Genomic DNA, 227599 nt, shown 5'->3' with positions numbered 1-227599 from the left:
AAGCCGGCCAGTAGATTATTCAAGCTTGTCTCCAAAACACAAAGGGCGGAGAGGTTATCCTCTCCGCCCTTTGTCTCGTTGTCTAACCCTTTACAGGTAAGACCTTAGTAGCGGTAGCCGCTGTTGGTAGCACCGGGCTTGTGCACGATGAAGCTAGCGATCTGGCACTGCTTGACGTTGTCAAAGCCCACTACGCGGATGTAGCAGTTGGAGTACTCAGAACGGCAGGCCTGCACTTCGCTCAGCACTTCTTGAGTAGAATTGGCGTTGAACAGGGGCAGCTTCCACATGGTCCAGTAGTACTCCTCGGGGTTCGAGGCTTCGTTGAACTCAATGGCGGGGAAATAGCCCTGCTTCAGGATGTAGGCAATTTGCCGCTCGATTTGGGCATCGGTGAGCGGGGGCAGGTAAGACATCGTTTCAAAACGACGCTCTTTGGGCAGAGTTTTCATAGGTCCTCGTTAGGTTAACTAGGGTGCGATCGGCTGACGTCGTGAACTAAATGAATGAGCAACAGAGTTGAACTCAATCGCCTACTCAGGGGAGGGGTCGCTGTCAGCCGTGGATTCTTGCGGGACATCAGTGTCCTCAACAAATTCTGAATCTACGGCGTGTTCGGCAGCTCCGAGCTGGGTAATGCGCTCTAAATGCTGGCGGCGGTGTTCCATATTGGCCTGCTGAATACTGGTGACTACCATTTCGGGCAAAAACTCGCAGATACCTTCTGCAATGTGCTGCCGCACGGTCATCACCCGAATCGCCAGGTCTGCGCTTTCTTCCAGCAGGGCGCTCAGGTAGGCTTCACCATCCTGGAGCGCTTCTTTGGTTGAGAAAGCGTTGAGCCAATAGGCACGGGAGGGGTTGGTTTCCTTGAGCTGATCCAGCACCGTTTTCACGGCCTGAAAAGTCAGATAGCTAGTGAGCACCTTAGCAGTGTCTTTAGCCGCTTGCTTAAGGTCCATTGGTGTCTCTCGAACGATTGACGTAGACCCCACCAGGGGGCGGTCGGTAGCCCTGAATCTAAGCCCGAATAGTGCGAATATTCGGTAACTTGTGCAGCATTCCCAAGGATTCTCAAGAACCTGCGGATCGGTGGACTAGCCAACACGCCCTCAACCGCCTGCCAACGGGTACCACAGTACCCGCTAGCCATTTAGATGGTGTCAACGGTGTCGAACTCGAACTTGATTTCCTTCCACAGTTCGCAGGCGGCAGCCAGTTCGGGCGACCACTTGCAGGCTTCGCGGATGATGTCGCCACCTTCGCGGGCCAGGTCACGGCCTTCGTTACGGGCCTGAACGCAAGCTTCTAGAGCTACGCGGTTAGCGGTAGCACCCGGCGCGTTACCCCAGGGGTGGCCCAGAGTACCACCACCAAACTGCAGCACGGAGTCGTCGCCGAAGATTTCCACCAGCGCGGGCATGTGCCACACGTGGATACCACCGGAGGCCACAGCCATGACGCCGCCCATGGAAGCCCAGTCTTGGGTGAAGTAGATACCGCGAGACTTATCTTGCTCGATGTAGTTTTCGCGCAGCAGGTCAACGAAGCCCAGGGTGCCGGCGCGATCGCCCTCTAGCTTGCCCACAACGGTACCGGTGTGGATGTGGTCACCACCGGACATACGCAGGCACTTGGCCAGTACGCGGAAGTGGATACCGTGGTTCTTCTGGCGGTCGATCACAGCGTGCATGGCGCGGTGAATGTGCAGCAGCACACCATTATCGCGGCACCAGTGAGCCAGGCTGGTGTTGGCGGTAAAGCCACCGGTTAAGAAGTCGTGCATGATGATGGGCATGTCGAGTTCTTTGGCGTACTCGGCCCGCTTGATCATCTCTTCGCAGGTGGCGGCGGTGACGTTCAGGTAGTGACCCTTGATTTCACCGGTTTCAGCCTGGGACTTGTGAATGGCGTCGGCCACAAACAAGAAGCGATCGCGCCAGCGCTGGAAGGGCTGGGAGTTGATGTTCTCGTCATCCTTGGTGAAGTCGAGACCACCGCGCAGGCACTCATACACGGCGCGGCCGTAGTTCTTCGCCGACAGACCCAACTTGGGCTTAATGGTGCAGCCTAGCAGGGGACGACCGTACTTGTTGAGGCGATCGCGCTCTACCTGAATACCGTGGGGAGGACCTTGGAAGGTCTTCAAATAGGCCACGGGAATGCGCAGGTCTTCGAGACGCAGGGCGCGCAGGGCTTTAAAGCCAAACACGTTACCGACTAGGGAGGTCAGTAGGTTGGTAACCGAGCCTTCCTCAAACAGGTCGAGGGGGTAAGCCACGTAGCAGATGTACTGGTTGTCTTCACCGGGCACGGGCTCGATGTCGTAGCAACGACCCTTGTACCGATCCATGTCGGTCAGCAGGTCGGTCCACACCGTAGTCCAGGTACCGGTGGAAGATTCAGCAGCCACAGCAGCAGCGCACTCTTCGGGCGGTACGCCGGGCTGGGGAGTCATCCGGAACGCCGCCAGGATATCGGTATCCTTAGGCGTGTAATCCGGGGTGTAGTAGGTCAGTTTGTAGTCCTTAACCCCGGCGCTGTATCCAGCTTTTGATTGAGTCGTCGTCTGAGAGTAAGACATGTCTCCCTTCCTGTGAATCTAAGAAATCCCTCAAGCGAACCCCTGCAGCCCAGCCACACACAAACAAGCTTCCTCAGTTAAGGAAGCCTCTGCTCAGCCCAAGCCCCGGTCAGTCCACGCTAATTTGAGACGAGTAGAAATACCAAAGCACCCTCAAAGCCGGCCCTCAAAACGGCTAACCCTGCAAATGCTTTTAGTATTTTTAATTACCGTATGGTTAGCATACTATCAGCGATTGGATAAGTTTAATTTTGGAAGATCTGTATACATTCATAACTAAAAACTATGAATCCAGATGAACCAAGGTGTGGGTTTCTCAAGTTCTTTGAAGCAGGCCGTGTTCTAGTCCCCGACAGTGCTGGCAGGTAAAATCTCCCCAAAGACTCCGCTCTCTGAAATTGTCGATATACTGTAACGCTTGAGGTGCCCAAACCCTTGATAGTCATTCATTAGGGGCTATTGCACGCCACCGCAAACCGTGGGGAGAGATTATGTTAAGCCTGCTGATTCTATCGTCGCTAACGCTGTCACCGGGAAGTTTTCATCAGCCATCCCTTACCCTCGGGGAAACCGCTCCGCGTCTATCACCCCTCGCCGACGCCCACCGCTCCCTAGCCCCTGCGATCGCTCAAGCTCCCCTCACCAGCGACTATCGCGTCACCGCTCTACAGCCCGACTTTACTGGCGACCTCTGGGTTGGCTCCTGGGCAGGGTTATCTCGCATCAATCCCGAAACCGGGCAAGTACTGCAACGGGTTAGAATGCCCAGCCGCACCCTAGAGTCTCTAGCCCAAGACCGGGTCGGGCGGATCTGGGTGGGCACCTATGACGGCCTAGTACGGGTCGACCCACGCACTAACGTCATTACCGCTCAAAACTTCACCCTGCCTTCTAACCGGGTGCTGTCGATGTTGGTAGACAGCCGCGGCTTTCTCTGGGCCGGTACCGATCGCGGCCTAGTTATGATCAGTCCCGATCGCGGCCTGCTCATGACCACCGTGCAGCGCCTGCCGGGGGTCAGCGCCAACGCCCTCGCCCTCGACGGCAACAACAACCTTTGGGTTGGCACCCTCAGCGGCCTAGTACAGATCAATACCGCCAATGCCTTCCCCGTTCGCGAAGTCAGCGACCTGCCCGGCGGCGCGGTGCAGTCGCTCACCCTCGGCCCTGAAGGAAATCTCTGGGTTGGTACAGCCAGCAGTCTTTTGGTCGTAGACCCGGTGCGGTCTGAGCTGGTGCGATCGGTGGGGACAATGCGCGACAAAAACGTGCAAACGGTCGAGTTTGACCAGGCCGGAAATGTTTGGGTGGGCACCACCACAGGTCTATTTAAGATCAAGCCCGACAGCGGCGAACTGCTGGGTCAGGTGCCGTCTCTGCCCTCCGGGCGCATTCTGTCACTGTCGCCCAACACAGGCAACAAGATCTGGGTGGGCACCAGCGAAGGGCTAGGCTGGGTCAGCCTAACCACGGGCGACGGTAACCCTCACTGGGGCTTGGTGAGCCCTACCGTCGTTCAAACCCGCTAAAGATTCTAGAAGGTCCTAATATTTGCGGAGTAGCGTCAGGCGGTGCTTAACCCTTGCCAATTCCTGTGCCCCGCTGCACTGTGATGAACCACTTACCTACCCAAAGCTTTCTGACCAAGGCAATGTGCCCGAAGGATGCGCCGTGGCTAACTAAGCGTTCCATGGATTACAGCTCAAGCGCAGGTTAGGGAAATCTTGTCAGATTCGACTGAGCCTGGCGAAACTTTATATGCAACCATCAATCTTAAGTAACTGCGTAAACCCGCACGGGAAACGTGCCAAAGTTCTGGACCTTAACGGGCACGGCGTGTAGCTTAAATCCCGACTCGGGAAGACTTTCGAGGTTGCACATGTGCTCAACGATGGGAATATCTGCACCCAGCAAAATTGAATGCACAGGGCGATGGCCATCGCTAGTGTCGTCAATATTGAGCGAGTCAATGCCCACCAATCGAGCGCCAGCAGCTTGGAGCCATTCTGCCGCTGCTGCGGTTAAAAAGGGATGCCCTTTGAAGTACTGAGCCGTACGCCAGTGCTGAGACCACCCGGTATGTACAAGTACAGCTTTGCCCTGAACCGCTGCCCCTGCAAACAACTCTGGGCCGATCGCCCGTTGCGCTAGGTCAGCCCGAAACAGTAGCCCATCGACATCGGCGATGGATTCTAAAGGCAGTTCTGATAAATCTTTGCCCTCGGCGTAGCGATGAAAGGGCGAATCGATGTACGTACCGGTGTTGGCCGCCATTTCGATTTTGCCAATGTGGAAAGTGGTGCCTTTGGCGTAGTGGGCCTGCGAGGCTTCTCGGCTGAGAAAATCGCAAATGATGGGGCCAGGAATACCTTCATAGGTAATCATGCCGTGCTCTACGGTGTGGCTCAGATCGATTAGCATTCTCTTTTCTCTGGCAATGGCTATACCAGAATGCTAAACCGAGGGAGCCCTTGCCCAGCAGCTTCTAGGCCCCAAAATTAACCTCAAAGGCGAGTTTCCAGGTATTGCCCAATCATAATCTGTTCTCCAGCGCGGGAAATCACCGTTTGGCGGGTGCGGTAGCGCTGGCCGATTAGCCGCAGTTCCTCTTCAAAAGAAGAGTCGTTGTACTGGGTTTTGAGCACCAGGGTGCGGCTGTCGGTGAAGTGGTATTGGGCGGTGACAGGTTTAGAGGTGGCAAAGCCGCGATCGCGATACAAGGTCGTCCCGCGCACCCCAAAAATGGTGCTGCCCGCCACCGGCTTTTTGCCGGTGCCTACGTACTCGCTTTCCCAGGTGACGGTGGTGCCGCAGATTAATGGCTTTTGAGGATCGAGCTGGTGTAAATCGGCAAGTTCCAGAAGCTGATCTGCACCAGCCTCCAGAAATTCAATCGTGATCTGGCTGACCACTTCCTGAGTTTCGCCACTCTTAAGGGTGTAGTAGCGACGCTCCGAGCGCCAGTCTCCGGCAGTGTCTTGAAAAAAGGCCTGCACCAAAGGTTCAGCCAAAATGCGGGCAACATCAGTGGAGAGGGGCATAATCAGCCATCCAAAGAGAGGGACATGGAGCAGCAAAAGTCAATCCAGAAAAGCAGGATTGTTAAACTTCTTAACTTTAGCTTTTATCATAATGGGCAAGTAAGCGTCCGACAATGACCCAAGTGGGTGATTTAGCCAAACTTTCGCCTATCCTACGCAGTCTCACGGGAGATTCTGTAAGCATTAATACTTAAGGCTTGAATGCGTTGAAGGCAGGGTCTTAGGCGGTTGATGAGAGCCTCCGCAAACCCTGGTACCGTAGGAGGTAATGCACTCCTTTGGGCTAACACAATGGATTTAGCCGACATCACCTACTTTTTCAACTGCTGCATTGGCCAATGGTCGATTGAGCGCACCTACCACTACATTGCTCAGCAAGATGTGGAGCGATCGCACACCGACTTTCGCGTCGATGCCATCACCCCCGAGCTGCGGCGCAAAGTGCTAGCCGACAACGGCTACAACCCGATAGATAATATCGACCAGCTGCCCGGCTTTCAGCTCGCCTTCCACACCGTGTCTGACAAAGGCGAAGAGGTCTCCCAGGAGCTGCGAGCCCTATTTGTGCCCAAGCAGCAAGAGGGGACCATGCTAGCGGGAGACTATTTGCGCGATCGCGCCTACGAAGAAGACCGCCCGATCATCTCCACCTTCACCTACAACCAGAGCAATCACGAACTGCTCATGACCACCCCCTACACCCGCGTGGTCTCCGTCGACTCCATTCTGCTAGTCAATCCCAACATGCGCATTCGCCGCATTCTCAACTACCACCGCCCCGCTGAGGGAGAAGCGTTGGATAACCTAGCGCTGGTTGGGTTTGGCGTGGAGCAGAAGGTGACGGATTAGGGGAGTGACGGGGTAGATGGGTGGACGAGTGGATGGGTAGTGAGGAAGGTGAGAGGATGAATGTTGATCACAGGTTGATTGGCAGAACAAAGGTTTAAACCGATGATCGGTTAGTTCTTTCCGTGGGGTGAAGGGCGGCGGAACGCCTTTCTCGATGGGGGTCTGGGGCCAGCGAAATGGCCCCAGCAGCAGATCTAGCTTTCGACCCCAGTTATGCGCCGCAGGCCTTGCCACTAGCTATACTGCCGAGTCTAGTGGTGCATTGCTTCGCGAATGCACCCTACATAGCTACCTCCCCCCCGTTTCGCTCCCTGCCAAAGTTTCAAAAAATCAAATTTGGCAGATCTGAGCAGCCTATGAAATAATGAAAGACTGTGTATTATTTCTGCCCGCCCTATTTTCAGGTAAACAGTCATGGCTAAAGGCGTCCGCCTCGTCATAACCCTAGAGTGCACCGAATGCCGGACCAACCCCGACAAGCGCTCTAACGGTGTATCGCGCTACACCACCCAAAAGAACCGTCGTAACACGACCAACCGCATCGAACTCAAAAAGTTCTGCACCCACTGCAACAAGCACGCTATCCACAAAGAAATCAAGTAATTAGCACCCATGGCCTATTTTCGTCGTCGAGTATCTCCAATCAAGCCCGAAGACCCGATCGACTACAAAGATGTCGATCTGCTTCGCAAGTTCATCACCGAGCGCGGCAAAATTTTGCCCCGCCGCATCACTGGCTTGACCGCTAAACAACAGCGGGCACTCACCACAGCCATCAAGCGGGCGCGGATTATCGCCCTGCTGCCCTATGTGAATGGGGAAGGCTAGGCTAGGCTAGGGATGGCGATCGCTAGGGTGTTGGCTTGGTTGACAAAGGAACGTTAGTCGAATTTAAGCACCAGGGGCAGCCCCGTCTAGGGGTTGTCGATCGCCCCGAGGGCAAAAAAAACTGGGTTGTGATCGACGAGCGGGGTCAAGCCCACACCCTTCATCCCCGCGATCTCACCTATGAGGTTAGCGGCAACACCTATAAACCCACTGACATTGCTCCCTTCACGACAGAGGCTGGGTCATATATCGATCCCTCTAGCCTAGAGATTGCCTGGGAGTTTTTAATTGAATCTGGGGAATCTGCTGACCCAGCGACTTTGGCAGAGCTGCTATTTTCTGACCAGAGCCCTACCTTTTGCTACGCAGCCCACCGACTGCTGGTAGAGGACAAAATTTTCTTTAAGCAAAAGGGCGATCGCTACGAACCTCGCCCTGCTGCCCAAGTTGATGAGCTACGGCTACAGCTCGAACGCGAAGCCCAGCGCCAGCACGAGTGGGAATCGTTTATCACCAAGGCCCGTCAGGCCATGGCGGGGGAGACCGTCAGCTGGGAAAAGAGCGATCGGCCTCGCCTCGAAATCCTTGAGCGCTTAGCGCTGTTTGGCGACGAGTCGAGCCAGCGCACCCAGGCCGTAGAAATTCTTAATGCTCTGGGTACTAACCCGACAGCGGCGGGTGCATTTGATACCCTAGTGTCACTGGGATTGTGGAGCGTCCACGAAAACCTGGCTCTCAGGCGCAGCCAAATTCCCGGTCACTTTTCTGAGGAAACCCTTACCATGGCGCAGCAGCGTCTCCAGTCTCCGCCGCCTGACCCCGATGCCCACCGGGTAGACCTCACCCACCTCAAGGCCTACACCGTAGATGACGCCAGCACCCAAGAAATCGACGACGGCCTGAGCTTAGAGACTCTAGGCGATGGCACCCAGCGTATCTGGATTCATATTGCCGACCCGACCCGCTGGCTTATGCCCGGAGACGATCTAGATTTAGAAGCCCGCCGCCGCTGCACCACCGTTTATTTGCCCACCGGCATGATTCCCATGTTCCCCATGGAGCTGGCGACCGGGGCTATGAGTCTAATTCAGGGCCAAACCTGTTGTGCCCTCAGCTTTGGCATTACCCTGACAGCCGATGGCGATATTCAGGATTATCAAATTCACCCCACGCTAATTCGTCCTACCTATCGACTGACCTACGACGACGTTGACGAAATGTTGGAGCTAGGCATTACCGCTGAGCCCGAGCTGCAAGGGCTAGCCCACTGGGCCAAGGTGCGAGGCCGGTGGCGGCTCACCCAGGGGGCGATCAGTATCAACATGCCCGAGTCGAGCATCAAGGTGTCTGAGGCCGAAGATGACATTGTTATCGAGGTTCTCAACGACTCCACGGCCCGGCAAATGGTAGCCGAAATGATGATTTTAGCGGGAGAAGTAGCCGCTCGCTATGGGCAAACCCACGCTCTAGCAATTCCCTTTCGCAGCCAACCCCAGCCGGAGCTGCCCTCGGATGAAGAACTCATTCAGCTGCCTACGGGTTGGGTGCGTGACTCGGCTATTCGCCGCTGCATGACCCGCAGTGAAGTGGGTATTACCCCCAGCCGCCATGCCACCTTGGGGCTAGACAGCTATAGTCAGGTCACCTCCCCCATTCGGCGTTACCTCGACTTGGTGACCCACTTTCAACTCAAGGCTCACCTACGGGGCGAGCCGCTGCCCTTTTCCTCCACAGAAGTGACCGAGTTGGCCATCGGGGCCAGTTCTGCGGCTTACGAAGCCACCCTAGTCGAGCGCCAAACCAAGCGTTACTGGTCCTTAGAATACCTGCGCCGTCACCAAGACCGAGTGTGGGAAGTGATGCTGCTGCGCTGGCTGAGGGAAGACGAAGGACTAGGGCTAATTATGGTAGAAGATTTGGGCCTGGAGTTGGCCATGCGCTTCAACCGGGCTGTAGCTCTAGGGGAGCAGTTTCAGGTGCGGGTTAGCCATGCTAGCCCTCGCCAGGATGTAATTCGCTTTGAAGAAGTCGCCCCCGAGAGTGAAGAAGCAGCCGCTTCAGCAATGACGGCGAGCTGAGGGCTCCTTCAGAGCAGCCAGGTATGAATTGTTTGCCAACTCACTCAATTTGAAACGTACAAATCGCCTAGGGTTACTGCTGGGCATTGCCCCATGCTTGCCACTGATGCTTTGGCCATGCTCAGGGTTACCTCATTACCACTAGGAAATCGCTTATTCAGGCAATGATGGGGCGATCGCCTCATCTGCCCTATCACCGAGTAGTCGCAGTTGTGATGCTTCTCGACGGTAGACGAAGGTCATCAAAGCAGCTACCCCGCACAGCACCGCCAACAACCCTAGCGTTGGGGCCAACCCTAGGGTCTGCTGTAGAACCGGCAACCCAAAGGTCCCCAACACAGCGCCAGCTTTGGCTAAGGCAGCCGCCAACCCAGCCCCACTAGCTCGAATCGCAGCCGGAAACACCGCTCCCGAAAGTAGAAAGGTAGTGGCGTTGGGACCTGCATTCATCAACAGGTTAAACAGCAGAAAGCCGCCAAAAATTAACCCGAGAGCCGTGCGGCTCTCGGGTGGCAGCCCGGTCGAGGCCGCCAGCAGCCCCAGCCCCAGAGCCATGCCCAAAAAGCCAACGATTTGCAGCACAATTGGCCCCAGCCGCTTAACCAGCAGCACCGCCAGCAGAAAGCCGAGGATTAAAAAGATATCGACCAGCGCCGAGCCCTTAGCCGAGGCCAGGGTCTGCGTCACCAAATTAGACGATCCGCCAAAAACCAAAATACCCAAAATAACCGGGGTAAAAATGCCCACCCCGTAGGTAGCAATATCTTGCAAAAACCAGGGCACCGAAGCCAGCAGCGTCTGGCGACGGTAGGTGGGGGCAAACAGATCTCGATAGCGGAGTTGGAGCTGGCCATCTGGTGAACTGCGATCGGGCTCTAGGGTGACGGTCTCCCCCAGTAGCTCAGAGGCCATGTTGGATGCTCCTTCATAGTCCCCTTGAGCCAGTAGGTAAGCAGGGCTTTCTAAGGAGACGGCTAGGCGTGCCAGGGCCACTCCCAGCGCTAAAATTACCCCCACCCCTAGCATCCAGCGCCAAGCGTAGTGAATAGCCATCTGCTCGTCACCTGGATAGCCCACAGAAAATCCATACAGGGTGGCGATGCCCACCAGTGCCCCCAGCAGCGCCCCCACCGCCTGAAAAGAGAATGCTCCAATCACTAGCTGATCGCGGTGGCGCGTGGGCACATTTTCGACAATGTATGCCACGCTGATAGGATAGTCGGCCCCGATCGCCACCCCAACCAATATCCGAAAAACCAGTAGCGAAGTCAGGTTCCAGGCCAGGGCAGTGCCAGCAGTAGCTACTACAAACAAAATGACGTCGGCAATCAGCATGGGCTGGCGGCCCAATTTATCGGTGAGCGGCCCGAGAAACAATGAGCCCAGCAGCGAACCGGCCACTGCTGCCGCCGCCACGGCTCCAACTGCTGCTGGCCCTAGATCAAGGTCACGCTGCAAAAACGGCAGAGCAACCCCAATGATAAAAAAGTCAAACCCGTCTAGGGCGATCAGGCTGGCGGCCAGCAGCCACAGCCGCACCATCGGGCGCGTGATGGCAGATTGGTCGAGACGCTGCTGAAAGGCAACCGGCAGGGTAGTTGGGGACATGACGCGATGCGAAGGTCTGAATTCACCCTAGCAATCCTACGTGATTAACAAGCTGCTGCCACGATGAGAGGAAGCGGTCGAGGCTCAATATTCTAGAGATTTACCCCTGCTACCTCGGCAAAACCTCGCGTTAGAGCGGACCGGATTGGGATCGCAGCCATCTACAAGCAGCGATCGCCTGGCCCAGGTAACCCTCTATGTCGCATCAGCACTTAGGCAACGCCAATGCGAGGCGTTGCCTAAGTGCTGATGCGACAACTCCGCTCAACCTCTGATGAACGAGAGCTAAGCGGAGTTGTTCACGAAGTTAAACTTGGCCCTTGTCTTTACCCCAAATCTTCAAGAAGCCAAGGCGATCTCAACCATCTCTTGGAGTTTGCCGTTTTGGTACAGCTCAATGAGAATGTCGGAACCACCGACAAACTCGCCATTGATGTACACCTGGGGAATGGTAGGCCAGTTAGAATATTCCTTGATGCCCTGACGAATATCTGGGTCAGCCAGCACATCGACCGTTTCAAAAGGGGCACCCAGCACGTTGAGAATTTGCACAACGTTGTTGGAGAAGCCACACTGGGGCATGAGCTTGTTGCCCTTCATAAACACCACGATGGTGTTGTTTTGAACCAGCTGATCGAGCCTTTCTTTAGTTGCCGAATCCATAGCGTCAATACCCTTGCAGAACGGAGTAAACAATTGAGGCAAATCGATGCCCAGGCTCAGGCGCTTTGAGCGGCCCAATCTTCTGGGGTATATGTCTTTAAAGCTAGCGCATGGATAGCCTCGGAGGACATGGCCTCGCGCACCGCTCCATAAACCAGCTGATGCTGCTGCACCAAGCTGCGCCCCGCAAACTGCGACGAAACCACAACCACCTGGTAATGATCGCCGCCGCCGGTCAAATCTTGCACCTGCACATCGGCATCGGGAAGGCCAGACTTGATCATGGCGCTAACCTGATCGGGAGTAATCATGAACAGTTTCCTTGTGGGATGGGTAGCTGGGATTACTCGAATCCCCTAGGACTATATTGCCAGGAGCAACCCTCGATCGCTAACCCGGGGCATTGAATCTAGCTATAGGCAATCGAGAAAACCGCCGCTGCGATCGTCTACTCGGTCGGTTCGGCTGGCTCGGTCGGCTCGGCTGCTTCACCCGGCTCGGCTGGCTCAACTGGGGTAGTAGCTGCCCGGCCGTTGTAGGGTTCATCGACAAAGCCCAGTTCAAACAGCTGTTGATAGGCTCGCTGGCCCAGATCGCGAGTGGGCTGCTGGCTGCGCAGAATTTCCATCAGCAGGGGCACTGCCTCGCTGGCCTGATTTTGCGAGCGATAAACCAGCGCCAGCTGGTAGGTAGCCTGGTCGCGCAGCTGAGCGGTTTCAAGCGCTTTTTCTCGGTTGCTGCGGTTGATCTGCGTGTCGACACCGACAAACATTTGCGCCAGCTCTTGGTAGAAGGTCGAGATCTGGTTGAAACTATCTCTCGCCGCCTTGAGCTTCTCTTCAGCCAGAGGATAGTTTTGGTCAGCGATCGCGGCATTGGCCTCGGTCATCAGCTGCTGCCCCGAAGCAATGCTGAGAGCGCTGCTGGCCTGGTTCAGAGGCCGCGCTGGGTCAGAGCCGCCAGCCTCCTGGGCCAGGGCCACCCCAGATCCCCCTGCAACCAGAGCAATAGATAGGGCAGCGGCGGCACAACCGCCCCAAGACTGACGCAGAAAACGGGTGAAAACGACCATAGAGTAAAACGCAGTGAGGGACAACGAGCAGGACGAGACAACTAAACAGAAAAACACTGGGGTATCTTATCATCTCGGTATGGCGCAGCACCGACTTTTGGCTCAGCCAGACACCTACCCAGGGCTAGAAATTAGCGCCACAGCCAGGTCACAGACTGCTCTAGCGACCAAAAGTTCCTGTTGGAGCCCATCAAATCGATGACCGGATTTTCCTCTGATGCTCGTTTGCCCCACGGTGGTCCCCGCAGCGATTTTCGAGGAGAGATCCTGCAGCGCGGCGGCGAAGAGCTGCTGCTCGAGAAAGTGCCTACCCGTTTCACCACTCGTCTCACGGCAGCCACAGCATTAGAACCGCTGCGACAGCGCCTGCACCCTTTGGCTGTGCGTGCGGTGGCTGGAGGGCAACTGGTGGAGTGGCAGATGGCCGAAAACAGGTTGGAAGCAGCTCTAACCACGGCCCGCCAAGACCCGACGATCCGTTTTGCCAGCCATGTATATCGCTTGGTCGATAGTCCTCAAACCTGGGTCTATCTGACCGACCAGCTGACGGTGCAGTTTGCCCCTGACACGACTGTGGCCACGATTGACGCCATTTTGGGTAGCTTGGGCATCGCCATCGAAAACCCTCTGGAGGGTATGCCTAATACCTTTGTGGTGCGGGTTACCCCAGCGGCGACCGAAAATCCAATCAAAATCGCTAACCGCTTGATGGCTTTGGAGATGGTGCTGGCAGCAGAGCCAAACCTGTCTATAGAAACCGGCAGCCTCTACCGCCCCACGGACGATCGCTACCCCCAGCAGTGGCACCTGTTTCATAACGGTGGCCCGAGCTTAGCGGCGGGGTCGCACATCTCAGCGGAGGCGGCTTGGGATATTACCCGGGGGTCGCGATCGGTGGTGATCGCCGTCAGCGATGACGGGTTTGACCTCAACCATCCCGATCTTCAGGGAGTGGGCAAGCTGGTAGCACCGCTAGATCTGCAAGACAAAGACGCTTTGCCCCTGCCCGCTAAGCAGAATGAAAACCACGGCACCGCCGTCGCCGGACTGGCTATTGGCGAAGAAAATGCCACCGGCATCGTGGGGGTGGCCCCTGGCTGCGCCTTTTTGCCGATTCGCACCACCGGCTTTATCGACGATGGAGCGATCGAGCAGCTGTTTAATGAGGCGGCACGTCGGGGGGCCGCCGTGATCGTCTGTAGCTGGTCACCGGCCTCGAACTACTTTCCCCTCACCCTGCGGCAGACCCATGCGCTAACTCGAGCCGCCACCACCGGGCGCAATGGCAAGGGCTGCGTCATTGTGTTTTCGGCGGGCAATGCTAACCGCCCTGTCAGCGGCACCATTAACGAGACCCAGTGGCCCAAAAACGCTCTCAGCGGCCCCACGCGATGGCTGAGCGGGTTTGCTATTCACCCCGATGTGATTGCGGTGTCTGCCTCGACCAGCCTGGGCACCAAGGCCGCCTACAGCAACTGGGGCGAACATATCGCCGTGGCGGCCCCTAGCAACAACGCGCCGCCCAATATGACCCTGCCCCAAGTGGGTAATGTGCAAACTGGGCCACCGCTGACCCAGTACCAGCCGGGGCGGGGCATGGTAACGAGCGATCGCACCCAGGCCGCCGGCTACTCCGGTGAAGACTACACCAACACCTTTGGCGGCACCTCTAGCTCCTGCCCAGTGGTGGCGGGAGTGGCGGGGCTGATGCTCTCAGTCAACCCCAGTCTGACAGCTCGGCAGGTACGCGAAATCTTGCAGGCTACCGCCGACAAAATTGTCGATCGCACCCCCGACCCCCAGCTCGGCCTGCAACACGGCACCTACAATGCCAATGGCCACTCCCAATGGTTTGGCTACGGCAAGGTCAATGCAGCGGCAGCGGTGCGCGAGGCCCAGCGGCGGGCTTTGCCGGGGCGGCAGGTGGGTCAGGTCGTGCAGCAGCAAAACCAGACTGCGCGGAGCATACCCGACAACCAGCCGAGTGGAGTGGAGAGCAGCGTGGCCGTAGCCGTCACTGGAACGGTAACCGATGTGCAGGTTGAGGTCAGCCTTGACCACCCGTTTTTGGGAGACATCAGCCTAGCGCTGGTTTCTCCCAACGGCACTACGGTTCTTATTCAAGGCCGCACTCTGGGGCGCCAAACGGAACTGCGCACTACCTACACGCTGCAAACAACGCCGGTGCTAATGCGGCTCCTAGGCCAGCCAGCACAAGGAACCTGGCGGCTGCGGGCAGTGGACAACGCCCCCGGCGCTACCGGCCAGCTCTTGAGTTGGGGGCTGACATTGGGAGTAAGTGGATAAGGGAGGTGAGCGTCAGATCCCTAAAGGTCGCCGCTACGAGCAGAGTTCAGATCGGCTTCGCAGAGCAATTGCTGCCACTAATGCTTAGCCAACACATAATTCTGCAAAAACTGGCGCAGCCGCTGCTCAAACTCTTCACCAGCCCAGTCAGGCAGGTCGTTGTGGTCGGCGTTGGGCACCAACCAAAGGGATTTTGGCCCACCCGTAGCCTGGTAGAGCATCTCGCTCATCACAGCCGGTACTGAGGCATCTGCCAAGCCATGGAGATATAGGGTGGGAGCCTTTAGACGGTTGACTTTAGTGATTGACTCAAACCGCTGGGTGAGCAGCTGACGCACCGGAAACCAGCGGTTGTACTGCGAGAGCGTCGCCATATCGGCCATGGAGGTGAACGATGCTTCGACCACCAGACCCGCCAGATGGGGCACCTGGCTGGCCAACTCAATGCCGATCGCCCCGCCGAGGGAATGGCCATAAATCACTAGGTGTTGAGGCATGACGCCTTGCTCAACCTGCAAAAACCGCCAAGCAGCCAGAGCGTCTTCGTAGAGCCGCTGCTCAGTGGGGAAGGGACCAGAACTCTGGCCATAACCACGGTAGTCGATGGTCAGCACAGAGGCCCCTAGCGATCGCAGCTGCAGCGCCTTACCCAAATTGCTGGAGACATTGCCAGCATTGCCGTGGAGATACAAGATGGTAAGGTCATTGCCCGAGTTCGCCGGCAGCCACCAGCCGTGCAGCTGTCCAGCCCCATCCGTTGGAATCCAAACATCTTCGTAGACTACGCCAAACGCATCCGGAGTCACGCCCAGAGCCGGACAGGGCAAATACATGAGCCGCCGCTGGGCAAACCACAGCCAGCCGCACAGCGAAACATAAATGACCCCTGCAATGCCCAGAACGCCGAAGAGAAATTTGACAATGGGCATGGAATAAAGGAAGGAAGTAGGTGAGTAAGCGGGTGGGTGTTTAGAACCAGTGACGGTTAACAGAACTTTGCCCCTTGCTTGCTGCCTATTATGGGGTATTTGCCCCGCTTCCCTATACTCCCCTGTGACGATTTTTCAGCAGCTGACAGGATTAGGCCAAGCTTTCTGAAGACACGGCTGTCAAAAGCCTCGAATCAGGGAGGTCCCCACTCAACTCAACGCCGCATCCAGTTCGTTTAAACAGTGGACTACGGCACCCGCTGGTGCCACTCTGTGGCCTGCTCGTAGGCATAACCCACCTCAAACAGCAGATCTTCGCGCAGGGCATTGCCAATCAGCTGCAGCCCAATGGGTAGCCCCTGGTCGTCGAAGCCGCAGGGTAGGCTGAGCCCCGGTAGGCCCGCCAGGTTCACCGGAATCGTCATCAGGTCAGACAGATACATGCTGAGGGGATCGTCTACCTTTTCACCCGCTTTGAAGGCAGTGGTGGGGGCCGTAGGGCATACCAGCACATCGACCTGACCAAAGGCAGCCTCAAAGTCTTGTTTAATAAGCGTGCGCACCTTTTGGGCCTTAAGGTAGTAGGCGTCGTAGTAACCCGCCGACAGGGCGTAGGTGCCGATCATGATACGCCGCTTCACCTCGGGGCCAAAGCCCTCGGCTCGGGTTTTGGTATACATCGACATTAAGCTGTCGTTGTTGTTGCGAACGCCATACTTGACCCCGTCGTAGCGGGCTAGGTTCGAGGACGCTTCCGACGGAGCGATGATGTAGTAGGTGGGCAGACCGTAGGGGAAGCGAGGGCAGGAGATCTCTTGAATCTCAGCCCCAAGCTCCTTGAGCTGCTGAATAGCCTTCTCGGTAGCCGTTCTAACGGCAGGGTCAATGCCCTCGGCAGCAAAGGTTTCGGTAATGATGCCGACCTTACGACCCTTGAGGTCAGTTTTGAGATACTGGGTGTAGTCGGGCACCTTCACATCCAAACTGGTGGAGTCTCTGGGATCGTGGCCCGCAATGCCCTGGAGCAGCAGTGCGGCATCTTCCACCGTGCGGGATAGGGGGCCAATTTGATCGAGCGACGAGGCGTAGGCCACCAGGCCAAACCGCGAAACCAGCCCATAGGTGGGCTTTAGCCCAACCACGCCGCAAAATGAGGCGGGCTGGCGGATGGAGCCCCCCGTATCAGACCCCAGCGCCACAGCACATTCCCCAGCGGCCACGGCGGCGGCAGAGCCACCCGAGGAACCGCCCGGCACTCGGGTCACATCCCAGGGGTTGCCGGTGATCTGGTAGGCGGAGTTTTCGGTGGAGCTGCCCATGGCAAACTCGTCAAGGTTGGTTTTGCCTAGGGCGATCGCCCCCGCATCCCGCAATTTTCCCGTCACCGTTGACTCGTAGGGCGGCACAAAGTTTTCGAGAATCTTCGACCCGCAGGTGGTGCGTACCCCCTGGGTGCAAAGGTTGTCCTTTAGAGCAATGGGAATGCCGGTTAGCAGGCCAATGTCTTCCCCGGCGGCAATGCGGTCATCCACCTGGGCCGCCTGGGCCAGGGCTTGGTCGCCAGTCACGGTCAGGTAGCTGCGAATTGTGGGTTCCAGGGCTGCAATTTGGTCGAGGTAGCTCTGGGTAATCTCCACCGCAGAGCGTTCTTTGCTGACCAACTGTTGATGCAGAGCGCGGATGACAGACATGGGACTCCTTAAAACTGATCCGGGGCGACTAAGGGTAACGGACACCAAGGTATCAGTATAGGAAGGATGGGGCGCGAAACGCAGTTTTTAGTTGAGCAAGGTTGGTGAAGGCTCTCAAGCCAATGGTTGACCCAATTGAACGAAACAGGACTGTCTTAGCAAAGGATTTTAATTGCTACACGCCCGCCGATACTCCATCGAGTATGAGTGTGTAGATTTCCAGCGGGATAAAATTGGTTGACGGTAAGGGCGATCGCGCCTACTACCCAGACCGTGCGGGTGGGCAACCTAGCCTTTGCTAGCGCACAAAGCGGGGTGTATGTCTGAGAAAATCCCATAAATACAAAAGTCCCGGAGCCACATGGATTCCGGGACTTCGATTTAATAGGGAAGGTAAACCCTAGCAGCGTGCTAGTCGCGGTTGATGGCAATCAGCAGACGCAGAATGAAGACAAACAGGTTGATGTAGGTGAGGTACATCGACAGCGCGGCTGACAGGTACTGCTCATCTTTGTAGGTGCGGGGCAGAATGAAGAAATCGACAACCGAAGCACCGCAGAACACCAGCACACCAAAGGCAGAGATGGCGATGTCGAGAAACTGAGGAATGGGGCCGCCAAACATGGCGAAGATGAACTGACCCACCACTGCAATGAGGACGGCGACTACACCAATGCCAATGGTGCGGGTTAGGGCAAAGCCATCTTCTTCGGAGAGGTTAGACCCAATTTGGCGAGCCGCAATGAAGACAACGCCGCAGGACAGCGCCGCAAACCCGATGCCAGTGACACCAACTCCTGACGTACCCAGGGCAACGGCCAGCAGGCCGCTGAGGGTGTAGCCCGTAAGCAAACTATAGGTGGCGAGCAGGGGTAGGGCAGTGCTGTTGTTGCCCTTAGAGGCGACATTCATCGCCACAAAGAAAAGCACGAGCTGGGCAACGAACGCTACCCAAAAGGTGGGCATAAAGATGGCCGGGTTGGTGGCCATCACGCTCAGGCCACCAAAGGAACCTAGAGCGGTTAGAATCAGCCCGCCGCCTACATAGGGCAGGGCATTTTTAATCACGTTGGGGCCAATCAGGGTTTGCCCTTTGGCCTTGCTAATCGCTTCACGAAAGTTGCTGGTATTACTCAAAGCCCTATCCTCTACGACGAAATAGATTTGGCAAAATAGATTTAGGTGCCCGGTTAGGGCGATCGCACAAGCTGAATCAAACTTCAGAGCTAGCTTAGCCGCTAAGTTTGGGCAAACCGTTTTTCCTTATCTAAATTTTAGTCAACTTTACTGAACTGGGTGAGCAGCCTTGAGGTGTGGATATCTACCCGCCAAAGGCCGCCGGTTGGCTAAGAGTCACAGACTTCTCTAGATTGAGAACAGGGGCGACTACCATCGGACTGGAGGCTGCGAGTTAAGGAGTGGTGGGATGGTGGTTGAGGCGGATGAAAGTAAGTCTCTTAAAGGACCGGGGTTGAAAACCGTCCCTAAGCAACTAACTCGGCGTTGGTGGCGGCTCCTCTGGGTAGTAGCGGTGGCGATCGCCCTACCCTGCGCACCGATCGCCCAGGCCCAAGAGGGCACCACCGTTGAGTCAGACCGCATCATTCGCTCGAACCGACGGGTGATCATTCGGCAGTCGCCAAACATTTTTCGCCAGCCATCGATCATTATTTTGCCTTACCCCCACCCTGAGCCAGAGAGCGAGCAGGTCAGGATCGAGTTTGATGCCCGCGGTGAAGACTGGGGTGCAGTTTACTTAAACAACCGCCTGGTATATCGCCCCCACGATTTCGATCGCCAGGAAACCCTCTACCTGCCCCCCGGCGGCTACCGCCTCGAAATTACCGGCGTGGTGCGTTCTGAGGTTTGGGCCAGCGGCTACCTCGACCTGGGCCGCGACAGCTCGCGGGTAGTGGTGATTCGCTTTTCTAAAGCCGAAGGCGTTACGGTCTCGGGCGGCCCCTATGTGTGGATTCCAGACTAAACGCTGAGGGCTAGCGGGGGTGATCGTTCACCTCTGCTAGCCCTCAGTTCTGCAAACCCTTAGAGTTATTTCAACGCTGCGATCTTGATCGCGTCGGGATGGCCAGGATTGCCCTGGATGGCCAGACTGCGCTGGTTGGCATGGAGGTGGCGGGCGATCGCGTAGATCGTCTCCACTTGATCGGGTGCCCCAGCCGCAGCAGCTAGGTCGCGCAGGGTCAACGGCTCTGAGCTTTGGGCCAGGGCATTTACCACAGCCTGCTGTAGATCGAGCACTCCGGCGGCAGCCAGCTTGCCCGCCTCAACCCCCGGCTGGTGGTAGGCGTTGATATTCACCAGCGAGGCATAGAAGCCCACTGCCCGCTCGTACAGTGCGATCATAGCCCCTACCGTGTGGGCATTGACTTCAGGAATTGTGAGGGTGATGGACTGGCGCTGATTTTCGTAGAGGGCTTTGCGGGTGCCCTGCAAGAAGCCAAAGAGAAAATCGCCGCTGGTGGCACCGGGCTCCATCTCCACCGAATCACCCGACCGGTCTTTCAGTACTTCAATAAAGGTGACGAAGAAGCTGGCCACGCCCTCTCGCAATTGCTGCACATAAGCATGCTGGTCGGTAGAGCCCTTGTTGCCGTAGACGGCAATGCCCTGGTAGACCAAGTTACCGTCTAGGTCTTTTTCCTTACCAAGGGATTCCATCACCAGCTGTTGCAGGTAGCGGCTAAACAGCAGCAGACTGTCCTTATAGGGCAGCACCACCATGTCTTTTTCGCCTTTGCCGTTGCCCGCGTAATACCAGGCCAGAGCAATCAGGGCAGCGGGGTTGCGGCGCAGATCGGGTACACGGGTAGCCGCATCCATCTCGCGCGCACCGCCGAGAATGGAGCGAATGCTAATGTTTTGCAGAGCAGCAGGTAGCAGCCCCACCGCCGATAGTTCAGAGGTGCGGCCTCCCACCCAGTCACGCATGGGGAAAGTAGCCAGCCAGCCTTCGCTGAGGGCCTGGTTTTCGAGCTTGCTGCCCCGCCCGGTGATGGCGACGGCCTGCTTAGGAAAGCTTAGTCCCCGCTGCTCAAATCGAGTGCGCACTTCGACCATACCGTTGCGGGTTTCAGCGGTGCCCCCCGATTTAGAGGTAACGATCACTAGGGTGGTGGACAATTTGTCCTCCAGTCGGGCAAGGATGCGATCGATGCCCTCGGGATCGGTATTGTCAATAAAGTGAATCGCCAAGGGTGGAAAGTCTGGCCCTAGGGCCTGGGCTACAAACTGCGGCCCCAAAGCCGAACCACCAATGCCAATGGAGAGGACCTCGGTGAAACGTTCCTGACCAGGGGGGTAAATGCCGCCCGTGCGCACCTGGCTGGCGAACTGCTCAATGCTGGTTAACGTGTCGAGAATATCTTGTTTGAGTTCGGGGGTGGGGGCTAGGTCGGCATCGCGCAGCCAGTAATGACCCACCATGCGGTTTTCGTCGGGGTTGGCGATCGCCCCAGCTTCCAGCGCGGCCATATCGGCAAAGGCTTTAGCAAAGCGGGGTTGCATATCAGCGACAAAGGCATCGTCAAAACCCATGCGGCTGACATCTAGGTAAAAGCCCAGACCTTCGTGGTAGTAGAGCCAGTCTTTATAGCGTTGCCAAAGGGCGGCTGCATCCATCCTGTCACTCCTCGGTCTAAACCGTATTCACTAACGTCCTGAGGTGCAGTTTAGGATAGGACGGCCACCGCTACAAAAAGGGTGGCTAAACATACAGCCTGGTCTCGGCAAGGCACCATGAAGGCGATCGCCCTATCCATCACTCCTAAGCCACCGCCTTGGCCGCCCGTAGACGGCTTGAGAGGCTACGAATCACCTCTAGGGCAAACAGCGGCGTCTCTTGTACTAAAAACTTAAAGTGAGCCTCATCCACTAGAGCTAGCCGACAGTCGGTTTTAGCTACCGCCGTAGAGGCTCGCACATGGGGGATTTGCACTAGCGCCCCTTCACCAAACACGTCGCCAGCAGAAATGGTTTCAAACACGTGGCCACTAACCCACAGATCGACCTCTCCTTGAATGATGCCGTACATGCAATTTCCTAAGGCACCCGCCTCAAAGATTGTGTCCCCGGCCTCAAAGTCTTGATGGCTAGGGGTCGTCATCAACAGCTCAACAACTTGAATCGGTTTCAGCATGGGTTCGCTTCGCTCCCAGGGGTTGTCCTCAAATCAGTGCCCCTGCTCTCGCTCTGGATGGATTCTACCAGGGTGCAGCAGTTCCCCCATTGCTGCCGCCATTCTATAGCCCGGTCAGCTTGGGAGGTTAACCGCACTTTAAGTCTCTGTTTTTGCCGTCTCAGCATTCCAAACATAAATAGAGCCTTTGAAACGCTGATATTGCTTTAGTCGCATACCATATGGTCGTAATTAAAAATAAGGATTGAGGAGACATGGCCAACAGACAAACTCGAGATCGGGCGGTGAATTCCGCAGGCGGCTTCGCAAGAGACTTTAAGGAGTTTCTCATGCGCGGCAATGTCATTGACCTAGCTGTCGCTGTGATTATCGGCGCAGCTTTCAATGCTGTGGTCACCTCGTTTATCGAAGACATCATCACCCCTGTTCTGCTGAATCCGGCGCTACGGGCGGCAGGGGTAGAGGATATTGCCAACCTCTCTGCTAACGGCATCAAATACGGTTTGTTTCTCGCCGCTGTCATCAACTTTGTGGTGATATCGTTTGTGATCTTCTTGATGATCCGCGCCTTTGAGAAATTAAAGCGGAAAGATGACGCTGAGGCAGCAGCAGAACCCACCATCGAAGAAAAGCTCAACGACACCTTGACTCGGCTCGCCACTTATCTCGAAAGCCGCCCCTAACGGTAGAGCGCGCCCCCAAAAAATCGGATTTCTCAGGGCAGAGGCAGTATTCAGTCAGAGCCGCTATAGTAAGGGCTAACTACCAGCATCTGCCCTGATTGCCATGCCATCCCAACGCCAAAAGCAGCTCATCGAGTTTCTTCAAACCGAACTAGCGGTGTCCTCTGAGGCGATCGCCATGGGATTGCGCAAGGCAGGGCAAGCCACAAACTTACTGCCCATGGCACTGTGGCAATACGGCTTGGTCAGCACCGATCAGCTCAGCCAAATCTTTGACTGGCTTGAGGAAGTTGGCCCTGCTGCTCCATAGGCCTTGGGTATCTAACTAGAAATAGGAGTTAATCTCCTAAAATTCATCGTCGCTGTAGGTCATGGACGACTCGTTATCTCGGCGAGAGCCCAGCAAGTCTAAGCGATCTACTCGCACAACCGGCTTCGAACGTGCCGTGCCGCTAGAGCGATCCTGCCAATGGTCTAGCTTCAGTGCACCGCTTATACCAATCAAACTGCCCTTGCGCACGTAGTTGGCCGCCACCTCGGCGTTTTTACCCCATAGTTCGAGGTTAAACCAGTCAGGCTTATCGTCTCGGCTCGACCGTCGCCGCACCGCTAGGGTCAAGTTGCACACCACCGTACCCGACTCAAAATATTTCACCTCTGGGTCAGTGCCCACACGGCCTACCAGAGTTACCACATTAATCGTCATTGCTGATTGCCCAACACTTGTTCCAGCATTGTAGGCGAAACCTCAAGCATCCGTCAGGAACACTGCGGCGATCAATCCCGTCATGGGGGAGGCTATGCATCTTTTATATTGGCGAGGTCACCCTCAGCGTTTAGGGCCTACTGCTTCAGTCAGTTTAACGCCTTTAGAAATGCCCCTTGGCTTTTCCCCCTACCGATAAATATTTGATTACTAGACGCACTGATACGAAACGTAATAGAATCCACTTCGATGTAAACGTCAGCCCCTAGGGGTGTGCCTTAGCATTAGTTCACTGTCTTTTCTTGATGTAGGGGCGTTATTGCCTGTGGCTTTCTTCGACAGATTTTCTCGCGATATGGGTATTGACCTCGGTACGGCCAATACTCTGGTGTACGTCTCCGGCAAGGGGGTCGTACTGCAAGAGCCTTCCGTAGTGGCCATTGACCAGGTTGAAAAGAAACCCCTGGCAGTTGGGGAAGAAGCTAAGCGCATGCTGGGTCGTACCCCTGGCAACGTCGTGGCCCTGCGCCCGCTGCGAGACGGTGTCATCGCCGACTTCGACACCGCCGAGCTAATGCTTAAGCACTTTATTCGTCAGGTGCACGAGGGCCGCACCCTAGTATCGCCGCGCATCGTGATCGGCATTCCCAGCGGAGTTACGGGGGTTGAACGGCGCGCGGTTATGGATGCCGCCCAGCAGGCTGGAGCCCGCACCGTATACCTAATTGACGAGCCGGTGGCCGCTGCCATAGGGGCAGGTCTACCCGTCGCCGAACCCACCGGCAACATGATTGTGGATATTGGCGGTGGCACCACAGAGGTAGCCGTGCTGAGCTTGCAAGGCACCGTGCTGAGCGAGTCAGTGCGCGTAGCCGGAGACGAACTTAGCGAAGCCATCTCCAGCTACATGAAGAAGGTGCACAACCTCGTAGTTGGGGAACGCACTGCCGAAGAAATCAAAATCACTATTGGGTCAGCCTACCCCAACCCCGATGACCACGAGATTGCTATGGATGTGCGGGGTCTACACCTGCTGTCTGGTTTGCCCCGCACCGTAACGGTCAAGAGTGCCGAAATTCGCGAGAGCATGGCTGAGCCGCTTTCGGTTATCGTCGAAGCTGTTAAGCGCACCCTAGAGCGCACTCCACCTGAACTTGCTGCTGACATCATCGATCGCGGCATCATGCTGGCTGGCGGTGGGGCATTGCTCAAAGGGTTAGACACCTTAATTAGCCACGAAACCGGCATATTAGTGCACGTGGCGGCCGATCCTCTGAGTTGTGTGGTGCTGGGCACTGGGCGAGTACTAGAGAACTTTAGCCAAATGGGCCGAGTTTTCAGCGGGCGATCGAGCCTGTAGGGCATCTCCAGAGTCATCATCTACCCAGAACCTATGTTTGCTCTACGCCGCTGGTGGACACGTAATGCCCTCAAAGCGGGAATGGTTACCCTGGCCATTTCCTCCGCTTGGCTAATGCGGGCCAATGATGGTGCCGTTATTTACGAAACCTATCACTGGTTAACCCGGCCTCTACAGCCGGGCATGAGCCGAGAGCAGCAGTTCGAAAACAGCTATATCCTTGAGCTCCAGCAACGCATTGTGGAGCTAGAGAACCAAAATCGGTCTCTGCAAACCCTGAACGACTATGAAGCTGCCAATCCCCTGGATGGGGTGCGGGCAACGGTAATCGGACGCGGAGCTGACCACTGGTGGCAGCACGTTGTTCTCAACCGGGGCAGCCGTAACGATGTAGCAACTGGGCATATAGTGACCGGCCCAGGCGGGTTGATTGGCCGGGTAGTAGCGGTGTCTCCCAGCACTTCACGGGTGTTGTTAATCAGTGACCCCACTAGCCGGGTAGGGGCCAAGGTCAGCCGCAGCCGGGCCATGGGGGTGGTGAGAGGGCAATCTAACAACCGAGTGGTCATGGAGTTTTTTGAAAAACTCCCCGACGTTAAAGCCGGTGACGTAATTGTTACTTCCTCCTACAGCCGCCTGTTTCCCCAAGACATCCCCATCGGACGCATCGAATCCATCGATCTAACCAAGAGCCCGGCTCCAGAAGCAGTCATTCAGGTATCGTCGCCCCTATCGATCCTGGAGTGGGCGATCATCCATCCCTTTGAACCGCAAGAAACGGTGGATTTACCCGTGCTGCCGGGGGCAACGCCCGAAAATGGTCTTGTCCCTGAAAGCGGCGACGGAGCTCAGCCATGACCCTAGGGGTAAGAGCATCGTCATTGCCCCTATGGCGTCAGCCCTGGGTGATCAATAGCCTAGTCACGGCAGCGTCGGTGCTGGTCTGCCTCCTGCTGCTGCCCAGTCGCATACCGGGGATGGAACTGCTGGGGGTAGCCCCTCACTGGTTGCTAATCTGGGTAGTGGCCTGGAGCATCAAGCGTACCCAGTGGGAGGCCGCTATAGCCGGGCTGGTGCTGGGCCTGCTGCAGGATGCGATGACCTCCCCTAACCCAACCCACACCCTTAGCTTGATTGTGGTTGGCGTACTAACGGCAAGGCTGCAAAAGCAGCGCTACCTCCAGGAAGACATTGTGTCGGTGGCGCTGATTGTATTTGCGATGGCGGTCATTGCAGAAACGGTGTTGGCGCTGCAAATTAGTTTTGATCAGCTTTTATCGGCCAATTCGCTTTACCCACCCCTGGGCAGAATCTGGATATATCACCAGCGGGTAGCGCTGAGCTCAGCTATTTTGAGTAGTCTATGGGCTCCAGCGCTTTACTATCCCCTCAACCACTGGTGGGAGCGCTACGTCGCTGAGCCTTAGAGGGTAGATAGGCAGTAGGCGATCGCAATTTCTGAGCACCCCATCTTTTCAAATAGCTGCCTTAATCAATCTCGAATCGTCCAGGCTGCCTTAGCGGCCTGGACGATTCGTACTATTAGGTGTTTAGGACAGGTTCCTGGATGAAAATTGCCTAAGCACACCCGCCTAAAGTGACTCGCTGCTGAAGTTTTTGGCAGGCTGTCCACAAATCGGGCAGTAGATGGGTGGGACGAAACCCCTGAAGATAGCTACTGCTGCGAATGCCGCAGGTAACGGCAACGGTTTCTATGCCAAGGGTCTGGCCAGCCATGATGTCGGCTTCGGTATCACCAACCATCCAGCTTTGACGGAGGTCGTAGCCCTGGCGTTGTTGGGTGGCGATCGCCGCCCCTAGCCGCTCCACCTTATGATTCGCTTGGTTGCTGTAGGCGGCTTCTAGCTGGGGCATACCGTAGAGGTCGCTGACGGCCCAGCGGAGATCGTGCTGGTCTAGAAAGTCCATTACCTGATCGGGGGGACGGAGGGTGACCAGCACCACTCGCACCCCGCACTGGCGCAGTAAATCGAGTGCTTCTCTAGCTTGGGGCTGCACCCGATCGCGATCGAGCAGAGCTGCATGGTTAACGATGCGACTGACCTGCGCCAGAAAGGCATCGATAGTTGCACCCTCTAGCCCAGACCAATGGGCGATCTGCCGGTCGGGCACCCGGTTTTGCTTAAAGGTCCAAAACTGTGACTTTGACAGATGGCGAATAGTAACAGGGTTACCCTCTGCTTGGGCAGTTGCCTGCACCCAATCTAGCCCCTGGCGATATGTAGCGTAATAACGCTCAGAGACATCGGCGATGGGGCCGTCAAAATCGCAAAAAAGAGTGATCGCAGACATAGACTTTAGAGACTCCTCACCGCTGGCGGCGAACTCGCATTAAGCAAAATCCGACATTAGTTTTATTAATAATTTCTTTACAAAAATCAAAGTACGTTTACTTTAGCAACCTAAATGCAAAATGACCACTGCACGAACTCGAGATTGTAGCCTTCTCATTCATAGAGGGTCTCATGGAACCTTCACACGGCTTCAGATAGAGGATTCATGCTGAGAGTAGAGATGCCAGCTTACAAAAAGCCTCACAGTTGTAAACAGGGAATTTTTGCATTTTTGAAACGATTTAGCCATTTTTGTCGTTCTTATCGAGCCTATTGCGATAACGGGGCAAGTAAGGGGCGTATTTGTGGTTCCCAACTGATTAGCTGCGATCGCGCCGAAGTGACCAAGTCGGTGCTGATTATTGCCCAGGTATCGCTGATGTTGCTAGCGATCGCCTCGACTTCGGTCATAGGCGTTACTTGTCCGTAGGTTTGTTACCCAGAAGCGTCCCGTTCTACAACCAAGGTGACAGGCCCGTCGTTGTGAATTTCGACTTGCATCATCGCGCCAAATTGGCCGGTCTCTACCCGCAGCTCGCTGGTTCTAAGCAGCGCCACAAAGTCGTTGTACAGCGCTTCTGCCTGGGCGGGTGGGGCGGCTCCATCAAAGGAAGGTCGGCGCCCCTTGCGGCAGTCGCCGTAGAGGGTGAACTGGCTCACCACCAAAAGTTCGCCCTGAATATCTTGAACTGAGAGATCCCAGCGCTCGCTGCCCGGTGACGGAAACAGCCGCAAATCCAAGCATTTGCGCGCCATCCAGGTCAGTTCGGCAGCGGTGTCGGTAGGCGCAATGCCCACCAGCAAGTTAAGCCCTGCACCAATTTTCCCCACGATCTGCCCATCTACGGTGACGCTAGAAGCCGTCACCCGCTGCACTACGACTCGCACGACGCCTGGGGCGAAAATTTCTGCTGCCACACGGTGCGAATGCGATCAGCGGCCTCAGTCATCTCTGCCTCGCTGGGGGGCTTACCCAGGGTACGAAACACCTGCAGCTCCAAGCCCTTAAGCCCCAGTTCCTCAGGGTGGCGACCGTCTGGGTAGCGGGGTTGCAGCACAAAGTGAACGTGGTAGGGCGGCTGGTCAACCCAGAGGCTAACGTAAACTCGCTCGGCCTCCATAGCCAGGGCGATCGCCTCCGACATCTGCTGCAAAAACGGCCCCATCGAGGCTGACTCGGCCATCGACAGCTCCCACAGGTTTTCGCGGTGGGTGCGAGTTTTAACCACCACCGACCCCAACCCATAGGGGCCAACGCAGTGGTCAGCGACCCACCAGGGATTCTCTGCGATGGTGCCACCGGGTACCAGCTGTGCGCCCGCTAATATCTGGCAGGCGAGACAGTCGATATGCAGTTGCGCTCCTTTGTCGGTCATAGCCTAAGCCTCCTGCTGACGGGGAACGAGGCAACGTAGAAAAGAGGGTACAGGTCCAAAAATCTAGTTAGACCCTGAACCCTAGACCAGACGCCCTAAACTTTGACCAGCACCTGATCGCCCTCAACCTTGGCCTCAAAGGTCTCTAGCGGCTCCCGCGCAGGGCCAGAGTCGACGGTGCCATCTGTGTTGAAGTTGCTAGCGTGGCAGGGGCAGGCAAACAGCTTTTGTTCACTATTCCAAGCCACGGTACAGCCAGCATGGGTGCAGACCGCACTCACGGCGATCAGAGCATCGGGAGCGTTGGGGTCACGGATGACCGCTAGATTCTTGCCCTGAAAATTCTCATTGGCAAGGCTGCCCTGGGCATCTAGATCAGCTACGGCGCCGAGGGGGACAAACTCACCATCGGCTCCCGACCCTGCTTCAGAGGTGGAGTCAGACTGGCAGGCTGCGATCGCCACCGGCAACGAGCTAGCCAGCAGCCCAAGCGCCAGCAGATTGTTAAACTCTCGACGCTTCATAGACTCTGTTTTCCTCTATTTACCAAACCCCTGGCCTCGCTTTGGCGAAGGAATGCCCAGGCAGGCGTTGAGCTGTTCGCGCAGGGTGTCGTGGTCTAGCCCCTGGCCAATCAGCACCAGCTGGTTCTTGGGTTCGCCCTTCCACTGGTCATCGTCAAGCGAAAAGCGCTTGCCGCTGAGGTGAAAGATGTGGCGCTTAGGGCTTTCGTCAAACCAGAGAATGCCCTTGGCACGAAACACCGACTCAGGCAGCAGGTTGTCGAGAAAGTGCTGAAACTTGCGAATGGCAAAGGGGCGATCGCTGGCAAACGACAGCGACGTAAACCCATCGATGGCTAAGTGGTCAGAGTGGTGCCCGTGAGCATGGCCATGGTCATCGTGGTCGTGCTCACATTGGCCATGGTCGTGGTCACAATTGGCGTGGTCATGGGCCTCGTGATCGTGGTGATCATGCCCATGATGGTCGTGGTCGTGCTCGGCCTCAGCGCTGTCGCTGCCGAAGTATTTATCCGACTCAAATAGACCCACACTGAGAATCAGCGGCAGCGGCACCTGCGATTTAGTGGTACGGAGGATTCTAGCGCCCTCTTTGACGTCGCGAATCTTGACCTCTAGCAGATCGAGGTCGGCGTCATCGACTAAGTCGGCCTTGTTGAGCAGAATAATGTCGCCGTAAGCAATCTGGTTATGGGCGGCCTGACTGTTGAAGAGGTCCAGGCTGTAGTTTTCGGCATCGACTACGGTGACGATGGAGTCGAGTCGGGTCATGTCGCGCAGCTCGGTGCCCAAAAATGTCAGCGCAATGGGTAAGGGGTCAGCTAACCCGGTCGTTTCGACCACCAAATAGTCAATTTTGTCCTGGCGCTCCAGCACTTTGTACACCGCTTCCATCAGGTCGTTGTTGATGGTGCAACAGATGCAGCCGTTGCTGAGTTCGACCATGGTGTCGTCGCTGTTTTCGGTAGCGATCAGCAGGTCGTTGTCGATGCCAATTTCGCCAAACTCGTTCACCAGGACGGCGGTTTTGAGCCCTTCCTGGTTGGCCAAAATGTGGTTGAGCAGGGTGGTTTTGCCGCTACCCAAAAAGCCGGTAATGATCGTAACGGGCAGACCGTGTTTGATGTCATCCATGGCCTGGGGCTGGATGGGAGGCGCAGCGGTAGACATGGTGCTCTCTGAACGCAAGGACATTTTCCATACTAGCGATGAATCCGAAGTCATGGCGCTCAGGGTTGGGATTGTTTAGGTAAGAAAGTATGGCCCCAGCCAGCCTTTGACCGTCGCGCCGCCCAAACCAGTACAATTGCATTGATTCGTTCTTAGCAACGACCATGACCTTCACCCCCGACGCCCGACCCCGCTGCAGCTGGGTGCACCACAACGACCCAATTGAAATCGCCTATCACGATACTGAGTGGGGAGTACCGCTACACTGCGATCGCAAGCATTTCGAGTTCATCATTCTCGATGGCTTTCAGGCTGGGCTGAGCTGGATCACCATTCTGCGCAAGCGTGAAAACTTTCGCGCCGCATTTGATGGCTTTGACCCTCAGGTCGTCGCCGGCTACGACGAGGCCAAGCATCAAGAACTTCTAGGCAATGCCGGAATTGTGCGCAACCGGCTCAAAATTGCCGCCGCCACCCTCAACGCCCAGGCGTTTCTAAAAGTGCAAGAAACCTTCGGCAGCTTCGATCGCTACATCTGGCAGTTTGTCGATGGCGAACCCGTGCAGAATGCCTGGCCAACCCTGGCCGATGCTCCCACCCGCACCGCCGCCTCGGATGCGATGAGCAAAGACCTCAAGCAGCGCGGCTTTAAGTTTGTGGGCACCACGATTTGCTACGCCTACATGCAGGCGGCAGGCATGGTTAACGACCACACCACAGACTGTTTCCGCCATCGAGAATTGGCCTAACGACCTAAGCTCAGGACCCGGTCCGCAAGATACGTGAACTGCAACCAGAGCACAAAGACCGAGTTTGCTACAGCGAATAGTTAGGCGGCGTCAACTGTGACACAAAAGTAAAGCTCTCCTGCCTCTGGCTCACGCTTTGCCTCAGCATAGGCCTGCTCAATCGTGCAAATGCAAAGCTCCATCGCCTCTTGCGCGGGAATGTCTGAGAGATCGATCGTGCCTTGATGCCGCGCAGAATGCCCCCAGTGGCCATCGGCATACCGAAGCCAACCTTCCCAGCCAAGCAAGCGTAGGCCAAACTCCGGCAAACGATGAATAGTCGCGACGACATCTGGATATGGGAGAACGATCTCACGCTCCGAAAGAGAACAAGAGAGAAGTTCTCTTGGAATGTCGTTGGATGAATCCATAGGTGCAAAACACCGTTTAATGGTTGCGTTCAGAGGATGCAGGGATATCACACCAGTACCAAAACCATCTCCGCCGCAACGCCCTTGGTTAGGTGGCGGCTCTGCTCCCGCATGTTTTACTAAATTAGAGCTGATTCACGTTGGGTGGTAGCTTGTGGTTAGGCAACAGTTCCTGCGCTTGGACGGGTTTACCCAAGCAGAACGAGTTAGCATGACCGACCGTGTGAGTGAAGCAATTAATCAAGCAGGAGCTTGGATTACTGACTTTCACCTGTACTCAAACATTTCAATCTGCATCAACTTTCAGGTGCCGATCGCCAACTTGAGCAAACTTGCTGCAACGCTACAACAAACAGGGTTGCAGTTGAGCCAAAAGAGCTTAGAGCAACTCACGCCTGCTCATGACTCGATGTCAAAAGAGCAAGAGCTAGTTGGAACATTGCAAATCACCTTTGTACACACCGAACCTGACTTGCTCCGAGATGTACCGGCTGTTCCAGGATAAGAGCTGGGGCAATGGCACTCAAACATCTAAACCAGCATCCACGGCAATAACCCGTTGCAACAACGTTGTTAGCTAAGTGGCGCACCTGTTGGCCCTAAAGTACGTGACCTGCTCTACAGCAGCCTCGCCAGGATCGTTCACGAAGCGTCTCCGGAACGGAGAACCGCTGAACAGCTATTTTGACCAGAACCGTACTCATCGAGTAAGCCGGTTCAAAAGACCGAGTCTCTACTGCTGCCCAACCTTAGGCAACAAGCAGCGGAACCCGATTTCTCTACGTTGGGCTTCAGGCCAACAGGCGATTTACTGCTGCATTGTATTCCTGGTAAGACTTGATACCAGTTAGGGTCTCTGTCCGTTCGCCGTCTTTAAAGAACATCACCGCAGGAATTCCCTTTAGCTCAAATCGCTTCGTGATCTGACGGTTGGCATCAAAGTCGATCTTTCTCACCATGACAGAGTCGCCATAGACCTCGGCCAGCTTATCAATTGACGGCATCACCTGTTTACAAGAGCCACACCAAGATGCCATACAATCGACCACCAGCAGGGGTTCACTGGCCAGCAGCGCATCGAGTTCGGCTTCATCACGAATCAGTTTAGCTGCACCCGTGTCTTCTTGACCGAGTTGGGCCAAGGCGTTGGCGACCTCCGCAGACGATAGGCTGGCATTGATAGTGGCGAGCTGCGATCGCTGCTGATAGTGCTCAAGCAACGGCTCTAACGACTGCTGAAAACTCTCTAAACGGTCTCGAATAGCTGAGATTGGCGGCTTCTCGCTGCTTTCGTTTAAGAGTCGAATGATTAAAAACTCAGGCGGCGCCTTGAGATAGGCCACCGTCGCCGGTGGCTGGCCCACCGCAGCCCACCACTCATCAAACGCTTGAGCTTGCGCTAGCGTGCGCGGAAACCCTTCTAAAACCCAGCCTTTGAGCATAGTATCGGGCTGCTCAAACCGCTTGCGGATCAGCTTCATGGCCAGAGCATCGGGAATCAGCTCGCCCGCATCTACGTAGGGACGAGCCTCTACACCGATCGCAGTTTCAGCGGCGATCGCCCCGCGAACCAGTTCCCCCATAGCCACATGGGGAACTTGCCAGCGTTCAGCTAGCGCAGCCGCTTGCGCCTTTAGCCCTATGCCAGGAAGGCCCAGTAGGATAAATTGCTTAGTTTTCATAGAATGGCAATATCCTTCTTCCGCTGTTCATCCCTACATTCATCATCTAGGTCAAAGGGCTAAAACCTGAGTTTTTTAACCTCATTTAACGGCAGGCCAAGAATAACCATTGGGCTAATTTAGGCTTCGAGTAACAGTGATGAGTACACCCTTGATCTGATTCGCCCCGTCTCCATGCCGTCATCTCCACCTCGCATTTACTGCCTCCCCGCTACCGACGCTCCAGTGGTAGCGGTATTTCGACGTGGACCTAGTCAGTGGGCTCACGTCGGTCGCTGGGATTTGGCTCAGAACTGCTACGAGCCAGGGGGCTGGTTACGGGGCCGCATTTTTCCCCGGCGCTCAGACATTTCCCCCGATGGGCGCTGGCTGTGCTACTTTGCTCACAACCCCAAAGCTCGCTGGGAATATGGAGACGCCTATGTCGCCGTATCCAAGCTGCCCTGGCTGACGGCCCTCCATGCCTTTGCCACCTGCGGCACCTGGACTCGGGGTTACTACTTCACGACGGGTGGCAGCCGCGAAGACTCAAAAGCTACCACCCTCCCCATTCCCTATGATCTCACGTTCATTCCGGTTGAGCAGTTCGCTAACGAACGGCGGCGGGGCTGGCTAGAAGCCCGCGATTCACCACCTCGTAGTGTCGGTGGCCCCTGGGATGAAAACCGCAATGCTCGCTTGCAAAAACCACAGCCGGGAGGCCCCTACTTGCTGCGGCTAGAAAGCCTAGGCCGGGCCGGCGGCGAATTTGGGGTTGGCCAGGCGATAGACGGCCTGCGAGTAGTCTATGCCCTTGAATCGGAGCAAGACATCAAGATTCTAAATGATGTGCAATGGGCTGACTGGACTGCCCAAGGACAACTGCTGGTAGCTACTCGCAGTGGCAAACTGCAAGTTCGCGAGTTGCAGAAGCATTCCTTTAAGGTCGCTTTTGAGGCCGATCTATCTGCATTGCAGCCAGAGCCGATGGAGGCTCCTGATTGGGCTCAGCGATGGTAATAGAAAAACAAGGTGAGCCACAAACTGCCCAAACTAGGCGATAGATAGCCTACAACCAACAGTTTTCTCCTAAAAGTCTTCCCCTAACCGGCAAGCGTTGGGTTTCTAGTCGTCCCCGCCCTTCTTCTTGCCTTGCCCATTAGACGAATTCTCTTTTCTATCTTCATCAACGACTGGCAGGGTTGTAGCAGAGTTGACCTGAGGCGAATCGGGCAGTGGAGAGAGTTGGGTTGGAGAAACTGGAGCCGTTGTAGCCGAGCTAGGTGGAGATGCAGGTGGGGCTTGCAAAGAACGCTGCACCACGATTGGAATAGCAGTAGTACCAACTAAAGCGACGGTACCAACCAACCCTTTAAGCAGCAGTGACTTCAAGTTGTTCGTTTCGGGGGCAGAGTCAGAGTTACTCATAAATTTAGTAATCGTTCGTTTTAAAGACTCTTTAGGGCGATGTGTCTTGTCAGTAGAATACCCTGCATCGCTTGCTTGGTTGACTCTCTGTGGTCACTTTTGGTTCCGTCTGCTCAGTTCTATGAAGGCGCGATCGCCCAAGACTTTGCCAACGTAAATTTTTGAAGAATATACAGAAAAAACCTTAGCCCGTGGCCAAGTAGCTAGATCACACAACTCATGCGAAATGGGTCAACGGTAAGCTCTATTCAGACGCCTTACCGTCTCGTCGGCCTAGCTCGTATACGCCGCAGCCGATCGCAGAAAGCACCCCCAAACTGACGGCCCAACTGCCGCCCAGCGACAGCGTCAGACCGTAGTGCGCTAAACCACCCACTGCCAAAAAGGGCAGGACGCCCAGTAGCGATGCCGCGAGCGAGTCCGCGCCTAGCCAGCCCTCAAAAGTTGAAATTACTCGATCGGCTAAGGGCGAAAAGCCCCAGTACAGCGCGATCGCCCACAGAGCAGTGCCAGCAATAGTGGCGGTATCGAAATCAACGGGCAAGGACGACAAAGCAGTCACCGGAGCGAGGCCAGAGCATTAGCCGAAGTGAAGTTAAAGGCTTTCACCGCGTCTAGAGCGGGTCGCGATCGGGGCGGTAGTCGGGCCGAGGTGGCTGCGGGCCGGGATCAATGCGGTAGCGGTCATTGTACTCGCTGCGGTTTTTGGGCGGACGGCGACGACGCACGCGATCGTCGGTAGGGCGAGGATTATTGTCGTAATAGGGCTGACCGTCAGGACCATCCATAGGACGATCGCCCATGAAGCGGCCGTCTACGGGGCGATCGCTAGGCCGATCCATACGACCATCTACGGGGCGATCGCCAGGCCGATCCACGGGAATATCTTCGCGACGCATGGGGCGACCATCGCCGTAGACGTCGGGGGTGTAGGGAGGCCGTCCGGTCGGTTCACCGCGCCCCTCAAGCATAGGCCGAGGACGATTGTAGGGATCGGCAGGGCCGTAATCGCGGCGGTCTAGCTCAGCGCGCAGATTGGTGCGGTTGTCAGGAGCGTAAGCCGGGGGGCGAGTACCTCGGGGCGGACGGTAGCCACCGCCGCCGCCAAAATCACCGCCATCACCTTGAAAGCTCGCTTTGGCTAGCGGTGTTCTGGAATTGATGTTCTGAATCATCAGCGACACCACCATACCTACCAACAACATTTGCTGAAAGGAGGAGATGACGTCCATGCCTAGGTTGCCGAGCAGGAACACCCCTGACAGCAAAAACAGAATGGCATAGACCTTGTCCGAGTCGCGCTCATAGCCGGGTTTTAGCCGTTCTAAGAAGAACAGCGCCACGCCGCAAATCACCATAAAGATGCCCAGCAGCAGGGGGACGGGGGTACCAAAATTCACGGCAAATTCCTCTTAGGCGATCGCCTCTGCCAACCGAACACGTTAATTCTAGCCGACTTAGCGAAAAAATCGGGAACGCCGCAAGGGTTCCCGACCGCAAGACTGCTAGGTTGTGCCCCCTGACCTATGCCAGCGGGCACAGCTCTTCGAGACTACTGGCGCTGAATCTTATCGCGCTGGCTAACAAAAAATAGGAAAGCGCTAGCTGGTACAACAATAATCACGGTCCCAGCCAGAATGCTCAGCAAAAAGTTGGTTAAAGACGGTGTCATATGCCTTTGTCCTGAATAATGATTTAGACAAATTGTTACCAATCATTATTGATCAAGTTCTGCCCCCTGCCCATAGCGTGGGAGGGGCGATCGCAAGTATTTATCTCAACCGACTAAGATTAGCCCAGCCAAGGGCATCCCAGCGCCAAAAATAAGGCTGAGTAAAGCTTTAGAATTGTACATAACTGCAACGGCGATTTTTTGGAGGGTAACCGTGGCCGCTACACAAGTGCTAACTATTGGCGTAGGCCTGCTGCTAGGGCTGATGACCCTGCTGTTTATCTTTCGCATTGTGCTGACTTGGTATCCCCAGGCCGACCTATCTAAGCTGCCCTTTTCGCTAGTTGCTTGGCCAACGGAACCCTTGCTGGTGCCCATGCGCAAGCTCGTACCCCCAATTGGTGGCGTGGACATTGCTCCAGTTGTCTGGGTGGGCATCGTCACTCTGCTGCGAGAAATTCTAGTCGGCCAGCAGGGCCTATTGCGGATGCTGGGCTAGGCAAAGAGATGCTGTGTTGGCAACGTCCAGCTACCAACACAGCTTTTACGGCTGGCTACTTAATTGCCATCATCTCAGCGACAAAGTTGGTGTAGACATCGCCGCTGAGGAAGTTGGCATTCTCCAGCACTTTTTGATGAAAGCCGATGGTAGTGGGCAGGCCAGTGATGGCGCACTCTCGCAGGGCGCGGCGCATGCGGCGAATGGCGGTGGGGCGGTCTGGCCCCCAAACAATTAGCTTGCCCACCAGCGAATCGTAGTAGGGCGGAATTTCGTAGTCGGTATACACGTGGGAATCCATGCGCACGCCCATGCCGCCGGGGGCGAGGTAGCCGCTAATGCGACCGGGGTTGGGGCGAAAGTTGTGGTCGGGGTCTTCGGCATTAATGCGGCATTCGATCGCATGGCCGCGAATTTGAATCTCTGACTGGGTAAAGGGCAGCTTTTCGCCCTGGGCAATGGTGAGCTGGGCGGCAATCAAGTCGATGCCGGTGATCATCTCGGTGACGGGGTGCTCAACCTGAATGCGGGTATTCATTTCCATGAAATAGAAGTTGCCCTGGCTATCGACCAGGAACTCCACGGTGCCAGCCCCCACGTAGTTGATCGACTGGGCCGCCAGTACCGCCGCTGCCCCCATCTTTTCGCGCTGATCGGCCGTGAGGCGAGGGCTGGGAGCTTCTTCGAGCAGCTTTTGGTGCCGCCGCTGAATTGAGCAGTCGCGTTCACCTAGGTGCACTACGTTGCCATAGCTATCGGCCAGGATCTGAAACTCGATGTGCCGGGGGCGATCGATAAACTTTTCCATGTAGACGCCAGAGTTGCCAAAGGCAGCCTGAGCTTCACCTTGAGCGGCCATAAAGGCCTTGACCAGCTCGGACTCGTTGTTAACTAGGCGCATGCCACGCCCGCCGCCGCCAGCAGTGGCTTTAATCATCACCGGGTAACCAATTTCGCTGGCAACGGCGTAGGCTTCGGCTTCGTCGGTTAGCAGGCCGCCGCTGCCGGGCACCGTGGGCACACCCACCTTTTGCATGGTGTCTTTGGCGGTTGATTTGTCGCCCATTCGGCGAATGGAGTCGGGGGAGGGGCCAACAAAGACAATTTGGTGGTCGGCGCAGATTTCGGCAAAGCGGGCATTTTCGGCCAGAAACCCATAGCCAGGGTGAATGGCACTGGCGTTGCGGGTCAGGGCAGCAGCAATAATGTTGGGAATGTTGAGGTAGCTTTTTTGGCTGGGGGCCTCGCCAATGCACACTGCTTCATCGGCCAGCTGCACGTGGAGAGCGTGGCGATCGACAGTGGAGTGAACCGCAACGGTGGCTATGTCCATTTCTTCGCAGGTGCGGAGGATGCGCAGCGCGATTTCTCCCCGGTTGGCAATTAAAATCTTGGAAAAGCGCATGTACGTAGGGCAAATAGCAACAAACCATTGAGTTGTGGGGTAGCAGCCCAGCTAAGCAACCCCAGCCCACTGCCGCAACCGACCATCATCAGCATCATACGATGACGACGGTCGCTGATTCTATCACGGGGCTAGCGCAACAAATATTGCTGAAAATGTGCTCTTACAAGGGGGCCATTATGGTTTACTCTTATATATCTGAGCTGGTGCTAGGGCCAACATTCCCTCAGTTGCGCCCGACTAGCACCGTTCATACACCAGCGGATGTGGTGGAATCGGTAGACACGCACGCTTGAGGGGCGTGTGGCTTACGCTGTGCGAGTTCGAGTCTCGCCATCCGCATCAAATCCCTATGGATTGATTCAGCAATACCGGGCTGTAGCACTACAGCCCGGCATTGTTGTTGGAGCCGATTTATTGAACGACTGCTATAGACGCTGGGCTAGGGCGATCGCCACGGGACACAGCAGCAGCGCGGGCAAAAATGACGCCACTCTCACCTGGCCAATTTCGAGCAGATTTAGCCCAATGCCCAAAATCATCAGCCCGCCGGTACCAGTGAGCAACAAAACCTGAGGACTCGTAGTTGGGTCGGTGAGAATAGCCCCCAACAAGCTGGCCAGCACCGACAACGCCCCCTGCACCCCCAGCACACTGAGGGCCGAAAAGCCAACGCCAACGCCATAGGTGCCGGTCAGGGCGATCGCCGCCAGCCCATCCATCGTAGACTTCAGTGTGAGCAGAGCATTGTCGCCCGACAGGCCGTTGTTGAGGCTGCCGACAATGGCCATGGGGCCAATGCAAAATAACAGGCTAGCTGCCACAAACCCCTCGGTAAAGCGGCCGCCGCCTCGCACCCTGGCCTTGAGCCAGTCGCCCAACACCGTAAGGCGTTTCTCAATCTGCCACCATTCGCCCAGCATCCCCCCTGCCGCCATCACCAGCAGCGCCAAGATGATGCCGTCAATGGGGCCAGCGTCGATGTCAGACAGGTTACTGGCCATGGAGACCCCAATTACCAAGGTCATCAGCCCCACCGCCTGGGTGATAATCTGCTGCATCGGCTTAGGCAAGCGGCTGCGCAGCATGAGTCCCAGTGTTGTGCCCAGCAGAATGGTGGCGACGTTAATCCAGGTGCCGCTGGTTTTGGCCCACAGGCTGAGCATAGTAAATTCCTCACGGGGTGGTTGGGCAGATAGTAGGTGCGCGGCGCTTAGGTTCCGCGTTATTCTCCAATCAGACCATTTATTCCGGGAGAGTGCCATGGTGGTGCCAGTCAGTTTGATGCGCGCCCAGTCTTACCAAAGGGCCGAACTGGAGCGATCGCTCACTCAGCTACTCGCGCCTCTAGGAGGTATTGAAGCCTTTGTCAAGCCGGGCGATCGCGTGCTGCTAAAGCCCAACCTGCTAACCAGCGCCCGCCCCACTAAAGAATGCACTACCCGGCCTGAGCTGATTTACGCCGTGGCCCAGCAGGTCATCGCCGCTGGTGGTCAGCCCTTTTTGGGCGATAGCCCCGCCTTTGGCAGCGCCCGAGGGGTAGCCAAGGCCAACGGTTTGCTGCCCCTGGCTCAGGAACTCGGGCTACCGATCGTAGAACTGCACGGCGATCGCTACCCCACCGACAACCCCGAGTTTGACCACCTGCGCCTCTCCAAAGAAGTGATGGAGGCCGATGTGGTAATCAACCTGCCCAAGGTCAAGTCCCACGTGCAGCTCACCCTAACCCTAGGGGTCAAAAACTTGTTTGGCTGCGTACCCGGCAAGATGAAGGCCTGGTGGCACATGGAAGCGGGCAAAGATGTGCAGCGCTTTGGCACCATGCTGGTAGAAACGGCGCGGCTGATCAATCCTGAGCTGACCATTGTGGACGGCATCGTGGGCCATGAGGGCAACGGACCCAGCGGCGGGGAGCCGAGAGATTTAGGCGTACTGGGGGCCTCGGCCAACGTATTTGCCCTCGATCGCGCCATGGTTACCCTGCTGGGGGTTGATCCGCTGACGGTGCCCACGGTAGCTCAGTCGATGCGGCTGGGAGTTTGCCCCGATTGGGAGGAAATAGCCTTTCCGCTGCTCACCCCTGATGACCTGAAAGTAGCCGACTGGCAGTTGCCCGCCGAACTCATGCCCATCGACTTCGGCATGCCTCGAGTGGTGCAGTCCACCTTTAAACACCTCTACATTCGCTTCATCAAAGAGCCAGTGACCGCCTACGCCGGGCGTCTCTAAGCCGGACGGCTCTAAAACGAAAACGGGAGGGCGCATATCCTGCATCCTCCCGTTCTAAACAGTTAGCTTGGCCGTCACTCAGCCGGGTTAATGAGGCCCAGACGGCTGGCGCCAGTAGTCGGTCGCGTCTGGCTGGCGAGAATGGTTTGCTCTAGCACCTCGGCAGCGCGGAGGTACTGAGCATCGGCATCGGTGCCGAGCAGGGCGGGGTTGCTAAACAGCTCACGGCGCTGGCGATCGCTCAAGCCCACCTCTACATCGGGGGTGATGCCCCGGCTGCTGATGTCGGTGCCATCGGGGGTGTAGTAGTGGGCTACGGTCACGGTCAGGCCAGAGCCATCGGTGAGCCCGTGGAGCGACTGCACCAGGGCTTTGCCGTAGGTGGTGTTGCCCACCACCGTGGCCCGGTCGTTGTCGCGTAGAGCCCCGGTCAAAATTTCGCTAGAGCTGGCCGAACGGCTATCGACCAGCACGGTCAGCGGCAGGTCGGTGAGGGCAGTGCGGTTGGCCGAAATCGCTTCGTCATTGCCCAGGCGATCGAGGGTGCGGACAATTTGACCGTGCTGCAGCCACATGCGACTGATGTCAACGCTGGCCATCAGCAGTCCGCCAGGGTTACCGCGCAGGTCGAGCACAAACCCTTCGACCCCAGCCTCGGTCAGGTTGCCAATCGCGTCGGCCATCTGCGCAGGGGCGTTGGCGTTGAACTCAATTAGCCGAATGTAGCCAATGGGGCGACCGCCAACCGTTTTTTGGGAGTACTCAACGGTGGGCAGATCCATGCGGGCGCGGGTCATGATTACAGTGCGAGGAGCGCCGCCATCGCGAGAAACGGTGAGGGTTACCTGAGAGCCCTCGTTGCCCCGCAGCTGTTGCAGCACGCCCTCGGCGGTAAGCCGCTCAGTGCTTTGGCCGTCAACCAGCAGAATGCGATCGCCCGCAACAATCCCAGAGAGCTCGGCTGGCGAACCTGGGGCCACACTTGTCACCGCTACGGCTCCAGTCTGGCTGTTGCGCTCTAGCCGCACGCCAATTCCCGAGGCTTCGCCAGAGGTCTGCTCGGTGAGGTCAGCATATTCTGTCGGCGAGAGAAATCGGGTGTAGGGGTCATCGAGCTGCTGCAGGGCGGCCCGCAATGCCCCATAGGCTGCCTCTTTAGAGGTGTATTCCCGCCCGAGCAGATCTTGGCGCAGAGCTTGCCAATCAACTTGGTTAAAGCTGTCGTCTACATATTCACGATTGATAATTTGCCAGGCTTCATCAATAACAACCTTAGGGCTGTCTTCGAACTCAGTGAGCGGTGTAGCGGCCAAGGCTGCCTCAGCGGCCACACCGGCTATCAGAGGAACAAAGGCTAGGAGGGAAGGTTGCGCTAGAGACAGTAGTAGCCGGGGAAAGGAGGAAATTGACATCGTGTTAATACCAGCCTGGACACGGAGGGAAGACGAGTCGGGGCCACAAACATCCGGCCAATCTTGAGCTTATTGTGACCGATGGTTTATCTCTTTGGCCAGATGCAGAAGCTACTTTGTGGAGATTTTAGGCTTTTCTTTAGTTCTGCTGGGTAAATGGGGCCGCTTTTCAAATTGGCCCCCTGATTACCTTGAGCTGGCGCTTGCCCACTAAACATTGGTCTACCAACTCCCTAGCGAGTTGGTAGACCAGACTGGCAGACTTCAGCCATGAGAAGCGATCGCAGCTTACCTAAGCACGGCTGGTGGCGTTGATTTCATCCAAAATGGCCTGAGCCCCCTCGGTTCGCAGATGGTGGGCAAGCTGTTCACCGAGAGCTTCGGCCTCAGCCGCTGGTCCCTGCACGACGTTCTTAATCACCCGCTGGCCGTCAAGGCTAGCGACGAGCCCGGTGAGGGTCAGGGTGTCGCCTACCAGTTCGGTGTTAACGCCAATGGGTACCTGACAGCCCCCCTCCAGCTCGCGCAAAAAGGCGCGTTCAGCTAAACAGCGGGCGGTGGTGGGTTCGTGGGAGAGCACGCTCAGCAGCTTGAGAATTTCCTCGTCGCCGGTGCGGCACTCGATGCCCAGGGCACCCTGCCCCACGGCGTGGAGAGAGATCTCGGCGGGGAGAATTTCGTGGATGCGATCGCTCATATCCATGCGCTGAAGGCCCGCCGCCGCCAGAATAATGCCGTCGTAGCCGCCCTCGTCAAGCTTGCGCAGGCGAGTGTTGAGGTTGCCACGAATGTCCTTGAAGGTGAGGTGGGGATAGTGGTGGCGCAGCTGGGCCAACCGCCGCAGAGAGGAGGTGCCAATTACCGCGCCCTCGGGCAGGGTCGCCAGGGTCTTGTCCTTGTTTTTCTCGTGGACAACCAGGGCATCGGCCGGGTCTTCGCGGTGGGTGATGCAGCCCAGCATCAGCCCCTCGGGCAGACGAGTGGGCAAGTCTTTGAGGGAGTGCACGGCAAAGTCGCTGTCGCCCCGCAGCATGGTGTCTTCCAGCTCTTGGGTAAACAGGCCCTTGTCGCCAATTTTGGAGAGCGACACGTCGAGCACCTTGTCGCCCTGGGTCTCCATAGTGACGATTTCAAAGGCGAGATCGGGGAAGTGCCGCTGCAACTCATCCCGCACCCAGTGGGTTTGAATCAGCGCCAGCTGGCTCTTGCGAGACACGATGCGAACGGTGCGCCGGGAAGTCGAAACGGTGGGGGATGCGGTGGATTGCATAGTCTGAAACAAGCTTGCAGAGGGTTAGTAACGGCGCTACGACAACCGCCATTTACGTCAGGATCCTGGGAAGATCAGCCTAGGCAGTTGTGAGCCAAACAGCCATCCCGATCAACGGACGGGGCAACCGGTCTTCAGCCGTTTGGGCAGGGCTATGGGTAGGGCGGTTAAATCGCTACCGAATCTTCAGATTACAGGATGCGGCTCCCTCTAGGGTGAGCCTTCTAGAGATGTTACGGGGTTGTCACATTAGGGGGTTAGCGGCGTTTATGATGGGTGAGCAGCTTGGGAAAAACCGTTGCCTCGCCAGTTTTTTGCACCCCGTTTTTTACCGACCAATAGGCCGCTCACTCGCCTATTGGGCAGTCTTTCTGTGGCGATCGCCCTTACCCTCAGCACTACCCCCCTGGCGCTGGCCCAGGCGCTGCGCCCGGAAGTTCGATTCCCCTTTTTGGCTGACCCGCTGCAAGACACCCCCCTCGACCCGCTGCTACCGCCGAGGCCGACAGTGTCTCGCGCCCTCAGCCCGCTAGAGCTTTACGCTCTGGAGCAAGAACTTGACCAGCTGGCCCTAGAGGCGATCGCCCTAGACGAAGCGGGAGAATTAGAGGCAGCCCGCCTTGTCTGGCGGCGGGAAATTCGCCTGCGCCGCTTAGTGGGCATTGACGCCGAGCTCGCCGCCATCGGGCGGGTAGGACAGGTGCTGCGCGATCGCAACGCCACCCCCGATCTACAGCTTTACGCCCTGCGCCTCGACGAGATTCGCGCCGACCTCACGCTGCCAGACGACGCCGATCGCTTAGAGGGCATGGCCGCCACCTACGAAGTGCTAGGGGATATCGATGTTGCCGCCGAAATCCGCCGCGACCTAGCCGATGCCGCCCTGGTCGGAGGCAACGGCGCTGAGCATCGACGCCAGCTCGACGCCCTGGCAGTGCTGCGGGCTGACTGGTTTTACTTTCCGGAGGCGGCCCAGGTGTATGGCGAGTTGGTGGCGCTAGCCCAAACCGGCGGCAACCGCGACGACGAAATTCGCTATCTGGGGCTCCAGGCCGAGAATCTAGAGCAGGCCCAGGATTTTGCTGGGGCGATCGCCCTACAGCAGCGCCTGCTCACCCTTTACCAAAGCGACGAAAGCCTATGGCCGCAAATTGCCGCCCTTCAGCACCGGGTTGCCAACAACTACAGCACCCTGGGCGATCTTGACACCGCCTCCCGCCAGTACCAAATTGCCTACACCAATGCGATCGAGCAGCAGCAGCTCGAGGTGGCCGCGATCGCCATCAACGATTTGGCCGAAATCTACAAGACCCTGGGCCGCTGGGCCGATGTGGGCTACCTCTACGAACAGCTCCTGCTAGTAGAGCAGCAGGCCCACAGCGCCTACGGCATGATGGCGGCCTACAACCAGCTGGGCCAAGTGCACGAGCAGTTAGGGGCTACCCCGTCAGCCTTGGCCGCCTACCGTGAAGGGCTGGTGCTGGCGCGAGTGCTCGGTTCCCAACAAACTTACTTTGAAGAACAGATTGCCCGTCTCCTAGAGGAAGCATCTTAATGGTGATTGAATGGCTCACCTTTGCGGTCGACCCCGAAAACCGTGAAACCTTTGTTCGCCTCGACAACGATATCTGGACAGCCGCCCTGAGCCAGTATCCTGGCTTTGTCTCCAAAGAAGTGTGGATTTCACCCGATTTGCTCGACCAGGTGGTGTATGTTGTGCGCTGGCAAACTCGCGAGCAGTGGAAGGCCATTCCTCAAGCCGATTTAGATGCGATCGAACAGCAGTTTGACGCCGCCGTAAATTTCTCCTACCGCATGATCGATGCCCGCGAATACCAGGTGCGACGCTACCCTTCTCCCTAACCGGCAAACTTTTTCCACCCCATGCTGGACCCGATTCAGGCGCTAGTAAAACGCGTTCGCCAAGAGCTACTGCCAAACCTGCACCTAGAGAGTATCGACCCTTGCGATCCGGTCGTAGTGCATCGGCTGCCAGCGCCCTGGAGCTGCCTTGGAGCCGGCAACTATGCGGCCGTGTTTTTGCACCCCGACCATCCCGATCAGGTCGTCAAGGTCTATGCTCCCGGCCGACCGGGGATTGAGGCGGAGGTGGAGGTCTATCGCCGTTTGGGCGAGCATCCTGCCTTTTCGCAGTGCTACTTCAGTGAAACTCCCTTTTTAATTTTGAGGCGTCTGCCTGGGGTAAACCTATACGACTCACTGCACCGAGGCATTGACATTCCGCCCCAGGTAATTCGAGACATCGATGCTGCCTTGGCCTACGCCCGCCAGCGAGGACTGTTTCCCCACGATGTCCACGGGCGCAACGTGATGCAGCACGAGGGACGCGGGGTGGTAGTTGATGTGTCTGATTTCTTAAATTCAGCGCCCGATCGCGCCTGGCAGGACGTCAAACGGGCCTACTGGTGGATCTATCGTCCTCTTTTTCGCCCCTTGGGCCTGCGAATGCCCTACGTTATGTTGGACTGGGTGCGGATTGGCTATCGCCTGTTTCGCCGTCTGGTGGGCGTTGGCCTGCGCTAGCATACGGCCATAGTTGTTGACGGTATGCGCTGCCCCCGTTGCTATGCTTTCGTGCCCCCGCTGCCAAGCCCCCATCGAACTCACTACGATTCAGTGCCCCCGTTGCCAGCTGACCCTCAAGGCCCACGGGCACCCCGGAATGCCGCTGCATCGCACCGAGGGGGATGAGCCCCTCTGCGCCACCTGTCTCTATGACGCTGACGATACCTGCAACTTTCCCCAGCGCCCCCAGGCCACAACCTGCACCCTCTACCGCTCAGTTAAACCTGCTGAAGACCTGGCGCTGCCCACCCCTGCGCTCGGTCAGCGCCTGAATTTTTGGCTGCGCAGCCATCCGGGACTGATGGCCCTGGGGGGGCTACTGTTGCTGAGCCTGCTGCTGGTACTGGTGCGCTAGGGCAGTGAGGCTGGCTCTAGGGCAAAAAAGTCAGCAAATACTTGCCCGCCGACGGTGTTGAGCCGGGTTTGCAGATCGTCGAGAAATTCGTGTAGGCCCCGCTGGGTAATTTCGTCGATGGTGAGGTAGTCAAGCTCTGAGCGCAGGCGACCAAGGGCGCGATCGCTACCGGTTCGCCAGGTGCCCATCGAGGTGCCAGAGATCTGATGGAGCGACCGCTCCGCCTCAATCAGACAAAACTGAATTGAGCGGGGAAATTCCCGGTTGAGAATCAAAAACTCTGTCACTCCGCGCGGGGTAATGCGGTACTGGCACTTGCGATACATCTCGTAGGCGCTGGCCGACTTTAGCAGGGCAATCCACTGCAAATCGTCGAGGGGCGAGCCCACGTCAGTTACCGAGGGCAGCAAAATGAAGTACTTCACGTCGAGAATGCGGGCGGTTTTATCGGCTCGCTCCAGCAGTCGCCCCAGTTGGCCAAAGTGCCAGCCCTCGTTGTGGGCCATGGTGGCATCCATTACCCCAGCAAACAGATGGCTGGCCATCTTCACTTCCGGGAAAAAGTTGTGCAGATCCGACAGCAGCCCGACATTGGCAGCCTCATTCACCATGAGATAAAACGAGTTCACCTGCTCCCACATTTCTGAGGAAATGATCTCCCGCACCGATCGCGCATTCTCCCGCGCCGACCTGAGGCAGGAGATGATCGAATTGGGGTACTCGCGATCGAAGGTAAGAAATTTCAGAATATTCTCCGCCGAGGCCTCCCCATAGCGGGCCTTAAACAGCCCCTGATCGCCGGTAGTTCTGACCAGGGGTTCCCACTGTTGCTCCATGCCGGGAGGGGCATCCAGCAGTAGATTCAGGTTGACATCTACAAAGCGGGCCACGTTTTCGGCCCGCTCCACATAGCGGTTTAGCCAGTAGATCGAATCGGCGACGCGGCTCAGCATGGGGGTGAGGGAGTAGGGGGTAGGAGGGTTATTGGGTGGGGAGGAATGGCTAGGTGGATGGTTTTAGGAGTGACAAAACTCTTCTAAACAATCACTTGCTTACACTCCCCCTCCTTCAAGGTGAATGGGCAACTTGGCATTGGGATCAACCGATTTAACCACCCAGGTGTCTTTGCTGCCGCCGCCCTGGGATGAGTTCACTACCAAAGAGCCCCGCTTGAGGGCGACGCGGGTAAGACCACCGGGGTTCACGTAGATATCTTGGCCGTAGAGAATGTAGGGCCGAAGATCGACGTGGCAGCCCTCGAAGGTGTCTTCGATCAGGGTGGGCACCCGCGATAGGCAGAGGGTGGGCTGGGCGATGTAGCCGCGGGGGTTGGCGCGAATGCAATCGCCAAACTCAGCCCTTTGCTCCTCGGTAGAGTGGGGACCGACCAACATGCCGTAGCCGCCGGAGGCGTTGGTAGCCTTCACCACCAGCTGGTCCAAGTTATCGAGCACGTGGGCCTGCTGAGTGGCGTCTTCGCACAGGTAAGTGGGCACGTTGGGGATCAGCTGATCCTCGTCGAGATAGTAGCGAATCATCTGCGGCACGTAGGCATAGACCAGCTTGTCGTCGGCGACGCCGGTGCCGAGGGCGTTGGCCAGGGCCACCCGCCCAGACCGATACACCTCCATCAGCCCCGGCACCCCCAGCAGCGAGTCAGGCCGAAAAGCCAGGGGATCGATAAAGTCATCATCGATGCGGCGATACACCACATCGACTCGCTCTAGTCCCTTGGTGGTGCGCATTTTCAGGTAGCCGTCCGACACCACCAGGTCACGCCCTTCCACCAGTTCGACCCCCATCTGCTGGGCCAAAAACGAATGCTCAAAGTAGGCCGAGTTGTACATGCCGGGGGAAAGCACCGCCACCCGAGGGTTAATCAGCGTCTCAGGCACCAGGTTTAGCAGCGTTTCGAGCAGCTGGCTGGCGTAGTCATCCACCGCCGCGATATCCATCGCCGCAAACAGATGGGGAAAGGTGTTCTTCATCACCCGCCGGTTTTCGAGTACGTAGGAGATGCCCGAGGGGCAGCGCATGTTGTCTTCGAGCACATACCAGGTGCCCTCTTTGTCGCGCACCAAGTCGGTGCCGGTGATGTGGCACCAAATGTTGTTGGGTGGGTTGAGGCCCATGCAGGGCTCGAGAAATCCAGGGGCCGACTCCACCACATGGCGCGGAATCACGCCATCGTTCAAAATCTTCTGATCGTTGTAAACGTCGTGGATAAAGCAGTTGATCGCATAAATGCGCTGCTTGAGGCCCTTTTCGATCCATTCCCAGTCGTGCCTCGGCACAATGCGCGGAATCACATCGAAGGGAAAAATGCGCTCGGTGCCCTGATTATCGCTGTAGACATTAAAGGTGACGCCCAGCTTAAACAAGGCGTTTTGCACCGCTTTTTGCCGCTGCTGTAGCTCTACCAACGACATGGCATTGACCCGCCGCACCAACAACTCGGCTTCGGGGCGAGGCTGGCCCTGGCTTAAAAACAGTTCGTCAAAAAAGTCGCCGGGGTCATAGGCGTCAAATAGCACCAGGGGTCTCCTAAAAATCCAGGGTTAGGGGTCATCTCTATGGGGTGCCTGGGTCGCTAGCCAGCACAGCAATAGGAATGGGGCAGGGCTTTTCTCAGGGGTAGAGAAAAGCACAGTAGCTCTAACCAATACTGGGGTAAGGGCGCGACAAGCTGTAGCGCTCAATACGGTTTTGCGGAAACACCTTGGCAGAGCCACTAAACCCAGCTCAGCGATCGCGGGCTAGGTCAGGCAACTGTTTAAGATAATCGCCAGCCGAACCCGCATTTAGGCTCGGCTGGCGATCGCTAACTAGCTCAAAGTTTTCCCATGTCCATACCGAAGACGGGAAAAACTCAGGTTCTCAAAGGCCTGGATTATCTCAGCCCTAGGAAATCAGACTTGAGCAATCTCAAAAGCAGGCCCCAGCCCAGCCACAATCTCCGAGGAGGAAAGCTTGCCGTCGTGGTCGAGGTCAAGGGCATCGAAGGCAGCATCGGTGCCGAGCCATTCTTCCCGAGTAATAAAGCCGTCGCCGTCTAAGTCATAGGCCTTGAAGAGGTCAAACTGGTCATCCCGAGCGGTGGAGGTGGTGCCGTTGCTCTCGGTGAGCTGGGTCAGACGGGTAGCAAGTAAGCCCTCTAGGGCTTCGAGAGCCTTACTAAACCCTTTAATGCCTTCGTCGAGCTTTTCGGTGGCCATGCGATCGCTCTCATGCATCGACCGGAAAGTCGCTTCATCAATGGAGATTTGCTCAATATCTAGCGACGCGGCCTTATCGGGGTCAAGCTTGCGGGGCAGGTCGGCCTGGGTCTCGTCGAGCTTGGCTAGCAGCTGGGGTGAGATGGTCAGCAGATCACAGCCCGCCAGCTCGGTGATTTCGCCCACGTTGCGGAAGCTGGCCCCCATCACCTCAGTCTTGTAGCCAAACTTCTTGTAGTAGTTATAGATCTCGGTCACCGACAGCACGCCGGGGTCTTCGGCGGCCGGGTACTCTTCGCGACCGGTGTCTTTTTTGTACCAGTCAAGGATGCGACCCACAAAGGGAGAAATCAGGGTAGTGCCGGCCTCAGCACAGGCGATCGCCTGGTGAATGCCAAACAGCAGAGTGAGGTTGCAGTGAATACCCTCTTTCTCAAGGATCTCAGCAGCTTTAATGCCCTCCCAAGTAGAGGCGATCTTGATCAGCACCCGTTCCGGGGTAATGCCCAGCTTGTCGTACTGGGCGATAATATCGCGGGCAGTGGACACCGTGGCTTCAGTGTCGTAGGAGAGGCGCGCATCGACCTCGGTAGAAACCCGGCCAGGAATAATGCCCAAAATCTTGTGGCCAAAGGCGACCGCCAGACGATTAAAGGCCAAATTAGCTACGTCCTTATCCGATGCGCCCTCTCCGGCATCGGCCTTGGCTTTGAGCAGGGTGTCATCAACAATGGCCTGGTACTGGGGCATTTGCGCCGCCGCCGTAATCAATGAAGGGTTGGTGGTGGCGTCGCGGGGGGTAAATTTCTCAATGGCTTGAATGTCTCCGGTGTCGGCGACAACAACGGTCATTTGGCGAAGCTGCTCTAAGAGGCTGGCCATGGGTTTCTCCTCAAATTTGGGGGCAAAAGGGGACTTTCGGTGTTGCTCCCATTGTAAGCAGGGGATTCTGAGCCGGGCATTAACCCTTAGTAAAGCTACAGGGCAGTTACAAAACATTGCGTGCCCCTTAAACGATCCCCTATTCCTAACGGTTTCTTAAAGGTTCAGGGTTCAAGGTACAGGGTTCGAGGCGGCATTCTAAACCCTGTATCTTGAACTCTGTACCCAGTTTTCACTGCCAAGAGAAATTAATCGATTGCTTCAACTCGGTCAAAGCTTGGCATGATGGGAGGGATTTTATCGGCGATCGCCCCTCTATAAATCAATGCTGACTGACTTTTGGCAACAGCTCACCCTCTCTGGTTTTGCCCTAGAACAGTGGCGCGATGCCAGCCTCATCCATCGGCTGCTGGCTCCGCTGCGGCGGTGGCGGCAGGGCAGTTGGCTGCTGCGCTGGGGCGACTGGATTGGCCTAGCCATTGTGGTGGTGCTGTTTGCCCTGGCTCCCTACGTCTCGACCACGCTGATTGGGGTGCTGCTGCTGGCGGCGGCGGCCCTGTGGGCCTTGCTCACCCTCACCGATGAAGCCGGGGCAGGTCTGTCGCCCGTTCACCTCACGGTAGCGGTCTACTGGGGGGTGATGGTGCTGGCCACGGCTCTTTCGCCTGTGCGCGGGGCGGCTATCAGCGGGCTGATCAAGCTGACGCTGAATATCTTGCTGTTTTTGCTGATTGCGCGGGTAGCGCGACGGCCTCGGGCCAGGAGTCTGCTGATTTTGGCCTACATTCTGACCACCTTACCCGTGGCGATATACGGCCTGCGGCAATATTTCTTTGGGGCAACCGCCCTAGCCACTTGGGTAGACAGCAAGTCGGCGGTGGCTGATGTGACGCGGGTGTACAGCTTTTTGGGCAACCCTAATTTGCTGGCGGGCTACCTCATTCCGGGGGTGATGCTGAGCGCGGCGGCTGTGTTTGCCTGGCCCCGCTGGGCGCCAAAGGGTCTAGCCCTGCTGGCCACCCTGATCAACACTCTATGCCTGATTTTGACCCTGAGCCGCGGCGGCTGGATTGGCTTTTTGATCGCGGGCTTTGTGCTGATGACGCTGCTGGTGCAGTACTGGAGCGTCTGGTTTTCGCCATTTTGGAAGCGCTGGGCGCTGCCGCTGCTGCTGGGTGGAGCGGCGGCAGTAGTCATAGCAGGGGTGATTGCGGTCGATTCGCTGCGGGCGCGGGTATTGAGTATCTTTGTCGGCCGGGCCGACAGCAGCAACAATTTCCGCATGAATGTCTGGGCTGCCGTCATTGACATGATTCGCGCCCGCCCGTTTTTGGGCATTGGCCCCGGCAATGATGCCTTTAACGCGGTTTATCCCCTCTTTCAGCGGCCTCGCTACACTGCTCTGAGCGCCTACTCAGTCTTTTTAGAGGTGCTGGTAGAGGGGGGCATCATCGGGTTGACGGCGTTTCTGTGGCTGCTGCTGCTAATTTTTCACCAGGCCTGGGTACAACTCCAGCGACTGCGAGCCACGCAAGATCAGCAGGGCTACTGGCTGATGGGGGCGATCGCCTCGATCAGCGGCATCCTTGGCCAGGGCATAGCCGACACGGTAATGTATCGGCCTCAGATCAGTACGCTGTGGTGGATGGCGATCGCCTTGGTGGCCAGCTACTATCCGGCGCAGCAAGCGTGGAGCGGGCGATCGTTTAAGGTGCGCCAGGAGTAGCCAGTTGATTAGTACAGCTTACTTACCAGGACCCACGGACCTAGCGATCTATAACCAAAGATAGATTCGTCTTTTGAGTTGTCAAAGTACGTTAGTAGCTGTCTTCCATGCCTTCGGTGCCGTCCCAAGTGGGGTGGGGCAAAAGCTTGACTTTGCCTTTTTGAGGCAGCTCTTGGCCAACGGATAGAGTTCCCCCATTGAGCGCCAAGTGAGCTTTTAAGCGCCTTTTGGCCTCCGCCATGGAGCTTACTCGGAAATTGAGAATGTAGAGGTAGGGTGAGGGACTCTGATCTAAGTCAGTAGCGCTTTCCCAAATGCGCAGCCGAATGCCGTCGGCATCGGGCACGATCTTGTAGAACAGCAGATGATCGACGTCGGGGGCATAGCGGCTGAGGTTAGCGGAAAGCGGAGTTTGCATGTCCCAAAGACCAGAATCAAACGACCAGAAGAACGATTAGCCGGCAGCAGCACCTTCACCTTCTTTGAGAGTACCCATAGCCAGGGTCACAATCTAAGGGGTCTTTATGAATTCCTTACAGTCATTTCGTGGAATTCCCGGAACAATCGGCATCCGGATAAATATTACAACCTGTAAGAAATTGGCCTTGGTTTTGGCCAGGTTCTGATTAGACTACCCTAACGCTTATAGAGCAAAGCGTTGGGGATCATTGATTTAAGTATCGAACAAGTTGCGGTTGCCCGTCGACCTTTTTGCTCTGATCTGCGTAAAAATGCCTAAGATTTTATGTTTCCTAAAGATTAAGCGAAGTTGTTCTGCGCTCCATTTCGCCGCGCAGGGCCTTGATGGTGTCGACTAAGCCAGCCTCAAACAGGTTATAAAACATTGACTTGAAAGGGCCAACATCTGCTTCGGCCCGCACCTGTTGCGAAAGTAGCCGCACCGGCTCAGTGCCCGGGGCTAGGGTGGCGGTGTCGATGCGCCAGTGGCCGTACATATACTCCAAGTTACCTTTGAGCAGTCGGAAGCTAATTTGCTGACCGTCCAACTCCAGGTTTTCGGTCAGCACCGTCGATTCCATAGTGGTGAGCAGAATGCGACGGCGATCGAGCTGCTCGACGACGGTGCGATCGCCGTCTATCTCGACCACGCGGCTTTTCACCACCGTTGGCAAGAATTGGTAGAAGTTGTCATAGTCGGTCAGCACGTTCCAAGCCGTAGCGTGAGATGCCGGGGTGGCCGCCATAATTCCATACTGGCCTTTGCCACCCTTCACCAACACATCGCGTTTGGCTAATGTCGCCCAATCAGCCGGGGTTAGTTTGCCCAAATAGGCCTCAGCGGGCTGAACCTGACGAGATAAACGCGACATAATATCCAGAGTGCCAAAACTCAATTACTGTAGCGCTAAGCCGCCGCTGCGGCACAGCTCTGCTCTGTTGTTTCTATAGCTTAATGCCATTCGCTAATGCCTAGTTTTGCAGCGGTTTCAGCAGCCTACCAAGACTTGCCCAGCCGGGTGTATAGCCTGATGCTGAGCACCGTCAACAGCGACGGTCAGCCCCACGCCAGCTATGCGCCATACGTTATAGACGCAAACTACCAGATCTACATCTTTACCAGCGGGCTGTCGGCCCACACGGCGAACCTGCAAAGCAGTGGTTTAGCGAGCATTCTGCTGATTGAAGACGAGGCAGTTGCCCCTCAGGTGTTTGCTCGGCAGCGCATTGCCTACGACTGCGAAGCCAGCCTGCTGCCCCGAGGTACTGCCGATTGGGATACGGTGGCCGATCGCTTTGAGCAGCGCTTTGGCGACATTATCCCCATGCTGCGATCGCTCGACGACTTTCAAATCTTTTGTCTCAGCCCCCAGGCCGGACGATTTGTGATGGGGTTTGGCGCTGCCTACGCCGTTGACCCTCAAAACCTGAGTCAGCTGATTGGCCCACCTCAAACCGGCCCCGACAACGCCCTAGCCTAATTACTAGCCATTCACCAAAATGCCGATGCCCGCTAGGGCCACCACCGCCCCCACTACTGCCCGCAGGCTGACGCGATCGCCTAGAGCCGCCGCTAGGGGCAGCACAAACAGCGGACTGGTAGAGGTCAGCGCCTGGGCGACACCAGTAGCAGCATACTTCAGCGCCATCTGCTGAAGGTAAATGGCCAGGTAGGTACCAAATCCTGCCGCCAGGGCGACTCCGGCCAGTAATTTGGGCGAGCGCAGGGGCCTGAGTTGCCCCACCACTGGCCCCTGCCAGCGCAAAATTCCCACAATGATAATGAAGCCGCCCCCCAGCCGCAGCAGCGAGCTCCACATGGGGGCAACCTCGGTGTCGGCTAGCACGGCCCGCGACATCACGGCCCCGGTGGCCTGCCCCAGGGCTGCCAGCACCCCATACAGCACGCCCCGATAGTCGGCTCGGCCAGGGGCCGCCCCCGGCACTCGCTCAGCAATCACCCACACCACCCCGGCCAGGGTAAGCCCCATACCCAGCCAGGCCCGCCCGCTGAGGGTCTCCTGCAAAAACACCAGGGCCAGCAGGGCCGCCAGGGGCGGAGCCAGAGTTTCGAGCAGCAGCGCCCGCCGAGGACCGAGGTGGTTGATGGCAGCAAAGTACGCTGTATCACCCAAACCAATACCAATCACACCGCTGAGAGCCAAAATGCTTACCGCTTGGCGATCTAGGCCCGCCGCACTCTGGCCGATTAGCACCAGGGTTAGGGAGAGCAGCACCAGGGCGATCGCTCCCTTGGCCAGGTTCAGCACCAGCGGCGACAGTGCCTTGCCCAGCCGCCCAAAAACCACCGTGGCCACCGCCCATAAGAAGGCGGCCATCAGGGCCGCTAGTTCACCTCGCATAACTGGGAAAGCCCTGCTTTACAACGTTTGAATTTTGCGTAATGCCACCATAGCGGAATGAAACAGAATCTTTACACTTCTGCCTCAGGAATGTGCTGATCGAGGAGGCGATCGTCGTAGAGAGAACCAAGACAGACTGACCAATCCTAGGAAAATTTGAGTTATGCGTGTCTGGGCTCTAGCATCATGCAGCGGGCTACTGGCTTTGGCGGCCTGTAGCGCCGAACAATCCAGCTCTCCTAACCCGAGCGCGGCTCCCCCCGATGGGGACGCCGCCGAAATCAAGGCTCAACCAGGGCTCACAGCCACGGCTTCTAGCCCCATGGCCCGCCCCGAAGTGCGCCCTCGCCAGGTCATCCAAGGCAGCTATCGCCTCAACCCAGCGGGCACAGCCTCTAGCACAGCTAGGAGCAATGGCGAAACCATCCCCCAAGCGGCAGCCCTGCGCGATCGGCTACAGCGCCTGCGGGGCCAGCAGGGTGCTCGTCTATCGCCATCGACCTCGCTAGTGAACGCTCCCCAACCCGCAGCTTTGGCCCGGCCGAATCTCTCTCAGCCCAAGGCAGAAGTTGCGGAAAACCCAGCTTTTAATGTTACCCAGGGCAACACCTTCAGCACCCAGGGGATCGCCCCTCTGCCCACGCCCTCCCGGCCTACGCCCATTGCCCCCGAGGCAAACCCTTCCGCCGTCAATGCTCCCGGCTTTAGCAGCGCCGCCTTGAACCCAGCACAGTCGGCTAGCGTAGCCCGCAACTATCCCACTGCCCCGCTCACGCACCAGGGCTATAGCGCCCGCCCACAACAGCAGGCCCCCGTATTGACCGTAGCTCAGGCCGAAGCAGAAACCGCCTCTAGCACTACCGCTAGGCTCCATGGGGAAGCTCTGACGGCCCAACAAACGGATCCTGCTCCAAGGGCGACCACAATTCCTCAGGTTGCTGTCCGTCCAGAAACGCCCCCTGAGCCTAGTGGCCTTAGCCTTAGTACCGCTGCCAACAACAATCCAGCACCCATTGGCGCCCCAGCAGCATCCCCCGACCCAGCTACCAGGTCTGCGACCCATCAGTCTAGCGGCAACGTAGCCTTGACTCCTACTCCAGACTTGGTTAGCCAAGCAGGCACCGCAGACCACCAGAGCCAGGGGAGGACAGCGGCGGTAAACCCTGGCTCAGTCGGTCAGTCGCCCGTGCTGTGGGAGTCGGTCCGCTCAGGAGCGGCGACTGGCGAAGCGGTCCGTTCTAGCGCGCTGCCCGAGAGCCTGCCCCTCAACTCAGCATCTCCCCAAACTAACCTCGTTCGTCCTCAACTTGACCCAGCGGCAGCTGATATTGGCTCCGACCCAGTCATGCTGACGGAAGAAGCTGCGATCGCGCCCTCACCCACTGAATCGGCAGGCATTCTCCCCAACCTAAACGCTCAGCCTGAAGCCACCGCATTGCGGAACGACGCGGCGCCAGTTTTACATCACCAAAGCCAGATTACTCCCGAAACGGTTCACCTGATTCCGACAAGCGGCACTCCCTCTAAGGGGCTGCCAGTTGCCTACTGCATATCTCCCAGTGGTCAGCTCTTGCCCACTGCGCTTGAAGCTCAAAGCTCGTTAGCATCGCTGCCAAAATTCAGCCCCGCTAGTCCAAGCGATCCCAGCCTTGACCTGGACGCTCTGAGCAAAGACGATTCCACCGAACTCTGCATGGGCCTGCCCGCTGCCGCCCCGGAGCCGGCTACTACCTCCGTCACCCCAGACTAGAGTCGTTTTGCTGAACTCAGATCCGAGGTTGTCTAGCAACATCCTGCTCAGCCAAGCTATGGTGAATCGGCTGCGCTACAGCGGGGATCGCCACACATCATGAAACTTCATTGCACCATCCAGGGCAAAGGCTTTCCCATTCTTTGCCTGCATGGGCACCCAGGCTCGGCCAAAACCATGGGAGTGTTTACAGAACGGCTGAGCGATCGCTACCAAACCATAGCTCCCGATCTGCGAGGCTACGGCGCTAGCCAAACGCGATCGCCCTTCGACCTCGACGACAGCCTCACAGATCTAGTAGAGCTGCTCGATGCCCAGGGCATTGATCGCTGCCTGGTGCTGGGCTGGTCGCTGGGGGGCATTTTGGCAATGGAACTGGCCCTGCGCCACCCCCAACGGGTGGCGGGGCTGATTCTCATTGCCACCGCAGCCCGCCCCGTGGGGGCCCACCCGCCCACCACCTGGCTGGAGTTGGTCAACACTGGTCTGGGATCAATTTTGAATGTGATCGCTCCTGGTAATGGGCTGGTGCGCTACGGCCTGGGGCCGCGATCGCTCTACCGCTACCTGCTGCGGCAGCATACTCCCCAGGCCTATCACCGTTTGGCAAAAGAAGGCTTTTGGGCCTACCTCGGCACCTCGCCCCTGGCGACCCGCGCCCTCAACCGTGCTCTGGCTCGCCGCTACAACCGCCTGCCCGACCTAGGGGCGATCGCCGTGCCCTGCCTAGTACTCTGTGGAGCAGACGACTGCCACATTACTGCCCAGGCCAGCCTCGAAACTGCTGACCATCTACCTAGGGCAGAAAGCCACTGCTACCCCAACACAGCTCACCTGCTGCCCTGGGAAATTCCAGACCAGCTGCTGGCCGATATTGACATCTGGTTAAGATGGCACGGGGCAGAGCTGACGCTGAGAAACACCGACAGCCAACAAGATAAACCCGCTTAAACGCAGTAGCTGTTCAAGCTTAATCGCGGCAGGCTTAGCAGAATAATTACGAGTCCTGACCGAGGACGCTTTTTAAAGGAAAACTCTAATCCCTAAGGCTGGCCACTGAGGGCAGGAGTCGCAAATTCTCCCACTGGGGTATCCCACTCATCGGTGATGGTGAGCTGCTTGGGGGGGCTGCACAGCGAAACCACCAGCTGAATGTTTTGCGCCCCTTCCTGCTCCAAATCTTCAACGTAACCGCCCTTGGCGCTGTGGGCCTCAGACTCGCTATCAAAGGGGCCAAAGTAGTAGGTGCAGGCGGGCTGACTGGTCTTAATTTCGACCCACCAGGCTTTGCTCGAGCCTAAAATGCTACTTAAAAATCGACCTAAAAGGTTGTTCATAGCTCCTGCCTATCTGCCTAGGTTCGAACGTTTCTTAAGGGATAGCTACGGCTCTAGGCCATTTTTAGGCAGCGCCGCACCAATTTTGGTTATACTGCTTTGCTTTTGATTTTGCAAAGAGGAAATTTGCTCCTGGGCCACCCATTGATGACGATAGATCTCATAGAGAGCCATGCCTGTAGCCACCGATGCATTTAGGCTAGGAACCATTCCTCGCAGCGGAATTGATACTAGCGTGTCGCAGCTCTGCTGCACAGTGAGGCTGAGACCGCTGCCCTCAGACCCGACCACAATCACCGTTGGGCGATCGAAAGTAGTGCGGTGCGCCGGCTGACTCGCTTCTGAAGACAGCCCATAGATCCAAAATCCCTTTTCTTTGAGGGTATCGAGGGCGCGCTTTAGGTTAACCACCCGCGCTACGGGCAGGCTTTCTAAAGCGCCAGCGGCCACCTTGGCCACGGTTGATGTTACCCCTACCGCTCGACGCTGCGGGATCACGATCCCTTGAGCCCCCAGGGCTTCGGCGGTACGAATAATCGCGCCCAAGTTGTGGGGATCGGTAATGCTGTCGGCAGCAATAATCACCGGTACCTTAGCCGATCCCAGGGCGGTTTCGATCATCTCATCGAGGTCGTGGTAGTTGTGGGCAGCGGCCTGGGCCGCGATCCCCTGGTGGTTAGCACCGCCGGTGATCTGGTTGAGCCGTAGAGTGTCTACTTCATCAATCACCGCGCCGTTGGCCTTGGCCTCATCGATCAGCGGTAGAAACCGGGGATCGTAGCGAATGCGATCGTTAACCCACACGCGATTTAGGGTCCGCTGGGCTTGGAGAGCAGCTTCCACCGCGTGACGACCGTAGATCAAATCGGTTTCGTCCTGCCCATCGTCGCCATCCCCCGCCCCTTGGCTGCTGACCCCAAACGAGCGTGGAGCAGCGGCAGCGCGGTCACCGCCCTTATAGCGAGACTTACCTTCGTCATAGCGGGGTTTGCCGCCCTCATAGCGAGGCTTATCGCTGCTATAACGGGGTTTGTCGCCCTCATAACGAGGCTTATCGCCGCCGTAGCGAGGTTTATCATCTTTAAAGCGGGGTTTGCCACTGTCATAGCGGGGTTTGTCATCCCCTTGACGGGGCTTACCACCGTCGTAGCGCGGCTTGTCGTCTTTGAAGCGGGGTTTACCGCCTTCATAACGAGGCTTCTCGTCTTTGAAGCGGGGCTTGTCGCCGGCATAGCGAGGTTTTTCGTCCCCGTAGCGGGGCTTGTCACCCCCTTGACGAGGTTTGCTGCCCTCATAGCGGGGCTTGTCGTCTTTAAAGCGGGGCTTCTCGCTGTCATAGCGGGGCTTCTCGTCGCCGTAGCGAAGCTTGGTGCCTTCGTAGCGAGGTTTGCCCTCACCGTAACGAGGTTTGTCGTCCTTAGAACGGGGCTTGCCGCTGTTATAGCGAGGTTTATCGCTGTCATAACGGGGCTTACCCTCACCACCCTGGCGGGGTTTGTCGCCTCGGTAACCCTCAGCATCTCGGCGAGGCTCCGACCCAGAAGAACGGTTAGGGTTGCGGAAAGGCTTTTGGGACGACATGGCCACACCTGATAGGGGTTAAAAACCAAAAAATTAAGCAGAAAGCCTAGGCTAGCACGGCATACGACTACCCTATCACTCCTAATTTCTGCGGCCGACTGCCTAGGTACTGATCCGAGCAGGCAAGCGCAGGAGTGACAAAAGCCCCAGCTCCTTGGCGCGCTATTGATTAAGAGCTTAGCTATCCTCTCACCAGCTTAGGTGCAGCCAAACTCACTCTAGCCTAAGTCCTCAGCGGTTCGTTACAGACCTATCCCAAGAGTCTTGGGGATCGATCTAAAAAGAAGCTTAAATTCTTGGCATTCAGTGCCAGAGTAACCAACATCCCCGGAATAATCCTTCACAATGGAAAATGACACCCATACCGGAGTGATGCCTATGCCTCACGCATTTAACGGTACGAAGCTTGATTGTCCGGTTCATCTGGTGTTGTCATACATTGGCGGCAAGTGGGCCATTCTCATCTTACAAGAGCTGTTTCAGGGCAGCCGCCGCACTAATGAGTTTTTGTCGGCCCTGCCTGGCATTAGCACCAAAACCCTTACTGCTCGGCTGCGAGAGCTAGAAAGCTACGGCCTGGTCAAGCGAACGGTATTTCCTGAGGTGCCTCCACGGGTTGAGTACTCACTTACTCCTAAGGGGCGAGAAGTGCAGCCCATCATGGCGGCTCTCAACCAGGTGGGGGAGCACTGGCTAGTGCATAGCCCTAGCGATTCGCGCAGCGATTGCCCTGGAAAGCGCCCCACCACCCTCTATGGTTCCAGAAGTCGCTAGTCATTGCTCCAAGTTTCGTGGGGGATCAGATCGCCGATGCGATCGCGCAGACCGTAGTCGTTACTCTCCAGCTCAGCCTCAATGAATGGCCACTCTCGTGCTGCAATGTAGCCGCACAGGGCACAGATGGGTTGACAGCGATCTAGGGTACCGCAGTCTACAAGTTGCCTAGCCTCATCGCGAATGTCGTCTAAGGTGTAGTGCCGGGTCAGGGTTGAATTAGCTGCTGTGGTAGTCATGAATAGCCCTCCAACAATTGGATGGCAATGAGAATATCTACTTACCACCCCAACTACATAGTGCAACTCGACAAAAGGGAGCGAAGCAGTTGCTACGCATCCTTAATGTTTGTTCATATGCCGCAACAATGTAGCCTGTTATACCATTGTGAGCCTGTTCAAAAGCGGCCATGGCTGGATGAGTACTCAGAGCTATAGCGATGTTACTGCGCTTAGAACACTCACCCTTGCCGCTGGCCAAGACTGGCGTTAACCTGCTCCCCAAAATCCTCGAGGCGAGGCCTAGCGCGGTCTGGCAAACACTTGAGCCCAGTAGGGGCGATTTGCCCCCGTGGCGTAGCCTACCCCCAGCTCAGTAAAGGCAGGATTGAGAATATTCTGGCGGTGGCCAGGGCTACTCATCCATGCAGCCACGACGGCGGCGGCGGTGGGCTGCCCCATGGCGACGTTTTCGCCGATGGTTGACCAGTTGTACTGGGTGGCGTCAATGCGCGATCGCATAGTTGAACCGTCCGAACCGGTATGACTCATGCGGCGGCTGGTAGCCATGTCTTGAGCATGGCGCTGGGCGGCGGCGGTGAGCTTGTCATTGAGCACCAGGGGCGGCGCATTAACCCGCTGGCGTTCGACGTTGACCAAGCGCAGAATCTCTTGGGCAATCGTTACATTGGCCTGGGCTACAGCTACCGGCGGGCGTTGGGCGATCGCCGGTAGCACGATTGCCACTGGCAGCAAGCCTGCCCCTACTGCGGCCAGTAGGGCGATGCTCGCCGATCTGGTGCCTAAAACCTGTTTCCATGGGTGCATGGGTATCTCCTGAGGTGAGTGATTAACGGCGATAGACAACCCTGCCATTCCTCTGACGGCAGCGCAGAATTTGCGGTTCCATTCAATTCACCTAGGATGCCCAGGTCTAAGGCTATAGGCCAAGCAGTCCGATTCAGGATTCTCAGCAGCGATCGCAGGCCTAACGAGGGTTCTGGGCCATTAGTCGCTGTACGTCTTCAGCGTGGTAGGAGCTGCGCGTCAACGGCGACGATACCACCTGCAAAAATCCCTTGGTCTCGCCTACCTGTCGCCAAGCATCAAACTGGGTTGGGGTAACAAACTCCGCCACGGGCAGGTGTTTTGGCCCCGGCGAGAGATACTGCCCCAGGGTCAAAATGTCGCAGTCCACAGTCCGTAGGTCATCCATTACCTGCTGCACCTCGGCATCGGTTTCGCCTAGACCCGCCATCAGGCCAGACTTGGTATAGACCCAGGGGGTTAGTTCGCGGCTGCGGCGCAGTAGTTCGAGCGATCGCCCATAGTCCCCCTGAGGCCGCACCCGCCGGTAGAGTCGGGGCACCGTCTCGGTGTTGTGGTTGAGCACGTGGGGCCGAGACGCCAAAATCGTTTCCAGCGCCTGCCAGTTGCCGCACAGGTCGGGGATCAGCACCTCAATCGTGGTGTCTGGGGTCGTTTGCTTGATCGCCTCGATGCAGGCTACAAACTGGCTGGCGCCACCATCGGCCAGATCGTCGCGGTTGACTGAGGTGATCACCACATGGTTGAGTTTCATGCGCCGCACTGACTCAGCCAGACGCAGGGGCTCGGTCGGGTCGAGGGCCTGGGGCTTTTTCTCAAAGTCAATGTCGCAGTAGGGGCAGGCGCGGGTGCAGGCCGGTCCCATAATCAAAAATGTGGCTGTACCGGCTTTAAAACACTCGCCAATGTTGGGGCACGAAGCCTCTTCACAAACGGTGTTGAGATCGAGATCTTGCAAAATCGCCTTGACCTCGCCCACCCGTTCCCACTGAGGCGCTTTAACCCGTAGCCACTCTGGTTTTACGGCCACCGTCTTCAACCCCGACTTTGTGATTGCGCTTTAATCATATCAACCCCCAGCATCACTTGTTGGGACCTGTTCTGCCCTTAAGAGACGGCAGTATGCTGAAGAAGAGTACCGGGAGACTACACCAACTTCGATGGATACGCCCTCTCCCCTAAATCGCTGCCTCATGGTGCTGTGCTTCGCCGCAGCGGGGCTGCTAGCCGCTGGTGCCTGGCAAGACCAGGTTAGCTCTCGCTGGCAGTTTGAAGAACCCTTCGCAAGCACTCGCCTAGTGCGACTCGCCACCGTCATTACCCAGGCCCCAGACACCCTCATGACCGCCAACACTCGCGTGGTCATCAGCCTCAGTCGGCGGCGGCTCATCCTCTATCAAAACGACGAAGTGCGGAGCGAGTTTCCGGTAGCTATTGGTAAAGACGAGTGGGAAACCCCAGCGGGCGAATTTGCGATTCGCGACATGCGCACCGACCCGGTGTGGCAGCACCCGATTACAAAAGAAGCCATTGGCCCCGGCCCTAGCAATCCTCTAGGCTCGCGGTGGATTGGCTTTTTGGTGGAGGGGCAGTATCACATCGGCATCCACGGCACGAACCAGGAAACCCTGATCGGCGAGGCCGTTTCCCACGGCTGCGTCCGCATGCTCGAAGCCGACATCCACACCCTATACAGTCATGTCAAGGTGGGCACTCCCATTAAAGTAGTGCCTTAGTTGAATCACGATAGAACCTATACAGCTACCGTCAGTTCTTTGCCGAGGGCAGTGGGGTCAAAATGATGCCAGGGCTTGCCGTCTAGGGCCATCTGCTCAATCAAGCTGGCTAGGCGCAGCGCCTTGAGGGCCTGTTCGCCGCCGACCGAGGGCTTCTCGCCGCCGCGCACACAATTTACAAAGTGCTCCAGCTCGGCATGGAGAGGCTCAATATTGCTGGTATAGACCTTTTCAATCAGGCCATCCTGGCGGTAGAGCACCTGGCCGTAGTCGGTAGAGCAGTCAGCGGTGGTTTGCCGGTGAATCAAAATCTCGTTGTTGAGAAAATCGGCGTCAGTCAGGGAGTTTTTGCAGTGGGCCGTAATGCTGCGAATCTTACGGTGGGTGACCTTGCTAGAGGTCAGCGTGGCCACAATGCCGTTGCTAAAGCCTAGGGTAGCGGTGACGTAGTCGAGGTAACCGGAATTGGAGGCGCGGCTGCCGCTGGCGGTTAGGGTAGAGACCGTAGAACCAGCCAACTCTAGCAGCAGATCGATGTCGTGGATCATGAGGTCAAGCACCACCGACACGTCGTTGGCCCGCTGGGAGTAAGGGCTCATACGACGGGCCTCTAGGGCCAGCAGTTCTTCGGTTTTGAGTACCTTATGGAGCTCTTGGAAGGCGGGGTTAAATCGCTCGATGTGCCCCACTTGCAAAATGCAGTTGGCGGCCGCGGCCGCGTTGACCAGCGATTCTGCCTCGGCGATGCTGGCGGCGATTGGTTTTTCGATTAAGACATGAACTCCAGCCTGCAAGCAGGCCATGCCCACGGTGTGATGTAGTCGGGTGGGTACTGCCACGCAGACGGCATCGACGTGCTTGAGCAGCTCTTGGTAGTCTTCAAAAAACCGCACTCTATACTTGCCAGCGGTGTCAAGGCCTCGCTCTACGTTGACATCAGACACACCCACCAGTTCGACATCTTTAAAGCGGCTTAGCACGCGGGTGTGGTGCTGGCCCATATTACCTACACCGATAACGCCAACGCGGATGGGATCGGGCAAATTTCGCGATAGGTGCATGTCTAAGGCAGATGACAATATGGGATTTTGCACGCCTGTCCTTCCTCTAGGAGACAAAGATACGCCGACAGTTGATATAGTGCGAACGTCAGAGCGAGTGGAGAACTGAGACGGCCAGGTAAAATTACTCAGATATTATCACAATGCTTCACACTGTAAAGAATAGCGACATTCTTTAAGAGAGAGCCACAGATTTATAGCGCGATCGCGGTCTAGCAGACCATTTCTTGGTTTTCTCGCTGTTCCATTTCACCTTACCGAGACTGAGCTGGGGTGCTCAGCAAGCTGTGGCAGTTCTTGAGCTGTCTAGGTGAGGTTAGCTGAGGGGAAAGCCATCGGAGTCGGTGGCCGCCGCTGCTGAAGCGTTAGGCCCACGGCCAGACGGGGGGGGCAGATCGAGCGATCGCACCAGAATATCCCCAAGCCGGGGGCCATCAGTTGACAAAACCACCCACTCGCGATCGGCAAACGTGAGGCGATCGCCCGCATGGGGAATCTTTTGCATCTGATAGATCAAAAATCCTCCTAGGGTTTGGTAGTCGTCCGAGTAGGGTAGCGCAAGGTCAAGCAACGTGTTGACCTCCTCAAGATCGGTATGGGCTTTAATACGGTAGGACTGGTCTTCGAGCAGCTGCACAGACTGCTCAGTCTCACTGTCGGGCTCGTGGATTTCGCCAATGATTTCAGTGGTCAAATCACGCAGGGTGAGCAGGCCAGCAGTGCCACCAAATTCATCGACTACCACAACCAACTCCTCGCCAGTGCGCTGTATCGTGGCCAGCAGCTCATGCAGGGGCGTGTACTCGGGCACAAATCGAGCGGGCTTGACCCAGGGACGAATGGGGGTGTCACCATTAATCTGCTGGTGAGCCAGAGGCTGCAAAAACTGCTTCAGCTCAACCATGCCCTGGATGTCGTCTAGGGAGTCACCTATCACCGGGTAGCGAGAATGCTCAGTGTCAGCTACCACCTCGATCAGCTCACCAAAGGTCGCCGCTAGAGGAATAGCATTGATCTGAGTGCGGGGCACCATAATTTCTCCAGCCGTAACATCGCGAAACTCAAACACATTGTTGAGAATGACGCGCTCTTCGGCCTCTAAGCCGGGGGTTTCGGCCTTGGTGCGAATGATTAGCTGAAGCTCTTCGGGAGTGAGGCGGCTGTAAGTTACCTGGTCGCTGTACTGAATATTAACCAGTCGCAGCAGCAGCCGGGTCGACTGGTTCAAGATCCAGATGAAGGGGTTGAACAGCCGTGCGATGGTAAGGCTAGGAGGGCCTAGAAACCGGGCTACCTGCTCGGGGTAGAGCATCGCCACCGACTTAGGACAAAGCTCGCCTAGCACGATTTGCAGATAGGCAACCAGAAAAAAGGCTACCGGAATCGCTAGCGCGTGGGCTAGGGCCTCACTCTGAGCAGCGTTCAGGGGAGTTTGAGTAATCCAAAAGGCTAGGGTGACAGCCATTGTGCTTTCACCCACCCACCCCAGAGCCAGACTCGATAGGGTAATGCCTAGCTGGGTGGTCGACAGCAGGCGGTCAAGGCTGCGCTGAAGCTGCTGCACTGTCTTTGCCTGCAAATCCCCTTGGGAGACCAGCTGGCTGATGCGCGATCGCCGCACCGACACCATCGAGAACTCTGCCGCCACAAAAAAGGCGTTGATGCTAATCAGCAGCAATACCGCTAGCAGGCGAGACGCGATCGCAGCGGCAGGCAGCTGCTCAGGAATAAAGACGGTTGATAAATGAGGTAAAACGCCCATGCTCCAGCGCCTAAACGCTACTGGCCACCGCCGTTAACGCGAGCCTTTACCTGCTCTAAAACCTCAGCCTCGTTGATTAAAACCACATTCCCGTGGCTCGCTGCACCCGCCTCGCGGGCTACAGGGGAACCGCTAGTCGGTCGAGTTTCTGGCTGACGCACACCAGTCAACGCCTGTCGCCCGAGGGTAAACCCCCAAGACGCGCTCACCACCCCAGAACCAATCATCAGCGAGAGTAGGATCAACGTAAACGCTACGGCAGGATTCATGGCAGGGGCAGGATAAAACCTAAGAACAAAAATACTTTATAAAGCTCAGCCTGAGCCAGACTTAGACGTACCTCGATTATAAGGTTTGAGCTTCAAACAAATTTTAAGATCTGATTTTGGGCTCAAGCCCTACAATAGGACATGTTTTACCATTGGGTAAGGTCATAAATCCCAGGGTTGGCCGAGCGGATTAGGCAGCGAACTCATAATTCGCGTCAGGCAGGTTCAACTCCTGCACCCTGGATTGCACTCGTTATCAAAGTACCTTTCTGGGGCGGTTAGACGTTGAACCTGCCTATGAGGAAGCGCGAGCTCAGCGATTAGAACTCCTCCTCAAAAATAAACTCAGACCCGACGTAGGGCACGCTGCTGCTGGGCTGGGTGAGCAGAGTTGTAGTGTAAGGGCTCGCCAGGTCAGGTACTCGAATGGTGGGATCGGAGGTATTCTGCAGCAGCAGAATGTCTCTCACCGCCGCCGCTGTGGCGTTCCCATCCCAGTCAAGGGAGCGATCGGGAAAGTCAAGGCCAAATAGCCGCTTGGCCTGACGGGTAAGACCCCGGTTTCTGAAGAAATCACCCGAGTAGGTTGTGGTCAGTTCGTCCATGGCCTCGGGAATGGTTTGGGGGGTTTCTTGACTCTGCCCTGCCGGAGCCACGACAACGGCAGCGGCTAGCAGCGCCAGCGTCAGCCCAGAAATATGATTTAATTGAATGCCCATGGCCAAGCCTCCTCAACTCGTTGGATTGATGCGATTCTGGTGGTGCTCAAACCCCAAGCCCCGCAACATCTAGAACCCTAAGGCCCTCCGATCACGCGAAACCTAGCCGCACCGATCACCCAGTGCATGTCCTTTATAGCGCGATCGCAAAAAACCGGAGCATTTTTAAAGGAATTACTCACCCATGGATCAGCTTTTGATTGATGCGCCCGCTGCTACCCTCCTCAGTCTCAAGACCGATGAGCTGCGATCGCCCCTGCTCGACCTGTTTTGCCGGGGTGCCTACCAAGAGGGTGACTTTGTGCTCAGTTCAGGTCAGCGCAGTACCTATTACATTAACGGCAAGCTGGTGACGCTGCATCCTCAGGGGGCACTGATGGTTGGTCGCCTCCTGCTAGACCTCGTACCGCCAGAGACCGTAGCGGTGGCCGGGCTCACCCTGGGCGCCGACCCCTTGGTTACGGCAGTGAGTCTGGTGGGCGTCTATGGCGATGGGCAAAGCCCGACTCCCAAGGGCCAACGCACCCTCTTCCCTCTGATCATTCGTAAAGAGGCTAAGGGCCACGGCACCCGCGCCTATATTGAGGGGCTTGAGCTACCCTCCGGCAGTTCTGTCACCGTGCTTGAAGACGTCGTCACTACTGGCCAATCAGCTCTTAAAGCCGTCGATCGTCTCCAGGCTGCTGGGTACCAGGTCAACCAAATTCTTGCCCTAGTCGATCGCCAGCAGGGCGGTGCCGAGCTGTATCAAAGCCACAATCTACCCTTCCAGGCGCTATTCACTATCAAAGATATTCAGGCCCATTGGGCTACCGTTAACGCGGCCTAATGCCAGCGCCCCGCCCCGACATCGGCTTTATACCCACCCCCAGCGATGCCATGGTGGCCATGCTCAAGCTGGCCGAGCTCAGCCCCAGCGATGTGGTCTACGACCTGGGCTGTGGCGATGGGCGGCTGCTCATTCGGGCAGCTGTAGACTATGGCGTTCAGGGGGTTGGGGTGGATGTGGATGCGGCCTTGCTGCAGCAGGCACAAGCTAAGGCTGAACAAGAGGGAGTAGGCGATCGCCTCGCCTTTCGGCAAGAAAACCTATTCGAAACCGATTTGCGCGACGCTACCGTGGTCTTTATCTATCTACTGCCTCACCTCAATCTGCGCCTGCGGCCTCGGCTTCAGGCCCAACTGCAACCTGGCAGCCGCATCGTCACCCACATGTTCGACATGGGCGACTGGGCCCCCCACCGCACTCTGCACTTACACCCCTCCGAAGAAGATTCGGTGCTTTATCTGTGGCGCATTCCCAACAAAAAAGCCCTCAAATAATCGAGGGCCTAAAGCATTAACACGCTTACTCAGTTCTTAAGCTATGCTAGACCGCCGCTGGCTTGCGGCATACCCAGTACTTGCTCATAAAGTGCACCTGGTTACTGACCGATTCAAATCCTACATCAGTTAAGCGCAGGTTGAGGTCATCGGTAGTGTAGTGCCGGTAGTAGGGCTCATGGAACATCGCTGGGAAGTTCTCCATTGCCGCCTCAAACTCAGGAGAGTCAAGCCGCTGAATCGAGTCGCACAGCACCACAGTACCGCCAGGTTTCACCACCCGATACATTTCGTTAATCACATTCTGCCGCGCTACTGCCGGTAATTCGTGGAACAAGAAAACACTCACCACGCCATCGAAGTAGTTATCTACAAACGGCAAGCTTTCACCGTTGGCCTGCACGAGCTGCGGCAACAATCCGGGCTTGGCCAGCAGATTCTCGTTAGCCTTGCGCAAGTAGGTGGGCGACAGGTCAACGCCGTAGAGCGACGTTTTGGGCAGGGCATCGCGAATCATGCCAAGGGTGCGCCCCGTGCCACAGGCGACATCTAAAACCTTAGCCCCGTCCTCAACGCCAGCCGCTGCTAGGCCCTGCTTCAAAGGAGCCAGAATGCGGCGGCGCATGGGGTCAGCGGTGCCGTTGAAGAGGATCTCGACCTGGAGGTCGTACAAATTGGCCGACATGTCGCTCAGATAGCCGTCGGTCTGGTGGTGAAAGTTTTGCAGGTAGTATTTGGGATACCCAGCTGTGTCGATATCGTCAGAAAACCGGTGATGATCACGCTTGTTCAGCCGCTCCCAAATTTGGGGTAAGTCGAGGCAAACAAGAGGATAAAATCGGAAGAAGTCATCCCAAGGATTATCAAACAGCAGCTCTTTGGGATAAACCCCAGCTTCTGTATCTTGCCAATCGCGCTCTAGCAAGTCACCCATGCGCTGCTGTAGCAGTTGAAGAGACTTTATATCTAGGGGCGTGGTTTGAAGGTCTTTGGGTGGACTAACCGTTTGCATAACTTGGGTACTAACGGCTTTGTGGGCTAGCCCAAAGTAGCTTTTGCCCTGTTGCAAGGCTTGGTAGGCCAGTTTTGTGATGGTGTCAGGCATACAACCAGCAGATAAATTAGTTGTTGGACAAAAATCGCCAATGTAAATAATCGTAACGAATTTCTTAGAGAGATGGGGTCTTCCGGGCGACAGAAACTCCTCCCTTGAGGGAGAGCCAGACCGCTCTGATACCAAACCCTTCTTGGTTAACCCCTGGCTGATTGAACAGGGCGAATACCATACCTCTAGCTCGGCTACGGCTACGCCCCTACAGCTTGGCCTTTTGAGGAATCGGGATTATGTGATCGGATTTGGCATGGACTCTAGCTATCTCTATACTCGGCTTTGAAGCTGCTGCAAAAAACCATCGGCATCGCTAAGCAATGCCGCTTGAGAGAGACTGGTTTGATCGCCTGAGGTTAGCCACTTAATCTGCACAGTTCCCTGGGCCGCTTCATCGTCGCCAATGATTAGGCAGACGGCGGCCCCGCTGCGATCGGCCCGCTTAAACTGCTTACCAAAGGCGGCCGCGCTGAGGTCTAGCTCTACCGCTATCCCTCGGTGACGCAGTTTTTGGGCCAGCTGCAGGGCATTGGCTTCGGCCTGCTCACCGCGAGAGACCAAATAAATATCTGGGGCTGTGGCCTTACCCTGCTCCAAAGCTTCGAGCAGCAGGGTAAGGCGCTCTAGGCCAATAGCCCAACCTACCGCCGGGGTAGCCGGTCCGCCCAGTTCTTCCACTAACCCGTCGTAGCGACCGCCGCCGCATACTGTGGCCTGAGACCCTAGATCGCTCGACTGAATTTCAAAGGCAGTGTGGGTGTAGTAGTCGAGCCCTCGCACTAGACGTGGGTTGAGTTCATAGACAATGCCCAAGGCATTGAGCTGGGCCAGCACTTGGTCAAAGTGGCGTTTGGAGTCGGGGCCTAGGTAGTCCAGAATGCTGGGAGCCGCCTGAGTGATAGCCTGGGTTTTTTCGTCTTTGCTGTCGAGAATGCGCAGGGGATTGCGAGTGAGACGATCGCGCGAATCCTCGTCCAAATCCGCCGCGTAGGGGGTGAGATAATCGACCAAGGCCTCGCGGTAGCGCAGGCGATCGCCCCTGTCACCGACCGAGTTCAAGTAAAACGTCAGGTTCTTGAGCCCTAAAGCCTGCAAGATATCTGTAGCGAGAGCAATCACTTCCACATCGGCGCGGGGATCGGCGCTGCCCAGCACCTCAACCCCCACCTGGTGAAACTGTCGCTGGCGGCCTTTTTGGGGGCGCTCATAGCGAAACATGGGGCCGGTATACCAAAGACGTTGTACGCCACCCTGGGCGTAGAGACTGTGCTGCACGTAGGCCCGCACGACCCCAGCAGTACCTTCAGGACGCAGGGTACAGCCGCGATCGCCCTTATCTTTGAAGCTGTACATCTCCTTACCCACCACATCGGTGGCTTCACCAATGCCCCGTTCAAACAGGGCGGTGGCCTCAAAAGTAGGGGTGCGAATTTCGCGGTAGGCGGCCCGGCCCAAAATCTCTCTTGCCGTCGCCTCTACCCGCTGCCAGGTGTGAATATCAGCCACCTTTAAGTCTTGGCCGACAAACTGCGCCTTGGGCAAAATGTCTTCAGTTCCGGGCAGCGATTGAATCGACTCCATAACGGGGCAGGCGCTCTCAATGGGCAATACAGAACACCCATCATAGCCTGAGGTTGGCCGGTGACGGTGCCTAAGCCTCTTGACTCTCGGCCTTAACTTCAGGCAGTAGGCAGCAGTTGACCTCGTCGATGCAGACCTTGCCAGACTGGAGCGCCCAGCGGAACAGAGCCACCCGGTTGCCCGTAGCGGTCTTAGTCAAAATATTGCTGATGTGGTTGTCGACGGTGCGTTTGCTGATCTCCAGCTTCTCTGAAATTTCTTGGTTAGTTAGCCCCGATGCCACTAGCTCAACGATCTGTAGCTCTCGGTCAGAGAGACTCCCTTGACCAGGCATTGGAGCCGTATCATCGCTTGCCATGACAGTCTGTTTCCTTTGTCATTATGTATTTATGCTTAGGCTTAGTACCACTATAGGCCATCTGGTTTCGGGTAGGCTGGTGAAACGCTTTCTGAGTCATCGGTCTATGGGTTTCGAGTGGATGACTGCTGCTGTTAAGTCCTGCGTCCGTTGGTTGAAACAGTGGGGCATCCGGCACAATTCTTCGCTAGGTAGGCAAAGCCAGCGCTTAGTACATCGGGTGGTGTATCTGGGCGTGGTCATCCTGCTGCTGGGTATGGCTACCCCTGCCTTCGCCGCATCCTCACCAGCGGTGGATCTACCAGCGCCAGCAGTTTCCCCCACCCAACCTGACGCCAACGATATTCCCTCAGAAACCGTCAGCCGTTTTGTTAATGCCTACATGGCCGTCGTCAAGCTGATTGAGTCGCGCGAACTCGGCCTACAGCGGGCCGAGACCGACACCGAGTCGCGCCAGATGCAGCAGGAGATTCAGGCCGCAGCCCTCGATCTAATTCAAGCCAATGGGCTCACCCTCTCCGCTTACTGGGAACTGCTGGGGCTCGCCAACAGCGACCCAGAATTTCGCGATCGCGTCCTCGCCCAAATCGATGAAATCAATCTCTAACCATCCTTATCTGGGCTCTAAATTCAGATCCCCTAGATCCCATAGCTCATCCACATCGCCTAATTGCTCAGCGCAATAAGGCCGTAGAGCAAGACGCGTAGCCCACTAGGGTTGCACGAATTCCGAAGGTCGCTTGAAGTTTTCGGCCGGCGTATTGGCCAGAGCCTGCTGCATAAAGTCTCGCCACACCGGCGCAGCGTAGGTGCCGCCCGTAGTGCCAGAGCGCATCGGCGAGTAGTTATCGTTGCCGATCCACACGGCGGTCGAAAGTTGGGGTACATAACCCACAAACCACACATCTCGTTGGGAGTCGGTGGTACCGGTTTTACCCGCCGCTGGTCGCCCAATCTGAGCGGCTTGGCCGGTTCCCCGAGCAATTACCCCCTGCAAAACATCGGTCAACGACGCAGCCGCCCAGGGGTCAAGCACCAACTGAGGTTGGGGGGTGTTGTCAAGCAGCACATTGCCGCTGCTGTCGCTCACCTGCACGATAAAGGTCGGCTCAGAGTGCCAGCCGTTACTGGCAAAGGTGGCATAGGCTCCGGCCATTTCCATTGGGGTTAGATCCACAGCACCCAGAGGCAGCGAGGTTACCGGCTGCATCGGGCTGTCAATCCCGAGGGTGCGGCACAGCTCAATAATTTGGTTTACTCCCACCGCTTGGCCCAGCTTCACCGCTGGCACGTTGCGCGAGGTTTCTAGAGCTGTGCGAATGGGGATGTTCCCCATAAAACTGCTGTCATAGTTCTTGGGGCTGTAGTAGCGATAGCCATCGGGATAGCTAACCGGCGTGTCGGCAATGCTGCTGGCTGGGGTATAGCGCCCCGTCGCAAAGGCCACGTAGTACACAAATGGCTTAAACGCTGAGCCCGGCTGGCGGTAGGCCTGAATCGCCCGGTTGAATTGGCTAGTTTGATAGTCGACCCCGCCCACCATTGCTTTCACAAAATGGGTACGGGGGTCAATAGACACTAAAGCCATCTGATCGGCAATGTGGCGAATGCGGGCATTGTGTCGCTGCACCGTAGCCTCGGCCATGCGCTGCATGTTGAGGTCAACAGTCGTTTGCACGCGCATACCGCCCTTCACCACCGCTTCATTGCCAAAGCGCTGCTTCAACTCCTGTACTGCCGCTTCGGTAACATAGGGAGAAATGCTGCTGCGGAATGATTTCACTTCGCCTACCAGCAGGGGCGCATCCCTGGCAGCTACCTCTTCTTCTGGGGAGATCCAGCCCAGCTGGCGCATGCGGTTAAGCACGACGGCCTGGCGCTCCTTGGTGGCTTCATAGTTGTGGAAGGGGCTGTAGCTTTCTGGAGCCTGAATTAAGCCCGCCATCACAGCCGCTTCCGGTAGGGTAAGGTCTCTGGCTGACTTATTGAAGTAGCTCTGGGCAGCAGTTTCGACCCCGTAGTTGTTGTGGCCCCAGTAGACCTGGTTGAGATACATCTCCAGAATTTCGTCTTTGCTGAAGATTTGCTCTAGGCGCAGAGCCAGCACGGCCTCTGCCACTTTGCGGCTGACGGCTCGCTCAGGGGTAAGAAACAGGTTTTTTACCAGCTGCATGGTGACGGTCGAACCACCTTCTACCGTGCTCCCAGCTTGGGCGTTAGCCAGTAAGGCCCGGCCTACGCTGCTGGGGTTGATGCCGTTGTGGGAGTAAAAATAGCTGTCTTCTACTGCTAGCACGGCCCGCTTGAGGTGCGGCGACATCTCGTCGAGGTCGATGACTTCGCGGTTCGCTTCGTCGTGGAGGCTATAGAGCAGGGTGCCATTGATGTCGTAGATGTAGCTGGTCTCGCTAGGCACGTAGTTGCGAAGTACCCGCACATCAGGCAAATTGCGGAAGCTAATGGCCAAGCCCACCAGCCCGCCCGCCAGCACAGAGCTGGCGATCATGGTGGTGCCGAGCAGGGCTGCCGCCGCTACCTGCCCTACGTCTTGAACGTACTTCAGCGCGTTGGGTGCTCGGCGCAGGGGCTGAGGTTGACGTCGGCTTTTGTGGCGAATGGTGTTGGTTGACACGTTGGCTCTTAAAGGCTGCTTATAAAACGACGGTGCGGCGTAGCGATGGAAGGCTATTTCGTAGCGTGTAGATGGCCGTCAGCAGGTGACGGTTAGGCCATTATAATGACCCTCTAGATAAGTGAGCGCCAGCGGTGGCCCTAAAGACCGCTCGAGGGCGATCGCAGGCACGCCTATCCTAGCCTTACAAATGGTTATAAGGAGAAGCTAAGGGCCACTTTTGCCACAACTTATCAGTCAGTGGCTTTAGTGCGCTAAACCTGTTTTCTCTGGCCCCTGGGCAATACCAACCCGCCATCCCTATCCCATGAACTCAGTCACCATGACCCAGGCTCACCCCAGCTCCTCCCCGGTTGAATTTGAGAGCATTTATCGGGGCATCAGCGAGGTCTTTCCCCACCAGCCAGACTCTAGCGACCCAGAGCAGAACCTGACACAGCGGCTACTGAAGTGCGATCGCCCCCTGCGGGTCAAGCTGGGCATTGATCCTACTGGCGCTGAAATTCACCTGGGCCACAGCATTCCGGTACGCAAGCTGCGCGCCTTTCAGGATGCCGGCCACACTGCCGTGCTGATTATTGGCGACTTCACCGCCCGCATTGGCGACCCCACTGGCAAGTCGGAGGTGCGCCGCCAGCTCACAGAAGCGGATGTGAAGGCCAACGCCGAGACCTACCTGGAACAGGTGCGCCCCATTCTCGATTTCGATACGCCCGGTCGGCTGGAGGTGCGCTACAACTCGGAGTGGCTGTCTTCCCTCGACCTGGGCAAAATTCTTGAGCTGCTCAGCACCATGACCGTAGGGCAGATGCTGGCCAAAGAAGGCTTCTCCGAGCGCTACGGCAAGGGCGAGCCGGTATTTCTCCACGAGTTTCTCTACCCACTGATGCAGGGCTATGACTCAGTGGCGGTGCAGGCCGACGTGGAGTTGGGCGGTACCGACCAAAAATTCAATATTGCCGTTGGGCGCGATTTGCAGCGCCACTTTGGCCTGCTACCCCAGTTTGGCCTGCTCGTGCCGCTGCTGCTGGGCACCGACGGCATCCAAAAAATGTCGAAATCCCTGGGCAACTACGTGGGGCTCCAGGAAGATCCTCTGAGCATGTACTCCAAGCTCGAGAAGGTGCCCGACTCGCTGATTAAAGACTACTTTGAGCTGTTGACGCCCTTCGCGCTGGATACCCTGCCAGAGAACCCGCGCGATCGCCAAAAGCTGCTGGCCCTAGAGGTCACCCGCCAGTTCCACGGCGAAACGGCGGCACAGCAGGCGCAGCAGGCCGCCATCAACCTCGTTCAAGGCACTGGTGAGCCTGCGGCCGGGGTGCCCGAGTTTTCCTTAGCTGAAATCAATTTTCCGGCCAAACTGTTCTATTTGGTGGGGTCTACGCCGCTATGCACCAGCAGTAGCGAGGCCCGCCGCCAAATTCAAGGAGGTGCCGTGAAGCTCGACGGCGAGAAAGTGACCGATCCCAACCAAGAGTTTGTCAGCCCCGCTGATCTCATTGGCAAAGTGGTGCAGGTGGGCAAGAAAAAATTCGCCCGGCTCATAGCTTAGTAGTCTGCGAAGCCAAAGTTAACGGGCTAGTAGGGTTCAGGGTTTAAGGTCTAGGGTTCAAGGCCTACTGTCTATCTACACCTTGAACCCTAAGCCGTTAGAGCTAGTCACAATTGGCTTGCTCAAGTACTAAATGGCCCGTGACGAGTCCGAGCCCAGTTCAGTTCGAGTCCGCCACCGTGGAACATGCTGCTGAATGCTCTAAGCGCGATGACCTATCGGGCGGGCTGCATCAGCAAGTGGCGCAGCTTGTCGCGCTCAGTGATAGAGAGGGTCGCGGCAAACACTTCCAAATCCTGAGGTCCCATCGTACTCAGCACCTGGTGCAGCGCCTCTGCTCCCGATATGGCTACTGTAGCCGCTGCCGCTGTCCGCAGGGAATGGCTAGATTGTATTGGTGCCCCAGGCAAACTACAGCTGCCGCCGTCGCAGTTGAGCTGAAGGTCGTGCCAGGTCATTGTAGGCACAATCCAGCCGCGTCGACCGTGCAGCTCATGCAGCAGCACTTCAGTTTCCCAGAACGTTCTTGGAGATGGGTAGCTGTCCTCGGCCCAGGCGTGAGGCACAGTAAAGCAGCCAAAGTGCTTACTGTAATCGTCAGAGTCGAGCAGAGCAGTAATCATGGCTTTAACGCCCTGCCGCATCAGAATATCGCAGTAGCGATGCATTTCTGCCGAATCGCTGGGGGCACGGCCGATGAAGTGCTTGAAGCACAGCTCAATAAATTTTGGGTTAGAAGAATTGTAGTAAAACTCATTGAGATAGACCTCAGAATGGCCCAGCTCGCGCAGAAACCGCTTGACACCAATTTTATTTCGCAAGAACTCCGCTTCGATTTTGGCGAGCTGCTTACGTTCAAACCCATAGGGCTGGCGTTCGAGCACCTGAGCATAAATTTGGTGTAGGGCTGCCTGGCGCTCTTCTCCCGGAGACTGCCGGCTCACCGTGATTTCTTTCATCGAAAACGCATCTATAGATGTCATGGCAAACCTTCCTGCGCGAGAAAACTACGATTCCAGACTGTGGCCTAATTTCAGACTGCCCAAGGGCAAAATTCAGCTGATAGTCTTGATGCGTTTCTTAACGATAGGAATTGGTTTTACTCTCTCGTTCTAGGAAAGAAGTGCCCTCTAGCGATCGCAACTCCGACGCAACTCCGAGCACTGCCCCCAGTTCTAGCAGGGCAGCGCTGGATAGAACAGCCATCCTCTCAAGCGATGTACCTACAGCAACGCCGCCTGCTGAGCCTCTAAGAGCTGTTTAATGCCCAGCTCACCCACCTCTAGAATCTGGTTCATCTGCTGACGGCTAAAGCTACCCTCTTCGGCCGTACCCTGAACTTCAATAATGTTGAGCTCCTCGTTAAGCACCAGATTGAAGTCTACGGCTGCCGCCACGTCTTCGTCGTACTGCAAATCGAGCAAGACATCATCTCCAATGAGGCCAACGGAGACAGCGGCAACTCCGTGCACTAGGGGCGATCGCGTCAACAATCCCTGCGCCACTAAGCCTTGCACCGCATCGGCTAGGGCCACATAGCCCCCTGTAATCGATGCGGTGCGGGTGCCCGCATCGGCCTGGAGCACGTCGGCGTCTACCAGGAGAGTGCGTTCCCCCAGCAGCTCAAAATCAAGAGTCGATCGCAGACTACGCCCAATCAGACGCTGAATCTCCTGGGTGCGACCCGATAGCTTCATGAGCTCACGAGCCTGCCGCTGGGGGGTAGCCCCTGGCAACATGCGGTACTCAGCCGTTAGCCAGCCCCGACCCGACCCCTGCAAAAATCGCGGCACCCCCTCTTCTACAGACACGGTGCAGAGCACCTGGGTATTGCCGCAGCGGGTTAGTACAGAGCCTGCCGAAAATTTCGTAAATTGGCGTTCAAAACTTACTGGCCGCAGCTGGTGAGGTTGCCGACCATCTGGACGTTGCCAAGCCATACAAGGTGCCCCTAATGCCCTCCATAGAATACAGCAGACTCCCTTAGACTAGGCAGCTTTTCCGCCTCCTCGAGCGCAGGTTCCAAAGGATAGTTGATCGGGCTAAGCCATTAGAGCTAAATACAGTACATAAGCACTTCATGAATGCATATAGAGTAATTCGTCGATTCACGTTGGGGGAATCACGCTATATTTAGCCCTACAATCCAAGCTACCCAACCTAGAAACGTAGCACTACGCTGCTGCCGGCTTTGGTGTGGTCAACGGATAACTGCCGTTCTTCTGCCCTCGATGGACTAGCCCATGGTCTCCCAGATCAAACCTCTTTCCCTAGCGCCGTCCCCTGCCTCGCTCGTTCGCCATCCGCTCTTACAGACAGTAGAGGGCACCGTACAAGTCTTTACCGCCGTACACCGCAACTTTTTCACCAATGTTATGGTGCAGGCTCTGCGGATCGCTGACCAGGGCAAAGCTGTGCTGATCGTGCAATTTCTCAAGGGAGGCATTCACCAGGGGCCTGATCAACCGATGCAGTTTGGCCAAAATCTAGACTGGATTCGCGCCGACATGCCGCGCTGTATTCATGACCCGGTAGTGAGTCCCAGTGAGCAGCAGGCCATTCAAGACTTGTGGTCTCATACCAAAGCGGTCATAGCCCGAGGTCGCTATGGGCTCATCGTGCTCGATGAACTCAGCCTAACCGTCAACTACGGTCTGATTCCCACCCAAGACGTTGTAGACTTTCTCAAGCAGCGCCCTCCTCAAGTCGATGTCATCCTCACTGGCCCCGACATGCCAGATCCGCTACTCACAGTGGCCGACCAAGTAACCGAATTTCGCCGTAACTTTTTGCCCTAGCCGTCCAGGAAGCTTTGCCATGATTAAGAACGATGCCTGGATCGACAAAATGGCTAAGGAGGGCATGATTCAGCCGTTTCAGCCCTCCCTGGTGCGACAGCTAGAGAACGCTGACCATTCTCTAGGACAGCCAGTTATCAGCTACGGGCTGTCGTCCTACGGGTACGACATTCGGCTATCTCCTGCCGAATTTAGAATCTTTCGCCATGTTCCGGGTACGGTGGTTGATCCCAAAAATTTCAGCCCCGCCAATTTAGAACCCACCGCCCTTAAAACTGATGAGAGCGGCAGCTACTTTATCTTGCCGGCCCACTCCTATGGGCTGGGAGTAGCCTTAGAAAAAATTTCTGTCCCCAACAACATCAGCGTGATTTGCATCGGCAAATCGACCTACGCCCGCTGTGGCATCATTGCCAATCTGACCCCAGCTGAAGCGGGGTGGCGCGGCCACCTCACCCTAGAGTTTTCTAATTCCTCTAGCGCCGACTGTCGCATCTACGCCAGCGAGGGAGTGGTGCAGCTAATTTTCTTTGAGGGTGAGCCCTGCCAGGTTAGCTACGAAACCCGCCAAGGCAAATATCAAGACCAAGCAGAACAGGTCACACTGGCCAAGGTGTAGATCAGGCTTCACCTGGGTGTAAAAGTGTGGTTAGGGGGTGCGATCGCCCATCCTCAAGCCAAGCCACCCTACTCAAGCAAGTTGCCATCGGGCAGGCTGAGGTAGAGCAGCACAAAACCCACACAGCCGATAAAGCGAAAGGCGGGCTGCTGTCCATTCCACTCCAACGACTGCCACATGGTGAACCACTCCCCACCTACCACCATGAAGCCCACAAACCAAAATAGAAACGCCAGGGTCAGCCCATAAATAGCCGTAGCCTTAGCCCGGTTAAAGGTGATGCCATCGCAGTTCACAACTTTCAGCAAGCGCATGGCTCCACCTAGACAGAGAGCGGCGATCGCCGACTCAATCCCTATGATCACCCCATAGGCCGCCTTCTGAAGGCCCAATGAGGTCACAGCTCGCCAGGTTAGCTGACTGTCTACAAGGACCGTATCCATGCTCAGCACGTGCTGAATGTACCTAAAATTGGCGTTGTAGTCCGTCAGATTATTGAGCACAATTACCAAGGCCAGCAGACCAATAGAGGCTACCAGCAGGGTTTTTGAAATCCGAGTTGCCATAGATCAAACTAGATAGCGCTGTTGTGGAGTAAGTCCTACCTTGAAGAGCATTTTGGAATCGTTGCAGGGCGGGCTCGTCGTATCGTGCCAAGCCCCGGGTGACTCGCCTCTGCACAATGCGACGGCGATCGCAGCCATGGCCGAAGCTGCCCTTAACCGCGGAGCCGTTGGGGTACGCATCGACAGCCCTGACCACATCCAAGCCGTACGGGCCCGCTGCAATTCCCCCATTATCGGCCTCTGGAAGCAGGTTATGCCGCCCTCGGAGGTCTACATCACCCCTCAGTTTCATCACGCCGAGGCAGTAGCCCAAGCCGGCAGCGACATTATCGCCGTTGATGCTACCCAACGGCCCCGCCCCAGTGGTGAAACCTTAGAGCAAATTATTCAGCAAATTCACGAGCGTCTAGGCCGCGCCGTCATGGCCGATGTCGATACCCTCGACAACGCACTCAAGGCTATTGACGCCGGGGCAGACTGCGTCGGCACCACCCTGTTTGGCTATACCGCAGAGACTCAAACCGAAACCCCGCCCGGGTTTGACCTACTCCAAGCTATGGTGAAACAGTGCCCCGTGCCAGTCATCTGTGAAGGCGGCATTGCTTCTCCAGCCCAGGCTAAGCAAGCCCTTGATTTAGGTGCCTATGCCGTTGTCGTAGGCACGGCGATCACGGGTATTGATTACCTCGTGCAGCGCTATGTCAGCGCCCTCGATCGCCCCTTAGCTATCTCCTAGACCCACTTAAAAAGGCTAGGGCAAGCAGGTATAACCCAACTCGCCCCAGCCTCTAAATCTAGAACTGCTCGAAGCAGCTACATGGCAGACCCTACACCAGCGTAGGCACCGTAGAAAAATAGACCCACCACCACCAGCACACCAGTACCGGCAACAGTTGCCACGATCCACAACGGAATTCGTCCACTCTGAAGCATAATATCCACCTCCTACTAATCTGGTAAGAAACTCAACACAGTCTGAGCACCACAGCACTGCCGGCTAAGACAGCCCTGGAACTTTAGTTAAAGAAGTAGCTAGAGAACAGCAGACCCAGCACAAAAACTAGCAGCAGACCCAGATATAGGGAGGTGCGGTTTAGCTCTACCGGTTGCTTATTCGGGTTTGGACTACGATCCATGGTTTTCTCTTATCGTTGAATAAACTGCATTGCCGCGATCGCCCCTAGGAAAAACACGCTGGGTACCCCTAAGGTATGCACAGCTAGCCAGCGCACGGTGAAGATCGGGTAAGTAATGGGCTCGTTCGGAGAATTGCTTTGCATAGGTTCAATCAAACGTTGGAATACTAAAGCGTTATCGATTTGAGAACGTGTCGATCTGATCTTTCGCGTCGAAGCGATCGCTCACAATCGGCAGCTGCATTTGGTTGTCGGGATAGTAGGAGTTAGGGCGAGGCGTGCCAAAGGCATCGTACGCCAAGCCTGTGCTCACGAAGAGCCAGCCCGCAATAAATAACATGGGAATGGTGATGCTATGGATAATCCAGTAGCGAATACTCGTTACGATGTCGCCAAAGGGGCGCTCGCCTGTAGAACCTGCCATATCAACGTCTCCTCTCTGAACACGAAGAATCTGATCTAATCATAGAGAACCCCGGAAACCCTAACAAGCTATTTCAGCGAAGTTCTCCCAACTTTCCCTAGGCAACCTCAGGCTGGTACTTGAGAATAGTTCCGTCCTGACCCAGGATGAAGCCCTTCTCTGGCCCCAAGAACTTCACTCTATAGAAGTTAGAGGGTACGTCTCCAACGGCTTGATCTTTCAACCAGGTCTTGCCACCGTCAAAGCTGCAGAGCAGATTGCCACCACCACCAGTCACCCAAACCTCATTGGCGGTGCGAAAAGCCATGTCTAGCAGTCCCCAGCTCGTTCCAAACTCAGGGCTCAGAGCCTCGGTGAAGTCATCTGAGGAGCGAGAGTTGGAAAACCTCACCTGGCCGCCGCGGGCGATAACCCAGAGTTTGCCGTCGCTATCAAACCCCATGTTTTGCAGACGTCTTGAATTCTGACGGTTGTGAGGAATCCACTGATCCTGCCCCGGTGCCCAAGTAGAGTAAAAATTTCCTCGAGACGACACCGCCACATACCGACCGTCATCAGAACGGACCATATTCCGCACCACCCCGACAGCTCCCTGCACCAGAGCCTTCCAGGTCCGCCCCCCATCCTCTGTACGGTAGATCGCTCCAATATCAGTAGCCATCTCAGCCGACTTGTTGCCAACAGCCGTAACCAAAAAGGGTGAACCCGGCAATTCTTTGCTCAAAGGCACGCTTTCCCAGGTTTTCCCCCCATCACCGGTGTGCAAGAGGACCGACGGGAGGCCCGCAACCCACCCCTCATTACCGGAAAAATCAATGGAAGTAAACGTATAAGCTTGATCTTCCAAGGCCAATTCACGGACTTGCCAGGTATCACCGCCATCTTGAGTTTCTAGCAAGGTATTCCGGCTACCCACAATCCAGCCGTGATTGGCATTTTGGGTAAATGCAATGTCAGATAGAGTAGACTTCACGGGCACCTGGATGACTTCCCAGGGATGCACGTCTGCGTCCGGCAAAAAATAACCAGAGCAGCTGGTTGCCAGCAGCACCGCCACTAGCATCACTAAGCCTCGCTTTAACCAGTCAAACGCAGCGTGCATAGACAATCAAAACCCGTACTTCCTAAACAACACTCAAGTCAAATCCGCAGAGCCCGCTCTCTACCCCTGAGGCGCCTCCAAAAAGCGCTTACAGCACTACCTCAAACCGTAAAGGCTGATGAAAAACATAAACCCTACGGCCAAAGCGCCAAAGATTAAAATATTTTTCTGGCCAGGAGTCAACCGATTCACGCCCAAGCCGAAGTTCAAATTCTCCTTAAAGCCCGAGGGAGAGTTGACCGGGCCAATGTTGGCAAATCGCTTCTTCGGAGCACTACACACCGGACAGCGCCAGTTCACAGGTAAATCCTCGAAGGCAGTGCCTTGAGGAATTTTAGCCCGACTGTCACCCTTAACTGGCTCATAGGAGTAGCCGCAGGATCGACATTCGTAGCAATCCATTTCCTCAGGAGACAGGACAACCACCTCAGCCGGGCTACTCTCAAGGCCATCAGCCCCCTCAGAATTAGCAGCCAGATCTACAGATTCAGATGAATTAGCCGAAGGATCAGACTCAACACTCATAGGACTAAGGCACCTTAAATTCAATCAAGAGTTACCGGGGCGGTCAGAATTCTCCGTGGTCCGTCCTCTGTGACCAGAAAAAGCTCACCAAACAACGTGCAGGGCAAAGATGCTCGTTGTAAACAATTATGACACAGTTGGGCCACCCAGCTTTTGGGCTAATCCTTGGCTTAAGTTTGCGATCGCACAGCCAAGCTTCCATTGCCAAATCAACTTTGACCCTAGTTTTTCAGCTAAATTGCCTTAGAATACACCTGAAGCGCATGGGCTGCTAAGTCTCAGACCGCACTGTGTGAAATAGCCTTCTAGGGTGGTGAACCTGTGTTCGTCTTATCTGGTTACGAATATTTCCTAGTCTTCTTACTCATATCCTGTCTGGTGCCAGTGGCCGCATTGACAGCCTCCAAGCTGTTGCGCCCTGTTAGCCGAGGTCCTGCCCGCAGAACCACCTACGAGTCGGGCATGGAGCCCATTGGTGGCGCATGGATTCAGTTCAACATTCGCTACTATATGTTTGCGCTGGTCTTCGTTATCTTCGACGTAGAAACTGTCTTCTTGTATCCATGGGCGGTAGCGTTTAACCAGCTAGGCTTGTTAGCATTTGTAGAAGCATTGATTTTTATTGCCATCTTGGTTGTTGGTCTTGTGTACGCTTGGCGTAAAGGAGCCTTGGAATGGTCATGACACCCCCCTCAGCCGCCGATCCGCTTTCTCTGGCCCCAGGGGAAAAGCTTGCCAATCCTTCAGCACCGCCTGCGGTAACCCATGGGCTATCTGAGAACGTCATTTTGACTACGGTCGATGACCTTTACAACTGGTGTCGGCTATCCAGCTTGTTCCCCTTGCTCTATGGCACCGCCTGCTGCTTCATTGAGTTTGCAGCGTTGATTGGCTCTCGCTTCGACTTCGATCGCTTCGGGTTGTTGCCTAGAGCCAGTCCTCGTCAAGCCGACTTAATCATTACCGCTGGCACCATCAACATGAAGATGGCCCCTGCCCTAGTACGGCTCTACGAGCAAATGCCAGATCCCAAGTACGTTATTGCTATGGGAGCTTGTACCATCACTGGCGGCATGTTCAGCAGCGACTCCACTTCGGCAGTGCGTGGAGTCGACAAGCTAATTCCGGTTGATGTTTATATCCCTGGCTGCCCTCCCAGGCCTGAGGCAATCATTGACGCCATCATCAAGCTCAGGAAGAAAGTAGCAACAGAATCTATGCAGGATCGTGCTTACACCCTGCAAACCCATCGTTTTTATGAGCGCAGCCATCAGCTTAAAGCAGTGCCTGCAATCCTAACAGGTCAGTACTTACAGACAGGCACTCATACCGTGCCGCCCAAGGAGCTCATGGAAGCTATGGGGATGCCCATGTCTGAAACTGTAGCAGAGCTGACTCCCGAGAATAAGGAGGTTTAAATGGCTGAAGAAGACTCCCAAGCATCATCTCCGCAGCCAGAGCCTGCCGGTGAATCATCGGCAGCGCCTCTAGTTGAGGCGGGCGCTGTATCCAGTTGGCTAACTGAAAACGGGTTTGACCACAGGTTAATGCCCCGCGATCATTTAGGAATAGAGATAATTACGGTAGAACCGCAATTTCTTATTCCAATCTGTACTGCTCTATATGCCTATGGCTTTAATTATCTCCAGTGCCAAGGAGCCTATGATGATGGTCCAGGCAAGGAGCTGGTGAGCTTTTACCATCTGGTAAAACTGGACGACAACACCGATAACCCCGAAGAAGTCAGAGTTAAGGTATTTTTGCCTCGTAGCAATCCTCGAGTACCTTCGGTGTACTGGATCTGGAAGGCAGCCGATTGGCAAGAGCGAGAAAGCTATGACATGTATGGCATCGTTTACGAGGGCCATCCCAATTTAAAGCGACTACTTATGCCTGAGGACTGGGTGGGCTGGCCGCTTCGCAAAGATTATATTTCTCCCGACTTCTATGAGCTTCAGGATGCCTATTGAGGCTCCAGCATGAGGTTTACGTTTGTGAAGCGGTTACTAAAAGCTGTTACAACAATCCGTGAACCTCTTGTACAGCTTTCAGCTACTCCTGTGTTTAGGTCGAGCAATTTTTTCGGCAAGCGACATTTCCGCAGGATATTAATTAATTGAGTAAGTCGCTGGCTTCCTGTGGGCGTAGTCTTGGGGTTTGAGAAATAGCCTGATGTTCTTTCATCAGGCTATTTTCCGTAGATGGGTCTTATTCACCGAATTTGCTTGTGCCTGCAAAACTGCACTTGGGTGAGCAGACTTACGACATCAAGTTCCTGATAGGCTTTGAGCATCATAGAATCGTCATCATTGTTAAGACAGTGCTAGACAGCTCAACACCCCTCCCCCCGCGACTGCTTCCATAGGATATGCTTGCGTAAAGGGTTTAAGCATCTATTTAAATCAGATAGGCAGTTATACGAGTCTTTGACTCATTATTTAGACCTACTAGCGTTCACCACTAAGGCGACCTAGACATTTTCACTTAATGCGGCCGACTGCAGGTCAAAACCTGTAGTCTAAGCAATCGAGTTGTCTATGTGGAATGGGACAGTAGCTTACCGCATTGCGTAAGTAACCAGATTGTTTTCAGGCGTATCTCACTTCTATTCGTCTATGACTAACAAGACCTACCAAGATTACGTTGAAGAAATTGACCTACAACGCTACTGGCTAGTGCTGAAACGGCGTTGGTTGCCAGCGACTCTTGTGCTAGGCACCTGTATGGCAGGTTCAGTACTCTTTGCCTTGACGCGGGACCCGTCCTATAGCGCAGAAGGCAGCATACTGGTTAGGCCAGACCTTACGCCAACACTGACTGGGGTAGGGACAGATATTAGGGAACTCCCTCTCTCAGTGAACAACCTCCAGAACCAAAGTTCTGTTGTGCTTTCAACTGCAGTTATGGAATCCGTTATTGAGAACCTGGGTCTTACGGATGATGACGGCTTGCCTCTAAAGCCAGCAGATCTAAGCACCAAACTCAAAGTAGAGTCTACAGAACAGGCAGACATCTTACAGATTGCCTATAGTTCCGACGATCCGGATGAAGCTGCTACCGTCGTTAACGCGGTAATGGATGCATATCTAGAACGAGACATTCTCAGCAACCGCCTGAAGGCAGCTACAGCTAGAGAATTCATTGAGCGGCAACTGCCTATTGCGGAAGCTGATCTAGACCGTTCGGCCGCAGCACTGCAGCAGTTCAAGGATGCTAATGGCATTGTTGTTCTTGAAGACGAAGCTGTCGTAGCCGTTACTGCGATCGCTGAGCTAGACACCCAGATTCGCGATGTGTCTTCTACTCTCGCTAGTGCCAACACTCAAGCAAGCAAGCTACAAGAACAATTAGCAATCCCACTAGAGCAAGCCAAACGCATCGAAACCTTAAGCCAGTCTACGGCTGTTCAGCAAGCACTAGCAGATTTACAGCTAGCCCAAGCAGAGTTGGCAAGTCAGCGTAGTCTCTATCGAGAGACTCACCCCACCGTCATCAACTTAGAGCGCCGAGTAGAATCACTGGAAAGCCTGCTTAGGGAACGAGTTGAAGACATCGTAGGCACAACTGAGCTTGCGGGTCTCGGCAATCTACAGATGAGCCCTCTAGATCAACAGCTCACAACAGACTTAGCCACAGCCGTCGTAAACCGTTCTAGTTTGGCTAGTCAACTGCAAAGTCTGGTTGAATCTCGAAATCGTTACGCCGAGAGAATTCAGGCGTTTCCAGCCCTTGAGAAGCGCCAATTGGAATTGACTCAGCGTCTTCAGTCAGCTCAGCTAAACTATGAAAATCTTTTAGCAGCTTTTCAACAAACTCAGCTAGCTGAAAACCAAACCGTCGGCAGCGCCGAAATTTTGGAAAGGGCTGAACCTGCAGAAGACGCTGGTAGCCTACTTATTCCGGCCCTTGTCGTTGGCACCTTTCTAGGTAGTTTGCTTGGCATTGCTTGCGCCTTCTTCCTAGATTTGGTCGACAAATCAGTCAAAACTGCCAAGGATGGCGAGATGTTGCTGGGCTACACTCTACTCGGTTTAGTTCCTAAGTTTCGCACAAAGTCTGAAAGTGAAGGCTCTACAGCCTACCTTGCGGGCAGACTTGACCGAGCTGCCTATATTCCTGCCCTTGATAGAGATCAACCCATGGTCTCGGCAGCTTTTCAAATGCTTCAGGCAAATCTAAAATTCACCAGCTCTGACACCCCTCATCGCGTCATCGCAATTACCAGTTCAGTTTCCGAAGAAGGTAAATCTGAAGTTTCAGCCAATTTAGCTGCTACTTTGGCTCAATCAGGTAAACAGGTATTGTTGATTGATGCTGACCTTCGCTCTCCATCTCAGCACCATATTTGGGATGTTATTAACCGAGCTGGTTTAAGCCAAGTACTCATTAGAGAAGAAACCCAGCAAGACGTTGTCCACCAAATCTCTGAGAACTTAGCTCTCATGACGGCTGGTGCTCTTCCACCTAACCCTCTAGCCATCCTAGATTCTGAGCGAATGGCAGATTTGCTCCAGCAGATGAAGCGGCAGTACGACTACATTTTAATTGATACACCGCCGCTCCTAGGGGCTGCAGATGCGGCCGTGCTAGGGCGCATGTCTGACGGTGTTCTGTTGGTGCTCAGACCTCGAAAAGTAGACTCTGCAAATGCCCTAGCAGCCAAGTCTTTCCTAGAACGGTCGCAGGCAAATGTCCTAGGCGTAGTTGCCAACGGAGTAGATATTAATAACGAGCACGGCGATTATGTCTCTCGCATTAAAGCTGGCGAGTATGGGAAGACAACGCTATCAGAAATGCAAACAACGGTTCGTTAGACTTATTGCTTAAGATTATGAAACTAGATAGACTTTCTATTGCGCTAATTTCGCTCTCAGCCACATTAGCTCACAGTTGCCTGTGGAGCTTAGGAGCAGCAAATGCTCAACAATCGGTAGAATTTAGCTCTCCAACCGAGTCAGTAAATGCTCAACAATCAACAGAGTTTAATTCTCCAACTATCGAGCTACCAACTTCACAGGCTCCTGGAAACTATATTTTAGGAGCAGGTGACCAAATTGCTATTGAGGTCTTCGGATACGAAGAGTTCACTGGTTCACGGGTGGTTTTGCCTGATGGCACGATGCCTTTTCCATTCTTAGGGTCTATTCAAGCAGCAGGAAAAACTGTCGACAATTTATCTGAAGAAATTACCCAAGGGCTCAATGCCTATCTGGTAAACCCAGTCGTCAATGTCAGCTTAACGGCGCTGCGTCCAGTAGTTGTAGATGTAGCGGGTGAGGTTTATCGTCCTGGACCTGTACAGCTGAGTAGCTTAACCTCAGCTGAAACGCAGCTAGATGTAAACGCCCGGATTACAGCAGCCACAACCACACCAACCTTATCTTCGGCCTTAGTGGCTGCGGGCGGGATACGCCGCACAGCAGATATTCGCTCAGTTATTGTCCGGCGACAGCTATCAAACGGTCAGGCGCAGGATATTTCTGTGAACTTATGGGATGCAATTTCCAGTGGCGGTCAAGGCAACAACTTGGTGCTCAGAGATGGAGATTCTATCTTCGTACCTAAGGCACAGCCCGGTGCTGAGATTGATCCATCTTTAGTAGCAAGTTCAAGCATTGCTCCAGACAATGTTCGAGTGCGCGTTATTGGCGATGGCGTAGTTCAACCAGGGGAAGTACAGATACAGCCAAACAGTTCGGTGGCTGGCGCGATCGCTGCGGCTGGTGGCCCTAATTCTGATGCAGCACTAGGAGAAGTTCGCCTCGTGCGACTCTCAGAGACAGGGCAGGTTGAAGAGCAGAAAGTAGACCTTTCCAGCTTGGTAGATAACTATCAAGTTCAGGATGGAGATGTGATTTTAGTACCTAAGAAAGGTTACCTGGTCGGCATTGATACTATAAATCGAGCCTTAACTCCAATCTTGGCTCCTTTAGGTGGTATCTTCAACATTCTGGATGTCTTCAACATATTTAATGATGACTAAGCAACTGTGTTGAAGCAAGGTTACCGTAAGAGAGCTAGCTCTATGTAATTGGCCTGCCTAAAGTTCAAGTATTTTATCAGATCAATACTGCTGAGCTAATCGAAGCACTCTACTATACTTAAACTCCTTGGTCAACCAAGGAGTTTTTTTAGCGTCTGATATTCGTAGTATAGCCATCGCTAAATCAATCAAAGCATGCTGTATCGCCTTTGATTGCGATAGTCTGTGTAGTGTGGCCCCTTTTTATCAGTGGCAATGACTTGTGTGCTAAACACAGCAGTCAGTGTTATAACACTTCGTCAGTCTCGCTACTTGTATGAAAACTCTAGAGCAGTCCTCTGTTCAGCTATATAAGAAGAGAATGCGAAATCAAGCATTCATCATCTGTAGCATTAACATCCAAAACATCCAATTTTTGCATTCTACCGGTGAGTTAACACAGACTAGCCTTCACTGTCAAAAAGCTCAATTACTGATTAAAATATAGCCTTTCCTAACATCTTGTCATCAGCAACGTTAGTTCTAGACTTTTGCCCTAAGCTTGCTTGACTAATAAGCTACTAAACTGACAATTAGACTATCAAGATAATGAGCTGATTTACTTTCGAATGTTAGTTAGTTTTTGGCTATAGGCAAAGTAGCTTGCCACTAGACAGATATTCCGCAGTAGATTGAATAGTATTCTAATACCTACTCTAAAAGATCTATTGCTCTAAGTCCTATAAAAATGCTCTAATCCTTTGAGGCGAAAACCTTTGGGGTTAAAGAGAAAGCTAGGATAATAAAAATGATCCAATACAAGGTGGTTAGACGAGCCAGATAACTTTCGAAGGTGTTGAACAAAACAAGCATTGATAGGAATAAAAGAGGCCACAGATAAGCTGCTTCTTTCCGGTCATAGGCAAGCCTTGCTGCCCTGACATAAGTCATAAACCATGTGACGCAGAAGAACGAAAAGCCGATAAAACCAACATCCAGAATAAGATCTAAAAAGCCATTATGCGCATGAGGTGGAACATGATATGCAAAAGACTCAAAGCCAGTCGTCAGACCTACCGAATCCCAAAATACACCTCTTCCATATCCAAGGTATGGGCTGCCTGGAATCTTCGCATTGATAACAAGATGCCAGATAAGTGTTCGTGTAGATAATGTAGGATCTCTATCAAAGTAATCAAGAATATCTACCCAATTGGAGAATAGAACATAAAAGAAGCTAACTGAAACTAGCACAAACAAAGCACCTAGTAGAACTGAGCGTTTGCCTAGCCAAGCAAAGCGACGATAGAAAACTGTTAGCGTTAGTCCTACAAAAGAAAGAGTTAACGCTGTAACGGAACTACTAACAAGTAACGCCGCAAAACATCCCCCAAGAAGTATTAGCGCCCATCTCTGCTTCTCTTTGGCATAATTAGCTAACATAAAGAGAGCTATCAAAGTCATTGCTGAGTGCGCACCAAACTGATTTTTCTGAGCAAATACCCCTTTCCAGCTACCAACAAAAGGGCCCTCAATATGACGCCCTACCCCCGGCATAGCAACCGCCAGAGCTACGCTTTCTAGAAAAACTATAACCAAAACCCATAGAACTATCTTAAATTGCTGCTCTAGCGTAAACCTAGAGGCAATATAAAGACTCAACAAAAACATTGGGATAAATTCTTTCCAGATGGAATCTATTGTGACTGAAGGATTGTAGGACCACAAAAAGGAAATGGAAGTAATGAAAATTATCCCCAATGCCCATTTGTTACTAAGAGCCGTCTTCAGTGTTTCAATAGGACGCAGTGACAATAACAGCACAACAGCTGCGTAGGCAGCATACCGAATCAAGGTAATAATTGGTGTTGGAATAACCGGAGCTGCGGCGAGATCTGCTCCAAAGCCAAAAGCTCCTGCAAAAAATAGAAGATAGAAGACTGCAAAGCATGTCTCCGCAAAATCAATTTGCTTTCCAGATACTACGGTGTTACCGTTAAGGGTAAGTTTTTGAGCTTGCATGGCGTCAAGGGCTTTAACAAACAATATGGGAACAAATTCTGGCGTTTTGCGTAGCTATTTCACCACAACGTTTTTTTGAAATCTATTTAGAAATAATTATATTAGATGTAGATGAGCATTAGCCTTCTATTGGATATATCCTATGCGGCAAGGTGTAGATGTAAATATCTGATGAAATTTCATGGTCAAAAGGCTTGACGAGCTCCTGGATTACACAACCTCATGGCACGGTTCTTTCTTTGCCAATCGCTTTCACCCATAAAGTCATTTTATAAGCGTCATGAGAAGTTGGCATTAACGAATCTTCCCCTGCCGGCAGAAAATCAGAGAAAGAGAAACGTTCTGAGGATAGATTTAGATAAGCAGGAAGATGCTGTGAAGCTTCTTTAAAGTGTTCTCCTAGGAGCATGAATAATTCGCTCTACTAAATCTATCGTTACTAAGATTTGGGTACTATAGTAATGGGACACCTAGCAGTTTTTTCCACCCATAGCTTAGGTTACAATCAATTGCATAATTGTTTGGTCAAACATCATAGGGATCTAGACGATAGATCATTTGTTCTGCTGCGTGCTTAGTACAGAGGGTTTGTCAAGTACTTTTGCTCGGCTAATTCAGTTAAGGCATTTAGCAGTTATTTTGAGGGAGAAGTAGTGAGTTATTTTCAAAAGTTTCTTTATGTTTTTTCTGGACATCAACGTCAATTAATTTGGCTAGTTGGCATTTTTCTGCTTACATCTCTTTTAGAAGCCTTTGGAATAGGCTTAATTGGTCCATTTCTAAATTTGGCAGGTGATGCAGAAAAGGTTGTTCAGCAAAGCGATACATTTAATTGGATCTATCAAACCTTCGGATTCAACAGCCTAGAGAAGCTTGTTCTTTGGTTTGGCATCTTTATTATTGTTATCTTTCTGCTAAAAGGAGCTATTTACTTCTTGAGCAAGCGTTATTCATATAAAGTTCTCTTCGATCAGAGAGCCGCTGTTCAAGAACGTCTCTTTAATACCTATCTACTTGCTCCTTACGATTTTCACTTAACAAGAAATACTGCGGATTATATTAATAAAATAACTAATGAAACGCATCGATTCTGCTTTATGGTTTCTTTGCCTATGGTAGAATCGGTCTCTCATGCCATTGTAATTGCCACACTTTTAGTGTTAATGGCAAAGACTAACAGTTTATTATTAACTGTTTCACTAGCTGCGCTTTTCCCCGCTTTTGTGGTCTTCTCTTTCTTGGTAAAGCGATTAAAGCAGTGGGGTAAATTATCGACTATTGCTCGAGAAGAAACTATCAAGGCTGTTAATCATGGATTAGGAGGCATCAAAGAAACTCGGGTCTTTGGTTGCGAAAATTATTTTCGTAAGGAATTAGAGGAGCATGTACACGAGGAAGCGCGAGTAGAAATTCTCTTTCAGAGTGCTCAATTTGTGCCGCGAACAATGATTGAGACTCTCTTAATAACAGCTATTGTTGGTTTTGTTTGTGTTTCTCAGTTACTTATAGGCCAGGACTTTCAAGCAGCAATTGCTAGCATGGGTGTATTTGCTGTTGCTTCTTTGAGGTTAATTCCGGCTGCTAGTAATTTGGCAGAGTGCATTGGCAAGCTGCGGAACTCAGCCCATAGTCTGGACATGATGTATTTGGATCTGAAAGAGATTGAAAACAATGAGTCCAGCAAATATGAAAACCCCTCATTGCTAGCAAGCTCTTCCTCTACTTCCGACCAAAAACATTCTTCTAATTTTTCTGAAAGCCTGAAGATTTCTGACATCTTTTATCAATACCCCAGTTCTCCAAAGCCTTCTCTAGTGGGCGTTTCAATGGAGATTAAGCGAGGGGAGTCTATTGGACTCATAGGCCAATCTGGAGCAGGGAAAACGACTCTAGTGGATGTGATGTTGAGCCTGCTGATCCCTCAGAGTGGCGATATTTTTCTTGACGGAAAATCAATTTATAGTGATTTGCCGAACTGGAGAAAGCTGGTTGGCTATATACCTCAGTCCATCTTTTTAACTGACGACACTATTGAGAAAAATATTGCTTTTGGAGTTCCGAAAGCTGAGATTGACAATGAACGTTTGTGGTATGCAATCAAAGCAGCGCAGCTTGAGGAACTGGTTCAAGACTTGCCAAACGGCATTGATACTGCAGTAGGTGAGCGTGGAGTACGTCTCTCGGGCGGACAACGCCAGCGCATTGGCATTGCCCGCGCACTTTATCACCAAAGAGAGATCCTCGTCTTGGACGAAGCAACCTCTGCTTTAGATAATGAAACGGAACGATTGATTAGCGAATCAATCAGGGCTTTAGCTGGTTCTAAGACTCTAATTATCATTGCCCACCGGTTGTCAACGATTGAGCACTGCGATCGCATCTACGTTCTCGACAAAGGCACAGTAGCTCGGTCTGGAACCTATGCTGATGTCGTTCTCGCACCTCAAAAATAGATCGTACTTATTAAAAGGCCACCAGTGAGCTTGAACAAATGCTTACTGGTGGCCTTTAGTGACTAAGCGCTGAGGTCAAAGCTCAATGGCTCAGTTAACCAACTACCGTTCTGTAGAATCAGTCAAAGTTCTCTGAGAGGCTGTTACTCAGCTGTTGAGTTGCTAGGTTCTTCTGATGCAGCCGTGCGCGATTGCAGAAGAGCCTCACGACTGATGCAATTTTGGTCGTCGTATTCTATCTCTACAGTGACTTGATACAAGGTATTTACTGCCAAGGCGCTATCGTCCGCATTCTGTTTCTGGAGGTCTTGAAGAGCCTGTTCAGCTGCTTGGTTTAAGAACGGGTAACCGGTGCTTTTCAGCACTGTGGTCCATAACTCGAGGCTGTCGCTAGTTTCACCGGGTAAACCAACTACGCCCAGTAACGCATCGGCAGGTTCAGGAGATAGGCAGAGTCGACCACTGTAGGGAACTTTGAGAACAATAGGATCAGATGCCTCGGTAACTGTATCTCCTAATTTTTCTTGCACAGATTGCAGCCAGGCCGCCTTGGCAATTTCAACCTCACTGGCGCTGGTTTGAGCATCGTCAAACTCTACCCTAGCTAGCAGTTCACTAGCTTGCTCGGTCTCTGGTTCTGCTGATGGCGCGGCAGGGTTTGTAGGTTCTAACGGAGCACTCGCGGCATCAGGTCCCTGTCCATTAGCTTGATTTGGCTCTAAATCAGCAGCGCTATTTCCGCTGGTATCTTCTGGAGAAGTAGCGGTTGGTGTCGAAGCACCTTGGGATACAGCATCTTCAGCAGGAGGCCTAACAGGGCGTCGGATCGCGCTCCTGTTGAGTGAAGACGGGAAAGGAGTGCGGCGGGGAGACAGTGTTATAGAGGAACGACCAGAGGAGGTATAGGGTGAGATACCCGAAGGAAAAGGATTAGAGGGCAACCTAGGAGCAGGGATCGCCAAGGACGCACCAAAGTCTGAACCGGGCTCAAGGGGTAGGCTGCTGCCTGAGGGGGGAAACAAACTCAATAGATCGTCTCCACCATCTAAAGAATAGGCAGGGGTCGAAAAGTCGGGTAGACGATTTTGCTCCTCGGGGGTGAGCTCAATCAACGGAACCCGACGTTCTTCTGAATTTGAATCGCCTTCTCCCATAGCGGTAGCGCTTAAGCTGGAAAAGGAGGGACCAGCAGCAAACAACACTACGTGAAACCCCAAGGACAACAGCGCCGCTATCCACTGGGGTTGACGGGCGGTTTTGAGCAGTTGGTTTAACCTGGGCGAGTTAGGTGAATTCATGCCGTACTGTGCTGTTTGCGATCGCTATGAGGTATTGACTTAACCCTATAAACCTGGGTTCCTAGTCATCTCTAGGGTAGCGGATTTGCCCCCGACCTTATGACCATCAGCGAAAAGTACGGCAACTCTAGACAGGGGTAGGTCGTCAGGGGGCGATAGACGATCTGGGTAGGCTGAGTGGCGTTCACTATGACCCAGCTGTGCTCCAAGAGACGTCGCTGGTGTAGTAATTGCCAAATCTGGTTGTACACTGACCCCACCTTGAGCAGCACTACGACATCAGCCCAGTTCAAAATAGCGTTCAGCTCATTCACGGTATAAAGAGCAGGTAGTACCACTAGCTTGTCTGACTGCACCGTGAGCGGCAACCCGAGGGCGCTGACCGCTGCCATCGGTGAGCAAATGCCAGGGATGCGAGTGATTTGTGCTGCTGGGTACCGGCGCTCCAGGCTCAAGGCCAGGTAGTTGAAGGTGCCGTAGAAGCTGAGATCGCCTTCACAGGCAAACACCACGTTTTGGCCTTGGCTGAGACACTGCCAAACGCGATCGCCTGCCTGCTGCCAAGCGCTGGTGAGCTGGTCTGGGTCGAAAATATAGGGAAAATCGAGCGGCAGTAGCTGTTGCTGATCCAGGTGCGGCGCAATGATTGTTTGGGCCAAACCGGGTCGACCGCTTCGCCCCTGGGGAAAGGCTACAACATTGGCTGACTGAAGACATTTGAGCGCTTTGAGCGTGATTAAGTCGGGGTCTCCAGGGCCAACGCCTATGCCAGTGAGCGTACCCAGTGCTGAAACGTGAGGTGGGTTGGAAGCCATAAAGTCGATGGTGAAGACTGGAGCGCCATAGCGTCAGGAAAATTCAGCTTATCTAGAATCTGACGCAACTGGCCCTTCAGAAATCAATGTTGCTGCTATGGCGGTTTCTGCTGGAGAATCCTTTGGCGCTGAGGGCACGGCCTCCACCACAGGCAATGTTTCTAGGGTGAGCCGACTGGGCTGAATACCACCCGCAAGTCGTTTGAGCAGTTTGGGCTTGGAGTCATGCCAGAGGTAGATCAGGCGATCGCCCACCTCCCATCGGTCTTGCCCTAAGGCAACTCGAAGCGCATCGTCGCGCTCCACCAGCAGGGGCACCATGGCACTGTTGTACACCAGCGTAGCCAGGTGCGCCTGTTGCAGCTCGCTATTCTCCTGCCGCAGCCAGGTCTCACCCAGGCGCACCTCCCCGTCGTTCAGGTAAGTATTCCACTGCTTTAGGGAGAGGCGCGGCGTCTGTGCCCCCTTTAGCTGTCCCTGATTGGGCAGCTCGCCCCCGCTCTTCTCCTGAGGCACCACCGCTACTACCCGTGCTGGCTGAAACTCCTCCAGCGCCCGCTGCGCTACCACAGCATTGACTTCGCCGTTTTTGGTCATAGCCAAAAAGGTGCCTGCTTTATCTAGACCCGCCCGCTCCAAGACGTCGCGATCGAGGGCGCTGCTAATCAAAAGCTCGATGCCTTCCTTCTCGGCGGCATCGCAGGCGGCGTCATTGGTGTCAATCATGACTACCGGGTCGCCGTATTCCCTCATTAAACGAGCTATCAGCAAACTGAGGGGGTTGCACCCAACAATTACGGCCCCCACCGCAGCAGCCTTGGTAATGCCGAGCCAGCTAGCCACAAATCGCGCCGTGAGCCCCTGCATCATCACCGTCATAATAATGGTGAGAAACACCAGGGCCTTGATCGCCTCTCCCCCGCTAATACCCCGCTCAGTCAGCAAAATAGCAAATAGAGAGGCCACCGAAGCCGACACAATGCCGCGAGGGGCAACCCAGCCCAAAAATAGCTTTTGGCGCCAGTTTAAATCGCTGGACTGGGTACACAACCAGATATTCGCCGGGCGCACCACCACCATCAGCACTAGCACCGTCAAGACCGCTCCTCGGCCTAGGGCAAACACACTGGCAATTGACAGGTCTGCCGCCAGTAAAATAAACAGTACCGACACCGCCAGCACCGTCAGCTGCCCCTTAAACCGACGCAGCAGCCGCTCGTCGGGCACCGACAGCCAGCGCACCACCATGCCCGCTACTACGGCAGCCATCAGCCCCGCCTCGCTACGAATGCCCTGGGCCAGCCCAAACAGCCCCCACAGTCCTGCCAGCACCACGAGGTTGCGCAGATCTTCTCCTAAAAAGCTGGCCTGCTTTAGCAAAAGACCAATCAGGCCACCGCCGACTACGCCAATCAGCGTGCCAATGCTCAACCGCAAAATCAAGCCGCTGACGACCGTAGTGGGGTCAGCATCTCCATTGAGAATAATATCGAGCACCACCACCGCCAGGATGGCCCCAATGGGATCAATCAGCACGCCTTCACCCTCTAACAGGGTTGCCACCTTGCGATCGACCGCCACCTGGCGCAGCAGAGGCCCAATTACGGTAGGGCCAGTCACCACGATCAGCGAAGCGTAAAGAAATGCCAGCGACCAGGGAAACTCCCCCAGCCAGTGGGCTGCCATACCGCCGCCAATCAGCGTGACAAAGATGCCAATAGTAACCAGGTTGCGCAGACTGTTCGACACCTGACCTAGTTCACTCAACTCTAGGCTTAATCCTCCCTCAAAGAGAATGAGCGCCACACTGAGGGCCACAATTACCTCTAGCCCAATGCCTAAGTCTTGAGGATGGAGTAATCCAAAGCCATCCGGACCCAAGCCAATGCCAAAGAGCAGCAAAAAAATAATGCTGGGAACCCTGGCTATCTCCCCGATGACTTGCGCAGTAACTCCGGCCAGCACCGTGAGTACAATCTGTAGGGTGAGGGCAAAGGAAGTATCCATAGGCCTATAGGGTAACACCCGGACTGTGGCAACTCGAGGGAACAGCGCTAGAGGCACCGCCCTTTAGGGACGTAGCAGCAGGTAATATAGGCGCCCTGATGTGTTGATACGTCCAGCTAGCTCCCCAGCTTGGCTACCCGATCCTACATACAAATCGACTCGTCCAGGGCCTTGAATAGCGCCGCCTGTATCTTGGTCGAGTACTAAGCGGGTAGTAGGTTGGCTAACCCAATCGCCCTGAGGTGTTTGTTGAGGTAACGACAGCTGAATCGCCGCGATCGCCCCTGGTGGCATCAGTGATTTATCGGTGGCGATCGAGTAGCCAGCGGTTACCGGCACACTTAAGCTACCCGAAGGTGGCCCATCACTGCCTTCACGAAAGAAGATAAACCGTTCGTTTTGAGGTAAGTAGTGGTTCAGGTCTTCGGGATGAGCTTCGAAGTAGGCTAGCAGATTGGGCAGTGACAGATCGTTTGGGTCGATTTTGCCATCGTCGACCAGGGCACGGCCAATGCTGGTGTAGGGATATTCAGTACGACCCGCGTAGCCCACCGACATCACCTGACCATCGGTGAGTTGCAGCTTAGCCGAACCCTGCACCTGTACCAGAAACGCCTCCAGGCGATTGGCCAACCACACAAGTTCTAAACCAGCGAGGGCACCCTGCCCGCCCGCCAAGCCATCCACGCCCTCCAGCTCTAGGCGGGTTGGGTGAGGCTGAGGCCAAGTATCTAGGGTAGGAGGGCGACGGTAGAGGGGATAACGGTATTCAGCAGTAGGAACCGCGCTGGCTCGATACTGCGGCTCAAAGTAGCCCGTGTAGGCAACGGTGCCCCTGCCATCGGCTCCAACCGATTCATAAACAACAAATTGTCGCCTTAGAGCAATCTGAAAAGCCTGATTGCTGGGGCTGGTAGCGACTAGCTGCCGCAAACGTTGCAGACTGCGCCACACGCGATCGCGCGTAATGCCCGGTACTGGATAAGCCTGATAATCTGCTGCCGCCTTCGGTGTAGCTAAGTAAGTAAAGCTATGGTTGATTGCCTGTATCAACGCTTGGCGGTCAGCAGGCAGCACAAGGTCAGCCCATAGACGGCTCTCCCTATCCCCCATCAATGGCGTCAGGGGTGGAGCTGCTGAGGGCTGAGCATCAGCGGGAAGATCTGAAACGAAGAGATCCTGAGCTTCACCTCTTTCAGCCGCCAGCGCGAACAGTCCACCGCTTTGCCCAACCAGACAGGCTACCGTTGCCACACCTGCTGTTAGCAACCGAGTATTTATGCTTGCCCTAACCCAACCAACCATTAATACCGCTCAACGCTAGAGCTAAACACTGGCTCCACCCGAATCGCACTGACGCGGGACGGACGAATGACCATGTATTCGCCAGGATTGACCTTAGGCAGAGGCACTGTGATGAACTCATCGGAGGTGGCCTTGGGCATCAATTCGCCGCTGTACCACTTTTGAAAATCTTGAATGGAAGAGAAGCGTACCTCTTCGTGGTGGCCGCCATCCAACAGCATGTGAATGATGTACTCACTGGGCGTTCTTGGCATAGGAAATTGCGATCCTTCAGTTCACCGCCCCTATTATGGGCTGTTTGGCCATAAAAACTACCATTCTCTCCAGGGGAATTTGTCTGCCCTGGTAACGCAGAAGCTACACGTCGCCCTGGATAAGCACAGTCTTAAGGAATTGGAGTAGTTTCGAGTAGGTCAACCACCAGCCGCTGAGGCCGATGGTGGCCAGCCGGGATCAGGCGATGGGCCAACACATGGGGGGCCAGTTGCTTAGCATCGTCAGGGATAGCATAGCTGCGCCCTTCTAGGTAGGCCAGAGCCTGAATCGCTTTGTAAAACGCCACCGAGCCCCGTGGGCTGACACCAAGGGTAATGTCGCTGTGGGTGCGGGTGGCCCGTACGAGGTCGAGGATGTAGTGCTGCAACGACTCTTCAACGGTAACCCGGGCACATTCTGTCCGCAGAGCCATAACCTCATCTAGGGTGATGCAAGGCTGAATGTCGTGGGGAGAGACCCCACCCCCAAGGCGCTGAAGCATGCTCAGTTCTTCACCCTCGGTGGGGTAGCCGAGGCTAAAGGAAAGCGCAAACCGGTCCATTTGGGCTTCGGGAAGCGGGAATGTACCCTGGTATTCCACCGGATTTTGGGTTGCAATCACAAAAAACGGGGCGGGCACCGGACGGGACAAGCCGTCTAGGGTCACCTGGTGCTCTTCCATCACCTCTAGGAGTGCCGACTGAGTGCGTGGGGTGGCTCGGTTAATCTCGTCAGCTAGCAGAATGTTGGCAAACACCGGCCCCGGCATGAACTGAAACTCGCCGCTGTTGGGATTCCAGATGTTGGTGCCGGTCACGTCAGTGGGCAAAAGGTCGGGAGTGCACTGAATGCGCTGAAATCGACCATCAATACAACGAGCCAGCGATTTAGCCAGCAGAGTCTTGCCGACCCCCGGCACATCCTCAAGCAGAGCATGCCCCCCTGAAAACAGCGCCACTAGCACTAGCCGAATGGAGTCTGATTTCCCAACGATGGTTTTGTCTAAATTTTGAACTAGCGTTTCAATCCGCTCGCGCATGCTGGTGACCCCTGCTATACCAAATCCGGCTGGCAACTGCGGTTATCCATAGAAAAACCCTTGCCCCTAGACATGGCTTAATTGTGTTTAGGCCTATGATGCCCCGATCGCCCCCGAACTGCCTAGCGGCTGTCGCGCCAGTTCGCCTAGCGCCTGTTGGCAGTCACGCTGGATTTGGGTCTTGAGATCATCAAGGCTGCCAAATTTTTGCTCAGGCCGCAGGAAACTATGTAGATACACCTCCAAGGTTTTGTCGTAGAGGTTACCCTCCCAATTGAGCAAATGTATTTCAGCGGTGAGTGCGACTCCCTTTACCGTAGGGCGGGTGCCCAGGTTCATAACCGCCGGTACGAGAGGATAAGGGGTCTGAGTTGCTCCATGCACCCACACGCTATACACCCCCGTTTGAGGCAAAAACTTCTCGGCGGGCAAGTACAGATTTGCGGTGGGAAACCCAATAGTTCGCCCCAGTTGCTGCCCCTTTACCACCCGACCAACCAAACTGTAAGGCCGCCCCAGCAGCGCCTTAACCGTATCGAGATCGGTTTTTTCCAAAGCCTGGCGAATGCGAGAGCTGCTAATGCGATCGGTACCTAAATCGACGACAGAAGCAATGTGAACCTGAACCCCATAGCGGGCAGCTAAAGCTTTCAATTCGTCTACAGTGCCCTGGCGTTTCTTACCAAAGCAAAAGTCTTTGCCCACGCTGATGTGCTGCACCCGCAAATGTTTGACTAGCAGCGTTTCCACAAAGTCTTCGGGCGAGAGGCTAGCTAAGGACTGGTCAAAGGGCAAGAGCACCAGTTGACCAATGCCCAAGCGGCTGATCTGGGCAGCTTTTTCAGGTAGAGGTGTTAGTAGCGAACGAGCCTGCCCCGAAAAGAACTCCTGCGGATGCGGGAAAAACGTCATCACGGTAGGAATAGGACTCACCGCCGGCTGAGAGTTTGCAGTTGGAAAGCTACTCTGAGCCCTCTGGCGCTGACTCAACCCTCGCAGCGGCACTTGAGTCAACTGCGGGTTGGCATGAAACTCGCCCTGTCCCTGAGCCCCTAAGGGCACCACTGAGCGAATGACGGCCTGATGCCCTAAATGGACACCATCAAAGTTCCCCAAGGCGATCGCCGTTGGAGTAATAGCTGTTGTAAGCGAAGACGTGATCCACACGCTTTACATTTTACACAGTCTGTTGGGCTCAACCGAGCTGAGAAGCAATTCAGCTCGGATCAGGTTCGAGGTGCATCGCTTCCAGGGATGAGGAGTAATTCCCTAGGGCCTTCGTGCCAATGGCTTTCGACGGCAGAGTAGCGCGGGCGGCCGTTAGATCAAGCACCATACCTTCTTTGGCCACCACTGCGCCAGGGAAGGCGGCCTTGGTTTGAACCGCTATCTGATCCATAAAGTCGTCGTCGTGGGCGGGGTCGTGGTGGAAGATGACTAAGGTCTTGACCCCAGCCGCTTTGGCGACCTTTACGGCCTCCTGCCAAGTGGAGTGACCCCAACTTACCTTGCTCGATTTGGGGTCGTTGTACTCGTCGTCGGTATAGGTGGCGTCGTAGATCATGACGTCGGCATTGCGAGCCAGCCACACAGCGTTGTCATCCAGACGATCTGGATAGTGCTCGGTATCGGTGATGTAGGCTGCTACCTGATTCTGCCAAGTCACCCGATAGCCCACCGCTTCGCCGGGGTGATTGAGCAGGGCGTTTTCGATGGTAATGTCGCCTATATGCAGGGTTTCCCCAACTTCGATGTCGCAAAATTTGAGATCGGCCCCCATCACCTGGAGCGGCACCGGAAAGTTGGGGTGCAACATCTGGTCGTTGAGGCGCTGCTCAATGGTGGAGCCGTTGGGAGCGATCGCACCGTAGATATTAAACCGGTTGCCCCGCACAAAGGCCGGGACAAAGAAGGGAAAGCCTTGGATATGGTCCCAGTGGGAGTGGGTAAAGAACATGTTGGCCTCAACGGGCATTTCAGCCAGCAATGACAGGCCCAGCTCTCTCAGACCGGTACCCCCGTCAAAGATCAGGCGATGTCCCCCGACCAACATCTCGACACAGGAGGTGTTACCGCCGTAGCGCACCGTAGACGGCCCTGGGCAAGCAATGCTCCCACGTACGCCCCAAAACCGGACTAAAAACTGCTCAGTAAGCTCAGCCATGAATCTCTCGGGATGGGAAAGCATGGAACATTAGGCTAGAAATACAAGTACGCCTTGGGGTAGAGCACAACCATGATATTTCTTCAATAGTAATGAACTCTAATCAAAATGATCAGTGTGGAGCACCCACCCTACCTAGAAGGCGTCAGAGCTTGACTCGATGCCTTGGCCTTAGTCTGCCCCGAAGCGCCGTGAGATTTCGTTGTGAACTATATTTTACTCTACTTGCTCTGGCAGCAGAGGCCGCTCACCCTGGGCTAAATCTAACAGATCGCCTACGGCAGTCAGGTTATATTGCAGCGGCGTAACCGAGATATAGCGATCGCGAATCGCTTGCACATCGGTCGGAATACCCGTCATGGCCTGAGTCAATTCGGGAGGCCAGCCTTGGTTAGGTAAGGGATCCTCGATGTCTTCGACGGCTTCCCCCGCTAGCCAGTAGTAGGTTTTGCCCCGAGGATCGAGGCGTTTTTCAAACTGGTCGAAATAGCGGCGAATGCCCTGGCGAGTAATCTTGGCCCCTTTGATCTCCGCTGCCGCCACCGCCGGCACGTTGACGTTGAGCAGCATGGGGCGCTCTAGGGGGAAACGATCGCGATCGCTTAGCAGATCGCGAATGAAGTCGGCAGCGGGGACGAAGCTGCCCTGGGTAAAGCTAGTCAGACTAACGGCGATCGCTGGAATGCCCTCCATTACCCCCTCCATCGCCGCCGACACTGTGCCGGAATAGACCACGTCGGTGCCCAGGTTAGCGCCGTGGTTAATGCCTGAGACCACAACCTCTGGGGGCGTTGCCATCAGCGCCCCCAGGGCCAGCTTGACGCAGTCGGCGGGGGTGCCAGAGCAACTCCAGGCTTCAATGTCATCTTTGAACACCGACTCGATCATCTCAGCACGAATTGGCTTGTGCATCGTGAGCCCATGGCCGGTAGCGGAACGCTCGCGATCGGGGCACACCACGGTAACCCGGTGACCCGCCGCCGCTAGGGTAGAGGCTAAGGTGCGCATCCCTAGGGCAAAAATACCGTCGTCGTTGCTGATGAGAATGTTCATGACTGTTCCCCCGCCACACTAAAATAATCAAAGCCCAAAGCTAGCCTAGAGCGCCAAGGTATTGCCCAGAGCTGGCCGGGCTAGCCTCCCTATATTGTTGTTGCACCATACACGCAGAATGACCGCCGCACCCACCTCGCTCGAAACCGACCTAATGGCCATGAAGGAGGCTGCTAGGAGCGCGATCGCCGCCGCCGCCACCCTAGATGAACTGGAGCAGCTGCGCATTGGCTACCTGGGCAAAAAGGGCCAACTCTCTAAAGTGCTGGGGGGCATGGGCAAACTCTCCGCCGAAGAGCGTCCCCGCATTGGTGCGTTGGCCAACGAAGTTAAAGAACTCATTCAAACCCAGCTTGATCAGGGCAAAAGTGCTTTAGAAGCCGCTCGCATTGAGGCTCAGCTGGCCACCGAAACCTTAGATGTCACTATGCCTGGCATCTTCCAACCCCAGGGCCGCATTCACCCCATCAATAGCATCATCGATCGCATCGTTGATATTTTTGTGGGGTTGGGCTATACCGTCGCCGATGGCCCCGAAATTGAGACTGACTACTATAACTTCGAAGCCCTTAACTTTCTGCCCGACCACCCGGCCCGCGATATGCAGGACACGTTGTACCTGCCCAATGGCCATCTGATGCGCACCCACACATCCAACACTCAAATTCGCTACATGCAGGCCAATGAGCCGCCCTTGAGGGCCGTTGCCATTGGGCGCTGCTATCGCCGCGACACAGTAGATGCCACCCACGCCGCCGTGTTTCACCAGATTGAGTTCTTCGCAGTGGATACAGACATTACCTTCACTGACCTGCGAGGCACCATCAAGGTGTTTCTAGAAGCGCTCTACGGCGAGATTCCCGTGCGGTTTCGGCCCAGCTTTTTCCCATTCACCGAGCCCTCTGCTGAAGTAGATGTAGAGTGGCAGGGCAAGTGGCTAGAGGTGCTGGGCTGCGGCATGATCGACCCCAACGTGCTGAAATCTGTCGGTTATGACCCTGAGGTTTACAGCGGCTTCGCGGCAGGACTAGGGGTAGAGCGCCTAGCCATGGTTCAGCACCAAATCGACGACATTCGCCGCCTTTACACCAGCGACCTGCGGTTTTTGCGACAGTTCTAAATACCTGCTAACCCTGGCCTGTTTAGGGGCAAGCTAGGGTTAGCTGAACCAAGTTCTTAAATGGCTGATGTGGCCCCCAGTTCAAAGCTCCGATTGCTTAGCGGTTCACCTATTCCGATACGGTAGGTCGCCGAGCTAAATCTCAGCGTTGCTGTTGCGGCTTCATTGGACCTTTCTAGCTATCGTTTCGCAGAAAGTTCTCTCTAAACAGAACTCTGCCAGGTCTCTGTATACAGTCTATTGTATACAGAGGCGTCACGGTTATATGATGGTCTGTAACGTTTTCTGGAGTCAAACGTTTCATCTCTTCACTGAACTCCTTTTAACTGAATACCTATGGCTCGCTTACAAACCCTTAGCATCAACGGCAAACGGCTCAATCAAAGCATTGACGATCTAGCCCAAATTGGGCAGCTCAGCAACGGCGGCATTTGTCGGCTGGCCTTTAGCTCAGAAGATATTCAGGGCCGCGAGCTGGTACGACGATGGATGGTAGAAGCAGGTTTGAGTACCTGTATTGACACCGCTGGTAACCTGATTGGTCGCCGCAATGGTCGCACCAACGCCCCAGCGATCGCCACTGGCTCCCATATCGACACAGTGCCCTGTGGCGGCAAATTTGACGGCAACCTGGGTGTGCTAGCGGGTATCGAAGTAGCCCGCACCCTTCAAGAAAACAACATCACCCTTGACCACCCCTTTGAGGTGATTGTGTTTGCCGACGAAGAAGACACTATGGTTGGCGGGCGTGCCATGGCCGGCACTGCCTCGCTCGATGCTGCCGACTACCACCGCAAAGACGGTCGCCCCATCGATGAGTGCGTCAACGCCGCCGGGGGAAATTGGGACCAGCTCTCTCTCTCCCAGCGCACTCGTGATGATATCTGTGCCTTTGTCGAACTCCACGTTGAACAGGGAGGAGTGTTAGAAACAGCTCAGAAACAAATTGGCGTAGTGCAGGGCATAGTGGGTATGCAGCGCTACCAAATCCACATCACTGGGCGGCCCAACCACGCTGGCACCACCCCTATGGATCAGCGTCAGGATGCTCTAGTAGCAGCAGCTCAGGTAGTTCTGGTGGTAAACCGTTTGGGCAAGCGCCCCCCCGCCCAGCAGGTGGCTACGGTGGGTGCTCTGCAAGTGTGGCCCAATGCTGACAACATTGTGCCAGGGCAAGTACAGTGCAGTATCGACGTGCGCGACCTAAATCAGTACGTCATCAATGATCTGATTGACGATCTGAAAGAAGAATTGCGGTTGATTGCTCAAAATACCGGCACTCAAATCGAGATTGTACCTCAGCTCAATGTGGCACCCAGTCCAGCGGCTGACCATATTCAAGCTGTTATTGCTGAGGTAAGCATTAACTTAGGCCTGAGCCATATGCCGATGCCCAGCCGTGCTGGACACGATGCCCTTGAAATGGGTCGATTTACCGACATGGGTATGATTTTTGTGCCCAGCGCAGGCGGCTTCAGCCACTCTGAGGTGGAGTACACCACCCCCGAAGAGTGCATCAACGGAGCCAACGTGCTATTAGAAACGGTGCTGAGGCTGGATCGCCACTATCGCTAAGTCCCAAGAGACGCTGGTGAAGCTAATCTTTAAGACTAGAGGCTATTTAATCTGCAAAAGCTATTGGTGCCTGTCGTGACTCCAGGTTTTTTTGATTGGGCTGCGATCGCTCATCATAACCCCGCCCCCCATGGTCCAGAGGCGCACCCTCTCTCAGGAAACACCAAGGTGTTGACGCTATAGTTGAGGTAGTTCTTCTACACAAACTGCAATAATTCCTATGGTTTTCTTTGGTTTAGGCAAAGGCAAAAAGTCAGAGATGCCCGCTCCTAACGAGGCACTGCCGGGTAGAGCTACAGCTATGCCCGTACCCGAAAAGCACTATGTCAACGGCAACCGTCTGACTCCTCCTTTTCCGGCTGGCATGGAGTTGGCTCTCTTTGGCATGGGTTGCTTTTGGGGTGCCGAGCGCAAGTTTTGGCAGCTAGAGGGGGTCTACTCTACCTCAGTTGGCTATGCTGCTGGCTACACCCCCAACCCCACCTATCAGGAGGTGTGCTCTGGGTTAACTGGCCACAACGAGGTGGTGCAGGTTGTATTTGATCCAAAGGTAGTCAGCTATGAGCAAGTTCTTAAAACCTTTTGGGAAAGTCACAACCCCACCCAGGGCATGCGCCAAGGCAACGACGCAGGCACTCAGTACCGCTCAGGAATCTATGTGTACTCTGAGGCCCAGCGCCAGCTAGCGGAAGCCTCTAAACAGGCGTATCAGCCCGCGCTCAACGCCGCCGGCTATGGCCCCATTACTACTGAGATTTTGGAAGCTCCAGAGTATTACTACGCCGAGGACTACCACCAGCAGTATCTGGCTAAAAATCCGGGTGGCTATTGCGGCTTGGGAGGCACCAGTGTAGCTTGCCCAGTGGGCGTAGCAGTAGAGCACTAGCGCTATATCAAGCAGCTCATTCTTGAACTGAATTACCCCTGATCATGTATGGCTGAGAAAACATGCTAGTGCCTACATGATCAGTTTTTTTTAGGGCAAACTATACCTAGGCAGTCCCTAGTTTTAATATTAGAGTTTAGGGGTTTGGCTTGAGCATCCTAGCAATACCTAAGCTTTCTCGAAAAATGACTAAGGCTATAACTCAACTAAAACCTCGGCGAATTATTAATTAACTATTATTTAAAATTTACTACTACTAAAAATTGACTTCCATAATAAAACACCCTCGATTCTGACACTTAGACTCAAGGAAAAAGACGAAAGGTAAGACCGCCCTAAAAATGCTGTGCAAGAGCAAAACACTGCTTAGAAAAGCGAGACTAAATTCTTTTAACTACGCTTCTACTCAAGTGAACAGAGTGTCTTATTTCCCCCCTCTACTGGAAATACTTTCAGAAGTATTGATTCTATCCCTTCGTGCAGCAAATTCAAGCTTTGGCTTTCACTATCGGCCTCGATGAAGCCTTGGTAAATTTCTTAGTATTGACCTCGGCATTTCATGCATAAGCCTGTATTTTTAATGTGAGCTTCAGTCGTTAATTCTCCTGTTAGGTATGCATCAAATTGGCGTTGTGACGATTGGCCGCAATGAAGGTGAGCGCCTAGTTCGCTGTCTCAGGTCTCTACAGGACAACGTGCCGTCGGGCAGTCCCATTGTCTATGTAGACTCAGGCTCTACCGATGGCAGCGTTGCTAAAGCTCGCGAAATGAGCATTCATGTTGTCGAGCTCGATATGTCTGTGCCGTTCACCATGGCACGGGGGCGCAACACAGGCTTTCAATACTTAGCCGAGCACTTTCCTCAGCTTACCTACGTACAGTTTATCGACGGCGATTGCGAACTCCTGCCCAACTGGATAGAGGCAGCTGTGGGGGCCCTAGAGAGCAACACTACCCTCGCCATTGTCTGTGGGCGACGACGCGAGCGCTTTCCTGACGCCTCTCCCTACAACCGCTTGGCTGACATAGAGTGGAACACACCCGTGGGTGAGACCCGAGCCTGTGGCGGCGACATGCTAGCTCGCGTAGAAGCCATTAAAGCTGTGGGCGGCTACAACCCTACGATGATCTGCGGGGAAGAGCCAGAAATGTGTATTCGTCTCAGGCGAAAAGGCTGGAGAATAGAGCGTATTGACGCCGATATGACCCTACACGATGCAGCTATGACTCGCTTTGGTCAGTGGTGGAAGCGATCGATTCGTGGGGGCTGGGCGGTTGCAGAAGGAAAAGCCATGTATGGTCAACCACCTGAGTCATACATGGTCAAGGAAGACAAAAGCGGCTGGCTGTGGGGGGCCATAGTTCCGGCTCTGGCCATTGGCCTAGCCTGGCCTACACACGGGCTAAGTCTCTTGCTGCTGCTAGGCTACCCGGTCTTGGGATGGAAGATTTATAAATATCGCCACAGTCAAGGCGACGAGGCTAGAAACGCTCGGTTGTATGCTTTTTTCTGCACCGTCTCAAAACTCCCTCAGGTGCTTGGGCAAGGCCGATATTGGCTCAACCGCTGGCGCAAAAAGCCAGCTACGCTGATTGAGTATAAGCCTGTTCCAATGACAGGCTCAGGGTCTTAAAAAGAACCCTAAAATCGCTACTTCCCTATTTTTCTTCTATTTTTATCATTAGTAATGGCGAGAAGCCCCATGCGTATTGCCTACTTTACCGGTACCTATCCTAGAGCCACAGACACGTTTATTCAGCGTGAGGTTGTAGGGCTTAGAGACCTAGGGTTGGATGTCTTCACCTTTGCGGTACGCCGCCCCGGAGATGAAAATATCGTAGGCCCTGAGCAAGCTGCGGAGCGATCGCAAACCCGTTACCTACTACCGTTCAACCTAGGTCTGCTGATAAAGGCCCATCTAACATTGCTGTTAGGTAATCCGAGCCGCTACTTGAGCAGCGTTAAGCTGGCTTGGGCCACGAGCCAGCCTGGGCTTAAGGGCTTTCTCTACCAGGTAATTTACTTTTTAGAGGCAGGCATCCTAGCTCACCTGATTACGACCCAAAATATTACCCATCTGCATAATCACATTGCTAGCTCTAGCTGCACGGTAGCGATGTTAGCGGCCGAATTGGGTGGGTTTACCTTTAGCTTTACAATGCATGGCCCCCACATCTTTTTTGAACCCTACCGATGGCGGGTGGATGAAAAGATTAAGCACGCTAAATTCGTGGCCTGCATTAGTCACTTCTGCCGCAGCCAAGGCATGATTTTTTCACGCCCCGATCAGTGGGACAAGCTGAAAATTGTACACTGCGGGGTTGACCCCAGTTTGTTTGAAACGGTGACTCATCAGGGGATAGGCAAACGTCTGCTCTATGTGGGTAGATTAGCGGCTGAAAAAGGTTTGCCGGTTTTGCTAGAAGGGTTGACAGAGCTGATCAGCATTGAACCTGACGTGATTTTAACCGTCGTTGGTGACGGCGCCGATCGCCTGCTATTAGAGCAGCAGGTGAGCGACTTAGGATTACAGAACCACGTGCGCTTTTTGGGCTATCAATCTCAGTCGGCGGTGAGAGAACATCTCAAGAACACTGACATATTTGTGCTGCCCAGCTTTGCTGAGGGCATCCCCGTTGTGTTGATGGAAGCGATGGCGGCGGGCGTTGCGGTCGTCGCCACTCAGGTTGCAGGGGTGAGTGAACTGGTGCATTCAGGGGTAAATGGCTACGTGGTGCCGCCTGGCGATCGCCAGGCTCTGTCAGAATGCATTAGTTTTCTGATGAAGGATGCCGATACCCGAAATCGTCTGGGCGCTGCGGCTAGAACCAGGGTCGAGCAAGAGTTTAACGCTTTGACAGAAGTTGAGAAACTCTACAAACTCTTTGCTGGAGAAGCTTACCAGCCAGTAGCGTCGGTTGATGCGGACACTAGTGTTGTTATCTAAGTTAGCTTGGGTTAGTTGCCCCGTTATCTGCTGCAGTTAAGACCGGGGTTGTTTGCCACTGAAGGGCATCGCTAGTCTGGTTGGGAACCGGCTCTAGCAGCAGCCACTGGTCTTTGGTTGCGCCCCGCTGCAGGTAGACTTCAAAATCTCGGGTCTGGCTGCGTTGGGCACTGGTCAAGTTGCCCCCTCTGAGATGATAGGTACCAGCTACTTCTACTGTGGGCTGCCCAGCAATCTCAGACCAATGGTGATCGGTGATGCGGATGCGACCCACCTCAGCTCGGTCGGTGGGAGCGGAGGAAAACTGCCGGTAAAGAACCGTTTGGGTCTGAGAAAGCTTTTGGGCAATCGCCCCTTCAACCACCGCCCTAGGCGGTTTGGGGTTAATTAGCCCGCACCCCAGCAGCGACAGGCAAAGCACACTAATTAGAACCCATCGGATTGGCCGCATCGATGCCATTGTCCCCATCGAGCATCTCTCCTTTAAAGCCGCTACCTTCAGGCTACTGCCTTACGTCCCCAGAAGAAATGGGTGGGGATGAAAGGCTAGGGGTTGGGACGCAGCGCCCAGGCCAAAAACCGCTCGGTGTGATACAGAGCAATTTGGTTGCTGGGGCCGCGAAACACGGCATCAAAGGAATGTTCGGCCCACGGTAGGGCAATCCACGCTGTCACATTACCGCTGGCTTGAAGTTTTTCGTACAGTTGCCGACCATAGCTAGGTTTCACCACATGGTCGCGCTGACCGTAGATCAACAGCGTTGGCGGTAGCCCCGGCTTGACGGAGAATATCGGTGAGGCCTGCTGGTAAAGCGCGGGGAACTGCTCTGGGGAGCCACCCAAAAAAGTTTCTAAGACGGCGCGAGTATCAATGGGGTCGGGTACTGGTGGGTCGTAGTAGCCTGCCGACAGATTGACCGGGCCGTAGTAGTTAACCACCGCTTGTACGGGAAGTCCCTCCGGTGCAAAGGCGGCCAGCATGGCCAGATGGGCTCCAGCAGACCATCCCACCAGGGCAATGCGGTTGAGGTCAATGCCATAGTCTGGGGCGCGATCGCCCACCCATTCCAGAGCTGTTTGCACATCCTCAAGCTGGGTTGGGAAGCGGTACTCAGGTGCGTGGCGATAGTCGATGGCCACGACCGTATAGCCCTGGGCCGCCATATAGGCGCTAAACCGGGTCGTTGCAGCGGGTTCTCCACGTTGCCAAGCGCCGCCGTAGATGGTGACGATGGCAGGGTGCAGATCCGGCTGAGTGGGAGATTGGGGCGGCTGGTAAATGTCCAATGCCAAAGTGGCGCCGTCCGGGGTTAAGACGGTCTGGCGCTGTGGCTTGATGGCAGGCTCTGGCAGCCCCTGGATTAAATCCCTCAGGATGAAAGGGCGCGATCGCAGCAAGGGCCGTACCTGAGCCGGAATTTGGCTGCTGTAGTTTGCTCCTAATGCCTTTTGCATTTGGGCTTCTGCCTGCTGCACCGTAGCAGGCAGTTGCAGCAGCGGCAGGCTACTTAGCACCAGGCCGGTAGCACTGAATCCTAGGGTTAGGAGCCACACAAAATCGCGCGATCGCCCCCGATCGCCTACTTTCGCCCCCCGCAGCACCAAGGCCAACGCCAGCACGATTCCCTGACCCAGCAGCAAAAAAGGGCTGACCTCTGGAGCCCCCACGCCTAAGGGCAATAGAGAGAAGGTTGGTGCGGGAACGACAATCCAGAGGCTTAAAAACAGAGCGATCGCGGCTAGTGCTGCGATCGCCCAATCGACCAGTTGCCACAGAACTACCATGCAGGGGCTAGCCGTCCACTATGTTGTGCCCCTAGATTCTAGGCCGCCCAACTAAAAGCCGATTTAGCAGCGCCAGAATCAGGGTAAAAATAGTGGCTCCGATGATCGACCAAATGATTGGAAAGGACTGCCCTCCAACTTGCAGGGCAAACAGCTCTGGCAAGCCTAGATTGCGGGCAATCAACACGCCCAAGTACGACCCGATAAAACCCACCACAATCGAAGTTAGGCAGCCCCCGGCTGTATAGCCAGCTAACGATTGGCCAATGCCACCACAGATAGCCGCCACAATCAATAAGACCAGTAGCTCAATGAGTTCCATTAGCCACCTTCAGCCTCAACAATCAGCAGCATAGTTTTGAGCTAGCCAAGCGGCACCTAGCACAAGACATAGCTTTTGAAAAATCTCACAGCAGAGCCGCAAACAACCCAGCTGCTTAACCTAATTACTGCTTCAACGTTCGAGGATCTAAGGCATCGCGGAGACCATCGCCTAACAGGTTGAATGCCAAAGACGTTACCACGATCAGAATGGCTGGAGGCCACACTAGCCAGGGCTGGAGAACGAGAATAGACGCATTCGTCGCTAGGGTAAGCATATTGCCCCAGGAGGCATCGGGCTGCTGAATGCCTAAGCCAATAAAGCTCAATACCGCCTCTGCCAAAATAAAACCAGGGATCGCTAGGGTGGCGGCGATAATACCGTAGGTAGCGGTTTGGGGCAGAATGTGGCGAGTGATGATGTAGAGCGATCGCCCCCCCATCACCCGGCTAGCCTGCACAAACTCCTGCTCTTTGATCGACAGCACCTGGCCACGAATGACTCGCGCTAGCCCAGCCCAGCCCACCAGCGACGTAATCAGCACAATCAGCAAGAAGCGCTGGGTGCTAGAGATGCCCGCCGGCAGCACCGCCGCCAGGGCTACCAGCAGATAGATGCTGGGGATGGTCATCAACACCTCCACCAGGCGCATCAGCACGGCATCGACCGCACCGCCAAAATACCCGGCCATGCCGCCCACCAGCATGCCCAGCGGGAAGGAGATAGCGATACCGATTAGCCCCACGCTGAGGCTAACCCGGCTGCCGTGGATCAGCCGACTGAACTGGTCACGGGCCTGCTCATCGGTGCCCAGCAGGTTGATGCGGGCGGGCCCAGCCGTGTCGAACAGGGTCAGTCGTCCCTTATCATTGCGGTGAAAAATCCGCAGGGCAGAGGGCTGGGTGCGATCGACGACAATCCTGCGTTCCCCAGTGTTTATATCTACTGGCCCTTGGGTGGTGGGATAAACGTGGGGAAAGAACCGCCCCGTTTCGCCGTCGCGCCAGTACACCTGGGTGGGCGGCAGCAGTGACCCGTTGAGCTGAGACTCGTAGGGACTGTAGGGGGCAAAGAAGTCGGCCCCTAAGGCCACGGCATACAGGGCGATCAGCAGGATCGCCCCAAGCTGGGCCAGACGATTCGTTCTAAGCTTGCGCCACCAGGTCATAGACGGTTATCAGGTGTGGATTACGGTTTGCTCGTTCTCCACCATAAACACATTTGAATAGAGGTTAGCAATTATTTGCTTACCTTCTTGGGTGAGCGATAGATAACGCAGCCCATCCTGGATGTAGGGATGCACCACATTCCAGTAAAACTTGGGATAGTTGGCCCGCAGATCGCCGGGATGATCGTAGCTCAGGTACTTGTTCTGCCCCGTTTCCTCAAACTCGTAGTACAGCGCCCCAATTTTTTTTAGATAGCGGGGGTCGCTGAGCTGACCGATTAGGTCAGCCGCCCGCACCAGGCCAGGAAAGTGTTGGGTATCTTGGTGATCTTCTTCCTTGGGCACCGGAAAGCGGGTCAGCTCAATATTGCGCTTGATAGCGTCGGCTTCAATCACCGGGTTGCCGCCGAAGCGTTCTTCAATGAATCGCTTGCCCCGATCGACATGGTATGGGGTAAGGGAGGCATCGGAGGCACCGGGCTGGAGCATGACCATTTCGTCGCCCTGACCTGTGGCGTAGAGGTGGTTACGGTCTTGGTCACTGCGGCAAACTCCTTTCACGTAGCCAATGTCATGGCAGACGAGGGAAATGATAAAGTGCATCCAGTCTTTGCAGGTGACGCCGCCTTCGCGAATGTGCTTGCCCCGCAAAATCTCTTGGCCCACTAGGGCGACTAAAACTGTGTGCTCGACGTTGTGGTAAAGCGCGTCGCTGTTGGCGATGTTTTCGAGCGCCATGCTGCCCGCCCAGGCAATGATGTCTTCATAGTCGGGGTTTTGGCCGCCGTAGGTGCGGTGGTAACCCACTCGCAGCTTGTCGACAAAGTCACTGATAAGGATTTCGGTGGCGTTAAACATTCCCAAGACCTGCCTTTTAAAGAGTCGAGCCGTTGGCGTGAGAGAGCAGTGACGACGGGGTGAACAAAGCTCACGCAGTATATATCTATGCTATTAGACCAAACCTTCCCTATTCAGGTGTGTGATTCAAATCAGTAAAAATCATGAGCTTGGCCCCTGGAAACTGGTTGAGGAAGCAATTTCCTAGATATATCAAGCGATCCCAAGGCTACGAGGCGTTAAGCCATCACGGAGAAATCAATATTTCGTAACCTATCTAGCCGCTAGCCAAAGGGCGTGACTGCGCAGAATCTCTATTCTTCTGCCCCTCTGGCGACCACAGCTGGTTCATCGGTGAGCAGGATTGACACACCTCATTACCAATGACCTCGATTGCGACCCTCACCGGGCTGGTGCAGATCGCCTTGAAACTAGAGCCGGGAGAGAAACCCGCAGCTCCATGACGCTCGCAGCGCTGGGAGCTTTACTACCTCTAACCCTGGTGATGTCAGGGTTGTTTACCTACATTACCTGGATGAATAGGGCGATCGCAAAGTGCTTGAGCCGTTTTAGCAATCCCCCTTAGCTCTAGCCCGCCTGCTGGATCAAAAACTTCGACAAAGGAATATACCTTGAACAAATAATCGTATAATGAAATTTCGCTAGCAACATTGCTTGCTCAGTGGCATCCTTGCGGGTGTAGTTCAGTGGTAGAACGTCAGCTTCCCAAGCTGAATGTCGTCGGTTCGAGTCCGATCACCCGCTTTTTTTAATTTTTCAATAACAAGAACTGGTGTTGGAACAATCGCGATCGCATTCATTGAGCGAGAGGCGCACAAACCACCGTATCGCGACCTTTCGCCTTTGCTTGATACAACGCTTGGTCAGCTCGACGGATGACATCTCGAACCGATTGACCAGCCATTGGAATCTGACTGGCAATGCCTAGGCTAATTGTGACGTAGGGATGCTCTGTTTGCATACACTTATTAGGAATTTGCAAACTTTTAACGGTTTCTCGAATTTCTTCGGCAATTTTGACTGCTCCCACTCGATCTGTGTCTGGTAAAACTACAGCAAACTCTTCTCCACCATAGCGAGCTAGAACGTCTGAGGAACGCTTAAGGACAAGTTGAGTTGCTCGCGTGATATCGATCAAGCATTGGTCGCCTGCTAGGTGCCCATAGCAATCGTTGTAAATTTTGAAGTAGTCAATATCAAATAAAATGAGAGATAAGTATTTCTCAGTTCGCAGCAATCGTTTCCATTCGCTTCTTAAGGACTTATCAAAAAATCGACGGTTCGAAATTTGCGTTAATGAGTCAAGATTACTTAACTCTTCTAACTTTTCGTTGGCCTGCTTAAGGGCTTGAAGGGCTTGGTCTAGTTGCTCGGCCTTAGAGTCAGCTTGGGCTAGTAAATCGGCATGGCGTAAGGCAACGCTAAACTGAGCCGCTAACTGTTTAATAAAATTAACTTCAGCTGGGTTCCAAGCGCGAGGGCGATCGCATTGATGGACGCAAAGCAATCCCCATAGGTCACCTCCTTTCATAAGGGGCACAACAATTTGGGCCTTGACCTGAAAACTCTTCAGTAGTTCTACGTGGCATTGATTGAGTCCAGCCTGGGAGAGCTCTGATATGACCTGTATCTGCCCCTGCTGATACCTAGCGGCATATTGACTGCCAAAGCAGTGATCGCTTACTTTTAGAGCGATCGCTGAATCGTATTCTGGCAATACATTCTCAGCGACAAACTCTCCGGAATTGTATTGAGAATCGATATCGAATTGAAAAATGGCAACTCGATCGGTGTGTAGAGCTTTGCGCACCTCGCGGGCTGTCGTTCTAAACAACGTGTTTAGATCGAGCGACTCACGAATGTCGGCAATCAGTTTAAACAAAATCTCTTGTTGCTCATTGAGCAGCCGCAAATCTTCGGCCTCGCGTTCGGTTGTCGCCATTAATTCAGCTTGTTTTACCGCAAATCCGAGTTGATTCGCAACTTGAGACAAAAACTGAATTTCTTGATGTTGCCATTCATAGGGTTGCGAATGTTGATAAGCAGCCAGTACCCCCCACAATTTTTGCCCAATGAAAATAGGTGCTGTAGCATAGGCACGAATGTGGAACTGCTCCAAAACCTCTATATGGCATTGCGACAGATCTGCGGCATAAATATCAGAAACTACCAAGCACTCATTGGCACGATATCGACCGCCCTGATGCTCTTGCAGATATGAATCATTCCAGACAGTATTCTGTCCTAGCCTGCCAAAATCCCAACCTGGTTCAGCAAATTCAAAATCTTCAACAAATTCTCCTCCCCAATCATCAAAAAAACGATAGACGGCAATGCGTTCTATTCGCAGTAACTTACAAGTTTCTTTAGTAGTAGTGCGAAAAATCATGTCCACATCTAAGGACGCTCGAATTTTGCTGATCACTCGGTAAAGCGCTTTTTCCTGGGCATCAATGGTCTCGAGCTGATAGCACTTATCTTGTAGCTGAGCCTCCAGCTGATCGATAGTTGGGATGTGACCGACCCAGCAGACCAAGTTGGCAATTAGCTTTGCCAGCCGCTTTAAGAGAGCTCGAAACTTGCTGTGGAACATAGTGTCGAAGATCAGTACTTACCAGGCTATAGAGGGGTGATGGCGTGTGTTATTAGCAGCACGAGAGACTGCCTGCACCATAGAGAGCAGTCATATGAGGGGTTATGTATTGCACATTACATTACTCCTCATACGTAATTCTGCCCCCTTAGGCTCTTCTATCATCTCTATTGACCAAGTAAAGTTCTGTGTCCTAGGTTTAAGTCTTGTAGACAAGCTAGTGTTTCCAGAGCAAAACAGACGATCCAACAACGCTTAAATCAAGTTGATTGGCGGCTAAAACAACAGGAAACCCAACATCACAGGTTCTGCCAAAGGTGGCCGTAGGGCAATCTTGAGTTTATGGAACTCGTAGCGTTGGTGAATGGCCCTTTATTTTGAAGTGTTCGTAAGGGATAAAGATTCAGGTACACAGGCCACGTCAATAACCATTAAAAGGCTGATGGCTACGGTCGTTAAAATAAGCTGCTTTTGCCTAGGTTCCATAGCCGCTCCTCAAATAATATCATCTGTGTTTTTGCGGCTAAACCTGTGAATCAACGCCACTGCTTCAGGTTTGCTTTGCTAGGCTTTGGCTTGATCTCACCCAAAGTTAGCTAAACTACCGATCGTCACCATCAAAGGAGAAGCTTATGCATTTAAACCTACGGCATTATGAGTAAATGAAGATTGCAATTGTGGGCAGTAATCGGGCATCACTACTTATTTCTGTGTTTGGTTAAAAAGCGATCGAGCTGATTGGCAAATGCCGCCGTATCTCTTTGGCTAAACGGAGGAGGGCCGCCAGTTTCTACTCCACCGCTGCGAAGCTCATTTAAAAAGTTTCGCATAGATAGACGCTCTCGAATATTGCCGCGATCGTAAAATTCGCCTCGAGGGTTGAGGGCATAGGCACCTTTCTCAATGGCTTCAGCCGCTAGAGGAATATCGGCTGTGATTACCAAATCGCCAGATTGTAAGTGCTGCACGATGTAGCTATCTGCTACATCTAAACCCGATCGCACCAGGACAGACTCAATGTAGGAAGAACCTGGAATTTGCAACTCTTGATTGGCGACCAAGGTGGTCTTGAGCTCAACCCGTTTGGCAGCCCGAAACAGGATCTCTTTGATTACATTGGGGCAGGCGTCGGCATCAACCCATATCTGCATAATCAGTGCTAGTGCCTATATCCTTGAACAACTCCGATAGCTAAATCAATTATTTATTCGCCAATGCGCGATCGCAGATTTTCTACCGACCCTAACCAATCCTCGTAATCGCCGCTATCTTGCCACAGTTCTAACATCTCCGAGTCTTCGCTCAAAATGCGATCAATGGCCGCCCGCGCCTGCGCCAGTAGTGTAGGCTCTGGCTGCACATTGACCTGCGCGACCCAATCGTCAACCGGTTCGGTGTAGGCATTGCGATCGCCCCAGTTACCGTTGAGTCGGGCAATCACCTCAATTGCCGCTAATGCGATCGCCGCATCCGCCGCATCTAGATAATCGCTCTCAGCTGACACCCCGTTGATAGCCGCTTCGACCAGCGATAGATCGTCAGATTTTGTCAGCTCAATGACCCAATCGGCGGCGTCATCATTGCCAAAGGCATCCACTGACCAAGTTCCCATGTCACGCTCCTAGATATCTACTCAATGACCAACTCACCCGATCATAAAACGAATGTTTAGGTTAATCGCCTGCGCTCTAATCCCACTGAATTGAGGAATAGAGCGCTAGCGATCGCATTGACACCGACTCCTGGTTGCGTGCGGTGTTTCACCAGCAACCTTGGGGATGCAGCACGCTACGCCCTCAAGGATTGCTGATTTAGCTCCGGTGTTTACTGAACCTCGGCTGTAAGCTCGCTCCAGGCCTGCACTACGGCTTGAAGCGCGGGTGGAGCATCGTCGATGGCCAGGTCAATGTAGGTGGTTTCGTAATGCATGGCCGATAGCTGCACCGTGGGGTAATCGGCAAAGGCCGCGTCGGTGATATAGCGCAGGCGATTGAGGTTGGGGAAGCGCTGGTCTTCTAAAACCTGTTCAAAGGCTGCTACTTGCTCTGCCGAGAGTTGCCGTTCTGACACAACCTTGCCGTTCTCTTTCCGCAAAAGTCGGCCGTCGGTGAGCAGCACAGTCTCCAATTGGGCACCAGTTAAGCTGCCCGACTCAACTGAGCGAAAGATATGAGCTTCGGGTTCCGCTTCCGGCTCAGACATCACTGGGGGAATAAAGTCGGGAATGAGACCGTTGCGGCTGATGGCCGTAGGGTTTTGCACCATTTCCCGGCCATCTCGGCGGGCATGGTAGACCCAGCTTTGGTCGCCATCGGTGACGACGAGACGCAGACCCGAAATGGCAATCATAGTGCAAAACTGGTCGGGCTCATAAATGCCCATGCAGCCATCCCAAGTAGCGGTTTCGGCGGCGGCAATACGTAGGCTAGAGATGGGGCGATCGACCTCGGAGGCGACGGTTCGCAAGATGCGACGGCTCATCGCTCGGGTAACCAGATCCTCAACTGTCGCTGCTTCCCAGTTGCCTGGACGGGGCTCTGGCTCTAGCGCGGGGCGGGGTTCTGGCTGGGCAGGGCGAGGTTCACTCTGCTCTGGCAATTGGCCGACTCCCAAGTTGGGGTCGATACAGGCCGCTGCCATGCCTTGAGTTGCGATCGTACCGAGGGCCAGCAGCGCGATTAGGGTTTTGGTTCGAAGAGGTAAGGGAGCCATAGTCTCAACAGTGTTTTGCTTTGCTCCATTACCATAGCCAGCCCCTTAGCGCTGCGAGGCGTGGTTACAAAATCGGTTACAGGATGGGCTCGAACGGACCAAGAAGCCGGTAGAGGCGGGTTGTGTGTGCCGCAAGGGGGGCAGTGCTTGAGCAACAAGTTATAGCAAAAGAACGAAAATAGAAGAGCGAAAAATTGAAAAGATGCTCAATGGGCTTGAGTCCTTGGCGTTTTGGGCTGCCTAGACTTCACCTCCTGCAGGCAAAAAAAAGCCCCTAGTAGGGGCATGGGCGCTGGCGGTGTCAGAAGGCTGACTATGGCTAGCTGGTCTTAACCGCAGCGCGTCGCCTTATTGAGGGGGGCTTTTGCCGCAAGTGGTGCTTCACACTGAGCGATCGCACACCTTGCGACCATAGCACTAGGCCGCTTGCCAAATTTCGCGCACTTTACCTTCTGGCAGCCACTCGGCAACTGCCTGAATGCGCTCCTGGGACAGCTCATCTTTGGTGGCTGAAAACACGGCGGAAACCACAATTTCCGCATTCACCGTCTTCGGCACACCGGCTTCGTTATCCACCCGCGTCAAAAACAGCTTAGAGTCGATGCCCAGAGGAGCTGGCCCTTTTAGAGGCGGACGGATACGGCTCAAAAAGCCGACAATGGGGTTTCTGTCTTTCCAGAGGTCAGATACCTCCATTTGCAGAGCTTTTTCGTCGGTGGGTAGTGCATCGTTGTGCAACTCGTCCGCTATGCGATCGGCTTCAGCGGTGGTCATTACGTCGCGCATTACCCGAAAGACGGTCTCGGTAATATCGCGAGCATCGTAGATATCAGGCAGACCGCCCTTGATTTTGACCTTCTCTAAGAAAGGCGAGTGCTCGTTGAGCAATGGCACTGCTGGCCCTTTGTCCATATCTTTAGGAGGGTTTTGCTCCATGTCTTCTAGCATGCGCTGACCCTTTTCAGTCAGCGTAGCTCGCTTAAACTCAATTAGGTGAGGCAGGGGACCGTCTGCGGCACCATAAGTGTTGGCCACACGAAATCCTACCTCGTCTGAATCTACTACGCTAGGCACATCTTCTTGATTGGCATAGGCATTGCCGCTAAATTCGGCTTTGATATACTGCCTCTGATTCAGATAGTCTAGGTGTCCCAGTAGATCGGACTCAGTCAATCCTAGACCAGTAAAATCGGTAGAAGAAAAATCAATGTCTCCCTGCTGATTTTCTTGATTAAATTCGTTGACCTTGCTGAGGATGATAAACACCACATCATCTCGAATAGAAATTGGCATAGCGCCTCCTTAGTAACTTTTGAGTGAATAGAAAGTTCTATTTGGTAACGTTGCTACCCATGAAGGCTGAGCGCTACTCTTCGACGTACATAGGGGGTTCAACGGCAAAGTTGTCAATCCTGCCGGACTCATCGATGACGAAGCCATGGGAGGTTGGTAGAGTTCCCTCTTCTTGGGCGGCGTAGTCTGCTATTTGCTGCCGATTTTTCTCCACATCGACATTAGATGGAATCACTTCATCAGCAGGGTTGACGTTGGTTGACTGAGCCGTTTGCACAGCCCACTGATTGCCAGGAGCCCCACGGCCCGGTTCGGCCTCTTTAGGATTGCCAACTTGGTTAGAGCGGTTATTTTGGTCAGTCATGGTAATTAAGTAGTGATTACAGCCGTCGCAGGGCAAAGACCCGTCATGATTAGCTGCGATCGCCCGATCTATAACAACTGCGACATTTCTAAAGAGATGTTAACGTGGCTATCATAAAGCCCAGCACTGTCATTAGGAGCAGATCACAGTTTGGCTAACCTCATCCCTTAGCAAGATTGTGATCTGCGATCGCGCCTAGCTCTGCAAACCATCCCTCGCAAAAATGCAGTGAATTGAATAGGTAACTGTTATTTTGAAGCAATTTCTTTAGAGCCAACTAAAGTGACTTTCTGTCGATACCCATCCCAAGTATCGGCAGGAAGTCAATTACTAAAACTCGCCCTTTATCGCAGCGAAGCCGTGGGTTCTAAATCTTTTGTAGCAGCGCCAATATGCTCAATTTTGCTATAGGTGTTGAGCGAGAGCAGGCCGAAGCCAACCTTAGACGAGATATCTAAGATTGTGTAGAACATAGTTTCAAAATCCTGGCCAATGGCGTCAATACCAGTGGGAGCTAAAATCCAAACGATTGGGTAAGCCGTCCAGAGAATTAAATGAACAGCAACTAGCTGGCCAAAAACCTTCTTGGTACGGGGGCGATTGCGCTCGGCCTCGTGCCTAAAGGGCACCAACAGGAGGTAGACGGCAGCCAAATATGCTGCACAGCTGACGACATACCAAATGTAGTTGATAGGGTCAGGGGAGAGGGCTCCCGCCAGCCCGGTCGCAATCATAAAGGCGTTGGTTCCTAGCAAACTGCCGGTCAGCGTCAGGCTAGTGTGGCCTAAAAAGGCAAAGATCAGCAGCAGCAGCGGCGTAGACAGTGACCAGGTAATGTAGCGCACCCAAACCGTGGGGCGATCGTTGAGCATGAGCTGACCTTGGCCCAGCGCCATAGATAGATACAAAGCACTAGCAATCAAGCAGATAAAGAAGCTGAGGGTATACAGCTTTCTCCAGCCTTCGGTCTTAGCGCTGTGGGCACCAAAGCCAAAGAATGCAGCGCCCAGCGCCATAGAACCTACTCCAATCCAAAGCCATGTTTGAGCCATGTAGTTGCGATCGCCCTGATCAATTCGTCAACACTGTCTCAGAACTGCCGCTAGAGCGATATGGTTCTGTGGATAGATTTTGCGACACCCAAGCTAGCTAATCGAAAAATGATCCCAGGTCTACAAGCCATAGCCGAGGTTGTCGGTAAGGCAAAAGGGCAAAACTTTTTGGCTAGCGGCCTGCTGTTTTAAGCCTGCTGAACCCGTCTCAGACAACGACTGCTCTAGCTCCACCAGATACACGTTGGTAAAGAGGCGAGCAATCACCTCGCGCCCTTGGGCCGTTACGGCTAAGTACCGAAGCGCTGCTTGAATGAATGGATACACCACATACCAATAGAAGTGGGGATAGTTAGCCCGCAAATCGGCCACAGACTTATATCCCAGCGCGGTATTCGTTCCTGTTTCTGCAAATTCGCAAAATAGAGATGAGAGCTTCTTGAGGTAATCGGAATCGCTTAGCTGCCCCAGCAGGTCAGCAGCTCGGCATAGCCCCGGCAAATCGTTGGTGGTTTGATATTTAGACTCGGGCGGCACAGGAAACCGGGTGTGTTCGATGCAATCTACGACAACATCAACATCGGCTAGGGACTGTTCTGCCAGCCGATGGCGGACAAACCTCTGGCTCCGGCTCACGTGGTAAGGGGTCAAACTAGCATCCGTTGAGCGAGATGATAACGCTACCCAGCCGTCTCCCTGTCCGGTGACAAAGTGATTGATCGTCTTGTTGTCGCCAGGGCAAATACCTTTTACATAGCCAATGTCATGGCAGAGCAGAGCGACCATGGCGTTGAGCCAGTCTTGGGGAGTTAGGTCGTGGTGTTGCAGATAGCGCCCTGCTAAAATCGTCTGCCCCACCAACATCACTTGCAGAGTGTGGTCAGCGTTGTGATAGGGAGCATCAGTGCCTTGCAGGTAGGAGATAATCTCGTTGGCCAGCGTCGTAAAAGATTGCCAATAGCTCAGCGCAGTACAGCCAAACATGGTGCTGTAGCTCTCCCAAAGCCGGCTTTCTACAGACTTAAAAAGATTTTGAGACATGATTTCCCTCCATTCATTCAATGCATAGTTAACCGAGTCGAGTTGGCACCCTAGGGAGAGAGAACATAAACACAATGTTCCTGCTTAAAACAATTTAATCAACCATAAAAACTCATTACTTGAGCGAAAATTTCCAGCAATAATCTTGCCTTAGAAAACCGTCATAAAAACCAACTGACTGCTGCAAACCTCTTAAAAACTCAGAGTTTCTCAATAACAGACGAGGTTTTTGTCAGACTTAGATAAAGTTTAGCCAAATACATAGGGCCTGAGTGTGATTTTTATGATTCCACAAACCCGTATTATCACTCTTGAGTGTGATCTGGATCAGCTTTGAACATATTTGCCAGACCTAGAATGATGCATAAATTTCAGCCCCCGTCGCTTTTCTACCAACCAAGAAGGAGCGAATTCCTTTTCATGCAGTTCAAGAGGTATTCGTAATGCAAGATAGATTAAAGACACTCAATCCAGAAGAAATTACACCTCAGGCTGCGCTCATATTTGTCGACAATGCTCTTTACAACACTGAAGGAAGACGCCTTAACGATTTAGAAAGCCGCATATTTCTCGGCTCTTGGGAAGGAAAAACCTATGAAGAGATTCACCCGCTCAATCCTGAGTATGTTGAGAAATCGGTGGGCTATAAGCTTTGGAAAAAGCTGTCGATCGCCCTAGGTGAAAAGGTCAGCAAAAAGCGCATCCGCGGCGCGGTGATGCGTCATTATCGCGGCACAGACAGCCTTTTATCTGCCAAAGACTGGGCCAAAGAGGCGAAATGTGTAACCATCTGGCAGGGTCAATCCCCTTCAAGTGATCCACTGCTGATGCAGACATTAAAAGGTTGCTTTGAGAGCCTAGGCTACCAGGTGCACTTTAACGTCAGCGAGCACAGCTCAGCAAAGTTGAGCTTATCGCCACTCAACAACCTAACTTGGGCTGAGGTGCATTATGACGATGTACTAGTGATCACAGTTTCAGATAGAGAAGCTGCAACTAATGAAGTCGCCATTGCGGGCAATTGAGGCAGCAGACGCTTTAGCTATGGGCTCTGCCGCTGCTAGACGGTGCTCAAACCACAGTGATGACCCGCTCCACCAGCCGCTATAGTACTGCCCTAAGTATTTATTCCCTTAGACATATTCCTGGTGTCGTAGTAGACAATATAAGATCCCTTCAGCAATTTGCACCCATCGCCCTATTTTTGGGGTTCACAGCTTTTTTGGGGGCTGCGCTTGTCTAACAGCTAGCGGTTGCAATGGGCGATCGCTCCTTGCAACGGGGCCAATTCAAGGTTTGCACCATCAGTCTTGTTATGACACCCCCAGAGCGAACAGTTCTATTGGTCAGTAGCTCGCCTGGACAGGCTGATCGCTTGAGGCACATGCTGCAGCCCGAGGCAGCTTTCTCCTACCGGGTAGTTGGCCCCTCTGGTAATGGCCAGGTAAGCCAAGACCAGCTGCTACAGGTCGATAGCATTTTGCTTGACCTTTACCCCTCAGATGGGGATGGCGGAGACCGGCTCAAGCAGCTGCAACAGTCGTGGGGAGAAGCTGCGCCCATAGTTGTTGTAGGCGAGAACAATCTTAAAACGGCTGTGGCAACCCTCAAAGCTGGAGCTGCCGACTATTTAGTGAGAGATCAGCTCACCCCCGAGGCGCTAAGTTTAGCGCTGCGATCGGCGATACCTGAAGGGAGCGCTAAACCTAGCGCCTCAGCAAACTTAAACCATCAGCCCAGCACCACCTCGCTCGAAGCCGCACTTGCGAACCCCCAGCCTCCTTACGCAGCGCTGGTCGCCGCCCTGCCGCAAATTGTGTGGATAGCCGATCGCACAGGGGCCATCAACTACTGGAACCAGCGTTGGTATGAGTACACTGGCCGCAATGCAGCCGAGTCGATGGAGGTGGCTGGTGCTGGCTGCCAACCCCACGACTATGACCCCACCCTGCTCAGGTGGACCGAAGCGATGGCCGCAGGCCAGACCTTTGCCATCGAGCACCGTCTGCGCCGCCACGATGGTGTTTATCGCTGGGTGATGAACCGGGGTGTGCCCACCCACGACCCCGACGGACAGCTCACGGGCTGGGTGGGCACCATGATCGATATCGATGACCAGAAGTACCTAGAGGAGCGCTTTCAGCTCGTTGTTCAAGCGGTGAATGGGCTGGTGTTTGACGTCAGCAAGGTGAGCCTAGACGGGGACGATCGCGTCTACCGCTCTGAGCAACTGTTCGATCTAGTTGGGGTGCCTGCCGCCGAGGCCCCACCCACATCGCGGTGGTGGGAAGATCGCATTCATCCGGACGATCGGGCACGACTGCGCCACCGCATGCTGGAGCTCTTCGCCAGCTCTAGCCAGCTCTATGAATTAGACTACCGGATTCGCCACGAGGAGGATCGCTGGGTCGATGTCTGGGAGCGGGGCTGCCTGGTGCGCGATGAGCAGGGGCAGGTGGTGCGCGTGGTGGGTTCTACAGTCGATATCAGCCAGCAGCAGGCGGCCCTGCGCGATCGCAACCAGGCTGAACTGCAGCTGCGCAAAGCCCTAATTCAGCTAGAAGCGGCTCTCTCTGCCGGGTCGGTCTACACCTGGTGCTGGAGTATTCGCAAAAATCGGGTGGTGGCCAACCGCAGCTTTGCCCAACTGCTTGGCCTTGACCCCGAGCGCGTTGCTGCCGGGGTGCGTCTGGAGAAGTTTATCGCCATCATTCACCCGGACGACCGGGAGCGGGTAGCGGCAGCTATTGACCAGGCGATCGCCACTGGAGACAGCTGTGCCGCCGAGTTTCGCATCTGCAATCCCCAGGGTGAGGAGCGTTGGGTAATTGCGCGCGGGCAGGCTGAATACGACAGCGAGGGCAATGCCGTGATTTTTCCCGGTGCACTGGCCGACATTAGCGATCGCAAGCGCGTTGAAATCGCCCTAAAGCAAAAAAATCAGGAGGCTGAAGCCAGCCAACGCACCCTCGATGCCTTGATGGCCTACATTCCCGAAGGCATTACCATCGCCGATGCGCCCGATGTGCGCGTTCGCCAAGTCAGCCGCTACGGGCAACAGTTGACTGGGCGCCCCTTAGAAGAAGTGGAGGGCCTGCCCGCCGCCGCCCATCCAAAAGCATGGCAGGTTTTTTCCCCCGACGGCAGCCTCGCCACCCCCGAAGCGCTGCCCCTCACCCGCGCCGTGCAAAACGGTGAGGTCATTACCAACGAGGAATGGCTACTGCAAACCGCGGCTGGGCAAAGACTGGTGCTGTTGTGCAACGCTGGCCCAATTTACAACCAGGAGGGCACGATCACTGGCGGCATTATCGCCTGGCGAGACATCACCGAGTTCAAGCAAACCGAAATTGCCCTACAACGCCACCAGGAACACCTAAATCTGGCTATGGCAGCCGCCCGCATGGGCAGCTGGGACTGGGATATTCAGCTTGATGTGGTGCAGTTTTCTGACAACGTAAAACGCCTATTTGACCTCGATCGCGATCGCGACGACTGCTACGAAAGCGTCATGGCTATGGTTCACCCCGACGATTTACCTCGGGTTGAGCGCGCGCTGCATGACGCGGTTCATAAACAGGCCGAGTACAATGTTGAGTTACGGGTCATCAGGTCCGATGGCACGGTGTGCTGGATCTTGAGCTTAGGGCGGGTTTTCTATAGCGCTATGGGCATTCCGCTTAATATGACGGGCATTGATATCGACATTACCGATCGCAAGCAGGCCGAGCTAGCCCTGCAACAGACCACCGAACGGCTCAATGTTGCCCTCAAGAGCGCGCCGATTAGCCTGTTTAACCAAGACCTTGACCTGCGCTACACCTGGATCTACAACCCTACCCACGATCTAGATAAAGACCAGGTGATCGGCCAGCGCGACGAAGATCTGGCATCGCCCGAGACGGCGGCCCGCTTGACCTACCTTAAGCGCCAGGTCATTACCACCGGCATCGGCCTGCGCGAAGAGGTCAAGGTGGTTGCCAACGGGCAAACCTCCTACTACGACCTCACCATCGACCCCATTCACGATGACCAAAACGCCATTATCGGCGTCACCTGCGCCGCTGTAGACATCAGTGAAAGAGTTCAGATTGCCACCGAACGCCAGCAGGCCACAACGGCCTTGCAGGAGAGTGAAGACTGCCTGCGCATGGCGATCGAGTCGGCCAACATGGGCATTTGGGACTGGAACCTACTCACTAATCAGCTGAACTGGGACACGGGCTGTAAAGCTATATTTGGCCTTCCCCCCGAGGCAGACAGCAGCCCTGAGCGATTTTATGAAGGGGTGCATCCCGACGATCGCGATCGTATCCGACAGGTGATCGCCGAATCGCTTACCCAGGAGACTGGCGGCAACTACGATGTGGAATATCGGGTGATTGGCCTGCAAGACCGGGTAGAACGGTGGGTGCGGGCCAAGGGGCAGACCTATTTTGATGGCGATGGCAACCCCCTGCGCTTTACCGGCACCATTCTCGACATCACTCAGCAAAAGCAGGCCGAAGTCGCCCGCGAACAGCTGCTGTGCCGAGAGCAGGCCGCCCGCGAAGCCGCTGAACGAGCCAACCGTATTAAAGACGAATTTTTGGCAATTTTATCCCACGAGCTGAGGTCACCCCTCAACCCAATTTTGGGCTGGGCCAAGCTGCTGCAAACCAAAAAACTCGATGCGGAGAAAACTGCTCGCGCCCTCGAAACGATTGAGCGCAACGCCAAGTTGCAGACTCAGCTAATCGACGACCTCTTAGACATTGCCAAAATTTTGCGCGGTAAGCTCAAGATCGAACCCGCCTCGGTCGATCCGGTGTTTGTGGTTGAAGCGGCGATCGAAACCGTGCAGGCCGCAGCGGATGCCAAATCCATTCGCATCCAGACCGATTTGCCTGAGATTGGGCCCATTCAGGGCGACGGGGCACGCATTCAGCAGATCATCTGGAACCTGCTGACCAATGCGATCAAATTCACCCCCGAACAGGGCCAGATCACCATTCAGCTAACCCAGGTAGACCACTGGGCCCAGCTTAAGGTCACCGACACCGGCCAGGGGATTCGGCCAGAATTTTTGCCCCACATTTTTGAATCCTTTCGCCAGGCAGACGCCTCGATTACCCGTCAATTTGGTGGTCTGGGCTTGGGTTTGGCGATCGTGCGCTACCTGGCTGAGGCCCACGGCGGCACCATCAGCGCCGACAGCCCCGGCGAGGGCAAAGGGGCCACGTTCACCGTAAGTTTGCCGCTGCTCAACCAGCGCCCCAGCCCACGGAAAATGGCCGCTTTGCCGGGGCAGATTGATCTGACCGGTGTGCGGGTCATCGCCGTAGATGACAACCCTGATGGGCTGGCCTTGCTAACGCTCCTGCTGGGTGAGTATGGGGCAGAGGTGCTCGGTCTCGAATCTGCTGCCGAGGTGCTGAGTAATCTAGCTAGCTTTCAACCCCATGTCTTGGTCAGCGACATTGGCATGCCCGGCATGGATGGCTATGAGCTGCTCCGAAAAATTCGCGCCTTGCCGCCCGAACAAGGAGGGCAGATATCGGCGATCGCCCTCACCGCCTACGTGCGCGAAGAAGACTCCCAAAAAGCGTTAGACAGTGGCTTTCAGCGGCACCTGTCTAAGCCCATCGAACCTGATGCGATCGCTCGGGCCGTCGCCCAACTGGTGCAGTCGTAGTTTTCTTGAACTGGTGCGATCGAGCGGTGCGCACCTACGAGCTTAACAATTTCTGGCTTTAGCAGGTCGGGTAGAGCGTAGCGGCACCCGCCAGGGGCGTTGCTGTTGGTGATTTTTTTGGCCCAGTTTGCCCTCTCCCTAAATCCCTCTCCCAAATTGGGAGAGGGACTTTTCAGGATTTTCCGGCTCCCCTCTCCTCCCTGGGAGAGGGGTTGGGGGTGAGGGTCAAACAAGGCATGAGAGCAATTCGCCAACAGCATCCACTCCTTGCGCCCAACTCAAAAGGGCCTTAATTCTTTGATTGGACAAAGCACTAGTGCGATCGGACGGTGCGTCTGCACAAATTGGCAAATTCCCAACAAGTCTCAAAAAAGCGCTCTTTAATCAAAGGAATGCCCCACCTGAAACCAGCGGTAGCCATAGCCGGGCAGGTGAAGATCGTAGCCAGACTCTGAGATCTCCGCCTCCGGCTGATCTTCAAATAGATCGATCAAGCATTTGCCCACGTCATCCTTCAGTGTTAGCGTCGCCTTGCAGTCAGACTGACTGAAATTGTGCACCGCGATCACGGCTTTGCCTCGCCACTCGCAGCGGTGGGCAAAAACGCTGTCATGGCCAGTGTCTAACAGTTGCAATTGGCCCCAGCCAAACTCCGGGCATTCCTTACGTAGGCGAATCGCCCGCTCCATCCAGTTCAACAGCGAATTAGGATTGCGCTGCTGGGTATTGACGTTTAGCTTTCTGTAGCTGTAGTCGCCAGTGGAAACCACCGGCAAAATCACTTGGTCAGCAGGCGCTGTAGAAAACCCACCATTCGGTGCCTTTGACCACTGCATGGGAGTGCGGGCGGGCTTGCGTTCCTCTAGCGACAGATCGTCACCCATACCCAGCTCTTCGCCATAGTTGACCACGGGCGTGCCGGGTAGGGTGAAAAGCAGACTGTAAGTGAGCTTGAGCCGTTGCAGATTGCCGTCGAGCAGCGGCGCAAACCGACGGCGAATGCCCCGATCAAAGATCCACATGGTCTCGCGATCGGGGGCAAAGGCCGCCGCAATTTCATCCTGTTCATCGGAGGAGAGTTTATCTAGACTCAGCTCGTCGTGGTTGCGCACAAAGTTGGCCCACTGCCCGGCGGGCGGCGACGGGGGCAACTCCTTAAAAGCTTGGGCCAAGGGAGCCGCTGATTCTCTAGCGAGGGCCAATACCAAATGTTGGTTGCCCCAAAAGTTAAACAACATCTGCATGCGATCGCCATCGCCAAAATATTTAGGCAACTTTTCCAAAGACTCATTGGCCTCGGCCAGTAAGATGGCATCCCCCCGCCGCCACGACAGAAAATCGCGCAGTTCATTGATATAGATAAAGGGATCTTCGACTTGTTCAAATACGTTGTCGGCCTGGGTTAGCTCAATTAAGAAAGGAGCGGCATCAATGCGAAACCCAGACACCCCGAGTTCCAGCCAGAAGCCCATCATTTTTTTGATTTCTTCTCTGACTTTAGGGTTGGTGATGTTTAAATCTGCCTGGTGACTATAGAACCTGTGAGCATAGTAAGCACCTACCTCAGGTTGATAGGTCCAGGTTGACTTTTGTAAACCGGGGAAAACAATGCCTTCATCAATATCTTCAGGTTTTTTCTTTGACCAGAAATAATAATCTAAATATTTGGAGTTTTTGTCCTTAATCGCCGATTGAAACCAGGGGTGCTGATCAGAGGTATGGTTAACCACTAAATCGATCAGGATACGAATGCCCCGCTCCTTGGCGTGGCGGGCAAACTCAACAAAATCGCCCAGAGAACCCAGCCGAGAATCGACGGTGTAGTAGTCCATCACGTCGTAGCCGTTGTCTTTGTTAGGCGATGGGTAAAAGGGCATCAGCCAAACGCAGGTGATTCCTAGGCCAGCTATGTAGTCTAAACGCTGGGTTAGTCCTACAAAGTCGCCCACCCCATCGCCATCACTATCCATGTAGGTTTCTACATCAAGACAGTACAGAACCGCGTTTTTGTACCAAAGATCTAACATAAGAAACCTGGGTAAACCGATATAAATTTAGTTTTAGGCTACGCTTCGGCTTTTGGCCAAAGCATTAATATGATGGCTTGGGATTTTGTCCCACCCTGAAAACTATTAATTTCCCTCTCAATTATTTGAGAAAAGGCAGAACCTTCTCACCAAAAACTTCAATAAATTGCTGCTGTTCTCGATTGACGTTGTGTAAGGAGATGGTTTCGAAACCCAGTTCTATATCCTTTTGCAACCACTCAATATGCTGCTGGGGGTCAGCCGAAACGCGCACGTATTGGTACATGTCTTCTGGCTTGACGAAGGTGGCCGCGGCATCAAACTGACTAGGAATCCTAAAATCAGACAGCACTTGGCTTTCAAAAATATTGGTGCGCCACTGGTCGTGGGCTCCGTGCAGTGCCGTTTCTTGGTCTTGGGCGTAGGAGAGCTGCACCTTTAAGTACATCGGCTTGTGCTCGCCGCCGCCGCGGCGAAAGGCCTCAACCATCTCCCGCAGTTTGTCATGGGGGTGAGAAATAGTAATTAAGCCGTCGGCCCAACTTCCCACCCACTCAGCGGTTTTAGGGGTAATGGCCGCCCCCATAATGCGGGGCGGGTTGGCGGGGCGGGAGTAGAGTTTGGCCTCTTCTACCTGCACCAGACCGTGGTGGGTAACGGTTTCGCCAGCCCAGAGGGCGCGGATTACATCGACACATTCTTTGAGCCGCGCATTGCGCTCGGCTTTGATTGGCCAGGGCTGGCCGGTAATTGCTTCGTTCATCGCCTGGCCGGTACCCAGGGCAACCCAAAAGCGATCGCTGAACATCTCCCCCAAGGTTGCTGCCGCCTGGGCAATAATGGCGGGATGGTAACGTTGGCCAGGGGCGCAGACAACACCAAAGGGCAGCGAGGTCGCATGCATAGCCGCCCCTAGCCAAGACCAGGCAAAACCGCATTCTCCCTGGCGCTCGCTCCAGGGATGAAAGTGGTCGGAGGAGGTGACGGCGGTAAAGCCAGCCTGTTCTGCTTTTTGAGCCCAGCCCAGCAGCGCGCTGGGGGCAAACTGCTCGTGGGAAGCGTGATAAGCAAATTTCACCATGGATTTATCGCTCAGAGCTGGGTTCTGTCGGGCCGGTCTAACCTGGGATCTATGCCCAACAGTTTTGCAAGAGTGCGATTATTCAACATCTACCAAACGCGGTAATTCGAGGTTTCGGGAGTTAGCTGGCTGCAATGGTTGAATATTGATAACCTTCGGCAGTTCTGCTGGGCGAATAGCTTTGGGGGGTTGAGCATAGGGGCGATCGCATCTACACCGAAATGTCTACCACGCCTGACGGTGCGTTACCGTCTCCATGAACCCAGTTGAGCTAAGTCAAGTACTCTGCAAAGCTGCGGTGCGGCTCCCCAACAGGGTAAAATCTGACGTTGGTTGAGCAACTTGAGAGGACAGACCCCTGAAAACCCGCGTTATTATCGTTCGTCACGGGCAGAGCACCTACAACCAGCTCAAACTCATTCAAGGCCACTGCGACGAGTCAGAGCTGACCCCCGAGGGCGAGGCTCAGGCGCTCCAGGTGGGTCAGGCGTTAGTGGGCATTCCCTTTGATGGGGTATGGGCCAGCCCTCTCAAACGCGCGCGCAAAACCGCTGAGATTATCGCCGCTGAGCTGCGGACACAGATCGCGGGCTTAACCCCCACCTTTACCGACGACCTCAAAGAAATTTGCCTGCCGCTGTGGGAGGGCGTTGCCTTTAGCGAGGCCGAAGCCCAGCACCCCGAGACCTTTCACCAGTGGCGCACCGACCCAGCTAACCTGGTGATGGCGGTGCCCCAAGCAGACGGCACAACGGTTGATTTTTACCCCATTCGCGAGCTGTATCAGCAGGCGGCGCGGTTTTGGCAGGGCTTGCTGGCCGAGCACCAGGGCAAAACCCTGCTCGTGGTCGCCCACAGCGCCATCAACCGAGCGCTGATTAGCACCGCCATTGGACTAGGGCAAGAATATTTCAACAACCTGCACCAGGCCAATTGCAGCATTAGCGTGCTGAACTTTGAGGGGGGCTGGGGCAGCCCGGTACAGGTTGAGGCCATGAACCTGACCAGCCATATGGGGGCACCGCTGCCCGAGATGCGACGTGGTCACAAAGGCCCCCGCATGCTGCTGGTGCGCCACGGCGAAACCGAGTGGAACCGCCAAGGCCGCTTTCAGGGTCAGATCGACGTGCCCCTTAACGACAACGGTCGCGCCCAGGGCGCTAAGGCGGCAGAGTTTCTCAAACCCGTGGCGATCGATGCGGCCTACACCAGCTTTATGGCGCGGCCCAAAGAAACGGCGGAAATCATTTTGCAGCACCACCTGGGGCTGACGCTGCACTCGGTCAACGAGCTGCGAGAGATTAGCCACGGCGAATGGGAAGGGCTCTACGAATCTGAGATCGAGAGCAGCTATCCGGGGCTGCTGGAGCAGTGGCAAAGCGCTCCCGAAACTGTGCAAATGCCGGGGGGCGAGAACCTGGAGGAGGTGTGGATGCGATCGATCGCCGCCTGGAAGGAAATCGTCGCGGCCCACAGCGGTGGCGACGAGGTGCAAACCATTCTCGTTGTCGCTCATGATGCGGTCAACAAGGCGCTGCTCTGCCACGTGCTGGGCATGGGGCCAGAGTTTTTCTGGCGGTTTAAGCAGGGCAATGGCGCAGTCAGCGTGATCGACTACCCTGACGGCATCGATAGCGCCCCGGTGCTGACCGCGGCTAACATTACCATTCACCTGTCGGGCAGCGTGCTCGATAAGACCGCCGCGGGGGCCCTGTGACGGCGGTGCCGGGAACTGGAGCGCAGCTGATTCAGCAGGTGCGAGTGTTGGATGCGGTGACCCAGAGGGATCAGGTCGCCGATGTGCTCGTACAGGATGGCGTGGTGACAGAGATCGCCCCGTCAATCACCGTCATTCCCGCCAGGGCCGAGATGCTCGACGGCCAGGGAAAAATTCTCTTGCCGGGGCTAGTCGATCTCTACAGCCACTCGGGGGAACCGGGCCACGAGCCGAGGGAAACCTTGGAGTCGCTGCTGGCGGCGGGTCAGGCAGGCGGCTTCACCCGGTTGGGCATTTTGCCAAATACGGAGCCTGCGATCGATCACCCAGCAATGGTGGAGAAGCTGCTGGCCCGGCGGGACTCGATCGCGCGTACAAATGCTAGTCTGCCTCACCTGTATCCCTGGGGTGCCCTGACCCAGGGTGCCCAGGGGCAGCAGATGGTGGAGCTGGTGGAGTTGTCCGAGGCTCCGATCGCAGGTTTTGCCGACGGTCGAGCGATTCAGAATTCACTCCTGGTGCAGCGGTTGTTGCAGTACCTGCGACCCTTGGGGAAGCCGGTGGCGCTGTGGAGCTGCGATCGCACCCTGCGAGACAGCGGCGTTGCCCGCGAAGGGCCGTTTTCGCTGATCTACGGCCTGGTGGGCGACCCGGCCAGCTCTGAAACTGCTGCATTGGCGGCACTGCTGGAATGTGTGGCCGAGGTTGGCACCCCTGTGCACCTAATGCGAATTTCGACCGGGCGCGGGGTCGAACTAGTGCGTCAGGCCAAAGAGCGCGGGCTGCCCGTCACCGCCAGCACCACCTGGATGCACCTGCTGTGGAGTGCCAAGGATCTGCACAGCTACGACCCCAACCTGCGATTATCGCCACCGTTGGGAAATCCTGAAGACCAGGCAGCGCTAATTGAGGGAGTGAAGGCGGGGGTGGTGGATGCGATCGCGATCGACCATACCCCCCACACCTACGAAGACAAAACCGTGGGTTTTCCCTCTGCGCCCCCCGGTGCGATCGGCCTGGAGCTAGCGCTGGGGATTTTGTGGGATAGATTTGTCACCCAGGGCGACTGGTCGCCCCTGCAACTGGTTCAAGCACTAAGCACAAACCCGGCAGCGTGCTGGGGCCAAACCCCGCCGACTATCCAGCCCCAGCAGCCTGCGGAAATGATCTTGTTTGACCCTGGCGCGACCTGGACGGTCACGCCTTCAACCCTTTGCTCTCTCTCAGCCAATACCCCCTGGCTAGGGAAAGCGATCCCATGTCGCGTCCTGCGGACTTGGGTGCCGCCGCGTTAGTTGCCGATGGCCTACTCAACCTCAGTTCGGGTTAGGCATAGTTAGCGATGTTCCCCGGCAGCCCTCTCCCCCAGCCCCTCTCCCACGAGGAGAGGGGAGCCGGAAGCGCTCAAAGTCCCTCTCCCTCAGGGAGAGGGGTTTAGGGTGTAGCTTGCTTCCCGCAGGGCGGGCCACAACGCCAGCCAAGCGAAGGTACACAGCGGTTGCGATGCCGGGCTCATTCCGAACTCAGGTTACTCACTTACTCAACCTGACTATTGGATTCACCAGCCTGATGTTGCGTGGGTTATAGCGTTAACGGCAGCGTTCGACAAGGCCTGGTTTGAGGAACGATAGGGCAGAGGCTTTTGCCAGTGAGGCCATCACGGCCTCTCGACAGCGCAAAGGCAACCGCTTTGAGGACCTTGATCATGATGCAACACGAGACCCCGCCAGCTTGGCAGACTGCTTTGTTTCACATCCTGCTGTCGGTGACTTCTGGAGCAACGAGTGTGATGTTTGGTGGCACGATCGCCGCCTTGAGAAACGGGGCCTCTCACGTAACAGAAGCCTGTGGCATAGGCATTGCGGGTTGCGGCTCGTCACAGCACTGGGCTACGTGGAGTGTTGCAGTTGCTGTTCTCTTTTATGCCGGAATCATGAATAGCCTGATTTTGGGGAGCATCCATGGGCCTGCAATGACCTCTACGCGGGGTTCAGACCTGTCATTGGTACTGACTAGATGGATGAGACAGAATCTCGACGCTGCCCAAGCTTCACCCCGCGTCAAGCAGGGGCTGGTATTGAGCTTGCTGCTTGGTGTGCTGGGGGTCATGGCTAGTGCTGCGATCGGGGGAGCCGTTGGTGGGTATGTGTACGGCAACTTCATCACTGGGCTGGGAGCCGCCCATGGGGTTCCTGCTATTGGCTGGCTCTTTGGTATCACGTTTGGCCTGGGTGCTGGTTCATTCGGCGCAATGCTGTTTGGCAGCATTGCAGGAATCGTCTCAGGCGTGATGCTGCGGCGTCAGCCTCGATCGCCCAGGCGGTCTTGAAAGGATATTTGAAAAGTCTTGTTTCTTGTAGCGAAAATGAAGATCCCCCTACTCCCTTTAAATAGGAATCAGGGGGATCAGCAGGGGACCAAAAGCTACAGCAGATCGCTTTTAAACGCCCTCTTAGGGTTAAGCAACATTCATAGTATTGGCGGTGCGGCGAGTGCGCTTTTGGCGGTCAGATTTGCGGCAGCCTCCGGCCATTTCATACTCAGAGCTGTCTTTGCCGTAGCGAACGCCAAAGCCAGAGAGCATGTGGTCGGAAAAATCCATGAGCTTGCGCTCGGCCATGAGCATGTCGTTGTAGGCACCATCTACCATCGACAGCATGCGGTTATAGGCCATGAGCTTTTCTTGCATGGCCAGAATGTGCTCGTCATAGGCGTCCATGGTGTAGCCGTTACCAAAATCGATCGTTCTAGTGACAGACTGCATCCCGGCGATGCGGCGCAGGGCTTTTTCGAGCGCTGGGGAACTTCTCTTTTGTCTAGGCATTTGGGTATCTCCAAAGTTGAAACGGTAAGACTGAGTTTGCAGTCACGGGTAATGGATTTAGCAGTATAAAAGGGCTTTTATGGTTGCTCACAAAAGCGTCATGGCTTACCGTTTCCAAGATGCATCCCTGGAGTTGCGCGGCTCAGTTATTTACCCAATTTAGGCGGCAGAAATGGGCGATCGCTTGAGTAGCCATTCGTAACTGCTAATGTCTCTATTTTTTGCGCTGGCTCTGTGTAGCTACGGAGATTTAGAGCTGAGATGCAAGCCATAGTCGATAATGCCAAGGCGTTTAGTCTAACTGGGTAGGCAATGTGGGCTATTGCTTATGCGTTAGTAACTAATGCTTAAGCAATGCTAATTGTTGGGGCTTGAAGCCTGTGGTTAGTGCGGAGGTGAGGTGAGGTGGGGCTGGCGATCGGCCCAAATATCTGGTCAACCATAGGCATTACTTAAGCGTTAGTTGGTAATGCTTAGGCATTGGTTATAGCGGTGTTCTTACTTTTGAAGAACAGCACTGCTAAAAAGCTGACTACTGAGACTCGTTCCATAGGACAGTGCAAATTTCAGGTTTCTGATTGGGGTAGCTAACGAAGTAATGGCGCAGCCAGTGACAACCTTGGGCAAGCAAATCGTCAAGGCCGTTGTCGATGGGCCAAGCCTCTAACCAACTGCCTCTTGCGGAGGTGAGAATTAAATATTGTCGGTTAAGGATGAAACTGGCACCGTAGCCGGGGTATTCAGCTATGAGGTTGCCATCGCGATTGTAAATGCGAGTAAGGCGCTCTTGCTGTGAAGAGGTGAGGATGCGTTGTCCATCAGTACTGAAGCTAGGGGAACTCCCTTGCAGTTGGTTGAGTTCTCGTCCGTCTCGGAAATAGACCCAGCTGGCATCGTCGACGGATGAAGAGGTGAGGATGCGTTGACCATCGGCACTGAAGCTGGGGAAACTCCCCTGCAGTTGGTTGAGTTCTTGACCGTCTCGGGAATAGACCCAGCTGGCATTTTCGATGAATGAATAAGTGAGGATGCGTTGACCATCGGCACTGAAACTGGGATAACTTCCCTGCAGTTGAAACAGTTCTTGGCCGTCTCGGGAATAGACCCAGCTGGCATTTTCGATGGATGAATAGGTAAGGATATGCTGGCCATCGGCGCTGAAGCTGGGGTAAGTTCCCTGCAGTTGAAACAGTTCTTGGCCGTCTCGGGAATAGATCCAACTAGCATTTTCGTCGTAAAAAGAGGTGGCAACGCGTTGGCCATCGGCACTGAAGGTGGGGTAACTTCCCTGCAGTTGAAACAGTTCTTGGCCGTCTCGGGAATAGATCCAACTAACATCAAAGGTAAGTGAATTAGTGGCAATGCGCTGGCTATCGGCACTGAAGCTGGGGTAGTTTCCTTCTAGCTGGTTGAGTTCTTGACCGTCTCGGGAATAGACCCAACTGGCATCGTCCCTTTCTGAAGAGGTGGCAATGCGCTGGCCGTCGGTACTGAAGCTAGGTAAACGCCCTTGCAGTTGGAATAATTCTTGACCGTCTCGGGAATAGACCCAACTGGCATCGTCCCTTTCTGAATAGGTAGCAATGCGCTGGCTATCAGCACTGAAGCTAGGGGAACGCCCCTGGAGCTGGGAAAGTTCCTGGCCATCTCTGGAATAAACCCAACTGGTATTGGCGCTGGGTAAATAGGTGGTGATACGCTGACCATCGGCACTGAAGCTGGGGGAATGTCCCTGCAGTTGGAACAGTTCCTGCCAATCTCGGGAAGCAACCGAACTGGCATTGTTGTTGCCTGAATCATTGGCAATGCGCTGGCCGTCGGCACTGAAGATAGGGAAACGCCCCTGCAGTTGGAACAGTTCTTGGCCATCTTTGGAATAAACCCAAATGATATTGTCGATATATGAATAGGTGACGATGCGCTGGCCATCGTCACTGAAGCTGGGGTAATTTCCTTGCAGTTGGTTGAGTTCTTGACCGTCTCGAGAATAGAGCCAACTAGCATTGGCGCTTTCTGAAAAGGTGAGGATACGCTGGCCATCGGTACTGAAGCTGGGGAAAATCCCCTGCGGTTGGAATAGCTCTTCACCGTCTCGAGAATAAACCCAACTAGCATTGTCGTTGGATGAATAAGTGGCGATGCGCTCGCCATCAGCACTGAAGCTGGGGGAATGCCCCTGCAGTTGGAACAGCTCTTCGCCGTCTCCAGAATAAACCCAACTAGTATTGTCATTAAATGAATAAGTGGCGATGCGGTCGCCATCGGCACTGAAGCTGGGATAACCCCCCTGTAGCTGAAACAGTTCTTGGCCATCTTTAGAATAAATCCAACTGGCATTGTCCCCTTCTGAATAAGTGGCGATGCGCTGGCCATCAGCACTGAAGTTGGAGAAACTCCCTTGCCGTTGGAACAGTTCTTGGCCGTCTTGAGAATAGAGCCAACTGATATTGTCAAAGTATGAATATGTGGCGATGCGTTGGCCATCAGCACTGAAGCTGGGGGAGTGCCCCTGCAATTGGAACAGTTCTTGGCCGTCTTTGGAATAGACCCAACTGGTATTTTCGTTAGATGAAAAGGTGGTGATGTGCTGGCTATCAGTACTAAAGCTGGGGAAACGCCCCTGTAGTTGGTTGAGTTCTTGGCCGTCTTTGGAATAAACCCAACTAGTATTGTCGTTGGATGAAGATGAATAAGTGGCGATGCGCTCGCCATCGGTGCTGAAGCTGGGGTAACTCCCCTTTAGCTGGAACAGTTCTTGACCATCTTTGGAATAAACCCAACTAGTATTGTCCCATTCTGAATAAGTGGCGATGCGCTGGCCATCAGCACTGAAGTTAGGGTTTCTTCCCTGCAGTTGGTTGATCTGCACTACCTGGTTGACAGTCTGCCGCAAAGCTAAGAATGGGCTGGTAGCAGGGTATTCACTGAGCGTGAGTTGAGCCTTATTGCTAGAACTTGTTTGCACTAGCTGCCTCAACTCTTGCCCCAGGTTCAGCGCTTCCAGCAGCGTCTCAATTTCAAAAAAGCGTTCTGGCTGGTATCTCTGCAGCACTGCCCCCCGACGTTCCAGGCTACCGCCTTGGCGGGCTATGTCCTGGGCCAGTTCGGCTTCTTGTTGCAGTTGTATGGCGTTGTCGGCGGCTTCTTGGGCGGTAGCAGAGGCTTGTCTGGCGGCTTCGGCTCCTTGCAGAGCAATTTGCTGGTCGGCTACAGCCTGCTGTCGCCCTGCTTCTGCCGCTTCTTGTTGCTCTATGGCATCCTGCCGTTCGGCGTTGAGCCGTTGCCGCTCTTTTTGTGCAATCGCAACCTGCCGATTGGCCACTCCCTCACGAATATCAGCCACCCCCACATTGAACCTAGCTTTTATGGCAGAAAAGTTAGCCGTACGTTGCTGCTGTGCAGCATCAATCTCGCTCGCTGTGGCATCGGCCCTGGCCATACGAGCTTCTTTAGTAGCCAAGATGGCAGCTCCTCCTGTGGCACAAGCCAAGATGGCCGCACCAACGAGCAAACGCCTAGCCCGACGATTCGTCGTTCTGGCTTTCTGTAGTTCGAGATCGGCTTCCTGCTGTGCCGCCTCCAAAATCCGGTTTGCTTCCTGTATTGCCCGCTTATCTTTCTTCTCGCTCTCCGTCAAAAACCGATAGTCTACCTCTCCCAGGTTTTTGCCCATCGCCCAGGCCTGGGCATCCTCTAGCGCCTGCCCCCCCAGCAACCGCGACTCATCCCTACCCTCCGAGGCAATCCAGGCAGCAATGGCTTCCCCATAGGGCCGCAGCCCCGCCAACCGCTCCTGCACCCACCCAAGATCAAACACCGACTGGTAAATGCGGTTATACACCCACAGCCGCCCCTGGACTTCTACCACCAGGCCCGACAGCCGCAGCTCGATATAGTTCGGGTCGCCCGTGGCGGCGATACTGCCCTCCCGCAAAATTTGCTGGTAAAGCCCCAACAGGCGTCCAGTGCTGCGCTCATTCCGCAGCAGCCGGTCGCGAATGGTGCGCAGGTGCTCGGGTTCATCCTGGGCTTCCCAATTGTGCAGGATACGGCTGTGCACCAGGCTGGCGATCTTACCGGCTTCCTGCCCTAGGGCAATGGGTGCATTAGCTTCGGCCACCAGGCGACAGAGCTTTTGGGTGAGTAGGGGTTGTCCACCAGTCCAGACTAAAATAGCCGCCATAATGGCGGTAGGGTCTGCCGCCAGGGCCTCTAGCCCTGTGGTCAGCGGCCCAACCTCATCAAGCTGAAAGCCCTTCAGGTCTATGGCCTGGCCAATGTTAAAAGGGGTACGAGTTTTGTCTTGAATCAGGTCTGGAGGCGTGGTGACCCCCAGCAGGGCAAAGGTGAGGCGGCGATAGTCGGCGTTCTCAGCCCGCTGGTTAAAGCAGGCGCGAATTAGGGCAAAGAAGTCGTCTTTGAAGTCAATTCGCAGAATGCTGTCGATTTCATCGATAAAAACCACGATCGGGGCACTCACCTGGGGCAGCAGCACCGTTTCGATAAATTCCCCCAGCCGCTGCACCGGAAACAGGTCGCTGTGGTCGTTCCACCAGGCTTTGGCTTGGCGCAGGCCAAAGCTGCGGGCCAGGCGCTGGGCAATGCCCCAATACCACTGCTCCTGGGTAATGTCTTGACTGCCAATAGAAGTAATGTCGATGACCCCGCAGGCAATGCCCTCGCTTTGCAGGGTCTGCATGGTGTGCACCCGCAGGCTCGATTTGCCCATTTGCCGAGAGTTAAACACATAGCAAAACTCTCCCTGCTTCAGCGCCGTCACAAACTCGCGATCGGCCTGGCGTTCGACATAGGTAGGGGCATCTTTCTCAAGGCTGCCGCCGACCTGGTATTTGTAGGTGTTGGGTGCAGCCATGGTTTACCCCTCAAAACGTCCTAGATCTCCTGTTTGGGCGCACGCCGTGCGCCCCTACATTCCCTTCAAATGCTCAAGAAAATACTGCTGGTACAGGCTATTTCTTGGGGTTGCCTGGTTGCGCTGCAACCGAATCAGCCCCATGCTCTCTAGCTTAAAGGCCACATCTGCATCCAAATCGACCGGGGTTTTGCGGCGCACCACATCGCGACAGGCGGTGGCCAGTTCGGGGTAGCGTTTCAGGTTTAGCAGGTGCCGCCGTAGGTGGTCGCTGTAGATACCCGCTTCGGTGGGGCCAGTTTCTAAGAGGGCTGCGATCGACAAATCTTGCCGTCGCAGGTGATAAAACCCCTTGCGCAGCAGGTAAGGGTGTCCCCCTACCAAAGCCATAATCTGGTCTACCTCAGCTTCGCCAAAGGGCAGGTTGTAGCGGTGGGCCAAATCTTGCACCTGGGCTTGGGTAAACTCGGGCAGCTCCACGTTTTTGCCCACGTTAAAGGGCGACTGGTTAATTTCTAGCGGCACATAGGCCTCGGTCGAGTGCACCACAATCAGCCGCAGTTTTTCCCACAGTTCGCTGCCCCTGTCGCCGTAGCGGGCGGCCTCATACCACGATCGCAGCAACCCAAAAAAGTCGTCGGCCACCACTCGGTGGGGAAACACCAGATCCACTTCATCCAGGGCCAGCACAATCGGTTCGTCGATCTCTTCTAGCAGGCACTCAAAGAAGTAGTCGTTGCAGCGGTCTTTTACGCCCACAGCGGGGTCCCAATAATCGGCCAGCTCATCCAACCGCTTGAGCCGTCTGCCCACCCGCGAGCACAGCCAGCGCAGCAGCTGATCGAGGTCGCCAAACATGGTGCTGTCGGCCCGCTGCATACTCACCGCAATGGTCTGGTAGCCCTGGCTTTCGGCATGGTGCAAAATGCGCGCCATCAGCGAAGTCTTGCCCATCTGCCGGGGTGCCTTGATGCGAATCAACGCCCCCGGCTGGGTGATTTCTTCAAAACAGTCGGCTTCGATGGTGATGTTGGCTTTGCCGGTCTCGGTGCTGTAGCGCTCCACATACAGGCCCGATTTCAGCGGCACCGCGCCGCCCGGTTCGCGCTTTAGCTCTGGTTCTGCTACGGGCAGGGGCGGGTCGTCGGGGGTGTCGGCAAACAGGGGTTGGGCTTCCGGGAGTTCTACCGCTGGGGGTGCTTGGCCCGAAGCAATCAGCTGTAGCACTTCTGCCACTAGAGCTGGGGTATCTGCGGGCGAGTACCACTGGCGCTGCTGTATCTGGTTCAGGTAGCCCCGCAGGTTGTAGGTCAGGGGCGACTCTAGCGGAAACTGCACCCGAATCGGCAGAATGATCGGCCGCTGTTCTGCCCGGCTTTCTTGCAGCTCTTTGGCATGTTTGACTTCATCCATCACCATTTCACTGGTGACCGACTGGGGCGAAAGCAGCAGCACAAAGTAGTCACTCCGCTCCAGCTCTTGCAAAATCCGCTGCGCCCAGAGATCCCCCAGTTGCAAACTAGACCCCGCTAAAAAGGGCTGATGCCCAGCCGTCTGCAAGTCTTGATACAGGGTTTGGGCCAGAGCCTGATCGGGAACCTGAGCCCGATAGCTAATAAACACCCGAGCCCCCTCCGATGGGGGAGATGTCGCATCCTCAGGCCGCGCCAGTACGGAATTGAGCACCTGTTGCAGTGTTTCTAGCCCACAGCCAATCTCACTTTCAGCCCAGGTCAGCAGCGCCATCACCCGGTCTGAAGGAGGCGCTGACGCTGGCGGAATATTACCCTTCGGCGGATTGAGAGCAAAAATTACCTGGTCGAGCTGTGAACCCGGCAACGACGAAAGCCGCTGACTGAGCTGGAGTCGTTGAGAGAAGTCAGGGGAGCCTGGCACAGCGAAAGGGGGCAATGAGGCGAATTATTGCCATTTACTATAGCCTGGTTTTTCCTAGCGACTTACTTTTCCACAAAGCCAGCCTCAATGTAAAGATCGCATTTACTCACTTATCCAAGTGCCGTGAAAACTGTGGGGCACTACTTCCGGCAGCCCTAGCCGACAGATCGGCCCCTTCTCCAGCTCATTCCCTTCATATATCCACAGTTCGCTGCGGTGCTGGGTGCCGTCGTAGACCACGGTGAGCACCCAGGGCTGCTGGGGGTTCGCCGGGTTTTCAACGGCGATCGGTTCCGAGGGATAGCGGCCCTCACCGGCATCGGCAACGGTGAGGCCAGTTTTAGGATCAAAGCGGGCGATCGCCCCAAATAGATCCCCCACTGGAGTAGGCACTGTACGATGCACATTCAGATAGGTGGTGGCCGTCTCGTCGTGGCCAAACGCGACCGGAAACTCGCAGTGGCGATCGATCAAACACTGCTGATCGAGAATCCTGCCGGTTTTGGGGTCGATGCGGTACTGCCAGAGTTGGGCATCAGCGGTCGTGGTGACCTGGCCCGAGGCCACTTCTTTGAGCTGCTGATTGGTGGTGAAGTCGGGGTAGCGCACCACGTCAAACACAATCGAGCCGTCGAAATCGAGGTAGCTGTGGCCAAAGTGCCACTGGTACCAGGGGTCTACGGGGTTGAGGGCGATCGCCTCTAAACTGTCGGCATCCACCACAATAATCTGGGTGCCCTGCTGAGGCTGCCACTGTAAGGCATCGCTGAAACTAGATAGAGCAAACAAAGCAGGCAGCGGGTTAAGGCGCACAGGCGACACGCAAAACACAAAGTAGCGATCGGCCAGCACAAAGTCGTGAATCAGCGGAATCCCCGCCAGGGGAATCGTGCCGGTTTTCTCAACGACCCCAGTGGCGCTGAGACGGTAGAGCTTGAGGGTGGCATTGCCACCCGGAATCGTACCAAAGCTAAAGATTTTGCCAGTGCGAGGGTGGCGCTTGGGGTGGGCGGTGAAGGTATCGCCAGGCTGGAGTCCTGTTAGGTTATCTAAGCCAACGGTCTCTAGGGTCTCTAGATCGAGGCGGTGGGGCAGGCCGCCTTCCCATAAGGTCAAGAGGCGATCGGGCAGGGCCAGCACCGAAGTATTGGCCGCATTCTTCATTTGGGTCTGCCACCGCTGCCAGATGGAAACGGGCGGTAGGCTGCCATAGCCCCGATAGAGACACTGCTCAGTCTCTTCTTCCTCCACAAACCCGGCAGAGCGCACGTAGCGGTAGTTGGCCACGGCGCGCTCGCCATCAAAATTCACCCGCAGCACCGCTCCATCGCCGTCGAACCAGTGGCCGACTCGGGTGCCGCCGCGCTCCAGGCGAGCCGGACCGTTGCGGTAGAGAGTGCCCCGCAGACCAACGGGCAACTGCCCCTCCAGGACGGATAGCGTGGTAGCGGCAAATTCGTTAGCGGGCTGAGCGATCGCCCCTGCCCACAGCGCTGAGGTGGATGCGGTGGCGGGTTGCGATCGCGACGGTGCCAAAGGAGCCATAGGTGCAGAAATAAACGTGCTTAATCTATTGTGACCCAGGACGCCTTAGAGGGTGGGGCGATCGCCCCCTCACCCTTCCACTCCCCTACGACTCACTCTGCAACACTAAATCCCCCGCCGGCACCGGTGGATCATCCGCCCGCTCGGCCGTGATCAACATCTGCACTGGAGCAGTGCCACAGGCAGCATCGGGCAGCGCCCACTGATTGGTGTCTTCCGCCGTAGCCGGGTTAAATTCTCCACAAAATACGGGATCGCTGTCGGCCAGCGCCCAGAGACGATAGACCTGGTCGTCGTCCAGGGGCGGCAGATCAGTGGTGACAATGAGCGCGGTTTGGTCGGCAGGGTTGACCACCAAGCGGGCGTTGGCCTGGGGCTCAGCATCGGTACCCGCCAGGGTGTAGAGGCGGTTGGCGGGCTGGCTAAAGCTAGCCACCACGGCTTCGGTTTGGCGCAGGGCCAGGCGCAGGCGCTGATTTTCTTGCAGGGTGAACGCCAGGGCCAGGGCGGTGGCGGCCCAGCCGCAGGCTAGCCCCACTCGCCCCCAAGGAAAGCGGCGGCGGACGACTGGCGCAGTGCTGGGCAACTGGCTTGGAACGAGTACGTCTGCGGAAGTTGTAGGCTCAGGCTCAGCGGCCGCAGACACGGCGACAGGTGCGGCAGCGGCTAGGGCAGCAGCCAGGGTGCGATCGCGCAGGTCTGGCGGCGGCGCTACTGGCGTTGGCCCAAGGGCAAGGCTGCCCCAGGTGGCTTGCAGGGCAGCCAGTTCAGTCGCCACTTCGGGATATTGCTCGAGCCACTGCTCGACCTGGGCAGCTTCTTCGGCGGTAAGGTCGTCGAGCACATACCCCGCCAACAGCGAGCGCCAATTGTCAGGAAGGGGAGGTGAGGTCATCGGTGGGCGGGGAGGGTGAGGGGTGGGGAGTAGATGGGTAGGGGGTGGGGAGTGGATGGGTAGGAGGTGCCTAGTCTTTTTGGTGCTGGAGGAGATCGCGCAGGCGCAGGAGACCTTGGCGGCAGCGAGATTTGACGGTGCCTAGGGGAATGCCGAGCTGGGCAGCAATTTCGACTTGGGTGAGGCCTTGAAAATAGGCGATTTCTAGGACTTCGCGCTCGGTAGGGGGAAGCTGGTCGAGGGCGGCGCGCAGGTGCTGATTTTGCTCGTGCTGGGTGGCGTAGTCGACGGGGTTGGGCGATCGCGCCGAGGCTTCGCTGATGCGCTGAAACCGCTGCAAAATTACCGCCCGTCCGCTGTTTATCCGCAGGCGATCGAGGGCGCGAGAGCGGGTGTTGGTAGCCAGGTAGCTGCCCACGGTGCCCCGCTCGGCGTCATACTGTCGCCGCTGCCAAAAATTGACGAACACCTCCTGGGTGAGGTCTTCGGCCTCAGCAGGGTTAGACAGCATTTTGAGGGCCAGGGTATAGACCATCGACGAATAGCGGTCGTAGAGGGCAGCGAGGGCAGCGGTATCACCGGCCCACAGACGGGTAACCAGATCGCGATCGCTAACTGGAGAAGACATCTGGGGGTCGGGGGGCGGCAATGGGGGCATTAACTACACATCAGGAATACGACTCAGACCACCCTTATGGATGGCCGGGGGAGAAACGGATACAAAACACGGTGGATGTGCTGAACTCAAACATCAATGGGAGCACTTGCCATCCATAGATCAAAGCTAGTCGTATTGTGGCGGGTCTGAGAGCAATTACGCTTGCCCACGACATTAGCGCAAAGGATACTGCAATGAATCATGATCTCATGTCTGACGATCTAGCTTCCCCCAGAGCAGGGGTTTCTCGTCGTCGGGTTATGGTTGGCGGCACGATCGCGGGTCTAGTTGGCACCCTTGGTTTCTCTGCCTTAACCAAGAGTGCAGCCCAGGCCGAGAGCCTTAGCGCGCAGAACCGCAACAGAGGGGGAATCCGCGGCAGAGCAGCCGCTAACGACGCTGCAATTCTCAATGGGGCTCTCTATTACGAGCATCAGGCTATTTGGGCCTATGGAGCTGCTGCCGGGGGTCTCAGCGATACCGACGTGGGCAAAGCCGTGCTGGCGATCGCCCTGGCCAACCAAGCAGACCACATGGTCCACCGCGATTTGCTTATTCAAGTTGTGAGCGACCTGGGCGGCACCCCCGTCATGGCCGAAGATAGCTACGACCTCTCGGCCTATCTGGAGCGGGGCGACGGCGGCCTCGACTCTGACGTCAACATCGCCAAGCTGGCCCTGGCCCTCGAAACCGATGCTGCGATCGCCTACGCCAGTGAGGTCGCCCGGCTCAGAACCCCTGAGCTGATCACCGCTGGGGCATCCATTGCCGCTGCTGAAGCAGCCCACGCCACCACCATTCGCGCCGCCTTCATTTCGCTGGGGGTCGAGATTCCCTTCGTGCCCGCCCCCTTTGTCAGCGCCGACACCCGCGAGCAGTGGGTGCTCAAGGTGTGAGCCACCTGATGGCGCTGTCCAACAGACTTTCCTGAAATCGTCACTATCTGGATCTAAAGTCACTCCTGACTTTTGCCCGAGGCTCCGCTTCGGGCTTTCTTAATTTTGGGTGGCGGGTTAGTAGGTTGAAAGGTTCGAAACTGCTAACCCGTCACCCAGTTTTGCTCAAGCGGCAGAAATCGCCGCTACCTCAATCGATTGCGCGATCGCCATCCAATCGCCAGCCGCACTTAAATAACCCACCTCAACCACATATATGCGATCCCACTGGGGAATAGGCAGGTACCAGTCTTGGGCAAAGTCGTCGCGGCAGCGCTGCTCCACCACCGCTGAGGGCAGCGGTGCTTGGGTGGCCCGACCCGTGACATCGTAGAGGCGCAGGGTCATGGTTTCACCGCCGTCGGCCTTGGCCCGGTCGCGATCGCCCTCATCGATCTGCCACACCGCGTAAAACCGTCCCCCATCCTGGTCAATGGATAGGCGAATCCAACTGGCAGCAGCGGTATCGTCAGCGACCTCTGGTAACGGCTCAGGGCTGGTGGGCACCACTCCAAAGCTGTCGGGCGAGCCGGGCGGAATGCTGGCTAACGCCGCCACAACCTCGGGTGGCAGCCCTTCCAGTCCAGACAGGTCTTCGCTTCCCGCTACCTCTGCTGGGGGCGGCACATAGTCGCCCGGTTCCACGGGCACCGGCGGCGGCACCGGCATAGGGGCCGGTCGCAGGGGCGGCATTGTTGCAGCAGCGGCAGTACTGTTGCTTTCCATCGGCAGCGCCGTAGGCTCGGCCTCAACGGGAGGGGCATTTCCTAACCGCACTTGGCTGAGTAGTTCTTCCTCCAAGGTGCTGGGCATCGGCTCTGACACCGTGGCCTCGGAGGAACTCGACGCTGGGATGTCACCATCGGGGACAGAGCTAGGGGCAGCAGGTGACAAGTTAGGGGCGATCGCGCTGGCATCTTCGGCGCGATCGGGCAAATTAGCCGCCTCTGCCGCTAGCTCTGGGGGCACGTCAAAGCTGCTGGCGATCGTAGTCCCGGCCATTTCCACATCGGCGGAGGGCAGCCCCTGCACCATCTGCTGTAGCTCCATGGGCACGTCGGGGTCGTAGCCATAGTCCACCGGAGGCGCATATTCAGGCACCACCATTCCAGACCCAGAGGTGCTGCCAATCCCTAAAGACGCTGGGTCGATAGATACCCCGTCTTCAGGTGGGGCAACATCCACCCCAGGTAGCTCCCAGGTAGAATCGCCGCTATCCAAGGCAGCGGCCCGATCGAGGCAGGCTTGTCCCTCACTCTGGCGCCCCATCGCTATGAGCGCTTGCCCCTTGCCCAGCTGAGCCGGCACCGACGCTGGGTCGAGTTCTAGGGCAGTGTCAAAGCAGAAGAGAGCTTCTCCGTAGCGGGTCATGGTGTTGAGCAACCGGCCTTTGCCAATCCAAGCGTCGATAACGCTGGCGTCGAGCCGCAGCGCTGCGTTAAAGCTATCCATTGCGTCGTCGGCCTGCCCGAGAAGCGCTAGGGCAGTTCCCCGCTCGCCCTGGGCCTGGGCAGCAATGGCGTTGATGCCTCCGGCTGGTGTCGCGGTAGCGTCGGTCTTGCGGCGCTCCACTTCGGTAGCTTCTACAGCCTGGTTGAAATAGATCAGAGCGTTGTCGTAACGGCCCTCGCGCATCAGGCGGCGGCCCTCAGCTAGGTCGATGCGGGCCTGCTCTAGTTTGCCGGGCGGCACGGCTCCTAGATATTCACCGTTAGGCACGAGTTCGGCCTCGGGGGGCACTCCCTCTACCTCGGGCAGGGGGGTTGGGGGAACCACTGGCCTGTCCGCCGGGGGCTGGCTACTTACCTTAGAAAAATCGATATCTGGACCAGGCACGAGACCCAACGCCGGGCCGCGATCATCGTCGGCCTCTAGCTCATCCTCATCGTCTTTGCCAAATAGCGACCCCGCAATGCCAACCAGCAGAAACAGTGCTGGAATCACAGCCAGCATCCACCAAGCGCTGGGAGGTAGGTTTCGCAGGCGCTGCCAGAAATCTCCCAAGCCAGTGATGGGACCGCCGGAATCTCCCGAGCCGGCCCCGTCACTGTTAGACACCAGCTCGCCCTGGTCATTGCGGAGCTCAACCTGGCGATCGCTTCCTCCCACCACCAGCAGCCCCGCTGGGGTATACCCCAGGGAAGCCGCAGGCTCATCGAGCTGCACCGGTTCCGCCAGCTGCTTACTGCCATCCGCCGACCACAGCTGGAGGGTGCTGTCGGCCCCGGCGGTAGCTAGAGTGCTGCCGTCGGGGCTGTAGGCCACAGCGCTCACCTTATCGCCATGGGCTTGAATGGTATTTCCTCTGGGCTGAAGAGTGGAGCGATCCCAGTTTCGCAGGCTGCCGTCGCCGCCCGTGGTAGTTAAGACCTGGCCATCGGGGCTGCTGGTAATGGTGGTTACGCCCTCGGGGTGGGCGTTAGCGGTTTGGCCCGCAGCTGTGCCATCCGCATTCCAAACGCCCAGGTTACCGTCGCGGCTGCCCGTAATCAGCGTTTGACCACCTACCGGATAGTGGAGAGCCTGCACCGGCCCACCGGGGGCAGCAATGGGTTCACCCACACGGGTGCCATCGGCCAGCGACCAGCGCTCTACGGTGCCATCGGCGCTGCCACTAGCCAAGGTTTGACCGTCAGGGCTGACGGCCAGGGCCAAAATTGGGCCGCCCTGCCCTTCGATCGGCTCGCCGAGCGAGTTGCCAATGCGATCCCACCGGCGCAGGGTACCATCGGCTCCGCTGGAGACAACGGTTTGGCCATCGGGGCTAACAACTACAGCCGATACGGCCCCCCGATGGGCATCGGCTACCACTGTTTTTGTGAGATTGCCGTCAGCATCCAGCCATTGCAGCTGGCCGTCTTCAGTGCCGCGCACCATGAACTGGCCATCGGGGGCCAGGGCTACACCGCCAGGCAGTTTATTAGCCCCCACAGTGACATTGGCGCGGGCGGTTTGCTGCGCCTCGGCCACGGCCGCCTGGCCTTCGTCGTTGGTGGCAAAACCCAAAAATGCCTCTACGGGCAGGCTCGGTGTACCCTGATAGATGTAGTTGCGGGGTTGGGAATAGGGATAGCGGGGATCGTCAGGTAGGGTGCCGTCTAGGCTCACCGGGCGCACGGCGTCCTGTCCTAACACTTCGGAGGCGATCGCATAGCTGATGCCATCGTTGCCCAGCTCACGCACCACCGCAGCGGTGTCGTCCTCCTCTATCTGCACGGCGTTGTCGCCGGTCTCAAAGGGCTGGGTTTGAAAGATTTCGTAGTCGGCTAGGGCCAAACGGGTAGAGCTTTCAACGGGGCGATCGACAAACCGCAGCGGCACATCGGGGCCACCTAGCTGCGACCAGTTGGTGATTTCGCCGCGAAAAATGGCGGCAAACTCATCAAAGGTCAAATCACCTCGAAACGGGTTGTCGCGCCCCACGATAATGGCAATTTTTTCCCGCGCCACCGGAATTGATGTCAGGCTCGGATCTTCCTCGTCGTCACTGAGCGATCGCCCCAGAGCCGCCAAGTCCACGTCGCCGCTCCGCAGTGCCTGGAGCGCCTGATCGTCACCACTGGTCGAAGCCACCACATCGGTATCGGGGTAGCGAGCCTCAAAGCCTTCGCCCAGGCTCTCGTTGATCTCCACCATCGACGGTGACCCCTCGATGGAGAGGGTAGTGCCGGGGGGGATGCTCTCTTTCACGGTAAAGGTTGGTGTGGGTTTCTCAGTCACCTGAGCCAGCAGCCGAGGCTCAGACCTGAGCGCATTGATCGGCAGCGCAGCCAGGGCGCTGAGCAGCGCTAGCATGGCCAGAGACGGCTTAGGAAACTGATTCATGGCGGTACCCAGAGGTCAGTAAATGATCTGCTAAAGGATACACGCTGGGGCGGGGGTTGGAAGGATTTTTTGCCGGGCAGGAGAGGAAGGTTGGCCCATGCAGCGGCTAGAGTAGAGGCACTTCGTTGGGCGTGGCCATGGTCGTTGTTGTTTGTGTTGTGGCGGGTCTGTTGGCCTTTTGCCTGTCGTTTTGGTTGACTCGACGGCTCCAGCGCCCTCGCCCAGCCGCGGATCAAAAATCGACTGCTGGCTTGCAGGGGCGATCGCTGCCAGCCAGGTCTAGTTCTCCCTCCTTCCAAAACCCGTCCGCTGGCGCTCCAGCGACCGACCTCGATCGCCAAGTGCGCGACCTGCTGGGCCAGGGCAAGCTGATCGATGCCGTTAAACGCGTCAGAGAGGTCAATGGCTGTAGCCTGGGCGACGCCAAAGCCTATGTTGAGGAGCGGCTGCCCTAGGTTCGGGCTACCTCTTTAACCAGCGCCGGGGCAAACCACCCTTGCCCTCCTGCCAGGGCAAATCGCGATAAGCTGATAAGGGCTTGATTTTGCTTACCAGCAGGCGACCTATGGCACTACGTGGGATCTTCACCGCTCTTTTAATCGCGGGCCTTTGGCTTATTAGCGGAGCCGGGCTAACGGCTCAAGCCTTAACTCCCGTTGAAATCAGCGACCTCAGCTACGCCCCCTGCCCCCCCGACTACGCCGAGGGTATGGTGGCCGCCGGCTCAATTCAAGAGGCGAAGTGTTTTTTAATTACCGGTAAAGCGATCAACCGCACCGGCAAATCAGTAATTGACGCCGACATTTTTGGCCGCATTTTTGACGCCGACGACAATCCCGTCATGCAAAACCGAGGGCGATTGGGCGGTATTCCAGAAGTGCCCCCCGGCGAGAGCCCCTTTGAACTGCGAATTTCTGTGGCCGCCAGCCAGCCCGAGCCGCTCAAGCTCAAGCAGTTTAAGGCGTCGGGGTTTAGCGCCACCGTGCGTCAATTTTCTGAGACTCCCTCGGCGCGACAGTAGCCTCCGCCCGGTATCCCAACAAGTTTGGCTACCCCAAGTCCAAAACGAACCCGATCGCCCCAGCTAGGCCGCCTCAAAGCACCAAAAGCGAATGGTTTGATCGGCGCTAGTGCTGACCAGCATGCGGCTGTCGGGAGTAAAGGCGATTGCCCGCACGCCCCAGGCGTGGCGCAGTTGAGTAGTTTGGCCCAGTCCTTGCAGGTTCTTTAGGGTCAGGTGACCATCGTCTGCCCCGATCGCCAGCCAGTGTCCGTTAAAGCTAATCGCTAACGCCGTAATCGGGCTAGGAGCTTTGTGGATCACCAGTCCCTGGTCAGGATTCTCGCCGCTCCAAACCTGCACGTGGCCGTCGCGGTCGCCGCTGATAATGCGGCCATCCTGGGGATGGCAAGCAAGGGCCATAATTGGGGCTTTGGGGGCCGTGAGGGTGCGAGTCAGCCGCCCCGAGGGCAATGACCAGAGGCGAAGGGTGCGATCGCGCCCCCCACTCACCAGCAGATTCCCTACGATATCTACCGCCAGTGCCGTTACCTGGTCTTGGTGATGCACCAGCATCTTTGGCGCATTCTCCTGGGCCAAAGACCACAGATGAATGCGCCCGTCGCCGCTGCCCACCGCGAGGGTATCGCCAGGTGGAGCAATCAACAGTGAGGAAATCTGCCAGCTCGACACCGGCAATTTCTGGCCAGTGTAATCGTCTAAATTCCACCGGATCAGCTGACTGTCTTCACCACCGCTGATAATCGCATCTCCAGCGTGGGTAAACGCCACCGCGTTAACGGCACCACGATGGCCCACGCCCAGTAAGCCCAGCGATCGGCGAAAGGCGTGAATCAACTCTCCGTTGGTGCAGTCCCACAGGCGCACAGAACCATCGGAACAGGCAGTGGCGATCGCCCTCCCATTCGGACTCATCGCTAGGCCGTTAGCCATAACCCCCGATAGGTTGAGGGCAAACCGCTGCTCCCAGGCCGGTGTAGCATTCAACGATTTAGTTAAGACCTGAGGCAATTTTGAGTCTTGGGCACCCAGAGCCAAACCGCTCCAGCGCAGGTCGGCGAGCACCTCTTGGGCATTGCTGTAGCGCTCTTGCAGGCGGCGGTTGACCATGCGATCTAACACGCGCCCCAGGGCGGGGCTGATGGGTGTCGTCACGTAGGGCCGCCACACCCAGGCATCGTCACTGACAGAATAAAGGTCGAAGGGATGCAGCCCGGTAAGCAGGTGTAGGCAGGTCACCCCCAAGCTAAAAATGTCGCTGGCGTAGACCGCCTTGCCTAGGGCCTGCTCAGGGGCGGCATACCCCGCACTGCCGATCACCGTAGCAGTGCGCTGGAGCTGTTCAGAGTCAGCGATCGCCTTGGCCGCCCCAAAATCCACCAGTGCGAAGGGTTGCGGTGCCGGCGGCGCAACAATGTTTGCAGGCTTGATATCGCGATGAATCACGCTGTGGTCGTGAATGTAAGCCAACACGGGCAGCAGCTCGTAGAGCACCCGCTGCACCAGAGCTTCACCACTCGGGTTGGAGGACTGTTGAATCAGCTGGTCGAGGTTAGGGCCAGGAAGGTACTCCTGCACCAAAAACTGCCCCTGGGCACTGTCAATCACATCCAGCAGGGCGGGAATCTGAGAATGCTGGCCCAGGGTAGCCAGACGATCAGCCTCACGGTGAAAGCGCTGGTGGCGATCTGGCCAATTTTCCCCAATTGCCAAGAACATCTGTTTGACGACACAGAGCAAGGGCAGCTCGCCACCTTCGTTCACCGCCAGGTAGGTACGCCCAAAGCCACCCTGCCCCAGATAGCGCTGACAACGGTAGCGATCGGCTACCCATAGAGGTTGACCACAGGCGGTGCAAACCCTTGCCCTATCCTCATTCTTCGGCTGTGAACAAGTGGGATTGACGCAAAGACTGGTCAAAGAATGGCTCTATTCACTATCCAACAATCTGCGATGTTAGAGATTCTATGCCGCTGGGCATTGCCCACCCTTACCGTGGACATGAATAGGGAGGCTCACCCGCCTACCCATCTACCTCTAAGTCGGTACCAACTCACCGGGCCGCAGCTTCGCCCACTTACCCTGTTCTGCGACAAAGCTGTCGCAGCCGACTACGTCAAACTCCTGTTCAACCCCGTCATCGAGCATACGAATGTTGGCGTTGACCGTGGGATTCACTGCCTCGAAGCTGGGGGAATCAGTCAAATGAGGTTGTCTGTGCAGCTCTTCCACCGCGTGGTAAGTGGTGCAGCGATCGACGTAGTGGCAGTTTACACAAATGCACATAGCACGCCCCCGGCAGGAACACAGCAAGGTCAAAGCTGACATCTCCAGTCTAGCCAGCCCTCGGCTAAATGGCCGTCATTCTCAAGGCAGTAAAGGGCTTTTACCGTAAAGGGGATGCGTTTTCTGGTAGTCTAGCTCAAGTTTTTTGAATGTCCCGGGTGGCCCAGCCCAGAAGTTGCAAAATGAAAACCTAGCTTGGGTTTTCAGCTGTGCTCTGCGGGGTCAGGGTGTCAAGACTAAAAAACCCTGTTGTAATGAAAGAAATGAGGGTTCATTGAATCCAACGCTATCACCCTTCTCCCTTGCAGTGGCTTCTGAAAAATCGGCGCTTTCGCCAAAAACCTGGCCCTTCAGTGTGTCGCTACTGCCACAGCAAGCCTACCTGGTGGGGGGAAGTGTCAGAGATGCTCTGCTGCATCGTCAGGCCGACTATTTAGACCTCGACTTTGTGCTGCCCGAAAGGGCGATCGCCACCGCAAAGTCTATTGCTCAGCACTACAGCGCCGGTTTTGTGGTGCTCGACACCGAGCACCAGATCGCGCGGGTGGTGTTTCCCCATGCCACCGTTGACTTTGCCCAGCAGGTGGGGCCAACGATTTACTCCGACCTGCATCGGCGCGACTTTACGATCAATGCGATCGCCTATAGCCCCCACAGCGAAACTCTGCTCGACCCCCTCGATGGCTGCGCCGATCTGGCCCGCAAAACCCTCTGCATGGTCGCCGCCGAAAATCTTAAAGACGATCCCCTGCGGCTGCTGCGGGCTTACCGCCAGGCCGCTCAGCTAGGCTTTAGCCTCGACCCCACAACTCAGCAAACCATTCGCGGCCTGGCCCCGGCCCTGGGGCGCATGGCAGCCGAACGGGTGCGCGGTGAGCTAGACTGCTTGCTCAGCCAGCCCGAGGGATCTGTCCTGCTGAGTCTGGCCTGGCAGGACGGCCTGCTGCAAGCCTGGCTGCCCGAGGTCGATCGCCTCCATCTAGACCGCCTGGCCACCATCGATCAACTGGCTGCCCAGTACCACGAGCGCTGGCCCGATTTTTCGTACCTGCTGCACAGCTGGGTCAAAGAACAGACTACCCCCGGCCTGCACCGCAGCTGGCTCAAGGCGGTCAAGCTCAGTCAGCTGCTGCCGCCCGACCTGGCCAGTGCCGAGACGACCTTGGCAAAACTCAAATACAGCCGAGCCGAGCAGCAGGCGGTGCTGAGCATTCTCAGGGGCTGGCAGTACCTACATCAGCACCAGAGCGACACCCTCCTACTTCCTGGCCAGCAATATCAGTTGTTCAAAACTGCCGGGGCGGGCTTTGGAGGCGTTGCTCTGCTGAGTCTCGCTTACGGTATGCCCGAGGCCTTTATTTTGCCGCTGGTGGAGCGATACCTCACTCCCAACGACCCCGTTGCTCATCCCCAACCCCTAGTTACAGGCAAAGACCTGGTGCAAGGGCTTGCCCTCAAACCAGGTCCTAAAATTGGTGAACTGTTAGAGGCCGTTCATCTAGCCCAGGCTGAGGGGCTAGTGAGCAGCCGCGAAGAGGCCCTGGAGTGGGTCAAGCGGCAGCTCTAGCCCCAAGCGTTTAGCTACCCGAGGTAGCGTCAGAGGCAGGCTCAGCCGCTTCTTCGACGCTGGTTTTGGCTTCAGAGGCGTCAACTGCATCGGGGGTCTCCTCAACAGTTACTTCGGGATCGGCCTCTTCAACAGCAGCTTCGGCGTCAACCTCTTCGCCGGTGGCTTCGACGTCAGCAGGAGCTTCTGCCTCGGCGTCAACGGTGTCAGTGGTCTCTTCGGCGGCCGCTTCAGGGGCAATATCTTCGGCGCTAGGCTCTTCGGTCACCGCTTCAGAGTCGGCTTCTTCAACGGCAGTTTCTTCGGTCGCTGCTTCGGAGTCAACTTCTTCAGCGGTGGTTTCTTCAGTCGCCGTTTCAGCGTCAGATTCTTCGGTCAGAATGTCAGGGGTGGCGGCTTCGATCGCAGCCTCACGCTCGGCATCAAGCTCAGCCTCGATCGCCTCAACATCAACTACGGGAGCACCATCAGGGGTTGCGGCTTCGATCCCAGCTTCGCGCTCGGCATCGAGTTCAGCTTCGATTGCTTCGACGTCAACCGTGGGGGCGGCGGCTTCAGTCTCGGGGGCAACGGCTTCAGTGCCTTCAGTTACAGTTTCGGCCTTGGGGTCTTCGGCTTGGACGGGCAGACCTAGGGCCAGGCCAGCGAGGGTGAGGCTACCGGCAGCGAGGGCAAGCTTACGGTAAATCGTCATCATGTCTCTCCTGAAAAAGCGTCTTCCAATGCAATTGGGAAGTTGATGCTACAAATGTGCTACAAAAACTACTCCCAACGCTTGGTGAACTTATCACAGGGTTTGGGGCACAGCCAAAGGTGTTAAGGAAGAAGTATAAAGTTTTGATTAAGCGATTGGAATAACTTTGGTCAATGCTCTAACCGGGAACTTTTGCCGCAGCCGAGCTATCTAAGGGTGATCGATCGCCGCCACTTTAGTTAAGAAACATTGAAAAAGGCTACATTACCCAAGGAGGCAGTCTACGCCGCAGCCGCATTTTTTTGGGAATGCTAAGCGTTGGTAAAGCTGGTCTCACCCGCTCTGTAATCAGCCTGAACTGATCCTGTCTACCCCATTTCTTGCTGCCCATGACTATCGCTTCAACTTCGACCTCTCAATACGGCGATCGCGCCATTCTCCAAACCAGCGTGGACCCGCTGGAGAAATGGCCGAATCCTTCAGAGAATGTCTATACCATTCACCTAGAGCACCCAGAATTTACGGCGCTGTGCCCGCGATCGGGTTACCCAGACTTTGGCACCATTGTGGTGGACTATTGCCCAGGGCCTTGGGTGGTGGAACTCAAAGCGTTTAAGCTTTACATCAACAGCTTTCGCGATCAGCGAATCAGCCATGAGAACGTAGCCAACCAGATTGCCGATCGCCTGTGGAATGAGCTACAGCCCCAGGGGTTGCGGGTAATCGGCGATTACACCCGCCGCGGCGGCGTAAAGACAGTGATTACGGTCAAAAAAGGCAGCTGTGAGGAATTTGGGCCTTATACACCCAATGTGCTCTAAAGCTCGATCGGGCCGAGGCTAGGATTTTGAAGGCCGAAGCGTTCTGGGGGTATAGAGCGACAATTAGCTCAGATTGCTCAAGTCATCGAGATCGTCGAGCAAGTCGTCAGAGTTGGATTTTGGTGCAGGCGTGTTGAGCAGGGCGTCAAGATCGAGATCGTTGGCGTTAAAGTCGTCGTCCAGGCTAAATTCGTCGACTTGGCTGCTGTCTGCTTCACCTTCTAATAGGGCAGCCAAGCCAAATTCCTCCTCATCTAACCCAGACGAGGCCGTCTCAGGAGCAAACTCATCTAAAGCAAACTCCGGGCTGGGTCCTGAAACAGGTTCGTTGAGTAGGGCGTTGAGATCGAGACTGTCAGCGCTAAAATCTTCGCCTAGGTTAAATTCATTGATTTGACCGCTATCGGTTTCATTTTCGAGCAGACCAGCTAAACCAAAGTTACTTTCGTCTGATGTTGGTGCTGCATTGGGAGCCAGTTCGTCTTCAACGAACTCGGTGCTAGGTTCTGAGACAGGTTCATTGAGTAGGGCATTTAGATCGAGAGTGTCGGCGTTAAAGTCGGTGTCTAGACCTAGATCAGCGGTTTGACCACCGTATGTTTCATCTTCGAGCAGGCTAGCCAAGCCAAAATCGCTTTGATCCGATGACGGTGCTGCCTCAGGCGTAAGCTCATCTACAGCAAATTCGGAACTAGGTTCTGAGACAGGTTCGTTGAGCAGGGTATTGAGATCGAGACTGTCGGCGTTAAAGTCGGTGTCTAGACCTAGATCAGCGGCCTGACCACCGTATGTTTCATCTTCGAGCAGGTTAGCCAGGCCAAAATCGCTTTGATCCGATGACGGTGCCGCCTCAGTTGCAAGCTCGTCTACAGCAAACTCGGAACTGGGTTCTGAGACAGGTTCGTTGAGCAGGGTATTGAAATCGAGACTGTCGGCGCTAAAGTCGGTGTCTAGATCCAGCTCACCGGCTTGACCACTGTATGTTTCATCTTCAAGCAGACCAGCTAGGCCAAAGTCGTTGGCATCTGGCGTCGGTGCTGCCTCGGGAGCCAGCTCGTCCACAACAAACTCGGAACTGGGCTCTGAAGCAGAATTGTTGAGTAGGGCATTGAAATCGAGACTGTCAGCGTCAACCTCAGGCTCTAGGCCAAAATTGTCGATTTGGCTGCTGTCTGCTTCGCTCTCTTCGAGGCTGGCTAAGCCAAAGTCGCCCGCTGCTGACCCTGGCGAGGTCGGCTCGGAGGAAAATTCGTCAGCGTCATCAAAATTCAGCTCAGATAGATCAGAGATGGTGTCTGGCTCTGATGTATTGAATGCATCTACGTTGAGCTCATCGCTGTCGATGTCAGCGCTTAGGCCCCAATCATCAACTTGGCCACTAGGTATCTCACTCTCCAGCATTACAGCAAGGTCTGGGTCTTCCTCATCTACTGCCGGTGAGGGCACTGCTGAGGAAAACTCGTTCATATCTAGGCTGATCTCGCTGTCAGCTATCAAAGCAGCTTCGTCGGCGATCGCAGCTTCCGGCGGCATAGCCTCCTCGAGCATGGCCATGTCTAAATCAACCGCTGGCTCAGCAGCCATAGGGGCAGTTAGCTCTGGAAAAGGTGCGACTTGTAGTTGCAGACGGGCTTCGTAGGCCTGCTCAAGCTCTTGGGTGCGCTGGGTCAGCTCATCCTGGTAGTGCTCGATTTTCTCGGCTAGCTTTTGCTCGTACTCGACTCTGAGACTTTCTTCTAGCTCTCGGCGCAAATTGAGTTCTAGCTCTGCAGTGGAGGGGGCTAGGTCAGCGGGCACTGAGTCACCGGGCACTGAGTTACCGGCCTGGACCATCTGAAGCCGGGCCTCGTACTCTTGCTCCAATTGGGCCAGGCGTTGGGCTATGTCATCTTCGTATTCGGCTAGACGCTGGTCGTACTCAGCCTGAAGCCGAGCTTCGATCTCAGCGGTGTCAGGGGGACTCACGCTAGCTACGGCTGTCGGCTCTGGCACCAGGGCACCCAGGGGAAGAGCCCCAGGGGCCTGGGTCTGGCGAGTCTGCTCTTGATCTTGGTAGTGGGCGATCGCCTCTGCTAGCCGCTGGTCATAGTCTTGCTGGGCCTGCGATCGCGCCTCCACCAGCTTGTCTTGTAGGTGCTGTTCGTAGGCTTGCTGAATCTTGGTAGCCGCTTCTTTGAGGCGGGTCTCGTACTGTTTGCGAATGCGCTGTTCAGTGGTGCTATCGGCATCGACGGAGGCACCGCCCATCACGCTCTGGCGGGTGCGGTACTCAGACTCTAGCTGGCCACGGCGCTCCTCAAACTGATCCTGATACTGCTCCATTTTCTCAGCAAGCTGAGCTTCGTAATCTTTTTGCAGCTGCTGAGTGGCGTTGCGTAGCCGCTGCTCGTGGGCTTTTTCTAACTCTTCTTGGCGCTTTTGGCTCTGCTGCAAGGCCTCGGTCAACTCATTTACCTGACTCTGGCGCAGGTAATACCCCACGATGATCGCCAGCAGCAGGCCGATTAAAGCAGCAACGATGAGCCCTTGCGTAAGTTGAGGCATGGTGTATCTTCCCCTGTAGAGTTCAAAGACGAGCCGTAGAGTATCCACGCCTGAGGGGCAGAAAACCAGCCGCCACCCCGCCTTTGCAGCCACTTTTCAGCCGCTAAATATTGACGATCAATGATATACGCTGCGCCCCGTTTGGGATCTCAGACTTTGCCCCACCGCGTGCAGGGCTAGGACTTTCCATAACAGATTATGACCGTGGAGAGAGCCACTCTGCGACCCCCGAGAGTCATCCTCTAGAATGAAGCTACGGTGTGTCGGTGGCGCAGTAAATCTGAGCCACAGCTACCGTAATTGTCCCATTACGTCTTTGCGTATGACCCAGTCTTCCCACCGCCCGCCTGCTGCTACCGATACCCCTGCGCCAAATCAAACTGAGGACGACGCCCTCAAGCTGGCCTACGCCATTGCGGCCGCCGCCGATGAGCGTAAAGCAGGCAACATCACGATTCTCCAGGTGGGAGATGTGTCGTACTTAGCTGATTATTTTGTGGTGGCCACCGGCTTTTCGGCTGTTCAAGTGCGCGCTATTACCCGCTCCATTGAGGCTACTCTCGAAAGCGACCACAACCGCCGTCCCCTGCGGGTCGAAGGTCAGGGTGAGGGCAGCTGGATCGTGATGGATTATGGTGAAGTCATTGCCCATATCTTCATGCCCGAAGCCCGAGACTACTACGATCTAGAGGCGTTTTGGGGTCATGCCAACCAAATTCTCTACCAGCCCTCAGGCCAACACTTTAGCCCAGCCCAGTTTTAAAACCGAGTTGGGATTACCTCTTCGCCCTCGCGGCCATTGTTCGTTGAGACACAAATTCCCGATCAGCGATTCCTATTGGTAGGCAATTCGTTTAGGCTATAGCTAGATTTGCGTGTTGTCGGTGGTCATGCCTCAACGATGTCCAGTACCGGCTGAGCAACAGCCCATCAACGAATATCAGGACGTGCGCGAGTCCTGGTTTTACGGCTGGGGCAGCCGAGATCTAACAAGCTACCTCAAACCCGTTGCGATTCTTTGGCTTGTAGGCTGGGTTGTGGCTGGGCCTATGGCTGCCGCCAGCTTTGCTCCAGCAAAACATCCCCTTTCCTTTGGTCTCAGTGGAGCCTTGGGGGCTATGGTACTGCCTGTGCTGGCCCTTCTTCAGCTCTATGTGGGGTGGGCCCACGTAGGCGGACGCCTGCGGGAGACCACCGTACCCTACGAAGAGTCGGGCTGGTACGACGGTCAGCTCTGGGTCAAGCCTGAAGAGGTCTCAAACCGCGATCGCCTGATCGTAGATTATGAGGTACAGCCCGTCCTCCAACGCATTCGCCGCACGCTGGGAGTCATGGCCCTACTGCTTGCCCTGGGGCTAATTGCCTGGCCCCTGGTATAGTTGTCATCGCCGCTACATCATCGTTGTACACCACCGCAGAGCGTCCCTATGACCAGCAGTCGGGTTAATCGCCACCAAACCAAAGAGCTAGAAATTCAGCTGCTGCGGGAGGGCATTGTAGAGGCTACCCACCTGGCCCACGTAGCAGTATGCGACGATCGAGGGCGCACCCTATCGGTGGCGGGCAATGGCGAGCTAGGTACCTTTATTCGCTCTGCCCTCAAACCATTTCAGGCCCTGGCGGTGACCGCAGCCGGAGCGCTAGAGCGCTACAGCCTTGGCGATCGCGACCTAGCCATCATGTGCGGCTCTCACCAGGGCACCATCGAGCAGGCGCGTCAGGCCTTCCACATTCTCTGGCAGGCCGATCTCGACCCCACGGCCCTGCGCTGTCCTACTCCGGCAGGCAAGAAAAGCCCCCTTGAGCACAACTGCTCAGGCAAGCACGCCGGTATGCTAGCCGTCTGTCAGCAGCGCAACTGGCCCCTAGCGACCTATCTCGATCGCAGCCATCCAGTACAAAAGCTGATTTTGACCCGCATTTCAGAGCTGCTGGGCATGCCCTCTGACGAGTTTATCTGCGCCCACGACGACTGCGGTGCTCCGACCTACTTTATGCAGCTGAGCCAGATGGCCTCCCTGTTTGCCATGCTCTCCTCGGGCAACAACCTCGACATGGAGCGCATCGTCCGGGCCATGATTAGCCATCCCGACATGGTGGGCGGCCCCGGCAGCTTCGACACCACGCTGATGAATCTCACCCATGGAGCCCTGGTTAGCAAATCGGGGGCCGAAGGCATTCAGTGCATTGGGCGGGTGGGTGAAGGTCTAGGCCTGTCGATCAAGGTGATCGACGGGGCCAAGCGGGCTAAGTACGCTACCGCGATCTTTACCCTGCGGCAGCTCGGCTGGATCACCCCCACAGTGGCCGACACCCTGGCCGAAACCTATATGAAAGTTGGCGATTTTACGCGGCTTGATGTTGTCGGCGATCTGCCTATGATGTACTAGCTATCCGCAGTCATGTCCTTTCGCCTCTGGGGACATTACCTAGTAGGCCAGCTTACCTGTGAGGACAGACGACTGCACTCAGGAAACGACTCTGTGCCGCTATTCAACCGATTCAGCATGCCTTGGAGAACAGACACGCAGGCAATTTCTGAAGAAATTTGATTGAAAAAGAAAATTAGATTGTTATCTGAGAACATTTAGCGCTATATTGAATAAACCGACGCGGGGTAGAGCAGTCTGGTAGCTCGTCGGGCTCATAACCCGAAGGTCCATGGTTCAAATCCATGCCCCGCCACCAAAACAAAAATAGGGTTCCTAGCCATGGCTAGGAACCCTATTTTTTTGAGTCACCTTGGCCAACGCGTCCTCAATGGGCGATAGTGATTTTTGTTCATCCCGTCGAGGCCGGCACCGATGGCTCAGCCCAAGATCATTGTTTTAGACGACGACCCTACCGGTTCTCAAACGGTGCACAGCTGCCTACTGCTGATGCAGTGGGACGTAGACACGCTGCGCCAGGGGCTGCGCGACGCCTCGCCAATTTTCTTTGTGCTGACCAACACCCGCGCGCTCACCGCCGCTGACGCTGAGCAGGTGACCCGAGAGGTTTGCCAGCATCTCAAGCAGGCGATCGCCCTTGAAGGCATCCAGGATTTTCTCGTTGTCAGTCGCTCCGACTCAACCCTGCGGGGCCACTATCCGGTGGAGACCGATGCGATCGCCCAAGAACTCGGCCCCTTTGACGCCCACTTCTTGGTGCCCGCCTTTTTTGAAGGAGGCCGCATCACTCGCGACAGCGTTCACTACCTGATGGTGGATGGTGTGCCTACTCCCGTGCACGAGACCGAGTTCGCCAAAGATTCGGTGTTTGGCTACAGCACCAGCTATCTACCCGACTACGTCGCCGAAAAAACCGCTGGGCGCATCCCGGCTGCATCTGTAGAACGCTTTACCCTTGGGAATATTCGGGCGGGTTCGCTAGGTCAGCTGATGACCCTAGAGCACAACGTCTGCTGTGCTGTGGATGGCGAAACCCAAGCTGACCTAAACCAGTTCGCCCAGGATTTGCTCGCGGCGGCCGCTCAAGGCAAAAAGTTTCTGTTTCGCAGCGCTGCCAGCATTCTCACGGCCCTAGCCGCTCTGCCACCCCAGCCCATCGACGCCAGCCACATGCGTACCTACGTGCGCGGTGGTAAACCTGGAGCCATCATTGTCGGCTCTCATGTGAAGAAAACTACCCAGCAGCTTGAGCAGCTCTTACAGGAACCTGGGGTGACCGGCATCGAAGTGGACGTGGCACAGCTCCGAGACGGAGAGCCAGGCAATCACAAAGCGGTGCTATCAAATATTCTTGACCAGGTAAACGAAGCCCACAACGTCGGCCAGGTGCCTGTGGTCTACACTAGTCGCCAGGAACTTGCCTTTGACACCGTTCAGGCCCGGCTCGACTTTGGTGTCGAAGTCTCTTCCCTACTAATGGACGTAATTAAAGGATTACCCGACGATATCGGGTTCCTGATCAGCAAGGGCGGCATCACCTCCAACGACACCCTCAGCACTGGGCTAGCGCTGCGTACCGCCCGGCTACTTGGCCAAATTCTACCTGGCGTCTCTGCCGTGCGCACCCCCGCCGATCACCCCCAGTTTCCTGATCTGCCAGTGGTGCTTTTCCCCGGCAATGTGGGAGACGAGGGGGCTCTGACGCTAGCCTATCAGCGATTGATGGACTAGTAGGAAAAACGAGGAGATGCTGCGATCAGGAGCAGTTAAACCCTATAGGGAGCAATCTGACAACAGAATTTCCAATCTTTCTCATCTCCATAAGCCCTCAACGCCCCGCCTCCTGGCGCTCTTCCCGTAGATCAACGATTAGCTGCGCTAGCTGATCGCTGTCGGTGTGGTAGACCTCATTGCAAAAATGACAGACGGCTTCGGCCCCATCATCTGTTTCAATCATGTCTTGCAGCTCATCTTCGCCCAGCATCTTGAGCGCCCTCAGCATGCGATCGAACGAGCAGGGGCAGGAAAACTGCACCATTTGAGTTTCGGGCAAAATTTCTAGGCCCAGATCGCCCACCAGCTCATCAAAAATCTGAGGTAGCGTCTTGTTGGCCCGCAGCAGGGGGGTAAAGCCGGTCAATCCGGCCAGGCGACTTTCAATTAGAGCCACCATTTCGGTATCTTCGGCAGCACGAGGCAAAATTTGCAGCAGCAGGCCCCCAGCTGCCTCAACCCCATTGGCGCCTACAAATACACCTAATATCAAGGCCGAGGGGGTTTGCTCAGAACTCACTAGGTAGTGAGTGAGGTCATCGCCAATTTCCCCTGAGACTAGCTCAACGGTACTGGAGTAGGGGTAGCCGTAGCCCATATCACGCACTACATAAACATAGCCGTTGCGGCCTACGGCCCCGCCGACATCGAGTTTGCCCTGGGCATTGGGAGGCAACTCCACAGCAGGGTTATCCACATAGCCACGGGCAGTGCCATCCATACCGGCATCTACCAGAACGCCGCCTAGGGGGCCATCTCCCCGCACGCGAATGTTTACCCGGCCTTGGGGTTGTTTCATGCTGGAGGCCAACAGCAGGCCCGCCGAAAGGGTACGACCCAGGGCAGCGGTCGCTACGTAGGAGAGGTTGTGGCGCTGCCGGGCCACCTCAGTGAGTTTAGTCGTGATAACGCCTACCACCCGTACACCGCCATCGGCGGCGGTAGCCCGAATCAGTTGATCTACCATGCGCTGCCCCAGTTTTCACTTAATATTGCTTATTAATTATTGTAAGAGGTTTGGGAGGGCGGGTTTAGGGCAGTTTACCCACCTCTAGGAGAGAGCTTGTTTGCCGCCTCTGTGCCCACATCCCATCGGGTTTCTTTTGGCATACTGAGAGGTGTTGTTTGCGGGCCACCGTCACTCTATGCTAGGCACATTTCAGCACAGCCACCTCCGCATCGAAGTCAATGCCAACCACGAGCATATTCAGGCGAGCTTGGTGCAGCCCAGTCAGTTTCGCCGATGGCTTTGGCCCCAGCAGTTTAGCCAGGGATTGCCCGGCAAGATCCACAGTGGGCTGAGCTTTAACAGTTACCTTGGCCCAGTCGAAATTCACCACGACGTCAAACAGGTAGACGACCACAGCCTTTACATGGTGCTATCTGGCGGAATTGATGGTTTCCATGAATGGTACTGGGGTGATCAGTGGGTGCAGTCGCGACTGGAGGGTGTGTCGGCTCTGCCTTTGAATCTCGGTCAAAGTCTGGCGATGGCGCGGCTGCGGCAGTTTTTGCAGCAATCTGACCTTTGAAGCGTGCCAAGCACCTAAAAGCACTCACGCTAAGGGCACCTGCCCTAGCACTTGCACTAGTTCGTCTAAAAACTGGCCTTGGGCTTTAATAATGCGTCTCTTGGCCTCTTCTAGTTCAAACCAGGCAGCTTGGTCCACCTCGGGAAACTCCCGTAGCACGCCAGAGTTGGGTGGCCATTCTAAAAAGAAAGTATTGCTGTGCAGATTTGCAGGGTTGAAGTTGCCCTCAAAGGCCCAAGCAAAGACTAGCTTGCCTCCTGCCTGGCGCACCGGCTGTAGGGGACGAAAGCTGCCGGTCGGAACCTGCCCAGTTTCTTCTAAAAATTCGCGCTTGGCGGCTTCAAAGGTGTCTTCCCCAGGGTCAATTTCGCCCTTGGGAATTGTCCAGGCTTGCCAACGGCGATTAGCCCAGTAAGGCCCACCTGAGTGCACCAACAGCACCTCCAGCTGGGAATCCTGGGTTCTATACATGAGTAGCCCTGCGCTTTTTTTAGCCATGGCAGCGATCGCGCCACACCTCAGCCCACCTAGCCAGACTTGGGCATATCTTCCTTAAATGATTAGCAGTTACAACCTTAGATAAGGAACTCATTGGACTATCCGATTTTAGCTGGCGAGTCCAAAAACACTTATTTTGGCCCGTCATTAGTTTTCCCAAAGTGCCCTGGGGCAGCCTTAAACCAGCTCCAAACCGAGTCAATGAACCAAAAACATTTTGGAAAACCGGCTAGAGGTCAGTGGCTCGCCCTAGCATATTTATAGCCCAGGTCCAACGAATTAAAACGGTTTTAGGTTATCAACAGAATTAGCAACGTTAACTATGCCTTATCACTGCGATCTTAGCCCTGGCCAAAAGATATATCTTGACAACCCCGGTTCCATCACCCTCATTACCCTAGCCAGCGCTGGTGCTGGCCAACAGCAGCAGTCCAACACTCAGGTGCATACGGGTCCATGGACGGAGATACCTCAAATAATCAGGGTAGATAACGGGGCTCTCCTGCGCTGTGTTACGGCCCAGGGCACGTTTTTCTGGCAAATCCAGGGTATGCAGATTGGAGTCGCATCCGCCACAGCCTGGGACACCAACCAGGCCACTCCCATGCAGGTGACCGAGGTTGGTCCTTCTCCAATCGCCTCAATGCCGCCCATGCCGCCTATGCCACCCATGGCTCCAATGCAGATGGGCGACATGCAGATGTCACTCAACCCTATGACCCTGCGCATGGGCAAGATGACCCTCGGGTTGAACACGCCGACGGTTAATAACCAGAAATTCTGCACCCAGTGCGGGGCTGCGATCGCCCAGGGCGATCGCTTTTGTGGCAGTTGTGGCTATCAGCTGCCTTAGCCTTTAACACCACTAAAAACTGGGCGAATGCTTCCTCCATCCGCGTCAACAATCCCGATGATGGAGTACAGGCTCTAAACCGCTAGGGCAAGCTAGCGGTTTAGAGCCTGGGGTTTTGCGCTAGACGACTATCTTGGCGCTTTCAACCTGAGCTGCGGGCTCTCTATTGACGGAAAAGAAGGTGGCATAAAACCACCCTGCTAGCAGCGCTCCTAGAATAGGTGCCACCCAGAATAGCCACAGCTGGGCAAACAGCGGGCCACCAACAAATAGAGCCGGACCTGTGCTGCGAGCAGGGTTCACAGAGGTATTGGTCACTGGAATGCTAATTAGGTGAATTAGCGTCAGCGCCAGACCAATCGCCACTGGGGCTAGGCCTACTGGAGCACGAAGGTCAGTGGCCCCCAAAATGATCATCAAGAAAAAGAAGGTCATTACCACTTCACACACGAAGCAGGCCAATAGGCTAAAGCCACCGGGCGAGTGAGCCCCAAAACCATTAGTCGCCAAAGGATTGCCCACAGAGGGGTCAATGGCAAATCCCGGCTGGCCAGTAGCAATAATGTAGATAATGCCAGCCCCTAAAATGCCTCCCAACACCTGGGACACAATGTAGGGCAGCAGTTCGCTACTGGGAAACCGCCCCCCGGCCCATAGCCCAAAGGACACTGCCGGATTGAGATGACAGCCTGAGATGTGGCCAATTGCGTAGGCCATAGTCAGCACCGTCAGGCCAAACGCCAGCGAAACGCCCAAAAAGCCGATGCCTAGGTTAAAGGCACCGCTGCTGTCTAAAAACTTACCTGCCAGCACGGCACTGCCACAACCGCCCAGCACCAACCAAAACGTACCAAAAAATTCAGCTACACAACGCTTTACGAGAGGCATTGCTTACCACTCCTACCAGTGAAGTTTACCAAGCCGATTGGTATTGTTCGATACAGATCGCAATCGGCAATCCAATCTTTCCCGGCAAGACTACCGCAAGACTATAAAAGTTTGATAAGGCCAAGGAGCACCAAACCCCTCTTGCCATTGCCACGCCCATTCCCGTAGCCTGTTACCCTAGGATAGGCACGACGCCTTGGCGCCGCAGAATGTTTTCAATGGGGGCTCCCCAATGGGTCACCGGTCTTAGCGTCGTTAACCCTCAGGATCGTTAAGCAAGACAGCACTCGCTATGGGAATGCAAGTTTGGCCAGGTCGTCCCCATCCCTTGGGTGCCACTTGGGATGGCACGGGCACCAACTTCGCCCTATTTTCAGAAAATGCCACAGGAGTTGACCTCTGTCTATTTGATGCGGCTGATCAGGAAACCCGCATTCCTTTGACTGAGGTTGATAACTACGTATGGCACAGCTATTTAGTTGGGGTGGGGCCTGGGCAGCGCTATGGCTTTCGGGTCCAGGGACCCCATCATCCTAAAGGGGGGCAGCGGTTCAACCCCTACAAGCTGCTGATTGATCCCTACGCCAAGGCCGTAGATGGTGATGTACAGTTTGACCCTGCTATTTTTGGCTATGACCTAGATGCAACCAACGATCTCGAAAACCTCGATTTGTCGTTTTCTGAGGTCGATAGCGCCCCGTTTATGCCTAAGGCTGTGGTGATTGATCCCAGCTTTGATTGGGAGGGCGATCGCCCCCTCGACACCCCCTGGCATCGCACTATCATCTATGAAACCCACGTTAAAGGGCTTACCCAGCGCCATCCAGACATCCCAGAACCACTACGAGGCACCTACGCTGGGCTGGCTCATCCAGCCATGATTGATCACCTCAGTGGCTTGGGCATTACCGCCGTAGAGCTGCTGCCTGTCCACCACTTCCATGCTTATCCAGGGCATCTAGCTAACACAGGGCTGCTCAACTACTGGGGCTACGACTCACTCAGCTATCTGGCTCCCTACGGCGGCTATAGCAGCGCTGGACAGACCGGTGGGCAGGTCAACGAGTTTAAGCAGATGGTTAAAGCGCTACATCAAGCCGGCATTGAAGTCATTTTAGACGTGGTCTACAACCACACCGGCGAGGGCAGCCACCTAGGGCCAACCATCAGTCTGCGAGGCATCGACAACGCCGCCTACTATCGCCTCGTCGAAGATGCTCCCCGCTACTACATGGACTTCACCGGCTGCGGCAACTCCCTTAACGTGCGCCATCCTCAAGTGCTCAAGCTGATTATGGATAGCTTGCGCTATTGGGTGCTAGAGATGCACGTCGATGGTTTTCGCTTTGACCTCGCCTCGGCACTGGCTCGCGAACTGTACGAAGTAGATAGTCTGGCGGCGTTCTTCGACATCATTCATCAGGATCCGGTGCTGTCCACTATTAAGCTAATCGCCGAACCTTGGGATTTGGGGGAGGGAGGCTATCAGGTGGGCAACTTTCCGCTGCTGTGGTCGGAGTGGAATGGCAAATACCGCGATTCCATGCGCGACTTTTGGCGCGACCATGACTGTCGCCTGGGCGAGTTTGCCTTCCGGGTTACCGGCAGCTCTGACCTGTACAAAGCCAATGGCAAACGTCCCCACGCCAGCGTTAACTTCATCACCTGTCACGACGGCTTTACCCTACGGGATTTGGTGAGCTACAACGAGAAGCACAACCTGGCCAACCACGAAAACAATCGCGACGGCGAGAGCTATAACCGCTCTTGGAACTGTGGGGCTGAGGGCGAAACTGACGACCCATCCATTTTGGCCCTGCGACACAAGCAGCAGCGCAACTTGCTGGCTACGCTGCTGCTCTCCCAAGGGGTTCCCATGCTGCTCGGTGGTGATGAGCTCGGCCGTACACAGCAGGGCAACAATAATACCTACTGCCAAGACAGCGAGTTGTCCTGGTTCGACTGGAACCTGAGCCCCTTAGGACATGAGCTGCTGTCGTTTACCAGCCAGCTGATTCAGCTGCGCCAAACCCACCCATCCTTTGCCCGGCGTCACTGGTTTCAGGGGCGGGCGATTCACGGGTCAGGGGTTCACGACATCGGTTGGTACAATCCTGACGGCAGCGAAATTACAGACAACCAGTGGTACGGCGGCTCGGCCAAGGCAATTACGGTATTCCTCAATGGTGAAGAGCTGATGGGCTTTGAGGCCCAGGGGCAGCGGCTGGAGGACGATAGCTTCTTGCTATTCTTTAATGCCCAAGCGGATGCTCAAGATTTTTGTGTGCCACCCCTGCTTAAAAACCAGTCCTGGTCAATGGTAATCAATACTGAACAGCCTACTAGCTTCGTGAACGACGGGCAGATTTACAAACCCGGAGAAGCGATCGCCGTGGCTGACTTCTCGCTAGTCGTACTCACTAGCCCCAAACCCACGTTGGGTTAAGACTATGCTGACCTACGAACGCATCTACGCTGTGGTCCGCCAAATTCCTCCGGGTCAGGTGGCCACCTATGGCCAGGTGGCTGAGCTAGCAGGGCTCATTGGCAAACCCCGACTGGTAGGCTACGCCCTTTACCGGGTTGATATGACCACCGACGACGTGCCCTGGCAACGGGTGATCAACGCCAAGGGAGAAGTCTCTGAGTCGCCGCTGCGCCACGGCAGCGACTACCTTCAGCGGGCCATGCTAGAGGACGAAGGCATTGAGTTTGACCACCGGGGCCGCATTGATCTGGGCAAATATAAATGGCGCCCGCCCGATAGTGTTATCGAGCAGGCGCTGGCAGCATTTGGAGAGAACTTAGGCTAGACAAAGAGTCTAGTCAACAGCCACGGCCACTTCTTCCTCTTCATACAGCTCTTCAGGTTCGTCAATGACCTCACCGGCTTGCTCAGCAGCCTGACGACGCATGGCTTCGCGGTACTTAGCGGCCATTTCCTCGGCCTTGTCGTAGACCAGGTCAGGGTTCTTGACCATGTCACCCGGCTCGGGCTCTAGCTGCTTGGTCGAAAGGGAAATTCGGCCTCGCTCAGCATCAAGGTCAATAATCATGACCTTGATTTCGTCATTGACGTTGAGCACGCTGTGAGGCGTGTCAATGTGGTCGTGGGAAATTTCAGAGATGTGCAGCAGACCGCTAACGCCGCCAATATCGATGAAGGCGCCGTAGGGTTTGAGGCCACGCACTGCGCCCAGCACCACTTCGCCCACTTGCAGACCGTTCATCTTACGCTCAACCAGAGCACGACGATGGCTGAGCACAAGACGGTTGCGCTCTTCGTCGACTTCCAGAAACTTGAGCGGCAGGTCTTCGCCCACCAGATCTTCCTTCGGCTTGCGGGTGCTGATGTGAGAGCCGGGGATGAAGCCGCGTAAGCCCTCAATGCGCACCAAAGCGCCACCTCGGTTGGTAGCAAACACGCCGGAACGGACAGTGGCGTCTTCCTGCTGGAGTTGGCGCACCCGTTCCCAAGCGCGCATGTACTCAATGCGACGAATGGAAAGAGTCAGCTGACCGTCCTCATTCTCGTCGGTGAGAATAAAGAACTCGCGGGTTTCATTGGAGCGCAGCACCTCTTCAGGATGATCAACCCGGTTGATAGACATCTCCTGAATAGGGAGATAAGCGGCGGTTTTAGCACCGATATCAATCAGGGCGCCCCTGGGCTCAAGGCTAAACACGGTACCAGAAACCGTATCGCCTGGGTTGAAGTGATAGTCGTACTTATCTAAAAGTGCGGCAAAGTCTTCATGTGTAAACCCGATGTCAGCGTCCTTTACGTCCTGATTGAGCATGCTAGTGTTGTCCTATTATTTCTCCGTAATACTGCGGTTTCCGTGTAGACGTACAAAACAATCAACTCAGATATGTGACAGTCAGCCCCCACGCAACAGCGTGCCGACGTAGACAGCCCGATAAACCCACAGGATTAAAATTATAGCTGAATAGGCGGTGTTGTTGATCTACACCGACAGGATTGGTTTGGGTTTGGCGTCAACTTCACTGCAACTACTGGCTTACAGAGATTGGGCGGAAACCACGTAGGTTGAGGACTGGCCGTTTTCCGTACCATCCTCATGGCGATCGCCTCGATCACCTTGAAGCTGGCTCAGGGTTTCGGCAAAATCGCGAATGCCTTGAAACTGACGATATACCGAGGCAAATCGCACAAAGGCTACTTCGTTCATGGCCTGGAGCTTAGCCAATACCATTTCGCCGATTTCAGCGCTGGTCACCTCTCGAGTAGCCCGCTGCTGAAGTTCAGCCTCAATGTCGTCGACGATCGCCTCCATTGCTAGAGACGACACTGGAGTTTTTTCGCAGGCCCGCACTATACCCCGCAGCACCTTAGAACGCTCAAATAGCTCTCGGTCGCCGCTACGCTTGATTACCGTAACGGGCACATACTCAATGCGCTCGTAGGTAGTGAATCGGCGCTCGCATCTCAGGCATTCCCGGCGCCGGCGAATGCTGCGCCCCGCCTCCGCCGATCGCGACTCTAAGACTCGGTTGTTCAGATGCTGACAGAACGGGCAATGCATAGACACACTCCCAATGGGAGAAAAAGGACCAGGTCAGAATGCCTTAAGGTCATCGCAACCTAGCAAAAATAAAGGCAAACCTTCCCATGGATGGAAAGGCTTGCCTCTATATTAATTAAATTGTGAGAAAACAATCGAAATGAGTCGAAAGTCCTGCCAAATTTGCGTAAACCTCAAACCATCATCGGTCTAAGTGACTAAGTCGTTGGGATTAGTCCTTAGAAATGCGAGGGGGTTCGCGAAAGGCGATCGCAAAGAACAGGGTACCAATGATGCAGGCAAAAATGAAGATGTAAGCGACAGCTTCCATGGTGAAAAAGGCTCCTATCTCAACCGGGTTATCTTTAGTTTACAAGGATTAGATATAACGTGCCCGACGGGTGACGTTCTAAAATCAACCGCCGGGCACCTTAACTCACGGGAAACTAAACAGTCTCTTCTTTACGAGTGGAGGTATCTCCCACCTTGGCGAAGAAACCCCATTCCACCTGCTCGGGAGACAGGTCGGGGTCCACACCCGCAAACACATCGCGGAACAGGGTACGAGACCCGTGCCAGATATGACCAAAGAAGAACAGCAGCGCAAACACCGCGTGACCGTAGGTAAACCAGCCGCGAGTGCTGGTGCGGAATACCCCGTCAGAGCCGAGGGTTTCGCGATCGAACTCGAAGGGTTCACCTAGCTGCGCCTTACGGGCGTAGCGCTTGACCAGGGCAGGCTCAGAGATCGTTTGACCACCGAGTTCACCGCCGTAGAAGGTCGCGGTTACGCCAGTCTGCTCAAAGCTGTACTTAGATTCAGCCCGACGGAAGGGAATGTCAGCGCGAACAACGCCGTCTTTGTCGACCAGCACCACAGGGAAGGTCTCAAAGAAGTTGGGCAGGCGGCGGACAAACAGCTCGCGGCCTTCCTTGTCTTTGAAGACGGGGTGACCTAGCCAGCCCTCAGCGATACCATCGCCTTGGACCATGGGGCCAACCCGGAACAAACCACCCTTAGCAGGGCTGTTGCCGACGTAGTCGTAGAAGGCCAGTTTCTCAGGAATACTGGCGTAGGCCTCATCCAGGGATGACCCAGAGTTGACATCGGCCTGAACCCGGCGCTGAATCTCTTGCTTAAAGTAGTCGCCATCCCACTGGTAGCGGGTAGGGCCAAACAGCTCAATGGGGGTAGCGGCACTGCCGTACCACATGGTGCCTGCCACCACAAAGGCCGCAAAGAACACCGCTGCAATACTGCTGGACAGTACCGTCTCAATGTTACCCATGCGCAGAGCCTTGTATAGGCGCTGGGGTGGGCGCACCGTCAGGTGGAACAAGCCAGCGATAATGCCCACAATCCCCGCGGCGATGTGGTGAGCCACAATACCGCCAGGATTAAAGGGGTTAAAGCCTGCGGATCCCCATTCGGGAGCAACCCCCTGCACGTGGCCGGTGAGGCCGTAGGGGTCAGATACCCACATGCCAGGTCCCCAGAGACCAGTCAGGTGGAAGGCCCCAAAGCCGAAGCAGAGAAGGCCGGATAGGAACAGGTGAATACCAAACATTTTGGGCAAATCCAGCGCCGGCTCTCCGGTGCGAGGATCGCGGAACAGATCTAGATCCCAATAGACCCAGTGCCAGCAGGCGGCTAAAAATAGCAGACCTGACAGGACGATGTGAGCCGCAGCCACACCCTCAAAGGACCAAAAGCCGGGGTTAACGGCGGATGCGCCAGTCACACTCCAGCCGCCCCACGACTGGGTTACACCCAGACGAGACATGAAGGGTAGGACAAACATGCCCTGCCGCCACATGGGGTTGAGCACAGGGTCACTGGGATCAAAGGTGGACAGTTCAAAGAGAGCCATCGAGCCGGCCCAGCCAGCTACCAGGGCCGTATGCATTAGGTGTACAGCAATCAGTCGCCCGGGATCGTTAACGACGACCGTGTGTACCCGGTACCAGGGTAGTCCCATTGACTACGCTCCTCCTCTAGGTAAAACAATGTTGTTTTGGGAATTGTCTTAAGCATGCCAGTACTGATTAGCCTATCAGAATCAGGCTCTCAGTAATGCCCCAATTGCCCCGTCATCCCGCCATTGCCTGAGGGGGCGATGTCATTGTTGGATGCGGGATCATTTGGTACAGATGAGATGTAACAATGAAATTACTTAACGAAGTGTAACCAGTCCCAAATTCCCTCGCAACCAGCTTGAGCCTCGACTGAGGGCGATCGCCGGGGGTTGTGGCTTAAAAACACCTCAGCCCAGCGGCCAAAGGCTTGATTTATCGCCGCTAACGACGCAGAACGCTAAGGAGATTCCCGCAATGGCTAATGTTAAGTTTGTTAACGAAGACACTGAGATTGTCGTTGCCGACGGGGCCAACCTGCGTTTTAAGGCCTTAGAAAACCGGATTGACATCTATACCTTTAGCGGCAAGCTGATGAACTGCGGCGGCTACGGCCAGTGCGGCACCTGCGTAGTCGATGTAGTGGCAGGGGGCGAAAACCTGTCGCCCCGCACCCAGGTAGAAGAGCGCAAACTGAAGAAGTGGCCTGAGAGCTGCCGCCTGTCTTGCCAAACCACGGTGCATGGGCCAGTTTCGGTAGTTACAAAGCCCAACCGCAAGGCGCTGGTTCAGGCTAAGACTTCGAAGAGCGCCTAGCCCTGATTGTTTGGTATCGGCTCAGGGGCTTTGACGCAGCGCTGCATTCTCACCGAGTAGAGTGATATTCTGAAAGCGTCGGGTTTTTAGCGCAGCCAGTCTTTGGTGAGTCGAGCTAAAGCAGGTTTGACAAGGATAGAGACGGTTAGCGTTGAAAGCTTGATGCGACGTTGTTGGGTTGAGAGTAGTAGAGGCAAGCACTGATGGAAGTCAATAAGCTTGGTTTTGTAGCCAGCATTCTTTTTGTTCTGGTACCGACGGTTTTTCTGCTAATTCTGTACATTCAGACCTCTAGCAAACAAACGGGATCGTAAGATCGCGGTTGGGGACTGCTGCGCCGGATGCCGTTGCGCCGGCTAGAGGAGCAGCGGATCGGGCTATGGGAATTAGGTGTATTCTTAGGGCGCTGGGTTAACCGGCGCTTTTTTGCGGTTTTATGGGTTGCGGTGCCTGCCCCATGGGCTATGCGGCCGCCATGACGTACCGTGGGAAACCAATGACCTACTGTTTGGGCATTTTGGTGAAAGAGGGGTTGGTGCTAGCCGCCGATTCTAGAACCAATGCTGGGGTTGACTATATTTCGTCGTACCGCAAGCTGTTTGATTTCTCTAAACCGGGCGATCGCGTCCTTTTGTTGTGCACCTCGGGCAACCTGTCGATTACCCAGGCGGTGGTGCATCAGCTTGGTCAAGACATTAAGCACGATCGCGAGCCCAATTTGCACAGTCTGCACAGCCTCTACGACGTGGCCCGCTACCTGGGGGAGCAAATTCGCACTCTACAGGAGGCCGATCGCGCCTGGCTGGCCCAGGACAAAATTGATTTTAAGTGCAGTTTTTTGCTGGGCGGTCAGGTGCAGGGAGAGGTGCCCGAGCTGTTTTTGATCTATAGCCAGGGCAACTGCATCAAGGCTACCCCCGAAACACCGTTTTTGCAGATTGGCGAAACCAAGTACGGCAAGCCCATACTCGATCGCACTCTAGGATTTGACATGCCCCTCGATGCGGTGGCCAAGTGCGCGCTGCTGTCGATTGATTCGACGATGCGATCGAACCTGTCGGTGGGGCCACCAATTCACATGACTATGTATCAGACCAATAGCTTTGAGATTCGCCATCAAGCCCAGTTTCAGGCGGGGGATCCTTACCTAGTTAAAATGCGCAAACACTGGGAAGTGGCCCTGAGGGAAGCCTCAAACAGCATGCCGGATATTTCTTGGAACCAGGGCGATACCCTGTCGCCCCTAGGGATTCCCGATCTGGGCAACAGCTAAACATTTTGGCGAACGCCTAGGCAGTAACTGGGCTCACCGATGCGGGCTAAGAACCGGTGAGGTTAAGCATCAGCTAGTAGGGCAGCGGGGGTCGTTTGCCAAAAGCGCAGCCGCTCTGGCTCTAGGAAAGAAATTTGCACGGCGATCGCACCCATGTAGCCTGGCTCTGGGTGCCACTGATAGAGCTGCCCTGGATGGTCTAACCTCGTTGCCGTCACCGCCTTCACCGAGGTCGGCAACGAGGTGAGATCTGGAATCTCTAAGCGCAACTCTAGGGCCTGCATGGAGTCGACTATGCCAATGCCGAGGGATTTGAGGCAGGCTTCTTTACCTGTCCAGTAGCGCAAAAAACGGTGGTCGGCCTGGGGATGTGGCAGAGCCAGCACGGTTTCAGCCTCAGCAGCGGTGAGGTAGCGACGACACAGACCCGCCAGAGATTTTACCGGGCGCAGAGCTTCAATATCCACACCGATCGCATTTACATCATCGGCGGTGCTGATGGCTACGAGCAACCGCTGCCCGCTGTGGGACAGGTTGAATTGTGGCACCACGCAAAATTTACTGTCATGGGGGCTGAGGGCTGGCTTGCCCTTAGGTCCGTAGACAAAGGTGAGCGCGGCGGGCGCTTGGCCGGTGTAGCGGCTCAGCAGGTGGCGCAGGCAGCCTCGACTGGCTAGGAACTGCCCCTGGACGGCAGGTCGAAGGCGCTGTAGCTGAGCTTGTTCTGCCGACGATAAACAGGCTTTGAAGGTCTGCTGGGTGGTCGGATCAAGGATCTCGGTAGAGAGCAGCCAGAGATCAACAGCGGGTGAGGCATAGCCCTGGCAAAACTCAGACATAGAGTTAGGGATAACGGGTTTAGAGCAGCACGGGCAGCCTAGCGCTATTGTGCAGTAAGCTGGGCACCCTTGGCACAGCCCCCGCATTTCTTCCCTATGCCTTCGAAGCGTTCTCTCTCTGCTAACTCAGAACCTGCGACTGGCGCTGTGCGAGTCTGCATTTTGGGCGGCGGATTTGGGGGACTGTACTGTGCCCTATCCCTGCACCAGCGATCGCGGCGATCGCCGCGCCCCATCCACATTACCCTGGTCGAGCCGCGCGATCGCTTCAACTTTACCCCGCTGCTCTACGAACTGCTTACCCAGGAACTCGCTCCCTGGGAGATTGCCCCCGCCTACCGAGAGTTGCTCAAGCACACCACCGTTGATCTGCGTCAGGACTGGGCCGAGCACATCGACCTGGCCCGGCAACGCGTCACTTTGCGCCATGGCGAACCGATCGCCTACGACTACCTGGTGGTCGCGCTGGGTAGCCGAATGCGGCCCCCCGCCACCCCCGGCAACCAGGCTCACAGCCTGCCGTTTAACACCTTGCAGGATGCCGAACAGTTGGAGCGGCGGTTAAACGATCTTGAAGAATCGCCCCAGGTACGGGTGGTGGTAGCCGGGGCTGGCCCTAGCGGCGTGGAGCTAGCCTGCAAACTAAGCGATCGCCTCGGTAGCCGGGGCCACGTCACCGTGGTTGACCGCCGAGGCGAAATTTTACGCTCCTATCCCCAACGCATTCAGCGGGCGGCGGCACGGGCCATGGCAAAACGAGGGATAGAGGTCTATCTCGATGCTGCGATCGAGGCGGTAGATGCCAGCGGGCTGACCTTAGGCTACGAGGGCCAAACCCGCCACTGCCTAGCCAACATTATCCTGTGGACGGTGGGTACAGTGCCCCAAGTTTGGTTGGGGGATGATCTCAAACCGACCATTTTTGGCCAGTACCAGGTGCTGCCTACCCTACAGCTGCTGGATCACAAACATGTTTTTGCATTGGGGGATATGGCCGCCATGCCTGCCCCGGGTCGTGACCGGGCTCCCACTACGGCCCAAGCTGCCTACCAGGCCGGTCCTGTGGTTGCCTCTAATCTGCTGGCGCTGATCGCTGATCGCCCCCTCAAACCGTTTATCTACAACCATCTGGGTGACATGCTTACCCTGGGTCAAGGGGAGGCCGTGGTCTGTGGTTTTGGGCTGTGCATCACCGGATGGCTGGGAGGTCTGTCGCGTCGCTGGGCCTACTGGCTGCGGCTGCCCACCTCCGCCCACCGCTGGCGGGTGCTCAAGCACTGGCTGAGCTTCAAGCCTTAGACTCTGCTTAGGACAGTAAGGCACGTTCAATGCGGCGATCGGGTATGAGCCACATCACCGCAACGAGGACATACAGCCCCAGAGATAGCCACGAACTTAGGAAAGCGAGGGGAATGGCGATCGCATAGATCACCACTGAAATCTTGCCTTTCCAGTCGCGCCCGACAGCAATCGCCAGAGCCGAGTCGCGGCCCTCATAAGCAATTAGCACTTGGGTGAGGATGTAGTAGGCGATCGCCGCAAACAGCAGGACACCCCCATAAAACGCCACCGGCAGCGCCGCAGAGTGATTCTCCCCCGTCCACCCAGTGACGAAGGGAATCAGCGACAGCCAAAACAGCAAGTGCAGGTTAGCCCACAGTACATTGCCATTCACCTGGCGCACCGCCTGTAGCAGGTGGTGATGATTGTTCCAGTAAATGCCGATGTAGACAAAACTGAGCAGGTAGCTCAAAAACACCGGAATCAGCGGTTGCAGCGCCGTCAGCTCAGCCTCGTGGGGTATCTTCAGCTCTAGCACCATAATTGTGATGATGATAGCGAGCACGCCGTCGCTAAAGGCTTCTATTCTGCCCTTGCCCATGGTGTCAACGCTCCGTTGCGCCGGTATGGCGATCGTTTACTACAGCAAACTGCTTAGACATGCTGAAGTTTACCCTGAGTAGACCAGCAGCGGGGTGTAGCCATCGCAACAGGGGTAACTTAGACCTAAAAAGCCGGCGTTGCTATGCTTTGCGAAAAGCTGGATTTTCCATCGTGTAGACTAAGCCATCAACCGTTTAGGCTCCTGGTATGACTCGCTCCCCTGAGCCGCCTACCCCAAAGCACTGTGAGAAGATTGCTCGTTTTCTACACGCCGCGCTTTTGAGAACGCAGCAGCAGCGGCCTGACCTACTCACAGAGGCCGGTGGAGTCTGGTTGCAGGCAACCTCTGCAGAGGCGCAGGTTGCCAAGCTGACAGCACTGCTTGAGCAACAGCCTGACTTGCCGATGCCGATCGTCGAGCGTATTCTAGCTAAGCTTTTGATCCCAGATTTCCAGGGATCTAAGCCCTACAGCCAGATTTTGCAGCGGGTGCAGCAGTTGGCGATCGCAGCCCTCCCTAGCGAACCCATCCAGCCCGAGTCAGCTCACATTCCCTACGTCGGGCTGTTGCTGGTGGATGCCGAAAACATGAACCCGCCCGAGGCCTTAGAGGCGTTTCTGCAAACCGTGGGTCGATACCCCATCCGCCACCGTCTGGCCTTTGGCAACTGGCGCAGACTGGGCCGCCGCGATCGCGATCTGTATCGGCGGGGCTATCAAATGGTGCATGTGCCCTCAGGCAAAAACAGTGCCGACATCAAGATGGCTGTGGACACGTCCCTAATTACCTTCCAAACCCCATCGATCCGCGAGGTATTTATCTGTTCTACGGATACCGATCTGCTTCACCTGGGCTACGCTCTGCTCAACCTGGGGGTCAGCGTTCACTGTGTTAGACACCGCGACGACGGCTGGTTCGAGGTGCTCAATCTGGCGCAGCAAACCACTCAGAAGGTCTACTTCGACGCTAGTGAGGGGGCTGATTCGGCACTCGAGTTAGCCCACCAGGTGACGAAGGTGCCCACCCTAGCAGAAACGGCGCGATCGCTCAAACAGCTGCTGACTCAAGCCCACGAGGATGATCCCGATCAGCCAATCACTATGGACCGGCTGGGCAAGCTATTTCGCGATCGCCACCACCTTTCCGCCAACGAAGCACTCCAGGCCAACTCGGGATACAAAACCTTGGGACAATTTCTCAAATTCCACACCGCTTTTGTCCTTTCCCCGTTACCCAACAGCAAACAGATTGCTGTCACCCTCAAGACCGTCGCCAACGACACCCCACCTCCAGAACCAGCAGTCGCGATCGCTATTCCCCAGCCAGAAGGATTCCTCGGATCCGAGGGGGCAATGGAGGCAGTAGCTATGCCACCACCCATCACTGACGCCCACAGCCTAGAGCAAGCGCTGATCACTCTCTTATGGCGGCTATCCTCGGGTCAGGCAGATAGCCAAATTCAGCTCTCAGTGCTGGCAGCTTACTTTGCCCACATCTACCAAGAATCCATGAGCGCCGCACTAAAGCGCATCGGCGAACCCAAGGGTCTGCCGAAATTTTTGGCCAAATGCCGCTCTCTAAAAGTGCAACAGCAGGGCCAAGACTGGCGTATAGCCTTGGCCTGCGTCAGCTAGGGCAACGCTCTAGGTTGCCACTGGTTCTTTGGCCTCAAACTTGAGCTTGGCCCGCTTAAAGGGTTCAGGAATTTCTACTGGATAGTTGCCCGTAAAGCAGGCGGAGCAGAAGCTGCCTGGCTCCTGGTTCGTCGCGGCCAGCATGCCCTCCCAGCTCAAATAGGCCAGGGAATCGACGTTGATTTGGTCGGCAATCTCTTCTAAAGACTTTGTGGCTGCGATTAGCTGATCCTGGTTGTCGGTGTCGATGCCGTAAAAACAGGGGTGGGTGACCGGCGGCGACGAAATCCGCATGTGCACCTCGGTCGCCCCTGCATCGCGCAATGCCTGCACAATCTTACGGCTGGTGGTGCCTCGCACAATCGAGTCATCCACGATCAAAATTCGCTTGCCCTCCAGCACATCCTTGAGGGGATTCAGCTTCATGCGAATGCCCACCTCCCGCATCGACTGGGTGGGTTGAATAAAGGTGCGCCCCACGTAGCGGTTCTTGATCAGCCCCTCCGCGTATGGAATTTGGGACTGCTGCGAAAAGCCGATCGCCGCTGGCACCCCAGAGTCAGGCACCGCCATAATCAAATCGACATCGGCGGGGGCTTCTTTAGCTAGCTGATGGCCCAAGCGGCGGCGGTAGCTGTAGAGGCTCTCGCCGTTGACAATGCTATCGGGTCGCGAAAAATAGATCATCTCAAACACGCAGAGCTTGCGTTGGGTCGCCTCTGCCCACTGGCGAGAAATAATTCCCTCGGGGGTAATCCACACCAGCTCACCTGGCTCAATATCACGGACGTAGGTTGCCCCAATGATGTCGAGGGCACAGGTTTCCGAAGCCAGCACATAGTGAGCCGGTTGCCCCACTTCAGGAATGTCATTGCCCAGTACCCCCAGCACCAGGGGCCGAATACCCTGCTGGTCGCGGGCACCCAAAATGCCGTTGGGGGTGCCAATCACCAAGCTAAAAGCTCCGTAACAGCGATTGAAGGCTTGCTCGGCAGCGCTGACCCAGTCGGCCCCATCGTTAACGGCCTCGGCCAAGGCAAAGGCAATCATTTCTGAATCGGTGGTAGTCACCAAGTCATGGTGGCGGTCTAGCAGTTCTTCGCGCAGGTCGGCGGCGTTGACCAAATTGCCGTTGTGGGCCAGGGCCAGATCCCCCAGGCGGGTGGGCACCACAGCGGGCTGGGCATTGCACACATGACTGGAGCCAGTGGTGGAGTAGCGGGTGTGACCAACGGCAATGTGGCCAGTGAGATCTTTGAGAATTTGGTCATCAAACACCTGTGACACCAAGCCCATGTGCTTGTAGCAGTGGCTACCCGATGCGTTGAAGGTGGCAATGCCCGCCGACTCTTGGCCTCGGTGTTGTAGGGCAAATAGGCCAAAGTAGGCTAGCCGAGCTACCTCTTCGTCGGGAGCATAAAGCCCGAAGATGCCACAGGCCTCTTCGGGCTTATCGGGACGTTCGAGCAACGACTCGGAACGAGTATCCGCAACATGATCCTGAGGGGAATCGTAGGACTCGTCTAGGAAAGATTTAGAAGGGAACGTCATTGGTGGTGCAGGGTGGCTTAAGAACGCAATTGGCAAAGGAGCAAGACTTCTCAACACATTCGGCTGCCGCATTTTGCCCTCAATGCGAGCCCAGCTTCATCATAGGGTCAGGAATTTCGAAGTGGTATTAGAAACTACCGAACTCCCCTAACCTATTTAATAGTTCCTTAACATATGCCCGATCATAACACCTGCCGTATTCTCCGCAGGCGACGCCCTAAACCCGATGTAGAAAGGATTATCGGGCTGTCATGTGGATGATAAGGAAAGTTCCAAGCCCGCCCTAGCTCTCCCCAGCTAACCGCTGCTCGATCGCGGTGTTCCAAGTGGAAGCCAAAGATTTAACCGCATCGGCAATCAACGTTTGACCATCCCGAGTAGCAAGGGTCAAGGTGTCGCCCTGCACGGTGCCCAACCATTGCCACTCACTCGCCAGGTGTTGATTCAGGTAAGCCTCCCAAGCGGACTGATGCTCGCGGCTCACCGAGACGACAATTCTTGCGCCCCCTTCCCCAAACAGCAGCCGATCCCACCGCTGACTAGGTTGATCGGCCTCCAGGGAAAGATGCACCATAGCCCCAAGCTGGCCGCTAATGCACGATTCTGCCAAGGCCACAGCCAATCCACCCTCGGCACTATCGTGGGCCGATCGCACCCAACCCTGGCCAATACCGTGGCGGCAGGCGGCCTGCACTCGCTTCTCAAGCGCCATATCGATCGCCGGGGGTTGTCCAGTCGCCTGACCGTGGACCGCTGCCAGGTACTCCGAGCCGCCCAGGGTAACTAGGGGCTTGCCATCAGCGATCGCTGTCCCGGTCTGCTCCACCGGCACACCCAGCAGGTAGATCAAGTCACCCTCTTGCTGCCAGCCCTGGCCGCAGGTGCGGCTCAAATTGTCAATCAGCCCCACCATGCCAACCACAGGGGTGGGGTAAATGGGCTGAGGGATGCCCTGGCTATCCACCGTCTCGTTGTAGAGCGAGACATTGCCCCCGGTGACCGGGGTCTCAAACTCGCGACAGGCGTCGGCCAGGCCCCGGCAGGCGTTGGCTAATTGCCAGTAGCCAATAGGCTTTTCGGGGCTGCCAAAGTTGAGGTTGTCGGTCACCGCCAGGGGCAAAGCCCCAACACAGCTAAGGTTGCGGGCGGCCTCGGCCACGGCGGCTTTGGCGCCTTCGTAGGGGTTGAGGTAGACGTAGCGGGCGTTGCAGTCTACCGTAGCCGCCAGCCCTCGGGTGGTACCGCCTGGTTGATACCCAGGGACCGCTTCCTGGGGACGTAGACGAATGACGGCGGCGTCGCCCTGGCCAGGGCGACGTACGGTATTGTTTTGCACCTGGTGGTCGTACTGGCGGTAGACCCAGTTTTTAGAGGCGATCGTCGGCTGGCCTAGCAGCTTGTGAAGTACCTCAGTCCAGGAGGTATTCTCTGAACCGGAAAGCGCAATGCCGGACCCAGAGCAGGCTGGCAGGCTGTCTTCGCTCCAAGCCCAGGCTTTTTGGGCGTAGTCTGGCGGTTCGGCCAACAGCTCACGGTGGTAGATCGGTGTATTTTCCGACAAAGCCAGGGCAGGAATTTCGGCGGCAACATCACCCTGGAACAGAATCCGCACAATTGGATCTGCAATCACTGTTCCGGCCACCACGGCGTGCAGCCCCCAGCGCTCGAAGATCTCGATCACCTCGGCTTCACGGCCCTTGGCAACCACAAACAGCATCCGCTCTTGGGATTCCGACAGCAGATACTCATAGGGCACCATGCCGGTTTCCCGCACAGGGATGAGGTCGAGATCTAGCTCGATGCCGACGCCCCCCTTGGCCGCCATCTCGGCGGTGGAACAGGTCAGGCCCGCCGCCCCCATGTCTTGAGCGGCGACGATCGCCCCCGTCTTAAATGCCTCCAAACAGGCCTCCACCAAGGACTTTTCGAGAAAAGGGTCGCCCACCTGCACGGCAGGGCGGTCTTGCTCAGACTCGTCGGTCAATTCCGCGCTGGCGAAGCTGGCCCCGCCCATGCCATCGCGCCCAGTGGTAGAGCCCACGTACACCACTGGGTTACCCAGGCCCGCCGCCCCAGATTTGACGATGTCGTCGGTTTCCATGATGCCGATCGCCATCGCATTCACCAGCGGATTGCCATTGTAGGCAGCGTCAAAATACACTTCGCCACCCACAGTAGGCACCCCAAAGCAGTTGCCGTAGTGGGCAATGCCCGACACCACCCCCTGGCACAGGCGACGAGTGCGGCTATCGGCCAGATCCCCAAACCGCAGGGAGTTGAGCACGGCGATCGGTCGCGCCCCCATGGTAAAGATGTCGCGCAGAATGCCGCCGACTCCGGTGGCGGCCCCCTGGAACGGCTCGACGGCAGAAGGATGGTTGTGGGACTCGATCTTGAAGGCCACCCGCAGCCCATCCCCGGCGTCGATAACGCCTGCGTTCTCCCCTGGTCCCACCAGCACCCGGGGCCCTTCGGTGGGGAACTGTTTGAGCAGGGGGCGCGAGTTTTTGTAGCAACAGTGCTCTGACCACATCACCCCAAACATGCCCAGCTCAGCGCGGTTGGGGTGGCGGCCCAAGCGCTGCACAATATCGTCGTACTCCTCGGGCTTAATGCCTTCAGAGGCGATTTCTGCGGGGCTGAAAGGGGCGGTAGAAAAGGCTGTCATGCTGGCAGGGGGGAAGTTGCCTACCGATCTTAGCCCTAAGTTGTCTCTTGGAGCGGGGAAAGGGGGTTAGATGGGTGAATGGGTGCGGGAGTAGGGCGTTGGGGAAGTTGATGCGATCGCATCAGTAACAATCCACGAATTACAGCATCTTCTGATTGCCAGCTTGGTGGCGGCTTAGCGACGGGTTGATTGAGATTAGCAGGTGAGCCTTGATCAAATTCAATGGGGCTCTCTCGGCTTTCCCTCTGTAGAACCCGAGTGGTGTGCGGATTTGGTCTCTCCTCACTTCCTACTCGCAGTCAGCAAACTCCGGGCAATACCGCACCAGTCCCCAGCAGTTCTCCAAGGCCCCTGGCTTCAGCTCCAGCACCCGAAACGCACCCTCGGGAACAGTGTATTCGCACCGCAGCGCCCTCTCTTCGGCAGGAATAAAACCAAACCGGGCATAAAACCGTGGGTCGCCCAGCACAACAACTGCCCCGCTGCCGATCTGACGGCACTGCTCTATCCCCTGGCGAATGAGTTGTGTCCCAATGCCCTGGTGCTGGTGGTCTGGCAGCACAGCCACCGGCCCCAGGCCCAAAACCATTGAGTTCTGCGTATCAACGTCCTCAAAGGTGACTGGGCTGAAAAAGATGTGGCCCACGATCGCATCCCTCACCACCGCCACCAGAGACAACGTATGGAGCAACCCCCGCAGCCGAGCGACCAGCTTGGCCTCATGCTCGCGACCAAAGGCGATCGCATTGACTTGATAAACCGACTCAAGATCCGCTAGATGCTCAGCTCGAATCATCATTTCGCAGCGCGTGAAACGGGCTAGTGACTAGGGAATTAAGAGTATGCAGCTAAAAACTTGTTCAAATCGACAAAGGTGCCAGCACGGGTGGTGATGGGCCCTTCGTAGCCTTTCAGCTCTACGGTGAAGTGCTTAAAGCAGGGGTCATCTACCCCAGATTGCAAGTATTTGTAGGTAGTTTCGCCAATGGCGATATCTAGGCCTAGGGATTTAGTCGCAGACTCTAAGCGAAAAGCTGCGTTGACGGTGTCGCCTAGGGCGGTGTAGTCGGGGCGATCGCCGCTGCCGGTGTTGCCAACCATGGCGTGGCCCGTGTTAATGCCAGCCCCAATGCGCAGGGGGAACGGCAGCGGAAACTGCTCGTGGAGCTGACTCGTCATTTCGGCCAGGGTGCTGACAGCCTGCAAAATCTTGATCATGCTGGCTTGGTCGGCCCCCTCGGGGCCATGAACCCATACCGTCATCACAGCATCACCAATGTATTTGTCGACCCAGCTGCCATATTGACCAATAATTTCTCCAGCGCGACGAAACCAGGTGCCAATGGCTTCGGAGAGAATCTTTTCGTCAATCTGGCGGGTCAGTACGGTGAAGTCGCGAATGTCGACCACCATGACCGAAATTAGCTGGCGCACGTGGAGCATGGCCGTAGCAGTAGCATCCCCATGGACTCCAGCCAAGGGCGCCTCTAACGCCACAGCGGCATCTTGAGGTGAGAAAAACCGCAGTTCAGTCTGACCAAAGGTGAGCAGATCGCCGTCGTGGAGAATGACCGGCACGCTGACCCGACGCCCGTTGACAAAGGTACCGTTGCGACTGCCCAGGTCGATTAGGTAAAACCGGCCGCTATCAGCATCCTGAAGCATGGCGTGGTTGCGCGATATCCACCGGTCAGGCAGCACAAAATTATTGTCGTCGCCCCGCCCTACTGTCCAATAACTGCCACCTGCCAAGGAAAGCTGGCGATCGCCGGAGCCTGTTTTAAGCGCAAGGTAGGGGCCAGATGAAGTCACAGCGGTAAAGTTAGGGCACAAACTTAAAGACGATTGAGCGCGACTGCGCCAAAACTCAATCTGCGATCGCGGCAAACAATCTCAAACCATCCCTGAGCTCACCCTATTATGCCAGAGATGCAAACCCAGTACCCGTTCTAGGCTAGCGACGCCGTCAGAAAAAACAACCCATCAACCACAAGCGTGCTAAACACGGCTCCCCCAAAGGCCCACCAAGCCAGCTGACGCGAGGTGCTGAGGGCGATCGCCGTCGCCACGAGCAAAAACAACACCAAAATCACGGCTCGACAGGCTGCCACATCTGTTTGCAGAGTAGCGCTCGCCGCCCGCAGCACCAAGGGTGCCGCGTCTGGGCTAGTCAGCATCAGCTGCCGCCAGGTGGGGAACAAATGCATCCAGTTGATGTAGAGGTCTGTGACTGCCGTGCCTAACAGAGACCCCAAAAAGAAATAGCTACCCACTCGACCCCAGCCTTGACACAGGCAAACCAGGGCGATCGGCAAGCCCAAAGCCTCAATTGGCAAATGAATCACCGGATCCCATCGAAACCAACCCCAGTACAGCGAGCCGGTTAGCCAAATCCATCCAAAGCCCACAATTAAGTCACCCCAGAGGCTCCAGCGAGGACGCCGCATCAGCCACGCTCCCAGCACCAGCCACAGAGGGGTAATTGCCAGGCTCACCCAGGGAAAGTAGCGCACCAGGGGGGCCTGCACAAACACCGGCAAAATCACCAGGCTCAGCGCTGCCCCAAAGACCTTGATTTGAAGACCTGATCGTGCTACCCAGCCCTGAACCAGGGCCAGCCACGGCAACGTCTTATCGGAAGCAGAACTGTAGGAAAGGCTCAAAATAGGCTCAACGTAATTCTGAGTGTTTAATTAATCATTGTTAACATAACATGCCCCAGGGGGGGATAGGGAAGCTAGGCCAGAGATCAGACCAGTATTAAGGTTGTCTTCAGATTAAGGCTGCTCTCAAATTCACACTTAATCCAACCAGGGGTTAAGCCTAGACGAAGAATCTAAATACCTCGGTCCCGGATACTTTGTTCGCTCCGTAGAATAGTCAACGTAAAGATAGTTGATGGAGATTACCTAAAACTAGGCAGCTGCCCATGAAAACAGTGTACTTATTTTAAGATTCTAGGGAAGTCTCCTAGGGAGGGGTCAGAGCAATGCAGAGCTCATCCCTATGGTCAGTAACCTGGCCATGGTAGAGACCGCCTAGGCCTCCCTGTCACCTTTAGCAGGTGCCTCTGGCTTGCAAAGCTATATCCATTACTATGGTTACCCCTTATGAATAGTGTGTTCCTTGGTCTAGTAGCTACGGTAGTCCAAGCGGGCAGCGGCGCGACCACGCCCCCCACGGAGACGATGAACCTGTTTCAAGCCATTGTGATTGGCATTGTGCAGGGGCTAACAGAATTTTTACCGATCAGCAGCACAGCCCACGTCAAGATGGTGCCCGTGGTGCTGGGATGGGGAGACCCAGGGGTGGCATTCACCGCAGTCATTCAGCTGGGCAGCATTGCAGCCATTCTTTACTACTTTTGGGATGACCTCCGCCAGGTGACGATGGGCATGGTCAAGGCCACAATGACCCGACAGTTTGATTCTTCAGAATTTCGCCTGGGGTTGGGTATCTTGCTGGGCACAATTCCCATCGTGGTGGGTGGACTCTTAATCAAAGCCTTCATCCCAGATTTCGATAATTCGCCCTTGCGCAGTGCCTCCACCATCGCCATGGTGTCTATTTTGATGGCCCTGGTCCTGGCTGCTGCCGAGATTGTGGGCCGCCGCAAGCGCACCTTTGAGGCGCTCACCTTAAAGGATGGCGTGACTATGGGCTTTGCCCAGGCTCTAGCGCTAGTTCCCGGCGTATCGCGATCGGGGTCTACCCTAATGGCTGGCCTGTTTATGGGATTAGAGCGATCGACAGCGGCGCGGTTCTCCTTTTTGCTGGGGGTACCTGCTATTACGCTATCGGGGCTAGTAGAGCTGAAGGGGTTTCTAGACACTGGATTTGGGGCGGCTGGCCCATTGCCGCTGCTCGGCGGTATCGTAGCGGCGGTGGTGTCGTCTTATCTAGCAATTTTCTGGCTGATTCGCTTTTTGAAGCAGCACAGCACCTGGGTATTTGTGTGGTACCGTCTGGCCTTCGGAGCAGCCATTCTGCTAGCGTTGGCTACCGGAAAAATGCAAAACATCTAATATAGGAAGGCACATTTTGCTTCTCCAAGGCTTTCCTTCGCTATGGCTGCCTCGGCTATTCACCCTGCTCGCATCACCCGGGTGATGCCCGATTCGATCGCAGACGAGATTGGTTTTGAGCCCGGCGATGCCCTAGTAGCCATCAATGGCCAAAAACCTCGCGACTTGATCGACTATCGCTTTCTCTGCGCTGACGAGGACCTCACCTTGGAGGTGCTAGACACCCGGGGCAAAACCCACCACGTTGACATCGAAAAAGAAATTGATGACGATCTGGGCCTAGAGTTTGACACAGCCCTCTTTGATGGGCTGATGCAGTGCAACAATGCCTGCCCCTTCTGCTTCATCGATCAGCAGCCTCCTGGCAAGCGCGGTACGCTTTACCTCAAAGATGACGACTACCGCCTCAGCTTTCTCTACGGCAGCTACCTGACCCTGACTAACCTGCTGCCCCAGGAGTGGGAGCGCATTGCCCAGATGAGGCTATCGCCCCTGTATGTGTCAGTGCATGCTACCGAAGCGGAGGTGCGATCGCGCCTGCTTAAAAACCAACGAGCAGGCCAAATTCTCGATCAGCTGGCCTGGTTCCGCGACCAGCGATTGCAGATTCATGCTCAGGTAGTGGTCTGTCCCGGCATCAACGATGGTGACCACTTGGACACCACCCTGCGAGATTTAGCCCAGTTTCACGAGGGTGAAGTGCCTGCGGTAGCTTCGACAGCCGTGGTACCCGTGGGTCTCACCCGGTTTCGCCCTGCCGACGATGAGCTGACTCCGGTAACTCAGGCCCAGGCCCAGCAGGTGATTGCTCAGGTGCAAGCCTTCCAGCAGGATTGCCAGCGGCGGTTTGGCACAAATTTTGTCTGGCTAGCCGACGAGTGGTTTTTAATTGCCCAGCAAGAGGTGCCCGAGGAAAGCCACTATGAAGACTATCCCCAACTGGGCAATGGAGTGGGGTCAATTCGTCAGTTTCTCAAAGATTTTCAGCAGTCAGCTGAGGACTACTTGCCAGAGGCCGTCAGCCCACCGCGCACTTTGACTTGGGTAGTGGGCAATGCGGTGGAGCATGCCTTTCAACCCATCGTCGATCGCCTCAACACCGTTCAAGGTTTGACGGTTCGCCTAGCCGCCCTAGCTAGCGACTACTGGGGACGCGATATGACGGTAACAGGCCTGCTGACCGGCCACGATCTGCTGCTGGGGTTGCAAGATTCGCCCGACCAACCACCGCGACGGAACGAGCCTTCCAACCATAGCCCCCTAGGCGATGCCCTACTGCTGCCGACGGTTATGCTGAAGCCCAGCGATTCGGGCCAAGCCAAAGACACTCTGTTTTTAGACGACCTCAGCGTAGCTGAAATCAGCCAGCGCCTTGGTTGCCCAGTCATCCCTGTAGACGACACCGATGCTTTGGTGCAGGCCTGCTGCGGCGAGCTACCCGCCCACAGCTTCGCTGATTTGCAACCCGCCGTTGGCTATTGGACACCGTCGTGATTGTACTAAACCGTTTAGTTTGCTAAGCTGGTGACTGAAAATTTGTGGCTGATCTTCTCCCACGAGAGGATAGATCGGGCTTCGGCGGGTCTAACTTTGGTTAATGCCGATATGCTAAAAAACTGTGGCAGAAATTTTCGTTTTTCCCGTTGGTGACTCAATTTAGGTAGTGATAGCCCATGGTGTCTATGCTTTACTCTTATTGCCGTTGCCTCATACCGCTAAGCCTAGGCATTACCCTATCTAGCTGGTCCGCTGCGGGGTTAGCTAACTCTGAGCCTCGTCCCCTAGCCGACGAGAGCCCAGGAATCAGCATTGCCCAGGCTGAAACCGAAGCCCTAGAGGCATCCCCAGCCGCTATTGAAGAGGATGTGCCTGCCACTGAGGCCGGTGCACCAGGGTTGGAACCCGGCGAAGAGGCTGTGCCTTTGGACGCTGACGAAAATACTACGCCCTCCTCCACGGTGCAGACTGGTCCTTTGATACCCCAGTCCGATCGCCCCACAGAGCAAGGTTTTGAGACCCCACCCGACTACCTAACTCCCAACGCCAATCCTCTGCTGGTGCCGACTCAGCCCGAGGAGGTAGAAATCTTGGGTACCCAGCCGTTGTCATTGGAAACGGCTCTGGAACTGGCCTACCGCAACAGCGAAGAACTGCGGGTGGCGCAGCTGCGCCTGGAGCGCAACCAGGCAGGTTTGAGAGTTCAGCAAGCAGCGCGGCTGCCGACGGTAGATTTGGGAGCCAACGTGCAAACCGCTAACCAGTCGTCATCGGGCTCGGGGGGAACCTTTGACTCTACTAGCACCACCGCTGGCAGCACCCTCAGAACCGACTATGACCTGGGCCTGTCGGGGGAGCGATCGGCCCGCATTCGAGCGGCAGAACGTCAGGTGCGAGTCTCTGAGCTTCAGGTTGAGCAAACCCGTGAAGATTTGCGGCTCAATACCACCACTGACTATTACGCGGTGCAGGAAGCGATCGAGCAAATTCGCATCAACCAAGCCTTTTTAGAGGCTGCCGAGCGTAATCTGCGCGATACCCAGCTGCGGGAAGAAGTCGGTGTAGGCACTCGATTTGACGTTTTGCAGGCGGAGGTGCAGGTGGCCAACGCGCGCCAAACCCTCACCCAGGCCATCAGCCAGCGACAGATTTCCCAGCGACAGCTGGCCCGACGGCTCAACATTCAGCCCTCGGTCGATCTAACGACCCTGGCCGTCAACATTGCCGGAGCCTGGCCGCTCTCACTGGAGGAAAGCATTGTGCTGGCCTTCCAAAACCGATCAGAGCTAGAGCAATTCTTAGTCGAGCGAGAGTTCAACGATGCTCAGCGTCAGGCTAGCCTGGCAGCGGTTCGCCCTAATCTAGGGGTATTTGCCCAGTACGGAGTCCAGAGCTTGCTGAGCTCATCGTCGGGGGCATCATCTAGCATCGACGACGGATTTTCTCTGGGAGCACAGTTCAACTGGCGGCTATTTGACGGCGGGGCTGCTCGAGCCAGCGCCGACCAGAGCGAAATCGACATTGAAACCGATGAGTCGGAGTTCGAGAGCGCCCGCAACGACATTCGGGTGCAGGTGGAAGAGGCCTACTACACCCTGGTGTCTAACCAGTCGAATATTGATACGGCTTCGGTAGCCGTCAACCAGGCTGAGGAAGCGCTAGAGCTGGCCAATCTGCGGTTCAATGCTGGGGTGGGCACGCAGCTAGAGGTGATCAATGCTATTCGAGATCTGACCGAAGCCCAGGGCAACTTGGTGACCGCAGTGCTCGAATACAACCGCGCTTTAGCCCGCCTAGAGCGAGCCGTAAGCAACCTAGACACCCCGGCCGACGATACTCCAGAAACTGTTCAAGAGTAGGTACTGGGTGATGTTGGCGATGATCTTTTGCTATGGCTAATCTTTACCTTGATGCTGACTGCTACCAAGCCATAGTTGAGGCGGCCGTCGCTGGCTACCCCAAGGAATGCTGTGGGCTGCTAGTGGGCCGGCGTGGATCTGGGGAAGAGCTGCCCGGCGAGGTCGCTCGCACTGTGGTTGAGGTTGTCACCTTAAACAATGCCTGGGATCCGTCGCTGCTGGACTATACCGACCCCGCAGGCGATGGAGCCCACAGTCTGCGCGATCGCTACTGGATCGACCCCGCCGATATGTTGGCCGTACAGCGATCGGCGCGGGAACGAGGGCTAGAGATTATTGGCGTGTTTCACTCTCACCCCGACCATGTAGCGGTGCCGTCGGAGTGCGATCGCACCCTCGCCTGGCCCGTCTATTCCTACATCATTGTTTCGGTGATGGCAGGGCAAGTTGCCGACTTCAAAAGCTGGCAGCTCAATGACCAAGACCAGTTCGAGCCCGAGCCTGTGAAAATGATTGGATCATCTGCCAACAAAGCTTCATTCTTGTCCTAAGCTTAAATGATGTAAAAAACGGTCGTGCCCCAGACCGTTTTTTGTTTTTACCGCCACAGTTTCTCTGCCGAGGCCATGCTCAACCCAAACCTGGACGACATTCAGCTCACCAAAGAGGAGTACGAGCGCTACTCCCGCCACATCATTCTGCCGGAGGTGGGTCTCGATGGGCAGAAGAAGCTCAAGGCCGCCAGCGTGCTCTGCGTGGGCACTGGAGGCTTGGGTTCACCCTTGCTGCTGTATCTGGCCGCCGCTGGCATTGGCCGCATCGGCATTGTCGACTTTGACACCGTCGATCAGTCGAACCTCCACCGCCAGGTGATTCACAGCGAGTCGTGGGTGGGCAAACCCAAAATTGAGTCGGCCAAAAGCCGCATTCTTGAAATCAATCCTCACTGCCAGGTTGACCTCTACGAAACCCGTCTCAGCGCCGAGAATGCCTTAGGCATCTTTGAACCCTACGACGTGGTGGTTGACGGCACCGACAACTTTCCCACCCGCTACCTAGTCAACGACGCCTGCGTACTGCTGGGCAAGCCCAACGTCTACGGCTCCATTTTTCGCTTTGAGGGCCAGGCCACAGTTTTTAACTACCAAGATGGTCCCAACTATCGCGACTTATATCCCGAACCGCCACCGCCGGGGCTAGTGCCCTCCTGTGCGGAGGGTGGCGTGCTGGGCGTGCTGCCCGGCATCATTGGCGTCATTCAGGCCAACGAAACCATCAAGGTGATTTTGGGCACGGGCAAAACGCTCAGCGGCCGCCTGCTGCTCTACAATGCCCTCGAGATGACCTTTAGAGAGCTGAAGCTGCGGCCCAATCCCGTCCGCCCAGTGATCGACAAGTTGATCGACTACGAAGAGTTCTGCGGCATTCCCCAAGCGCGCATGGAGGCAGAGAAAGAGTTGGCTGAAATCTCCGAAATGACCGTTACTGAGCTGAAGCAAGTGCTCGACAGCGGGGCCGACGACGTAGTGCTGCTTGACGTGCGCAACCCCAACGAGTACGAAATTGCCCGCATCCCTGGCTCGGTGCTGGTGCCTCTGCCCGATATCGAGAACGGTGAGGGGGTTGATAAGGTCAAAAGCCTAGTCAACGGCCATCGCCTGATTGTGCACTGCAAAATGGGCGGGCGATCGGCCAAAGCTCTAGGCATTCTCAAGCAGCACGGCATTGAGGGCACCAATGTGAAAGGCGGCATCACCGCCTGGAGTAAAGAGGTAGACGCCTCAGTTCCCGAATACTAAGCTCTCAGCGATAGCCAAATGCCCCGGTGGAATCTTTACCACTGGGGCATTTCTGTTGATTCGTTCTATTCCAGAGTTGTTATCATCGGGAACGGGTTCCTTGGGAGGTAGGGCAGATGATGCGGTTTAAACGTAGTCTTGGGGGTGCGATCGCCCCGAAAATCGGGTCTTCGGCGATCGCCATAAAGAGCGGATCTCTAGCTCTCGCTGCCCTCGTCCTCACCGCCCATCCCGGCTGGGCACTGCCAGGGCAAACGGTGAACCTAACCGAGTCGTGGATTCGCAACAACCCTACCCTCAAGCCTGCCCCCAGCGATCGCTTAGCTATCAATCGCCTGGTTGCCCCTGGGCAGCGATTCACCTTCCAGGCGTCTGTGTTTCCGATCAGTGGCGTATCGCCCAATCAAGACCCTCGCCAGATTCGCTCTGAGCGCTTTAGTCTGTCCGACCACGCCAACCCTATTACCGTCGATCGGCTCGATGAGTCGTTGCGGGCTATCTACGGGCAGGAGATTTTCAACGACTATCGCCAAGCAACGGTGCTGCTACGCTACCCGGCTCGAGGCAGCAGGACCAATTCTACTGACAACCCCAACCTGGTACTGCGGGGTGAAGTGCGGCAGGGAGAGCGCTTTGCCTACTGGCAGGAAATTGCCTACGATCGCGCCGGCACTGCCTATCTAGGCCGCATGGCTGTTTTTGTCAAAGAAGACCTGCCCACTTTACAAACTCAGCTGGCTCCCTACGGGGAATGAGCTTACGTGTGCAGCCAGGTGACCGCCAAGGGCAGCATCGCAACCATCAGCCAAGCCAATTTGACCTGACGTTGTTCAGAAATTTTTACCCCGGTGTCTGGTGCAACTAAAGCGTTGACCCGCTGCTCCAAGCGAGTGAGCGACAAAGCCTGATTGAAGCCCACTCCGGTCTCAAGCCAGTGCTCTGAGGACTGTGAATGGGTGGTCAGGGCCATCTGTCGAGCAAGTTTCACTAGCAGCTCTGCCAGCACAAGGGGGTCACTGGTGTTGGCAGCCTGGCGATCGGCGCGCAGCTCTCGCAGCAGCAGCAGTTCTTCCCACAGCGCTTCGGTGTTGGGTAGCCAGCTGGTGAAGCACCGTACAACACCTAACCAGAAAAACCAGAACGGGTCACGATGATCAGCATGGGCCTGTTCGTGGGCCAGCATGGCCTGCTGTTCGATCGCCGTCAGTTGCTCTAGCCAACCCCGACTAACCAGCAATGACGATCGCCACAGCCCGACCTGAGCTGCCAGCGGTAGGTCGATGGGCAAGCAGCGGGCCTGCTCTCCCTGAGGAAGCGAGACCACGGCGTATTGGCGCAGCCCCCAGGTGGTGCGCACCGTTTGGCCCAGTGCGCAAGCTAGAACACCGACGGCAAAAGACAATATCCCGAGACTAACCCAGCACCCTACCGGACTGACTATCTGGCCGATCATGGTGCCGTGGTGGCCCATAGAGAGCACCGCCGCAGCGGCCAGCACAATCATCAGCGGCGGCAGACAAAAGGCACTGAGGGCAGACTCCCAGCGGACTAGCCAAGGGCCATCGCACTGTCGCCATCGCCATCGCCAAACTGCAGCCACCACAATTGTGAGCACCATTAAACTGCTGTGCATTACGCATCCTCCCTTTGGGTCTGAGTATGGCGCAGGGCGCGCAGACGGGCGGCGATCGCGTCTATCTTGTCCAGCTCAGCGACATCTAGGCTATCGGCAAAGGCGGCCACTAGATCGGGGCTACCCACTGCCAAGAAGCTCTGGAGCTGCTGGTGGGCAGTCAGCAGCTCAGCCTCTTGCTGCGAGATTATGGGCTGCCAACGGAAGGCACGACGGGGTTTTTCTGGCTGCACGGCCTCGCGCCGCAGCCAGCCTTTCTTAGCTAAGCGTTGAAGCACCGTCGTCACCGAAGCCTGGGTCAAGTCGCGATCGGGGTCGGACAGAATATGGTCGTGGATGTCTTTAACGGTAGCTCCGTTTTTTTCCCAAACGATGGCCAGGATCTCGGCCTCTAGGGGGCCTAGGGAGAGGTGGCGAGGGCGATGGCGGGGAAGGGGAGACATTGGGTGGATAGCTGGGGGGATACCCCAGTTTAGGGGAAGCGGGAGGCACCAACCAAAGCGCGGGTTTGTATTCTGTAATAAGTTGATCGGCTATCTATCGACTACGCCTAGTCCTAAGGCGAATCTCATTTGCACTACTACATCTTGACCCTGCTCAACAGGTGGCCAGTTCTCGCTCTGCCCTGGGGATAAACGCGAGACAGGCACAAGTTCACGCTCCTTCAATCACCGTCTTTAACACCCATTCTCGCAGCAGGCTATTCACCTGGTCGGGAACCTCGTCGTGGGGGCAGTGACCGGCCTGTAAGTAGTGTTCCGTCAGGGTGGGGTAGTGCTGACGAAACTGCGCCCCCTTCACACGACAGTTCATCCAAGGGTCGCCTTCGCCCCAGAGCATCAGTAGGGGGCAGCTCATTTTTTGCAGCAGCACGTCTACATTCTCGCCCTGGCGAGACTTAAAGACTGAGGCAAACACTCTGGGAGCACCAGGATCGAGGGCGGGGCGGCGAATGTCTTCGACTAGTTGGTCGGTAATAACCGATTTATCGAGATAGACCTGCTGCAGGGTGCGTCGAATGATGGCAGGCTGGCGCACATACTGAAACAGCACCCAACTCGGCAGCGGCTGCAGCATGAGCGATTGAATCAGCTTTGCGATCGGGTTGGGCGCTGGGGGAGGGGTTTGAGCGGGAGAAGAAAATGGGCCAGCGCTGTTCAACAGCACCAGTCCAACAGCCGACTCAGGATGGTTTGCCGCCACGCAAAGCGACGCATATCCACCAAGGGAATTGCCCGCCAGTACCGCCGGACGACCGATTACTTCAATGATGAAATCGTGGAGCTGCGCCTGCCATAGGTCACCGCTGTACTGCCAGTCGGGCTTAGCCGATCGCCCAAACCCCAGCAGATCGATCGCCCAAACCTGAAAGTCGGCCTGCAGGCCCTGAATATTCTTGCGCCAGTGGTCGGTAGACGCACCAAAACCATGCACCAATAGCAGGGGAGGGCGGTCGCTGTGAGCTTCTCCGGCTACCACGTAGTGAATGGCCTGGTCACGCCAGGTCCAGTAGGTGCTGGGGGGATTGTTGAGGGGCTGAGGGGCAAAGACGGTAGCGGTCATGGCGGCTTCAGGGAATCAGCTTGTAAACATATATTAATTATGATGGTAGCGAATCTGAGCCGCCCCAACCCTAATGGTGACAAACGGGCGAATACCAGGCATTGTTGCAGAGGTATGCGTTTAAGCCTGGTGCCATGGCTGCCCTATCTCGCCCCCGCCGATCGACCAACGGCCGCGAATTTTCTAAACACGATGCCCGTCGCCTAAGGCGACGCTGGTTCGAGCGGATTATGGCGACGATGGCTCTGCTCAACCTGGTGCTGGTGATTGGCGACTTGAGCTACATTCCCCTGCGGGATCTGTACTTGCGATTGCTGCCGGGCTTGACAACCTGGTATGGCGAAACCTTTAAAGGCATTGAGCCCCACCGCTTCACGGCCAACTACCTCGACACGGTTGACGCCCTTGAGGAGCAGGTATCCCAGACCGGGCTGACCTCAGCTCAAGCGCAGTCGATCTTGAGCGATTTGCAACAGCAGAGCAGAGCGATGATCTCTGAGAATCCGTTTCAAATTGCCAATCGCTCGGGCAATCTGGAGCAAATCAAAAACGAGATGCGCGATCGCATCGGGTTAGAATCCGCCACCGAATCCATGACCGAGTTTTGGAGCGTCGACCACCTCAGCGAAGCTGGATTTTCTGCCGAGATGGCCTTCTTTAGAAGCGAAGTGCAGCCTTTGGTCGAAACCAACTTTTTTCGGCGCATTGCTGTCCACGGCGGCTTTGTAAACCAGTTTTGGCTTATCGACATCTGGTTCAACCTGCTGTTTGGCCTAGAGCTACTGGCTCGCAGCGTTTATCTCGATCGCCGCTACAAAAATTTCACCTGGCGCGATGCCATCCTGTGGCGCTGGTACGACATTCTGCTGCTCATTCCTTTCAGCGCTCTGCGATTGCCCTGGCTGGCCCTAGCGCGCCTAATTCCAGTCACCATTCGCATCAACCAGTCAAACTTAATCAACTTAGAGCCCATTCAAAGCCGCATTAGCCGCTTTGTCATCAGCCAGGTTGCCGTCGAAATTACCGAAATTGTGGTGCTGCGCATTATTGACCAAATGCAGTCGCTGGTCCGCGATGGCAGCGTGGCCAAAACGCTACTAGCCCCTAAACCACAGCGCTACATCGATGTCGGTGGCGTCAATGAGCTAGAGGTGATTTCCCAGAGGCTAGCTGCGCTCACGGTCTACAACGTGCTGCCCCAGGTCAAGCCCGAAGTAGACGCCCTGCTCAAGCACACTGTTACCCAGGCCTTCGATCGCACCCCCGGCTACCAGGGATTTCGCCAACTGCCAGGCATCGGCGATCTGCCCGATCAACTGACCGAACAGGTTGTTTCTCAGCTTTCGGCCAACCTCTACGATGCGGTAAAAGGGGCTTTAGAAGACAAATCTGGCGGCGATCTGACCCAAGCCCTCGTGCAAAAGCTCGGCGAAACCTTCAGAGCTCAGCTCAAAGAGAACGAGAATATCGAAGAGATCGAAGCTCTAGTCGTAGATTTTCTCGAAGAATTCAAGCTCAACTACGTTAAACGCCTAGCCACTGCGGATGTCGATCGCTTAATCGAAGAGCGCTACCAGCTCTACAACGTTTCCCAGGGCAACCTCAAGGGCGATCGCTAATACAGCCTCTTTAACCCACTTCATCTACCCAAAGCCTATCTTCCTTAGGGTAGATGGTCCAAGCGCCTATCTATTCCTCTTACCTCTCCACCTGGGTAGAGGGAGATGCACTGTGGCCATTGTTACATTTGACACAGCTAAAAGGGCATCTACAGATAAGAACACCTATCTAAATCGTCTATTAACTTGGAGTTCAATACTATTATGGCTACTCGCAACACCAATCCCCGCAACCGAGATTTCGACACGTCAATCAACGCTCGACCAGCAACGCCGGACGAAGTTGCCTACCGCGATGGCTACGTCAGTGGTAAGTCGACCGAGCAGCTAGAGCAAGAGCGCCGCCGGGCCGAGGAAGCCAGAATTTATGAAGAAAACGCCAGGCTACGGGCCGACAACGGAATCTCTACCGGTCTCATTCTAGGTATGGTACTAGCCGCTGTAGCCGCTATAGTTGGTGCGGTCGCCTACGTCTACAGTGACGCCAACGACGGCAGAATAATTCCTGTCCCTCAGGCTCCGGCACCCGAAGCCCCAGCTCAAGAACCGACTAATGAGACCACCATCATCGAGCGCACCATTGAGCGCACCCAAGAAGCTGTGCCTGTCCCTACCGCCCCTGCTCCTAGCGCCCCCGCTCCCACCGTCCAGCCCCCCGACATTAACGTTGAGCTGAATAATCCTGTCGCGCCGGCTCCTAGCGAAGCCCCCGAGGCTCCTAGCGCGGCTCCCGAAGGCCAAGCCCAGCCTGAAGCTGAGTCCAATCAGCCGGCGACCCAAGATACTCAGCCTCAATAGCTGCACTAAACTTGGCCTCTTGACCGGCCAAGCCTAGGCCATTCGAAGAGAAGTCACTATTAGCTGCGACTTGCACAAACTGAGGAGAACTGTCTATGACGGTTCTCCTTTTTGCTGTGGTGAGAATTTCAAGGCTGCGGCTATGGCGGGGTGAAATTTGTTTAGACCGTTGCCCCTGAGTTTCTAGAACCAGAACCCCAGGGCGAACAGCTATAGACTCCGACGTGATCTAGGCATTAAGAGTCAGCGAATACATAGCGAGTCAGCACCCGCATTGATTCCCGCTGGCGATCGGTGGGAATAGGTTTGCTCCACTCGATTGAGTCGGAGAAACCCACGTGGCTCATTTCTGAAATCACTCGATTTACGGCGGTGGGGCGGCCAATCACAAGAATGCGAACTTTGTCGCGATGGTCGGAAGCCGGCCCTTTGAGCGGCTCATCTCCCGAAGAAGACGTAGCCTCATGCTCTGACGAGGCGCTGGCATACAAAAAAGTTTTAGGCATAGTGGGTTATGGGATAGGGAGTTCAACATACATCTGCGGTGACGACTCAGGCAGCGATCAAGACGTTGAATACCCAGTTAGGAAATGGCTAAAGCCGTCTTCCTAAGGCATGGAGGTACACCTATCCCCAGCGTATCCACAGTAATAGCTAACGGTATTTCTCATCAGTGAATTTACGGAGACTTTAAAATTGGTGAAGGCAGCTTTCGGGTCGAATTAGGCCGATAACTCTTTCTAAAGATGAAATCTGCTCTAAAGCTGGCAGTGGCTCTGAGCTTGTGGCCTCATCAGAGCTTTGCAAGAGCTGGCGGAGTAGGGCGTTTACCTGCCTGGCGTCAATCTTTCGACTTATCTGCTAGGATGTAGCTTCGTCCAGCCATCCGGTCTGCGCTGGCCAACAGAATTTGCTTAGCAGCCGTTCTTTTGATTAAATTCACTGCTCTTATGACTGGGCCCAGGTAGTTGATTTGGGATAGGGGCACCATTCGGAGCAAAAAACTAAATGACATTTGAGCAACTCGGTCTTGCGGCCGGTCTACTGCGCGCGGTTGCCGATCAGGGTTACACAGAACCCACGCCGATTCAGCTAAAGGCAATCCCCGCGATTTTAGACGGGCAAGACATTTTAGCCAGCGCCCAAACGGGTACAGGCAAAACCGCAGGCTTTACTCTGCCTATGTTGCAGCGGTTAGCCGAAAACAAGAGCACAGGGCGACGCTTGCCCCGCGCGCTAATTCTCACTCCTACCCGTGAGCTGGCCGCTCAGGTGGGCGACAGTGTGACGACCTACGGTAAGCACCTGCCCTTTAGAGCAGCCATGATCTACGGCGGCGTTAGCTTTGGCGGCCAAATTCGCCAGTTGCGCCAGGGCGTCGATATTTTGATTGCCACCCCGGGTCGTCTGCTTGACCACGTCAGCCAGGGCACCATTGACCTCAGCGCAGTGGAGATTTTGGTGCTGGATGAGTGCGATCGCATGCTCGACATGGGCTTCATCCACGACATTCGCAAAATCATGGGCCGCCTGCCCGACGAGCGTCAGACGCTGATGTTCTCGGCCACCTTCTCTAAGCCTATTCAGCAGCTAGCTCACACCCTGCTGAAATCACCGGTGCAGATCGAGGTTGCCCAGCGCAACACCACCGCCGAGCGGGTCGAACAGGTCGTTCATCCCGTCGATCGCCACCGCAAGCGGGAATTGCTGTCCCACATCATTGGCTTTCACAACTGGCAACAGGTGTTGGTGTTTACCCGCACCAAGCACGGTGCCAACCGCCTAGCTGAGCAGCTAGCCAAAGACGGCCTTAAAACTGCCGCCATCCACGGCAACAAGACTCAAGCGGCCCGCGCCCGTGCTTTGAAAGATTTCAAACAGGGTCGAGTGCGGGTGCTGGTGGCTACCGATGTAGCCTCCCGCGGTATTGACATCGATCAGCTGCCCTACGTGGTCAACTTTGAGATGCCCAACGTGCCCGAAGACTATGTGCACCGCATCGGCCGCACCGGCCGGGCAGGCAACGAGGGTCGTGCCGTATCGCTCATTAGCGATGACGAGCTACCTCTGCTGATCAGCATCGAGCGCATGCTCAAGCAGACAATCACCCAAGACATAGTGGCCGGCTACGAGCCGTCCTTTTCCTCTGATACGACTAGGGTTAAAGCTGCCGCGGCTCCGGCTAGCCCTCGCCGCCAGCGTCCCCGCCGCCGCAGTGGCGGCAGCAGCCCCAGTGCTCCCCGCCGAGCTGGCGCTGGTGCCAGAGGCTAATTGACCTTGCCGAGGACCAAATTAAACCTTCCCCGGCAAGCTAAACCGCACTGACCAAAATCCCCTTTGCCTTTTCATTAAGAAAGTAGAGGGGATTTTTGATGACAAGCAGATTGGAGGACGGACGAGGCGATCGCATCTTTTCCCCAAGCCAAGTTCGAACCCAATCGGGCGTTGCTGAATCGAGGAATGAACCTAAACTCCTACGTTGTGCTGTCGCGCTTTAGGGCGTAAGCCATAAGCGTGGCGTGGGTGCCGCGTTCCTCCTTATCGAGGGGGCGGCGCTGGGTATACGTCCCGTCAGAGGACATCTCCCAGGCCTGGCGGTTATCGGCTTGTAAAACATCGAGGATGTTTTGCAGCTCCTTGATTAACTTCGGGTCTTCAATCGGTACGACCGCCTCCACGCGGCGATCGAGGTTACGGGTCATCCAGTCGGCGCTACCGATGTAATACTCGGGCTGTCCACTGTTGTGGAAGCAGAAAATGCGGGAGTGCTCCAAAAACCGACCAATGACGCTAATCACGCGAATGTTCTCGCTGACGCCAGGCATACCGGGCCGCAAACAGCAGGTACCGCGCACAATTAAGTCCATTTCGACCCCCGCCTGGGAAGCTTCGTACAGCAGCCTAATAATGCGACCATCGACTAGGGAATTCATCTTGGCAATAATTTTGCCCTGGCCGCCGCTCTGGGCATGATCGATCTCGCGGCGAATTAGGTCTTCCATGCGATCGCGCAGGGTCAGCGGTGCCACCAGCAGCTTGCGATAAGCTTTTTGGCGCGAGTAGCCGGTGAGAAAGTTGAACAAATCGCTGAGGTCAGCCCCCAACTCCTCCTGACCGCTAAACAAACCCAGGTCCGTATAGAGCTTCGAGGTTTTGGGGTTGTAGTTGCCGGTGCCAATATGCACATAGCGGCGAATGTTGTCGCCCTCTTCGCGCACGACCAGGGTAGTTTTAGTGTGGGTTTTAAGCCCCACAATGCCATAGACCACATGCACTCCGGCGTCTTCCAGCTTCTTGGCCCACTCAATATTGTTGGCCTCGTCGAAGCGGGCCTTGAGTTCGACCAGGGCAACCACCTGCTTGCGGTTTTCTGCTGCTGTGATCAGCGCCTTGACGATGGGTGAGTCACCGGATGTGCGGTAGAGCGTTATTTTAATAGTCAACACCTTGGGGTCGACGGCCGCCTGAGTAATGAACTCCTGCACCGAGGCCTGAAACGATTCGTAGGGGTGGTGCACCAAGATATCGCCATCGCGCAGGGCGGCGAAGAAATTGGGCGGGTGCTCAGAATAGTTCCGGTTGCCCTCGTCGTCGAGCATCATCACCGGCTTGAGCCGCGGGGGGACTAGGGGCGTCCAAGGTTTATCTTTAAGCTCCGGCAAGGGCAGCGATAGAAAAAAGAATAGATCTCTCAGATTCAATAGGCCGTCAATCTCATAGATGCGATCGCTGCCTACCCCTAGCTCGCGCATTAACCCTTCTTTTAGATCAGCGGGCATAGTGCTTTCGATCTCAACCCGACAGATAAAACCCTCCAGTCGCCGCTTGCTGATTTCTTTTGCGATCGCCAGCAGCAGGTCATCGGCTTCATCCTCCAGCACCGGGAAGTCGGCATCACGGGTAATTCTAAATAAGTGATGGCTGACGATTGTCATGCCCGGAAACAGATAGCCCAGATTTTCGGCAATTACCTGCTCCAGGGGCACCCCAATCCAAACGCAGGGTTTGCCTTTGTAGGTGCACAGCGGCTCGGGCATCCCCACAAAACGAGGCAGGTTGCTGGGCACTTTGACACGGGCAAAGCGCTCTACCCCGGTTTCAGGATCGGTGACCTTGACCGCCAAGTTTAAGCTCAGGTTCGACATGCGCGGAAACGGGTGCGACGGGTCGACGCTAAGCGGCGTCAGCACCGGAAAGATCCGCTTCTCAAAGTAGTCCTTCAGGAAAAAGAGCTGCTCCTGGGTGAGGTCGTGATAGTTTTGCAGATAAACCCCGTGCTTGGTCAGCTCTGGTCGCAGCTCGTGCTCAAAGGTTTGGTTCTGCAGCGCGATCTTTTCAAGCAGGTGCGATCGCATAATCTCTAGCTGCTTAACCGGCGTTACCTTGTCCGGCGTCTCAGGATGCACACCCGCCCCAGCCTGCTCCATCACGCCTGAGATGCGCACCATAAAAAACTCGTCTAAATTGTCGCTGTAGATCGCCAAAAGCTTTAGCCGCTCCAGCAGCGGAGTGCGAGGGTCAAGGGCCTCGTGAAGTACCCTCTCGTTAAACCCTAGCCAGCTGACCTCGCGGTTGATGTAGTACTGCGGGGCACTCAAATCAGCGCTCTGGTCGGCCACCTTCACTTTAGCCATGGCTTTCCTTAACCCCCCAAGATTGTTGTCAGGGCATTTTAGCGATGCAACCTAATGGTTTGGTTAAGGCGCAGCGCTGCACCAGCCCTAGAAATCTCCTAGCAACCCAGCCGTGTCTTAACCAACCAACCCAAGGTTCAGATAAAGTCAGTGCGATCGTCGTAGGCGGTAACGCTCTAGTGATACTCTGAATGATGGCGCTTTAGAATGTAACAGTTAATTAAAAGCGACCGAAACAGCTGATCATACGGAATAGGCGCAAGCATGGTCACCACAGCAGAACAAACCAACGTTGGCTACATTACTCAAGTTATTGGCCCAGTTGTAGACATTAAGTTTACGGCTGGTGAAATGCCAAAGATCTACAACGCTCTCAAAATTCAGGGCACAAACCCCGCTGGCAACGAAGTTGCCGTTACCTGCGAAGTGCAGCAGCTCCTGGGCGATTCCCAGGTGCGGGCCGTTTCGATGAGCACCACCGACGGTCTAGTGCGGGGCATGAAAGTTGTCGATACTGGCCTTCCCATCAGCGTGCCCGTAGGCGCTGCTACCCTGGGCCGAATTTTCAACGTGCTGGGTGAGCCCGTAGACGAAAAAGGGCCTGTCAATGTTGACACCACTTCCCCTATTCACCGCTCTGCTCCTAAATTCACCGAGCTAGAGACTCAGCCCACGGTGTTTGAGACCGGCATTAAGGTGATTGACCTGCTGGCTCCCTACCGTCGCGGCGGCAAAGTCGGTCTGTTTGGCGGTGCGGGCGTGGGCAAAACCGTATTGATTCAAGAACTGATCAACAACATCGCCAAAGAGCACGGTGGTGTTTCAGTGTTTGGCGGCGTCGGCGAGCGCACTCGCGAAGGCAACGACCTCTACAACGAATTCATCGAGTCTGGTGTGATCAACGCCGACGACCTGGGCAAGTCTAAGGTAGCCCTAGTTTACGGCCAGATGAATGAGCCCCCTGGGGCACGTATGCGGGTAGCACTGTCGGCCCTGACCATGGCCGAGTACTTCCGCGACGTCAACAAGCAGGACGTGCTGCTGTTCATCGACAACATCTTCCGGTTTGTGCAAGCTGGTTCTGAAGTATCTGCACTGCTGGGCCGCATGCCCTCTGCTGTGGGCTACCAGCCCACCTTGGGCACCGACATGGGTGACCTGCAAGAGCGGATTACTTCTACTCTAGAAGGCTCCATTACCTCCATTCAGGCTGTGTACGTGCCGGCGGACGACCTCACCGACCCCGCTCCGGCAACCACCTTTGCCCACCTCGACGCTACCACCGTGCTGTCTCGGGCCTTGGCTTCCAAGGGTATCTACCCGGCTGTGGATCCCCTCGACTCTGCTTCCACCATGCTGCAGCCCAGCGTTGTGGGCGAAGAGCACTACAGAACCGCTCGTGCCGTGCAGTCCACCCTACAGCGCTATAAAGAGCTTCAGGACATCATCGCCATTCTTGGTCTAGATGAACTCTCTGAAGATGACCGTCTGGTGGTAGCCCGCGCCCGCAAGATCGAGCGCTTCCTTTCCCAGCCCTTCTTTGTGGCTGAAGTGTTTACCGGTGCTCCTGGTAAGTACGTTTCTCTGGAAGACAACATCAAAGCCTTCAACCAGATTCTTTCTGGCGAGCTAGATGATATTCCTGAGCAGTGCTTCTACCTCAAGGGCGGTATCGAAGAAGTGCTCGAAGCTGCCGAAAAGATCAAGGCTGAGAAATAGCTTCTGCTGTTGGGGGCTTGGAATAGTTCTAGCCCCCAACATCCTGTCACAATCCCTATTGCATTCTTGCTATGGCATTAACCGTTCGTGTAATTGCTCCAGACAAAACCGTCTGGGACTCTGAGGCAGAAGAGGTCATTCTGCCCAGCACCACTGGTCAGCTGGGCATTTTAGCTGGCCACGCGCCCCTCCTCACCGCCCTCGACATCGGGGTGATGCGGGTGAGAGCTGATAAAGAGTGGGTGCCCATCGCGCTGATGGGTGGCTTTGCTGAAGTTGACAGCAACGAAGTCATTATTCTGGTTAACGGGGCCGAGCGGGGCGATGCCATCGATCTCGCCCAGGCCCAAACCGCTTATCAGGAAGCTGAGACTCGTCTGAACGAGGTTAACTCAGAAGATAAGTCGGCCACGATTCAGGCTCGTCAGGGCCTCAAGCGCGCCAGAGCTAAGCTTCAAGCAGCTGGCGGTCTCAAGTAGCCCGCTGGCAATAAGCACTCATTCACATTCAAAAGCCCACCGGTTGAGCAACTGGTGGGCTTTTGAATGAGTTCATAACTTCAGTGGAGGTTTAGCAGCGAGGGATGTTCTAAACCGAAGCTCCTAGCCAGAATTTGATTCCTAGCTAAACGCTGATCAAACCATCACGAACTACCGGTAAAGGTAATTTCGGGAAAGCGATCCTGGGCTTCAGTCAGGGGTTTGCCCTTACCTTCTTCCTGCCAATAGTTGATGATTTCGGTAGCTTGGTTGAGAATTTCAACCCGCTCCTCTTCTTCAATCCAGGGCTTGCTCTCAAGCTCTGTTTTCATTTGTTCCCAGGCATCGTTACGGGGCCAGAAGAAATAAGAGGTGAGCGGGCTGGTGCCCTTGCCTACCACCTGATCAACCGCCAGCGCAACGTCGCCTTCTAGCCAGAGTACTTTTAGGACAAATCTGGACAAGTAAACCTCCGCTGCAATTCCAAAAATACTACAGTCTATAATTCTATCACCTTGCTTCCCTGCTCTCTACCCTAAGTCTGCATTCTATGACCTCTTTGGCTGCCCCTCGGGCGATCGCGGTGTTTGATATTGACGGCGTACTGCGGGATGTGAGCAATTCCTATCGCCGCGCCCTGGCCGATACTGTAGAAAAGTTTACCGGTGGTCAATACCGACCCACGTCGGAGGACATTGACGAATTGAAAGGCGAGGGACAGTGGAATAACGACTGGGAAGGCTCTCAAGAGCTGGTCTATCGCTATTTTGAGCGTCGCGGAAAGGGCCGAGATGCGATCGCTCTTGACTACGAGCAGATCGTCGAGTTCTTTCAGCAGCGTTACCGGGGGCCTAACCTCGAAGATCCCAACGAATGGACGGGGTACATTACCCAGGAGCCGCTGCTGGTGGATGCGGCTTACTTTGATGAGCTGACGCGCGATCGCATTCCCTGGGGATTTTTTAGCGGGGCTACCCAGGGGTCGGCTCGCTTTGTGCTAGAGCGGCGTCTGGGACTGAGCAATCTGGTGCTCGTAGCTATGGAAGATGCCCCTGGTAAGCCTGACCCCACCGGGCTGCTAGCCGTGGCAGAGCACCTGACCGAGCTGCACGGGCTCCCCGCTGACCTGCCGGTGATCTACGCTGGCGATACCGTCGCCGATATGCAGACCGTTGTGCAGGCCCAGGCCAACTATGCCCAGCGGCAGTGGCTAGGGGTAGGGATTCTGCCGCCCCATGTGGTAGCGGGGGCCGCCTCCTACCGCGATGCCTACCGCGATGCCCTTAAGAAAGCTGGGGCTAACGAAGTGGTTAGCAGCATCACAGAGCTAACGGCCAGCGTTATTCATGCACTGGAGTGCTAAAGAAAAAGGGAGGTGAGATGTCTCACCTCCCGACTACCATCAGGGTGTATGCCAAAAACTACCCAGCGGTTCTATTCACCGGGGCCAGCCAAACTACGCGGCGGTGGCCTTGCGGCGGCGCAGGGTGGTAAACCCACCGATACCTAGGGCCGCGATGCCGAGCAGGGCAGAGGGCTCGGGAACGTCCTCAGCGGGGGGTGCTCCATGCTGGATACCGCGCACTGCGAAGATCACATCGTTGTAGTCGCGATCGCCGCCGCCGACAATATCCTCAAATCCCAGGATGATCCAGTCTTGGTGCTGGAAGGCAACCACGTGCTGTAGCCCGTTGGGGTTGGCTGCAGCGTCGGTGCCTAGCATCGTGTTGCCGCCGTTTTTGCCGTTCGATTTAATCATAAAGTCGAGCTGAGTAGCACCGACGAACGCCCCGAGGCTAGCACCTTGGCCTAGGGCCAGAGGACCATTGCTCTCGCTCAGTTTGCTATCGCGAGACGAAATGTCATCGAAGATTTTGCCACTGCCGGTCAGGCCGCCGTTGGCATCGGTAGCGGTGTAGAAGAGCTGGTTGCGGTAGCCCGCGCCTTCGTTGATGAAGTAGACCTCAACCGGGTCAACCCCATTCCAAAACAGCTTGCTGGTATCGAGCTCATACTGGGCCAGAAAGCCTTGAGATAGGGCGTTGGCCTCGTTATTGATGAGTTTTTTGAGCTCCTCTAGGCTGGTAGAGGGCTTGGTAATGTTGAGGCTCTTAAGGTTGTCAAACCCGAGGTCAGTGGAAAACTGATCGGGGGTGAGGCCGGCAGCAGGTAGCTGAGCCTGGGCCGGAGCTGTGGCCATGACGCTGACACACACTGCGGCCGCCGCGAGTCCGGCTTCTAAAAGGTGACGGTTGATGAACATCTCCTGGTACCTGGCTAAAAGGTGGATGGGTTACATAGAACACCTGCCCCTAAGGGAGGATCTGGGGGCAAGCAGACTACATCGCGGTGGCGAGTTAGGCTGCCCTAGGGCCAGTGATAGTTGCACGGCTTGGGTCTAATCTATCTGGCCACTGTGGAAAGAGCCTGAGTAGATCCCCTGGGCGTCAGATAAAGCTTCAGTAATTCGAGTGGGATCAGGTCATAAAAATTGCCAAAAATACTGAGGCCACTGCCCCAGAGGTCTTACTGCCGTGGCAGTGGCTAAAACACGTTATGGGCCAGGCAGACTAGAGAACCGCAGAAATTGCAGGGGGTCTCTTTCGCTTAGCGGCAATCAAGGGTTAGTGTCTAGCTTATCCACGTCGAGTAGGACAGCCCCATGGCTAAAGCTGACCCCCATCGCCTAAAGCTCTCTCAACTGCGAGCGCTAGTGGCTATTGCCGACCGGGGTTCGTTTAGTGACGCCGCTTTGCACATGGAGCTTTCCCAATCGGCAGTGAGCCACGCCATTGCCACTTTGGAAGAAGAGCTGGGAGTATCATTGCTCAGCCGAGGCCGCCAGGGGGCGGTACTGACGCCGGTGGGTGAACAAATCACTGAGGAAGCCCGGCAGGTGTTGCGATCGCTCTACATCCTATGCAATCGAGCTAACGAAGCGAGAGGGCTACAAACAGGTGAAGTGCGGATTGCGGCCTTTCGCAGCGTGGCGACCCACATTTTACCGGAGGTAATCCGCCAGTTTCGGCAGCAGTATCCTGGGGTAGCCATTGCTATTGATGAAAAATCTCACTATGAGATGGTGGAAAGCGATCTGCGCCAGGGGCGGGCCGATGTGGGGTTTACCTATTTGCCCAGCCGCGATGAGTTTGAGCAGTGGGAACTACTGCGCGACCGCTACATCATCATCCTGCCGCCTAGCTCCCAACCCCATGCTCCCCTTCCCCAGCCCTTCACCTGGCAGGACCTGGAGGCTTATCCACTGATTTTGACTCCAACTGACGATGGCGATCGCCAGTACCTCGATCGCCTGTTGCACAGCTGGGATCAGCAGTTGCAGCCCGCCTACGCCGTCCGCGAAGACTCGACTATTCTCAGCATGGTGGAGCGAGGGTTGGGGGCCACAATCATGGCATCTTTGGCAGCGGAGCCTATCCCCCCAGGGCTACGGGTAGCGGAGTTGCCCCAGCCCCTAGAGCGCGTGATTGGGGTAATTGTGCTGCGGGATGCGCTCTTGCCACCGCCGGTCTATGCCTTTTTGGAGCGACTTAAGGCGGTTTGGCTCCAGTCCCAGGCGGCTCAGTCTGCCTCTGATCTGGCCTCAGGAAGCCGATAATCCGACATCCCACTGACACAAAAAATGCCTCGGCGCTAGGCCGAGGCAAACAGGTCGTTGTTGCTCTGGAAGGACGTTGAACGCGGTTCACATTCTCCAGATATTGCTACAGCAGCACGTCTACCGATTTCGGACGGCAGCAAATATTAACCGGCATTAAAAGCCCATGGCCTTGGCTAAGATATCAGGGTCTGGATTCAGCCCCCCTTTGACCTGGTTGTTGCTGTGGGCGATCGCGGTGTCAGGGTCTTTCAAGCCGTTGCCGGTCAACACACAGACGATATTGATCCCGGCGGGCACCTGGTCTTTGACCTTTAGCAGCCCTGCTACCGAAGCGGCGCTAGCGGGTTCGCAAAACACCCCCTCTAGGGCTAGCAGGCGGTAGGCGTCCAAAATTTCTGCATCGGTAACGGCGTTAAACTCACCCTGGCTGGCATCGCGCACCGCTTCGGCCTTGGTCCAGCTAGCGGGGTTACCGATGCGAATAGCGGTAGCGAGGGTTTGTGGGTCGCGCACCACGTGACCATTCACTAGGGGGGCAGCCCCAGCGGCCTGAAAGCCCATCATGCGGGGTAGGCGACTGCATTTGCGCTGCTGATGGTACTCACAAAATCCCATCCAATAAGCGGTAATGTTGCCCGCGTTGCCCACTGGAATACACAGCCAGTGGGGGGCATCGCCCATAGCGTCGATAATTTCAAAGGCCCCGGTCTTCTGCCCCTCTAGGCGGTAGGGATTGACTGAGTTGACCAGGGTAATGGGGTAATCCTTCGCCAACTCCTGCACCATGGTAAGCGCATCGTCAAAGTTGCCGTTGATGGCTAGCACTTCGGCCCCGTAGAGCAAGGCTTGAGCCAGCTTACCGAGCGCCACATAGCCATCGGGAATCAGCACAAAGGCCCGCATCCCGCCTCGGCGGGCGTAGGCGGCAGCAGCGGCCGAGGTGTTGCCCGTGCTGGCGCAGATTACCGCTTCGGCCCCGGCCTCTTTGGCCTTGGAGATAGCCATGGTCATGCCCCGATCCTTAAAGCTGCCAGTGGGGTTGAGACCGTCGTACTTGACCCACACCTTTACATCTTTACCGATGTGTTGAGCCAGGACTGGCATGGGAATCAGCGGCGTGTTGCCCTCGCACAGGGTAACCACCGGGGTCTGATCGGAAACAGGTAGATAGGATCGATAGGCCTCAATCAAACCTGGCCAGGGCTGGAGCCCGGCGGTGAGAGAGCGGGAAACGGCGGTGGCGGCTGGGTTTACGCTTAGGGTCACGGTAGGTTGACGATAGGGATAGAAGGCTAAAGACCTAGGGAGTGAGACCTAGCCCAAGGCTCAGCCTTTGTTTTCTAGTTTACCGTGAGCCTTGACCCCAACCGCTCAAGAGCGGTGTTTTTAGTACCAATGGAGCTGAGATTTGTATTCCGAGGAGGATTTCCAGTTCACGAACTGCCCTAAGTCGACGCTGCGGTTTGCGATCGCCTGGTTTAAGATTGGTTGCTGGACAGGATGGTTAAAATGTCTTAACTTTCTGACTGAGTACAATTCTCTACCCAACTTCGCCCATGAACGCCTCCGTAGACCGCGCTAACGTTCAGGCAACGGCTCTATCCAATGGAGCAGACCTAGAACCAGCGGCAGCCCCCCAGGAAGCTCTAGGAGCTGTAGCCCCAGTTGCCCGTGAAACAGCCCCCGCTGCCAACGATAAAATTTGCTGGATTGAAGTGCGCCAGGCTCCCTACCACCCCAATCAGCAGGTGGAGCTGCTGCACTTGCAGGCCGAGGCCGAGGCTTTGCTATTGCAGCTGCAGGCTAAGCACCAGCGGCGCCAGAGCACCCCTAGCGGGGCTGTAGAGTCTCTCGTCTAACACAAATGGCGCTGTTGCCCTGCGATTTTCGCCGGGATGCTCGTTCCGAGCCGGCTCCCGTTTCTGGGATGCCGTAGGCTTTACGCTCCGCAAATTGCCCCCAATCCCTAGCGGAAATGCGCCACTTTCTGAGAAATTCGCTATGGTTAGGGGGATTTTGTGGGGAGATGCCGTGATGACCTACTCTGCCAAGCCAAGGCAAGCTAGAGAGCCCAAGCTAAAAAGCCTAGCCAACCGGAAGCTGTACTCTGCGATCGCAGGGGGCTTGCTGCTGGCGATCGCGGCTGGGGCTACCATAAAACTCACCACAGCCGACTCCCGCACCAATGAGGTCACCGAGGTCGCTCCGGTTTCCGACCAAGCCGCCGATAGCGCTCTGACCCCCGCTACTGGGGAAGCGGCTACTCCCTTTCAATCAAAACCTTTCCATGCGGCATCGCCACCGCTGAGGCTGGCCGACCCGAGCCTGCTGCGCTCTACCTCTCCTCAGGCTCGCGTAGAAGCGATCGCGGCTGGTCGTTCTGATCCGTTTGCCTCAGTAGTGTTGCCAGGCCCGAAAGTATCGCGTTCCAGACCGGCCGCAGCCGTGTTGACGCCAGCCCCTGCTGTGGCCAGAGGTCAGGCGCTACCGACGGTGCCAGTGTCGGCAACCCAGAGTTTGCCCCCTCTGCCCCAAGTGACCCAGTCTGTGGCCCTGCCTAACCTACCGGCCCCCTTCCTACCCGGTAGCGTGCCGCCTACTCCCACAGACCTTGCTGTTGCACCCACCGGCAGCCCGGCCTTTCAAAATCTGGTCGACCAAGTGGTGGTGAGCGGCGTAGTTCAAGTAGGCAGCGGCATTAGCGTGATTATCACCGAGCCTGGTAGCACCGTCAGCCGTCGTGTTGCCCAGGGCGACATGCTAGCTGGTGGTCGCATCAGACTTAAATCAGTGGACATGTCTGGGCAAGAGCCCATGGTAGTGCTGACCTATGACGGTAAGGACTACACTCGTACTGTTGGGGCTCCCATGGTGAGTGCTCTTTAGCGGTTTGGCACTCCCAACCATAGCTGTAACGCTGGCAAAGCAAAGTTTTGCTTAAGTTTAGCGGCTCACCCAACTTAAGATTGATATACAGAAGGGGTTAGCTAGGTGGCTAGGAGCAGATAGCGCTAGTCCAATCAATCAGTGGCGCTTGATACCTTAGCGGTCAGTCAGTCAGCTTGGGGGAGTTACCCATGGGCGGTAGTCAGACATCTTTTGGTAAAAGAGGGGCACCGCGATCGCTGGGGCTTGAAGGGGACGCCTACGAGTGCCCAGTCTGCCGCCATGGGCAAATTCAATCAATGACATTGATGGATACCTACGCCTGTAGCTTTTGCCGCCATATTTTTGAAGTCAACCTCGACCAGCAAACGGTGCATGTGGTAGACAGCGTACAGCCCATGGGCTGGCGCTGGCAGGGTTGGCGTTGGCAACCGCTTTACCAAAGCCGGAGAGACCTCACTCTAATTCTCTGGCTAGTAGGGTTGACCCTGGTCATTCTCCCAGCCGGTCTAGTTGCCTTGGGGGGCTACGTGTTCCCACCCCTAGAAGCTACGGGAGTGAACTGGTCTTTGGTTTGGGCGATCGGTACGTTAGCCGCCCACGGCGCCATGGTGGGCTGGTTGATCGCCGAGCATTACCAATTTCCGCTCTACGTGATGGCCAAAATTCGTTTGCAAAGATTGCTAGAACGCCTGCCAGACTAACCGACACAGCTGGCCACGAGGACAATTCTTGTCTCTATTGGCAGTCGGTCGATGAAAACCAAATCAGAGGAATCTTGGCGTCGCTGCGCCAGCGGACCCAGCCCTCTGAGATGCTAGAGCCAGGCAGGGCGGTACACCCTTGGGCCGGTTGAGTAACCCGCACCCGCAGCCAGTCGCCTTCGAGATCGAGAGGTTGAATGATGCTGTTAGAGCCTACCAGGGCCTGGAGCGGGGCGGTACCGCTGGGTGCCAATCGCATAGGTTGAGCCAGACCCGGTCGCCGGAACTCAATCCGAGAGGCATCTTGCATAGATGACTCCCAAGTTTCAACAGTGAGAGGCACGGTACCTAGCTCCAGGTGAGAGATGTGGGCCCAGGCGGCTCCGGCAGGAGTGTATTGGAAACGAAACCAACCATCGGAGCGAATTTCTAAAACTGGAAAGGTGTAAACCTGCTGCTCAGTTTGCACCATAGAAAAAGCAGCATCGCGGCCAATGGCTAGAGGGGTCCCGCCGTTGGGCACAAGCCAGCCGTTGATCAGCCATCCCCAGTGGGCACTGTCTGGACTGGGGTAAATGGGTAGGGCTACATCTCGAAGCCAGCTAGCGCCCGAGAGGCCCTCCGTAGTATCGGTTGACAGGTTGACGGGACGCAGGTGTCCGACCCCGATGTCGTCGTTGGCGGCTGGGGTAAGGCCAATGATGCCCGTTACGTCTGGGATAATGGGGTCGGGAAGAGGCGTCGGTAAGGGCGGCAGACTAGGAGTCGAAGCGTCTTGTTTGCCCCTAAGGTCTTGGGTAATGGAGGGCAGTTCTGGTGCAGCCCAAAGAGAGTTGACTGTAGCCGTTCCTAACCAGGTGGTGGCTAAAAACCCGATCGCAAAGGTGAGCAACCGGTCTGAATGGCCTAGTCTGTTTTGTTCTGAAGTATGGCCCAAGGGCCGTGGCAGCTGAGACAGAGGAGGACGCATAGCCATCACAACTGGGAAGGACAAAGGTCAGAACTTGGTAGCAGTACGGCTGCGATCGCCGTTTGGATGCCCTAGACCGACTCGATTATGGTTTAGTCTGCCCACCGTAAGCCGCTTGCCGGGCTCGCTTAATCAACACTTAACTCCATTGTGACCAATGCAACATCGTTGCCCATAAAACATTCTGTAATTGCCGCTAGCGCCGATCCACTCAACCCCATCGCCCCAGGCCATTGTCTGGCTAAACCGACCGGCTCCTGAGCACGGTCAACAACTTGAGAAAGTGCTCAGGTAGGGGGGCGATCGCCACTACTGTCTCCCCCGTCATTGGATGGCGCAGCTCTAGCCGCTCGGCATGGAGCGCCTGACCGGGCAGCTTCACCCCCACATCGCGCCCAGTACCGTAGGTAGGGTCACCAACGATGGGATGGCCCATGTGAGTACTGTGGACGCGAATCTGGTGGGTGCGCCCGGTTTCTAAGCGAAAGCGCAGCAGCGAGAAGTTGCCCAAGCGTTCTTCCACCTGCCAGTGGGTAACGGCGGTGCGGCCTTTCTCTAAGGGAACGACGGCATGCTTTTTGCGATCGATGGGGTGACGGCCCAGGGGCGCATCAATCGTGCCGGAGGTGGTTTTGGGCGCACCGTAGACTAAGCCCAGGTATTCGCGGCGGGCGGTTTTGGCCTTCATCTGGGCTTGCAGGTCACTGTGGGCCAGGTCGGTTTTGGCCACCACAATCGCCCCAGTTGTGTTTTTGTCGAGCCGGTGCACAATGCCGGGGCGCTGCACGCCGCCAATGCCCAACAGCTGGTCGCCGCAGTGGGCCAGTATGGCGTTGACCAGGGTGCCGCTCATGTTGCCAGGGGCAGGATGCACCACCAGTCCAGCGGGCTTATTGAGAATGATTAAATGCTCGTCTTCGTAAAGAACATCGAGGGAAATGGCCTCAGCGATGAGTTCCAGCGGGCTGGGTGCAGGAATGGTGAGACGAATGCGATCGCCCACCTGCACTGCCTCTTTTTTATTAGTGCAGAGCTGGCCGTTGAGCTGCACATACTGACAATCGATCAGCTTTTGAACGCGGTTACGGGAAAGTTCGTCCACGTTGGCGGTCAGCCAGCGATCGAGCCGGTCGGGGTCGGGGACAGTGACGGTGAGTTCGAGGGTTTGATCGGCGATGGCTAAGGGACTGAGCGCAGTAGGAGTTCTATAATCCATCATAATTCGCTCTTTTCTCGGACGCGTTCTATGAGCACCAGCCCTGCAACGTTAACCGCTCTGCTACCCGGTCAACTGCGCCGCATCCACCACCTGGCGTTGAACGTGAAGGATATGGCTGCCTCACGGCGCTTCTATGGCGGATTGCTAGGCCTCAAGGAGTTAACCGGAGATGAGGTAGATGACACGCTTAAAGAACTGGTAGCCACGGGCAAGGTCGCTAACTTTGTTACCCCCGACGGCCTGATTCTCGATTTATTTGGTGCTCCCGATCTGGAACCACCCGATCCTGATCCCGAAAAATCCTTTACCCGCGCTTACCACCTGGCCTTTGACATTGACCCCGCGCAGTTCGATCAGGCCTTGGCAGTACTGGAGGCGAATGGGGTTGCGATCGCCCACGGCCCCGTCACCCGACCCACCGGGCGCGGCGTCTACTTTTACGACCCCGACGGCTTTATGGTAGAAATTCGCTGCAACCCAGTTGAGGCTTAGAGCACGGAACTATCAAAGGACGACCTGCCAGGCGGTTGGTATCGCTACCTTCGTTTTGTCCAGTTTCCCCATGATGAGGCGGTTAAAAAGTGCGATCGCATAACTACTCTCTGACATTCCAGTCGCTGGCCAAGCGTGAATAGACGAGTTCTTGAGTCAGCTAAAGGGTTGCTATGATTAAGCGGTCAGGATTGGAGTTCGCTTGACTCATCTACTCTTCTAGTAACGCCTGAAGGACATTCCATGCGATTTAAGGCTCAATCTGACAAGCGTGATTTGCCCGAGATCAACCTCGTGCCTATGATGGACGTCTTAATGACGATCCTGGTGTTTTTCATCATCATTTCAATGACGGCTGAGTTTAATCAGCAGGCAGTCGATGTTCAGCTGCCCTCGACCGAATCGGGCGGTAGTGCTGTTGGCCAGCCAGACCCGCTGATCGTTGAGCTAGATCAACAAGAGCAGCTTTACTTGGCAGGGCAGCCCGTTGATTCAGCCACGATGGCTCAGCAAATTCAGCAGTATCTCGCTGAAGATCCGAAGGGCGTAATTGTCTTAAAAGCCGATTATCAGCTGAGCTATCAGCAAATTGTCGAAGTGCTCGGGCCAATGCGAGCCGTGGGCGGTGCCCAGGTTTCTCTAGCGATTGAATAATAAATCAGCAAAAAACAAAGTCCCCCAGTGAGTAACTCATTGGGGGACTTTGTTGTGCAGGTTATCGAACCAGAGCGGGTTTTTCGACCTGGTAGGTGGCGAGAATGCGCTCAGCCATCTGGGGCGGAGTTAGGCCCAGAGAGGCCTTCGACTGGTCGGGGGAGGCATGATCCACCAGCACATCGGGCACACCGATACGCAGCACTGAAGCCTGCACCTGAGCATCCATGATCGATTCCACCACGGCGGAGCCAAAGCCGCCCATTAGGCAGCCCTCTTCGAAGGTGACCACCTTGCCGATTTCCCGAGCCAGGGGCAAAATCAGCGCCTCGTCGAGGGGTTTGGCGAAGCGGGCGTTGACCACAGTGGCCTCAATGCCGTGCTCACTGAGAATTTCGGCGGTTTGCATGGCGGGGTAAACCATCGAGCCATAGCCCAACAGCAGCACGTCGTCGCCCTGGCGCAGCACTTCCGCTTCACCAATGGGCAGAGGCTCCCAGCCCTCTTCCATTAGCGGGGCACCGTAGCCGCTACCTCGGGGGTAGCGCATGGCGATCGCACCCGCTTTGTAGTCAATCCCAGTTACCATCATCCGCTGCATCTCGGCCTCGTCCTTGGGGGCCATCAGCACGATATTGGGAATGCAGCGCAGGTAGGCGATGTCGTAGAGCCCCTGGTGGGTTGGCCCATCGGCCCCGACGATGCCCGCCCGGTCAAGGCAGAAGAACACCGGCAGCTTTTGAATGCACACGTCGTGGACAATCTGGTCAAAGCCGCGCTGCAAGAAGGTGGAATAGATGGCAGCGACGGGGCGCATGCCTTCGCAAGCCAAGCCAGCGGCCAGGGTAATAGCGTGCTGCTCGGCAATGCCCACATCGATGTACTGCTTGGGCAGCGCCTGCTGGAGCTTGTCTAGCCCGGTGCCCGTGGCCATGGCCGCGGTGATGCCGACAATTTTGGGGTTGTCTTCAGCTAATTTGATCAGGGTTTCGGCAAACACCTTCGAGTAGCTGGGGGGCTTGGGCTTAGTCGAAGGAATACCCTTGCCGGTGGAGAGGTTAAAAGGTGACTGGGCGTGGTAGCCGACCTGGTCTTTTTCGGCGATCGCATAGCCCTTGCCCTTGGTAGTCGCCACATGCACCAGCACGGGACCGGTGTGCTTGTGAGCTTCTTTGAAGGTGGTGATCAGCTCTTGCAGGTTGTGGCCATCCACCGGCCCCATGTAGGTAAAGCCCAGCTCCTCAAACACGGCCCCCACCTTGGGCACCGCCAGGCGCTTCATGCCTTCCTTGACTCGGTCGAGCTCAGGAGACAACGACTCACCTAAGAAGGGCAGGTGCTTGAATTGCTCTTCAAGGTTGTCGGTGAGAAACTGCACCGGCGGGCTGAGGCGCATTTTGTTGAGATAGCGCGGAATTGCGCCCACGTTGGGTGAGATCGACATTTCGTTGTCGTTGAGCACCACCAGCAGGTTGGTGTGGGGCAGGTGACCGGCGTGGTTGATGGCCTCTAGAGCCATACCGCCAGTGAGCGCACCGTCGCCGATAATGGCGGCCACCTTGTAGTTGTCGCCGCTGAGATCGCGAGCCAAAGCCATGCCCAAAGCCGCTGAAATACTGGTGGAGGCGTGGCCAGCGCCAAAGTGGTCAAACTTGCTCTCGCTGCGCTTGAGATAGCCCGCCACCCCATCCTTTTGGCGCAGGGTGTGAAAGTCGTGATAGCGGCCGGTGATCAGCTTGTGGGGATAGGCTTGGTGGCCCACATCCCAGGTGACTTTGTCGCGATCGAGGTCGAGGGTTTGATATAGGGCCAGGGTCAGCTCCACTACCCCTAGCCCAGGGCCCAAGTGCCCACCGCTGGCCGCCACGGTTTCCAGATGCTTTTCGCGAATCTGGCGGGCCACGTCTTCGAGCTGGCGAATAGATAGACCGTGGAGTTGATTGGGGTGAGTTATGTCACTCAGGTGCATACTGCCTTAACCTCTGCGTCACGAAATTGAGTTTTTCCTGCTACTCTTCACTGTAGAAGATTCAACGACCAGAAACATTGAGGAGGGCAAGCATTGGTTAAAGCCAATGGAGCCCAGGCTAATCTAGAGGACTAATCCTCTGTAATCAATTGACCAACAGACTGTAACCGCTAATTACGCCCGTTAACCAAGCGATATAACCTTTAACGTTCTGTTATGGTTCACTTTCTAACTTCTGTCACCCATCGCCAGTGCCTTGCAATACCGTTTGCCCTAATCACAGGGCTGACAACCTCCATGGTGATTCTCTCTGCCCCTCAAGCGATCGCCAATGATTTTGAATCCTGCGCTAGCCGCCTAATCGGAGCTGGCATTGCTGGGCCGGATGCCGCTGGGGCCTGTGGCCAAGCCCTATACCCCATCGATCTGGCCAGCTGCACCGTTGACGTCATCGGTGTCGCCGAAGTCGATGCCGAGCAGGCTCTAGTGGCCTGCCAGAGCGATCGTCGTCCCCAGGAGCTAGCCACCTGCGTCAGCGACATTCACCAGGGTCTAGAGGTCGCCAACTCTACCGCCGTGCTAAACAACTGCCGCAGCAGCGTGCTGCCCGTGCGGTTTTCTGACTGCGTCGTAGGCGTGGCTACCGCAGCTAGCTTAGCTGTGGCCGACTCCATGAGCCAATGCATTGCCGCCGGCTACCGCCCAGAGGATGTCGCTCCCACCTTCATTTTTTCTCGTTAACCCTGGCGCTGATGCTCTAGAACAGTGATGTAATCGGGGACATCTTCTTGACCCACTTGGCAGGCTGTTCTGTCTACCGCTAGCAGGTCATCACCGTAGATCACCTGGCCAATGGGAACACCGTCGCCGCGATCGGGCTGCCAGTCACGGCTGATGAACTTTTCGGTGCAATCCACCACTCCCTCCGCGAAGAAGTGCTCTAGGGTGTAGTAAACATCCTGCAAGACTAGGGACACCGACGGGCGATGTAGCTGTCCACGTGAACTGGCGCTACGGGCTTTGTATTTCTCTCTAGGAAAGAGGCCGTAGAGGTTTTTCAGGGACGCTGAAATCAGCGGTGCGCCTTTCTAGCTAAGTGCGCTTAAAGGCGCTAACTGAGAGGCAGCAATCGACCTTTTGCAGCAGCTTAGGTGCCCACATGGTTTTGAACCGCACCGGGCTGGGAGAGCGGTTAGGGTATTCGACCAGCTCTAGCTCATCGGCATTGAGCAGCTGAACCTTTGTTGATAAAAGCTGCTGGACACCAAGCTTAGCCATCATGGTGTCGAAGGAGACTTTAGAGCAAACCCCTTCAACGATAAAGATTTCAGCGCTAGGGCTGTATTCCTGAAGCCCTCGTATGACTGCTTGCAGCACCGCCATGCTGACGGTAACAGGTGGCCCGACGGGGTAGCCCAGATTGGGCTTGACCAGAATGCGTTAAGCCGATTGGACAGCAGCGGGGGGGTGTAGTGGAAGCGATCGCTAGAAGTAGCCACCACCGAGGCTGAAACGGATATAGGGCTGCACTGAAGTACGGGTACTAACTGCTAACTAATGAACTGCACCACAATAATGCCAATAGCCCAGGCAAAGAAAATCCAGGTGATTAAGCTTGTCATCGTTACTCCTGCCAAACAATTCTTTCGGCAATAAAAAACCTCTCGTTCTAATGTAGTTGGCTATTTCAGCCATTTAGAGGGCAGAAAACCGAACCCATTTTATAGGTGGAGTCATCCATGAGATAGTCCCACCTGGGCCACCGAGAGGGGACCCAGAAAAAACCTGGGTGCCGGGGTTTACTCTCCTGGGTTGAGTCGCGTATAGTAGTAGACTGTGTCTGTGATAAAAAGGTCTTACGGCTAGAGAAACCAAATGGCTAAGAAAAGCATGATTGCGCGGGAGCGCAAGCGGGAAAAGATGGTAGCGCAGTACGCTAAGAAGCGTGAGGCCCTGCTAGAAGAGTTTGACAAAGCTGCCAACCAGCAAGAGAAGGTGGCAGTCCACCGCAAAATTCAGCAACTTCCCCGCAACAGCGCGCCGACTCGCCTGCACAATCGCTGCTGGATGACCGGTCGCCCCCGGGGCTACTATCGCGACTTTGGTCTGTGCCGCAACAAGCTGCGCGAAATGGCTCACCAGGGTATGCTGCCCGGAGTCGTCAAGTCGAGCTGGTAAGGCAGACTTTCGCCTTTTGAACCAACCTAGGGCTTCTGTAAAAGTCTTTAGGGTTTGCTTATCAAAAGGGTCTTGAGCAATACTCAAGACCCTTTTGTTTGGGAATTTACAGAAATCACGTAACTATCTATCCCCAAATCTCGGCCATCACCAGCACAAAACCGGGCAGAACCTCTTCTCCAGAGAGCTGTTCCGGCTGGCTCAAATACTCTGGAGGTCGCCCCAAACGGTAGATTTCTACTCGTTTTTCCTTGGGATCGATTAGCCAACCTAGCCGCACGCCACAGTCACGATATTCAGCCATCTTGTGCTGAAGGGTAGCCAGCTTGTCCGTCGCCGATCGCAGCTCAATCACAAAATCGGGGGCTAGGGATAAAAACTTAGCTGGGTCTGGGGCCAAGGCTTCAATACGCAATTTTGCTACCCAGGCGACATCGGGCGAGCGATCGGCTCCATTTGGGAGAGAGAACCCGGTGGAAGAGTCAAACACGAAGCCTGTGCCATCTTGTTCGGCCCAGGCCCCTACCCGCAAGTTGAGCTTGGAATTTTGACGACCAGACTCCCAGCCGGTGGGTGGCATGAGAATTAAATCTCCTGTGCTGCTGCGTTCGAGGCGAATGTCGTGGTTAACTTTGCACAGCTCATAGAACTGTTCGCGGGTGAGCCGCACCACCGGGTCGAGGGTTAGGGTCAGTGAAGTCATAGCCCTAGGATAACGACTGATCGCTTTGGGTTAGGTAATCTCGCTCTCGGCATCGCCGCCATCGGATAGCTTGCCTACGCGGCTGGCCTCCAGGGTGGTGGAGCGGCCGCAGCAGCGATCGATCCCCAAGCTATCAAACAGGAGGTCACCCACGGCGTTGGCGACGGTAAACTCGCCGTAAAAACTCTCAGAAAAATCAAAGGCTTGCAGCTCAGTCAAGATCGCCATCACTAGCGAGCCGACATCGTTTTCGCCCTCCATACGCTGGCGGACAAACACCTGCGAAACGCGCTCGGCGATCTTGCGGTTGGCCGGTTCCGGCAGATACTCTGCATTCAGCCAGGTCAACAACGCTGCCTTGAGCCACTGCCCCTCCTGTTGAGCATCCTCTGGCGGCGGCAGCATAATGGGGCTAAGGGGGTCAGTCATCTTGAGTGGTGAGGAAACCAGGAAAACCTTTTGTACACTCAATACTACCGTCTTAGATTCCTGCCTTAGAGTGAAGGCGGCTAAGCGTCAAAAATCATTACTTGCCCGCACCTTGAGCACCCATCTACTCAAACTATTGTGACCTCCATCAAGTACGACCTAGATGCCATCGTTCGCGGTTACTCCCAAGGGTACTTTTTGATGGCCGATGGCGAGGGCGATGACCTGGGCTGGTACTCTAGCCGCCAGCGTACGTTGATTCCGCTAGACGATCGCTTTCGCTACCCCAAATCGCTGCGGCGATCGCTTAACCAAAACCGCTTTCGGGTCGCCATCAACCAAGCCTTTGAGGAGGTAGTCAGCGGCTGCGCCGATCGCGACACCACCTGGATCTCAGACGAACTCCGACAGGTTTATACCGAACTCCACCAGGCGGGCTGGGCCTACAGCTTTGAGACCTGGCAGGGGGATGAGCTGGCGGGGGGCATTCTCGGCCTGGTGATTGGCGGGGCGTTTATTGGCGAGTCGATGTTTTTTCGCATTTCTGAGGGCTCTAAGGTGGCGATGGTCAAGCTGGTCGAGCACCTGCGGCAGCGACACTTTGCCCTATTCGATGCCCAGATGATGAACCCCCACCTGGAGCGGTTTGGGGCTTATGTCGTCGCCGATCGCGAGTACAAAAGCCAGCTCAAAGTAGCCTTAAAGCAAAACTGTAGCTTTCTCTAGCGCCTCTGGTTGGACCTGGGATGACCCACAGCTAGGCAAGTCGCCGTACCAGCGCTGGGCTAAGCCATTGAGCTGGTCGAGAATGGTCACCAGTTCGCCCGCGCGCTCCGTCAGGCTGTAGGTCACCTGGGGCGGCACAGTGGGCTCGTAGTGGCGGTAGACAATGCCCTCTTGCTCTAGCATCCGCAGGCGCTCAGTGAGCATTTTGGTTGAGATTCCTTCCACCTGGCGGCGCAATGCTCCAAACCGCGTGGGGCCACTGGTAGAAAGCATCCAGATGATGTACATAGTCCAGGGCCCCGACAGCAGGTTCATCAAAACGCTGACGGGGCAGGAACTGCGGTCGTTGGTCAATCGGGCCATAGGAGGTTGGGGACGGTTCAAAATGACGTGAGCAGGGCGTGGACAGGTCTTCACCCATTAGCCCGCTCTTCTACCAGAATACTTCCTCCTGCAAGCCACTGGTTACTTTGAGGTTCCTACTTTACTTCAGTAAGTAGTTACTTTTAGTATCTAGACGTAGCTTTCGCCGTACCGCCCTATGTCAACCATCGCAATTGTTTATTTTTCTGGGGGTGGGCACACCCACCTCATGGCCGAAGCGATCGCCACTGGAGTGCACACAGCGGGCCACACCGCCGACCTACTGCGCATTACTGGCGAGCAAATCACGGCTGGTCGCTGGCAAGATGACGGGTTTATGGCTCGCCTGAGCGCTGCTGACGCCATTATGTTTGGCTCCCCCACCTACATGAGCGGCGTAGCGGCCCAGTTCAAAGCGTTTATCGACGGGGCTAGCTCGGCTTGGTTTGTGCAGCAGTGGAAGGACAAAATCGCCGCCGGGTTTACCCACTCCAGTTCTCCCAGCGGCGACAAGCAGGGCACGCTGCTGTATCTATCCATCAACGCGGCCCAACACGGCATGGTGTGGGTGGGAGCAGCCGACATGCCCAGTCAGTATCAGGGCAAAACCGACGGCATCAACCGCTTGGGGTCATTTTTGGGGATTATGGGCCAGAGTCCCATGACGATGGATGGTAGCCCTGCCACCCTCGAATCGGGCGATCGCCTCACCTCGGAGTTGTTTGGCCAGCGCATCGCCGTCGCCGCTGAGCGTTGGACCTCGCAAAAAGTAGCTGTTGCGGCTTAGGCCAAGAATACTTTGGTCAAGAAGGCCGAGACATCACGACAGGTGGTCTTTCAATCCCCAAGAACGCTACCTGTCGCGATCAGGATGGATGGTAAAGAGCCAAATGCACCTCTCCCCACTGGCACAGCGACTGCAACACCGGCACTAAGCTTCGACCGTAGTCGGTGAAAGAATACTCAACCTTGGGCGATTTGCTCAGGTGTGAAACCCGCAGCACAACGCCGTCACCCTCCAACTCTCGCAGCTGCTGAGTCAAAACTTTTTCACTCACTTCGGGCATGAGGCGCTTTAGCTCACTAAACCGCTTTGTTTCATCGCGCAGATGCCAAAGAATCAAAATTTTCCACTTGCCGCCCAGCACATTCAGAGTCGCTTTAACAAACTCTGTTCCTTTAGTAGTTGGCTCTGACATAGTTAAATTTTGGCCGATCGCAGCGGTGATTAGATACTTACGAGAAAGTAAGTACTTTGCAAACCTTGGCACCCAGTATACCGTTGTGAAAATGGGTTAGAAAAAAGGCCGCTGACATGCAGGTAGAGAACGCTGTAGCACTGGTAACTGGAGCGAACGGTGGTATAGGGCAATACTATATCGACAGCCTGCGATCGCTGGGTGCAGCCCGAATCTATGCCGGGGCGCGTCAGCTTAGCAGCTTAGATAATTTGGTGGCTATCGACCCAGACCGCATTATTCCTGTGGCGTTAGATATTACCGATCAAACCACCGTAGAGGCTGTCGCCGCCCAGTGCAGCGACGTCAATTTGCTGATTAATAATGCCGGCATAGGCTTACTCAAAGGCTTTATCTCTGCCCCCGATCTCTCCGCCGCGCGAGCCGAAATGGAGGTGAATTACTTTGGTACGTTGGCGATGTGTCGAGCGTTTGCGCCTGTACTCAAGGCCAATGGTGGCGGTGCGATCGTCAACATGCTGAGCATTTTAGGCCGAGTGAATTTTCCGATGAATGCCTCCTACAGCGCGTCTAAAGGAGCGGGCTATATCTTGACCCAGGGGGTGCGGGCTGAGCTAGCGGCGCAAAACACTCTGGTAGTTGGCGTCATGCCCGCCACGGTAGACACCAAGGGCAGCCAAGATTTTCCGCCGCCTAAGGTAGCCCCAGAGACAGTGGCCCAAGCCGCGCTGCAAGCCGTAATTGATGGCATTGAAGATGTCTACCCCGGTGAACAGGCCCAGGCGATCGCCGCCCAACTGCTCAGTGACCCCAAGGGGGTAGAGAAAGCAATGGCGGCGATGTTGCCCCAGTCAGCGTAGGCCTATCCTGCATGCGCTGGGTCTAGATACCGCTGACGTAGTAGTCACGGGTGCCCTTGGCGTTGAGGGCATCGCCCAGGCGATCGAGGGCGTGCACGTAGGCAGCAGTGCGTGGAGAAATCGCCAGTTCCTGGGCAATTTGCCAGATGCGTTCGCCTTCGGTCACCATCATGGTTTTGAGGCGAGCGTTGACATCCTCAACCGACCAGTAGAGACCGCTGCGGTTTTGCACCCATTCAAAGTAGCTGACGGTGACCCCGCCCGCGTTGACCAAAATATCGGGGAAGACGTAGATGTCTTTGGCCTCTAGGATGCGATCGGCCTCGGAAGTCACGGGGCCGTTGGCCACCTCAAAGATGTAGCGAGCCTGAATGGTGTCAGCATTCTCGGCGGTGATTTGATTTTCCAGCGCCGCCGGAATCAAAATGTCGACATCCAGGGCCAGCAGTTCGTCGTTGGTGAGCACAGAGTGATCGTTCACGATGTTGCACACGGTGCCTTCGCAGTACACCGCCTTGAGGCTACGGGTTGAGGTCTTGAACTGCTGAATGCTAGGGATATCCAACCCTGACGGGGAATAGACGCCGCCCTGGGAGTCGCTAACCGCCACCACTCGATAGCCAGCATCGAACAGCAGCCGGGCGATGACGCTGCCGGCATTGCCGAACCCCTGCACGGCAACGGTGGTGTTTTGCGGCACCTGGCCAAACTTGGCCATCATCGCCTGCAGCACGTAGAAGGCTCCGGTGCCAGTAGCCGTATCGCGCCCCTGGCTGCCGCCCATGCTGAGAGGTTTGCCGGTAATCACCGCCGGGCTCAGTTTGCGACAGATGATGCTGTACTGATCCATCATCCAGCCCATGATCATGGGGTTGGTGTAGACGTCGGGGGCGGGCACGTCGACATCGGGACCGATAAAGTTGGCGATCGCATCAATATATCCCCGGCTCAAGCGCTCTAGCTCAAACTTTGACAGCTCTTTGGGGTTCACTGTGACGCCGCCTTTGGCTCCGCCCAGGGGCAAGTTTAGCGCCGCGCACTTAAAGGTCATCCAAAACGCCAGCGACTGTACCTCGTCAAGATTGACATCGGGGTGAAAGCGAATGCCGCCCTTGGTGGGACCGCGCGTGTCGTCGTAGCGGACTCGGTAGCCCTGAAAGACCTTTAGGGTGCCGTTGTCCATTCGCACCGGAATCGACACGGTAAGGCTGGCCTTGGGATAGCGCAGCCGTTCGGAGGCATCCTCAGAGATCGAAACGTACTTGAGCGCCCGCTCTAGACGGCGGTTAGCATCAGACAAAATAGAGGCCATAGACAAACACCAGGGATGAAGGGATTGGTGAGCAGCGAATTGTGCTGCTGTTACTAAGGTGCCGCCAGGGCGAATCGGCTCCGCCAAATAGCAATATTTTGTATTGTCAGCTACCGTTTTTCTCGCCTGCCCCTTCACAGTGCGGCTAAACAGGTTCCTTCCCGCAGCAGGGTTGTCAAGTTTAGGGCGGTCATGGGTCGGGAGAATAGATAGCCCTGGCCGTAGGCGTAGTTCAGTGACAGCATGAGGTCGCGCTGGCTGGCCTGCTCAATGCCCTCAGCCACCAAGCTAAAGTTGATGCCCTCCGAGAGATTTGCGATCGCCCGACAGATCGCCACTTTCTCCAAATTTTGAGCATTGGTCGGAATGAAATAGCGATCGACTTTGACTTCATCAAAGCGAAACTGCAACAGCTGAGCCAGGCCCGACTGCCCCATACCAAAATCATCGACCTTGAGCCGCAGCGACATATCCCGCAACCCTTGTAGGCTTTGCAGGTAGCGATCGAGGTTGTTGTAGATGCCGCGCTCGGTGATTTCGATGCCAAAGTGGTTGCTGGCAATGCCTGCTCCTGATACCCGCTGCATGATGCGGTCTAAAAAGTCGTCGTCCTCCAGCTCTAGGGGGCTGATGTTAACGGAGAGCGTAAATTGGGGGGCGATCTCCTGCCACTGGGCCAGCTGCTCTAGCGCGTGGCAGAGCACCCAGTCGCTAATGCGGTGCACCAGCCCAGTGGCTTCAGCCACCGGAATAAACTCTGCGGGGGAGACCTTTCCCAGACGAGCCGAATCCCACCGGATGAGGGCTTCAGCTCCGACAATGGCACCGGTGGTCATGTTGCAGATAGGCTGGTAGGCAAGCCAAAACTCGGCTTCGCTGCTGCGCTGCTCTAGGTAGGCTTCGAGGGTGATCTGGCGCAGCCTTCGCCGGGCCAGGTCGCTGTTCCACATCTGAATGCGGTGCTGGGGTAGGTTAGAGCGACGATTGCGCTTAGCCTCTCGTAACGCGGTTTCGGCGGCCTGGAGCAGTCGGTTAATCGAGGTATCTTCCTCAAAGGCGTCGATGGTGCCGCTGGCCACGCCGATGGAGGCACCGACGCTGGCCCCTTCGATTTCGATCGCTAAAATCGCTTCGAGCACGCTGGTGGCGATGGCCACCGGCATCGGGCAGGGCTCAGGGGGGGTCGGGTTGGAGTCGGGCAGCAGCAGCAAAAATTCATCGCCACCGTTGCGCACCGCAATGCCGTTGTAGGTCTGGGCATGGTCTTGCAGCACCGTCGCCACAGCCTTAAGCAGCTCATCGCCCAGGTAGTGACCCCGCTGATCGTTGATCAGCTTGAAGCGATCGAGATCAATAAAGAGGCATACCTCCCAAGCCTCCAGCTCCATCTCCAGCACGCGACGGTTGTAGAGACCGGTGAGCGGGTCGTGGATCACACCGCTCACCTCCGTAAAGGTCATATAGAGCAGGTCGGTGGAGAGCGGCGTAACCAGGGTCATGTACCAGCCAGAGATTTCGCCCTTGTACTGGTATTCAAGCCGCTTCGGTTCACCAGACTCCAGGGCCGCCAGATAAAGGTCGATTAGCGCCACCTGATAGGGGTAAACCTGCTGGCGGTGGGTAGGCATTTTTTCGCAGAGGCGATCGCCCGGCTTCAGCAAACCTTTGGTGATCGCCCT

At 55.6% G+C, this 227599-nt stretch carries 218 protein-coding genes, 4 tRNA genes and 2 pseudogenes (1 of these 224 cut by a window edge); 97 read left to right on the top strand and 127 right to left on the bottom strand.

Annotated elements, in window-relative coordinates:
- Positions 1-14: the 3' portion of a Uma2 family endonuclease gene (locus tag H6F59_RS23475; protein WP_190706483.1), read on the top strand. It extends 598 nt beyond the left edge of the window; 14 of the gene's 612 nt are visible here — the last part of the coding sequence; the start codon falls outside the window, past its left edge; the stop codon is at positions 12-14.
- Positions 15-104: 90 nt separating this feature from the next.
- On the opposite strand, the gene H6F59_RS23470 is transcribed toward H6F59_RS23475, so the two are convergent.
- The 3 genes from H6F59_RS23470 to H6F59_RS23460 form a co-directional block, all read right to left on the bottom strand.
- Positions 105-452, bottom strand: coding sequence for a ribulose bisphosphate carboxylase small subunit (locus H6F59_RS23470; protein ID WP_190706480.1), 348 nt, complete (start codon positions 450-452; stop codon positions 105-107).
- A gap of 81 nt (positions 453-533) precedes the next feature.
- Positions 534-962, bottom strand: a complete 429-nt coding sequence (gene rcbX, locus H6F59_RS23465; RefSeq protein WP_190706478.1) for a RuBisCO chaperone RbcX — start codon at positions 960-962, stop codon at positions 534-536.
- A 191-nt stretch (positions 963-1153) separates the two neighbouring features.
- A complete protein-coding gene (locus tag H6F59_RS23460) occupies positions 1154-2584 on the bottom strand; it encodes a form I ribulose bisphosphate carboxylase large subunit (RefSeq protein ID WP_026072509.1) in 1431 nt (476 codons plus the stop codon).
- Positions 2585-3075: 491 nt separating this feature from the next.
- Here H6F59_RS23460 and H6F59_RS23455 point away from each other — a divergent pair, with 491 nt between their 5' ends.
- Positions 3076-4113 carry a two-component regulator propeller domain-containing protein gene (locus H6F59_RS23455; RefSeq protein WP_190706474.1) on the top strand — a complete coding sequence of 346 codons (1038 nt, stop codon included), beginning with the start codon at positions 3076-3078 and terminating at the stop codon, positions 4111-4113.
- A gap of 244 nt (positions 4114-4357) precedes the next feature.
- Here the strand turns inward: H6F59_RS23455 and H6F59_RS23450 are convergent, their stop codons facing one another.
- Together H6F59_RS23450 and H6F59_RS23445 are read right to left on the bottom strand one after the other, a co-directional pair.
- The gene (locus H6F59_RS23450; protein ID WP_190706470.1) at positions 4358-5005 is read right to left on the bottom strand and encodes a cyclase family protein; all 648 of its coding nucleotides are present in this window, start codon (positions 5003-5005) and stop codon (positions 4358-4360) included.
- An 83-nt stretch (positions 5006-5088) separates the two neighbouring features.
- The gene (locus tag H6F59_RS23445; RefSeq protein ID WP_190706466.1) at positions 5089-5625 is read right to left on the bottom strand and encodes a phycobiliprotein lyase; all 537 of its coding nucleotides are present in this window, start codon (positions 5623-5625) and stop codon (positions 5089-5091) included.
- 291 nt (positions 5626-5916) lie between these two features.
- On the opposite strand from H6F59_RS23445, the gene H6F59_RS23440 reads away from it, so the two are divergent.
- The 4 genes from H6F59_RS23440 (at position 5917) to H6F59_RS23425 (ending at position 9380) form a co-directional block, all read left to right on the top strand.
- Entirely contained in the window at positions 5917-6474 is a 558-nt protein-coding gene (locus H6F59_RS23440; protein WP_190706462.1) for a phycobiliprotein lyase, read from the top strand.
- 414 nt (positions 6475-6888) lie between these two features.
- Positions 6889-7077, top strand: coding sequence for a 50S ribosomal protein L33 (gene rpmG, locus H6F59_RS23435; protein WP_190519813.1), 189 nt, complete (start codon positions 6889-6891; stop codon positions 7075-7077).
- A 9-nt stretch (positions 7078-7086) separates the two neighbouring features.
- On the top strand, positions 7087-7302 hold the full coding sequence (gene rpsR, locus H6F59_RS23430; protein ID WP_073610307.1) for a 30S ribosomal protein S18: 216 nt from the start codon (positions 7087-7089) through the stop codon (positions 7300-7302).
- Between the two features lie 35 nt (positions 7303-7337).
- Positions 7338-9380, top strand: a complete 2043-nt coding sequence (locus tag H6F59_RS23425) for a ribonuclease catalytic domain-containing protein (protein WP_190706459.1) — start codon at positions 7338-7340, stop codon at positions 9378-9380.
- Between the two features lie 153 nt (positions 9381-9533).
- Here H6F59_RS23425 and H6F59_RS23420 read toward each other — a convergent pair whose 3' ends face one another.
- The 4 genes from H6F59_RS23420 to H6F59_RS23405 all read right to left on the bottom strand — a co-directional run bounded on the left by H6F59_RS23420 (position 9534) and on the right by H6F59_RS23405 (position 12723).
- Positions 9534-10988 carry an MFS transporter gene (locus tag H6F59_RS23420; protein WP_190706456.1) on the bottom strand — a complete coding sequence of 485 codons (1455 nt, stop codon included), beginning with the start codon at positions 10986-10988 and terminating at the stop codon, positions 9534-9536.
- A gap of 339 nt (positions 10989-11327) precedes the next feature.
- Positions 11328-11651, bottom strand: a complete 324-nt coding sequence (grxD, locus tag H6F59_RS23415) for a Grx4 family monothiol glutaredoxin (RefSeq protein ID WP_190519821.1) — start codon at positions 11649-11651, stop codon at positions 11328-11330.
- Positions 11652-11707: 56 nt separating this feature from the next.
- Positions 11708-11962, bottom strand: a complete 255-nt coding sequence (locus tag H6F59_RS23410) for a BolA family protein (RefSeq protein WP_190519824.1) — start codon at positions 11960-11962, stop codon at positions 11708-11710.
- Positions 11963-12099: 137 nt separating this feature from the next.
- Positions 12100-12723, bottom strand: coding sequence for a hypothetical protein (locus H6F59_RS23405; RefSeq protein ID WP_190706453.1), 624 nt, complete (start codon positions 12721-12723; stop codon positions 12100-12102).
- A gap of 198 nt (positions 12724-12921) precedes the next feature.
- Between H6F59_RS23405 and H6F59_RS26870 the strand changes: the two genes are divergently transcribed.
- Positions 12922-15030: a S8 family serine peptidase gene (locus H6F59_RS26870; RefSeq protein ID WP_190706449.1), complete on the top strand. Its 2109-nt coding sequence runs from the start codon at positions 12922-12924 to the stop codon at positions 15028-15030.
- A 77-nt stretch (positions 15031-15107) separates the two neighbouring features.
- On the opposite strand, the gene H6F59_RS23395 is transcribed toward H6F59_RS26870, so the two are convergent.
- The 3 genes from H6F59_RS23395 to H6F59_RS23385 form a co-directional block, all read right to left on the bottom strand.
- Positions 15108-15959, bottom strand: a complete 852-nt coding sequence (locus tag H6F59_RS23395; protein WP_242021638.1) for an alpha/beta hydrolase — start codon at positions 15957-15959, stop codon at positions 15108-15110.
- A 248-nt stretch (positions 15960-16207) separates the two neighbouring features.
- Positions 16208-17650 carry an Asp-tRNA(Asn)/Glu-tRNA(Gln) amidotransferase subunit GatA gene (gene gatA / locus H6F59_RS23390; RefSeq protein ID WP_190706445.1) on the bottom strand — a complete coding sequence of 481 codons (1443 nt, stop codon included), beginning with the start codon at positions 17648-17650 and terminating at the stop codon, positions 16208-16210.
- Positions 17651-18061: 411 nt separating this feature from the next.
- Positions 18062-18787, bottom strand: a complete 726-nt coding sequence (locus H6F59_RS23385) for a Bax inhibitor-1 family protein (protein WP_190519834.1) — start codon at positions 18785-18787, stop codon at positions 18062-18064.
- Positions 18788-19076: 289 nt separating this feature from the next.
- Between H6F59_RS23385 and H6F59_RS23380 the strand changes: the two genes are divergently transcribed.
- A complete protein-coding gene (locus tag H6F59_RS23380; RefSeq protein ID WP_190706441.1) occupies positions 19077-19634 on the top strand; it encodes a hypothetical protein in 558 nt (185 codons plus the stop codon).
- A 65-nt stretch (positions 19635-19699) separates the two neighbouring features.
- Here H6F59_RS23380 and H6F59_RS23375 read toward each other — a convergent pair whose 3' ends face one another.
- Both H6F59_RS23375 and H6F59_RS23370 read right to left on the bottom strand, forming a co-directional pair.
- Positions 19700-21289 carry a glucose-6-phosphate isomerase gene (locus H6F59_RS23375; protein ID WP_190706437.1) on the bottom strand — a complete coding sequence of 530 codons (1590 nt, stop codon included), beginning with the start codon at positions 21287-21289 and terminating at the stop codon, positions 19700-19702.
- A 145-nt stretch (positions 21290-21434) separates the two neighbouring features.
- Complete coding sequence (locus H6F59_RS23370) at positions 21435-21806, bottom strand: cyclic nucleotide-binding domain-containing protein (RefSeq protein ID WP_190706434.1); 372 nt, start codon at positions 21804-21806, stop codon at positions 21435-21437.
- A gap of 254 nt (positions 21807-22060) precedes the next feature.
- Between H6F59_RS23370 and mscL the strand changes: the two genes are divergently transcribed.
- The gene (mscL, locus tag H6F59_RS23365) at positions 22061-22489 is read left to right on the top strand and encodes a large conductance mechanosensitive channel protein MscL (protein WP_190706431.1); all 429 of its coding nucleotides are present in this window, start codon (positions 22061-22063) and stop codon (positions 22487-22489) included.
- A gap of 103 nt (positions 22490-22592) precedes the next feature.
- Positions 22593-22799: a DUF2949 domain-containing protein gene (locus H6F59_RS23360; RefSeq protein WP_190519843.1), complete on the top strand. Its 207-nt coding sequence runs from the start codon at positions 22593-22595 to the stop codon at positions 22797-22799.
- Between the two features lie 36 nt (positions 22800-22835).
- Here the strand turns inward: H6F59_RS23360 and H6F59_RS23355 are convergent, their stop codons facing one another.
- The gene (locus tag H6F59_RS23355; protein WP_190519846.1) at positions 22836-23195 is read right to left on the bottom strand and encodes a single-stranded DNA-binding protein; all 360 of its coding nucleotides are present in this window, start codon (positions 23193-23195) and stop codon (positions 22836-22838) included.
- Between the two features lie 325 nt (positions 23196-23520).
- Here H6F59_RS23355 and H6F59_RS23350 point away from each other — a divergent pair, with 325 nt between their 5' ends.
- From H6F59_RS23350 to mreD, 3 genes are read left to right on the top strand one after another with little or no spacing between them, the layout of a single operon-like run.
- Positions 23521-24555: a rod shape-determining protein gene (locus H6F59_RS23350; RefSeq protein WP_190519847.1), complete on the top strand. Its 1035-nt coding sequence runs from the start codon at positions 23521-23523 to the stop codon at positions 24553-24555.
- A gap of 33 nt (positions 24556-24588) precedes the next feature.
- Positions 24589-25413 carry a rod shape-determining protein MreC gene (gene mreC / locus H6F59_RS23345; protein ID WP_190706427.1) on the top strand — a complete coding sequence of 275 codons (825 nt, stop codon included), beginning with the start codon at positions 24589-24591 and terminating at the stop codon, positions 25411-25413.
- A complete protein-coding gene (gene mreD, locus H6F59_RS23340; protein ID WP_190706424.1) occupies positions 25410-25982 on the top strand; it encodes a rod shape-determining protein MreD in 573 nt (190 codons plus the stop codon). Before mreC ends, mreD begins: the two co-directional genes overlap by 4 nt.
- A 151-nt stretch (positions 25983-26133) precedes the next feature.
- On the opposite strand, the gene H6F59_RS23335 is transcribed toward mreD, so the two are convergent.
- The gene (locus H6F59_RS23335; protein WP_190706420.1) at positions 26134-26868 is read right to left on the bottom strand and encodes an HAD family hydrolase; all 735 of its coding nucleotides are present in this window, start codon (positions 26866-26868) and stop codon (positions 26134-26136) included.
- 273 nt (positions 26869-27141) lie between these two features.
- Here H6F59_RS23335 and H6F59_RS23330 point away from each other — a divergent pair, with 273 nt between their 5' ends.
- On the top strand, positions 27142-27339 hold the full coding sequence (locus tag H6F59_RS23330; protein ID WP_190706416.1) for a hypothetical protein: 198 nt from the start codon (positions 27142-27144) through the stop codon (positions 27337-27339).
- Positions 27340-27344: 5 nt separating this feature from the next.
- Here H6F59_RS23330 and dtd read toward each other — a convergent pair whose 3' ends face one another.
- The 4 genes from dtd to H6F59_RS23310 form a co-directional block, all read right to left on the bottom strand.
- Positions 27345-27797, bottom strand: a complete 453-nt coding sequence (dtd, locus tag H6F59_RS23325) for a D-aminoacyl-tRNA deacylase (RefSeq protein WP_190706694.1) — start codon at positions 27795-27797, stop codon at positions 27345-27347.
- Positions 27785-28285, bottom strand: a complete 501-nt coding sequence (locus tag H6F59_RS23320) for an HIT family protein (RefSeq protein WP_190706412.1) — start codon at positions 28283-28285, stop codon at positions 27785-27787. Before H6F59_RS23320 ends, dtd begins: the two co-directional genes overlap by 13 nt.
- A 95-nt stretch (positions 28286-28380) precedes the next feature.
- The gene (locus tag H6F59_RS23315) at positions 28381-28809 is read right to left on the bottom strand and encodes a ubiquinol-cytochrome c reductase iron-sulfur subunit (RefSeq protein ID WP_190706410.1); all 429 of its coding nucleotides are present in this window, start codon (positions 28807-28809) and stop codon (positions 28381-28383) included.
- 15 nt (positions 28810-28824) lie between these two features.
- A complete protein-coding gene (locus tag H6F59_RS23310) occupies positions 28825-30000 on the bottom strand; it encodes a GTP-binding protein (protein ID WP_313887299.1) in 1176 nt (391 codons plus the stop codon).
- Between the two features lie 140 nt (positions 30001-30140).
- Here H6F59_RS23310 and H6F59_RS23305 point away from each other — a divergent pair, with 140 nt between their 5' ends.
- Positions 30141-30725, top strand: a complete 585-nt coding sequence (locus H6F59_RS23305; protein ID WP_190706406.1) for a DNA-3-methyladenine glycosylase I — start codon at positions 30141-30143, stop codon at positions 30723-30725.
- Positions 30726-30805: 80 nt separating this feature from the next.
- Here H6F59_RS23305 and H6F59_RS23300 read toward each other — a convergent pair whose 3' ends face one another.
- Positions 30806-31135: a hypothetical protein gene (locus H6F59_RS23300; RefSeq protein ID WP_190706403.1), complete on the bottom strand. Its 330-nt coding sequence runs from the start codon at positions 31133-31135 to the stop codon at positions 30806-30808.
- Positions 31136-31346: 211 nt separating this feature from the next.
- Between H6F59_RS23300 and H6F59_RS23295 the strand changes: the two genes are divergently transcribed.
- Positions 31347-31640, top strand: coding sequence for a hypothetical protein (locus H6F59_RS23295; protein WP_190706400.1), 294 nt, complete (start codon positions 31347-31349; stop codon positions 31638-31640).
- 286 nt (positions 31641-31926) lie between these two features.
- Here the strand turns inward: H6F59_RS23295 and H6F59_RS23290 are convergent, their stop codons facing one another.
- Positions 31927-32817, bottom strand: a complete 891-nt coding sequence (locus tag H6F59_RS23290; protein WP_190706398.1) for a nucleoside monophosphate kinase — start codon at positions 32815-32817, stop codon at positions 31927-31929.
- Between the two features lie 174 nt (positions 32818-32991).
- Here H6F59_RS23290 and H6F59_RS23285 point away from each other — a divergent pair, with 174 nt between their 5' ends.
- Positions 32992-33816, top strand: a complete 825-nt coding sequence (locus tag H6F59_RS23285; RefSeq protein ID WP_190706394.1) for a hypothetical protein — start codon at positions 32992-32994, stop codon at positions 33814-33816.
- A gap of 105 nt (positions 33817-33921) precedes the next feature.
- On the opposite strand, the gene H6F59_RS23280 is transcribed toward H6F59_RS23285, so the two are convergent.
- The 4 genes from H6F59_RS23280 to psbX all read right to left on the bottom strand — a co-directional run bounded on the left by H6F59_RS23280 (position 33922) and on the right by psbX (position 35896).
- On the bottom strand, positions 33922-34224 hold the full coding sequence (locus H6F59_RS23280; protein WP_190706391.1) for a hypothetical protein: 303 nt from the start codon (positions 34222-34224) through the stop codon (positions 33922-33924).
- A 244-nt stretch (positions 34225-34468) separates the two neighbouring features.
- Positions 34469-34768 (bottom strand): hypothetical protein, encoded by a 300-nt coding sequence (locus tag H6F59_RS23275; protein ID WP_190706687.1) that lies wholly within the window; start codon positions 34766-34768, stop codon positions 34469-34471.
- Between the two features lie 70 nt (positions 34769-34838).
- Positions 34839-35624, bottom strand: a complete 786-nt coding sequence (locus H6F59_RS23270) for a Ycf66 family protein (RefSeq protein WP_190706388.1) — start codon at positions 35622-35624, stop codon at positions 34839-34841.
- Positions 35625-35776: 152 nt separating this feature from the next.
- Positions 35777-35896 carry a photosystem II reaction center X protein gene (psbX, locus tag H6F59_RS23265; protein WP_190706385.1) on the bottom strand — a complete coding sequence of 40 codons (120 nt, stop codon included), beginning with the start codon at positions 35894-35896 and terminating at the stop codon, positions 35777-35779.
- A 214-nt stretch (positions 35897-36110) separates the two neighbouring features.
- On the opposite strand from psbX, the gene H6F59_RS23260 reads away from it, so the two are divergent.
- A complete protein-coding gene (locus H6F59_RS23260; protein WP_313887298.1) occupies positions 36111-36395 on the top strand; it encodes a YggT family protein in 285 nt (94 codons plus the stop codon).
- A gap of 55 nt (positions 36396-36450) precedes the next feature.
- Here H6F59_RS23260 and accC read toward each other — a convergent pair whose 3' ends face one another.
- Positions 36451-37800 (bottom strand): acetyl-CoA carboxylase biotin carboxylase subunit, encoded by a 1350-nt coding sequence (accC, locus tag H6F59_RS23255; protein ID WP_190519875.1) that lies wholly within the window; start codon positions 37798-37800, stop codon positions 36451-36453.
- Between the two features lie 260 nt (positions 37801-38060).
- On the opposite strand from accC, the gene H6F59_RS23250 reads away from it, so the two are divergent.
- Positions 38061-38142 (top strand) — tRNA-Leu (locus H6F59_RS23250).
- Between the two features lie 86 nt (positions 38143-38228).
- On the opposite strand, the gene H6F59_RS23245 is transcribed toward H6F59_RS23250, so the two are convergent.
- Complete coding sequence (locus H6F59_RS23245; RefSeq protein ID WP_190706382.1) at positions 38229-38966, bottom strand: DUF554 domain-containing protein; 738 nt, start codon at positions 38964-38966, stop codon at positions 38229-38231.
- Positions 38967-39063: 97 nt separating this feature from the next.
- Here H6F59_RS23245 and H6F59_RS23240 point away from each other — a divergent pair, with 97 nt between their 5' ends.
- Positions 39064-40029 (top strand): DUF362 domain-containing protein, encoded by a 966-nt coding sequence (locus H6F59_RS23240; RefSeq protein WP_190706379.1) that lies wholly within the window; start codon positions 39064-39066, stop codon positions 40027-40029.
- Between the two features lie 74 nt (positions 40030-40103).
- On the opposite strand, the gene H6F59_RS23235 is transcribed toward H6F59_RS23240, so the two are convergent.
- On the bottom strand, positions 40104-41441 hold the full coding sequence (locus tag H6F59_RS23235) for a S41 family peptidase (RefSeq protein WP_190706375.1): 1338 nt from the start codon (positions 41439-41441) through the stop codon (positions 40104-40106).
- 292 nt (positions 41442-41733) lie between these two features.
- Complete coding sequence (hemC, locus tag H6F59_RS23230) at positions 41734-42711, bottom strand: hydroxymethylbilane synthase (RefSeq protein ID WP_190706371.1); 978 nt, start codon at positions 42709-42711, stop codon at positions 41734-41736.
- A 358-nt stretch (positions 42712-43069) separates the two neighbouring features.
- Here hemC and H6F59_RS23225 point away from each other — a divergent pair, with 358 nt between their 5' ends.
- From H6F59_RS23225 to H6F59_RS23210, 4 genes are read left to right on the top strand one after another with little or no spacing between them, the layout of a single operon-like run.
- Entirely contained in the window at positions 43070-44266 is a 1197-nt protein-coding gene (locus tag H6F59_RS23225; protein ID WP_190706368.1) for a hypothetical protein, read from the top strand.
- Positions 44266-44574: a TIGR03792 family protein gene (locus tag H6F59_RS23220; protein WP_190706365.1), complete on the top strand. Its 309-nt coding sequence runs from the start codon at positions 44266-44268 to the stop codon at positions 44572-44574. The genes H6F59_RS23225 and H6F59_RS23220 overlap by 1 nt, the downstream gene beginning before the upstream one ends.
- 21 nt (positions 44575-44595) lie before the next feature.
- Complete coding sequence (locus tag H6F59_RS23215) at positions 44596-45255, top strand: serine/threonine protein kinase (protein ID WP_190706362.1); 660 nt, start codon at positions 44596-44598, stop codon at positions 45253-45255.
- A 43-nt stretch (positions 45256-45298) separates the two neighbouring features.
- The gene (locus tag H6F59_RS23210) at positions 45299-45652 is read left to right on the top strand and encodes a hypothetical protein (protein ID WP_190706357.1); all 354 of its coding nucleotides are present in this window, start codon (positions 45299-45301) and stop codon (positions 45650-45652) included.
- Here H6F59_RS23210 and H6F59_RS23205 read toward each other — a convergent pair.
- The 3 genes from H6F59_RS23205 to H6F59_RS23195 all read right to left on the bottom strand — a co-directional run bounded on the left by H6F59_RS23205 (position 45649) and on the right by H6F59_RS23195 (position 49749).
- The gene (locus tag H6F59_RS23205) at positions 45649-46605 is read right to left on the bottom strand and encodes an alpha-E domain-containing protein (protein ID WP_190706354.1); all 957 of its coding nucleotides are present in this window, start codon (positions 46603-46605) and stop codon (positions 45649-45651) included. The genes H6F59_RS23210 and H6F59_RS23205 overlap by 4 nt on opposite strands.
- A 99-nt stretch (positions 46606-46704) precedes the next feature.
- A complete protein-coding gene (locus H6F59_RS23200; RefSeq protein ID WP_190706350.1) occupies positions 46705-48186 on the bottom strand; it encodes a circularly permuted type 2 ATP-grasp protein in 1482 nt (493 codons plus the stop codon).
- Between the two features lie 375 nt (positions 48187-48561).
- Positions 48562-49749: a transaldolase gene (locus tag H6F59_RS23195; RefSeq protein WP_190706345.1), complete on the bottom strand. Its 1188-nt coding sequence runs from the start codon at positions 49747-49749 to the stop codon at positions 48562-48564.
- A 325-nt stretch (positions 49750-50074) separates the two neighbouring features.
- Here H6F59_RS23195 and H6F59_RS23190 point away from each other — a divergent pair, with 325 nt between their 5' ends.
- Positions 50075-51475: an IctB family putative bicarbonate transporter gene (locus tag H6F59_RS23190; RefSeq protein WP_190706341.1), complete on the top strand. Its 1401-nt coding sequence runs from the start codon at positions 50075-50077 to the stop codon at positions 51473-51475.
- Positions 51476-51566: 91 nt separating this feature from the next.
- Here H6F59_RS23190 and H6F59_RS23185 read toward each other — a convergent pair whose 3' ends face one another.
- Positions 51567-51893 (bottom strand): hypothetical protein, encoded by a 327-nt coding sequence (locus H6F59_RS23185; protein WP_190519901.1) that lies wholly within the window; start codon positions 51891-51893, stop codon positions 51567-51569.
- Between the two features lie 334 nt (positions 51894-52227).
- A complete protein-coding gene (locus tag H6F59_RS23180; RefSeq protein ID WP_190519903.1) occupies positions 52228-52806 on the bottom strand; it encodes an SRPBCC family protein in 579 nt (192 codons plus the stop codon).
- A 96-nt stretch (positions 52807-52902) separates the two neighbouring features.
- Between H6F59_RS23180 and H6F59_RS23175 the strand changes: the two genes are divergently transcribed.
- Positions 52903-53415, top strand: coding sequence for a HugZ family protein (locus H6F59_RS23175; RefSeq protein ID WP_190706338.1), 513 nt, complete (start codon positions 52903-52905; stop codon positions 53413-53415).
- Between the two features lie 3 nt (positions 53416-53418).
- Here H6F59_RS23175 and H6F59_RS23170 read toward each other — a convergent pair whose 3' ends face one another.
- On the bottom strand, positions 53419-54297 hold the full coding sequence (locus tag H6F59_RS23170; RefSeq protein WP_190706334.1) for a DMT family transporter: 879 nt from the start codon (positions 54295-54297) through the stop codon (positions 53419-53421).
- A gap of 163 nt (positions 54298-54460) precedes the next feature.
- On the opposite strand from H6F59_RS23170, the gene H6F59_RS23165 reads away from it, so the two are divergent.
- Positions 54461-56047, top strand: a complete 1587-nt coding sequence (locus H6F59_RS23165) for a hypothetical protein (RefSeq protein WP_190706331.1) — start codon at positions 54461-54463, stop codon at positions 56045-56047.
- A gap of 99 nt (positions 56048-56146) precedes the next feature.
- On the top strand, positions 56147-56998 hold the full coding sequence (locus H6F59_RS23160; RefSeq protein WP_190706328.1) for an alpha/beta fold hydrolase: 852 nt from the start codon (positions 56147-56149) through the stop codon (positions 56996-56998).
- Positions 56999-57090: 92 nt separating this feature from the next.
- Here H6F59_RS23160 and H6F59_RS23155 read toward each other — a convergent pair whose 3' ends face one another.
- Both H6F59_RS23155 and rlmB read right to left on the bottom strand, forming a co-directional pair.
- Complete coding sequence (locus H6F59_RS23155; RefSeq protein WP_190706325.1) at positions 57091-57384, bottom strand: DUF1816 domain-containing protein; 294 nt, start codon at positions 57382-57384, stop codon at positions 57091-57093.
- A gap of 45 nt (positions 57385-57429) precedes the next feature.
- Positions 57430-58965: a 23S rRNA (guanosine(2251)-2'-O)-methyltransferase RlmB gene (gene rlmB / locus H6F59_RS23150; protein ID WP_190706321.1), complete on the bottom strand. Its 1536-nt coding sequence runs from the start codon at positions 58963-58965 to the stop codon at positions 57430-57432.
- Between the two features lie 378 nt (positions 58966-59343).
- Here rlmB and H6F59_RS23145 point away from each other — a divergent pair, with 378 nt between their 5' ends.
- Positions 59344-59739, top strand: coding sequence for a helix-turn-helix domain-containing protein (locus H6F59_RS23145; RefSeq protein WP_242021637.1), 396 nt, complete (start codon positions 59344-59346; stop codon positions 59737-59739).
- On the opposite strand, the gene H6F59_RS23140 is transcribed toward H6F59_RS23145, so the two are convergent.
- The 3 genes from H6F59_RS23140 to lipA all read right to left on the bottom strand — a co-directional run bounded on the left by H6F59_RS23140 (position 59736) and on the right by lipA (position 61815).
- Entirely contained in the window at positions 59736-59978 is a 243-nt protein-coding gene (locus H6F59_RS23140; RefSeq protein WP_190706318.1) for a DUF4327 family protein, read from the bottom strand. The genes H6F59_RS23145 and H6F59_RS23140 overlap by 4 nt on opposite strands.
- 282 nt (positions 59979-60260) lie before the next feature.
- Positions 60261-60785: a CAP domain-containing protein gene (locus H6F59_RS23135; RefSeq protein WP_190706315.1), complete on the bottom strand. Its 525-nt coding sequence runs from the start codon at positions 60783-60785 to the stop codon at positions 60261-60263.
- A gap of 160 nt (positions 60786-60945) precedes the next feature.
- A complete protein-coding gene (gene lipA, locus H6F59_RS23130; RefSeq protein WP_190706312.1) occupies positions 60946-61815 on the bottom strand; it encodes a lipoyl synthase in 870 nt (289 codons plus the stop codon).
- 130 nt (positions 61816-61945) lie between these two features.
- Here lipA and H6F59_RS23125 point away from each other — a divergent pair, with 130 nt between their 5' ends.
- The gene (locus tag H6F59_RS23125) at positions 61946-62521 is read left to right on the top strand and encodes a L,D-transpeptidase (RefSeq protein ID WP_190519922.1); all 576 of its coding nucleotides are present in this window, start codon (positions 61946-61948) and stop codon (positions 62519-62521) included.
- 17 nt (positions 62522-62538) lie between these two features.
- Here H6F59_RS23125 and H6F59_RS23120 read toward each other — a convergent pair whose 3' ends face one another.
- From H6F59_RS23120 to H6F59_RS23110, 3 genes are all read right to left on the bottom strand, one after another.
- Positions 62539-63582, bottom strand: coding sequence for a Gfo/Idh/MocA family protein (locus tag H6F59_RS23120; protein ID WP_073607301.1), 1044 nt, complete (start codon positions 63580-63582; stop codon positions 62539-62541).
- A gap of 316 nt (positions 63583-63898) precedes the next feature.
- On the bottom strand, positions 63899-65344 hold the full coding sequence (locus H6F59_RS23115; RefSeq protein ID WP_190706309.1) for a hemolysin family protein: 1446 nt from the start codon (positions 65342-65344) through the stop codon (positions 63899-63901).
- Positions 65345-65361: 17 nt separating this feature from the next.
- Entirely contained in the window at positions 65362-65613 is a 252-nt protein-coding gene (locus H6F59_RS23110) for a hypothetical protein (protein WP_190519926.1), read from the bottom strand.
- A 171-nt stretch (positions 65614-65784) separates the two neighbouring features.
- Here H6F59_RS23110 and H6F59_RS23105 point away from each other — a divergent pair.
- A tRNA-Ile gene (locus tag H6F59_RS23105) sits at positions 65785-65857 on the top strand.
- A 76-nt stretch (positions 65858-65933) separates the two neighbouring features.
- Here H6F59_RS23105 and H6F59_RS23100 read toward each other — a convergent pair.
- Positions 65934-66332, bottom strand: coding sequence for a hypothetical protein (locus H6F59_RS23100; RefSeq protein ID WP_190706306.1), 399 nt, complete (start codon positions 66330-66332; stop codon positions 65934-65936).
- Positions 66333-66516: 184 nt separating this feature from the next.
- Here H6F59_RS23100 and pyrE point away from each other — a divergent pair, with 184 nt between their 5' ends.
- Positions 66517-67161 (top strand): orotate phosphoribosyltransferase, encoded by a 645-nt coding sequence (gene pyrE, locus H6F59_RS23095; protein ID WP_190706303.1) that lies wholly within the window; start codon positions 66517-66519, stop codon positions 67159-67161.
- Positions 67161-67655 carry a cyclopropane-fatty-acyl-phospholipid synthase family protein gene (locus H6F59_RS23090; protein ID WP_190706299.1) on the top strand — a complete coding sequence of 165 codons (495 nt, stop codon included), beginning with the start codon at positions 67161-67163 and terminating at the stop codon, positions 67653-67655. Before pyrE ends, H6F59_RS23090 begins: the two co-directional genes overlap by 1 nt.
- A gap of 46 nt (positions 67656-67701) precedes the next feature.
- Here H6F59_RS23090 and H6F59_RS23085 read toward each other — a convergent pair whose 3' ends face one another.
- The 3 genes from H6F59_RS23085 to H6F59_RS23075 all read right to left on the bottom strand — a co-directional run bounded on the left by H6F59_RS23085 (position 67702) and on the right by H6F59_RS23075 (position 70702).
- Positions 67702-68760: a class I SAM-dependent methyltransferase gene (locus H6F59_RS23085; RefSeq protein WP_190706295.1), complete on the bottom strand. Its 1059-nt coding sequence runs from the start codon at positions 68758-68760 to the stop codon at positions 67702-67704.
- A 273-nt stretch (positions 68761-69033) separates the two neighbouring features.
- A complete protein-coding gene (hisS, locus tag H6F59_RS23080) occupies positions 69034-70344 on the bottom strand; it encodes a histidine--tRNA ligase (protein ID WP_190706682.1) in 1311 nt (436 codons plus the stop codon).
- 70 nt (positions 70345-70414) lie between these two features.
- Positions 70415-70702, bottom strand: a complete 288-nt coding sequence (locus H6F59_RS23075) for a helix-turn-helix transcriptional regulator (protein ID WP_190706292.1) — start codon at positions 70700-70702, stop codon at positions 70415-70417.
- A 121-nt stretch (positions 70703-70823) separates the two neighbouring features.
- Between H6F59_RS23075 and H6F59_RS23070 the strand changes: the two genes are divergently transcribed.
- Complete coding sequence (locus H6F59_RS23070; RefSeq protein ID WP_199325934.1) at positions 70824-71309, top strand: DUF4168 domain-containing protein; 486 nt, start codon at positions 70824-70826, stop codon at positions 71307-71309.
- 105 nt (positions 71310-71414) lie between these two features.
- On the opposite strand, the gene H6F59_RS23065 is transcribed toward H6F59_RS23070, so the two are convergent.
- Positions 71415-73334: a transglycosylase domain-containing protein gene (locus H6F59_RS23065; RefSeq protein WP_190706288.1), complete on the bottom strand. Its 1920-nt coding sequence runs from the start codon at positions 73332-73334 to the stop codon at positions 71415-71417.
- 307 nt (positions 73335-73641) lie between these two features.
- Between H6F59_RS23065 and tyrS the strand changes: the two genes are divergently transcribed.
- Complete coding sequence (gene tyrS, locus H6F59_RS23060; RefSeq protein WP_313887295.1) at positions 73642-74889, top strand: tyrosine--tRNA ligase; 1248 nt, start codon at positions 73642-73644, stop codon at positions 74887-74889.
- A 215-nt stretch (positions 74890-75104) separates the two neighbouring features.
- Here tyrS and H6F59_RS23055 read toward each other — a convergent pair whose 3' ends face one another.
- From H6F59_RS23055 to rph, 3 genes are all read right to left on the bottom strand, one after another.
- A complete protein-coding gene (locus H6F59_RS23055) occupies positions 75105-75872 on the bottom strand; it encodes a phycobilisome rod-core linker polypeptide (RefSeq protein ID WP_190706284.1) in 768 nt (255 codons plus the stop codon).
- Between the two features lie 97 nt (positions 75873-75969).
- Complete coding sequence (locus H6F59_RS26865; RefSeq protein ID WP_277882453.1) at positions 75970-76095, bottom strand: hypothetical protein; 126 nt, start codon at positions 76093-76095, stop codon at positions 75970-75972.
- Between the two features lie 17 nt (positions 76096-76112).
- The gene (rph, locus tag H6F59_RS23050) at positions 76113-76829 is read right to left on the bottom strand and encodes a ribonuclease PH (RefSeq protein ID WP_190706281.1); all 717 of its coding nucleotides are present in this window, start codon (positions 76827-76829) and stop codon (positions 76113-76115) included.
- A 303-nt stretch (positions 76830-77132) separates the two neighbouring features.
- Here rph and H6F59_RS23045 point away from each other — a divergent pair, with 303 nt between their 5' ends.
- The gene (locus H6F59_RS23045) at positions 77133-77687 is read left to right on the top strand and encodes a P-loop NTPase family protein (RefSeq protein WP_190706277.1); all 555 of its coding nucleotides are present in this window, start codon (positions 77133-77135) and stop codon (positions 77685-77687) included.
- A 19-nt stretch (positions 77688-77706) separates the two neighbouring features.
- Entirely contained in the window at positions 77707-78306 is a 600-nt protein-coding gene (gene dcd, locus H6F59_RS23040) for a dCTP deaminase (protein WP_190706273.1), read from the top strand.
- A 68-nt stretch (positions 78307-78374) separates the two neighbouring features.
- On the opposite strand, the gene H6F59_RS23035 is transcribed toward dcd, so the two are convergent.
- Positions 78375-78872: a DUF2165 family protein gene (locus H6F59_RS23035; RefSeq protein ID WP_190706268.1), complete on the bottom strand. Its 498-nt coding sequence runs from the start codon at positions 78870-78872 to the stop codon at positions 78375-78377.
- A 40-nt stretch (positions 78873-78912) separates the two neighbouring features.
- Between H6F59_RS23035 and H6F59_RS23030 the strand changes: the two genes are divergently transcribed.
- Positions 78913-79608 (top strand): N-acetylmannosamine-6-phosphate 2-epimerase, encoded by a 696-nt coding sequence (locus H6F59_RS23030; RefSeq protein ID WP_190706265.1) that lies wholly within the window; start codon positions 78913-78915, stop codon positions 79606-79608.
- A gap of 77 nt (positions 79609-79685) precedes the next feature.
- Here H6F59_RS23030 and H6F59_RS23025 read toward each other — a convergent pair whose 3' ends face one another.
- The 6 genes from H6F59_RS23025 to H6F59_RS23000 form a co-directional block, all read right to left on the bottom strand.
- Entirely contained in the window at positions 79686-79805 is a 120-nt protein-coding gene (locus tag H6F59_RS23025; protein ID WP_071527210.1) for a photosystem II reaction center protein J, read from the bottom strand.
- An 83-nt stretch (positions 79806-79888) separates the two neighbouring features.
- A complete protein-coding gene (locus H6F59_RS23020; protein WP_190519956.1) occupies positions 79889-80008 on the bottom strand; it encodes a photosystem II reaction center protein L in 120 nt (39 codons plus the stop codon).
- 9 nt (positions 80009-80017) lie between these two features.
- Positions 80018-80152 (bottom strand): cytochrome b559 subunit beta, encoded by a 135-nt coding sequence (gene psbF, locus H6F59_RS23015; RefSeq protein ID WP_073607318.1) that lies wholly within the window; start codon positions 80150-80152, stop codon positions 80018-80020.
- A gap of 31 nt (positions 80153-80183) precedes the next feature.
- Positions 80184-80432: a cytochrome b559 subunit alpha gene (gene psbE / locus H6F59_RS23010; RefSeq protein ID WP_190519958.1), complete on the bottom strand. Its 249-nt coding sequence runs from the start codon at positions 80430-80432 to the stop codon at positions 80184-80186.
- A gap of 97 nt (positions 80433-80529) precedes the next feature.
- Positions 80530-81534: a photosynthesis system II assembly factor Ycf48 gene (locus tag H6F59_RS23005; RefSeq protein WP_190706261.1), complete on the bottom strand. Its 1005-nt coding sequence runs from the start codon at positions 81532-81534 to the stop codon at positions 80530-80532.
- Between the two features lie 96 nt (positions 81535-81630).
- The gene (locus tag H6F59_RS23000) at positions 81631-81936 is read right to left on the bottom strand and encodes a rubredoxin (protein ID WP_278002582.1); all 306 of its coding nucleotides are present in this window, start codon (positions 81934-81936) and stop codon (positions 81631-81633) included.
- A 444-nt stretch (positions 81937-82380) separates the two neighbouring features.
- Between H6F59_RS23000 and ndhC the strand changes: the two genes are divergently transcribed.
- The 5 genes from ndhC to H6F59_RS22975 all read left to right on the top strand — a co-directional run bounded on the left by ndhC (position 82381) and on the right by H6F59_RS22975 (position 88042).
- Positions 82381-82743: a photosynthetic/respiratory NAD(P)H-quinone oxidoreductase subunit C gene (ndhC, locus tag H6F59_RS22995; protein WP_073607322.1), complete on the top strand. Its 363-nt coding sequence runs from the start codon at positions 82381-82383 to the stop codon at positions 82741-82743.
- On the top strand, positions 82734-83477 hold the full coding sequence (nuoB, locus tag H6F59_RS22990; protein ID WP_242021636.1) for an NADH-quinone oxidoreductase subunit NuoB: 744 nt from the start codon (positions 82734-82736) through the stop codon (positions 83475-83477). The genes ndhC and nuoB overlap by 10 nt, the downstream gene beginning before the upstream one ends.
- Complete coding sequence (locus H6F59_RS22985; protein ID WP_190706258.1) at positions 83478-84029, top strand: NAD(P)H-quinone oxidoreductase subunit J; 552 nt, start codon at positions 83478-83480, stop codon at positions 84027-84029.
- A 645-nt stretch (positions 84030-84674) separates the two neighbouring features.
- The gene (locus H6F59_RS22980; protein ID WP_190706254.1) at positions 84675-86873 is read left to right on the top strand and encodes a polysaccharide biosynthesis tyrosine autokinase; all 2199 of its coding nucleotides are present in this window, start codon (positions 84675-84677) and stop codon (positions 86871-86873) included.
- Positions 86874-86890: 17 nt separating this feature from the next.
- Positions 86891-88042, top strand: a complete 1152-nt coding sequence (locus tag H6F59_RS22975; protein WP_190706252.1) for a polysaccharide biosynthesis/export family protein — start codon at positions 86891-86893, stop codon at positions 88040-88042.
- Between the two features lie 732 nt (positions 88043-88774).
- Here H6F59_RS22975 and H6F59_RS22970 read toward each other — a convergent pair.
- Positions 88775-90043 (bottom strand): O-antigen ligase, encoded by a 1269-nt coding sequence (locus H6F59_RS22970; protein WP_190706250.1) that lies wholly within the window; start codon positions 90041-90043, stop codon positions 88775-88777.
- 653 nt (positions 90044-90696) lie between these two features.
- Between H6F59_RS22970 and H6F59_RS22965 the strand changes: the two genes are divergently transcribed.
- Positions 90697-92496, top strand: coding sequence for an ATP-binding cassette domain-containing protein (locus tag H6F59_RS22965; RefSeq protein ID WP_190706248.1), 1800 nt, complete (start codon positions 90697-90699; stop codon positions 92494-92496).
- Between the two features lie 143 nt (positions 92497-92639).
- Here H6F59_RS22965 and H6F59_RS22960 read toward each other — a convergent pair whose 3' ends face one another.
- The 9 genes from H6F59_RS22960 to surE form a co-directional block, all read right to left on the bottom strand.
- A complete protein-coding gene (locus H6F59_RS22960; RefSeq protein ID WP_190706245.1) occupies positions 92640-93794 on the bottom strand; it encodes a hypothetical protein in 1155 nt (384 codons plus the stop codon).
- Between the two features lie 71 nt (positions 93795-93865).
- Positions 93866-94609: a precorrin-2 C(20)-methyltransferase gene (locus tag H6F59_RS22955; RefSeq protein WP_190706242.1), complete on the bottom strand. Its 744-nt coding sequence runs from the start codon at positions 94607-94609 to the stop codon at positions 93866-93868.
- 48 nt (positions 94610-94657) lie between these two features.
- A complete protein-coding gene (locus tag H6F59_RS22950; protein WP_190706240.1) occupies positions 94658-96616 on the bottom strand; it encodes a sodium:proton antiporter in 1959 nt (652 codons plus the stop codon).
- A 63-nt stretch (positions 96617-96679) separates the two neighbouring features.
- Complete coding sequence (locus H6F59_RS22945; RefSeq protein ID WP_313887294.1) at positions 96680-97870, bottom strand: MltA domain-containing protein; 1191 nt, start codon at positions 97868-97870, stop codon at positions 96680-96682.
- A 50-nt stretch (positions 97871-97920) separates the two neighbouring features.
- Positions 97921-98175, bottom strand: a complete 255-nt coding sequence (locus H6F59_RS22940; RefSeq protein WP_073607332.1) for a hypothetical protein — start codon at positions 98173-98175, stop codon at positions 97921-97923.
- A gap of 131 nt (positions 98176-98306) precedes the next feature.
- Positions 98307-99215: a MoxR family ATPase gene (locus H6F59_RS22935; protein WP_190706235.1), complete on the bottom strand. Its 909-nt coding sequence runs from the start codon at positions 99213-99215 to the stop codon at positions 98307-98309.
- Between the two features lie 93 nt (positions 99216-99308).
- On the bottom strand, positions 99309-100382 hold the full coding sequence (locus tag H6F59_RS22930; RefSeq protein ID WP_190706232.1) for a bifunctional riboflavin kinase/FAD synthetase: 1074 nt from the start codon (positions 100380-100382) through the stop codon (positions 99309-99311).
- A 49-nt stretch (positions 100383-100431) separates the two neighbouring features.
- Positions 100432-101379 (bottom strand): MBL fold metallo-hydrolase, encoded by a 948-nt coding sequence (locus H6F59_RS22925; protein ID WP_190706229.1) that lies wholly within the window; start codon positions 101377-101379, stop codon positions 100432-100434.
- Positions 101380-101595: 216 nt separating this feature from the next.
- On the bottom strand, positions 101596-102432 hold the full coding sequence (gene surE / locus H6F59_RS22920) for a 5'/3'-nucleotidase SurE (protein ID WP_190706226.1): 837 nt from the start codon (positions 102430-102432) through the stop codon (positions 101596-101598).
- Positions 102433-102550: 118 nt separating this feature from the next.
- On the opposite strand from surE, the gene pheS reads away from it, so the two are divergent.
- From pheS to H6F59_RS22895, 5 genes are all read left to right on the top strand, one after another.
- Complete coding sequence (pheS, locus tag H6F59_RS22915) at positions 102551-103552, top strand: phenylalanine--tRNA ligase subunit alpha (protein ID WP_190519988.1); 1002 nt, start codon at positions 102551-102553, stop codon at positions 103550-103552.
- Positions 103553-103888: 336 nt separating this feature from the next.
- Positions 103889-105127, top strand: coding sequence for a Zn-dependent hydrolase (locus H6F59_RS22910; protein ID WP_190706223.1), 1239 nt, complete (start codon positions 103889-103891; stop codon positions 105125-105127).
- Between the two features lie 220 nt (positions 105128-105347).
- Positions 105348-106013, top strand: coding sequence for a peptide-methionine (S)-S-oxide reductase MsrA (gene msrA, locus H6F59_RS22905; RefSeq protein ID WP_190706220.1), 666 nt, complete (start codon positions 105348-105350; stop codon positions 106011-106013).
- 614 nt (positions 106014-106627) lie between these two features.
- Entirely contained in the window at positions 106628-107647 is a 1020-nt protein-coding gene (locus H6F59_RS22900) for a glycosyltransferase family 2 protein (protein WP_190706216.1), read from the top strand.
- 69 nt (positions 107648-107716) lie between these two features.
- Positions 107717-108961: a glycosyltransferase gene (locus tag H6F59_RS22895; protein ID WP_190706213.1), complete on the top strand. Its 1245-nt coding sequence runs from the start codon at positions 107717-107719 to the stop codon at positions 108959-108961.
- A 1-nt stretch (position 108962) separates the two neighbouring features.
- On the opposite strand, the gene H6F59_RS22890 is transcribed toward H6F59_RS22895, so the two are convergent.
- From H6F59_RS22890 to H6F59_RS22870, 5 genes are all read right to left on the bottom strand, one after another.
- On the bottom strand, positions 108963-109430 hold the full coding sequence (locus H6F59_RS22890) for a hypothetical protein (RefSeq protein ID WP_190706210.1): 468 nt from the start codon (positions 109428-109430) through the stop codon (positions 108963-108965).
- A gap of 77 nt (positions 109431-109507) precedes the next feature.
- Complete coding sequence (locus H6F59_RS22885; RefSeq protein WP_190706207.1) at positions 109508-110746, bottom strand: alpha/beta hydrolase; 1239 nt, start codon at positions 110744-110746, stop codon at positions 109508-109510.
- A gap of 31 nt (positions 110747-110777) precedes the next feature.
- Positions 110778-111068, bottom strand: a complete 291-nt coding sequence (locus H6F59_RS22880; protein ID WP_190706204.1) for a hypothetical protein — start codon at positions 111066-111068, stop codon at positions 110778-110780.
- A 124-nt stretch (positions 111069-111192) separates the two neighbouring features.
- Complete coding sequence (locus tag H6F59_RS22875; protein ID WP_190706200.1) at positions 111193-112236, bottom strand: ABC transporter permease; 1044 nt, start codon at positions 112234-112236, stop codon at positions 111193-111195.
- Positions 112237-112245: 9 nt separating this feature from the next.
- Entirely contained in the window at positions 112246-113094 is an 849-nt protein-coding gene (locus H6F59_RS22870; RefSeq protein WP_073607346.1) for an Npun_R2479 family HD domain-containing metalloprotein, read from the bottom strand.
- Between the two features lie 672 nt (positions 113095-113766).
- Between H6F59_RS22870 and H6F59_RS22865 the strand changes: the two genes are divergently transcribed.
- Positions 113767-113838, top strand: a tRNA-Gly gene (locus H6F59_RS22865).
- 52 nt (positions 113839-113890) lie between these two features.
- Here H6F59_RS22865 and H6F59_RS22860 read toward each other — a convergent pair.
- The 8 genes from H6F59_RS22860 to H6F59_RS22825 form a co-directional block, all read right to left on the bottom strand.
- Complete coding sequence (locus H6F59_RS22860; RefSeq protein WP_190706196.1) at positions 113891-115687, bottom strand: sensor domain-containing diguanylate cyclase; 1797 nt, start codon at positions 115685-115687, stop codon at positions 113891-113893.
- Positions 115688-116385: 698 nt separating this feature from the next.
- The gene (locus H6F59_RS22855) at positions 116386-116838 is read right to left on the bottom strand and encodes a YaiI/YqxD family protein (RefSeq protein WP_190706179.1); all 453 of its coding nucleotides are present in this window, start codon (positions 116836-116838) and stop codon (positions 116386-116388) included.
- 53 nt (positions 116839-116891) lie between these two features.
- Positions 116892-117299 (bottom strand): DUF4259 domain-containing protein, encoded by a 408-nt coding sequence (locus H6F59_RS22850; protein ID WP_190706176.1) that lies wholly within the window; start codon positions 117297-117299, stop codon positions 116892-116894.
- 212 nt (positions 117300-117511) lie between these two features.
- The gene (locus H6F59_RS22845; protein ID WP_190706173.1) at positions 117512-118399 is read right to left on the bottom strand and encodes a hypothetical protein; all 888 of its coding nucleotides are present in this window, start codon (positions 118397-118399) and stop codon (positions 117512-117514) included.
- 417 nt (positions 118400-118816) lie between these two features.
- The gene (locus tag H6F59_RS22840) at positions 118817-119692 is read right to left on the bottom strand and encodes a DUF2267 domain-containing protein (protein ID WP_190706170.1); all 876 of its coding nucleotides are present in this window, start codon (positions 119690-119692) and stop codon (positions 118817-118819) included.
- 73 nt (positions 119693-119765) lie between these two features.
- Entirely contained in the window at positions 119766-120056 is a 291-nt protein-coding gene (locus H6F59_RS22835; RefSeq protein ID WP_190520053.1) for a hypothetical protein, read from the bottom strand.
- A gap of 344 nt (positions 120057-120400) precedes the next feature.
- Positions 120401-121108, bottom strand: a complete 708-nt coding sequence (locus H6F59_RS22830) for a bacteriorhodopsin (RefSeq protein ID WP_190706167.1) — start codon at positions 121106-121108, stop codon at positions 120401-120403.
- A 120-nt stretch (positions 121109-121228) separates the two neighbouring features.
- Positions 121229-122149, bottom strand: coding sequence for an HD domain-containing protein (locus H6F59_RS22825; protein WP_190706164.1), 921 nt, complete (start codon positions 122147-122149; stop codon positions 121229-121231).
- 443 nt (positions 122150-122592) lie between these two features.
- On the opposite strand from H6F59_RS22825, the gene H6F59_RS22820 reads away from it, so the two are divergent.
- Both H6F59_RS22820 and H6F59_RS22815 read left to right on the top strand, forming a co-directional pair.
- Positions 122593-123174, top strand: coding sequence for a hypothetical protein (locus tag H6F59_RS22820; RefSeq protein WP_190706161.1), 582 nt, complete (start codon positions 122593-122595; stop codon positions 123172-123174).
- 359 nt (positions 123175-123533) lie between these two features.
- A complete protein-coding gene (locus tag H6F59_RS22815) occupies positions 123534-127823 on the top strand; it encodes a PAS domain-containing protein (RefSeq protein WP_190706158.1) in 4290 nt (1429 codons plus the stop codon).
- A gap of 380 nt (positions 127824-128203) precedes the next feature.
- On the opposite strand, the gene H6F59_RS22810 is transcribed toward H6F59_RS22815, so the two are convergent.
- Both H6F59_RS22810 and H6F59_RS22805 read right to left on the bottom strand, forming a co-directional pair.
- Positions 128204-129850 carry an alpha-amylase family protein gene (locus H6F59_RS22810; protein ID WP_190706155.1) on the bottom strand — a complete coding sequence of 549 codons (1647 nt, stop codon included), beginning with the start codon at positions 129848-129850 and terminating at the stop codon, positions 128204-128206.
- Between the two features lie 121 nt (positions 129851-129971).
- A complete protein-coding gene (locus H6F59_RS22805) occupies positions 129972-130931 on the bottom strand; it encodes a TIGR03885 family FMN-dependent LLM class oxidoreductase (RefSeq protein WP_190706152.1) in 960 nt (319 codons plus the stop codon).
- Between the two features lie 358 nt (positions 130932-131289).
- On the opposite strand from H6F59_RS22805, the gene H6F59_RS22800 reads away from it, so the two are divergent.
- The 3 genes from H6F59_RS22800 to H6F59_RS22790 all read left to right on the top strand — a co-directional run bounded on the left by H6F59_RS22800 (position 131290) and on the right by H6F59_RS22790 (position 134977).
- Positions 131290-132648, top strand: coding sequence for a histidine phosphatase family protein (locus H6F59_RS22800; RefSeq protein WP_190706667.1), 1359 nt, complete (start codon positions 131290-131292; stop codon positions 132646-132648).
- Entirely contained in the window at positions 132645-133943 is a 1299-nt protein-coding gene (locus H6F59_RS22795; RefSeq protein ID WP_313887293.1) for a dihydroorotase, read from the top strand. The genes H6F59_RS22800 and H6F59_RS22795 overlap by 4 nt, the downstream gene beginning before the upstream one ends.
- A 410-nt stretch (positions 133944-134353) precedes the next feature.
- On the top strand, positions 134354-134977 hold the full coding sequence (locus H6F59_RS22790; protein ID WP_190706149.1) for a hypothetical protein: 624 nt from the start codon (positions 134354-134356) through the stop codon (positions 134975-134977).
- 129 nt (positions 134978-135106) lie between these two features.
- Here H6F59_RS22790 and H6F59_RS22785 read toward each other — a convergent pair whose 3' ends face one another.
- From H6F59_RS22785 to H6F59_RS22760, 6 genes are all read right to left on the bottom strand, one after another.
- Entirely contained in the window at positions 135107-135472 is a 366-nt protein-coding gene (locus H6F59_RS22785) for a hypothetical protein (protein ID WP_190706146.1), read from the bottom strand.
- 532 nt (positions 135473-136004) lie between these two features.
- Positions 136005-140345, bottom strand: coding sequence for an AAA-like domain-containing protein (locus H6F59_RS22780; protein WP_190706143.1), 4341 nt, complete (start codon positions 140343-140345; stop codon positions 136005-136007).
- A gap of 54 nt (positions 140346-140399) precedes the next feature.
- Positions 140400-142241 (bottom strand): AAA-like domain-containing protein, encoded by a 1842-nt coding sequence (locus tag H6F59_RS22775; RefSeq protein WP_313887292.1) that lies wholly within the window; start codon positions 142239-142241, stop codon positions 140400-140402.
- A 102-nt stretch (positions 142242-142343) separates the two neighbouring features.
- Positions 142344-143786 carry a carotenoid oxygenase family protein gene (locus tag H6F59_RS22770; RefSeq protein ID WP_190706138.1) on the bottom strand — a complete coding sequence of 481 codons (1443 nt, stop codon included), beginning with the start codon at positions 143784-143786 and terminating at the stop codon, positions 142344-142346.
- 85 nt (positions 143787-143871) lie between these two features.
- Complete coding sequence (locus H6F59_RS22765; protein WP_190706134.1) at positions 143872-144681, bottom strand: anti-sigma factor domain-containing protein; 810 nt, start codon at positions 144679-144681, stop codon at positions 143872-143874.
- Positions 144682-144751: 70 nt separating this feature from the next.
- Positions 144752-145339 carry a sigma-70 family RNA polymerase sigma factor gene (locus H6F59_RS22760; protein WP_190514940.1) on the bottom strand — a complete coding sequence of 196 codons (588 nt, stop codon included), beginning with the start codon at positions 145337-145339 and terminating at the stop codon, positions 144752-144754.
- A gap of 194 nt (positions 145340-145533) precedes the next feature.
- Between H6F59_RS22760 and H6F59_RS22755 the strand changes: the two genes are divergently transcribed.
- Entirely contained in the window at positions 145534-146235 is a 702-nt protein-coding gene (locus H6F59_RS22755) for a DUF4439 domain-containing protein (RefSeq protein WP_242021635.1), read from the top strand.
- A gap of 165 nt (positions 146236-146400) precedes the next feature.
- Here the strand turns inward: H6F59_RS22755 and H6F59_RS22750 are convergent, their stop codons facing one another.
- Positions 146401-150099 (bottom strand): substrate-binding domain-containing protein, encoded by a 3699-nt coding sequence (locus tag H6F59_RS22750; RefSeq protein WP_190706130.1) that lies wholly within the window; start codon positions 150097-150099, stop codon positions 146401-146403.
- Positions 150100-150236: 137 nt separating this feature from the next.
- On the opposite strand from H6F59_RS22750, the gene H6F59_RS22745 reads away from it, so the two are divergent.
- A complete protein-coding gene (locus H6F59_RS22745; RefSeq protein ID WP_190706127.1) occupies positions 150237-150554 on the top strand; it encodes a hypothetical protein in 318 nt (105 codons plus the stop codon).
- A gap of 110 nt (positions 150555-150664) precedes the next feature.
- Positions 150665-151120, top strand: coding sequence for a hypothetical protein (locus tag H6F59_RS22740; protein WP_190706122.1), 456 nt, complete (start codon positions 150665-150667; stop codon positions 151118-151120).
- Positions 151121-151183: 63 nt separating this feature from the next.
- On the opposite strand, the gene H6F59_RS22735 is transcribed toward H6F59_RS22740, so the two are convergent.
- Complete coding sequence (locus H6F59_RS22735) at positions 151184-153040, bottom strand: protein kinase domain-containing protein (protein ID WP_190706119.1); 1857 nt, start codon at positions 153038-153040, stop codon at positions 151184-151186.
- 117 nt (positions 153041-153157) lie between these two features.
- Positions 153158-153406 carry a Ycf34 family protein gene (locus H6F59_RS22730; protein ID WP_190706116.1) on the bottom strand — a complete coding sequence of 83 codons (249 nt, stop codon included), beginning with the start codon at positions 153404-153406 and terminating at the stop codon, positions 153158-153160.
- 307 nt (positions 153407-153713) lie between these two features.
- Between H6F59_RS22730 and H6F59_RS22725 the strand changes: the two genes are divergently transcribed.
- Positions 153714-154973 (top strand): CCA tRNA nucleotidyltransferase, encoded by a 1260-nt coding sequence (locus H6F59_RS22725; protein ID WP_313887291.1) that lies wholly within the window; start codon positions 153714-153716, stop codon positions 154971-154973.
- Positions 154974-154983: 10 nt separating this feature from the next.
- Here H6F59_RS22725 and H6F59_RS22720 read toward each other — a convergent pair whose 3' ends face one another.
- A complete protein-coding gene (locus H6F59_RS22720; protein ID WP_190706113.1) occupies positions 154984-155670 on the bottom strand; it encodes a hypothetical protein in 687 nt (228 codons plus the stop codon).
- A 386-nt stretch (positions 155671-156056) separates the two neighbouring features.
- Here H6F59_RS22720 and queF point away from each other — a divergent pair, with 386 nt between their 5' ends.
- Complete coding sequence (queF, locus tag H6F59_RS22715; RefSeq protein WP_190706110.1) at positions 156057-156488, top strand: preQ(1) synthase; 432 nt, start codon at positions 156057-156059, stop codon at positions 156486-156488.
- Between the two features lie 63 nt (positions 156489-156551).
- Here queF and H6F59_RS22710 read toward each other — a convergent pair whose 3' ends face one another.
- Positions 156552-159032 carry a hypothetical protein gene (locus H6F59_RS22710; protein ID WP_190706105.1) on the bottom strand — a complete coding sequence of 827 codons (2481 nt, stop codon included), beginning with the start codon at positions 159030-159032 and terminating at the stop codon, positions 156552-156554.
- A gap of 322 nt (positions 159033-159354) precedes the next feature.
- Between H6F59_RS22710 and rsfS the strand changes: the two genes are divergently transcribed.
- The 5 genes from rsfS (at position 159355) to H6F59_RS22685 (ending at position 163153) form a co-directional block, all read left to right on the top strand.
- Positions 159355-159795 (top strand): ribosome silencing factor, encoded by a 441-nt coding sequence (gene rsfS, locus H6F59_RS22705; protein WP_190706100.1) that lies wholly within the window; start codon positions 159355-159357, stop codon positions 159793-159795.
- A 127-nt stretch (positions 159796-159922) separates the two neighbouring features.
- Entirely contained in the window at positions 159923-160411 is a 489-nt protein-coding gene (locus tag H6F59_RS22700) for a CGLD27 family protein (protein ID WP_190706083.1), read from the top strand.
- A 48-nt stretch (positions 160412-160459) separates the two neighbouring features.
- A complete protein-coding gene (locus tag H6F59_RS22695; RefSeq protein WP_190706079.1) occupies positions 160460-161422 on the top strand; it encodes an asparaginase in 963 nt (320 codons plus the stop codon).
- Positions 161423-161643: 221 nt separating this feature from the next.
- A tRNA-Met gene (locus H6F59_RS22690) sits at positions 161644-161720 on the top strand.
- Positions 161721-161836: 116 nt separating this feature from the next.
- Positions 161837-163153, top strand: coding sequence for a four-carbon acid sugar kinase family protein (locus tag H6F59_RS22685; protein ID WP_190706075.1), 1317 nt, complete (start codon positions 161837-161839; stop codon positions 163151-163153).
- Between the two features lie 97 nt (positions 163154-163250).
- Here the strand turns inward: H6F59_RS22685 and hslO are convergent, their stop codons facing one another.
- Positions 163251-164162, bottom strand: coding sequence for an Hsp33 family molecular chaperone HslO (gene hslO, locus H6F59_RS22680; protein ID WP_190706071.1), 912 nt, complete (start codon positions 164160-164162; stop codon positions 163251-163253).
- A gap of 178 nt (positions 164163-164340) precedes the next feature.
- Here hslO and H6F59_RS22675 point away from each other — a divergent pair, with 178 nt between their 5' ends.
- Positions 164341-164727 carry a hypothetical protein gene (locus tag H6F59_RS22675; RefSeq protein WP_190514956.1) on the top strand — a complete coding sequence of 129 codons (387 nt, stop codon included), beginning with the start codon at positions 164341-164343 and terminating at the stop codon, positions 164725-164727.
- Between the two features lie 24 nt (positions 164728-164751).
- Here the strand turns inward: H6F59_RS22675 and H6F59_RS22670 are convergent, their stop codons facing one another.
- Positions 164752-165225, bottom strand: coding sequence for an NUDIX domain-containing protein (locus tag H6F59_RS22670; RefSeq protein ID WP_190706068.1), 474 nt, complete (start codon positions 165223-165225; stop codon positions 164752-164754).
- Between the two features lie 322 nt (positions 165226-165547).
- Between H6F59_RS22670 and H6F59_RS22665 the strand changes: the two genes are divergently transcribed.
- Positions 165548-166078, top strand: a complete 531-nt coding sequence (locus H6F59_RS22665; RefSeq protein WP_190706065.1) for a zinc ribbon domain-containing protein — start codon at positions 165548-165550, stop codon at positions 166076-166078.
- Between the two features lie 120 nt (positions 166079-166198).
- Here the strand turns inward: H6F59_RS22665 and aqpZ are convergent, their stop codons facing one another.
- On the bottom strand, positions 166199-166966 hold the full coding sequence (gene aqpZ / locus H6F59_RS22660; protein ID WP_190706061.1) for an aquaporin Z: 768 nt from the start codon (positions 166964-166966) through the stop codon (positions 166199-166201).
- Between the two features lie 292 nt (positions 166967-167258).
- Here aqpZ and glgX point away from each other — a divergent pair, with 292 nt between their 5' ends.
- Positions 167259-169412, top strand: coding sequence for a glycogen debranching protein GlgX (gene glgX, locus H6F59_RS22655; protein ID WP_190706058.1), 2154 nt, complete (start codon positions 167259-167261; stop codon positions 169410-169412).
- Positions 169413-169416: 4 nt separating this feature from the next.
- Positions 169417-169779, top strand: a complete 363-nt coding sequence (locus tag H6F59_RS22650) for an MGMT family protein (protein ID WP_190706055.1) — start codon at positions 169417-169419, stop codon at positions 169777-169779.
- Between the two features lie 9 nt (positions 169780-169788).
- Here H6F59_RS22650 and H6F59_RS22645 read toward each other — a convergent pair whose 3' ends face one another.
- From H6F59_RS22645 to psbB, 4 genes are all read right to left on the bottom strand, one after another.
- Positions 169789-170766 carry a 30S ribosomal protein S1 gene (locus tag H6F59_RS22645; protein WP_190514962.1) on the bottom strand — a complete coding sequence of 326 codons (978 nt, stop codon included), beginning with the start codon at positions 170764-170766 and terminating at the stop codon, positions 169789-169791.
- A 222-nt stretch (positions 170767-170988) separates the two neighbouring features.
- A complete protein-coding gene (gene nrdR / locus H6F59_RS22640; protein WP_190706052.1) occupies positions 170989-171513 on the bottom strand; it encodes a transcriptional regulator NrdR in 525 nt (174 codons plus the stop codon).
- A gap of 211 nt (positions 171514-171724) precedes the next feature.
- Entirely contained in the window at positions 171725-171823 is a 99-nt protein-coding gene (locus H6F59_RS22635; protein ID WP_073607450.1) for a photosystem II reaction center protein T, read from the bottom strand.
- A 115-nt stretch (positions 171824-171938) separates the two neighbouring features.
- Positions 171939-173471 carry a photosystem II chlorophyll-binding protein CP47 gene (psbB, locus tag H6F59_RS22630; protein WP_190514964.1) on the bottom strand — a complete coding sequence of 511 codons (1533 nt, stop codon included), beginning with the start codon at positions 173469-173471 and terminating at the stop codon, positions 171939-171941.
- A gap of 352 nt (positions 173472-173823) precedes the next feature.
- On the opposite strand from psbB, the gene H6F59_RS22625 reads away from it, so the two are divergent.
- The 3 genes from H6F59_RS22625 (at position 173824) to H6F59_RS22615 (ending at position 175435) form a co-directional block, all read left to right on the top strand.
- Positions 173824-174162, top strand: coding sequence for a 2Fe-2S iron-sulfur cluster-binding protein (locus H6F59_RS22625; RefSeq protein WP_190706049.1), 339 nt, complete (start codon positions 173824-173826; stop codon positions 174160-174162).
- Positions 174163-174365: 203 nt separating this feature from the next.
- Entirely contained in the window at positions 174366-174476 is a 111-nt protein-coding gene (gene psbM, locus H6F59_RS22620) for a photosystem II reaction center protein PsbM (protein WP_017300174.1), read from the top strand.
- Between the two features lie 182 nt (positions 174477-174658).
- The gene (locus tag H6F59_RS22615) at positions 174659-175435 is read left to right on the top strand and encodes a proteasome-type protease (protein WP_190706046.1); all 777 of its coding nucleotides are present in this window, start codon (positions 174659-174661) and stop codon (positions 175433-175435) included.
- Between the two features lie 62 nt (positions 175436-175497).
- Here the strand turns inward: H6F59_RS22615 and H6F59_RS22610 are convergent, their stop codons facing one another.
- Entirely contained in the window at positions 175498-176274 is a 777-nt protein-coding gene (locus H6F59_RS22610) for a 4'-phosphopantetheinyl transferase superfamily protein (protein WP_190706043.1), read from the bottom strand.
- A gap of 96 nt (positions 176275-176370) precedes the next feature.
- Here H6F59_RS22610 and H6F59_RS22605 point away from each other — a divergent pair, with 96 nt between their 5' ends.
- Positions 176371-177573 carry an NAD(P)/FAD-dependent oxidoreductase gene (locus H6F59_RS22605; RefSeq protein ID WP_190706040.1) on the top strand — a complete coding sequence of 401 codons (1203 nt, stop codon included), beginning with the start codon at positions 176371-176373 and terminating at the stop codon, positions 177571-177573.
- Positions 177574-177580: 7 nt separating this feature from the next.
- Here the strand turns inward: H6F59_RS22605 and H6F59_RS22600 are convergent, their stop codons facing one another.
- Complete coding sequence (locus H6F59_RS22600) at positions 177581-178156, bottom strand: TMEM175 family protein (protein ID WP_190706036.1); 576 nt, start codon at positions 178154-178156, stop codon at positions 177581-177583.
- 209 nt (positions 178157-178365) lie between these two features.
- Here H6F59_RS22600 and H6F59_RS22595 point away from each other — a divergent pair, with 209 nt between their 5' ends.
- Entirely contained in the window at positions 178366-179793 is a 1428-nt protein-coding gene (locus H6F59_RS22595) for an NYN domain-containing protein (RefSeq protein WP_190706033.1), read from the top strand.
- A 9-nt stretch (positions 179794-179802) separates the two neighbouring features.
- On the opposite strand, the gene purF is transcribed toward H6F59_RS22595, so the two are convergent.
- The 5 genes from purF to H6F59_RS22570 all read right to left on the bottom strand — a co-directional run bounded on the left by purF (position 179803) and on the right by H6F59_RS22570 (position 186675).
- Positions 179803-181344 (bottom strand): amidophosphoribosyltransferase, encoded by a 1542-nt coding sequence (purF, locus tag H6F59_RS22590; RefSeq protein WP_190706028.1) that lies wholly within the window; start codon positions 181342-181344, stop codon positions 179803-179805.
- Between the two features lie 283 nt (positions 181345-181627).
- Complete coding sequence (gene purL / locus H6F59_RS22585) at positions 181628-184012, bottom strand: phosphoribosylformylglycinamidine synthase subunit PurL (protein WP_190706025.1); 2385 nt, start codon at positions 184010-184012, stop codon at positions 181628-181630.
- A 289-nt stretch (positions 184013-184301) separates the two neighbouring features.
- A complete protein-coding gene (locus tag H6F59_RS22580) occupies positions 184302-184811 on the bottom strand; it encodes a GNAT family N-acetyltransferase (protein ID WP_190706021.1) in 510 nt (169 codons plus the stop codon).
- A gap of 35 nt (positions 184812-184846) precedes the next feature.
- A complete protein-coding gene (locus H6F59_RS22575) occupies positions 184847-185824 on the bottom strand; it encodes an adenylate/guanylate cyclase domain-containing protein (RefSeq protein WP_190706018.1) in 978 nt (325 codons plus the stop codon).
- A 137-nt stretch (positions 185825-185961) separates the two neighbouring features.
- Positions 185962-186675 (bottom strand): DUF3120 domain-containing protein, encoded by a 714-nt coding sequence (locus H6F59_RS22570; protein WP_242021634.1) that lies wholly within the window; start codon positions 186673-186675, stop codon positions 185962-185964.
- A gap of 447 nt (positions 186676-187122) precedes the next feature.
- Here H6F59_RS22570 and H6F59_RS22565 point away from each other — a divergent pair, with 447 nt between their 5' ends.
- The 6 genes from H6F59_RS22565 (at position 187123) to H6F59_RS22540 (ending at position 193947) form a co-directional block, all read left to right on the top strand.
- Complete coding sequence (locus tag H6F59_RS22565) at positions 187123-188037, top strand: undecaprenyl-diphosphate phosphatase (RefSeq protein WP_190706016.1); 915 nt, start codon at positions 187123-187125, stop codon at positions 188035-188037.
- 42 nt (positions 188038-188079) lie between these two features.
- Entirely contained in the window at positions 188080-189531 is a 1452-nt protein-coding gene (locus tag H6F59_RS22560) for a TIGR03279 family radical SAM protein (RefSeq protein ID WP_190706014.1), read from the top strand.
- 188 nt (positions 189532-189719) lie between these two features.
- A complete protein-coding gene (locus tag H6F59_RS22555; protein WP_190706012.1) occupies positions 189720-191393 on the top strand; it encodes a TolC family protein in 1674 nt (557 codons plus the stop codon).
- A gap of 32 nt (positions 191394-191425) precedes the next feature.
- Positions 191426-191944 carry a Mov34/MPN/PAD-1 family protein gene (locus H6F59_RS22550; protein WP_190706009.1) on the top strand — a complete coding sequence of 173 codons (519 nt, stop codon included), beginning with the start codon at positions 191426-191428 and terminating at the stop codon, positions 191942-191944.
- A 75-nt stretch (positions 191945-192019) separates the two neighbouring features.
- A complete protein-coding gene (gene moeB / locus H6F59_RS22545) occupies positions 192020-193192 on the top strand; it encodes a molybdopterin-synthase adenylyltransferase MoeB (RefSeq protein ID WP_190706007.1) in 1173 nt (390 codons plus the stop codon).
- A gap of 116 nt (positions 193193-193308) precedes the next feature.
- The gene (locus H6F59_RS22540; protein ID WP_190706004.1) at positions 193309-193947 is read left to right on the top strand and encodes a hypothetical protein; all 639 of its coding nucleotides are present in this window, start codon (positions 193309-193311) and stop codon (positions 193945-193947) included.
- A 2-nt stretch (positions 193948-193949) separates the two neighbouring features.
- Here H6F59_RS22540 and H6F59_RS22535 read toward each other — a convergent pair whose 3' ends face one another.
- From H6F59_RS22535 to H6F59_RS22525, 3 genes are all read right to left on the bottom strand, one after another.
- Positions 193950-194825 carry a M56 family metallopeptidase gene (locus H6F59_RS22535; RefSeq protein ID WP_190706003.1) on the bottom strand — a complete coding sequence of 292 codons (876 nt, stop codon included), beginning with the start codon at positions 194823-194825 and terminating at the stop codon, positions 193950-193952.
- Positions 194825-195268: a BlaI/MecI/CopY family transcriptional regulator gene (locus tag H6F59_RS22530; protein WP_190706002.1), complete on the bottom strand. Its 444-nt coding sequence runs from the start codon at positions 195266-195268 to the stop codon at positions 194825-194827. Before H6F59_RS22530 ends, H6F59_RS22535 begins: the two co-directional genes overlap by 1 nt.
- A gap of 211 nt (positions 195269-195479) precedes the next feature.
- Complete coding sequence (locus H6F59_RS22525; RefSeq protein ID WP_190706001.1) at positions 195480-196388, bottom strand: alpha/beta fold hydrolase; 909 nt, start codon at positions 196386-196388, stop codon at positions 195480-195482.
- A gap of 134 nt (positions 196389-196522) precedes the next feature.
- Here H6F59_RS22525 and H6F59_RS22520 point away from each other — a divergent pair, with 134 nt between their 5' ends.
- Both H6F59_RS22520 and H6F59_RS22515 read left to right on the top strand, forming a co-directional pair.
- Positions 196523-198007 (top strand): hypothetical protein, encoded by a 1485-nt coding sequence (locus H6F59_RS22520; RefSeq protein WP_190706000.1) that lies wholly within the window; start codon positions 196523-196525, stop codon positions 198005-198007.
- A 204-nt stretch (positions 198008-198211) separates the two neighbouring features.
- Positions 198212-198805 carry a hypothetical protein gene (locus tag H6F59_RS22515; protein ID WP_190705999.1) on the top strand — a complete coding sequence of 198 codons (594 nt, stop codon included), beginning with the start codon at positions 198212-198214 and terminating at the stop codon, positions 198803-198805.
- Between the two features lie 236 nt (positions 198806-199041).
- Here the strand turns inward: H6F59_RS22515 and H6F59_RS22510 are convergent, their stop codons facing one another.
- Entirely contained in the window at positions 199042-199311 is a 270-nt protein-coding gene (locus H6F59_RS22510; RefSeq protein ID WP_190705998.1) for a hypothetical protein, read from the bottom strand.
- A 502-nt stretch (positions 199312-199813) separates the two neighbouring features.
- Here H6F59_RS22510 and H6F59_RS22505 point away from each other — a divergent pair.
- A complete protein-coding gene (locus H6F59_RS22505) occupies positions 199814-201076 on the top strand; it encodes a DEAD/DEAH box helicase (RefSeq protein ID WP_190514986.1) in 1263 nt (420 codons plus the stop codon).
- Positions 201077-201279: 203 nt separating this feature from the next.
- On the opposite strand, the gene ppk1 is transcribed toward H6F59_RS22505, so the two are convergent.
- Positions 201280-203439 (bottom strand): polyphosphate kinase 1, encoded by a 2160-nt coding sequence (gene ppk1, locus H6F59_RS22500; protein ID WP_190705997.1) that lies wholly within the window; start codon positions 203437-203439, stop codon positions 201280-201282.
- 264 nt (positions 203440-203703) lie between these two features.
- Here ppk1 and atpD point away from each other — a divergent pair, with 264 nt between their 5' ends.
- Entirely contained in the window at positions 203704-205158 is a 1455-nt protein-coding gene (atpD, locus tag H6F59_RS22495; protein WP_190514988.1) for a F0F1 ATP synthase subunit beta, read from the top strand.
- A gap of 71 nt (positions 205159-205229) precedes the next feature.
- Positions 205230-205637, top strand: a complete 408-nt coding sequence (gene atpC, locus H6F59_RS22490; protein WP_190705996.1) for an ATP synthase F1 subunit epsilon — start codon at positions 205230-205232, stop codon at positions 205635-205637.
- 164 nt (positions 205638-205801) lie between these two features.
- On the opposite strand, the gene H6F59_RS22485 is transcribed toward atpC, so the two are convergent.
- The gene (locus tag H6F59_RS22485; RefSeq protein ID WP_171973078.1) at positions 205802-206140 is read right to left on the bottom strand and encodes a 30S ribosomal protein PSRP-3; all 339 of its coding nucleotides are present in this window, start codon (positions 206138-206140) and stop codon (positions 205802-205804) included.
- Between the two features lie 47 nt (positions 206141-206187).
- On the opposite strand from H6F59_RS22485, the gene H6F59_RS22480 reads away from it, so the two are divergent.
- On the top strand, positions 206188-207000 hold the full coding sequence (locus tag H6F59_RS22480) for a TIGR01548 family HAD-type hydrolase (RefSeq protein ID WP_190705995.1): 813 nt from the start codon (positions 206188-206190) through the stop codon (positions 206998-207000).
- 93 nt (positions 207001-207093) lie between these two features.
- On the opposite strand, the gene H6F59_RS22475 is transcribed toward H6F59_RS22480, so the two are convergent.
- Positions 207094-207900, bottom strand: coding sequence for a DUF4114 domain-containing protein (locus H6F59_RS22475; RefSeq protein WP_190514991.1), 807 nt, complete (start codon positions 207898-207900; stop codon positions 207094-207096).
- Between the two features lie 399 nt (positions 207901-208299).
- On the opposite strand from H6F59_RS22475, the gene H6F59_RS22470 reads away from it, so the two are divergent.
- On the top strand, positions 208300-209253 hold the full coding sequence (locus H6F59_RS22470) for a LysR family transcriptional regulator (protein ID WP_190705994.1): 954 nt from the start codon (positions 208300-208302) through the stop codon (positions 209251-209253).
- Positions 209254-209409: 156 nt separating this feature from the next.
- Here H6F59_RS22470 and thrC read toward each other — a convergent pair whose 3' ends face one another.
- A complete protein-coding gene (gene thrC / locus H6F59_RS22465) occupies positions 209410-210522 on the bottom strand; it encodes a threonine synthase (RefSeq protein ID WP_190705993.1) in 1113 nt (370 codons plus the stop codon).
- Positions 210523-210812: 290 nt separating this feature from the next.
- Between thrC and H6F59_RS22460 the strand changes: the two genes are divergently transcribed.
- The 3 genes from H6F59_RS22460 to H6F59_RS22450 all read left to right on the top strand — a co-directional run bounded on the left by H6F59_RS22460 (position 210813) and on the right by H6F59_RS22450 (position 212846).
- Entirely contained in the window at positions 210813-211115 is a 303-nt protein-coding gene (locus tag H6F59_RS22460) for a hypothetical protein (protein WP_190705992.1), read from the top strand.
- Between the two features lie 175 nt (positions 211116-211290).
- Positions 211291-212142, top strand: a complete 852-nt coding sequence (locus tag H6F59_RS22455) for a hypothetical protein (RefSeq protein WP_190705991.1) — start codon at positions 211291-211293, stop codon at positions 212140-212142.
- 191 nt (positions 212143-212333) lie between these two features.
- On the top strand, positions 212334-212846 hold the full coding sequence (locus H6F59_RS22450) for a DUF2396 family protein (protein WP_190705990.1): 513 nt from the start codon (positions 212334-212336) through the stop codon (positions 212844-212846).
- A gap of 34 nt (positions 212847-212880) precedes the next feature.
- Here H6F59_RS22450 and H6F59_RS22445 read toward each other — a convergent pair whose 3' ends face one another.
- Positions 212881-213822 carry a hypothetical protein gene (locus H6F59_RS22445; RefSeq protein ID WP_190705989.1) on the bottom strand — a complete coding sequence of 314 codons (942 nt, stop codon included), beginning with the start codon at positions 213820-213822 and terminating at the stop codon, positions 212881-212883.
- A gap of 235 nt (positions 213823-214057) precedes the next feature.
- Entirely contained in the window at positions 214058-215035 is a 978-nt protein-coding gene (locus tag H6F59_RS22440) for an RluA family pseudouridine synthase (protein WP_199325932.1), read from the bottom strand.
- Positions 215036-215062: 27 nt separating this feature from the next.
- Here H6F59_RS22440 and H6F59_RS22435 point away from each other — a divergent pair, with 27 nt between their 5' ends.
- Together H6F59_RS22435 and H6F59_RS22430 are read left to right on the top strand one after the other, a co-directional pair.
- The gene (locus tag H6F59_RS22435; protein ID WP_190705988.1) at positions 215063-215527 is read left to right on the top strand and encodes a VOC family protein; all 465 of its coding nucleotides are present in this window, start codon (positions 215063-215065) and stop codon (positions 215525-215527) included.
- A 243-nt stretch (positions 215528-215770) separates the two neighbouring features.
- On the top strand, positions 215771-216181 hold the full coding sequence (locus H6F59_RS22430) for a biopolymer transporter ExbD (protein WP_190705985.1): 411 nt from the start codon (positions 215771-215773) through the stop codon (positions 216179-216181).
- A 61-nt stretch (positions 216182-216242) separates the two neighbouring features.
- On the opposite strand, the gene dxs is transcribed toward H6F59_RS22430, so the two are convergent.
- Complete coding sequence (gene dxs, locus H6F59_RS22425; protein ID WP_190705982.1) at positions 216243-218150, bottom strand: 1-deoxy-D-xylulose-5-phosphate synthase; 1908 nt, start codon at positions 218148-218150, stop codon at positions 216243-216245.
- Between the two features lie 216 nt (positions 218151-218366).
- Here dxs and H6F59_RS22420 point away from each other — a divergent pair, with 216 nt between their 5' ends.
- Entirely contained in the window at positions 218367-218891 is a 525-nt protein-coding gene (locus H6F59_RS22420) for a hypothetical protein (protein ID WP_190705979.1), read from the top strand.
- Here the strand turns inward: H6F59_RS22420 and H6F59_RS27740 are convergent.
- Positions 218888-219649: pseudogene (locus H6F59_RS27740) on the bottom strand (DUF362 domain-containing protein). The gene H6F59_RS22420 and the pseudogene H6F59_RS27740 overlap by 4 nt on opposite strands.
- Before the next feature lie 376 nt (positions 219650-220025).
- Between H6F59_RS27740 and rpsN the strand changes: the two are divergent.
- The gene (rpsN, locus tag H6F59_RS22410) at positions 220026-220328 is read left to right on the top strand and encodes a 30S ribosomal protein S14 (protein ID WP_190515003.1); all 303 of its coding nucleotides are present in this window, start codon (positions 220026-220028) and stop codon (positions 220326-220328) included.
- 127 nt (positions 220329-220455) lie between these two features.
- Here rpsN and H6F59_RS22405 read toward each other — a convergent pair whose 3' ends face one another.
- Positions 220456-221031: a Uma2 family endonuclease gene (locus H6F59_RS22405; RefSeq protein ID WP_190705977.1), complete on the bottom strand. Its 576-nt coding sequence runs from the start codon at positions 221029-221031 to the stop codon at positions 220456-220458.
- Between the two features lie 102 nt (positions 221032-221133).
- A pseudogene (locus H6F59_RS22400) lies at positions 221134-221460 on the bottom strand (hypothetical protein); the annotation flags it as partial.
- A 147-nt stretch (positions 221461-221607) separates the two neighbouring features.
- Here H6F59_RS22400 and aat point away from each other — a divergent pair.
- Positions 221608-222186, top strand: a complete 579-nt coding sequence (aat, locus tag H6F59_RS22395) for a leucyl/phenylalanyl-tRNA--protein transferase (protein ID WP_190515615.1) — start codon at positions 221608-221610, stop codon at positions 222184-222186.
- Here aat and H6F59_RS22390 read toward each other — a convergent pair.
- Positions 222160-222549 (bottom strand): helix-turn-helix domain-containing protein, encoded by a 390-nt coding sequence (locus H6F59_RS22390; protein ID WP_190705970.1) that lies wholly within the window; start codon positions 222547-222549, stop codon positions 222160-222162. The genes aat and H6F59_RS22390 overlap by 27 nt on opposite strands.
- Before the next feature lie 178 nt (positions 222550-222727).
- Between H6F59_RS22390 and H6F59_RS22385 the strand changes: the two genes are divergently transcribed.
- Positions 222728-223336 carry a flavodoxin family protein gene (locus H6F59_RS22385; RefSeq protein ID WP_190705964.1) on the top strand — a complete coding sequence of 203 codons (609 nt, stop codon included), beginning with the start codon at positions 222728-222730 and terminating at the stop codon, positions 223334-223336.
- A 79-nt stretch (positions 223337-223415) separates the two neighbouring features.
- Here the strand turns inward: H6F59_RS22385 and H6F59_RS22380 are convergent, their stop codons facing one another.
- The gene (locus H6F59_RS22380; RefSeq protein ID WP_190705959.1) at positions 223416-223748 is read right to left on the bottom strand and encodes a helix-turn-helix domain-containing protein; all 333 of its coding nucleotides are present in this window, start codon (positions 223746-223748) and stop codon (positions 223416-223418) included.
- A gap of 116 nt (positions 223749-223864) precedes the next feature.
- On the opposite strand from H6F59_RS22380, the gene H6F59_RS22375 reads away from it, so the two are divergent.
- A complete protein-coding gene (locus H6F59_RS22375; protein ID WP_190705956.1) occupies positions 223865-224608 on the top strand; it encodes an SDR family oxidoreductase in 744 nt (247 codons plus the stop codon).
- Positions 224609-224630: 22 nt separating this feature from the next.
- Here H6F59_RS22375 and H6F59_RS22370 read toward each other — a convergent pair whose 3' ends face one another.
- Both H6F59_RS22370 and H6F59_RS22365 read right to left on the bottom strand, forming a co-directional pair.
- Positions 224631-225920, bottom strand: coding sequence for a Glu/Leu/Phe/Val dehydrogenase (locus H6F59_RS22370; RefSeq protein WP_190705954.1), 1290 nt, complete (start codon positions 225918-225920; stop codon positions 224631-224633).
- A gap of 134 nt (positions 225921-226054) precedes the next feature.
- A partial coding sequence (locus H6F59_RS22365; protein WP_190705952.1) for a bifunctional diguanylate cyclase/phosphodiesterase occupies positions 226055-227599 on the bottom strand: 1545 nt, incomplete at its 5' end.

The sequence above is a fragment of the Nodosilinea sp. FACHB-141 genome (genome assembly GCF_014696135.1).
Classification (GTDB): domain Bacteria; phylum Cyanobacteriota; class Cyanobacteriia; order Phormidesmidales; family Phormidesmidaceae; genus Nodosilinea.
Note: the sequence above shows the minus strand (reverse complement) of the source record. Positions and strands in the feature narration are given on the sequence as shown.

Coding starts and splice junctions, on each gene's coding strand:
- H6F59_RS23470 (WP_190706480.1), bottom strand. CDS start 452: ATGAAAACTCTGCCCAAAGAGCGTCGTTTTGAAACGATGTCTTACCTG.
- rcbX (WP_190706478.1), bottom strand. CDS start 962: ATGGACCTTAAGCAAGCGGCTAAAGACACTGCTAAGGTGCTCACTAGC.
- H6F59_RS23460 (WP_026072509.1), bottom strand. CDS start 2,584: ATGTCTTACTCTCAGACGACGACTCAATCAAAAGCTGGATACAGCGCC.
- H6F59_RS23455 (WP_190706474.1), top strand. CDS start 3,076: ATGTTAAGCCTGCTGATTCTATCGTCGCTAACGCTGTCACCGGGAAGT.
- H6F59_RS23450 (WP_190706470.1), bottom strand. CDS start 5,005: ATGCTAATCGATCTGAGCCACACCGTAGAGCACGGCATGATTACCTAT.
- H6F59_RS23445 (WP_190706466.1), bottom strand. CDS start 5,625: ATGCCCCTCTCCACTGATGTTGCCCGCATTTTGGCTGAACCTTTGGTG.
- H6F59_RS23440 (WP_190706462.1), top strand. CDS start 5,917: ATGGATTTAGCCGACATCACCTACTTTTTCAACTGCTGCATTGGCCAA.
- rpmG (WP_190519813.1), top strand. CDS start 6,889: ATGGCTAAAGGCGTCCGCCTCGTCATAACCCTAGAGTGCACCGAATGC.
- rpsR (WP_073610307.1), top strand. CDS start 7,087: ATGGCCTATTTTCGTCGTCGAGTATCTCCAATCAAGCCCGAAGACCCG.
- H6F59_RS23420 (WP_190706456.1), bottom strand. CDS start 10,988: ATGTCCCCAACTACCCTGCCGGTTGCCTTTCAGCAGCGTCTCGACCAA.
- grxD (WP_190519821.1), bottom strand. CDS start 11,651: ATGGATTCGGCAACTAAAGAAAGGCTCGATCAGCTGGTTCAAAACAAC.
- H6F59_RS23410 (WP_190519824.1), bottom strand. CDS start 11,962: ATGATTACTCCCGATCAGGTTAGCGCCATGATCAAGTCTGGCCTTCCC.
- H6F59_RS23405 (WP_190706453.1), bottom strand. CDS start 12,723: ATGGTCGTTTTCACCCGTTTTCTGCGTCAGTCTTGGGGCGGTTGTGCC.
- H6F59_RS26870 (WP_190706449.1), top strand. CDS start 12,922: ATGACCGGATTTTCCTCTGATGCTCGTTTGCCCCACGGTGGTCCCCGC.
- H6F59_RS23395 (WP_242021638.1), bottom strand. CDS start 15,959: ATGCCCATTGTCAAATTTCTCTTCGGCGTTCTGGGCATTGCAGGGGTC.
- gatA (WP_190706445.1), bottom strand. CDS start 17,650: ATGTCTGTCATCCGCGCTCTGCATCAACAGTTGGTCAGCAAAGAACGC.
- H6F59_RS23380 (WP_190706441.1), top strand. CDS start 19,077: ATGGTGGTTGAGGCGGATGAAAGTAAGTCTCTTAAAGGACCGGGGTTG.
- H6F59_RS23375 (WP_190706437.1), bottom strand. CDS start 21,289: ATGGATGCAGCCGCCCTTTGGCAACGCTATAAAGACTGGCTCTACTAC.
- H6F59_RS23370 (WP_190706434.1), bottom strand. CDS start 21,806: ATGCTGAAACCGATTCAAGTTGTTGAGCTGTTGATGACGACCCCTAGC.
- mscL (WP_190706431.1), top strand. CDS start 22,061: ATGGCCAACAGACAAACTCGAGATCGGGCGGTGAATTCCGCAGGCGGC.
- H6F59_RS23360 (WP_190519843.1), top strand. CDS start 22,593: ATGCCATCCCAACGCCAAAAGCAGCTCATCGAGTTTCTTCAAACCGAA.
- H6F59_RS23355 (WP_190519846.1), bottom strand. CDS start 23,195: ATGACGATTAATGTGGTAACTCTGGTAGGCCGTGTGGGCACTGACCCA.
- mreC (WP_190706427.1), top strand. CDS start 24,589: ATGTTTGCTCTACGCCGCTGGTGGACACGTAATGCCCTCAAAGCGGGA.
- mreD (WP_190706424.1), top strand. CDS start 25,410: ATGACCCTAGGGGTAAGAGCATCGTCATTGCCCCTATGGCGTCAGCCC.
- H6F59_RS23335 (WP_190706420.1), bottom strand. CDS start 26,868: ATGTCTGCGATCACTCTTTTTTGCGATTTTGACGGCCCCATCGCCGAT.
- H6F59_RS23320 (WP_190706412.1), bottom strand. CDS start 28,285: ATGACCGACAAAGGAGCGCAACTGCATATCGACTGTCTCGCCTGCCAG.
- H6F59_RS23315 (WP_190706410.1), bottom strand. CDS start 28,809: ATGAAGCGTCGAGAGTTTAACAATCTGCTGGCGCTTGGGCTGCTGGCT.
- H6F59_RS23310 (WP_313887299.1), bottom strand. CDS start 30,000: ATGTCCTTGCGTTCAGAGAGCACCATGTCTACCGCTGCGCCTCCCATC.
- H6F59_RS23305 (WP_190706406.1), top strand. CDS start 30,141: ATGACCTTCACCCCCGACGCCCGACCCCGCTGCAGCTGGGTGCACCAC.
- H6F59_RS23300 (WP_190706403.1), bottom strand. CDS start 31,135: ATGGATTCATCCAACGACATTCCAAGAGAACTTCTCTCTTGTTCTCTT.
- H6F59_RS23295 (WP_190706400.1), top strand. CDS start 31,347: ATGACCGACCGTGTGAGTGAAGCAATTAATCAAGCAGGAGCTTGGATT.
- H6F59_RS23290 (WP_190706398.1), bottom strand. CDS start 32,817: ATGAAAACTAAGCAATTTATCCTACTGGGCCTTCCTGGCATAGGGCTA.
- H6F59_RS23285 (WP_190706394.1), top strand. CDS start 32,992: ATGCCGTCATCTCCACCTCGCATTTACTGCCTCCCCGCTACCGACGCT.
- H6F59_RS23280 (WP_190706391.1), bottom strand. CDS start 34,224: ATGAGTAACTCTGACTCTGCCCCCGAAACGAACAACTTGAAGTCACTG.
- psbX (WP_190706385.1), bottom strand. CDS start 35,896: ATGACACCGTCTTTAACCAACTTTTTGCTGAGCATTCTGGCTGGGACC.
- accC (WP_190519875.1), bottom strand. CDS start 37,800: ATGCGCTTTTCCAAGATTTTAATTGCCAACCGGGGAGAAATCGCGCTG.
- H6F59_RS23245 (WP_190706382.1), bottom strand. CDS start 38,966: ATGCTCAGCCTGTGGGCCAAAACCAGCGGCACCTGGATTAACGTCGCC.
- H6F59_RS23240 (WP_190706379.1), top strand. CDS start 39,064: ATGGTGGTGCCAGTCAGTTTGATGCGCGCCCAGTCTTACCAAAGGGCC.
- H6F59_RS23235 (WP_190706375.1), bottom strand. CDS start 41,441: ATGTCAATTTCCTCCTTTCCCCGGCTACTACTGTCTCTAGCGCAACCT.
- hemC (WP_190706371.1), bottom strand. CDS start 42,711: ATGCAATCCACCGCATCCCCCACCGTTTCGACTTCCCGGCGCACCGTT.
- H6F59_RS23220 (WP_190706365.1), top strand. CDS start 44,266: ATGGTGATTGAATGGCTCACCTTTGCGGTCGACCCCGAAAACCGTGAA.
- H6F59_RS23215 (WP_190706362.1), top strand. CDS start 44,596: ATGCTGGACCCGATTCAGGCGCTAGTAAAACGCGTTCGCCAAGAGCTA.
- H6F59_RS23210 (WP_190706357.1), top strand. CDS start 45,299: ATGCTTTCGTGCCCCCGCTGCCAAGCCCCCATCGAACTCACTACGATT.
- H6F59_RS23205 (WP_190706354.1), bottom strand. CDS start 46,605: ATGCTGAGCCGCGTCGCCGATTCGATCTACTGGCTAAACCGCTATGTG.
- H6F59_RS23195 (WP_190706345.1), bottom strand. CDS start 49,749: ATGGCCAGCCTCTTAGAGCAGCTTCGCCAAATGACCGTTGTTGTCGCC.
- H6F59_RS23190 (WP_190706341.1), top strand. CDS start 50,075: ATGCTGACTGACTTTTGGCAACAGCTCACCCTCTCTGGTTTTGCCCTA.
- H6F59_RS23185 (WP_190519901.1), bottom strand. CDS start 51,893: ATGCAAACTCCGCTTTCCGCTAACCTCAGCCGCTATGCCCCCGACGTC.
- H6F59_RS23180 (WP_190519903.1), bottom strand. CDS start 52,806: ATGTCGCGTTTATCTCGTCAGGTTCAGCCCGCTGAGGCCTATTTGGGC.
- H6F59_RS23175 (WP_190706338.1), top strand. CDS start 52,903: ATGCCTAGTTTTGCAGCGGTTTCAGCAGCCTACCAAGACTTGCCCAGC.
- H6F59_RS23170 (WP_190706334.1), bottom strand. CDS start 54,297: ATGCGAGGTGAACTAGCGGCCCTGATGGCCGCCTTCTTATGGGCGGTG.
- H6F59_RS23165 (WP_190706331.1), top strand. CDS start 54,461: ATGCGTGTCTGGGCTCTAGCATCATGCAGCGGGCTACTGGCTTTGGCG.
- H6F59_RS23160 (WP_190706328.1), top strand. CDS start 56,147: ATGAAACTTCATTGCACCATCCAGGGCAAAGGCTTTCCCATTCTTTGC.
- H6F59_RS23155 (WP_190706325.1), bottom strand. CDS start 57,384: ATGAACAACCTTTTAGGTCGATTTTTAAGTAGCATTTTAGGCTCGAGC.
- rlmB (WP_190706321.1), bottom strand. CDS start 58,965: ATGTCGTCCCAAAAGCCTTTCCGCAACCCTAACCGTTCTTCTGGGTCG.
- H6F59_RS23145 (WP_242021637.1), top strand. CDS start 59,344: ATGCCTCACGCATTTAACGGTACGAAGCTTGATTGTCCGGTTCATCTG.
- H6F59_RS23140 (WP_190706318.1), bottom strand. CDS start 59,978: ATGACTACCACAGCAGCTAATTCAACCCTGACCCGGCACTACACCTTA.
- H6F59_RS23135 (WP_190706315.1), bottom strand. CDS start 60,785: ATGCACCCATGGAAACAGGTTTTAGGCACCAGATCGGCGAGCATCGCC.
- H6F59_RS23125 (WP_190519922.1), top strand. CDS start 61,946: ATGGATACGCCCTCTCCCCTAAATCGCTGCCTCATGGTGCTGTGCTTC.
- H6F59_RS23120 (WP_073607301.1), bottom strand. CDS start 63,582: ATGCACCTATCGCGAAATTTGCCCGATCCCATCCGCGTTGGCGTTATC.
- H6F59_RS23115 (WP_190706309.1), bottom strand. CDS start 65,344: ATGGGCGTTTTACCTCATTTATCAACCGTCTTTATTCCTGAGCAGCTG.
- H6F59_RS23110 (WP_190519926.1), bottom strand. CDS start 65,613: ATGAATCCTGCCGTAGCGTTTACGTTGATCCTACTCTCGCTGATGATT.
- H6F59_RS23100 (WP_190706306.1), bottom strand. CDS start 66,332: ATGGGCATTCAATTAAATCATATTTCTGGGCTGACGCTGGCGCTGCTA.
- pyrE (WP_190706303.1), top strand. CDS start 66,517: ATGGATCAGCTTTTGATTGATGCGCCCGCTGCTACCCTCCTCAGTCTC.
- H6F59_RS23090 (WP_190706299.1), top strand. CDS start 67,161: ATGCCAGCGCCCCGCCCCGACATCGGCTTTATACCCACCCCCAGCGAT.
- H6F59_RS23085 (WP_190706295.1), bottom strand. CDS start 68,760: ATGCCTGACACCATCACAAAACTGGCCTACCAAGCCTTGCAACAGGGC.
- hisS (WP_190706682.1), bottom strand. CDS start 70,344: ATGGAGTCGATTCAATCGCTGCCCGGAACTGAAGACATTTTGCCCAAG.
- H6F59_RS23075 (WP_190706292.1), bottom strand. CDS start 70,702: ATGGCAAGCGATGATACGGCTCCAATGCCTGGTCAAGGGAGTCTCTCT.
- H6F59_RS23070 (WP_199325934.1), top strand. CDS start 70,824: ATGACTGCTGCTGTTAAGTCCTGCGTCCGTTGGTTGAAACAGTGGGGC.
- tyrS (WP_313887295.1), top strand. CDS start 73,642: ATGAACTCAGTCACCATGACCCAGGCTCACCCCAGCTCCTCCCCGGTT.
- H6F59_RS23055 (WP_190706284.1), bottom strand. CDS start 75,872: ATGACATCTATAGATGCGTTTTCGATGAAAGAAATCACGGTGAGCCGG.
- H6F59_RS26865 (WP_277882453.1), bottom strand. CDS start 76,095: ATGGCTGTTCTATCCAGCGCTGCCCTGCTAGAACTGGGGGCAGTGCTC.
- rph (WP_190706281.1), bottom strand. CDS start 76,829: ATGGCTTGGCAACGTCCAGATGGTCGGCAACCTCACCAGCTGCGGCCA.
- H6F59_RS23045 (WP_190706277.1), top strand. CDS start 77,133: ATGGTCTCCCAGATCAAACCTCTTTCCCTAGCGCCGTCCCCTGCCTCG.
- dcd (WP_190706273.1), top strand. CDS start 77,707: ATGATTAAGAACGATGCCTGGATCGACAAAATGGCTAAGGAGGGCATG.
- H6F59_RS23035 (WP_190706268.1), bottom strand. CDS start 78,872: ATGGCAACTCGGATTTCAAAAACCCTGCTGGTAGCCTCTATTGGTCTG.
- H6F59_RS23025 (WP_071527210.1), bottom strand. CDS start 79,805: ATGCTTCAGAGTGGACGAATTCCGTTGTGGATCGTGGCAACTGTTGCC.
- H6F59_RS23020 (WP_190519956.1), bottom strand. CDS start 80,008: ATGGATCGTAGTCCAAACCCGAATAAGCAACCGGTAGAGCTAAACCGC.
- psbF (WP_073607318.1), bottom strand. CDS start 80,152: ATGCAAAGCAATTCTCCGAACGAGCCCATTACTTACCCGATCTTCACC.
- psbE (WP_190519958.1), bottom strand. CDS start 80,432: ATGGCAGGTTCTACAGGCGAGCGCCCCTTTGGCGACATCGTAACGAGT.
- H6F59_RS23005 (WP_190706261.1), bottom strand. CDS start 81,534: ATGCACGCTGCGTTTGACTGGTTAAAGCGAGGCTTAGTGATGCTAGTG.
- H6F59_RS23000 (WP_278002582.1), bottom strand. CDS start 81,936: ATGGATTGCTACGAATGTCGATCCTGCGGCTACTCCTATGAGCCAGTT.
- nuoB (WP_242021636.1), top strand. CDS start 82,734: ATGGTCATGACACCCCCCTCAGCCGCCGATCCGCTTTCTCTGGCCCCA.
- H6F59_RS22985 (WP_190706258.1), top strand. CDS start 83,478: ATGGCTGAAGAAGACTCCCAAGCATCATCTCCGCAGCCAGAGCCTGCC.
- H6F59_RS22980 (WP_190706254.1), top strand. CDS start 84,675: ATGACTAACAAGACCTACCAAGATTACGTTGAAGAAATTGACCTACAA.
- H6F59_RS22975 (WP_190706252.1), top strand. CDS start 86,891: ATGAAACTAGATAGACTTTCTATTGCGCTAATTTCGCTCTCAGCCACA.
- H6F59_RS22970 (WP_190706250.1), bottom strand. CDS start 90,043: ATGCAAGCTCAAAAACTTACCCTTAACGGTAACACCGTAGTATCTGGA.
- H6F59_RS22960 (WP_190706245.1), bottom strand. CDS start 93,794: ATGAATTCACCTAACTCGCCCAGGTTAAACCAACTGCTCAAAACCGCC.
- H6F59_RS22955 (WP_190706242.1), bottom strand. CDS start 94,609: ATGGCTTCCAACCCACCTCACGTTTCAGCACTGGGTACGCTCACTGGC.
- H6F59_RS22950 (WP_190706240.1), bottom strand. CDS start 96,616: ATGGATACTTCCTTTGCCCTCACCCTACAGATTGTACTCACGGTGCTG.
- H6F59_RS22940 (WP_073607332.1), bottom strand. CDS start 98,175: ATGCCAAGAACGCCCAGTGAGTACATCATTCACATGCTGTTGGATGGC.
- H6F59_RS22935 (WP_190706235.1), bottom strand. CDS start 99,215: ATGCGCGAGCGGATTGAAACGCTAGTTCAAAATTTAGACAAAACCATC.
- H6F59_RS22925 (WP_190706229.1), bottom strand. CDS start 101,379: ATGGCTGAGCTTACTGAGCAGTTTTTAGTCCGGTTTTGGGGCGTACGT.
- surE (WP_190706226.1), bottom strand. CDS start 102,432: ATGAACATTCTCATCAGCAACGACGACGGTATTTTTGCCCTAGGGATG.
- pheS (WP_190519988.1), top strand. CDS start 102,551: ATGACCGCCGCACCCACCTCGCTCGAAACCGACCTAATGGCCATGAAG.
- H6F59_RS22910 (WP_190706223.1), top strand. CDS start 103,889: ATGGCTCGCTTACAAACCCTTAGCATCAACGGCAAACGGCTCAATCAA.
- msrA (WP_190706220.1), top strand. CDS start 105,348: ATGGTTTTCTTTGGTTTAGGCAAAGGCAAAAAGTCAGAGATGCCCGCT.
- H6F59_RS22900 (WP_190706216.1), top strand. CDS start 106,628: ATGCATCAAATTGGCGTTGTGACGATTGGCCGCAATGAAGGTGAGCGC.
- H6F59_RS22895 (WP_190706213.1), top strand. CDS start 107,717: ATGCGTATTGCCTACTTTACCGGTACCTATCCTAGAGCCACAGACACG.
- H6F59_RS22890 (WP_190706210.1), bottom strand. CDS start 109,430: ATGGGGACAATGGCATCGATGCGGCCAATCCGATGGGTTCTAATTAGT.
- H6F59_RS22885 (WP_190706207.1), bottom strand. CDS start 110,746: ATGGTAGTTCTGTGGCAACTGGTCGATTGGGCGATCGCAGCACTAGCC.
- H6F59_RS22880 (WP_190706204.1), bottom strand. CDS start 111,068: ATGGAACTCATTGAGCTACTGGTCTTATTGATTGTGGCGGCTATCTGT.
- H6F59_RS22875 (WP_190706200.1), bottom strand. CDS start 112,236: ATGACCTGGTGGCGCAAGCTTAGAACGAATCGTCTGGCCCAGCTTGGG.
- H6F59_RS22870 (WP_073607346.1), bottom strand. CDS start 113,094: ATGTTTAACGCCACCGAAATCCTTATCAGTGACTTTGTCGACAAGCTG.
- H6F59_RS22860 (WP_190706196.1), bottom strand. CDS start 115,687: ATGTTCCACAGCAAGTTTCGAGCTCTCTTAAAGCGGCTGGCAAAGCTA.
- H6F59_RS22855 (WP_190706179.1), bottom strand. CDS start 116,838: ATGCAGATATGGGTTGATGCCGACGCCTGCCCCAATGTAATCAAAGAG.
- H6F59_RS22850 (WP_190706176.1), bottom strand. CDS start 117,299: ATGGGAACTTGGTCAGTGGATGCCTTTGGCAATGATGACGCCGCCGAT.
- H6F59_RS22845 (WP_190706173.1), bottom strand. CDS start 118,399: ATGGCTCCCTTACCTCTTCGAACCAAAACCCTAATCGCGCTGCTGGCC.
- H6F59_RS22840 (WP_190706170.1), bottom strand. CDS start 119,692: ATGCCAATTTCTATTCGAGATGATGTGGTGTTTATCATCCTCAGCAAG.
- H6F59_RS22835 (WP_190520053.1), bottom strand. CDS start 120,056: ATGACTGACCAAAATAACCGCTCTAACCAAGTTGGCAATCCTAAAGAG.
- H6F59_RS22830 (WP_190706167.1), bottom strand. CDS start 121,108: ATGGCTCAAACATGGCTTTGGATTGGAGTAGGTTCTATGGCGCTGGGC.
- H6F59_RS22825 (WP_190706164.1), bottom strand. CDS start 122,149: ATGTCTCAAAATCTTTTTAAGTCTGTAGAAAGCCGGCTTTGGGAGAGC.
- H6F59_RS22820 (WP_190706161.1), top strand. CDS start 122,593: ATGCAAGATAGATTAAAGACACTCAATCCAGAAGAAATTACACCTCAG.
- H6F59_RS22815 (WP_190706158.1), top strand. CDS start 123,534: ATGCTGCAGCCCGAGGCAGCTTTCTCCTACCGGGTAGTTGGCCCCTCT.
- H6F59_RS22810 (WP_190706155.1), bottom strand. CDS start 129,850: ATGTTAGATCTTTGGTACAAAAACGCGGTTCTGTACTGTCTTGATGTA.
- H6F59_RS22805 (WP_190706152.1), bottom strand. CDS start 130,931: ATGGTGAAATTTGCTTATCACGCTTCCCACGAGCAGTTTGCCCCCAGC.
- H6F59_RS22790 (WP_190706149.1), top strand. CDS start 134,354: ATGATGCAACACGAGACCCCGCCAGCTTGGCAGACTGCTTTGTTTCAC.
- H6F59_RS22785 (WP_190706146.1), bottom strand. CDS start 135,472: ATGCCTAGACAAAAGAGAAGTTCCCCAGCGCTCGAAAAAGCCCTGCGC.
- H6F59_RS22780 (WP_190706143.1), bottom strand. CDS start 140,345: ATGGCTGCACCCAACACCTACAAATACCAGGTCGGCGGCAGCCTTGAG.
- H6F59_RS22770 (WP_190706138.1), bottom strand. CDS start 143,786: ATGGCTCCTTTGGCACCGTCGCGATCGCAACCCGCCACCGCATCCACC.
- H6F59_RS22765 (WP_190706134.1), bottom strand. CDS start 144,681: ATGACCTCACCTCCCCTTCCTGACAATTGGCGCTCGCTGTTGGCGGGG.
- H6F59_RS22760 (WP_190514940.1), bottom strand. CDS start 145,339: ATGCCCCCATTGCCGCCCCCCGACCCCCAGATGTCTTCTCCAGTTAGC.
- H6F59_RS22755 (WP_242021635.1), top strand. CDS start 145,534: ATGAATCATGATCTCATGTCTGACGATCTAGCTTCCCCCAGAGCAGGG.
- H6F59_RS22750 (WP_190706130.1), bottom strand. CDS start 150,099: ATGAATCAGTTTCCTAAGCCGTCTCTGGCCATGCTAGCGCTGCTCAGC.
- H6F59_RS22745 (WP_190706127.1), top strand. CDS start 150,237: ATGGTCGTTGTTGTTTGTGTTGTGGCGGGTCTGTTGGCCTTTTGCCTG.
- H6F59_RS22740 (WP_190706122.1), top strand. CDS start 150,665: ATGGCACTACGTGGGATCTTCACCGCTCTTTTAATCGCGGGCCTTTGG.
- H6F59_RS22730 (WP_190706116.1), bottom strand. CDS start 153,406: ATGTGCATTTGTGTAAACTGCCACTACGTCGATCGCTGCACCACTTAC.
- H6F59_RS22720 (WP_190706113.1), bottom strand. CDS start 155,670: ATGATGACGATTTACCGTAAGCTTGCCCTCGCTGCCGGTAGCCTCACC.
- queF (WP_190706110.1), top strand. CDS start 156,057: ATGACTATCGCTTCAACTTCGACCTCTCAATACGGCGATCGCGCCATT.
- H6F59_RS22710 (WP_190706105.1), bottom strand. CDS start 159,032: ATGCCTCAACTTACGCAAGGGCTCATCGTTGCTGCTTTAATCGGCCTG.
- rsfS (WP_190706100.1), top strand. CDS start 159,355: ATGACCCAGTCTTCCCACCGCCCGCCTGCTGCTACCGATACCCCTGCG.
- H6F59_RS22700 (WP_190706083.1), top strand. CDS start 159,923: ATGCCTCAACGATGTCCAGTACCGGCTGAGCAACAGCCCATCAACGAA.
- H6F59_RS22695 (WP_190706079.1), top strand. CDS start 160,460: ATGACCAGCAGTCGGGTTAATCGCCACCAAACCAAAGAGCTAGAAATT.
- H6F59_RS22685 (WP_190706075.1), top strand. CDS start 161,837: ATGGCTCAGCCCAAGATCATTGTTTTAGACGACGACCCTACCGGTTCT.
- hslO (WP_190706071.1), bottom strand. CDS start 164,162: ATGGTAGATCAACTGATTCGGGCTACCGCCGCCGATGGCGGTGTACGG.
- H6F59_RS22675 (WP_190514956.1), top strand. CDS start 164,341: ATGCTAGGCACATTTCAGCACAGCCACCTCCGCATCGAAGTCAATGCC.
- H6F59_RS22670 (WP_190706068.1), bottom strand. CDS start 165,225: ATGGCTAAAAAAAGCGCAGGGCTACTCATGTATAGAACCCAGGATTCC.
- H6F59_RS22665 (WP_190706065.1), top strand. CDS start 165,548: ATGCCTTATCACTGCGATCTTAGCCCTGGCCAAAAGATATATCTTGAC.
- aqpZ (WP_190706061.1), bottom strand. CDS start 166,966: ATGCCTCTCGTAAAGCGTTGTGTAGCTGAATTTTTTGGTACGTTTTGG.
- glgX (WP_190706058.1), top strand. CDS start 167,259: ATGGGAATGCAAGTTTGGCCAGGTCGTCCCCATCCCTTGGGTGCCACT.
- H6F59_RS22650 (WP_190706055.1), top strand. CDS start 169,417: ATGCTGACCTACGAACGCATCTACGCTGTGGTCCGCCAAATTCCTCCG.
- H6F59_RS22645 (WP_190514962.1), bottom strand. CDS start 170,766: ATGCTCAATCAGGACGTAAAGGACGCTGACATCGGGTTTACACATGAA.
- nrdR (WP_190706052.1), bottom strand. CDS start 171,513: ATGCATTGCCCGTTCTGTCAGCATCTGAACAACCGAGTCTTAGAGTCG.
- H6F59_RS22635 (WP_073607450.1), bottom strand. CDS start 171,823: ATGGAAGCTGTCGCTTACATCTTCATTTTTGCCTGCATCATTGGTACC.
- psbB (WP_190514964.1), bottom strand. CDS start 173,471: ATGGGACTACCCTGGTACCGGGTACACACGGTCGTCGTTAACGATCCC.
- H6F59_RS22625 (WP_190706049.1), top strand. CDS start 173,824: ATGGCTAATGTTAAGTTTGTTAACGAAGACACTGAGATTGTCGTTGCC.
- psbM (WP_017300174.1), top strand. CDS start 174,366: ATGGAAGTCAATAAGCTTGGTTTTGTAGCCAGCATTCTTTTTGTTCTG.
- H6F59_RS22615 (WP_190706046.1), top strand. CDS start 174,659: ATGACCTACTGTTTGGGCATTTTGGTGAAAGAGGGGTTGGTGCTAGCC.
- H6F59_RS22610 (WP_190706043.1), bottom strand. CDS start 176,274: ATGTCTGAGTTTTGCCAGGGCTATGCCTCACCCGCTGTTGATCTCTGG.
- H6F59_RS22605 (WP_190706040.1), top strand. CDS start 176,371: ATGCCTTCGAAGCGTTCTCTCTCTGCTAACTCAGAACCTGCGACTGGC.
- H6F59_RS22600 (WP_190706036.1), bottom strand. CDS start 178,156: ATGGGCAAGGGCAGAATAGAAGCCTTTAGCGACGGCGTGCTCGCTATC.
- H6F59_RS22595 (WP_190706033.1), top strand. CDS start 178,366: ATGACTCGCTCCCCTGAGCCGCCTACCCCAAAGCACTGTGAGAAGATT.
- purF (WP_190706028.1), bottom strand. CDS start 181,344: ATGACGTTCCCTTCTAAATCTTTCCTAGACGAGTCCTACGATTCCCCT.
- purL (WP_190706025.1), bottom strand. CDS start 184,012: ATGACAGCCTTTTCTACCGCCCCTTTCAGCCCCGCAGAAATCGCCTCT.
- H6F59_RS22580 (WP_190706021.1), bottom strand. CDS start 184,811: ATGATGATTCGAGCTGAGCATCTAGCGGATCTTGAGTCGGTTTATCAA.
- H6F59_RS22565 (WP_190706016.1), top strand. CDS start 187,123: ATGAATAGTGTGTTCCTTGGTCTAGTAGCTACGGTAGTCCAAGCGGGC.
- H6F59_RS22560 (WP_190706014.1), top strand. CDS start 188,080: ATGGCTGCCTCGGCTATTCACCCTGCTCGCATCACCCGGGTGATGCCC.
- H6F59_RS22555 (WP_190706012.1), top strand. CDS start 189,720: ATGCTTTACTCTTATTGCCGTTGCCTCATACCGCTAAGCCTAGGCATT.
- H6F59_RS22550 (WP_190706009.1), top strand. CDS start 191,426: ATGGCTAATCTTTACCTTGATGCTGACTGCTACCAAGCCATAGTTGAG.
- moeB (WP_190706007.1), top strand. CDS start 192,020: ATGCTCAACCCAAACCTGGACGACATTCAGCTCACCAAAGAGGAGTAC.
- H6F59_RS22540 (WP_190706004.1), top strand. CDS start 193,309: ATGATGCGGTTTAAACGTAGTCTTGGGGGTGCGATCGCCCCGAAAATC.
- H6F59_RS22535 (WP_190706003.1), bottom strand. CDS start 194,825: ATGCACAGCAGTTTAATGGTGCTCACAATTGTGGTGGCTGCAGTTTGG.
- H6F59_RS22530 (WP_190706002.1), bottom strand. CDS start 195,268: ATGTCTCCCCTTCCCCGCCATCGCCCTCGCCACCTCTCCCTAGGCCCC.
- H6F59_RS22525 (WP_190706001.1), bottom strand. CDS start 196,388: ATGACCGCTACCGTCTTTGCCCCTCAGCCCCTCAACAATCCCCCCAGC.
- H6F59_RS22520 (WP_190706000.1), top strand. CDS start 196,523: ATGGCTGCCCTATCTCGCCCCCGCCGATCGACCAACGGCCGCGAATTT.
- H6F59_RS22515 (WP_190705999.1), top strand. CDS start 198,212: ATGGCTACTCGCAACACCAATCCCCGCAACCGAGATTTCGACACGTCA.
- H6F59_RS22510 (WP_190705998.1), bottom strand. CDS start 199,311: ATGCCTAAAACTTTTTTGTATGCCAGCGCCTCGTCAGAGCATGAGGCT.
- H6F59_RS22505 (WP_190514986.1), top strand. CDS start 199,814: ATGACATTTGAGCAACTCGGTCTTGCGGCCGGTCTACTGCGCGCGGTT.
- ppk1 (WP_190705997.1), bottom strand. CDS start 203,439: ATGGCTAAAGTGAAGGTGGCCGACCAGAGCGCTGATTTGAGTGCCCCG.
- atpD (WP_190514988.1), top strand. CDS start 203,704: ATGGTCACCACAGCAGAACAAACCAACGTTGGCTACATTACTCAAGTT.
- atpC (WP_190705996.1), top strand. CDS start 205,230: ATGGCATTAACCGTTCGTGTAATTGCTCCAGACAAAACCGTCTGGGAC.
- H6F59_RS22480 (WP_190705995.1), top strand. CDS start 206,188: ATGACCTCTTTGGCTGCCCCTCGGGCGATCGCGGTGTTTGATATTGAC.
- H6F59_RS22475 (WP_190514991.1), bottom strand. CDS start 207,900: ATGTTCATCAACCGTCACCTTTTAGAAGCCGGACTCGCGGCGGCCGCA.
- H6F59_RS22470 (WP_190705994.1), top strand. CDS start 208,300: ATGGCTAAAGCTGACCCCCATCGCCTAAAGCTCTCTCAACTGCGAGCG.
- H6F59_RS22460 (WP_190705992.1), top strand. CDS start 210,813: ATGAACGCCTCCGTAGACCGCGCTAACGTTCAGGCAACGGCTCTATCC.
- H6F59_RS22455 (WP_190705991.1), top strand. CDS start 211,291: ATGACCTACTCTGCCAAGCCAAGGCAAGCTAGAGAGCCCAAGCTAAAA.
- H6F59_RS22450 (WP_190705990.1), top strand. CDS start 212,334: ATGGGCGGTAGTCAGACATCTTTTGGTAAAAGAGGGGCACCGCGATCG.
- H6F59_RS22445 (WP_190705989.1), bottom strand. CDS start 213,822: ATGGCTATGCGTCCTCCTCTGTCTCAGCTGCCACGGCCCTTGGGCCAT.
- H6F59_RS22440 (WP_199325932.1), bottom strand. CDS start 215,035: ATGATGGATTATAGAACTCCTACTGCGCTCAGTCCCTTAGCCATCGCC.
- H6F59_RS22435 (WP_190705988.1), top strand. CDS start 215,063: ATGAGCACCAGCCCTGCAACGTTAACCGCTCTGCTACCCGGTCAACTG.
- H6F59_RS22430 (WP_190705985.1), top strand. CDS start 215,771: ATGCGATTTAAGGCTCAATCTGACAAGCGTGATTTGCCCGAGATCAAC.
- dxs (WP_190705982.1), bottom strand. CDS start 218,150: ATGCACCTGAGTGACATAACTCACCCCAATCAACTCCACGGTCTATCT.
- H6F59_RS22420 (WP_190705979.1), top strand. CDS start 218,367: ATGGTTCACTTTCTAACTTCTGTCACCCATCGCCAGTGCCTTGCAATA.
- rpsN (WP_190515003.1), top strand. CDS start 220,026: ATGGCTAAGAAAAGCATGATTGCGCGGGAGCGCAAGCGGGAAAAGATG.
- H6F59_RS22405 (WP_190705977.1), bottom strand. CDS start 221,031: ATGACTTCACTGACCCTAACCCTCGACCCGGTGGTGCGGCTCACCCGC.
- H6F59_RS22390 (WP_190705970.1), bottom strand. CDS start 222,549: ATGGCCCGATTGACCAACGACCGCAGTTCCTGCCCCGTCAGCGTTTTG.
- H6F59_RS22385 (WP_190705964.1), top strand. CDS start 222,728: ATGTCAACCATCGCAATTGTTTATTTTTCTGGGGGTGGGCACACCCAC.
- H6F59_RS22380 (WP_190705959.1), bottom strand. CDS start 223,748: ATGTCAGAGCCAACTACTAAAGGAACAGAGTTTGTTAAAGCGACTCTG.
- H6F59_RS22375 (WP_190705956.1), top strand. CDS start 223,865: ATGCAGGTAGAGAACGCTGTAGCACTGGTAACTGGAGCGAACGGTGGT.
- H6F59_RS22370 (WP_190705954.1), bottom strand. CDS start 225,920: ATGGCCTCTATTTTGTCTGATGCTAACCGCCGTCTAGAGCGGGCGCTC.